The 227,580-nt window shown below is 75.4% G+C and carries 229 protein-coding genes, 5 tRNA genes, 2 pseudogenes and 1 riboswitch (2 of these 237 only partly in view); of the genes and pseudogenes, 173 read left to right on the top strand and 63 right to left on the bottom strand.

The genetic code is table 11. The annotated features are described in order from the left end of the window. A protein-coding gene (locus H7K62_RS02130; protein ID WP_186715863.1) for an Rv3654c family TadE-like protein crosses the window boundary here: on the top strand, positions 1–350 show its 3' portion. Its footprint begins 58 nt before the window's first position; only the last 350 of its 408 coding nucleotides appear in the window; the start codon falls outside the window, past its left edge; the stop codon is at positions 348–350. Between the two features lie 22 nt (positions 351–372). On the opposite strand, the gene H7K62_RS02125 is transcribed toward H7K62_RS02130, so the two are convergent. After that, positions 373–813 (bottom strand): hypothetical protein, encoded by a 441-nt coding sequence (locus H7K62_RS02125; RefSeq protein WP_186715861.1) that lies wholly within the window; start codon positions 811–813, stop codon positions 373–375. Positions 814–863: 50 nt separating this feature from the next. Next, complete coding sequence (locus H7K62_RS02120) at positions 864–3,425, bottom strand: DEAD/DEAH box helicase (protein WP_445499821.1); 2,562 nt, start codon at positions 3,423–3,425, stop codon at positions 864–866. Positions 3,426–3,496: 71 nt separating this feature from the next. On the opposite strand from H7K62_RS02120, the gene H7K62_RS02115 reads away from it, so the two are divergent. The 11 genes from H7K62_RS02115 (at position 3,497) to H7K62_RS02065 (ending at position 19,342) form a co-directional block, all read left to right on the top strand. Beyond that, positions 3,497–3,853: an STAS domain-containing protein gene (locus H7K62_RS02115; protein ID WP_186715857.1), complete on the top strand. Its 357-nt coding sequence runs from the start codon at positions 3,497–3,499 to the stop codon at positions 3,851–3,853. 29 nt (positions 3,854–3,882) lie between these two features. After that, entirely contained in the window at positions 3,883–4,341 is a 459-nt protein-coding gene (locus tag H7K62_RS02110; protein WP_222436892.1) for an ATP-binding protein, read from the top strand. Between the two features lie 126 nt (positions 4,342–4,467). Beyond that, the gene (locus H7K62_RS02105) at positions 4,468–7,017 is read left to right on the top strand and encodes a sodium-translocating pyrophosphatase (protein WP_186715856.1); all 2,550 of its coding nucleotides are present in this window, start codon (positions 4,468–4,470) and stop codon (positions 7,015–7,017) included. Between the two features lie 20 nt (positions 7,018–7,037). Next, complete coding sequence (locus H7K62_RS02100; RefSeq protein WP_255479449.1) at positions 7,038–8,627, top strand: DUF7059 domain-containing protein; 1,590 nt, start codon at positions 7,038–7,040, stop codon at positions 8,625–8,627. A 58-nt stretch (positions 8,628–8,685) separates the two neighbouring features. Further along, complete coding sequence (locus H7K62_RS23240; protein WP_186715855.1) at positions 8,686–9,690, top strand: phosphatase PAP2 family protein; 1,005 nt, start codon at positions 8,686–8,688, stop codon at positions 9,688–9,690. Between the two features lie 107 nt (positions 9,691–9,797). Beyond that, positions 9,798–12,665 carry a type I DNA topoisomerase gene (gene topA, locus H7K62_RS02090; RefSeq protein ID WP_370591565.1) on the top strand — a complete coding sequence of 956 codons (2,868 nt, stop codon included), beginning with the start codon at positions 9,798–9,800 and terminating at the stop codon, positions 12,663–12,665. Positions 12,666–12,794: 129 nt separating this feature from the next. Continuing rightward, positions 12,795–13,490 carry a sigma-70 family RNA polymerase sigma factor gene (locus H7K62_RS02085; RefSeq protein ID WP_222436891.1) on the top strand — a complete coding sequence of 232 codons (696 nt, stop codon included), beginning with the start codon at positions 12,795–12,797 and terminating at the stop codon, positions 13,488–13,490. Next, positions 13,487–14,296, top strand: a complete 810-nt coding sequence (locus H7K62_RS02080) for an anti-sigma factor (protein WP_186715854.1) — start codon at positions 13,487–13,489, stop codon at positions 14,294–14,296. Before H7K62_RS02085 ends, H7K62_RS02080 begins: the two co-directional genes overlap by 4 nt. 95 nt (positions 14,297–14,391) lie before the next feature. Beyond that, complete coding sequence (gene tmk / locus H7K62_RS02075) at positions 14,392–16,602, top strand: dTMP kinase (protein ID WP_370591564.1); 2,211 nt, start codon at positions 14,392–14,394, stop codon at positions 16,600–16,602. Continuing rightward, on the top strand, positions 16,599–17,744 hold the full coding sequence (locus H7K62_RS02070; protein ID WP_186715853.1) for a DNA polymerase III subunit delta': 1,146 nt from the start codon (positions 16,599–16,601) through the stop codon (positions 17,742–17,744). The genes tmk and H7K62_RS02070 overlap by 4 nt, the downstream gene beginning before the upstream one ends. Continuing rightward, complete coding sequence (locus H7K62_RS02065) at positions 17,741–19,342, top strand: alpha/beta hydrolase (protein WP_186715852.1); 1,602 nt, start codon at positions 17,741–17,743, stop codon at positions 19,340–19,342. Before H7K62_RS02070 ends, H7K62_RS02065 begins: the two co-directional genes overlap by 4 nt. Positions 19,343–19,348: 6 nt before the next feature. Here the strand turns inward: H7K62_RS02065 and H7K62_RS02060 are convergent, their stop codons facing one another. Next, on the bottom strand, positions 19,349–19,657 hold the full coding sequence (locus H7K62_RS02060; protein ID WP_186715850.1) for a hypothetical protein: 309 nt from the start codon (positions 19,655–19,657) through the stop codon (positions 19,349–19,351). A gap of 105 nt (positions 19,658–19,762) precedes the next feature. Between H7K62_RS02060 and H7K62_RS02055 the strand changes: the two genes are divergently transcribed. The 6 genes from H7K62_RS02055 to H7K62_RS02030 all read left to right on the top strand — a co-directional run bounded on the left by H7K62_RS02055 (position 19,763) and on the right by H7K62_RS02030 (position 25,385). Next, positions 19,763–19,838: transfer RNA gene (locus H7K62_RS02055), tRNA-Thr, on the top strand. A gap of 101 nt (positions 19,839–19,939) precedes the next feature. Further along, positions 19,940–20,632 (top strand): GntR family transcriptional regulator, encoded by a 693-nt coding sequence (locus H7K62_RS02050; protein ID WP_186715849.1) that lies wholly within the window; start codon positions 19,940–19,942, stop codon positions 20,630–20,632. 116 nt (positions 20,633–20,748) lie between these two features. Then, a complete protein-coding gene (locus H7K62_RS02045; protein WP_186715847.1) occupies positions 20,749–22,398 on the top strand; it encodes an NCS1 family nucleobase:cation symporter-1 in 1,650 nt (549 codons plus the stop codon). Next, positions 22,395–23,126, top strand: a complete 732-nt coding sequence (locus H7K62_RS02040) for an aspartate/glutamate racemase family protein (protein WP_186715846.1) — start codon at positions 22,395–22,397, stop codon at positions 23,124–23,126. The genes H7K62_RS02045 and H7K62_RS02040 overlap by 4 nt, the downstream gene beginning before the upstream one ends. 137 nt (positions 23,127–23,263) lie before the next feature. Continuing rightward, the gene (locus tag H7K62_RS02035; protein ID WP_186715845.1) at positions 23,264–24,634 is read left to right on the top strand and encodes a sensor histidine kinase; all 1,371 of its coding nucleotides are present in this window, start codon (positions 23,264–23,266) and stop codon (positions 24,632–24,634) included. A gap of 97 nt (positions 24,635–24,731) precedes the next feature. Next, a complete protein-coding gene (locus H7K62_RS02030) occupies positions 24,732–25,385 on the top strand; it encodes a response regulator (protein ID WP_186715844.1) in 654 nt (217 codons plus the stop codon). A 22-nt stretch (positions 25,386–25,407) separates the two neighbouring features. On the opposite strand, the gene H7K62_RS02025 is transcribed toward H7K62_RS02030, so the two are convergent. Next, positions 25,408–26,265 carry an SDR family oxidoreductase gene (locus H7K62_RS02025; RefSeq protein ID WP_186715843.1) on the bottom strand — a complete coding sequence of 286 codons (858 nt, stop codon included), beginning with the start codon at positions 26,263–26,265 and terminating at the stop codon, positions 25,408–25,410. Between the two features lie 96 nt (positions 26,266–26,361). Between H7K62_RS02025 and H7K62_RS02020 the strand changes: the two genes are divergently transcribed. Then, positions 26,362–26,811, top strand: a complete 450-nt coding sequence (locus H7K62_RS02020) for a winged helix-turn-helix transcriptional regulator (RefSeq protein ID WP_186715842.1) — start codon at positions 26,362–26,364, stop codon at positions 26,809–26,811. Further along, positions 26,808–27,470: a histidine phosphatase family protein gene (locus H7K62_RS02015; protein ID WP_186715841.1), complete on the top strand. Its 663-nt coding sequence runs from the start codon at positions 26,808–26,810 to the stop codon at positions 27,468–27,470. Before H7K62_RS02020 ends, H7K62_RS02015 begins: the two co-directional genes overlap by 4 nt. 12 nt (positions 27,471–27,482) lie before the next feature. On the opposite strand, the gene H7K62_RS02010 is transcribed toward H7K62_RS02015, so the two are convergent. Next, positions 27,483–28,439, bottom strand: a complete 957-nt coding sequence (locus H7K62_RS02010) for a siderophore-interacting protein (protein WP_186715840.1) — start codon at positions 28,437–28,439, stop codon at positions 27,483–27,485. Between the two features lie 76 nt (positions 28,440–28,515). Between H7K62_RS02010 and H7K62_RS02005 the strand changes: the two genes are divergently transcribed. Both H7K62_RS02005 and H7K62_RS23435 read left to right on the top strand, forming a co-directional pair. Further along, positions 28,516–28,992, top strand: coding sequence for a MarR family winged helix-turn-helix transcriptional regulator (locus H7K62_RS02005; protein ID WP_186715839.1), 477 nt, complete (start codon positions 28,516–28,518; stop codon positions 28,990–28,992). A gap of 121 nt (positions 28,993–29,113) precedes the next feature. Next, a complete protein-coding gene (locus tag H7K62_RS23435; RefSeq protein ID WP_186715838.1) occupies positions 29,114–30,514 on the top strand; it encodes a C40 family peptidase in 1,401 nt (466 codons plus the stop codon). Between the two features lie 135 nt (positions 30,515–30,649). Here the strand turns inward: H7K62_RS23435 and H7K62_RS01995 are convergent. Further along, positions 30,650–31,138 (bottom strand): annotated as a pseudogene (locus H7K62_RS01995) (inorganic diphosphatase); the annotation flags it as partial. A gap of 122 nt (positions 31,139–31,260) precedes the next feature. On the opposite strand from H7K62_RS01995, the gene dacB reads away from it, so the two are divergent. The 9 genes from dacB (at position 31,261) to H7K62_RS01950 (ending at position 40,997) form a co-directional block, all read left to right on the top strand. Then, positions 31,261–32,871 carry a D-alanyl-D-alanine carboxypeptidase/D-alanyl-D-alanine endopeptidase gene (dacB, locus tag H7K62_RS01990; RefSeq protein ID WP_222436890.1) on the top strand — a complete coding sequence of 537 codons (1,611 nt, stop codon included), beginning with the start codon at positions 31,261–31,263 and terminating at the stop codon, positions 32,869–32,871. A gap of 63 nt (positions 32,872–32,934) precedes the next feature. Further along, positions 32,935–34,035: a zinc-dependent metalloprotease gene (locus H7K62_RS01985; protein ID WP_186715836.1), complete on the top strand. Its 1,101-nt coding sequence runs from the start codon at positions 32,935–32,937 to the stop codon at positions 34,033–34,035. A gap of 32 nt (positions 34,036–34,067) precedes the next feature. Further along, entirely contained in the window at positions 34,068–35,093 is a 1,026-nt protein-coding gene (gene tilS / locus H7K62_RS01980) for a tRNA lysidine(34) synthetase TilS (RefSeq protein ID WP_186715835.1), read from the top strand. Beyond that, positions 35,093–35,647, top strand: coding sequence for a hypoxanthine phosphoribosyltransferase (hpt, locus tag H7K62_RS01975; protein ID WP_186715828.1), 555 nt, complete (start codon positions 35,093–35,095; stop codon positions 35,645–35,647). Before tilS ends, hpt begins: the two co-directional genes overlap by 1 nt. A 187-nt stretch (positions 35,648–35,834) precedes the next feature. Beyond that, positions 35,835–37,862 (top strand): ATP-dependent zinc metalloprotease FtsH, encoded by a 2,028-nt coding sequence (gene ftsH / locus H7K62_RS01970; protein ID WP_186715826.1) that lies wholly within the window; start codon positions 35,835–35,837, stop codon positions 37,860–37,862. A gap of 2 nt (positions 37,863–37,864) precedes the next feature. Continuing rightward, positions 37,865–38,494: a GTP cyclohydrolase I FolE gene (gene folE, locus H7K62_RS01965; protein WP_370591563.1), complete on the top strand. Its 630-nt coding sequence runs from the start codon at positions 37,865–37,867 to the stop codon at positions 38,492–38,494. A 66-nt stretch (positions 38,495–38,560) separates the two neighbouring features. Then, the gene (folP, locus tag H7K62_RS01960; RefSeq protein ID WP_222436889.1) at positions 38,561–39,415 is read left to right on the top strand and encodes a dihydropteroate synthase; all 855 of its coding nucleotides are present in this window, start codon (positions 38,561–38,563) and stop codon (positions 39,413–39,415) included. Further along, entirely contained in the window at positions 39,412–40,425 is a 1,014-nt protein-coding gene (gene folK, locus H7K62_RS01955; RefSeq protein ID WP_370591562.1) for a 2-amino-4-hydroxy-6-hydroxymethyldihydropteridine diphosphokinase, read from the top strand. Before folP ends, folK begins: the two co-directional genes overlap by 4 nt. Next, positions 40,422–40,997 (top strand): DUF3180 domain-containing protein, encoded by a 576-nt coding sequence (locus tag H7K62_RS01950; protein ID WP_186715824.1) that lies wholly within the window; start codon positions 40,422–40,424, stop codon positions 40,995–40,997. Before folK ends, H7K62_RS01950 begins: the two co-directional genes overlap by 4 nt. Here H7K62_RS01950 and H7K62_RS01945 read toward each other — a convergent pair. Then, the gene (locus H7K62_RS01945; protein WP_370591561.1) at positions 40,907–42,097 is read right to left on the bottom strand and encodes an ABC transporter ATP-binding protein; all 1,191 of its coding nucleotides are present in this window, start codon (positions 42,095–42,097) and stop codon (positions 40,907–40,909) included. The two genes, H7K62_RS01950 and H7K62_RS01945, sit on opposite strands and share 91 nt — an antisense overlap. On the opposite strand from H7K62_RS01945, the gene H7K62_RS01940 reads away from it, so the two are divergent. From H7K62_RS01940 to H7K62_RS01915, 6 genes are all read left to right on the top strand, one after another. After that, the gene (locus H7K62_RS01940; protein WP_222436887.1) at positions 42,071–42,775 is read left to right on the top strand and encodes an ABC transporter permease; all 705 of its coding nucleotides are present in this window, start codon (positions 42,071–42,073) and stop codon (positions 42,773–42,775) included. The genes H7K62_RS01945 and H7K62_RS01940 overlap by 27 nt on opposite strands. A 13-nt stretch (positions 42,776–42,788) precedes the next feature. After that, on the top strand, positions 42,789–43,529 hold the full coding sequence (locus H7K62_RS01935; RefSeq protein ID WP_186715822.1) for an ABC transporter permease: 741 nt from the start codon (positions 42,789–42,791) through the stop codon (positions 43,527–43,529). 186 nt (positions 43,530–43,715) lie between these two features. Next, positions 43,716–44,702 carry an ABC transporter substrate-binding protein gene (locus H7K62_RS01930; protein ID WP_186715820.1) on the top strand — a complete coding sequence of 329 codons (987 nt, stop codon included), beginning with the start codon at positions 43,716–43,718 and terminating at the stop codon, positions 44,700–44,702. A gap of 225 nt (positions 44,703–44,927) precedes the next feature. Then, positions 44,928–45,695: a hypothetical protein gene (locus H7K62_RS01925; protein WP_186715818.1), complete on the top strand. Its 768-nt coding sequence runs from the start codon at positions 44,928–44,930 to the stop codon at positions 45,693–45,695. A gap of 66 nt (positions 45,696–45,761) precedes the next feature. Further along, positions 45,762–46,247, top strand: coding sequence for a PH domain-containing protein (locus tag H7K62_RS01920; RefSeq protein ID WP_186715816.1), 486 nt, complete (start codon positions 45,762–45,764; stop codon positions 46,245–46,247). Next, positions 46,244–47,707, top strand: a complete 1,464-nt coding sequence (locus tag H7K62_RS01915) for a PH domain-containing protein (RefSeq protein ID WP_222436886.1) — start codon at positions 46,244–46,246, stop codon at positions 47,705–47,707. Before H7K62_RS01920 ends, H7K62_RS01915 begins: the two co-directional genes overlap by 4 nt. Positions 47,708–47,727: 20 nt before the next feature. On the opposite strand, the gene H7K62_RS01910 is transcribed toward H7K62_RS01915, so the two are convergent. After that, positions 47,728–48,471 (bottom strand): methyltransferase domain-containing protein, encoded by a 744-nt coding sequence (locus H7K62_RS01910; RefSeq protein ID WP_186715814.1) that lies wholly within the window; start codon positions 48,469–48,471, stop codon positions 47,728–47,730. Between the two features lie 181 nt (positions 48,472–48,652). Between H7K62_RS01910 and H7K62_RS01905 the strand changes: the two genes are divergently transcribed. Together H7K62_RS01905 and panC are read left to right on the top strand one after the other, a co-directional pair. Then, positions 48,653–49,495: a Rossmann-like and DUF2520 domain-containing protein gene (locus H7K62_RS01905; protein ID WP_370591593.1), complete on the top strand. Its 843-nt coding sequence runs from the start codon at positions 48,653–48,655 to the stop codon at positions 49,493–49,495. Continuing rightward, positions 49,492–50,445 carry a pantoate--beta-alanine ligase gene (gene panC / locus H7K62_RS01900; protein WP_186715812.1) on the top strand — a complete coding sequence of 318 codons (954 nt, stop codon included), beginning with the start codon at positions 49,492–49,494 and terminating at the stop codon, positions 50,443–50,445. Before H7K62_RS01905 ends, panC begins: the two co-directional genes overlap by 4 nt. On the opposite strand, the gene H7K62_RS01895 is transcribed toward panC, so the two are convergent. After that, a complete protein-coding gene (locus H7K62_RS01895; RefSeq protein ID WP_186715811.1) occupies positions 50,430–51,278 on the bottom strand; it encodes a class I SAM-dependent methyltransferase in 849 nt (282 codons plus the stop codon). The genes panC and H7K62_RS01895 overlap by 16 nt on opposite strands. Positions 51,279–51,439: 161 nt before the next feature. On the opposite strand from H7K62_RS01895, the gene lysS reads away from it, so the two are divergent. The 5 genes from lysS to H7K62_RS01870 all read left to right on the top strand — a co-directional run bounded on the left by lysS (position 51,440) and on the right by H7K62_RS01870 (position 56,924). Next, entirely contained in the window at positions 51,440–52,909 is a 1,470-nt protein-coding gene (gene lysS / locus H7K62_RS01890) for a lysine--tRNA ligase (RefSeq protein WP_222436987.1), read from the top strand. A 24-nt stretch (positions 52,910–52,933) separates the two neighbouring features. After that, the gene (locus tag H7K62_RS01885) at positions 52,934–53,143 is read left to right on the top strand and encodes a hypothetical protein (protein WP_186716515.1); all 210 of its coding nucleotides are present in this window, start codon (positions 52,934–52,936) and stop codon (positions 53,141–53,143) included. 1 nt (position 53,144) lies between these two features. After that, a complete protein-coding gene (locus H7K62_RS01880) occupies positions 53,145–53,489 on the top strand; it encodes a histone-like nucleoid-structuring protein Lsr2 (RefSeq protein WP_186715809.1) in 345 nt (114 codons plus the stop codon). A gap of 261 nt (positions 53,490–53,750) precedes the next feature. Next, the gene (locus tag H7K62_RS01875; RefSeq protein WP_186715808.1) at positions 53,751–56,282 is read left to right on the top strand and encodes an ATP-dependent Clp protease ATP-binding subunit; all 2,532 of its coding nucleotides are present in this window, start codon (positions 53,751–53,753) and stop codon (positions 56,280–56,282) included. 93 nt (positions 56,283–56,375) lie between these two features. Beyond that, complete coding sequence (locus H7K62_RS01870; RefSeq protein ID WP_370591560.1) at positions 56,376–56,924, top strand: amino-acid N-acetyltransferase; 549 nt, start codon at positions 56,376–56,378, stop codon at positions 56,922–56,924. A gap of 81 nt (positions 56,925–57,005) precedes the next feature. On the opposite strand, the gene H7K62_RS01865 is transcribed toward H7K62_RS01870, so the two are convergent. Next, a complete protein-coding gene (locus H7K62_RS01865) occupies positions 57,006–57,938 on the bottom strand; it encodes an A/G-specific adenine glycosylase (protein ID WP_186715807.1) in 933 nt (310 codons plus the stop codon). Between the two features lie 295 nt (positions 57,939–58,233). Between H7K62_RS01865 and chvE the strand changes: the two genes are divergently transcribed. The 3 genes from chvE to mmsB all read left to right on the top strand — a co-directional run bounded on the left by chvE (position 58,234) and on the right by mmsB (position 62,430). Then, entirely contained in the window at positions 58,234–59,385 is a 1,152-nt protein-coding gene (gene chvE / locus H7K62_RS01860; RefSeq protein WP_186715806.1) for a multiple monosaccharide ABC transporter substrate-binding protein, read from the top strand. Between the two features lie 187 nt (positions 59,386–59,572). After that, positions 59,573–61,207 carry a multiple monosaccharide ABC transporter ATP-binding protein gene (gene mmsA, locus H7K62_RS01855; protein WP_186716513.1) on the top strand — a complete coding sequence of 545 codons (1,635 nt, stop codon included), beginning with the start codon at positions 59,573–59,575 and terminating at the stop codon, positions 61,205–61,207. Further along, positions 61,204–62,430, top strand: coding sequence for a multiple monosaccharide ABC transporter permease (gene mmsB / locus H7K62_RS01850; protein ID WP_186715804.1), 1,227 nt, complete (start codon positions 61,204–61,206; stop codon positions 62,428–62,430). The genes mmsA and mmsB overlap by 4 nt, the downstream gene beginning before the upstream one ends. A 104-nt stretch (positions 62,431–62,534) precedes the next feature. On the opposite strand, the gene H7K62_RS01845 is transcribed toward mmsB, so the two are convergent. The 4 genes from H7K62_RS01845 to H7K62_RS21435 form a co-directional block, all read right to left on the bottom strand. Next, positions 62,535–64,343 (bottom strand): DUF7800 domain-containing protein, encoded by a 1,809-nt coding sequence (locus H7K62_RS01845; RefSeq protein ID WP_222436884.1) that lies wholly within the window; start codon positions 64,341–64,343, stop codon positions 62,535–62,537. A 38-nt stretch (positions 64,344–64,381) separates the two neighbouring features. Next, on the bottom strand, positions 64,382–65,482 hold the full coding sequence (gene disA / locus H7K62_RS01840; RefSeq protein ID WP_186715802.1) for a DNA integrity scanning diadenylate cyclase DisA: 1,101 nt from the start codon (positions 65,480–65,482) through the stop codon (positions 64,382–64,384). Positions 65,483–65,580: 98 nt separating this feature from the next. After that, positions 65,581–67,017, bottom strand: a complete 1,437-nt coding sequence (gene radA, locus H7K62_RS01835) for a DNA repair protein RadA (RefSeq protein ID WP_222436883.1) — start codon at positions 67,015–67,017, stop codon at positions 65,581–65,583. 122 nt (positions 67,018–67,139) lie between these two features. After that, a complete protein-coding gene (locus H7K62_RS21435) occupies positions 67,140–67,517 on the bottom strand; it encodes a hypothetical protein (protein ID WP_222436882.1) in 378 nt (125 codons plus the stop codon). Positions 67,518–67,633: 116 nt separating this feature from the next. On the opposite strand from H7K62_RS21435, the gene H7K62_RS01830 reads away from it, so the two are divergent. The 14 genes from H7K62_RS01830 to H7K62_RS01765 all read left to right on the top strand — a co-directional run bounded on the left by H7K62_RS01830 (position 67,634) and on the right by H7K62_RS01765 (position 81,321). Beyond that, positions 67,634–68,773, top strand: a complete 1,140-nt coding sequence (locus tag H7K62_RS01830; protein ID WP_222436881.1) for a LacI family DNA-binding transcriptional regulator — start codon at positions 67,634–67,636, stop codon at positions 68,771–68,773. A gap of 87 nt (positions 68,774–68,860) precedes the next feature. Then, entirely contained in the window at positions 68,861–69,544 is a 684-nt protein-coding gene (locus H7K62_RS01825) for an L-ribulose-5-phosphate 4-epimerase (protein ID WP_186715798.1), read from the top strand. 61 nt (positions 69,545–69,605) lie between these two features. Continuing rightward, the gene (gene araA, locus H7K62_RS01820) at positions 69,606–71,144 is read left to right on the top strand and encodes an L-arabinose isomerase (RefSeq protein ID WP_186715796.1); all 1,539 of its coding nucleotides are present in this window, start codon (positions 69,606–69,608) and stop codon (positions 71,142–71,144) included. A 152-nt stretch (positions 71,145–71,296) separates the two neighbouring features. Then, positions 71,297–72,088 (top strand): sugar phosphate isomerase/epimerase family protein, encoded by a 792-nt coding sequence (locus H7K62_RS01815; protein ID WP_370591559.1) that lies wholly within the window; start codon positions 71,297–71,299, stop codon positions 72,086–72,088. 75 nt (positions 72,089–72,163) lie between these two features. Further along, a complete protein-coding gene (locus H7K62_RS01810; protein WP_370591558.1) occupies positions 72,164–73,345 on the top strand; it encodes an acetoin utilization protein AcuC in 1,182 nt (393 codons plus the stop codon). Between the two features lie 255 nt (positions 73,346–73,600). Then, positions 73,601–73,807 carry a helix-turn-helix domain-containing protein gene (locus H7K62_RS01805; protein WP_139710215.1) on the top strand — a complete coding sequence of 69 codons (207 nt, stop codon included), beginning with the start codon at positions 73,601–73,603 and terminating at the stop codon, positions 73,805–73,807. A 104-nt stretch (positions 73,808–73,911) separates the two neighbouring features. Continuing rightward, positions 73,912–74,010 carry a 30S ribosomal protein bS22 gene (locus H7K62_RS01800; protein ID WP_003792170.1) on the top strand — a complete coding sequence of 33 codons (99 nt, stop codon included), beginning with the start codon at positions 73,912–73,914 and terminating at the stop codon, positions 74,008–74,010. Between the two features lie 133 nt (positions 74,011–74,143). Beyond that, the gene (locus tag H7K62_RS01795; protein ID WP_186715794.1) at positions 74,144–74,410 is read left to right on the top strand and encodes a glutaredoxin family protein; all 267 of its coding nucleotides are present in this window, start codon (positions 74,144–74,146) and stop codon (positions 74,408–74,410) included. 191 nt (positions 74,411–74,601) lie between these two features. Next, on the top strand, positions 74,602–75,348 hold the full coding sequence (locus H7K62_RS01790) for a redox-sensing transcriptional repressor Rex (RefSeq protein WP_370591557.1): 747 nt from the start codon (positions 74,602–74,604) through the stop codon (positions 75,346–75,348). Continuing rightward, entirely contained in the window at positions 75,345–76,826 is a 1,482-nt protein-coding gene (locus H7K62_RS01785) for a glutamyl-tRNA reductase (RefSeq protein WP_186715792.1), read from the top strand. Before H7K62_RS01790 ends, H7K62_RS01785 begins: the two co-directional genes overlap by 4 nt. Beyond that, positions 76,823–77,905: a hydroxymethylbilane synthase gene (gene hemC, locus H7K62_RS01780; protein ID WP_186715790.1), complete on the top strand. Its 1,083-nt coding sequence runs from the start codon at positions 76,823–76,825 to the stop codon at positions 77,903–77,905. The genes H7K62_RS01785 and hemC overlap by 4 nt, the downstream gene beginning before the upstream one ends. After that, complete coding sequence (locus tag H7K62_RS23430) at positions 77,902–79,698, top strand: bifunctional uroporphyrinogen-III C-methyltransferase/uroporphyrinogen-III synthase (RefSeq protein WP_186715788.1); 1,797 nt, start codon at positions 77,902–77,904, stop codon at positions 79,696–79,698. The genes hemC and H7K62_RS23430 overlap by 4 nt, the downstream gene beginning before the upstream one ends. A gap of 19 nt (positions 79,699–79,717) precedes the next feature. Then, the gene (hemB, locus tag H7K62_RS01770) at positions 79,718–80,698 is read left to right on the top strand and encodes a porphobilinogen synthase (protein WP_186715786.1); all 981 of its coding nucleotides are present in this window, start codon (positions 79,718–79,720) and stop codon (positions 80,696–80,698) included. A 149-nt stretch (positions 80,699–80,847) separates the two neighbouring features. Further along, positions 80,848–81,321 (top strand): Hsp20/alpha crystallin family protein, encoded by a 474-nt coding sequence (locus tag H7K62_RS01765; protein WP_186716507.1) that lies wholly within the window; start codon positions 80,848–80,850, stop codon positions 81,319–81,321. A gap of 32 nt (positions 81,322–81,353) precedes the next feature. On the opposite strand, the gene H7K62_RS23425 is transcribed toward H7K62_RS01765, so the two are convergent. Together H7K62_RS23425 and H7K62_RS01755 are read right to left on the bottom strand one after the other, a co-directional pair. Continuing rightward, positions 81,354–82,199, bottom strand: a complete 846-nt coding sequence (locus tag H7K62_RS23425) for a M15 family metallopeptidase (protein WP_186715783.1) — start codon at positions 82,197–82,199, stop codon at positions 81,354–81,356. A 115-nt stretch (positions 82,200–82,314) separates the two neighbouring features. After that, complete coding sequence (locus H7K62_RS01755; protein WP_222436880.1) at positions 82,315–83,016, bottom strand: TetR/AcrR family transcriptional regulator; 702 nt, start codon at positions 83,014–83,016, stop codon at positions 82,315–82,317. An 88-nt stretch (positions 83,017–83,104) separates the two neighbouring features. On the opposite strand from H7K62_RS01755, the gene H7K62_RS01750 reads away from it, so the two are divergent. Next, positions 83,105–83,602: a nitroreductase/quinone reductase family protein gene (locus tag H7K62_RS01750; protein WP_186715779.1), complete on the top strand. Its 498-nt coding sequence runs from the start codon at positions 83,105–83,107 to the stop codon at positions 83,600–83,602. A 105-nt stretch (positions 83,603–83,707) separates the two neighbouring features. Here the strand turns inward: H7K62_RS01750 and H7K62_RS01745 are convergent, their stop codons facing one another. After that, on the bottom strand, positions 83,708–84,259 hold the full coding sequence (locus H7K62_RS01745; protein WP_186715772.1) for a YceI family protein: 552 nt from the start codon (positions 84,257–84,259) through the stop codon (positions 83,708–83,710). Between the two features lie 126 nt (positions 84,260–84,385). Between H7K62_RS01745 and H7K62_RS01740 the strand changes: the two genes are divergently transcribed. Next, positions 84,386–84,862, top strand: coding sequence for a MarR family winged helix-turn-helix transcriptional regulator (locus H7K62_RS01740; RefSeq protein ID WP_186715770.1), 477 nt, complete (start codon positions 84,386–84,388; stop codon positions 84,860–84,862). Between the two features lie 67 nt (positions 84,863–84,929). Here H7K62_RS01740 and H7K62_RS01735 read toward each other — a convergent pair whose 3' ends face one another. Further along, the gene (locus H7K62_RS01735) at positions 84,930–86,066 is read right to left on the bottom strand and encodes a VIT1/CCC1 transporter family protein (RefSeq protein ID WP_186715768.1); all 1,137 of its coding nucleotides are present in this window, start codon (positions 86,064–86,066) and stop codon (positions 84,930–84,932) included. Between the two features lie 102 nt (positions 86,067–86,168). On the opposite strand from H7K62_RS01735, the gene hemL reads away from it, so the two are divergent. The 7 genes from hemL to ccsB all read left to right on the top strand — a co-directional run bounded on the left by hemL (position 86,169) and on the right by ccsB (position 93,515). Then, positions 86,169–87,548, top strand: coding sequence for a glutamate-1-semialdehyde 2,1-aminomutase (hemL, locus tag H7K62_RS01730; protein ID WP_186715767.1), 1,380 nt, complete (start codon positions 86,169–86,171; stop codon positions 87,546–87,548). A 177-nt stretch (positions 87,549–87,725) separates the two neighbouring features. Continuing rightward, positions 87,726–88,640 carry a transglutaminase domain-containing protein gene (locus H7K62_RS01725; RefSeq protein WP_186716505.1) on the top strand — a complete coding sequence of 305 codons (915 nt, stop codon included), beginning with the start codon at positions 87,726–87,728 and terminating at the stop codon, positions 88,638–88,640. Between the two features lie 119 nt (positions 88,641–88,759). Continuing rightward, entirely contained in the window at positions 88,760–89,407 is a 648-nt protein-coding gene (locus tag H7K62_RS01720; RefSeq protein WP_186715766.1) for a histidine phosphatase family protein, read from the top strand. Continuing rightward, on the top strand, positions 89,404–90,030 hold the full coding sequence (locus H7K62_RS01715) for a TlpA family protein disulfide reductase (protein WP_222436877.1): 627 nt from the start codon (positions 89,404–89,406) through the stop codon (positions 90,028–90,030). The genes H7K62_RS01720 and H7K62_RS01715 overlap by 4 nt, the downstream gene beginning before the upstream one ends. Further along, entirely contained in the window at positions 90,027–90,779 is a 753-nt protein-coding gene (locus tag H7K62_RS01710; RefSeq protein WP_186715765.1) for a cytochrome c biogenesis CcdA family protein, read from the top strand. The genes H7K62_RS01715 and H7K62_RS01710 overlap by 4 nt, the downstream gene beginning before the upstream one ends. Before the next feature lie 31 nt (positions 90,780–90,810). Continuing rightward, positions 90,811–92,496: a cytochrome c biogenesis protein ResB gene (gene resB / locus H7K62_RS01705; RefSeq protein WP_186715764.1), complete on the top strand. Its 1,686-nt coding sequence runs from the start codon at positions 90,811–90,813 to the stop codon at positions 92,494–92,496. Beyond that, entirely contained in the window at positions 92,493–93,515 is a 1,023-nt protein-coding gene (ccsB, locus tag H7K62_RS01700; protein ID WP_370591556.1) for a c-type cytochrome biogenesis protein CcsB, read from the top strand. Before resB ends, ccsB begins: the two co-directional genes overlap by 4 nt. A 90-nt stretch (positions 93,516–93,605) precedes the next feature. On the opposite strand, the gene H7K62_RS01695 is transcribed toward ccsB, so the two are convergent. Beyond that, positions 93,606–93,887 (bottom strand): PLD nuclease N-terminal domain-containing protein, encoded by a 282-nt coding sequence (locus H7K62_RS01695; RefSeq protein ID WP_186716499.1) that lies wholly within the window; start codon positions 93,885–93,887, stop codon positions 93,606–93,608. Between the two features lie 45 nt (positions 93,888–93,932). Between H7K62_RS01695 and H7K62_RS01690 the strand changes: the two genes are divergently transcribed. Beyond that, the gene (locus H7K62_RS01690) at positions 93,933–94,247 is read left to right on the top strand and encodes a DUF4229 domain-containing protein (RefSeq protein WP_222436875.1); all 315 of its coding nucleotides are present in this window, start codon (positions 93,933–93,935) and stop codon (positions 94,245–94,247) included. 9 nt (positions 94,248–94,256) lie between these two features. Here H7K62_RS01690 and H7K62_RS01685 read toward each other — a convergent pair whose 3' ends face one another. The 3 genes from H7K62_RS01685 to menE are packed head-to-tail and all read right to left on the bottom strand — an operon-like array spanning position 94,257 to position 97,217. After that, entirely contained in the window at positions 94,257–95,147 is an 891-nt protein-coding gene (locus tag H7K62_RS01685; protein WP_186715762.1) for a 1,4-dihydroxy-2-naphthoate polyprenyltransferase, read from the bottom strand. Positions 95,148–95,183: 36 nt separating this feature from the next. Then, positions 95,184–95,954 carry a class I SAM-dependent methyltransferase gene (locus H7K62_RS01680; protein WP_186715760.1) on the bottom strand — a complete coding sequence of 257 codons (771 nt, stop codon included), beginning with the start codon at positions 95,952–95,954 and terminating at the stop codon, positions 95,184–95,186. 30 nt (positions 95,955–95,984) lie between these two features. Then, positions 95,985–97,217 (bottom strand): o-succinylbenzoate--CoA ligase, encoded by a 1,233-nt coding sequence (gene menE, locus H7K62_RS01675; protein WP_222436874.1) that lies wholly within the window; start codon positions 97,215–97,217, stop codon positions 95,985–95,987. A 33-nt stretch (positions 97,218–97,250) separates the two neighbouring features. Here menE and H7K62_RS01670 point away from each other — a divergent pair, with 33 nt between their 5' ends. Further along, positions 97,251–98,228, top strand: a complete 978-nt coding sequence (locus H7K62_RS01670; protein ID WP_222436873.1) for an EamA family transporter — start codon at positions 97,251–97,253, stop codon at positions 98,226–98,228. Here the strand turns inward: H7K62_RS01670 and H7K62_RS01665 are convergent. Beyond that, entirely contained in the window at positions 98,193–99,161 is a 969-nt protein-coding gene (locus tag H7K62_RS01665; RefSeq protein WP_186715758.1) for an exopolyphosphatase, read from the bottom strand. The genes H7K62_RS01670 and H7K62_RS01665 overlap by 36 nt on opposite strands. Positions 99,162–99,342: 181 nt before the next feature. Here H7K62_RS01665 and H7K62_RS01660 point away from each other — a divergent pair, with 181 nt between their 5' ends. The 3 genes from H7K62_RS01660 to H7K62_RS23420 all read left to right on the top strand — a co-directional run bounded on the left by H7K62_RS01660 (position 99,343) and on the right by H7K62_RS23420 (position 102,791). Next, positions 99,343–99,861, top strand: coding sequence for a DnaJ family domain-containing protein (locus H7K62_RS01660; protein WP_186715756.1), 519 nt, complete (start codon positions 99,343–99,345; stop codon positions 99,859–99,861). A 37-nt stretch (positions 99,862–99,898) separates the two neighbouring features. Next, entirely contained in the window at positions 99,899–100,951 is a 1,053-nt protein-coding gene (locus tag H7K62_RS01655) for a LacI family DNA-binding transcriptional regulator (protein WP_186715754.1), read from the top strand. Between the two features lie 88 nt (positions 100,952–101,039). Next, positions 101,040–102,791: a glycoside hydrolase family 13 protein gene (locus H7K62_RS23420; protein WP_186715753.1), complete on the top strand. Its 1,752-nt coding sequence runs from the start codon at positions 101,040–101,042 to the stop codon at positions 102,789–102,791. A 138-nt stretch (positions 102,792–102,929) separates the two neighbouring features. On the opposite strand, the gene H7K62_RS01645 is transcribed toward H7K62_RS23420, so the two are convergent. After that, entirely contained in the window at positions 102,930–103,352 is a 423-nt protein-coding gene (locus tag H7K62_RS01645; RefSeq protein ID WP_186715752.1) for a VOC family protein, read from the bottom strand. 149 nt (positions 103,353–103,501) lie between these two features. On the opposite strand from H7K62_RS01645, the gene H7K62_RS01640 reads away from it, so the two are divergent. Genes H7K62_RS01640 through H7K62_RS01630 form a run of 3 tightly spaced genes read left to right on the top strand, consistent with a single transcriptional unit; the run spans position 103,502 to position 104,868 of the window. Beyond that, on the top strand, positions 103,502–104,416 hold the full coding sequence (locus tag H7K62_RS01640) for a class II glutamine amidotransferase (protein WP_186715751.1): 915 nt from the start codon (positions 103,502–103,504) through the stop codon (positions 104,414–104,416). Between the two features lie 3 nt (positions 104,417–104,419). Then, the gene (locus tag H7K62_RS01635; RefSeq protein ID WP_186715750.1) at positions 104,420–104,725 is read left to right on the top strand and encodes a hypothetical protein; all 306 of its coding nucleotides are present in this window, start codon (positions 104,420–104,422) and stop codon (positions 104,723–104,725) included. After that, entirely contained in the window at positions 104,722–104,868 is a 147-nt protein-coding gene (locus tag H7K62_RS01630) for a hypothetical protein (protein ID WP_186715749.1), read from the top strand. The genes H7K62_RS01635 and H7K62_RS01630 overlap by 4 nt, the downstream gene beginning before the upstream one ends. A gap of 77 nt (positions 104,869–104,945) precedes the next feature. Here the strand turns inward: H7K62_RS01630 and H7K62_RS01625 are convergent, their stop codons facing one another. Together H7K62_RS01625 and H7K62_RS01620 are read right to left on the bottom strand one after the other, a co-directional pair. Continuing rightward, positions 104,946–106,766 (bottom strand): MDR family MFS transporter, encoded by a 1,821-nt coding sequence (locus H7K62_RS01625; protein WP_186715748.1) that lies wholly within the window; start codon positions 106,764–106,766, stop codon positions 104,946–104,948. After that, positions 106,763–107,233, bottom strand: a complete 471-nt coding sequence (locus H7K62_RS01620) for a MarR family winged helix-turn-helix transcriptional regulator (RefSeq protein WP_186715746.1) — start codon at positions 107,231–107,233, stop codon at positions 106,763–106,765. Before H7K62_RS01620 ends, H7K62_RS01625 begins: the two co-directional genes overlap by 4 nt. 182 nt (positions 107,234–107,415) lie before the next feature. Here H7K62_RS01620 and H7K62_RS01615 point away from each other — a divergent pair, with 182 nt between their 5' ends. From H7K62_RS01615 to H7K62_RS01600, 4 genes are read left to right on the top strand one after another with little or no spacing between them, the layout of a single operon-like run. Then, on the top strand, positions 107,416–107,832 hold the full coding sequence (locus tag H7K62_RS01615) for a TOBE domain-containing protein (protein ID WP_186715744.1): 417 nt from the start codon (positions 107,416–107,418) through the stop codon (positions 107,830–107,832). Further along, on the top strand, positions 107,829–108,653 hold the full coding sequence (gene modA / locus H7K62_RS01610) for a molybdate ABC transporter substrate-binding protein (protein ID WP_370591555.1): 825 nt from the start codon (positions 107,829–107,831) through the stop codon (positions 108,651–108,653). Before H7K62_RS01615 ends, modA begins: the two co-directional genes overlap by 4 nt. A gap of 38 nt (positions 108,654–108,691) precedes the next feature. Beyond that, the gene (locus tag H7K62_RS01605) at positions 108,692–109,492 is read left to right on the top strand and encodes an ABC transporter permease (RefSeq protein ID WP_186716494.1); all 801 of its coding nucleotides are present in this window, start codon (positions 108,692–108,694) and stop codon (positions 109,490–109,492) included. Next, complete coding sequence (locus H7K62_RS01600; RefSeq protein WP_186715742.1) at positions 109,489–110,679, top strand: sulfate/molybdate ABC transporter ATP-binding protein; 1,191 nt, start codon at positions 109,489–109,491, stop codon at positions 110,677–110,679. The genes H7K62_RS01605 and H7K62_RS01600 overlap by 4 nt, the downstream gene beginning before the upstream one ends. Positions 110,680–110,691: 12 nt before the next feature. Here H7K62_RS01600 and H7K62_RS01595 read toward each other — a convergent pair whose 3' ends face one another. After that, positions 110,692–111,468, bottom strand: coding sequence for an NAD-dependent epimerase/dehydratase family protein (locus tag H7K62_RS01595; protein WP_186715732.1), 777 nt, complete (start codon positions 111,466–111,468; stop codon positions 110,692–110,694). A gap of 35 nt (positions 111,469–111,503) precedes the next feature. On the opposite strand from H7K62_RS01595, the gene H7K62_RS01590 reads away from it, so the two are divergent. Next, on the top strand, positions 111,504–112,826 hold the full coding sequence (locus tag H7K62_RS01590) for an MFS transporter (RefSeq protein ID WP_222436872.1): 1,323 nt from the start codon (positions 111,504–111,506) through the stop codon (positions 112,824–112,826). Between the two features lie 99 nt (positions 112,827–112,925). Here H7K62_RS01590 and trhA (H7K62_RS01585) read toward each other — a convergent pair whose 3' ends face one another. The 7 genes from trhA (H7K62_RS01585) to H7K62_RS01555 all read right to left on the bottom strand — a co-directional run bounded on the left by trhA (H7K62_RS01585) (position 112,926) and on the right by H7K62_RS01555 (position 117,663). Continuing rightward, positions 112,926–113,627, bottom strand: coding sequence for a PAQR family membrane homeostasis protein TrhA (gene trhA / locus H7K62_RS01585; protein ID WP_186715730.1), 702 nt, complete (start codon positions 113,625–113,627; stop codon positions 112,926–112,928). Between the two features lie 99 nt (positions 113,628–113,726). Then, the gene (trhA, locus tag H7K62_RS01580; RefSeq protein WP_186715721.1) at positions 113,727–114,464 is read right to left on the bottom strand and encodes a PAQR family membrane homeostasis protein TrhA; all 738 of its coding nucleotides are present in this window, start codon (positions 114,462–114,464) and stop codon (positions 113,727–113,729) included. Positions 114,465–114,549: 85 nt separating this feature from the next. Continuing rightward, complete coding sequence (locus H7K62_RS01575) at positions 114,550–115,608, bottom strand: acyl-CoA/acyl-ACP dehydrogenase (protein WP_186715718.1); 1,059 nt, start codon at positions 115,606–115,608, stop codon at positions 114,550–114,552. 21 nt (positions 115,609–115,629) lie between these two features. Then, on the bottom strand, positions 115,630–116,583 hold the full coding sequence (locus H7K62_RS01570; protein ID WP_186715717.1) for a 1,4-dihydroxy-2-naphthoyl-CoA synthase: 954 nt from the start codon (positions 116,581–116,583) through the stop codon (positions 115,630–115,632). A gap of 52 nt (positions 116,584–116,635) precedes the next feature. Further along, positions 116,636–117,022 (bottom strand): hypothetical protein, encoded by a 387-nt coding sequence (locus H7K62_RS01565; RefSeq protein ID WP_186715716.1) that lies wholly within the window; start codon positions 117,020–117,022, stop codon positions 116,636–116,638. A gap of 72 nt (positions 117,023–117,094) precedes the next feature. Next, positions 117,095–117,460 (bottom strand): type II toxin-antitoxin system death-on-curing family toxin, encoded by a 366-nt coding sequence (locus tag H7K62_RS01560; protein ID WP_370591554.1) that lies wholly within the window; start codon positions 117,458–117,460, stop codon positions 117,095–117,097. An 11-nt stretch (positions 117,461–117,471) separates the two neighbouring features. After that, complete coding sequence (locus tag H7K62_RS01555) at positions 117,472–117,663, bottom strand: DNA-binding protein (RefSeq protein WP_222436972.1); 192 nt, start codon at positions 117,661–117,663, stop codon at positions 117,472–117,474. A 75-nt stretch (positions 117,664–117,738) separates the two neighbouring features. On the opposite strand from H7K62_RS01555, the gene H7K62_RS01550 reads away from it, so the two are divergent. Beyond that, positions 117,739–118,125, top strand: coding sequence for a tautomerase family protein (locus tag H7K62_RS01550; RefSeq protein ID WP_186715710.1), 387 nt, complete (start codon positions 117,739–117,741; stop codon positions 118,123–118,125). 32 nt (positions 118,126–118,157) lie between these two features. On the opposite strand, the gene H7K62_RS01545 is transcribed toward H7K62_RS01550, so the two are convergent. Then, positions 118,158–119,264: an AbrB family transcriptional regulator gene (locus H7K62_RS01545; protein ID WP_370591553.1), complete on the bottom strand. Its 1,107-nt coding sequence runs from the start codon at positions 119,262–119,264 to the stop codon at positions 118,158–118,160. Positions 119,265–119,328: 64 nt separating this feature from the next. Between H7K62_RS01545 and H7K62_RS01540 the strand changes: the two genes are divergently transcribed. The 3 genes and pseudogenes from H7K62_RS01540 to H7K62_RS23415 all read left to right on the top strand — a co-directional run bounded on the left by H7K62_RS01540 (position 119,329) and on the right by H7K62_RS23415 (position 120,937). Beyond that, on the top strand, positions 119,329–120,198 hold the full coding sequence (locus H7K62_RS01540; protein WP_222436871.1) for an SDR family NAD(P)-dependent oxidoreductase: 870 nt from the start codon (positions 119,329–119,331) through the stop codon (positions 120,196–120,198). After that, positions 120,159–120,698: pseudogene (locus H7K62_RS01535) on the top strand (HAD family hydrolase); the annotation flags it as partial. The gene H7K62_RS01540 and the pseudogene H7K62_RS01535, both read left to right, overlap by 40 nt. Before the next feature lie 29 nt (positions 120,699–120,727). Further along, entirely contained in the window at positions 120,728–120,937 is a 210-nt protein-coding gene (locus tag H7K62_RS23415; protein ID WP_370591552.1) for an HAD hydrolase-like protein, read from the top strand. 7 nt (positions 120,938–120,944) lie between these two features. On the opposite strand, the gene H7K62_RS01530 is transcribed toward H7K62_RS23415, so the two are convergent. Next, complete coding sequence (locus H7K62_RS01530) at positions 120,945–121,718, bottom strand: DUF6518 family protein (protein ID WP_186715702.1); 774 nt, start codon at positions 121,716–121,718, stop codon at positions 120,945–120,947. Between the two features lie 100 nt (positions 121,719–121,818). Here H7K62_RS01530 and H7K62_RS01525 point away from each other — a divergent pair, with 100 nt between their 5' ends. Further along, a complete protein-coding gene (locus H7K62_RS01525; RefSeq protein ID WP_370591551.1) occupies positions 121,819–122,901 on the top strand; it encodes an o-succinylbenzoate synthase in 1,083 nt (360 codons plus the stop codon). Between the two features lie 173 nt (positions 122,902–123,074). After that, positions 123,075–124,895 (top strand): 2-succinyl-5-enolpyruvyl-6-hydroxy-3-cyclohexene-1-carboxylic-acid synthase, encoded by a 1,821-nt coding sequence (gene menD / locus H7K62_RS01520; RefSeq protein WP_222436870.1) that lies wholly within the window; start codon positions 123,075–123,077, stop codon positions 124,893–124,895. A 14-nt stretch (positions 124,896–124,909) separates the two neighbouring features. Here the strand turns inward: menD and H7K62_RS01515 are convergent, their stop codons facing one another. Beyond that, the gene (locus H7K62_RS01515) at positions 124,910–126,289 is read right to left on the bottom strand and encodes an isochorismate synthase (protein WP_186715700.1); all 1,380 of its coding nucleotides are present in this window, start codon (positions 126,287–126,289) and stop codon (positions 124,910–124,912) included. A gap of 58 nt (positions 126,290–126,347) precedes the next feature. Between H7K62_RS01515 and H7K62_RS01510 the strand changes: the two genes are divergently transcribed. Continuing rightward, complete coding sequence (locus H7K62_RS01510) at positions 126,348–127,544, top strand: NAD(P)/FAD-dependent oxidoreductase (protein WP_186715698.1); 1,197 nt, start codon at positions 126,348–126,350, stop codon at positions 127,542–127,544. A 16-nt stretch (positions 127,545–127,560) separates the two neighbouring features. Here H7K62_RS01510 and H7K62_RS01505 read toward each other — a convergent pair whose 3' ends face one another. After that, positions 127,561–128,877, bottom strand: a complete 1,317-nt coding sequence (locus H7K62_RS01505) for an aldehyde dehydrogenase family protein (protein WP_186715696.1) — start codon at positions 128,875–128,877, stop codon at positions 127,561–127,563. A 128-nt stretch (positions 128,878–129,005) separates the two neighbouring features. Here H7K62_RS01505 and H7K62_RS01500 point away from each other — a divergent pair, with 128 nt between their 5' ends. The 4 genes from H7K62_RS01500 (at position 129,006) to H7K62_RS01485 (ending at position 133,939) form a co-directional block, all read left to right on the top strand. Then, a complete protein-coding gene (locus tag H7K62_RS01500) occupies positions 129,006–129,698 on the top strand; it encodes a demethylmenaquinone methyltransferase (protein ID WP_186715694.1) in 693 nt (230 codons plus the stop codon). A 14-nt stretch (positions 129,699–129,712) separates the two neighbouring features. Next, on the top strand, positions 129,713–130,996 hold the full coding sequence (locus H7K62_RS01495) for a geranylgeranyl reductase family protein (protein ID WP_186716485.1): 1,284 nt from the start codon (positions 129,713–129,715) through the stop codon (positions 130,994–130,996). Between the two features lie 14 nt (positions 130,997–131,010). After that, positions 131,011–132,075 (top strand): polyprenyl synthetase family protein, encoded by a 1,065-nt coding sequence (locus tag H7K62_RS01490; RefSeq protein ID WP_370591550.1) that lies wholly within the window; start codon positions 131,011–131,013, stop codon positions 132,073–132,075. Positions 132,076–132,136: 61 nt separating this feature from the next. Then, entirely contained in the window at positions 132,137–133,939 is a 1,803-nt protein-coding gene (locus H7K62_RS01485; RefSeq protein WP_186715690.1) for an alpha-glucosidase, read from the top strand. A gap of 28 nt (positions 133,940–133,967) precedes the next feature. Here the strand turns inward: H7K62_RS01485 and H7K62_RS01480 are convergent, their stop codons facing one another. From H7K62_RS01480 to H7K62_RS01460, 5 genes are all read right to left on the bottom strand, one after another. Further along, positions 133,968–134,603, bottom strand: coding sequence for a copper resistance CopC family protein (locus H7K62_RS01480; protein ID WP_186715688.1), 636 nt, complete (start codon positions 134,601–134,603; stop codon positions 133,968–133,970). Positions 134,604–134,732: 129 nt separating this feature from the next. Then, entirely contained in the window at positions 134,733–136,793 is a 2,061-nt protein-coding gene (locus tag H7K62_RS01475) for a PhoX family protein (protein WP_186715686.1), read from the bottom strand. Positions 136,794–136,905: 112 nt separating this feature from the next. Beyond that, a complete protein-coding gene (gene rarD / locus H7K62_RS01470; protein WP_186715684.1) occupies positions 136,906–137,889 on the bottom strand; it encodes an EamA family transporter RarD in 984 nt (327 codons plus the stop codon). After that, positions 137,886–139,007, bottom strand: coding sequence for a 2-oxoacid:ferredoxin oxidoreductase subunit beta (locus H7K62_RS01465; RefSeq protein ID WP_186715682.1), 1,122 nt, complete (start codon positions 139,005–139,007; stop codon positions 137,886–137,888). Before H7K62_RS01465 ends, rarD begins: the two co-directional genes overlap by 4 nt. After that, on the bottom strand, positions 139,004–140,992 hold the full coding sequence (locus H7K62_RS01460) for a 2-oxoacid:acceptor oxidoreductase subunit alpha (protein WP_186715680.1): 1,989 nt from the start codon (positions 140,990–140,992) through the stop codon (positions 139,004–139,006). The genes H7K62_RS01465 and H7K62_RS01460 overlap by 4 nt, the downstream gene beginning before the upstream one ends. A 146-nt stretch (positions 140,993–141,138) precedes the next feature. Between H7K62_RS01460 and htpX the strand changes: the two genes are divergently transcribed. Next, on the top strand, positions 141,139–142,008 hold the full coding sequence (gene htpX / locus H7K62_RS01455; RefSeq protein ID WP_186715678.1) for a zinc metalloprotease HtpX: 870 nt from the start codon (positions 141,139–141,141) through the stop codon (positions 142,006–142,008). 29 nt (positions 142,009–142,037) lie between these two features. Here htpX and H7K62_RS01450 read toward each other — a convergent pair whose 3' ends face one another. Continuing rightward, positions 142,038–142,877, bottom strand: a complete 840-nt coding sequence (locus H7K62_RS01450) for an alpha/beta hydrolase family protein (RefSeq protein ID WP_186715676.1) — start codon at positions 142,875–142,877, stop codon at positions 142,038–142,040. A 31-nt stretch (positions 142,878–142,908) separates the two neighbouring features. Between H7K62_RS01450 and H7K62_RS01445 the strand changes: the two genes are divergently transcribed. Both H7K62_RS01445 and H7K62_RS01440 read left to right on the top strand, forming a co-directional pair. Further along, on the top strand, positions 142,909–143,913 hold the full coding sequence (locus tag H7K62_RS01445; RefSeq protein ID WP_186715674.1) for an ATP-binding cassette domain-containing protein: 1,005 nt from the start codon (positions 142,909–142,911) through the stop codon (positions 143,911–143,913). Beyond that, entirely contained in the window at positions 143,910–144,704 is a 795-nt protein-coding gene (locus H7K62_RS01440) for a hypothetical protein (RefSeq protein WP_186715667.1), read from the top strand. Before H7K62_RS01445 ends, H7K62_RS01440 begins: the two co-directional genes overlap by 4 nt. A 49-nt stretch (positions 144,705–144,753) precedes the next feature. On the opposite strand, the gene H7K62_RS01435 is transcribed toward H7K62_RS01440, so the two are convergent. Continuing rightward, entirely contained in the window at positions 144,754–145,248 is a 495-nt protein-coding gene (locus H7K62_RS01435) for a YajQ family cyclic di-GMP-binding protein (protein ID WP_186715665.1), read from the bottom strand. A 118-nt stretch (positions 145,249–145,366) separates the two neighbouring features. Here H7K62_RS01435 and H7K62_RS01430 point away from each other — a divergent pair. The 6 genes from H7K62_RS01430 to H7K62_RS01405 all read left to right on the top strand — a co-directional run bounded on the left by H7K62_RS01430 (position 145,367) and on the right by H7K62_RS01405 (position 146,920). Next, a tRNA-Tyr gene (locus H7K62_RS01430) sits at positions 145,367–145,448 on the top strand. Between the two features lie 59 nt (positions 145,449–145,507). Beyond that, positions 145,508–145,583, top strand: a tRNA-Thr gene (locus H7K62_RS01425). A 38-nt stretch (positions 145,584–145,621) separates the two neighbouring features. Next, positions 145,622–145,695, top strand: a tRNA-Met gene (locus H7K62_RS01420). A 129-nt stretch (positions 145,696–145,824) separates the two neighbouring features. Continuing rightward, a complete protein-coding gene (rpmG, locus tag H7K62_RS01415) occupies positions 145,825–145,995 on the top strand; it encodes a 50S ribosomal protein L33 (protein WP_109773109.1) in 171 nt (56 codons plus the stop codon). Positions 145,996–146,040: 45 nt separating this feature from the next. Beyond that, positions 146,041–146,484: an FAS1-like dehydratase domain-containing protein gene (locus H7K62_RS01410; protein ID WP_186715661.1), complete on the top strand. Its 444-nt coding sequence runs from the start codon at positions 146,041–146,043 to the stop codon at positions 146,482–146,484. Between the two features lie 7 nt (positions 146,485–146,491). Further along, the gene (locus tag H7K62_RS01405; RefSeq protein WP_186715659.1) at positions 146,492–146,920 is read left to right on the top strand and encodes a MaoC/PaaZ C-terminal domain-containing protein; all 429 of its coding nucleotides are present in this window, start codon (positions 146,492–146,494) and stop codon (positions 146,918–146,920) included. Between the two features lie 12 nt (positions 146,921–146,932). Here the strand turns inward: H7K62_RS01405 and H7K62_RS01400 are convergent, their stop codons facing one another. Next, positions 146,933–148,090 (bottom strand): LacI family DNA-binding transcriptional regulator, encoded by a 1,158-nt coding sequence (locus H7K62_RS01400; protein WP_186715657.1) that lies wholly within the window; start codon positions 148,088–148,090, stop codon positions 146,933–146,935. A gap of 77 nt (positions 148,091–148,167) precedes the next feature. On the opposite strand from H7K62_RS01400, the gene H7K62_RS01395 reads away from it, so the two are divergent. The 3 genes from H7K62_RS01395 to H7K62_RS01385 are packed head-to-tail and all read left to right on the top strand — an operon-like array spanning position 148,168 to position 151,850. Then, complete coding sequence (locus H7K62_RS01395; protein WP_222436868.1) at positions 148,168–149,505, top strand: MFS transporter; 1,338 nt, start codon at positions 148,168–148,170, stop codon at positions 149,503–149,505. A gap of 9 nt (positions 149,506–149,514) precedes the next feature. Beyond that, positions 149,515–150,594, top strand: a complete 1,080-nt coding sequence (locus tag H7K62_RS01390) for a UDP-N-acetylmuramate dehydrogenase (protein WP_186715655.1) — start codon at positions 149,515–149,517, stop codon at positions 150,592–150,594. Next, entirely contained in the window at positions 150,591–151,850 is a 1,260-nt protein-coding gene (locus H7K62_RS01385; protein WP_370591591.1) for an MFS transporter, read from the top strand. The genes H7K62_RS01390 and H7K62_RS01385 overlap by 4 nt, the downstream gene beginning before the upstream one ends. A 6-nt stretch (positions 151,851–151,856) precedes the next feature. On the opposite strand, the gene H7K62_RS01380 is transcribed toward H7K62_RS01385, so the two are convergent. After that, positions 151,857–153,101: a pyridoxal phosphate-dependent aminotransferase gene (locus H7K62_RS01380; RefSeq protein ID WP_186715653.1), complete on the bottom strand. Its 1,245-nt coding sequence runs from the start codon at positions 153,099–153,101 to the stop codon at positions 151,857–151,859. Between the two features lie 141 nt (positions 153,102–153,242). Between H7K62_RS01380 and H7K62_RS01375 the strand changes: the two genes are divergently transcribed. The 48 genes from H7K62_RS01375 to glmM all read left to right on the top strand — a co-directional run bounded on the left by H7K62_RS01375 (position 153,243) and on the right by glmM (position 191,108). After that, positions 153,243–153,315, top strand: a tRNA-Trp gene (locus H7K62_RS01375). Positions 153,316–153,409: 94 nt separating this feature from the next. Further along, positions 153,410–153,664 (top strand): preprotein translocase subunit SecE, encoded by a 255-nt coding sequence (gene secE / locus H7K62_RS01370; protein WP_186715651.1) that lies wholly within the window; start codon positions 153,410–153,412, stop codon positions 153,662–153,664. 64 nt (positions 153,665–153,728) lie between these two features. Then, a complete protein-coding gene (nusG, locus tag H7K62_RS01365) occupies positions 153,729–154,526 on the top strand; it encodes a transcription termination/antitermination protein NusG (protein ID WP_186715649.1) in 798 nt (265 codons plus the stop codon). A gap of 75 nt (positions 154,527–154,601) precedes the next feature. Then, a complete protein-coding gene (gene rplK / locus H7K62_RS01360; protein ID WP_186715647.1) occupies positions 154,602–155,033 on the top strand; it encodes a 50S ribosomal protein L11 in 432 nt (143 codons plus the stop codon). Between the two features lie 112 nt (positions 155,034–155,145). After that, a complete protein-coding gene (gene rplA, locus H7K62_RS01355; protein ID WP_186715645.1) occupies positions 155,146–155,868 on the top strand; it encodes a 50S ribosomal protein L1 in 723 nt (240 codons plus the stop codon). A 384-nt stretch (positions 155,869–156,252) separates the two neighbouring features. Then, the gene (gene rplJ, locus H7K62_RS01350) at positions 156,253–156,831 is read left to right on the top strand and encodes a 50S ribosomal protein L10 (RefSeq protein ID WP_186715643.1); all 579 of its coding nucleotides are present in this window, start codon (positions 156,253–156,255) and stop codon (positions 156,829–156,831) included. 89 nt (positions 156,832–156,920) lie between these two features. Then, positions 156,921–157,310 (top strand): 50S ribosomal protein L7/L12, encoded by a 390-nt coding sequence (gene rplL / locus H7K62_RS01345; protein WP_139710069.1) that lies wholly within the window; start codon positions 156,921–156,923, stop codon positions 157,308–157,310. Between the two features lie 453 nt (positions 157,311–157,763). Then, positions 157,764–161,246 carry a DNA-directed RNA polymerase subunit beta gene (gene rpoB, locus H7K62_RS01340; protein WP_186716481.1) on the top strand — a complete coding sequence of 1,161 codons (3,483 nt, stop codon included), beginning with the start codon at positions 157,764–157,766 and terminating at the stop codon, positions 161,244–161,246. Positions 161,247–161,371: 125 nt separating this feature from the next. Beyond that, entirely contained in the window at positions 161,372–165,253 is a 3,882-nt protein-coding gene (locus tag H7K62_RS01335; protein ID WP_186715642.1) for a DNA-directed RNA polymerase subunit beta', read from the top strand. A gap of 349 nt (positions 165,254–165,602) precedes the next feature. Next, positions 165,603–165,974 (top strand): 30S ribosomal protein S12, encoded by a 372-nt coding sequence (gene rpsL / locus H7K62_RS01330; protein WP_109773095.1) that lies wholly within the window; start codon positions 165,603–165,605, stop codon positions 165,972–165,974. Continuing rightward, positions 165,974–166,444 carry a 30S ribosomal protein S7 gene (gene rpsG / locus H7K62_RS01325; protein ID WP_109773094.1) on the top strand — a complete coding sequence of 157 codons (471 nt, stop codon included), beginning with the start codon at positions 165,974–165,976 and terminating at the stop codon, positions 166,442–166,444. The genes rpsL and rpsG overlap by 1 nt, the downstream gene beginning before the upstream one ends. Positions 166,445–166,532: 88 nt before the next feature. After that, complete coding sequence (fusA, locus tag H7K62_RS01320) at positions 166,533–168,635, top strand: elongation factor G (RefSeq protein ID WP_186715640.1); 2,103 nt, start codon at positions 166,533–166,535, stop codon at positions 168,633–168,635. Between the two features lie 65 nt (positions 168,636–168,700). Next, positions 168,701–169,894 carry an elongation factor Tu gene (gene tuf / locus H7K62_RS01315; RefSeq protein ID WP_186715638.1) on the top strand — a complete coding sequence of 398 codons (1,194 nt, stop codon included), beginning with the start codon at positions 168,701–168,703 and terminating at the stop codon, positions 169,892–169,894. 397 nt (positions 169,895–170,291) lie between these two features. Continuing rightward, positions 170,292–170,600 (top strand): 30S ribosomal protein S10, encoded by a 309-nt coding sequence (gene rpsJ / locus H7K62_RS01310; protein ID WP_109773091.1) that lies wholly within the window; start codon positions 170,292–170,294, stop codon positions 170,598–170,600. A 40-nt stretch (positions 170,601–170,640) separates the two neighbouring features. Continuing rightward, entirely contained in the window at positions 170,641–171,312 is a 672-nt protein-coding gene (gene rplC, locus H7K62_RS01305; RefSeq protein WP_186715636.1) for a 50S ribosomal protein L3, read from the top strand. A gap of 5 nt (positions 171,313–171,317) precedes the next feature. After that, on the top strand, positions 171,318–172,004 hold the full coding sequence (gene rplD, locus H7K62_RS01300) for a 50S ribosomal protein L4 (protein ID WP_186715634.1): 687 nt from the start codon (positions 171,318–171,320) through the stop codon (positions 172,002–172,004). A 32-nt stretch (positions 172,005–172,036) separates the two neighbouring features. Continuing rightward, positions 172,037–172,336 carry a 50S ribosomal protein L23 gene (gene rplW / locus H7K62_RS01295; protein WP_186716479.1) on the top strand — a complete coding sequence of 100 codons (300 nt, stop codon included), beginning with the start codon at positions 172,037–172,039 and terminating at the stop codon, positions 172,334–172,336. Between the two features lies 1 nt (position 172,337). Beyond that, positions 172,338–173,174: a 50S ribosomal protein L2 gene (gene rplB, locus H7K62_RS01290; protein WP_186715632.1), complete on the top strand. Its 837-nt coding sequence runs from the start codon at positions 172,338–172,340 to the stop codon at positions 173,172–173,174. Positions 173,175–173,189: 15 nt separating this feature from the next. Continuing rightward, positions 173,190–173,471, top strand: a complete 282-nt coding sequence (gene rpsS, locus H7K62_RS01285; protein WP_186715630.1) for a 30S ribosomal protein S19 — start codon at positions 173,190–173,192, stop codon at positions 173,469–173,471. A gap of 58 nt (positions 173,472–173,529) precedes the next feature. Then, positions 173,530–173,937, top strand: a complete 408-nt coding sequence (rplV, locus tag H7K62_RS01280) for a 50S ribosomal protein L22 (RefSeq protein ID WP_186715628.1) — start codon at positions 173,530–173,532, stop codon at positions 173,935–173,937. Continuing rightward, a complete protein-coding gene (gene rpsC / locus H7K62_RS01275) occupies positions 173,937–174,761 on the top strand; it encodes a 30S ribosomal protein S3 (RefSeq protein WP_186715626.1) in 825 nt (274 codons plus the stop codon). Before rplV ends, rpsC begins: the two co-directional genes overlap by 1 nt. Positions 174,762–174,764: 3 nt before the next feature. Further along, positions 174,765–175,184 (top strand): 50S ribosomal protein L16, encoded by a 420-nt coding sequence (gene rplP, locus H7K62_RS01270; RefSeq protein WP_186715624.1) that lies wholly within the window; start codon positions 174,765–174,767, stop codon positions 175,182–175,184. Continuing rightward, positions 175,184–175,417 (top strand): 50S ribosomal protein L29, encoded by a 234-nt coding sequence (gene rpmC, locus H7K62_RS01265; RefSeq protein WP_109773083.1) that lies wholly within the window; start codon positions 175,184–175,186, stop codon positions 175,415–175,417. The genes rplP and rpmC overlap by 1 nt, the downstream gene beginning before the upstream one ends. Continuing rightward, the gene (gene rpsQ / locus H7K62_RS01260; RefSeq protein WP_186715622.1) at positions 175,414–175,707 is read left to right on the top strand and encodes a 30S ribosomal protein S17; all 294 of its coding nucleotides are present in this window, start codon (positions 175,414–175,416) and stop codon (positions 175,705–175,707) included. The genes rpmC and rpsQ overlap by 4 nt, the downstream gene beginning before the upstream one ends. A 98-nt stretch (positions 175,708–175,805) precedes the next feature. Next, positions 175,806–176,174 (top strand): 50S ribosomal protein L14, encoded by a 369-nt coding sequence (gene rplN, locus H7K62_RS01255; protein WP_139710047.1) that lies wholly within the window; start codon positions 175,806–175,808, stop codon positions 176,172–176,174. 3 nt (positions 176,175–176,177) lie between these two features. Then, positions 176,178–176,546, top strand: coding sequence for a 50S ribosomal protein L24 (rplX, locus tag H7K62_RS01250; protein WP_139710045.1), 369 nt, complete (start codon positions 176,178–176,180; stop codon positions 176,544–176,546). Continuing rightward, positions 176,543–177,127 (top strand): 50S ribosomal protein L5, encoded by a 585-nt coding sequence (gene rplE / locus H7K62_RS01245; protein WP_186715614.1) that lies wholly within the window; start codon positions 176,543–176,545, stop codon positions 177,125–177,127. The genes rplX and rplE overlap by 4 nt, the downstream gene beginning before the upstream one ends. Positions 177,128–177,147: 20 nt before the next feature. Further along, a complete protein-coding gene (locus H7K62_RS01240; protein WP_109773078.1) occupies positions 177,148–177,333 on the top strand; it encodes a type Z 30S ribosomal protein S14 in 186 nt (61 codons plus the stop codon). Between the two features lie 97 nt (positions 177,334–177,430). Beyond that, on the top strand, positions 177,431–177,829 hold the full coding sequence (gene rpsH / locus H7K62_RS01235; protein WP_186715612.1) for a 30S ribosomal protein S8: 399 nt from the start codon (positions 177,431–177,433) through the stop codon (positions 177,827–177,829). A gap of 11 nt (positions 177,830–177,840) precedes the next feature. Next, positions 177,841–178,389, top strand: coding sequence for a 50S ribosomal protein L6 (rplF, locus tag H7K62_RS01230; protein WP_186715610.1), 549 nt, complete (start codon positions 177,841–177,843; stop codon positions 178,387–178,389). Between the two features lie 2 nt (positions 178,390–178,391). Further along, a complete protein-coding gene (rplR, locus tag H7K62_RS01225) occupies positions 178,392–178,787 on the top strand; it encodes a 50S ribosomal protein L18 (protein ID WP_186715608.1) in 396 nt (131 codons plus the stop codon). Positions 178,788–178,824: 37 nt separating this feature from the next. Next, complete coding sequence (gene rpsE / locus H7K62_RS01220) at positions 178,825–179,478, top strand: 30S ribosomal protein S5 (RefSeq protein ID WP_186715607.1); 654 nt, start codon at positions 178,825–178,827, stop codon at positions 179,476–179,478. Further along, positions 179,478–179,663 carry a 50S ribosomal protein L30 gene (gene rpmD / locus H7K62_RS01215; RefSeq protein ID WP_139710033.1) on the top strand — a complete coding sequence of 62 codons (186 nt, stop codon included), beginning with the start codon at positions 179,478–179,480 and terminating at the stop codon, positions 179,661–179,663. The genes rpsE and rpmD overlap by 1 nt, the downstream gene beginning before the upstream one ends. Then, positions 179,663–180,121, top strand: a complete 459-nt coding sequence (gene rplO, locus H7K62_RS01210; RefSeq protein WP_186715606.1) for a 50S ribosomal protein L15 — start codon at positions 179,663–179,665, stop codon at positions 180,119–180,121. The genes rpmD and rplO overlap by 1 nt, the downstream gene beginning before the upstream one ends. A gap of 365 nt (positions 180,122–180,486) precedes the next feature. After that, a complete protein-coding gene (gene secY, locus H7K62_RS01205; RefSeq protein WP_186715605.1) occupies positions 180,487–181,791 on the top strand; it encodes a preprotein translocase subunit SecY in 1,305 nt (434 codons plus the stop codon). A 68-nt stretch (positions 181,792–181,859) separates the two neighbouring features. Continuing rightward, positions 181,860–182,447: an adenylate kinase gene (locus H7K62_RS01200; RefSeq protein WP_370591590.1), complete on the top strand. Its 588-nt coding sequence runs from the start codon at positions 181,860–181,862 to the stop codon at positions 182,445–182,447. Positions 182,448–182,463: 16 nt separating this feature from the next. Continuing rightward, entirely contained in the window at positions 182,464–183,318 is an 855-nt protein-coding gene (gene map, locus H7K62_RS01195; RefSeq protein WP_186715599.1) for a type I methionyl aminopeptidase, read from the top strand. 191 nt (positions 183,319–183,509) lie between these two features. Next, positions 183,510–183,731, top strand: a complete 222-nt coding sequence (gene infA / locus H7K62_RS01190) for a translation initiation factor IF-1 (RefSeq protein ID WP_109773068.1) — start codon at positions 183,510–183,512, stop codon at positions 183,729–183,731. Between the two features lie 63 nt (positions 183,732–183,794). Continuing rightward, on the top strand, positions 183,795–183,908 hold the full coding sequence (rpmJ, locus tag H7K62_RS01185) for a 50S ribosomal protein L36 (protein ID WP_109773067.1): 114 nt from the start codon (positions 183,795–183,797) through the stop codon (positions 183,906–183,908). Between the two features lie 162 nt (positions 183,909–184,070). Continuing rightward, entirely contained in the window at positions 184,071–184,451 is a 381-nt protein-coding gene (gene rpsM, locus H7K62_RS01180) for a 30S ribosomal protein S13 (protein WP_109773066.1), read from the top strand. A gap of 113 nt (positions 184,452–184,564) precedes the next feature. After that, positions 184,565–184,978 carry a 30S ribosomal protein S11 gene (gene rpsK, locus H7K62_RS01175; protein WP_139710024.1) on the top strand — a complete coding sequence of 138 codons (414 nt, stop codon included), beginning with the start codon at positions 184,565–184,567 and terminating at the stop codon, positions 184,976–184,978. Between the two features lie 152 nt (positions 184,979–185,130). Next, positions 185,131–186,147: a DNA-directed RNA polymerase subunit alpha gene (locus H7K62_RS01170; RefSeq protein ID WP_186715597.1), complete on the top strand. Its 1,017-nt coding sequence runs from the start codon at positions 185,131–185,133 to the stop codon at positions 186,145–186,147. 121 nt (positions 186,148–186,268) lie between these two features. After that, a complete protein-coding gene (gene rplQ / locus H7K62_RS01165; RefSeq protein WP_186715596.1) occupies positions 186,269–186,865 on the top strand; it encodes a 50S ribosomal protein L17 in 597 nt (198 codons plus the stop codon). 123 nt (positions 186,866–186,988) lie between these two features. After that, entirely contained in the window at positions 186,989–187,933 is a 945-nt protein-coding gene (gene truA / locus H7K62_RS01160; protein ID WP_370591549.1) for a tRNA pseudouridine(38-40) synthase TruA, read from the top strand. A gap of 25 nt (positions 187,934–187,958) precedes the next feature. Continuing rightward, on the top strand, positions 187,959–188,477 hold the full coding sequence (locus H7K62_RS01155; protein ID WP_186715594.1) for a DUF5709 domain-containing protein: 519 nt from the start codon (positions 187,959–187,961) through the stop codon (positions 188,475–188,477). 260 nt (positions 188,478–188,737) lie between these two features. Beyond that, the gene (gene rplM / locus H7K62_RS01150) at positions 188,738–189,181 is read left to right on the top strand and encodes a 50S ribosomal protein L13 (RefSeq protein ID WP_109773062.1); all 444 of its coding nucleotides are present in this window, start codon (positions 188,738–188,740) and stop codon (positions 189,179–189,181) included. Positions 189,182–189,200: 19 nt separating this feature from the next. Continuing rightward, on the top strand, positions 189,201–189,707 hold the full coding sequence (rpsI, locus tag H7K62_RS01145) for a 30S ribosomal protein S9 (RefSeq protein ID WP_186715592.1): 507 nt from the start codon (positions 189,201–189,203) through the stop codon (positions 189,705–189,707). A gap of 54 nt (positions 189,708–189,761) precedes the next feature. Then, a complete protein-coding gene (glmM, locus tag H7K62_RS01140; protein ID WP_186715590.1) occupies positions 189,762–191,108 on the top strand; it encodes a phosphoglucosamine mutase in 1,347 nt (448 codons plus the stop codon). 14 nt (positions 191,109–191,122) lie between these two features. Here glmM and H7K62_RS01135 read toward each other — a convergent pair whose 3' ends face one another. The 3 genes from H7K62_RS01135 to coaA are packed head-to-tail and all read right to left on the bottom strand — an operon-like array spanning position 191,123 to position 193,024. Continuing rightward, the gene (locus tag H7K62_RS01135; RefSeq protein ID WP_186715588.1) at positions 191,123–191,569 is read right to left on the bottom strand and encodes a fluoride efflux transporter FluC; all 447 of its coding nucleotides are present in this window, start codon (positions 191,567–191,569) and stop codon (positions 191,123–191,125) included. Next, positions 191,566–192,048, bottom strand: a complete 483-nt coding sequence (locus H7K62_RS01130; protein ID WP_186715586.1) for a fluoride efflux transporter FluC — start codon at positions 192,046–192,048, stop codon at positions 191,566–191,568. The genes H7K62_RS01135 and H7K62_RS01130 overlap by 4 nt, the downstream gene beginning before the upstream one ends. Before the next feature lie 7 nt (positions 192,049–192,055). Further along, positions 192,056–193,024 (bottom strand): type I pantothenate kinase, encoded by a 969-nt coding sequence (gene coaA, locus H7K62_RS01125; protein ID WP_186716475.1) that lies wholly within the window; start codon positions 193,022–193,024, stop codon positions 192,056–192,058. An 82-nt stretch (positions 193,025–193,106) separates the two neighbouring features. Here coaA and glmS point away from each other — a divergent pair, with 82 nt between their 5' ends. From glmS to tsaE, 5 genes are read left to right on the top strand one after another with little or no spacing between them, the layout of a single operon-like run. Then, entirely contained in the window at positions 193,107–195,020 is a 1,914-nt protein-coding gene (gene glmS / locus H7K62_RS01120) for a glutamine--fructose-6-phosphate transaminase (isomerizing) (RefSeq protein ID WP_186715584.1), read from the top strand. Between the two features lie 30 nt (positions 195,021–195,050). After that, entirely contained in the window at positions 195,051–195,410 is a 360-nt protein-coding gene (locus H7K62_RS01115) for a holo-ACP synthase (RefSeq protein ID WP_186715577.1), read from the top strand. Continuing rightward, complete coding sequence (locus tag H7K62_RS01110; protein WP_186715575.1) at positions 195,407–196,975, top strand: bifunctional ADP-dependent NAD(P)H-hydrate dehydratase/NAD(P)H-hydrate epimerase; 1,569 nt, start codon at positions 195,407–195,409, stop codon at positions 196,973–196,975. Before H7K62_RS01115 ends, H7K62_RS01110 begins: the two co-directional genes overlap by 4 nt. 20 nt (positions 196,976–196,995) lie before the next feature. Further along, positions 196,996–198,240, top strand: coding sequence for an alanine racemase (gene alr, locus H7K62_RS01105; RefSeq protein ID WP_186716473.1), 1,245 nt, complete (start codon positions 196,996–196,998; stop codon positions 198,238–198,240). Positions 198,241–198,296: 56 nt separating this feature from the next. Then, the gene (tsaE, locus tag H7K62_RS01100; protein WP_186716461.1) at positions 198,297–198,734 is read left to right on the top strand and encodes a tRNA (adenosine(37)-N6)-threonylcarbamoyltransferase complex ATPase subunit type 1 TsaE; all 438 of its coding nucleotides are present in this window, start codon (positions 198,297–198,299) and stop codon (positions 198,732–198,734) included. Between the two features lie 103 nt (positions 198,735–198,837). On the opposite strand, the gene H7K62_RS01095 is transcribed toward tsaE, so the two are convergent. Then, the gene (locus H7K62_RS01095; protein WP_186715573.1) at positions 198,838–200,589 is read right to left on the bottom strand and encodes an MDR family MFS transporter; all 1,752 of its coding nucleotides are present in this window, start codon (positions 200,587–200,589) and stop codon (positions 198,838–198,840) included. Next, on the bottom strand, positions 200,589–201,071 hold the full coding sequence (locus tag H7K62_RS01090) for a MarR family winged helix-turn-helix transcriptional regulator (RefSeq protein ID WP_370591548.1): 483 nt from the start codon (positions 201,069–201,071) through the stop codon (positions 200,589–200,591). The genes H7K62_RS01095 and H7K62_RS01090 overlap by 1 nt, the downstream gene beginning before the upstream one ends. Positions 201,072–201,172: 101 nt before the next feature. On the opposite strand from H7K62_RS01090, the gene tsaB reads away from it, so the two are divergent. The 5 genes from tsaB (at position 201,173) to H7K62_RS01065 (ending at position 206,125) form a co-directional block, all read left to right on the top strand. Next, entirely contained in the window at positions 201,173–201,904 is a 732-nt protein-coding gene (gene tsaB / locus H7K62_RS01085; RefSeq protein ID WP_186715571.1) for a tRNA (adenosine(37)-N6)-threonylcarbamoyltransferase complex dimerization subunit type 1 TsaB, read from the top strand. Further along, the gene (gene rimI / locus H7K62_RS01080; RefSeq protein ID WP_186715569.1) at positions 201,901–202,428 is read left to right on the top strand and encodes a ribosomal protein S18-alanine N-acetyltransferase; all 528 of its coding nucleotides are present in this window, start codon (positions 201,901–201,903) and stop codon (positions 202,426–202,428) included. Before tsaB ends, rimI begins: the two co-directional genes overlap by 4 nt. Positions 202,429–202,437: 9 nt before the next feature. Next, entirely contained in the window at positions 202,438–203,535 is a 1,098-nt protein-coding gene (gene tsaD / locus H7K62_RS01075) for a tRNA (adenosine(37)-N6)-threonylcarbamoyltransferase complex transferase subunit TsaD (RefSeq protein ID WP_370591547.1), read from the top strand. A 19-nt stretch (positions 203,536–203,554) separates the two neighbouring features. Continuing rightward, complete coding sequence (locus tag H7K62_RS01070; RefSeq protein ID WP_186715567.1) at positions 203,555–204,622, top strand: lipoate--protein ligase family protein; 1,068 nt, start codon at positions 203,555–203,557, stop codon at positions 204,620–204,622. A 17-nt stretch (positions 204,623–204,639) separates the two neighbouring features. Further along, a riboswitch (SAM riboswitch) is annotated at positions 204,640–204,748 on the top strand. Between the two features lie 66 nt (positions 204,749–204,814). Further along, positions 204,815–206,125: an acyl-CoA dehydrogenase family protein gene (locus H7K62_RS01065; protein ID WP_186715565.1), complete on the top strand. Its 1,311-nt coding sequence runs from the start codon at positions 204,815–204,817 to the stop codon at positions 206,123–206,125. Positions 206,126–206,210: 85 nt separating this feature from the next. Here the strand turns inward: H7K62_RS01065 and H7K62_RS01060 are convergent, their stop codons facing one another. From H7K62_RS01060 to H7K62_RS01015, 10 genes are all read right to left on the bottom strand, one after another. Beyond that, on the bottom strand, positions 206,211–207,320 hold the full coding sequence (locus tag H7K62_RS01060) for a sodium:calcium antiporter (protein ID WP_222436863.1): 1,110 nt from the start codon (positions 207,318–207,320) through the stop codon (positions 206,211–206,213). Between the two features lie 273 nt (positions 207,321–207,593). After that, positions 207,594–207,806: a hypothetical protein gene (locus tag H7K62_RS01055; protein ID WP_186715563.1), complete on the bottom strand. Its 213-nt coding sequence runs from the start codon at positions 207,804–207,806 to the stop codon at positions 207,594–207,596. Between the two features lie 132 nt (positions 207,807–207,938). Continuing rightward, the gene (gene add, locus H7K62_RS01050) at positions 207,939–208,925 is read right to left on the bottom strand and encodes an adenosine deaminase (RefSeq protein WP_186715561.1); all 987 of its coding nucleotides are present in this window, start codon (positions 208,923–208,925) and stop codon (positions 207,939–207,941) included. Between the two features lie 38 nt (positions 208,926–208,963). After that, the gene (locus tag H7K62_RS01045; RefSeq protein WP_186715559.1) at positions 208,964–209,941 is read right to left on the bottom strand and encodes a nucleoside hydrolase; all 978 of its coding nucleotides are present in this window, start codon (positions 209,939–209,941) and stop codon (positions 208,964–208,966) included. A 30-nt stretch (positions 209,942–209,971) separates the two neighbouring features. Continuing rightward, positions 209,972–210,901 (bottom strand): ABC transporter permease, encoded by a 930-nt coding sequence (locus H7K62_RS23410; RefSeq protein WP_222436862.1) that lies wholly within the window; start codon positions 210,899–210,901, stop codon positions 209,972–209,974. Then, positions 210,898–211,731: an ABC transporter permease gene (locus tag H7K62_RS01035; protein WP_186715558.1), complete on the bottom strand. Its 834-nt coding sequence runs from the start codon at positions 211,729–211,731 to the stop codon at positions 210,898–210,900. The genes H7K62_RS23410 and H7K62_RS01035 overlap by 4 nt, the downstream gene beginning before the upstream one ends. After that, positions 211,731–212,576 carry an ABC transporter ATP-binding protein gene (locus H7K62_RS01030; RefSeq protein WP_186715557.1) on the bottom strand — a complete coding sequence of 282 codons (846 nt, stop codon included), beginning with the start codon at positions 212,574–212,576 and terminating at the stop codon, positions 211,731–211,733. Before H7K62_RS01030 ends, H7K62_RS01035 begins: the two co-directional genes overlap by 1 nt. Positions 212,577–212,591: 15 nt before the next feature. Further along, complete coding sequence (add, locus tag H7K62_RS01025; RefSeq protein WP_186715556.1) at positions 212,592–213,599, bottom strand: adenosine deaminase; 1,008 nt, start codon at positions 213,597–213,599, stop codon at positions 212,592–212,594. Between the two features lie 78 nt (positions 213,600–213,677). Next, positions 213,678–214,766, bottom strand: coding sequence for an ABC transporter substrate-binding protein (locus H7K62_RS01020; RefSeq protein ID WP_186716441.1), 1,089 nt, complete (start codon positions 214,764–214,766; stop codon positions 213,678–213,680). Between the two features lie 240 nt (positions 214,767–215,006). Beyond that, positions 215,007–216,311: a class I SAM-dependent methyltransferase gene (locus tag H7K62_RS01015; RefSeq protein ID WP_222436861.1), complete on the bottom strand. Its 1,305-nt coding sequence runs from the start codon at positions 216,309–216,311 to the stop codon at positions 215,007–215,009. A gap of 249 nt (positions 216,312–216,560) precedes the next feature. Between H7K62_RS01015 and H7K62_RS01010 the strand changes: the two genes are divergently transcribed. The 8 genes from H7K62_RS01010 to groL all read left to right on the top strand — a co-directional run bounded on the left by H7K62_RS01010 (position 216,561) and on the right by groL (position 225,898). Next, complete coding sequence (locus H7K62_RS01010; RefSeq protein WP_186715554.1) at positions 216,561–217,898, top strand: NtaA/DmoA family FMN-dependent monooxygenase; 1,338 nt, start codon at positions 216,561–216,563, stop codon at positions 217,896–217,898. Positions 217,899–217,946: 48 nt separating this feature from the next. After that, on the top strand, positions 217,947–218,447 hold the full coding sequence (locus tag H7K62_RS01005; RefSeq protein ID WP_186715551.1) for a thiamine pyrophosphate-binding protein: 501 nt from the start codon (positions 217,947–217,949) through the stop codon (positions 218,445–218,447). Then, entirely contained in the window at positions 218,444–219,124 is a 681-nt protein-coding gene (locus H7K62_RS01000; RefSeq protein WP_222436860.1) for a thiamine pyrophosphate-dependent enzyme, read from the top strand. The genes H7K62_RS01005 and H7K62_RS01000 overlap by 4 nt, the downstream gene beginning before the upstream one ends. Beyond that, positions 219,124–220,677, top strand: coding sequence for a GMC family oxidoreductase (locus tag H7K62_RS00995; RefSeq protein WP_186715549.1), 1,554 nt, complete (start codon positions 219,124–219,126; stop codon positions 220,675–220,677). Before H7K62_RS01000 ends, H7K62_RS00995 begins: the two co-directional genes overlap by 1 nt. Further along, complete coding sequence (locus H7K62_RS00990) at positions 220,674–222,056, top strand: amidohydrolase (RefSeq protein ID WP_186715547.1); 1,383 nt, start codon at positions 220,674–220,676, stop codon at positions 222,054–222,056. The genes H7K62_RS00995 and H7K62_RS00990 overlap by 4 nt, the downstream gene beginning before the upstream one ends. Then, complete coding sequence (locus H7K62_RS00985) at positions 222,053–223,642, top strand: aldehyde dehydrogenase family protein (protein WP_222436859.1); 1,590 nt, start codon at positions 222,053–222,055, stop codon at positions 223,640–223,642. Before H7K62_RS00990 ends, H7K62_RS00985 begins: the two co-directional genes overlap by 4 nt. A 190-nt stretch (positions 223,643–223,832) precedes the next feature. Next, entirely contained in the window at positions 223,833–224,126 is a 294-nt protein-coding gene (groES, locus tag H7K62_RS00980; RefSeq protein WP_139709973.1) for a co-chaperone GroES, read from the top strand. A 161-nt stretch (positions 224,127–224,287) separates the two neighbouring features. Further along, on the top strand, positions 224,288–225,898 hold the full coding sequence (gene groL / locus H7K62_RS00975) for a chaperonin GroEL (RefSeq protein WP_186715545.1): 1,611 nt from the start codon (positions 224,288–224,290) through the stop codon (positions 225,896–225,898). 297 nt (positions 225,899–226,195) lie between these two features. Here the strand turns inward: groL and H7K62_RS00970 are convergent, their stop codons facing one another. After that, positions 226,196–226,528: a WhiB family transcriptional regulator gene (locus H7K62_RS00970; protein WP_139714383.1), complete on the bottom strand. Its 333-nt coding sequence runs from the start codon at positions 226,526–226,528 to the stop codon at positions 226,196–226,198. A gap of 316 nt (positions 226,529–226,844) precedes the next feature. Between H7K62_RS00970 and H7K62_RS21430 the strand changes: the two genes are divergently transcribed. Beyond that, positions 226,845–227,580 carry the 5' portion of a MerR family transcriptional regulator gene (locus tag H7K62_RS21430; RefSeq protein ID WP_222436858.1) on the top strand. 308 nt of this gene lie beyond the right edge of the window, so 736 of the gene's 1,044 nt are visible here — the first part of the coding sequence; its start codon is at positions 226,845–226,847; its stop codon lies off the right edge, out of view.

Genomic DNA, 227,580 nt, shown 5'->3' with positions numbered 1-227,580 from the left:
GGTCGGTGCTCGTGGTGGCCGCGGTGGCGGCCGCGCTCCTGCTCGCCGCTGGAGCCGCGGTCGTCGGCCAGGTGGCCGTGGCGGCTGCGCGCGCCGCCTCCCTGGCCGACGCCGCTGCCCTGGCCGGCGCGGCCGCAGCCGCGCTGGGCGGCAGCGGGTGCGGCCGTGCGCAGGAGGTGGCCCGGGCGGGGGGCGGTGAGCTGGTGGCCTGCGGCGGGCCGGTCGTGGGGTCGGCCGGGGGGTCGGCCGGGGGCCTCGTCGTCGACGTGGTGGTGCAGGTGCGGCCGCCGGGGGTGGCGGGGGCGACGGGGCCCGTCACCGCGCGGGCCCGGGCCGGCTCCGCGCGGTGACGTGCGGGGCTGGCCCCCGGGATCAGCCCCGGGAGGAGCCGTCCAGGGAGCTGTGGCGCCCCTCGGCCGTCGCGCCGGCGCCGGGTGCGCCGGCGGTCCGCGAGGCGGGACCGGTGTCGGTGGCGGGCCTGGCCGGTGAGCCTGCCGCGGGGGCGGTGGCGCCCCTGGCGGGGCCGCCCACCGGGTCTGCGTGACGGGCGCGCTCGGCCTCCACGCGGCGCAGGCGCTTCAGCTCGCGACGGCGCTCCCAGTTCTTGCGGTTGCCGCGCAGGAGCATCACCAGCCCCAGCTGCGCCACCAGGAGGCAGACCGCGCCGAGGAGGAACACCCCCAGCGCGGTGAGGCTGACGGACGTGCTGATCTGCGACCACTCCAGCTGCACCGTGGGCGTGATGCCCGTGACCACCACGAACAGCACCACCAGGGCCACGGCGAGGAGCAGCAGCACGGCGAGGACGATCACGAGGGCCCCCTGCTGACGGTCGGCGACGCCCGCCGACGAGTGGTCGGACGCTAGACCCGCTGGGCCCCTCCGGCGCGCCGGAGCAGCGCGTCCGGAGCAGCGCCCGGCGCGTCGCGCAGGTCCACCTCCCGGGAGACCCCCTCGGCGTCCGTCGCGCCGGCGCCCGCGGCACCGCCGTCGCCGTCGTCGACGTCAGCGGAGGCCAGCACCAGCCGCAGCATCCGCAGCGCCCCCGCCTTGTCGAGCGGGGAGTTGCCGTTGCCGCACTTGGGCGACTGCACGCACGAGGGGCAGCCCGCCGGGCACTCGCACTCCGCGACGAGGTCGGCGGTGGCGCGCAGCCAGGTCGCCGCGGCCGCGAAGCCGCGCTCGGCGAACCCGGCCCCGCCGGCGGCGGCGTCGTGCACCACCACCGTGGGCAGCCCCGTGTCGGGGTGCAGGGCGGTGGAGACGCCGCCCACGTCCCACCTGTCGCACGTGGCCACCAGAGGCAGCAGCCCGATCGCGGCGTGCTCGGCGGCGTGCGCCGCGCCCGGCAGGTCCGCGGCGTCCACACCGGCCTCCTCGAGCAGCTCGGCGGGCACCGTCCACCACACGGCGGCGGTCCGCAGGGTCCGCGACGGCAGGTCCAGCGGCTCCTCGCCCAGCACCTCGCCGGTCGTCGCCCGGCGCCTCAGGTACGAGGTCACCTGCGTGGTGACCTCGACGGCGCCGGTGCACACCGCCACCGGGCCCCAGGTGCGGCGCCGGTCCTCGGACAGGATCCGCACGTCGGTGGTGGTCCGCGCCGAGGTGGTGTGCTCGACGTCCTCGCGGCGCACCAGCGCCACGGACCCCTCCTCGTCCAGCGCCTCCACCACGTGCGTCTCGCCCTGGTGCACGTACACGGCGCCGGGGTGGGCGGCGTGGTGCGCCGAGCCCGCGTCCACGCTGCCCAGCACCCGCCCCGTGGCCGCCTCCACCAGCCGCACCGGCTCGCCCCCGGTGCCGCGCAGGTCCGCCAGGTCCGTGGCGCGCTCGCGGCGGGTCCAGAACCAGCCCCCGGGCCGGCGCCGCAGCAGGCCCCCCGCCACGAGGTGGCGCAGCACCGGCTCCGCGGACGGTCCGAACAGGGGCAGGTCCTCGGGCGTCAGCGGCCGCTCTGCGGCGGCCGCGCACAGGTGCGGCCCCAGCACGTACGGGTTGCCCGGGTCGAGCACGGTGCTCTCCACTGGCGCCCCCAGCACCACCTCGGGGTGGTGCACCACGTACGTGTCCAGCGGGTCGTCCTCGGCCACCAGCACCGCGAGGGCGTCCTGGCCGCTGCGGCCGGCCCGACCGGCGCGCTGCCACAGCGCCGAGCGGGTGCCCGGCCACCCGGCCACCACCACGGCGTCCAGGCCCGAGACGTCCACCCCCAGCTCCAGGGCGCTGGTCGAGGCCACGCCCAGCAGGTCACCGGACCGCAGCCGCCGCTCCAGCTCGCGCCGCTCCTCCGGCAGGAAGCCCGACCGGTAGGCGGCCACGCGGTCCGGGAGGGACGGGTCCACCTCGGCCAGCCCCCGGCGGGCGGCGGACGCCACGGCCTCGGCGCTGCGCCGGGACCTCACGAAGGCCACCGTGCGCACGCCGCCCGCCACGAGGTCCGTCAGCAGGTCGGCCGTCTCGGACGCCGCCGAGCGCCGGGTGGGCGCACCGTTCTCCCCGGTCCCGGGCAGCAGCGGCGGCTCCCACATCCAGAACCGGGTCGCTCCGCGGCGGGCGGTGTCCTCGGTGACGGCCACCACCTCCTCCACGGGCACGCCCACCAGGCGCGACGCGGTGAGCGCCGGGGAGGCCGCCGTCGCCGAGGCGAGCACGAAGACGGGGTCGGCCCCGGCAGCCCGGGCCAGCCGCCGCAGCCGCCGCAGCACGTCGGCGACGTGGGAGCCGAAGAGCCCCCGGTAGTGGTGGCACTCGTCCACCACCACCACCCGCAGCGCCCGCAGGAAGCGGTGCCAGCGGGCGTGCCCCGGCAGCAGGGAGCGGTGGAGCATGTCCGGGTTGGTCAGCACGTGGTTGGCGTGGTCGCGCACCCACCGGCGCTCCTCCGGCGGCACGTCGCCGTCGTAGGTGGCGGCGCGCACCCCCGGCACGGCCAGCGAGCGGACCACCTGCAGCTGGTCCGCGGCGAGCGCCTTGGTGGGCGACAGGTACAGGGACGTCGCGCCGCGGCCGCCCGGCTCCGCCGCGCCCTCGGCCACGGCGGTCAGCGCCGGCAGCAGGTACGCCAGCGACTTGCCCGACGCCGTGCCGGTGGAGACCACCACGTGCCGGCCGGCGCGGGCGGCCTCCGCCGCCAGCACCTGGTGCTGCCACAGCGCCCCCACCCCGGAGCGCTCGAGGGAGGCGCGCAGCTCCGGGTGCACCCACCCCGGCCAGGGGGCCGTGGTCCCGGCGCGCGCCGGGACCACGTGCTCGTGCAGCACGCGCTCGCGGCGCCCGGGACCGCGCAGCAGGTGCTCCGCGGCGGGCGCCCCAGCGGCTCCGGAGCCGCGGTCCGCCCCCTCCTGCACCCCTCGATGGTCGCACCGGCGCGCGCTGGTCGGGGAACCGCGCGTGGCCGACCCGGGGGGTGGGTGGTTGACTGCCACCCGAGCCTGATCGATGACCGCGACCCGGCCAGTGACCGGCGAGCGACCAGCACCGACCCCGAGGAGCCACCGTGGACCTGTCCGTGACCAGCCGCGAGCAGGGCGGCCGGACCGTCGTCGAGGTCGGCGGCGAGATCGACGTCTACACCGCCCCCGTGCTGCGCGAGCGCCTGAACGACCTCGTCGGGGAGGGGCGCCACCACCTCGTGGTGGACATGGAGAAGGTCGACTTCCTCGACTCCACCGGCCTCGGCGTCCTGGTGGGCGGCCTCAAGCGGGTCCGCTCGCACGACGGGTCGCTGCACCTGGTGTGCACCCAGGAGAAGATCCTCAAGGTCTTCCGCATCACGGGGCTGACCAAGGTCTTCCCGATCCACTCCAGCGTGGACGACGCCGTCGCGGCCTCCAGCGGAGACGCCGCCTCCTGAGGCGGCGGGCGACCAGCACCGGCGGCCCCGTGGCCGTGACCGCACCGGCGGACGGCCCCAGCAGCGCTCCCGCGCCGCTGGGGCCGGTCGTGCTGCGCTTCTCCTCCCTGCCCGAGCACGTCCGCATCGCGCGCCTGGTGACCACGTCCCTGGCGCGCCGCGCCGGACTGGCCGGGGGCGACGTCGAGGGCGTCCGGCTCGCGGTGGGGGAGGCCTGCGGCAGGGCGGTCCAGCGCAGCGAGTCCGCGGGCACCGCGGAGCTCGTGGAGGTCACCGCCACCTCCCGCGGCGGGGTGCTCGTGGTGGAGGTCGTCGACCACGCCGGGGACGACGGGGTGGAGACCGAGGAGGTGGCCATGCTGCTCATGGAGGGCCTGGCCGACGAGGTGTCCGTGACCGCGGGCCCCGGTGGGCCCGGCGGCACCACCCGGCTCACCTGGCGCGCCGCGCCGAGCCGCCCGACGACGGCGGCGGGCGCCCCGTCCTGACGCGGCGCGGCCCCGCCGCGCCGGAGCGCGCCCGCGCGTCTGTAGTCTCGCGACGACCTGTTCCACCCCCCGTCGGGTGCCGCGAGGCCGCCTGGGGGGTTCGCCCAGCCTCGTCGAGGAGGACGGATGCTCGGGCTGACGAGCTCTGCCGTGCTGACCGGGGTGCAGACCGCGGCTGGTGCGTCCACGACTGCCAGCACGGCCGTGACCGGCCGAGACCAGACCATCGTCGTCGCCATCGCGGTCATCGCCGCGCTCGGCCTGGTGATGGCGTTCGTGTTCCGCCGGCAGGTGCTCGCCGCCGGTGAGGGCACCGAGCGGATGCAGGAGATCGCCGCCGGCGTGCAGGAGGGCGCGAGCGCCTACCTGCGCCGCCAGCTGCGCACGCTCGCGATCTTCGCGCTGCCCGTGATCGCCCTGCTGTTCGTGCTCCCCGGAGACACCGAGGTACGCGTGGGGCGCGCCGTCCTGTTCGTCGTCGGTGCGGTCTTCTCGGCGGCCATCGGCTACCTGGGCATGTCCCTGGCCGTCCGCGCCAACGTGCGCGTCGCAGCCGCGGCGCGCACCCCCGAGGGGCGCGCCGAGGGCTTTCGCCTGGCCATCCGCACCGGGGGCACCGTCGGCATGGCCACGGTGGGCCTCGGCCTGCTGGGCGCCTCGCTGGTGGTGCTCTTCTTCAAGGACCAGGCCCCGACCATGCTCGAGGGCTTCGGCTTCGGGGCGGCCCTGGTGGCCATGTTCATGCGCGTGGGCGGCGGCATCTTCACGAAGGCCGCCGACGTCGGCGCCGACCTCGTGGGCAAGGTCGAGCAGGGCATCCCCGAGGACGACCCCCGCAACGCCGCCACCATCGCCGACAACGTGGGCGACAACGTGGGCGACTGCGCCGGCATGGCCGCTGACCTCTTCGAGTCCTACGCCGTCACGCTGGTGGCCGCGCTCATCCTGGGCCGCGCCGCCTTCGGGGACGCCGGCCTGGTGTTCCCGCTGCTCGTCCCCGCGGTGGGGGCCGTCACCGCGGTGCTGGGCATCCTGCTCATCCGCACCCGCGGGTCCGAGAGCGGCCTGGGCGCCATCCAGCGCGGCTTCTACCTCTCGGCCGTGGTCTCGGCGGTCGGCAGCACGGCCGTCGCCTTCGCCTACCTCCCGGCGAGCTTCGCCGACCTCCCGGGCCTCGCCCAGGCCGGCGCCAGCACCACCGACCCCCGGTTCCTGGCCTCGGCCGCGGTGATCGTGGGGATCCTGCTCGCGGTGGTCATCCTGTGGATCACGGGGTACTACACGGGCACCGAGGCGAAGCCGACGCAGGGCGTGGCCCGCACCTCCCTGACCGGGCCGGCCACCGTGGTGCTGTCCGGCATCGGCCTGGGCCTGACCTCGGCGGTCTACACCACCCTGATCATCGGCGGCGCCGTGCTGCTGTGCTTCCTGCTGGCGGCAGGCAGCACCACCCTCGCGCTGTTCCTCGTGGCGCTGGCCGGCACCGGCCTGCTCACCACCGTGGGCGTCATCGTGGCGATGGACACCTTCGGCCCGGTCAGCGACAACGCCCAGGGCATCGCGGAGATGTCCGGTGACGTCGACGAGGCCGGGGCGCGCACCCTCACCGACCTCGACGCGGTGGGCAACACCACCAAGGCCATCACCAAGGGCATCGCCATCGCCACGGCGGTGCTGGCGGCCACGGCGCTGTTCGGGTCGCTCACCGCGACCTTCCAGACGGCGCTGTTCTCGGCGGTCCAGGGCCTCACCCAGGACCCGTCCCCGTACGTCATCCAGTCACTCGGGCTCGTGGTGACCGCCGGCGGCGCCGCGCTCGGCATCGGCCAGGTGACCATCCCCAGCGTGCTCGTGGGCCTGCTGGCCGGCGCCGCCGTCGTCTTCCTCTTCTCGGGCCTGGCGATCGACGCCGTGACCCGCGCCGCCGGCGCGATCGTCTTCGAGGTGCGCCGCCAGTTCCGGGAGAAGCCCGGGATCATGGACGGCACCGAGAAGCCCGAGTACGGCCGCGTGGTGGACATCTGCACCCGCGACTCCCTGCGCGAGCTGGCCACCCCCGGCCTCCTGGCGGTGCTGGCGCCCGTGGTGGTCGGCTTCGGCCTGGGCATCGCGTCGCTGGCCGGCTTCCTCGCCGGCGCCATCGGCACCGGGTGCCTCATGGCGGTGTTCCTGGCCAACTCCGGCGGCGCGTGGGACAACGCCAAGAAGCTCGTCGAGGACGGCCGCTACGGCGGCAAGGGCTCCGAGGCCCACGCCGCCACCGTCATCGGCGACACCGTGGGAGACCCCTTCAAGGACACCGCCGGCCCGGCCATCAACCCGCTGCTCAAGGTCATGAACCTCGTGGCGATCCTCATCGTGCCGGCCGTGGTCAGCCTCACCGTCGGGCAGAGCGCCAGCACCCCGCTCCGCCTGGGCATCGCCGCCGTGGCGCTGCTCGTGCTCGTCGTCGCGGTCTACCTCTCGGCCCGGCGCACCAGCGCCCTCGACGCCGACGAGGACGACGACGACCTCGACGACGACCTCGACGACGACGGCGACGGGTCCGCCGCGGACGGCCCGCGCGCCGACGACGCCCACGACCTCGACGACGCAGACGCCGTCGACGAGGGCGCGCGCACCGGTGACCGCCCGGGGGGCGCCGAGCGCGAGCCGGCGGCCGAGCCCACCCGCTGACGTACCGTCGGGGCGTGCCGCTGACCACCCAGCCAGCCCAGCCCGCCGCGCCCGCGCACGCCCGGCCGCCGCTGCCCCCTCGCGCCGAGGGGGCAGCGGCGGCCGCGCTGCGCTCGGACCTGGAGCGCTCCGGCTGGACGGTGGAGGGCGTCGAGCGCCTGCTGGGCCCGGTGGCCGACGCCGCGCTGCGCCGCGACTCCCTCGTGCCGGCCTCCCGGGCCGCCGGCGCCGCGGGCGACGGCGACCCGGTGGGCGTGCTCACGCGGCTGTTCCTCCTGGCCCAGCCGGTGCCCCGCGGCGCCCTCGACGCCGCCCTGCCCCGCACCGGCTCGGACGGCGCGGTGGCGCACGGGCTCGTCGAGGCGGCCGGCGCCGCCCCCGACGACGCCGTGCGGGCCCTGGTGGACCTGCGCCCGCACGCCGCCGTGGACGCCCTCGGCGAGGTGGCGTGGTGGGTGGCCTCCGACCTGGGCGAGCACGCCCTGGGCCCCGGCCGGCCGCTGCCGCCGGAGCACGTGCTGGGCATCGGGGGAGCGTCCGCGTCCCTGGCGCGCCTCGCGGTGCGGACCCCGGTCGGCCGCGTGCTCGACGTGGGGACCGGCAGCGGGGTGCAGGCGCTGCACGCCTCCCGTCACGCCGGCTCCGTCACCGCCACGGACACCTCCGCCCGCGCCCTGGGCTTCGCGGCCTTCAACGCCGCCCTCGCGGGCGTCGATCTGGACCTGCGCCGCGGCAGCCTCCTGGAGCCCGTGGCGGGAGAGCGCTTCGACCAGGTGGTCTCCAACCCGCCGTTCGTGGTCACCCCGCGCGCCGCGGGAGTGCCCGGCTGGGAGTACCGCGACGGCGGCCTGGTCGGTGACGAGGTGGTCCGCCGGCTCGTCACCGGCCTCGGCGGCGCGCTCGCCCCCGGTGGCAGCGCGCAGCTGCTCGGCAACTGGGAGCACCGCACCGGCGAGGGCTGGCGGGACCGCGTACAGGGCTGGCTGGACGAGTCCGGCCTGGACGGCTGGGTGGTGCAGCGGGAGGTCATGGACCCGGCGCACTACGCCGAGACCTGGATCCGCGACGGCGGCCAGCGGCCCGGTCCGGAGGCCGACGCGCTCCTGGAGGCCTGGCTGGACGACTTCGCCGCCCGCGGCGTGGAGGCCATCGGCCTGGGCTTCGTCGTCCTGCACGCACCGCCCGCCGGCGCGGCGGGCCGACCCCGGTGGTCCCGCGTGGAGGAGGTCACCGCGCCCCTGGAGCGCCCGCTCGGCGAGCACGTCGCCGCGGTGCTCGCCGCCCGGGAGCGCCTGGCCGCCACCGACGACGACGGGCTGCTGGCGGCGCGCCTGCGGGTGGCCGACGACGTGACCGAGGAGCGGCACGCCCGTCCCGGCGAGGGCGGGCCCCGCGCGGTGCTCCTGCGGGCCGGGGGCGGGCTCGGGCGCACGGCCTCCGTCGGCACCGCGCTCGCGGGCCTGGTGGGCGCGTGCGACGGCGAGCTGGAGGTCGGGCAGGTCGTCCAGGCCCTCGCGGTGCTGCTCGAGGTGGACGCCGCCGCCCTGCGCGCCGAGCTGCTGCCCCAGGTGCGCGGCCTGCTCGAGGACGGGCTGCTGGAGTGGACGTGAGGCCGTGAGCGCCGCTGGCGGAGGAGCCCGGGGGGCCCGCTCCGCACCCTCCGGGGCCGTGGTCCGCAGCCGCCCGCTGGTGGTCCTCGGCGTGCTCCTCGCCGCGGCGTCCGCGGTGGGCGTGTGGGCGCTGCACCGCGCCTTCGTGCTCACCGTCCACGGCCAGGCCGTCGACGAGGCGGCCCTGGTGGGGGCACGCACCCGCCTGTGGCGGCTGGAGGGCGGCGCCAACGCCGTGCTCGACAGCGTCTCCGCGGTGGCGGTGCTCGCCGCGCTGGGGGTGGTCGCCGTGGTGGCGCTGGCCCAGCGCCGCGTGCGCCTGGCGCTGGCCGCGGTGGTGCTGGTCGGCGGTGCGCTGGCCACCACGCAGGTGGCCAAGCACCTGCTGCTGCACCGGCCCGACCTCGACGTGACCTACGCCCTCGACAACTCCCTGCCCAGCGGCCACACGACCTTCGCGGGCGCCGTCTCCGCCGCCGCGCTGCTGGTGGCCCCCGTCCGCCTGCGCCCGCTGGTGGCGGTGCTGGGCGCGGCGTACACCTCGGCCATCGGGGTGGGGACGCTGGCCGCGGGCTGGCACCGCCCCAGCGACGCCGTGGCCGCGATGCTCGTGGTGGTGGCCTGGGGGGCCCTGCTGACACCGCTCGCGGGGGGCCGGCCGACCGCCGGGACCGGCGCCGGCGGCCGCGCCGGCGCCGTCGTCGTCCTCCTGGTGGGCGCGGTGGTGGGACTGGGTGCCGCGGCGGCGGCGCTGGCCGCCACCTGGAGCTCGGTGCCGCCCGCGCCGAGGGGCCGCACGGCCCAGCTGGTGGCCGGTGCGGGCGGGGCGCTCGGCGTCGGAGGTGCGGCGTGCGCCGCGGTGCTGGTGCTCCTCCTGCTCCAGCGCGCTGCCGACCGCGCTGCCGACCGCGCTGCCGACCGGGCTGCCGGCCATGGCGCCGGACGGGTGGCCGCGTCGGGCGGTGGGGGGACCGGTGCGCCGCGCGCCGGGGGCGGTGCCGGCGCAGCGGGAGGTACGGTGACCGCGCCGCAGCCGACGGCGAGGCCCGGGTCCCCCGGCTGAGCCGCCGCGCGGGACGCCCCCGGAGGGCGCACCGCTGACGGCCCGACCGCTCAGACACGCACCCGCTGGCCCGCGCCAGCCCGACCGCCAGGAAGGCAGGCCCGTCCGTGGCCCGAAGCTCCACCTCCGCAGCGCCCGTGCGCCGGCTCGTCATCGTCGAGTCGCCCGCCAAGGCGCGCACCATCGCCGGCTACCTCGGCGACGGGTACGAGGTCGAGGCCAGCGTCGGCCACATCCGCGACCTGCCGCAGCCCTCCGAGCTGCCCGCGGAGATGAAGAAGGGGCCGTTCGGCAAGTTCGCCGTGGACGTGGAGAACGGCTTCGAGCCGTACTACGTGGTCGACGCGGACAAGAAGAAGAAGGTCACCGAGCTCAAGCGGGCCCTCAAGGAGGCCGACGAGCTCTACCTCGCCACCGACGAGGACCGCGAGGGCGAGGCCATCGCGTGGCACCTGCTGCAGACCCTGCAGCCCACCGTGCCGGTCAAGCGGATGGTCTTCCACGAGATCACCCGGGAGGCCATCCAGCGGGCGCTGGAGGCCACGCGCGACATCGACGCGCACATGGTCGACGCGCAGGAGACCCGCCGCATCCTCGACCGGCTGTACGGCTACGAGGTCTCCCCGGTGCTGTGGCGCAAGGTCCGCGCCGGCCTGTCCGCGGGCCGCGTGCAGTCCGTGGCCACCCGCATGGTGGTCGAGCGGGAGCGCGAGCGGATGGCGTTCCGCTCGGCGTCGTACTGGGACGTCCAGGCCGACACCAGTCCCGCTGGTGCTGCTGGCGCCCAGCGCTTCACCACCCGCCTCGTGGGCGTCGACGGCGCCCGCGTGGCCACCGGCCGGGACTTCGCCGACACCGGGCAGCTCACCGAGCGAGCCGCTGCCCTCGGCGCCGGGCTGGTGCGCCTGGACGAGGCCGCCGCCACCGCCGTCGCGCACGGCCTGCGGGCTGCCGGGTCGGCGGGCCTGGCCGTCACCTCGGTGGAGACCAAGCCCTACTCCCGCAAGCCCGCGGCGCCGTTCACCACCTCCACCCTGCAGCAGGAGGCCAGCCGCAAGCTCGGCTCCTCGGCCCGCCAGACGATGCGCACCGCCCAGTCGCTGTACGAGAACGGCTGGATCACGTACATGCGCACCGACTCGGTGTCGCTGTCGCAGCAGGCGGTCAGCGCCGCCCGCTCGCAGGCCGCCGAGCTCTACGGCGCCGAGTACGTGCCGTCGTCGCCGCGCACGTACGCCTCCAAGGCCAAGAACGCCCAGGAGGCCCACGAGGCCATCCGCCCCTCCGGTGACGTGTTCCGCACGCCGGCGCAGGTGGCCGGGCAGCTGCGCGGGGAGGAGTTCCGCCTCTACGAGATGATCTGGCAGCGCACGGTCGCCAGCCAGATGGCCGACGCCCGGGGCTCCACCGCCACGGTGCGGCTCGGCGGCGCCGTCGACGTCGCCCCGCCGGTCGAGGCGCCCTCCGGGTCCACCACCGGCACCCTGCGGCCCGGCTCCCACGAGGTGGAGCTGTCCGCCTCCGGCACCGTCATCACCTTCCGCGGCTTCCTGGCCGCCTACGAGGAGGGGCGCGACGAGGAGCGGCACGGCTCGGGCGACTCCGAGCGCCGGCTGCCGCAGCTGGAGGAGGGCCAGCGCGTGGACGTGCTGGCCGCCTCCGCGGACGGCCACGAGACCTCCCCGCCGCCGCGCTACACCGAGGCGAGCCTGGTCAAGGCGCTGGAGGAGCGCGGCATCGGCCGTCCCTCGACCTACGCGGCCACCATCGCCACCATCTCCGACCGCGGGTACGTGTGGCGCCGCGGCACCGCCCTGGTGCCCAGCTGGCTGGCGTTCGCCGTGGTCCGGCTGCTCGAGGAGCACTTCGACCACCTCGTCGACTACGACTTCACCGCCGAGATGGAGGACGACCTCGACCGGATCGCCTCCGGCTCGGAGGACCGCCGCGCCTGGCTGAGCCGCTTCTACTTCGGCGCCGAGGGCGGCGCTGACGGCGGCGCCGGTGCGGTCTCCGCGGGCTCCGGGGGCGGGGCGCCCTCACCCGCCGGTCGCACGGGCCTCAAGCCCCTCGTGGAGCACCTCGGCGACATCGACGCCCGCGGCGTGAACTCCCTCGACGTCGGTGAGGGCATCACGCTGCGCGTCGGTCGCTACGGCCCCTACCTGGAGATCCCGCCCGCCGAGGGCTCGCCCGAGGGGACCGAGCCGCAGCGCGCGTCGGTCCCGGACGACCTCGCCCCCGACGAGCTCACGCCGGCCAAGGCCCGCGAGCTCCTGGAGACCGCCGGCGACGGCGAGCGCGAGCTCGGCACCGACCCGGCCACCGGCCGCGCGGTGGTGGCGCGGGCCGGCCGGTTCGGCCCCTACGTCACCGAGGTGCTCGAGGACGGCGCCCCCAAGAGCGCCAAGCCCCGCACCGCGTCGCTGTTCAAGAGCATGCAGCTGCAGACCGTCGGGCTCGATGAGGCCCTGCGGCTGCTGTCGCTGCCGCGCCTGGTGGGCACCGACCCCGCCACGGGCGAGGAGATCACCGCGCAGAACGGCCGCTACGGGCCCTACCTGAAGAAGGGCACCGACTCCCGGTCGCTCAGCAGCGAGGACCAGCTCTTCGACGTGACGCTGGAGCAGGCGCTGGCCCTGTACGCCGAGCCCAAGCGGGGTCGCGGTGGCCGCGCCGCCACGGCGCCGCTGCGCGAGCTGGGCGCGGACCCCGCCAGCGGCGCGCCGGTGGTGGTCAAGGAGGGCCGCTTCGGTCCGTACGTCACCGACGGCACCACCAACGCCACGCTGCGCACCGCCGACACCGTGGAGGCGATCACCCTCGAGCGGGCCGCTGAGCTGCTCGCCGAGAAGCGGGCCAAGGGACCGGCCAAGGGCGCCAAGGGCAGCAAGGGCGGCGGCGGGGCCAAGGGCGGTGCCGCCCGCGGCGGTGCCCGCGCCAGCTCGTCGCGCTCCGCGGCGAGCAAGCGCTGACCCCCGCGCCCGCGAGGTCGCGGACGTGACCCCCGCAGCGCGACGCGCGCTCGGTGAGCACCACCCGTTCGGCCCCCATCCGAGGGGCTCGCAGCACCGAACTGCTGCCAGGAGCACGGAGGAGGACCCGTGAGCCAGGAAGGGGGGGCAGGTGTCGAGCCTGGCGCAGGACGCGGCGGCGACGCCCTGGCGGCGGCGATGGCCCGCGTGGCCGGAGGCGACCGCGACGCGTTCGCCGAGGTCTACGAGGCGCTGGCGCCCAAGGTGCTCGGCGTGACCCGGGCCGTGCTGCGCAACCCCTCCCTGGCGGAGGAGGTGGCGCAGGAGGTCATGGTCGAGCTGTGGCGCCAGGCCGCCCGCTTCGACCCCGCCGCGGGGTCGGCGGGCGCGTGGGCGGCCACCATCGCCCACCGCCGCGCCGTCGACAGGGTGCGCTCCGTGCGCTCCCGCGAGGACCGCGAGGACCGCGTGGCCGCCGGGGAGAACCGCACCGCCTACGACGAGGTGTCCGAGCAGGTGCTGCAGCGCGAGGACGAGACCCGCGTGCGCGCTGCGCTCGCCGGGCTCACCGAGCTGCAGCGCGAGGCCGTGGTGCAGGCGTACTGGGGCGGGCGGACGTCCACCGAGATCTCCCAGCGCCTGGGCGTTCCCGTGCCCACCGTGAAGACCCGCCTGCGCGACGGGCTGGCGAGGCTGCGCACCGAGATGGCCCGCCAGGAGACCGACCCCGGTGGCGGTGTCGGTGGTGGCGGTGGTGGCGGCGGTGCAGCGGCGCGCGCTGCGGCCGGCGCCTCGGAGGCAGCGGTGAGGAGGACGACGACGTGAACGAGCACGACCTCACCGCCGCCTACGCCGTGGACGCCCTCACCGCCGACGAGGCGCGCCGGGCCGAGGAGCACCTCGCCGGGTGCGCGGCCTGCCGGGCCGAGCTCGCCGAGCTGCGCGAGGTGCTGTCCGACCTGACCGCGCCCGTGGAGCCGTCCGCTGCCCTGCGCGACCGCGTGCTGGCGGCGGTCGCCGACGTCGAGCAGCTCCCACCCGCCGCGCCCGCCGCGCCCGCCCGTCCGACCTCTGACCCTGCGCCGCTCGCGCCCGTCGCACCGACCGCGGGGGGTGACGAGCTGGCGCTGCGACGCGCCCGGCGCCGTCCCCGGACCGGTCGCTGGGCGCCCGCGGTCGCCGCCGCGGCCGCCGCGGTCCTCGTGGCCGCCGCGGCCGTCGGCGGCGTGACGGCCCTGCGCTGGCGCGCCGACGCCGAGAGCGCCCAGCGCACGGCGTACGCCGTGGCGCAGATCGCCGCCGCCCCGGACGCCGTGACCGTGGCGGCCCAGGACGGCGGTGACGGTTGGGGGGCCACCCGCGTGGTCGCGTCCGCCTCCCTCGGCGAGGCCGTCCTCGTGCCCACGGGCGTCGGGCAGGCCCCCTCCGGGCGCACCTGGCAGCTGTGGTGGGTCACCGGTCAGCAGGCGCCGCGCTCGGCGGGGCTGCTGCCCGGCGGCGGGGCGGGCTCGCCGGAGGTGCTGCACGGCGCCGCGGACGGTGCCACCGCCGTCGCGGTGACGCTGGAGCCCGCCGGTGGCAGCAGCGCGCCGACCAGCACCCCCGTGGCCGTCTACCCCCTCGCCGCCTGAGCCCCCTCGGGGGCGGTCCGCGCGGGTCCTGCCGGGTCTCGCACGGCTGCGCGGACGAGGGGCCCGCGGTCAGGGGGCGCGGTTACATTGACCCGGTGACGAGCGCTGCGGTGCCGGGCGGCACCGCCGCGGCGGACGGGACGCCCCCGGAGGACCACGGCGTCCGCGCGGTGCTGCGCATCCGGTCGTTCCGGCAGCTGTGGTGGTGCCTGGGCCTGTCGAGCCTGGGGGACTGGCTGGGGCTGCTGGCCACGACCGCCCTCGCCGTGGGCCTGTCGGCCGGCGCGAGCGACCCCTACGCCGCCGCCAACCTGGCCGTGGCCGGCGTCCTCGTGCTGCGCCTGGCCCCGGCCGTGCTCTTCGGGCCGCTGGCCGGCGTCGTGGCCGACCGGTGGGACCGCAAGACCACCATGGTCGTCGGCGACGTCCTCCGCGGGCTGCTGTTCGCGAGCATCCCCCTGGTCGGCACGCTGTGGTGGCTGCTGGTCGCGACCGTGCTCATCGAGGTGGTGGGGCTCTTCTGGACCCCCGCCAAGGACGCGACGGTCCCCAACATCGTGCCGCGGGAGTCCCTCGAGGCCGCCAACCAGCTGACGCTGGCGGTCACGTACGGCACCGCCCCGGTGGCGGCCCTCCTCTTCAGCGGGCTGGCCCTGTTCAACCCCGTGCTGCCGGCGGCCCTCGACGGGGTGTCGGTCTCGCTCTACCTCAACGCGGCCAGCTACCTCGTCGCCGCCCTCGTGGTGGCGCGGCTGGCGCTGCCCCCGCGGCGCACCGGCCAGGACGGCGCCGCCCCCGCGGCGGAGGGCGTCGGGCGCAGCATCGTCGAGGGCTGGCGCTACGTCTGGTCGACGCCGCTGGTGCGCGGCCTGGTGGTCGGCATGCTGGGGGCGTTCGCGGCGGGCGGCTTCGTCATCGGCGTGGCCCGCACGTTCGTGGCCGACCTCGGTGCGGGGGACCCCGGCTACGGGGTGCTCTTCGCCGCCGTCTTCACCGGTCTGGCGCTGGGCATGTGGAGCGGCCCGCGGGTGCTGGCGGCGCTGCCGCGGTGGCGGCTCTTCGCCCTCAGCCTCGTCGCCGCCGGGGTGGCGCTCTTCCCGCTGGCGCTCGTGCCGAACATCGTCATCGTCGCGGCGCTCTCGGTGGCGGTCGGCGCGTGCGGCGGCATCGCCTGGGTCACCGGCTACACGCTGCTGGGCCTGGAGGTGGCCGACGAGGTGCGCGGGCGCACCTTCGCGTTCGTGCAGTCCTCGGCGCGCATCGTGCTCGTGGGCGTCCTGGCGCTCGCCCCCGCGCTGGCCGCCGTCTTCGGCACCCACCGCCTCCAGTTCACCCGCACGGCAGGGCTGACGTACAACGGCGCGGCGCTCACGCTGCTCGTGGCGGCCGTGCTGGCCACGGGCATCGGGCTGGCGGCCTACCGCACCCTCGACGACGGCCACGCCGGTCCGCTCCGCGAGGACCTCGTCCGCGCCTGGCGGCTGCGCTCCACCGCCAGGCCGGAGAGGCGGCGGCGCGGTCCCGGCTTCTTCATCTCCCTGGAGGGCGGGGACGGGTCCGGCAAGAGCACCCAGGCCCGGCTGCTGGCCGCCTGGCTGCGCGAGCGCGGGCACGAGGTGGTGCTCACCCACGAGCCCGGGGCCACCGAGCTGGGCCTCGGCATCCGCCAGCTGCTGCTCCACGGGGGCCACGTCTCGCCCCGGGCCGAGGCGCTGCTCTACGCCGCGGACCGCGCCCACCACGTGGCCGAGGTGGTCCGGCCAGCCCTCGCCCGTGGCGCCGTGGTGGTCACCGACCGCTACCTCGACTCCTCCATCGCCTACCAGGGGGCCGGGCGGGCGCTGGAGGGCGACGAGGTCGCCTCCCTGTCGCTGTGGGGCACCGAGGACCTCCTGCCGGACGCCACCGTCCTGCTCGACCTCGCCCCCGCGGCGGCGCGAGCCCGCCTCGGCGAGCAGCTGGACCGGCTGGAGCGGGAGCCGGAGGGCTTCCACGCCGCCGTGCGCGAGCGGTTCCGCCAGCTGGCGCGCCGCAACCGCGCCCGCTTCGTGGTCGTCGACGCCGACCAGACCGCCGACGCGGTGGCCGCGCGCGTGCGCGAGCGCCTCGAGCCGCTGCTCCCGCCCCCGCCCCACCTCGACCGGCGCGCCCGGCCGCAGACCGCGCCCACCGAGACCCCCAGCACCCGCGGGGCGGGGTCCGCGTCGGCGCAGACCTCCCCGGCCGCGGCGCCCGCTCCCGCACCGCCGGCCGCGGTCGCGACGGCCGAGCCCGACCCCGACGACGCCTGGGACGCCGGCCGGTGAGCGTCTGGGAGGACGTGGCGGGCCAGCCCGACGTGGTCGCGCAGCTGCGCGGGGCCGTCACCGCGCCGTCGGCCATGACGCACGCGTGGCTGTTCACGGGGCCGCCCGGCTCGGGCCGGTCCACCGCCGCGCGGGCCTTCGCGGCGGCGCTGCAGTGCGAGCGCGAGGCGCTCGGCGAGCGCGGGTGCGGCACCTGCCACGCCTGCCGCACCGTGCTGGCCGGCACCCACGCCGACGTGCAGGTGGTGGCCACCGAGAAGCTCAGCATCGGCGTCGACGACGTGCGGGCCCTGGTGCAGCGCGCCGCCCGCGCGCCCTCGGCCGGGCGCTGGAGGGTGGTGCTCGTGGAGGACGCCGACAGGTTCACCGAGCACAGCGCCAACACCCTGCTCAAGTCGATCGAGGAGCCGCCGCCGCGCACCGTGTGGCTCCTGTGCGCCCCCAGCCCCGAGGACATGGTGACCACCATCCAGTCGCGCTGCCGCCCGGTGCGGCTGCGCGTGCCCTCCCCGGACGACGTCGCCGCGCTGCTGGTGCGGCGCGACGGGATCGACCCGACGATGGCGGCCTACGCCGCGCGTGCGGCGCAGAGCCACGTGGGGCTGGCCCGCCGCCTGGCGCGCGACGAGGGGGCCAGGCTGCGCCGCCGCCAGGTGCTGCAGCTGGCGTTCGAGGTGACGGGCGTGGGGGAGGCCGTGGTGCGGGCAGGGGAGCTGGTGGACGTCGCCTCGGAGGAGGCCGCCGCGGCCACCGCGGAGCGCGACGCGGCGGAGCGCGCCGAGCTGCTGCGGGCGCTGGGGGCCGAGGCCGCCGGGTCGCTGCCGCCGGCGCTGCGCTCCCAGGTCAAGTCCCTCGAGGACGACCAGAAGAAGCGGGCCACCCGCGCCCGCCGCGACGTGCTCGACCGGGCGCTGGTCGACCTCGCGTCCCTGTACCGCGACGTGCTCGTGGTGCAGCTGGGCGCCGGCGTGGACCTCGTCAACGCCGAGCTCTCGCGCGAGGTGGGCGCCCTGGCCCGCCGCGGCACGCCCGAGCAGACCCTGGCCCGGCTCGACGCCGTCTCCACGGCGCGGCGGCGCATCGCCGCGAGCGTCAGCCCGCTCCTCGCCGTCGAGGCCATGGCCCTCGCCCTCCGCCCGTGAGCGACGCGCTTCCCCGTCGTCGTCGCCCGCTGGGCCTCGGTGCCGCACCGACCGGCCTCGTCGCGGTGCCGGCCGTCGTCCTCGCGCTGGTGCTCGGAGCGTGCAGCGGGCCCCCGGCACCGTCCGGCGGCTCCCCCACGACCCTGCCGCCGACCTCCTCGGCCACCGCGGTGCCGGGGGAGCAGGCCACGGATCCCGCGTACGCCCGCTACTACCAGCAGCGCCCCACCTGGACCGACTGCGGCGGGGGGCTGCAGTGCACCACCGTGCAGGTGCCGGTCGACTGGTCCCAGCCGGACCGGGACCAGCTGGCGCTGGCGCTGGCGCGCCACCCGGCCACCGACCCCGGCGAGAAGACCGGTTCGCTGCTGGTCAACCCGGGCGGGCCGGGGGCCTCCGGGGTCGCCTGGCTGCGCGGCGGGGTGCAGGCCGTGGTCAGCGACGCCGTCGAGGAGCACTACGACGTCGTCGCGTTCGACCCGCGCGGCACGGGCTCCTCCGAGCCCGTCCAGTGCCTGTCCGACGCCGACTTCGACGCCTACCGCTCCGACCCCGCCGACCCGACCACGCAGGCTGGCCTGGCCGAGCAGACCCGCGAGGCCCAGTCGTTCGCGCAGGGCTGCCAGGTGGACGCCGGCCTGCTGCTCGGCCACCTCGGCACGGTCGACGCCGTGCGCGACCTGGACGTGCTGCGCGCCGCGGTCGGGGCGGACCGCCTCGACTACCTCGGCAAGAGCTACGGCACGCTGCTCGGGGCCGAGTACGCCGGGCGCTTCCCGCAGCGCGTCGGGCGGGTGGTGCTCGACGGCGCGCTCGACCCGTCCTCCAGCGCCAGCGACGTCGACCTCGTGCAGGCCGAGGGGCTGGAGCAGTCGCTGCGGGCGTACGCCCAGGCCTGCCCGCAGCGCTCCGGGTGCTCGCTGGGGGACACCGCGGACGCCGTCGTCCAGCAGGTCCGGGACGTGCTGGACCGGGCCCGGCAGCGGCCCCTGGGCACGTCGGACCCGAACCGCCCGCTGACGGCTCCGCTGGCCTTCCAGGGGATCATCGCCACGCTGTACGACTCGGGCACCTGGCCCCTGCTCGACAGCGCGGTCACCCAGGCCCGCGCCGGCGACGGCTCCCGCCTGCTGCAGCTGGCCGACGCGTACGCCGGCCGGCAGCCCGACGGCACCTACAGCTCCAACATCCTCCAGGCGTTCACCGCGATCAGCTGCCTGGACCGCCCCGTCGACGCCAGCCCACAGGCCATGGCGGCGGAGGCGTCCCAGCTCGAGCAGCGGTCGCCCACGTTCGGCCGCTCGCTCAGCTACGGCGCCGTGCAGTGCGGGGTGTGGCCGGTCCCGCCGACGCGCACCCCCGGGCCGGTGACGGCGGCCGGTGCACCGCCGGTGCTCGTGGTCGGCACCACCGACGACCCCGCCACGCCGTACGTGTGGGCGCAGTCGCTGGCCGCGCAGCTGTCGTCGGGGCGCCTCCTGACCTGGAGGGGCGAGGGACACACCGCCTACCGGCGGGGCTCGGCGTGCGTCGACGGCGCCGTCGACGGCTACCTGCTCAGCGGGGTGCTGCCGGGCAAGGACGCCACCTGCAGCTGAGCCGCCTCAGGGACGGGTGACCTCCAGCGCCCGCAGCCGGATGCGGTCCTGGATGCTCAGGGTGGACTCGTCCGCGCCGGCCAGGGCCAGCGCCGGGCCGGAGGCCGCGTCGACCAGGGCGTCCTGCGGGCGGGCCGACCGCGGACCGCGCTCGACCGCGGAGAGGTCGACCACCGTGCTGCGGGCGCGCCGGGCGTCGAGGTCCACCACTGTGGCGGCCGGCGGGGGCAGCACCACGGCCAGGCCCGCGGAGCGCGGACCGGTGGGTGCGCCGCCGCGCAGCCGGGTGGCGGAGGGGGTGGTCTCGTCGTGCATGCCTGGTCTACGGCGCGCCGGGGCACGGGCTTGAGCGGTCCGGCGTGTCCGGGCTGGCGCGCCGGGTATGGTGGGGGCCGTCGCGCGGCGCTCGCCGCTGTGCGCGCCGCCTTAGCTCAGTCGGCAGAGCGATTCACTCGTAATGAATAGGTCGAGAGTTCGATTCTCTCAGGCGGCTCCACCAGCTCTCCCCGGTCCTTCCCGGCCGGCACCGGCCCGCACCGGCCGGCGGATCGGCTCCGCAGTCCCCCGTGCCGGCCGCGGGGGACCTAGCCTGCGCCGGTGCGGCACCCCTCGCCCCTCGTCGCACGCCTGCGCGCGCCGGCCGGCGACCACCCCGCTCGCGGCGTGCTCGCCGAGCTGCGCCGCGCGGTGCTGTCCGGGGACGCGCCACCGGGCTGCGCGATCCCGCTGCGCGAGGTGGCGGAGGCCTTCGGCGTCAGCCCCATCCCGGTGCGCGAGGCGCTGCAGGTGCTCGTGGGGGAGGGGCTCGTCGTCCACCGCGCCCACGCCGGGTACGCGGTCGCCCGCCTGTCCGGAGGGGAGCTGGCCGAGCTGTACGTGGTGCGCGGGGCGCTCGAGGAGGCGGCGCTGCGCGCTGCGGCCCCCCGGGCCGGTGACGACGACGTCGAGGCGGCCCGTCAGGCCCTCGCCGCGCTGCGCGAGTGCCTCTCCGCCGGGGACCTGCGCAGCTACCACGAGCGCAGCCGCGCGTTCCACGTGGCGCTGATGGCGCCAGCCGCCATGCCGAGGCTGCTGGGCATGGTGGAGCAGGCGTGGAACCTCACCGAGGCGGTGCAGCCCATGCGCTGGTCCACGTGGGAGTCGCGCGAGCGGTTGCACGCCGAGCACGCGCTGATGCTCGAGGCGTTCGCGCGGCGCGACCCCGACGCGCTCGTGGCGGTGGCGCGGGAGCACCAGCACCGCCTCGAGGAGGTCGTGGCCGACGTCCCCCTCGGCGACGTCCCCGGCTGACGGCCCCGCTCGTCGCGGGGAGGGGGCCCGGAGATATACGACGAGGGCAACTCCACGGCAACACGGGCTTCCTAGCGTCCTCGCAGAGCAGCAGCACCCGCCCCGAGGAGGACCCCGTGCCCGAGACCACCACGCGCCGTTCCGGCGCCAGCAGCTCACCGCCGTCCGCCGGTGTCGTCGTCGACGGTCCCACCGCCCCGGCGCCCGTCGCGGCGCACGGCGCCGCCGGGGACGCGCTCATCAAGCCCGGTTACGACCCGCGCCTGACCAACGCCGACCTCGCCCCGCTGCGCGAGCAGAAGTGGGGCTCGTACAACCTCTTCGCGTTCTGGATGTCCGACGTGCACAGCGTCGGCGGGTACGTCACCGCGGGGAGCCTGTTCGCCCTGGGCCTGGCCAGCTGGCAGGTGTTCGTCGCGCTCATCGCCGGCATCACCATCGTCTACTTCCTGTGCAACCTCGTGGCCAAGCCGAGCCAGGTGACGGGCGTGCCCTACGCCGTCGTCAACCGCGCGGTGTTCGGCGTCAAGGGCGCCAACCTCCCCGCGATCATCCGCGGCGCCATCGCCGTGGCCTGGTACGGCATCCAGACCTACCTCGCCTCGGCGGCGCTCGACGTCGTCCTCATCCGGCTGTGGCCGGGACTGGCGCCCTACGCCGACGCCTCGCAGCACGGCTTCCTCGGGCTGAGCGTGCTCGGCTACGCCACCTACGCCTTCCTGTGGGCGGTGCAGGCGGCGGTGTTCTGGCGCGGCATGGAGTCGATCCGCAGGTTCATCGACTTCTGCGGACCGGCGGTCTACGTCGTGATGTTCGTCCTGTGCGGGTACCTGCTGGTCAAGGCCGACTTCAACGTCTCGCTCACCCTGTCGGAGAAGGCGCTGACGCCGCTGCAGCAGCTCGGCACGATGCTGTCGGCCACCGCGCTCGTGGTCGCCTACTTCTCCGGCCCGATGCTCAACTTCGGCGACTTCTCCCGCTACGCCCGCAGCTTCAGCGCCGTGAAGAAGGGCAACTTCCTCGGGCTGCCGGTGAACTTCGTCCTGTTCTCGCTGCTGACGGTGCTCACCGCCGCGGCGACGCTGCCGGTCTACGGCCGCCTCATCACCGACCCTGTCGAGACCGTGGCGCAGATCGACTCCACCTTCGCCGTGGTGCTCGGGGCGGTCACGTTCACCACCGCCACCATCGGCATCAACATCGTCGCCAACTTCATCGCACCGGCCTTCGACTTCTCCAACGTCAACCCGCAGAAGATCTCCTGGCGCGCCGGCGGCATGATCGCCGCGGTCGGGTCCGTGGTCCTCACGCCGTGGAACTGGTACGCCAACGACACCGCCATCCACTACACGCTCGGCATCCTCGGCGCGCTCATCGGCCCGCTGTTCGGGGTGCTCATCGCCGACTACTTCCTCGTGCGCAAGCAGCGCATCGCCGTCGACGCCATGTACTCCATGGACGAGCGCGGCGGGTACTGGTACCGCAAGGGCTACAACCCCGACGCCCTGGTGGCCACCTGCGTCGCCGGCGGCGTGGCCATCGCCTCGGTGCTGCTGCCCCGCCTGCTGGGCGAGGCGCTGTGGATCAGCGACTGGGCGTGGTTCGTCGGCTGCGGCCTCGGCCTGGTGGTCTACCGCGCGCTCGCGCTGCGCCCCGGGTCACCGACCCTGGCCGCCATCGCGGTCGCCGAGACCGAGCCCGGCATGACCGACGGCACCACCCACGACGACCGCGCCACGGCGCCCGCGGTGGTCGACGTCCGGTGATCATCGACGTCGTCAACCCCAACACCACGGGGTCCATGACGGCGCTCGTCGCGGAAGGTGCCCGGGCCGCAGCAGGCCCGGGCACCACCGTGCGCGCCGTCACCTCCCGCTCCGGCCCGGCGAGCATCGAGAGCCACTACGACGAGGCGCTCGCCGTGCCCGGCCTGCTCGAGGCGGTGCTCGAGGGCAGCGCCACCGGGGCCGACGCGCACGTCGTCGCCTGCTTCGGAGACCCCGGCCTGGACGCCTGCCGCGAGGTGGCCCGCGGCCCGGTGGTCGGCGTCGCCGAGGCCGCCATGCACGCCGCGGTGCTCGTGGGCCGATCCTTCAGCGTGGTGACCACGCTGGGCCGGACCACCGCCCGGGCCCGCGAGCTGGCCGTCCGCTACGGCTTCGGCGAGCACTGCGCGGGGGTGCACGCCTGCGAGATCCCGGTGCTCGAGCTCGAGACCGACCCGCTGGCCCGGGCCACCACCGCCGCCGCCTGCGCGAAGGCCCTCGACGACGACGGCAGCGACGTGCTCGTGCTCGGCTGCGCCGGCATGACCGACCTCGCGGCGTCCCTGGCGGCCGAGCTGGGCGTGCCCGTGGTCGACGGCGTCGCCGCGGCGGTCGGCCTGGCCCAGGGGCTGGTGCTCGCGGGCCTGTCCACGAGCCGGCGCGGGGAGTACGCGCGGCCGCCGGCCAAGGCGTACGCCGGGGACCTGCAGCGGTTCGCCCTGCGCTGACGGGTGCGCCGGCAGGGCCCTGGGGCGGCGCACCGCCAGGGGGGCTGACCGGGTGCTGCGGGGTGGGGCCACCCCCACCCCGCAGACACCGGGCCGCACCATGGTCGGCGATGCGCTGTCCGACCAGGCTCTTCCCCATGACGAACACCACCACGGCGCCGCGGGCGGCGACGGCTCCCGCCGCCCCGCCCGCCGCGTCCCGCCCCGCCTCGTCCGTGGTCCTCGGGTGGCTGCGCCGGAGCCCCGGAGACCTCCTCTACCTGCTCACCGGCATGCCCGTCGCGCTCGTCTCGACGGTGGTGCTGTGGTCGCTGGCCAGCCTCGTGACCAGCCTGGCGAGCAGCGTGGTGCTGGTCCCCCTGGCACTCGTGGCGCTGCTCGCCCTGCTGGCGTGCGCTCGCGGCTTCGCGCACGTCGAGAGGTTCCGGCTGGCGTGGACGGGGGAGCGGATCCCCGCCCCCGCACGGGCCGGCTCGCCGCTGACCCCGCCCGCCCCCACCCGCACCGGACCCTGGTGGCGCTGGTGGGACTGGCTGCGCGACGGCCAGCTCTGGCTCGACCTGCTCCACGGCTCCATCGCCATCGCCCTGGCCACCGTCACCTGGTCCATCACCGTCGCGTGGCTGGCCACGGGCCTGGCGGGCGTCAGCTGGTGGGCCTGGGGCGACCGCGCCCAGGCCGCGGCGGCTCCGGGCACCGTCTCGGTCGCCGGGATCGACTCCCTGCCCGTGGTCTGGCAGGTGCTCGTCGGCGCCGCCCTGCTGGTGACGCTCGTGCCGGTGGCCCGCGGCCTGGCCTTCGCCCACGCGGCCTTCGCCCGCGGCACGATCGGCAACTCCTCGGTGCGGGCCCTGGCCCAGCGCGTCGAGGTGCTGACCGCCAGCCGCGCCGCCGCCTCCGACGCGGAGGCCGCCGCCCTGCGCTCCCTGGAGCGCGACCTGCACGACGGTCCCCAGCAGCGCCTGGTGCGCCTGGAGATGGACCTCGCCGCCACCCAGCGCCGCCTGGCCGCCGGTGACGCCGAGGCCGCCGCGACCGCGCTCGGACAGGCCCGCCTGCAGGCCCAGGAGGCCCTGGCCGAGCTGCGGGCCCTCTCCCGCGGCATCGCCCCGCCGGTGCTGGCCGACCGCGGCCTCGTGGCCGCCGTCGAGTCGCTCGCCGCGCGCAGCGCCGTCCCCACCACGGTGCGGGCCGCGGCACTGGGGCCGGTGCCCAGCGGGGTGGAGCGCGCCGCCTACTTCGTGGTGGCCGAGGCGCTGACCAACGCCGCCAAGCACAGCGGCGCCCGCGCCGCCGTGGTCGACCTGGCCGTCAGCGCTGCGCCGGAGGGGCGCTGGCTGGTGGTGCGGGTGGAGGACGACGGCGTCGGTGGCGCGGACCCGGCCAGCGCCGCCGGGACCGGGCTGCGCGGCCTGGCGGCCCGTGCGCAGGCGGTCGACGGCGCGCTGACCGTGGCGAGCCCCGCCGGCGGCCCGACCGTGGTGGAGGCCCGCCTCCCGCTCCCCTGACCCCACCACCCGTGATCATGGGCGTTGTGCGCAGCTGAGTGTGCACAACGCCCATGATCACGCAGGGGTGTCCGGGGGGTCTGGGAGCATCGGCGGCGTGAGGGTGGTCGTCGCGGAGGACTCGGTGCTGCTGCGCGAGGGGCTCGTGCGGTTGCTCGCCGAGGCGGGGCACGAGGTGGTCGCCGCCGTCGGTGACGCGCCGTCGCTGCTGGACGCCGTCGCCCAGCACGGACCCGACGTCGCCGTCGTCGACGTGAGGATGCCGCCCGGCCACACCGACGACGGTCTGCGCGCCGCCGTCGAGGCCCGGCGGCGCCACCCGGGCCTGGCGGTGGTGGTGCTCTCGCAGTACGTGGAGGCCTCCTACGCCGCCGACCTCCTCGGCGACGGGCGCGGGGGTGTGGCCTACCTCCTCAAGGACCGCGTGGCCGACCTCGACGCCCTGACCGGTGCGCTCGACGCCGTCGCCGCAGGTGGGACCGCCCTCGACCCAGAAGTGGTGGCGCAGCTGCTGACGCGGCGGCGCACCGGCGACCCCCTGGCCTCGCTCACCCCGCGCGAGCGGGAGGTGCTGGCGCTGGTGGCCGAGGGGCGCTCCAACGCCGCCATCCGCGACGCCCTCGTGGTGTCCGAGGGGGCGGTGGAGAAGCACGTGGCGAGCATCTTCGCCAAGCTCGGGCTCCCGCCCTCGACCGCCGACCACCGCCGGGTGCTGGCCGCCGTGACCTACCTGCGGGCCACGGGCGCCTGACACCCGGCGCGGTCAGGCGCGGTCAGGCGCGGGCGGCGCGCAGGGCGTCGTCCAGCGAGGTGGCCGGGCGGCCCAGCAGCTCCTCGAGGTCGGCGGTGCCGACCTCGAGCGCACCGCCGGCGGTGGCGACGTCGACGGCCACGAGGAAGCCGGCCGTCCCCTCGTCCAGGCCCGCCGCGCGCAGGCCGGTCGCCAGCTCCTCGGGGGAGACCTCGCGGTGCGCCACCTCCCGGCCCAGGGCGCGCGAGAACGCGGCGGCCAGCTCGTCCATGGTGAAGGACGGCCCACCGAGCTCGACGGTGCGCCCGGCGGTGCGCTCGTCCAGCAGGGCCGACACCGCTGCGGCGGCGAGGTCGGCGCGGGTGGCGGGGCTAACCGCCGCGCCGCGGGTGGCGCTGCTGATCGAGCCCGTGGCCTCGGCCTGGCCCAGCAGGCCGAGGTAGTTCTCGGTGTACCAGCCGTTGCGCAGCAGCGTCGTCGGGATCCCCGAGGCCGCGAGCAGGCGCTCGGTGGCCACGTGCTCGGGGGCCACCGGCAGGTCGGTGGTGTCGGCGCGCAGCACGGAGGTGTAGGCGATCCGGCCCACGCCGGCCGCTCTCGCGGCCTCGACGACGGCGCCGTGCTGGCGCTCGCGCTGCCCGACGGCGCTGCCGGAGACGAAGAGCAGCGCGTCGACGCCCGCCAGGGCCGGGGCGAGGGTCTCGGGCCGGTCGTAGTCGAAGGGGCGGACCACCACGCCGCGGCTCGCGAGGTCGGCGGCCTTCGCCGTGTCGCGGACCAGGGCGACGACGTCGGTGGGGGCGGTGCCGCGGCGCAGCAGCTCCTCCACGGCGTGGCGTCCGAACGGACCGGTGGCTCCGGTGACGGCGTAGGTGGGCACAGCGTCCTCCTGGGTGGGGCGGATCAGTACGCACCCATCATGCAGCACTAACCAGCAGTAAGTGCAAGCGAACCGACCGCGCGGTACGCTCGGGCGGTGGACGGAACCCCCCAGGGTGGCGAGCAGGACGACGACCAGGCCCTCGACCAGGCCCTCGTCGTCGACGTCTTCGCCCGGGCCTGCCCCTCGCGGTCGCTCCTGGCGGACGTCACGGGCCGGTGGGGCACCCTGGCCGTGCTCGCCCTGGACGAGGGCACCGCGCGCTTCGGGGCGCTGCGCCGCCGCGTGGACGGCGTCAGCGAGAAGATGCTGGCGCAGACCCTGCAGGCCCTCGAGCGCGACGGCCTGGTGGTGCGCGAGGTGGTCACCAGCATCCCGCCGCACGTGGAGTACACGTTGACGCCGTTGGGTCGGCGGGTCGCGGAGCGGCTCCGAGCGCTCGTGGAGGTCCTGGAGGACGCCGTTCCCGAGGTGCTGGCCGCCCGGGCGGACCACGAGGGCCGGGTGCGCGCCGCCGCGGGGGACCGTGGGAGGGTCGGCGCGTGAGGCTGATCCTCGTCCGCCACGGGCAGACGCCGTCCAACCTGGTCCACAAGCTCGACACCAAGACGCCCGGGCCCGGGCTGACGCCGCTGGGCGAGGAGCAGGCCCGCGCCCTGGTCGACACCCTGCGCCCCGAGCGCGTCGACGCCCTGTGGGCCTCCAGCGCCGCCCGCGCCCAGCTCACCGCGACGCCGCTGGCCCACGACCGCGGGCTGGCCGTGCAGGTCCACGACGGACTGCGCGAGCTGGATGCCGGTGACCTGGAGGGGCGCACCGACGAGCCCTCGGTGCGCGAGTACCTGCGCGTGGCCTTCGCGTGGGCCGACGGCGACCCCGGCGCCCACGTGCCCGGCGGACCCACCGGCCACGAGGTGCTGGCGCGCCTGGACGCCGGGATCGGTGCGGCGGCCGCGTCCGTGGCCCCCGACGGCGCCGCCGTGGTGGTCAGCCACGGCGGGGCGATCCGGGCGTGGGTGGCCGCCCGCGCCGGTGTGGGGGCTGCCTTCGCCGCGTCCAACCCGCTCCTCAACACCGGGGTCGTGGTGGTCGAGGGCGGCCCGCAGCAGGGCTGGCGGACCACCAGCTACGCCGGGCAGCCGTTCGGGACGCCTGGCGCGCCGCTGGAGGAGTCCGGCCCCGCGGCCGAGCCCGTCATGTGGTGAGCGTCGAGCGGCTCAGGCCGCCTCGGTGCGCCCCGCCCGCCAGTAGCCCATGGCGGCCAGCGAGGCCTTCGGCAGGCCAGCGGCCCTGACCAGCCGCCGCACGTCGCGCACCACCCCGGCCTCGCCGGCCACCCACGCGTACAGGTCGCCGCTGCTCACCGCCTCGGGCACGTCCCACAGCAGGTCGAGGTCGGCGTCGTCCTCGTGCGCCTCGCCCGGGGCCGGCGCGAGCTCCCGCTGGCCAGCGAGCAGCGAGGCCACCGCCTCCACGAGCAGGGAGCCGTGGGGCGCGTCGCCGTGCGGGCCGAGCCGTGGCAGCCAGCGCACCTGGGCGCCGCCGGAGGCGACGGGCTGCAGGGCGTCCTCGGGGCAGGGCACCTCCAGCAGCGCGACGGTGCGGTGCGCCGCCTCGGGCTCCAGCGCCTCCAGCACCGCGCAGGCGGCGGGCACCGCGGTCTCGTCGCCCACGAGCAGCAGGCGACCGCCGGGTGGAGGCGCCCACTCGCGGCCCCACGCGCGCCCCTGACCGGGTCGGTCGGGGCCGACCACCACGAGCCGGTCGCCGACGCGCGCGGTGGCCGCCCAGCGCGACGCCGGACCGCTGCAGCCCGGCCCGGCCAGGGGGCTCGTGACCGCTGCGCCCGTCCCGTGGAGCACGAAGTCGACGTCGACCTCCCCGCGCGAGGGGCGCGCGGCGCGCACCGTGTAGGTGCGCAGCAGCGGACGCGACGCCTCCGGCGCCTGGAGCCACCGCGGGTACCAGTCCTCGCCCCAGCCGCTGCACGTCGTCACCAGCTGCGCGGCGGACGTGCCGGGGGCCGGCAGCACGACCTTGATGCGCTGGTCGGCCCCCGACGCTCCGAAGCCCACGAGGTCGTCCCCGCTGAAGGTGATGCGCACGAAGCTCGGGCACAGCCGCCGCACGCGGCTGACCTCCACCGCGAAGGTCCGGTAGGCGGGGACGTCCATGAAGGCAAGGCTAACCTCGCCACCCGGGTGAGGGCCAGGCCCTGGCGGACCGGAGCGGTCCTGAGATGATCGGGGCATGGTGAGCCCTGGAGCTGCTGAGCGCCTCGAGCGTGAGCTCGCCGTGCTGCTGCGCCGAGCCCGCGGGATCTCGGGCCAGCTGGCGCGCGACCTCCACCCCGAGCTGGAGCCCGGCGCGTACGGCCTGCTGCTGCGCGTGCTGACCACGGACGGCGCCCGCGCCACCGACCTGGCCAGCTACCTGGGCATCGGCAAGCCCACCGTCTCGCGGCAGCTGGCCACGCTCGAGCGGCTGGGCCTCATCGAGCGCTCCCGCGACACCGAGGACGCCCGCGCCCAGGTGGTGACCCTCACCGCGTCGGGTCGCGAGCAGGTGGGGCGGGTGCAGGCGCTGCGCCGGGCCCACTTCCTCGAGCGGCTCTCCTCCTGGAGCGACGACGACGTCCAGCTGCTCGCGGACCTGCTCGGTCGCTTCAACGACCTCCCGGCACCCGCCGGCGCCGAGGAGACCCCCGAGGACGCTCCCGGCCGCTGACGCCCACCCGCCCACCCCCGGCCGCCCCGAGCGCCTGGGCGGGACCTGAGCAGCTCCTGCGACCGGGCTGAGCCCGCGCGTCACGGCTCAAGACGACCCCTCGCGGCGCCGATGCTCCAGCGTGCACGGAAGCAGCCCTGACCACCCGCGCCCGTCCCGCGAGGACCTCCGCAGCGGTGGTGGGGGGAGTCCCCGGCGCCGCACGCGGGCCGCCCGCGCGGCTGGCGCCCTGCTGGTCGTGGGCCTGGCCCTGGGCCTGCAGCCCGCCGGGGCCACCGCTCCCGCGTCCGCCGCGCCCCGCACCCCCAGCCAGGCCGAGGTGGACGCGGCACGGGCCGCGGTCGGGAGCACCGCGAGCCAGGTCGCCCAGGTGCAGGCCCAGCTCGACGCCGCGCAGGCCGCCCTGAGCACCGCTCAGGTGCAGGCCGCGGTGGCCGCGGAGGCGTACGACGCCGCCGAGGCGGAGCTGGCCACCCGCACCACCGCCGCCCAGAGCGCCGCGGCCGCGGCGTCCGACGCCCAGCAGCGCGCCGACCAGGCCCGCGCCGCGGTCGGTCGCCTGGCCGCCGGCAGCTACCGCAGCGGTGGCGGCCTGGACCGCGTCTCGGCCTTCATGTCCGCTGACGGGCCGCAGGACCTGCTCGACAGGGCGGCCCTGCTCGACACCGTGTCCCAGAGCGCCGACCACGCCTACGAGCAGCTCCGCGCCGCCGAGTCGGTCTCCGCGCTGCTCCAGCAGCAGTCGGCTCAGGCCCTGGCCCAGCAGCAGCAGGCCGCCGCCGCGGCCTCCACCGCGCGCGACGCGGCGAGCGCCATGGCCGACGCCGCCACCGCCGCGGTCGCCACCACCCAGCAGCAGAGCGCCCAGCTGGTGGCCCAGCTCGCCCAGCTGCAGGGCATCAGCACCGCCCTGGCCGCGCAGCGCCAGGCCGGCCTCGCCGCGCAGGCGGCCGCCGCGGCCGACGCCGCCGCCCGCAACGACCGCTCGCGCCGGCAGGCGGCCGCGGGCACCGGAGGCTCGTCGTCGTCCGGCTCCTCGAGCAGCGGCTCGGCCGGGTCCTCGTCCGGCAGCGGCTCGTCCGGCTCCTCGGGCTCCTCGGGCTCCTCCGGCGGCGGACCCGGCCCGGTGCCGTCCGGCAGCTCCACGGCCAGCTCCTCGCAGGCGGCCGCCGCGCTCGCCTGGTCGCGCACCCAGCTCGGCGACCCCTACCAGTGGGGAGGCACCGGCCCCGACAGCTGGGACTGCTCGGGCCTGACCCAGGCGGCCTACCGCGCCGCGGGGGTGTCGCTGCCGCGCACCGCCGCCCAGCAGTACGTCGCCGTGCGCAAGGTCTCCTACGACGACATGCGACCGGGCGACCTGATCTTCTACGGCACCGACCCGGACGACCCCTCCACCGTCTACCACGTGGCGATCTACGCCGGCGGCGGGCAGATGGTGGAGGCGCCCCGCACCGGCCTCGACGTGCGGGTCACCGGCACGCGCTACGCGGGCTCGATGACCTGGGCCGGGAGGGTCTGACCCCCAGCGCCGCCACGGGCGCCGGGGGTCGGCCGGCCGCCGGCCTCAGCCCTGCTGCGGCGCGTCCGCGGCCGGGCCGTGCCCGACCTGCGAGCGGACGTCGGGGCGCTGCCCGGCGTCCGAGCCCGACGTGATGTGGCCGCCGTGGTCGGCCAGGCGCTGCACGGAGGCGTCGATCTCGGCCTCCGCCTCGGCCCGGCCCACCCAGTGCGCGCCCTCCACGGACTTGCCGGGCTCGAGGTCCTTGTAGGTCTCGAAGAAGTGCTGGATCTCCAGGCGGTGGAACTCGCCGATGTCCTGGAGGTCCTTGAGGTGGTCCATGCGCGGGTCCCCGGCGGGGATGCACATGACCTTGTCGTCACCCCCGGCCTCGTCGCGCATGTGGAACATGCCGATGGCGCGGCACCGGACCACGCAGCCGGGGAACGTCGGCTCCTCCAGCAGCACGAGCGCGTCCAGCGGGTCGCCGTCCTCCCCGAGCGTGCCCTCGATGAAGCCGTAGTCGGCCGGGTAGCGCGTGGCCGTGAAGAGCATCCGGTCGAGCTTGATGCGGCCCGTCGTGTGGTCGACCTCGTACTTGTTCCGCGACCCGCGCGGGATCTCGATCGTGACGTCGAACTCCACGGCGACCTCCAGGTCTGTCCTTCGCCTCCCGGACACGGCGTGCGCCGCGTGCGGAACGGCCGCTCCACGCGGCCCTCTGGGCCGTAGTGTCCCGCACGGAGCAGGAGCGAGACGAGGAGCCCGTGGCAGGTCCACCCGAGCGCACGCCCCCGGTGGCGGTCCAGGACGCCGACGACGCGCCCCGGCCCGCCCCGGACGACCCCGCTGTGGGCCCCGAGGCGCCCATCGCGCCGGAGCCGAGGGAGCCAGCGGCCGAGGCGCCGTCCCCCGCCACCGGGTCGCCGGCCGAGGAGCCGGCGCGTCCCCCGGGCCGCCGGCGCGGCCTGCGCACCGCCGCTGTCGCCGCCGTCACGGCCGCCCTGCTCGGCGGCTACGCGGTGGCCGACGCGGCGGGCGCGGCCCCGGGGGTGCTGACGCTCGCACCCGCGCCGGTGGTGCCGGCCCCGCCGGTGCCGCCGGCGGCGGCCGCGCGCCCCCCGGCCCCGGTGGCGCTGGCCCCGCTCGACCCGTCCGCGCCGGCGCCCGACCCGGCGGCCCTGTCCGCGGCCCTGGGCCCGCTCCTGGCCGCGCCCGCCCTGCGCGGCAGCGCCACGGCCAGCGTCGTCGACGCGGCCACGGGACGGGTGCTGCTCGACTCCGGCGCCGACCGGCCGCAGGTCCCCGCGTCGGTGGCCAAGCTGCTCACCGCCACGGCCGCGCTGCACGTCCTGGGCCCCGACGCGACGCTGGCCACGCGCGTCGTCGCCGGCGCCGCCCCGGGCCAGGTGGTGCTCGTCGGGGGCGGTGACCAGCTGCTGACCGCCGGCCGCGGGGACCCCGGCGCCACCGTGGGCCGCGCGGGGCTGGCGGACCTCGCCGACGCGGTGGCCGCCTCCCTGCGAGCCCGCGGCTCGACCAGCGCCAGCGTGGTCCTGGACGACTCGCTGACCGGCGGCTCGCCCCAGCTGGACGCGAGCTGGGGCAGCGGCGACGTCGCCGCCGGGTACGTCGCTCCGCTGACGTCGGTGGCCCTGGACGCGGGCCGCGCCACCCCCGCCAACTACGCCCCCCGCTCGCTGGACCCCGCGATGGACGTCGCGCGGACCTTCGCCGGGCTGCTGGCCCAGCGGGGCGTGCGCGCGGACCCCGCCGCCGTGGTCCGGGGCGGCCCGGCGCCCGCCGGCAGCGCCGTGCTGGGAGAGGTCAGGTCGGCGCCGCTGGTCGACGTCGTGGCGGACGCGCTCGCCCAGAGCGACAACACCGTCGCGGAGTCGCTGGCCCGGCTGGTGGGGGCCGCGACCGGGCGGCCGCCCGGCTTCGCCGCCTCGGCGCAGGCGGTGCTGGAGCAGGCCCGCGCCGCGGGCGTCGACACCACCGGTGCGGTGCTCGTGGACGGCAGCGGCCTCGGCGCCGGGTCCCGGGTCCCCGCCGCCGCGTTCACCTCCGTGCTCGTCGAGGCGGTGCGACGGCCCGAGCTCGCCCCGCTGCTGGAGGCCATGCCCGTGGGCGGCCTGAGCGGCACGCTGGCCGAGCGCTTCGCCGACCCGGGCTCCGCGCCTGCGGCCGGGGTGGTGCGGGCCAAGACGGGCTCGCTCACCGGGGTGAGCAGCCTCGTCGGCACGGTGGTGGACGCCGACGGGCGCCAGCTGGCCTTCGCGGTCCTCGCCGACGGCACCGGTCCCACCACCCCGGCGCGGCAGGCGCTGGACGCCGTGGCGGCCGCCCTCACGGGCTGCGGGTGCCGCGCCGGGTGAGGGACCGGGCGGGGAAGCGCGTGCGGACCGGCCGGTCGGCGGCCGAGCGCCTACGGTGAGGGGGTGGCGGCCCCGGACCAGCACGACGACCGCCACGACGACAGGCTCGTCGACTGGGACCTCGCCGGGCGGACCGCCACCCGGCTCGTGCGCCCGGGGCCGCTGGTCAGCCCCGCGGAGGCGCGGCGCGTGGTGGACGTGGTCCGCGAGGCCGCCGCGCAGAGCCCGCCGCACGTCGCCCGCGTCAGCCAGCTGATCGTCCCGGCAGGCCCGCCCGCTCGCGTGGTGGAGCGCGGGGCCTGGGCCCGCGCCAACGTGGCCTCCTTCGCCAGCCTGCTCTCGCCGGTGGTGGACGAGGCCCTCGACGAGCGCCGCGCCCGCGCGTCCCGCGGGTCGCTGCGCGGGCTCGGCGTCGCCCGCCGCGTCACGGGGGTGCAGCTCGGGTCGCTGCTGGCGCTGCTCAGCTCCCGCGTGCTGGGGCAGTACGACGCCCTCGGGGAGGGGCCCGGGACCGGGGACCTGCTCGTCGTCGCTCCCAACGTGCTGGCGGTGCAGCGGGAGCTCGGCCTGGACCTGCACGACTTCGCGCGGTGGGTGTGCCTGCACGAGGAGACCCACCGGGTGCAGTTCGCGGCCGCGCCCTGGCTCGCGGACCACCTGCGCGAGCGCGCCCGCGCCCTCTCGGGCGACGTGCTGCGGGGACCGGGCGGCGGGGCCGACCGGGTGGCCGGCGCCCTGCGGGGCCTGCGGGGCGCGCTGGACGGCGCCCGCGGCTCCGGGCTCGGCCTGCTCGACCTGGCCACCACCGCCGAGCAGCGCCGCTCCCTGGCCGAGGTCACCGCCGTGATGGCCCTCCTGGAGGGCCACGCCGACGTGGTCATGGACGACGTCGGCCCGGCCGTCGTGCCCACCGTGGCCACCATCCGCCGGCGCTTCAGCGCCCGGCGCGGGTCGAGCCGCGGCCTGCTCGACGCCGTCCTGCGGCACGGGCTCGGCCTGGAGGCCAAGCTGCGGCAGTACGCCGACGGCGCCCGCTTCGTGCGGGGCGTGGTGGGCGAGGTCGGCACCGGTGGCTTCAACGCCGTCTGGAGCTCCCCGGCGGCGCTGCCGCGCCCCGAGGAGGTGGCCGACCCGGCCGCCTGGGTCCGCCGCGTCCACGGCTGACGCCCCGTGATGACTGCCGGCTGGGCGGCGGCGTGACGGGACCGGACCCGGCGGTCGCCGCGGTGCGGTCCGCCGTCCGCTCGGCCTGCGCCGACGTGCCCGCCGGGGCCCTGGTGCTGGTGGCGTGCAGCGGCGGCGCCGACTCCCTGGCCCTGGCCGCGGCGGCCGGCTGGCTGGCCGCGCCCGGTGGGAGGGGGCGCGCGCCCTGGCGGGCGGGGGCGGTGGTGGTCGACCACGGCCTCCAGACGGGGTCGGCGCAGGTGGCCGCCGCGGCGGGAGCCGCCTGCACCTCGCTCGGCCTCGACCCCGTCGTCGTCGTCGCGGTGGACGCGGCGGGGGGTCGCGGGGGGCCGGAGGCCGCTGCCCGCGACGCCCGCCTGGCCGCCCTCGACGAGGCCGCCGGCAGCCTCGGCGCCGCGGCCGTGCTCCTGGGCCACACCCTGGACGACCAGGCCGAGCAGGTGCTCCTGGGCCTGGCGCGCGGCTCCGGGGCGCGGTCGCTGGCGGGCATGCCCGCGCGGCGCGGAGCGCTGCGCCGCCCCCTGCTCGGCCTGCCGAGGACGACGACGAGGGCGGCCTGCGCGGCGCTGGGCCTGCGGCCCTGGGAGGACCCCACCAACGCCGACCCGGCGTTCACCCGCTCCCGGGTGCGCTCGCGGGTGCTCCCGGCGCTCGAGGCGGAGCTGGGGCCCGGCGTCGCCGGGGCCCTGGCGCGCACCGCCGACCAGCTGCGGGAGGACGCCGAGGTGCTGGAGGAGCTGGCCGCGCGGCTGCTGGACCGCTCCCAGCCGGCTGGTGGCGCGACCGGTGACGGGCTGGACGCGGCCGTCCTCGCCGCGGCGCCCGCGGCGCTGCGGCGCCGGGCCCTGCGCGCGGCCGCGGTGGACGCCGGCGCCCCGGCGGGGGAGCTGACCCGCGAGCACGTGCTGGCCCTGGACGCGCTCGTGGTCGCCTGGCGCGGCCAGGGGCCCGTCCCGCTGCCCGGGCGCGTGGGGGCGCAGCGCACCTGTGGCAGGCTGCGCTTCGCCCCGGCCCCACCCCCACCAGGAGGACACTGATGGACGCCCAGGACATGGGCCGCGACCTCGCGGACGTCCTCATCAGCGAGGAGGAGATCCGCGCGCGCCTGGGCGAGATCGCCGCACAGGTCGACGCCGACTACGCCGGGCGGGACCTCCTGCTCGTCGGCGTGCTCAAGGGCGCCGTCATGGTCATGGCCGACTTCGCCCGGGCCCTGCACGGCCCGGCGGAGATGGACTGGATGGCCGTCTCGAGCTACGGCTCGGGCACCAAGTCCTCCGGCGTGGTGCGGATCCTCAAGGACCTCGACCGCGACGTCCTCGGCCGCGACGTCCTCATCGTCGAGGACATCATCGACTCGGGCCTGACCCTGTCGTGGCTGGTGGCGAACCTGCGCTCGCGCGGCGCGGCCTCGGTGGAGGTCATGGCGCTGCTGCGCAAGCCGGACGCGGCGAAGGTCACCGTCGACGTCAAGTACGTCGGCTTCGACATCCCCAACGCCTTCGTCGTCGGCTACGGCCTCGACTTCGCCGAGCGCTACCGCAACCTGCGCGTGGTCGGCACCCTCGCGGAGCACGTCTACAGCTCCTGACCCCCCGACCGGGCGCCCGCGACCGGCGGGGCGTCCGCTGAGGGCGAACGGGTGGAACAGCCGGGGCCCCCTCGTCCGTTGGGCTGGTGGGACCGGGCGCACCGCGCCGGCGCCCGGGTGCCGCCGGTGTACGGTCGGGCGCCGACCAGCCAGAGGAGAGAGGACGGGCCACGGCCCTCATCCACGCATGAACGCCAGGCGCTTCTTCCGCGGACCGACGGTCTGGATCGTCGGGGCCCTGCTGCTCCTCGTCCTCGCCAGCCAGCTCTTCACGGGCAACCGGACGGCCACCATCGACACCCAGGTGGGCCTGCAGCAGCTGGCCTCCGGGAACGTCTCTCAGGCCAAGGTCGTCGACGGCGACCAGCGCGTGCAGCTGACGCTGAAGCAGCCGCTGGACGGGAACACGGACGTCCAGTTCGACTATGTCAGCGCCCGCGCCAGCGAGGTCGCCACGGCGGTCGCGAACGACGCCCCGAAGTGGACCGACGAGGTGCCGAAGGGCTCCGTGCTCGGCTCGATCCTCATCACCGTCCTGCCGATCCTGCTCTTCCTGGTGCTGTTCTGGTTCCTCTTCGCCAACATGCAGGGCGGCGGCAGCCGCGTCATGCAGTTCGGCAAGTCGCGCGCCAAGCTCGTCTCCAAGGAGGCCCCCAAGGTCACCTTCGCCGACGTCGCGGGCGCCGAGGAGGCCGTCGAGGAGCTGCACGAGATCAAGGAGTTCCTCGCCGAGCCGGCCAAGTTCCAGGCCGTCGGCGCCAAGATCCCCAAGGGCGTGCTGCTGTACGGCCAGCCCGGCACCGGCAAGACCCTGCTGGCCCGCGCCGTCGCGGGTGAGGCGGGCGTGCCGTTCTACTCGATCTCCGGCTCCGACTTCGTGGAGATGTTCGTGGGCGTCGGCGCGAGCCGCGTCCGGGACCTGTTCGAGCAGGCCAAGAACAACGCTCCCGCGATCATCTTCGTGGACGAGATCGACGCCGTCGGCCGCCACCGCGGTGCCGGCATGGGCGGCGGGCACGACGAGCGCGAGCAGACGCTGAACCAGCTCCTCGTGGAGATGGACGGGTTCGACGTCAAGACCAACGTCATCCTCATCGCGGCCACCAACCGGCCCGACATCCTCGACCCGGCCCTGCTGCGCCCGGGCCGCTTCGACCGCCAGATCGCCGTCGAGGCGCCGGACATGAACGGCCGCCACCAGATCCTCCAGGTGCATGCCAAGGGCAAGCCCGTCGCGCCCGACGTCGACCTGCTCGCCGTGGCCCGCCGCACCCCCGGCTTCTCCGGCGCGGACCTCGCCAACGTGCTCAACGAGGCGGCGCTGCTCACGGCGCGCACCAACGGCACCGTCATCGGGGACCGCGAGCTCGACGAGGCGATCGACAGGGTCATCGCCGGCCCGCAGAAGCGGACCCGGCTGATGAACGAGAAGGAGAAGAAGATCACCGCGTACCACGAGGGCGGACACGCCCTGGTGGCGGCGGCGCTGCGGCACACCGACCCGGTGACCAAGGTGACGATCCTCCCGCGCGGCCGCGCGCTCGGCTACACGATGGTGCTCCCGGTGGACGACAAGTACTCCACCACCCGCAACGAGATCCTCGACCAGCTGGCGTACGCCCTGGGCGGGCGCGTCGCGGAGGAGCTGGTCTTCCACGACCCGACCACCGGCGCCAGCAACGACATCGAGAAGGCCACCGACATGGCCCGCAAGATGGTCACGCAGTACGGCATGAGCGAGCGCGTGGGCGCCATCAAGCTGGGCAGCGGCAGCGGCGAGGTCTTCATGGGTCGCGACATGGGCCACGAGCGCGACTACTCCGAGGGCGTCGCCGCCGTCGTCGACGAGGAGGTCCGCCGCCTCATCGAGAACGCGCACGACGAGGCCTGGGAGATCCTCATGGAGCACCGCCAGGTGCTCGACACCCTCGTGGTGCGCCTGCTCGAGGAGGAGACCCTCAACCGCGAGCAGCTCGCCGAGGTCTTCGCGCCCGTGCAGAAGCGCCCGCTGCGGCCGGTGTGGCTCTCCAGCGAGCGCCGGCACGTCGACCAGCGCCCGCCGGTGATGTCCCCCAAGGAGGTCGCCGCGTCGCAGAACGGGTACGCGCACCCGATGGCCCCCCAGGACGAGGCCGCCGCGGCCGGCGAGGACCACCTCGCCGGTGGCGTCCGCGGGCCCGAGGGCTTCCGCACCGACCCCGGCCCCCAGGCCTGACCGTGGCGGCGCCCGCACCCGGCGCCGCCGCGGGGCCCGCCGGCACCGGCGCGGCGGCGCCTGTCGGCCCGGTCGACCTCGACCGGGCCCGCGCCGCCGTCCGGGAGCTGCTGCTGGCCATCGGCGAGGACCCCGACCGCGAGGGGCTGCGGTCCACGCCGGACCGGGTGGCCCGCGCCTGCACGGAGCTGTTCGCCGGTCTGCGGCAGGACCCTGCCGAGGTGCTGGCGACCTCCTTCGACATCGGCCACGACGAGATCGTGGCCGTCCGGGACATCCCCGTCTCCTCGGTGTGCGAGCACCACCTGCTGCCCTTCACCGGGGTCGCGCACGTGGCGTACGTGCCCAGCGCCGACGGGCGCATCACGGGGCTGTCCAAGCTGGCCCGCCTCGTGGACCTCTACGCCCGCCGGCCGCAGGTGCAGGAGCGCCTCACCACGCAGGTGGCCGACGCGCTGGTCGAGCACCTGCACGCGCGCGGGGTCCTCGTCGTGGTGGACTGCGAGCACCTGTGCATGAGCGTGCGGGGCGTGCGGACCCCCGGGGCCCGCACCACCACGTCGGCGGTGCGCGGCGGCATGCGCGACGCCGCCACCCGTGCCGAGGCGCTGAGCCTGGTGCTCGGCCGCTGAGTCGCTGGGACGGGAGCTGACGATCCGGTGGAGCTGGTGAGCGCGCCCGGGGCTGGACCCCGGGCGGTGCGCAGGACCCTGGTCTGGGGCGTGGTGAACACCACCCCGGACTCCTTCAGCGACGGCGGGCTGCACCTGGCGGCCCCCGCCGCCGTCGAGCACGGCCTGGCGCTGGTGGCCCAGGGCGCCGACGTCGTCGACGTCGGCGGCGAGTCGACCCGGCCGGGGGCCACCAGGCCCAGCGAGGCGGAGGAGCTGGCCCGGGTGCTGCCCGTGGTGAGCGCCCTGGCCGACCGGGGCGTGGTGGTCAGCGTGGACACCATGCGCGCCGGCGTGGCGGCTGCCGCGCTGGCGGCCGGCGCCAGCATCGTCAACGACGTCTCGGGCGGGCTCGCCGACCCCGCGATGGCCGACCTGGTGGCCTCCTCGGGCGCCACCTGCGTGCTGGGCCACTGGCGCGGCCACTCCGACACCATGAACGACCTCGCCGTCTACGACGACGTCGTGGCCGAGGTCCGCGCCGAGCTGGGCGCCCGCCTGGCGGCCTTCGAGGCGGCGGGCGCCCGGCCCGGCCAGCTGGTGGCCGACCCCGGGCTGGGCTTCGCCAAGCGCGCCGAGCACGACTGGGCGCTGCTGGCGGCCCTGCCGGAGCTGGTGGGCGCCTGGGGCCGGGTGCTCGTGGGCGCCTCGCGCAAGCGCTTCCTGGGGACGCTGCTCGCCGACGGCGCCAGCTCTGACGGCACCGCCGGCACTGCTGGCGCTCCGGTCGTCCCCCGGCCCCCGGACCAGCGCGACGACGCGACCGCGGCCGTCTCGGCGCTGGCCGCAGCGGCCGGCGCGTGGGGCGTCCGCGTGCACGCGGTGAGGCCCAGCGCCGACGCCGTGCGCGTGGCGGCCCGCTGGGCGGAGGCCGCGGCGTGAGCGGGCTGCTCACCGCGGAGCTGCACGGGGACGTCGTCTCCCTGCGCGGCCTGCGCGCGCGGGGCCGCCACGGCGTCCTGGACGCCGAGCGCCAGCTGGGGCAGGTCTTCACCGCGGACGTCGACCTCCAGGTCGACACGCGGACCGCCGCCGTCACCGACGAGCTGTCCGACGCCGTCGACTACTCCGTGGTCGCCGCCGACGTCGTGGCCGTGCTGGCCGGGGAGCCGGTGCAGCTGGTCGAGGTGCTCGCCGGCCGGGTGGCGAGCGCCTGCCTGGCGCACGCGGGGGTCCGCGCCGTCGCCGTGGCCGTCCACAAGCCGCAGGCGCCGGTCCAGGTGCCCTTCGACGACGTCGTCATCACCGTGGTCCGCCGCCGGGGCGACCTGCTCGACGCCGTCCCCGCACGACCGTACGACGCCGTCGTGGCCCTGGGCGCCAACCTCGGCGACCGCCGGGCGGCGCTGGCCACCGCCGTCAGGGACCTGGCCGCGACGAGCGGCCTGGAGGTGGTGGGCGCGTCCGGGGTGGTGGAGACGGCCGCGGTCGGGCTGCCGGGGGCCGCGCCCCAGCCGGACTACCTCAACGCCGTCGTCCGCCTGCGCTGCGCGCTCTCGCCGCGGGCGCTGCTCGCCGCGTGCCGCGCCGTGGAGTCCGCCCACGGGCGCGACGCGGCCGTGCGCGCCAGCGAGGTGCGGTGGGGCGCGCGCACCCTCGACGTGGACGTCATCGCCTGCGGCGCCCTCGTGGCCGCGGACGGCGCCCACGCCGACGGCAGGCCCGCGCTGGAGGTGCCGCACCCCCGCGCCCGCGTCCGCGCGTTCGTGCTGGTGCCGTGGGCGCGGCTGGCCCCGGACGACCTGCTGCCCGGAGCCGGTCGCGTGGCCGACGTGCTGGCCGACCTCGCCGCCTCGGACCCCGCGGCCGTCGCGGACGTGCGCAGCAGGCCCGACGTCGTGCTGGCCGGTGCGGACGGGACGACCGGCCCCGCGGCGGGAGGCGGCGCGTGAGCCCCCTGCGCACCCGGGTCCTGCTGGCCGTGGCGCTGGTCGCCGGGGTGCTGACGTGGGTGGCGCTCGACGTCGTCGACGGCACCGGTGCCGCGGTGCCCATGCCGTGGACGGTCCCGGTGCTGCTCGTGGTCCTGGCGGTGGCCGTGCTGTCGGTCGGCAGGCCGGTGCGGCGCTGGAACCAGGGCCACCGCGACCGCCCGCTCGACGCGCTGCGGGCCGCGCGCACCGTGGTGGTGGCCCAGGCCGCGGGCGTCACGGGCGCCGCGCTGGCCGGCGCCTACGGCGGGTTCGTGGCCCTCCTGCTGCCGATGCTCGGCATCGAGGTCCGGCGGGACCGGATGCTCCTCGCGCTGGCGGCCATGGCGGCGTCGCTGCTGCTGCTCGTCTCGGGCGTCGTGGTGGAGCGGTGGTGCCGCCTGCCCCCCGACGACGACGCCGACGGGCGCGCCGGCCGTCCGCAGGGTCGTCGCAGCGGCGGTCAGACCGGGACGTCGTCGCGCGAGCCCGGCGAGGGCGAGGTGCGGCGCAGCGCCGAGTACACCCCGTCGGGCGTGAGCACCCCGACGTAGCGGTCGCCGTCGAGCACGGGCAGCCACCCCGCGTCGTGCTGGACGATCTCCGCCAGGCCCTTGCGCAGCGAGTCACCCACGCTGATCGTCTCGTCGAAGCGGCGCGCCACCTGGCTGACGGTCGTGCCCGGGGCGTCCTGGGCCAGGTGCCGCAGCGACACCCACCCGCGCAGCGCCCCGGACCGGTCCAGCACCACGGCGTAGGGCTCGGCGGCGCCGTCGATGGCGGCGCGTGCGGTGGCGAGGTCGTCGTCGACGAGCACGGTGGCGGGGTGGGCCAGGTCCTGCGCCTCCACCGGGGTCACGGCGAGGCGGCGCAGCCCGCGGTCGGAGCCGGCGAAGTCGGCCACGAACTCGTTGGCCGGCGCTCCGAGCACCGTGGCCGGGTCGGCGAACTGCTCGAGCCTGCCGCCCTGGGAGAACACCGCGATCCGGTCCGCGAGGCGCACGGCCTCGTCGATGTCGTGGGTGACGATGAGCACGGTCTTGTGGAGCTCGGCCTGGATGCGGCGGAACTCGCCCTGCAGGCGGTCGCGGGCGATGGGGTCGACGGCGCCGAACGGCTCGTCCATGAGCAGCACCGGCGGGTCCGCCGCCAGGCCCCGGGCCACCCCGATGCGCTGCTGCTGCCCGCCGGACAGCTCGTGGGGGTACCTGCGGGCGTACTGCGAGGCCGGCAGGCCCACCAGCTCGAGCATCTCCTCCACGCGGGCGCTCGTCCGGCGCCTGTCCCAGCCGAGCAGCTGGGGCACCGTGGCGACGTTGTCCGCCACCGTGAGGTGGGGGAACAGCCCGACCCGCTGGATGACGTAGCCGATCTCGCGGCGCAGCTTCACCGGGTCCGCGCGGGTGACGTCGCGGCCGCCGATCTCGATGCGACCCGCTGTCGGCTCGATGAGCCGGTTGACCATGCGCAGGGTGGTGGACTTGCCGCAGCCGCTGGGGCCCACGAGGGCGACCATCTCGCCGGCCTCGACGGCCAGGTCGAGGTGGGCCACGGCCAGCGTCCCGTCCGGGTAGCGCTTCTCGACGCCGTCGAGCCGGATGGTGCTGCCGGGGGTAGCGTCCCCGCCGTGTCCCTGATCGCGGGTGGTGTCCACAGCGCGACCCTCTCCGAGAACTGCCTGGTCCGCAACGACTGGGTCTGTCCGCTGTACGTGCAGACCCGTTCGGACCTGCTGCTGCAGGCCCTCGGCCAGCACCTGTACCTCGTGCTGGTCTCCCTCGCGGTGGGCGCGGTCCTGGCGGTGCCGCTGGCGGTGCTCGCGCACCGGGTCAAGCGGGCCCGCGGGCTGACGCTGGGCGTGACCACCGTGATCTACACGATCCCGTCGCTGGCGCTGTTCATCCTCCTGCTGCCGATGACGGGGCTGACGTCCACCACCGTGGTCATCGCGCTGGCGCTGTACTCGCTGACGATCCTCGTGCGCAACATCCTCGTGGGGCTCGACGGCGTGGACCCGGAGGTCCGTGACGCCGCCGCCGGCATGGGCCTGTCGTCCTGGCGGACCCTGTGGCGCGTGGAGGCGCCGCTGGCGCTGCCCTCGGCCATGGCCGGGCTGCGGGTGGCGGCGGTGTCCACGGTGGCGCTGGCCACCGTCGGGGCGATCATCGGCCAGGGCGGCCTCGGCAACCTCATCACCACCGGCTACTCCTCCAACTTCAACGCCCAGGTCCTCACCGCCTCGCTGCTCTGCGTGGTCATGGCGGTGGTCTTCGACCTGCTGCTCCTGGGCGCCCAGCGGCTGGCCACGCCGTGGCGCCGGGGCCGGGCGTGAGGGGGGAGCGCTGATGGACTGGCTCACCGGCATCCCGGCCTGGTTCGCGGACCCCGCCAACTGGCGCGGCGAGGCGGGCGTCCCGACCCTCTTCCTGCAGCACCTGGGCTACTCCGCCGCCTCCCTGGGCCTGGCGTGCCTGGTCGCGCTCCCCGTCGGCGTCTGGCTCGGGCACACCGGCCGCGGTGGGGTGCTGGCGCAGCAGGTGGGCAACGCCGGGCGCGCCGTCCCCGTGCTCGCGCTGCTCGGCATTCTCCTGCTGGTGCCCGGGTTCGGCCGCACGTGGTGGACGCTCATCCTCTGCTTCACGCTCTTCGCCGTCCCGCCCGTGCTCACCAACGCCTACACGGGGATGCGCGAGGTGGACCGCGGCGCTGTCGACGCCGCCACCGGCATGGGCATGTCCGACGGCGAGGTGCTGCGGCGCGTGGAGCTGCCGCTGGCCACCCCCCTGATCATGAACGGGGTGCGGCAGGCCGCCGTGCAGGTGGTGGCCACCACCTCGATCGCGGCGATCTTCGCCTTCGGCGGGCTCGGCCGGATCATCACCCGCGCCACCGGCAGCGCGGGCATCGACCTCTCGGCGGCGCTGGCCGGGACCCTGCTCATCGCCGCGTTCGCACTGGCCGTGGAGTACGGGCTGGCGTGGGTCGGTCGCCGGGCCGATCCCGTGGCGCGCGCTCGCAGGGCGTCGCGGCGCAGGTCCGGACGGGTGGACGACCCGCCGGCGGTGGGAGCCGTTACGACATCGTGACCGCTCCTCGGAGCGCGCTGGGCGCTCTCATGGGGTTGCATGCCGAACAGCACGTGCACGCATCACTGCACGGGCCGCGGTGGCCGGGCCGGCCGCGGTGCTCGCGCGCCGCGCCGGTCGAGATGACGGCTCCCGCCCGACACGCGCGGCCCTGACCGGGCCGCGGGACACAGAAGGCGGTCCGTCGTGACCTCGTTCCGCAGGCGCACCCGCGCATCCCTCCTCATCGCCGGCGTCGCCGGCGCCGTGCTGGCGCTCAGCTCCTGCGCGGCCGACAGCGTCCAGTCCGGCGGTGCCGCCTCGAGCACCGGTGCGTCCTCGTCCGGGGGCGGTTCCACCCAGACGATCGTGGTGGGCGGCCCCGACTTCACCGAGGCCGCGATCATGGAGCAGCTGTACGCCCAGGTCCTCCAGGGCGCCGGCTACCAGACGAGCGTCGTCACGGCCAGCAACCGCGAGGTCTACTTCGGCCAGCTCGCCTCCGGCGAGATCGACGTCGTCCCCGAGTACGCCGCCACGCTCGCCGAGTACCTCAACCAGCAGAAGAACGGCAAGGGCGCCAGCCCCATCGCCACCAACGACGCCACCGCCACCGTCAGCGCCGCCCAGCCGCTGGCGCAGGAGAAGGGCGTCACCCTGCTCGACCCGGCCCAGGCGGCGGACCAGAACGCCTTCGCCGTGACGCAGAAGTACGCCTCCGAGAACAACCTCAAGACCCTGTCCGACCTCGGGGCCAAGGGGCAGGCGGTGACCCTGGCGGCCACCGAGGAGTGCCCGCAGCGCCCGTTCTGCCAGCCCGGGCTGGAGAGCACCTACGGCATCAAGGTGGGCAACCTGCTGCCGCTCGGCTTCGACACCCCCGCGGTCAAGCAGTCGGTGCAGAAGGGCGAGAGCCAGCTCGGCCTGGTCGCCACCACGGACGGGACGCTGGACCAGTTCGGCCTCGTCGTGCTCGAGGACGACAAGAAGCTCCAGCTGGCCGACAACCTCGTGCCGGCCGTCTCCAAGGACGTCGCGGGCGACGCGAAGCTGACGGAGGCGCTGAACAAGCTGGCGTCGGTGCTGACCACCGCCGACCTGAAGACGCTCAACGGCCAGGTGGACGGCGAGCGCCAGCTCCCCGAGGCCGTCGCCAAGGCGTACCTGCAGGACAAGGGCCTCATCAAGGGCTGACCGCCCCGCTCGGCCGCTGCTCGACCAGCGCAGGGCGCCCCGTGCCGGTCCTCCTGGCACAGGGGCGCCCCGTGCTGTTCGGGGGAGTGCTGCGGCCGGACCAGCGGTGGCCGGAGGACCAGGGCGACGACGCGCCCGACCGCGTGGCAGATGTGACTTGAGTGAATTCAGTGACGTGTGGCGTGTCGTGAGTCTTGCGAGGCGGGCGAGGCCTATGTTTCACACATGGCCTCCACCGCCCGCCACCGCGCCTCCACCTCGCCCCTGACCTGGGCCGCGCGCAGCCTCATCACCGCCACCACGGTCCCCGTGGGCGCTCTCGCCGGCTGCGTCGTCGCCGCCGTCGCCGCCACCGCCCAGAACCCCGGCCTGGGGGTGGCGGGCCTCGCCGCCGCCGGCGTGCCGCTGACGCTGTCGGGCCTGCGCGCCCGCCACCGCGCCCGCCGCGGCCAGGTCCGCGGCCGCCACGCCGCCGGCCTCGAGCAGGTCTGGCCCCTCGCCGAGGAGCGGGCCCAGCACGCCGACGTGCTGTCCCCGGTCCGCCTCGACCCGGCTGTCGACGCCGAGGCGCCCTCCCCGGCCGCGTTCCGCGCGCTCGAGCTGGTCCCCGTCGCCCCTGCCGCCGTCGAGGTCCTCGCCGCCGGCGCGGACGAGGCGGTCGACGTCGTCGAGGTGGTCCGCGCCGCGGAGCGCGAGGAGGCCACCGTGCTCCAGCTCCCGATGATCATCCCGTCCCAGCGCCTGGAGCCCGCTCTCGAGCGCGACGCCGCCGCCGCGACCGCGGACGCGGCCGGCGCCGAGGAGACCGCCTGCGCCGAGGTCGTCGTCCACGTGGCGGCCGCCACGGGTGAGGTCGCCGTGCACGTCGGTCCGCCGGCCTCGCTCGTCGCCCCCGAGCAGCGCGCCCTGGAGATCGCCCAGCTGAAGCGCCTGTGGGCCGTGGGCACCGGTCCCGACACGGGCTCCCTGCGCACAGCGGCCCCCGCGGCCTGACCCGTTCGCCGGTCGCGAGCGGGTCCCCCCTGGCGCCCGCGGACCGGGCAGGGGGACGCTGAGGGCGTGAGCACCCCGTTCGACCTGCCCGGCGTGGAGTGGACCCCGGTGTCCGACCGGCTGGTCCTCGGACGGCGCCTGGTGGCCTCGGCGGGGGTCGCGCTCGGGCTGGCCCTGGTCGTGGCGGGCGCGGTGCTGCTGTGGTCGCCCTGGTGGCTGGCGGCCGCGGCGGTGCTGCTGGCGCTGGAGGGCTGGCAGTGGTGGCTCGCCGGCCGCCAGGTCCGGGCCATCGGGTACGCCGAGCGCGAGGAGGACCTGCTCGTGCGCCGCGGCATCCTGTTCCGCTCGCTGGCCGTGGTGCCCTACGGGCGGATGCAGTACGTGGACGTCTCCGCCGGCCCGCTCGAGCGGTGGCTGGGCATCGCCACCGTGCAGCTGCACACGGCCTCGGCCAGCAGCGACGCGACCATCCCCGGACTGCGCCCGGAGGAGGCCGCACGGCTGCGCGACCGGCTGTCGCGCCGCGGCGAGGCCCGGCTGGCCGGGCTGTGAGCGCGGGTCCCCCGGTGCCGCAGGGCGACCCGGGCGCCGTCCCGCAGGGGGCGACGCCCGTCGCGCCGGCGCCCGCTGCCGGCGCGCCCCGGTGGGAGCGGCTGCACCCGGTGACCCCGGTCCTGCGCAGCTGGCGCGTGCTCGTGCTGCTGCTGTTCCTCTACGCGCAGGAGCGCGGCCGCAGCGCGGTGGACGGCCGGGGACTGCCCGGGCACGTGGAGCTCCTCATCGCGCTGGCGGCCCTGGTGGGGTGCGTCGTGGTGGCGGTGGCCGCGTCGGCGCTGGCCTGGCGCGCCACGCGGTTCACGGTGGACGACGAGGCGGTCCGCCTGCACAGCGGGGTCATCGGGAAGCGGCAGCGGGTGGCGCGCCTGGACCGGCTGCAGGCGGTGGACGTGGTGCAGCCGCTGGTGGCGCGGCTGCTCGGGTTCGCCGAGCTGCGGGTGGAGGTGGCCGGCGGCGCCGGGTCGCAGGTGCGGCTCGCGTACCTGCGGGAGGCGGACGCGCAGCGCCTGCGCAACCTGCTGCTGGCGCGCTCGGCGGGGCTGGCCTTCGAGGGCGAGGCCGCCCCGGAGGCGCCCGAGCAGCAGCTGGTGGAGGTGCCGTTCGGGAGGGTCGCGGCGTCCGTCGCGCTGTCCGGCGCGGCGGTGGCCCTCGTCGTCGTCCTCGTGGGCCTGGTGGTGGCGGCGGTGACCACGGGGGAGGCCGGCCTCCTCCTGGCCGCCCCCGCGCCCCTGCTCGGCCTGGCCGGCAGCGTCTGGACCGCGCTGTCCAAGAGCGCCAACTGGCGCATCGCCACCTCCCCGGACGGGCTGCGCCTGCGGTCCGGCCTGCTGGAGAGCCGCACGCAGACCGTCCCGCCGGGCCGCGTCCAGGCCGTGCGGCTGACCCAGCCGCTGCTGTGGCGCCCTCTTGGGTGGTGGCGGGTGCAGGTCAACGTGGCCGGGTTCGCGGGGGAGGGGCAGGAGAGCCAGGCGGCCAGCACCCTGCTGCCCGTGGCCACGGCCGGGGAGGCGGCCACCGTGCTGGCGCTCGCGATGCCCGCCCTCCACGACGACCTCGGCGCCGGGGGGCTCGGCCGCGGGATGCGCGGCACCTCGCCCGACGGCGGCTGGCTCGTGGCGCCGCGCGCGGCGCGCTGGGTGGACCCGGTGTCCTGGCGGCGCCGCGGAGCCCTGGTCACCGAGCACGCCCTGCTGCTGCGCCGCGGACGGCTGCGCCGCGAGCTCGACGTGGTGCCGCACGAGCGGACGCAGTCGCTGGCCGTGGAGCAGGGGCCGCTGCAGCGCCGGCTCGGCCTCGCCACGCTCGCGCTGCACTCCACGCCCGGGCCGGTGAGGCCGCGGGCCGAGCACCTGTCGGCCGCGCAGGCGCTGGCCCTGCTCGACGAGCAGGCCGGTCGCGCGCGCACGGCGCGCGCCGCCGCGGGCCCGGAGCGGTGGATGGAGCGCGCCGGCTGACCCGCCGCCGTCGGGGCCGCTCAGTCCCGGCGGAGCACCACGGCGACGTCGGTCACCGTGAAGAGGAACTGGCCCGCCGCGGCGAGCGCGCGCAGCTCCTCCATCCACCCGGACGCGCGGGCGGCGAGCACCGGGTCGTCCTGGGAGGCTGCCAGCACGCCGGTGGCGACCTTCCAGGCCAGGGAGCCGTCGTCGAAGCGGCGGTGCGGGTCCGCCCACGACGTCGCCGTCTCCACGCTCCAGCCGGCCCCCCGCCGCGCGGCGCTCGCGGCGAGCGCCAGCAGCTTGCGGCCCATGAACCCGTCGGAGCGCCCGGGGCCCGGGGCGGCCGCGGTGAACCTGTCCACCAGGGTCCGGGTCAGCTGGTCGTCGGTGCTGGTGAACAGCGCGGTGTCCCAGTCGGAGTGGGCCAGCACGCACAGGCCGCCGGGACGCAGCACGCGGTGCACCTCCGCGAGGTGGGCCACGGGGTCGCCGAGGTGCTCAGCGGTGTTGAGGGACACCACGCGGTCCAGCTCGCCGTCGCGCCACGGCAGCGGGGAGTCGAGGTCGGTGATGCGGCTGCGCACCCGGGCGTCGGCCAGCAGGTCGTCGTCGAGGGCGGAGACGTGGTCGAGCGCGTGCACCAGCCGCGGGGGGTGCGCCCCGGGCGGCGGGTCGAGCAGCGCTCTCACCGTGCGCCCGCTGCCGCAGCCGACGTCGGCCACCACGAGCCCCTCGGCGTCCAGGCGCGCCAGCTCCGCCACGCGCTCGTGCCGTCCCACGCGGCGACCCTAGCCGCCGGCCGCAGCCCGGACGGGCGCAGGCGACCACGTGCCGCGCCGCCGCCGCACGTAGGCTCCCCGGGTGCTGGAGGACGACGACGCAGGTCGCCCCGCCCGGCGACGGCCCGCCCCCGGGCGCCTGGGCGTCGGCGTGGTGGGCGCCGGGCGGGTGGGTGCGGTCATGGGCGCCGCGCTGCGCGCCGCCGGCCACGCGGTGGTCGGGGCGTCGGCGGTCTCGGAGGCCAGCCTCGAGCGGGTCGCCACCCTGCTCCCCGGGGTGCCCGTGCTGGAGGTCCCGGAGGTGGTGGAGCGGGCCGAGCTGGTGCTGCTCGCCGTCCCCGACGACGTCCTCGCCGACCTGGTCGCCGGCCTGGCGGCCACCGGCAGCTGGCAGCCGGGCCAGCTGGTGGTCCACACCAGCGGCCGCCACGGCACCGCGGTGCTCGAGCCCGCACGGGCGGCCGGCGCGATCCCCCTGGCCCTGCACCCGGCCATGACCTTCACCGGGACGAGCCTGGACCTGGTCCGCCTCACCGACGCCGTGGTCGGGGTGACGGCCCCGGCGCCCGTCCTGCCCGTGGCGCAGGCGCTGGTGGTCGAGGTGGGCGCCGAGCCGGTGGTGGTCGAAGAGGCCGACCGCGCGCTCTACCACGCCGCCCTCTCGCACGGCAGCAACCACCTGGTGACCCTCGTGGCGCAGGCCGCGGAGGTGCTGCGCGCCGCGGGGCTGGAGCGCACCGACCGCGTGCTCGGACCGCTGCTGCACGCCGCCCTCGACGGCGCCCTGCGCAGCGGTGACGACGCGCTGACGGGTCCCGTGGCGCGGGGGGACGCCGGCACGCTGGCGGCGCACCGCGCCGTCCTGGGCCGTGCGGCCGCCGAGGGCCTCGTGGGTCCCGACGTCCCCGCCGTCCACCTGGCCCTGGCGCGCGCCACCGCCGCACGCGCCCGGGCGGACGGGCGGCTGACCGGCCTGCCCGCCGCCGACGTCGACAGCGCCCTGCAGAGCGGAGACGCCCCGTGACCACCACCCCCGCCCCCGGGGGCAGCGCCCCGGCGCCGCGCCCGTCCGTCCCGCTGCTCGTGCGCACGCGCGCCGAGCTGTCGCAGGCGCGCGCCGCCCTGAGCGGGCGCGTCGCCGTCGTCATGACGATGGGGGCGCTGCACGCCGGGCACGCCTCCCTGGTGGCGGCGGCCCGCGAGCGCGCCGACGCCGTGGTCGTGACGATCTTCCTCAACCCGCTGCAGTTCGAGGCCGGCGCCGACCTGGCCCGCTACCCGCGCACGCTCGACGCGGACCTCGCGCTGCTCGGCGGGGTGGGCGCCGACGTCGTGTTCGCGCCGTCCCCGGACGTGGTCTACCCCGACGGCGACCCCGCCGTCCGGGTGTCCTCGGGCCGCCTCGGCGGCGTGCTCGAGGGGGCGTCGCGCCCGGGCCACTTCGACGGCGTGCTCACGGTGGTCGCCAAGCTGATGCACCTCGTGCGCCCCGACGTCGCCCTGTTCGGGCAGAAGGACGCCCAGCAGCTGCTGCTGGTGCGGCGCATGGTGCGTGACCTCGACCTCGCGGTGGAGGTGGTGGCCGTGCCGACCGTCCGCGACGACGACGGCCTGGCGCTGTCCAGCCGCAACGCGCACCTGTCACCGCTGGACCGGGAGGTCGCCCTGGTCCTGTCGCGGGCCCTGCGGGCCGGGGAGGCGGCGGCGCCGGAGGGCGCCAGCGCCGTGCGCCGCGCCGCCCGCGACGTGCTGGTGGGCGAGCCGCTGGCGCGGGTCGACTACCTGGCCCTGGTGGACCCGGACACCCTCGACGACGTCCCGGAGCACTTCCGCGGGCCGGCGCTGCTGGCGGTGGCCGCCAAGGTCGGGCCCACGCGGCTGATCGACAACCTGCCCCTGGTGGTGGGCAGGTGGTCGGCGCCGCCCGCCGACCGCACCTCCGCGCGGCCGGCGGCGGCTCAGGGCAGCCGGTAGCGGAAGCAGCGGCACACCTGCGGCAGCAGCACCGACCCGTCGGGCCCGGCCGCGGCGTCCGCGAGCTCCCGCACGCGCCGCAGCAGGTCCTCCCGGTCCTGGCTCAGAGCCAGCCCGGAGTAGGTGGAGGCCATGGCGACCACGTCGTCCACGGAGGCGAGGCGCTGCGCCGCCGGGAACGACGCCCGCTCCCGCACGGCACCGCGCAGCGGCACCCGGGGCCACCAGCCCTCGTCGGCGAGGTCGCGCGCGTGGGCGCCGGCCGACACCTCGTCAGCGCCGGTGGTCCCGCCGAGCCGCTCCCCGGCGAACAGCGCCTCCAGCTCGGCGGCCCACCCGACCTCCGCGTCGCGCACCACCCAGGCCAGGCCCAGCACCCCGCCGGGGCGCAGCACCCGCGCCACCTCGGCCGCGGCGGCCGCGGGGCGCAGCCAGTGCCAGGCCTGCCCCACCACGACGGCGTCCACGGAGGCGTCCGGCAGGGGCACGTGCTCGGCGGTGCCCGCCACCGCCCTCACCTGCGCGCGGGGGGAGTCCGACAGCCACTGCCGCAGCACGGCGAGCATGCCGTCGCTGGGGTCCACGGACACCACCCGGTGCCCGAGACGGGCCAGCGCCCGGGTCACCTTGCCGGTGCCGGCGGCGAGGTCGAGCACGTCCAGGGGCCCGGCCGGCGAGCCCGTCAGCCAGGCGACGGCCTCGTCGGGGTGGTCCGGGCGCAGCCGGTCGTACCGCTCCGCGTCCACGAGGGTGCCGAAGGACGTGCGCCTCGCCTCGTCGTCGGCCTGGGGCGCGTCACCGGACGGGGGCGCGACGTCGGGGTGGTCAGCCACCACCCGATCCCAGCACGCCCAGGCCCGCAGCGGGAGCCCCGGGCCGGTCCCCCGGGGTCCGGATACCCTCGGGGACCGTGCCCGAGGTCCCACCCGCCCCCGCCCCCAGCGCCGCCGACGGCGCCCCCGCCGAGGCGGAGGCTGACCTCGCGGCGGAGCAGCTGCCCGAGCAGCTGCGCGTGCGCCGGGAGAAGCGGCAGCGGCTCCTGGACGCCGGTGTGGAGCCCTACCCGGTCTCCGTGCCGCGCACCGCGTCGCTGGCGCAGGTCCGCGCGGCGCACGCCGGGCTGGCCGACGGGGAGGAGACCGACGTCGTCGTCTCCGTGGCGGGGCGGGTCGTGTTCCAGCGCGGCACCGGCAAGCTGGCCTTCGCCACCCTCCAGGACGGCGACGGCACGCGCCTGCAGGTGATGCTCAGCCTCGCCGAGGTCGGCGCCGACGCGCTCGCGGCGTGGAAGTCCGACGTCGACCTGGGCGACGTCGTCTCCGCCACCGGGCGCGTGGTGCAGTCCAAGCGCGGCGAGCTGAGCGTCATGGCCACCTCCTGGGCGATGGCCACCAAGGCCCTGCGTCCGCTGCCGGTGCTCCACAAGGAGACCAGCGAGGAGGTCCGGGTGCGCCAGCGCTACGTCGACCTCATCGTCCGCCCCGAGGCGCGGGCGGTGGTCCGCACGCGCGCCGCCGTCGTCCGCTCGCTGCGCTCGACGTTCGACGGCTTGGGCTACCTCGAGCTCGAGACCCCCATGCTGCAGACGCTGCACGGCGGCGCTGCCGCGCGGCCGTTCGTCACGCACTCCAACGCCTTCGACATCGAGCTGTACCTGCGCATCGCCCCGGAGCTGTTCCTCAAGCGCGCCGTGGTGGGCGGTCTGGACCGCGCCTTCGAGATCAACCGCAACTTCCGCAACGAGGGCGCAGACTCCTCGCACTCCCCGGAGTTCGCGATGCTGGAGTTCTACGAGGCCTACGCCGACTACGACCTCATGGCCGAGCGCACCCGCGAGCTCGTCCAGACCGCGGCGCGCGACGCCCTCGGCTCGACCACGGTCCTCCTGGCCGACGGCACCGAGTACGAGCTCGGCGGCACCTGGGCGCAGCTGTCGATGTACCCCTCCCTGTCCGAGGCCCTGGGCGAGGCGATCACCCCCGGGACGCCGCGCTCGGTGCTGGTGGAGCGCGCCGAGCGCCTCGGCGTGGGCGTGGCGCCCACCGCCTCCGCGGGCAAGCTCGTCGAGGAGCTGTGGGAGCACCTCGTGGGCGACCACCTGGTCGCGCCCACCTTCGTGCGCGACTTCCCCCTGGAGACCTCCCCCCTCACCAAGTCGCACCGCTCGGTGCCCGGCGTGGTGGAGAAGTGGGACCTCTACGTGCGTGGCTTCGAGCTGGCCACCGGCTACTCCGAGCTCAACGACCCGGTGGTCCAGCGCGAGCGCCTGGAGGAGCAGGCCCGCCTCGGCGCCGCCGGGGACGACGAGGCGATGCCCGTCGACGAGGACTTCCTGCGCGCCATGGAGGTGGGCATGCCCCCCGCGGGCGGCGTCGGCATGGGCATCGACAGGCTGCTCATGGCGCTCACGGGTCTCGGCATCCGCGAGACCATCCTGTTCCCGCTGGTCAAGCCGGAGGCCTGACCAGCGGGTACCGTTCCTCCCGTGATGGCCGCGATCGCCGCGCTGACGCCCCCCGTCGGGGTGGCCCTGCTCTTCTGGTTCGTCATGCGCGCCGTGCTGCGGGCCGACCGCAGCGAGCGCGAGGCCATGGCGGCCCTGGACCGGGCCGACGCGCAGCGCGAGGCGGAGCAGCGGGCCGCGCGCGAGCGGGCGTCGTCGTCCTCCGCTCCCGCGGCACCGGGCGAGGTGCGCTGAGGTGGCGCAGACGCTGCAGGTGGTGCTCGTCGACGACCTCGACGGCGGTCCGGCGGACCAGACCGTCACCTTCTCCCTCGACGGGACCGACTACGAGATCGACCTGTCGGCCGAGAACGCCGCGCGCCTGCGCGACGACCTCGCGGTCTGGGTGGGGCACGCCCGGAGGACGACGACGGTCCGCCGCGCCCGCTCCGGTGCGGCCCCGGGCGCCGGTGCCGCCGCGGACGGCGTCGACGTCGCCGCCGTACGGGCGTGGGCGCGCGAGAACGGCCACACGGTGAACGAGCGGGGCCGGGTCCCGGCCGCCGTGGTCGAGGCCTACCGGGCGGCCACCGGCGCCTGAGGCCCTGTCGGCGCAGCGTCCGCCACCAGCGAACAGGCGGTGCGCCCCGGAGCGGAACACCCCCCTGACCTGGGAGCGTTGCTCCCTGTGACGGGAGGCCGACCCGGCCCTCCCCACCCGGGGCGATCACGGGACGGGCGCGAGCCCGCACCGGTGTCGCACCCCGGGGATAGCATCGTCAGGGTCAGTGAGGTCGTCCGGCCCACCGGTGGCAGCCGGTGAGCGGGGTTCCGCACCGCCCACGCTCGCGAGGAGCGCACCATGTTCGAGAGGTTCACCGACCGCGCCCGCCGCGTCGTCGTCCTGGCTCAGGAAGAGGCCAGGATGCTCAACCACAACTACATCGGCACCGAGCACATCCTGCTCGGGCTGATCCACGAGGGTGAGGGCGTCGCCGCCAAGGCGATGGAGTCCCTCGGCATCTCGCTCGACTCCGTGCGCGAGCAGGTGCAGGAGATCATCGGCCAGGGCCAGCAGGCGCCGTCGGGCCACATCCCCTTCACCCCGCGCGCCAAGAAGGTGCTCGAGCTGTCCCTGCGCGAGGCGCTGCAGCTCGGCCACAACTACATCGGCACCGAGCACATCCTGCTCGGCCTCATCCGCGAGGGCGAGGGCGTCGCCGCCCAGGTGCTCGTCAAGCTGGGCGCCGACCTCAACCGCGTCCGCCAGCAGGTGCTGCAGCTGCTGAGCGGCTACCAGGGCAAGGAGCCCGCCACCGCCGGCGGCCCCCAGGAGGGCACCCCGTCGGGCTCCCTCGTGCTCGACCAGTTCGGCCGCAACCTCACCCAGGCCGCCCGCGAGGGCAAGCTCGACCCGGTGATCGGTCGCGGCAAGGAGGTGGAGCGCGTCATGCAGGTGCTCTCCCGCCGCACCAAGAACAACCCCGTCCTCATCGGTGAGCCCGGCGTCGGCAAGACCGCCGTCGTCGAGGGCCTGGCGCAGTCCGTGGTCCGCGGCGAGGTGCCCGAGACGCTGAAGGACAAGCAGCTCTACACCCTCGACCTCGGCGCGCTGGTGGCCGGCAGCCGCTACCGCGGTGACTTCGAGGAGCGCCTCAAGAAGGTGCTCAAGGAGATCCGCACCCGCGGCGACATCATCCTGTTCATCGACGAGATCCACACCCTCGTCGGGGCGGGCGCCGCCGAGGGCGCGATCGACGCCGCGAGCATCCTCAAGCCGATGCTCGCCCGCGGTGAGCTGCAGACCATCGGTGCCACCACGCTCGACGAGTACCGCAAGCACATCGAGAAGGACCCGGCGCTCGAGCGCCGCTTCCAGCCGATCCTCGTGGCCGAGCCGAACCTGGCCCACGCCATCGAGATCCTCAAGGGCCTGCGCGACCGCTACGAGGCGCACCACCGCGTCTCCATCACCGACGGCGCCCTCGTGGCCGCCGCCACCCTGGCCGACCGGTACGTCAACGACCGGTACCTGCCGGACAAGGCGATCGACCTCATCGACGAGGCGGGCGCGCGACTGCGCATCCGCCGCATGACGGCTCCGCCGGACCTGCGCGAGTTCGACGAGAAGATCGCCGAGGTGCGGCGCGAGAAGGAGAGCGCGATCGACGCGCAGGACTTCGAGAAGGCCGCCTCCCTGCGCGACTCCGAGAAGAAGCTGCTGGCGGCCAAGGCCGAGCGCGAGAAGCAGTGGAAGGCCGGCGACATGGACGTGGTCGCCGAGGTCGACGAGGAGCTGATCGCGGAGGTCCTCGCCACGGCCACCGGCATCCCGCTGGTGCGCCTGACCGAGGAGGAGTCCAGCCGCCTGCTGAACATGGAGGCCGAGCTCCACAAGCGGGTCATCGGCCAGAACGACGCCATCAAGGCGCTGTCGCAGGCCATCCGGCGCACCCGCGCCGGCCTCAAGGACCCCAAGCGCCCCGGCGGCTCGTTCATCTTCGCCGGCCCCACCGGTGTCGGGAAGACCGAGCTGGCCAAGGCCCTGGCGGAGTTCCTCTTCGGCGAGGAGGACGCGCTCATCCAGCTGGACATGAGCGAGTTCTCCGAGAAGCACACCGTGTCGCGGCTGTTCGGCTCGCCCCCCGGCTACGTCGGGTACGAGGAGGGCGGCCAGCTCACGGAGAAGGTGCGGCGGCGCCCGTTCTCGGTGGTCCTGTTCGACGAGGTGGAGAAGGCCCACGCCGACATCTTCAACTCGCTGCTGCAGATCCTCGAGGACGGCCGGCTCACCGACTCCCAGGGTCGCACGGTCGACTTCAAGAACACCGTGATCATCATGACGACCAACCTGGGCACCCGGGACATCGCCAAGGGCCTGCAGATGGGCTTCCAGGCCGGTGGTGACCTGAGCACCTCGTACGACCGCATGAAGATCAAGGTCAACGAGGAGCTCAAGACCCACTTCCGGCCGGAGTTCCTCAACCGCGTCGACGACGTGGTGGTCTTCCCGCAGCTCACGCAGGACGAGATCATCCAGATCGTCGACCTGATGATCGCCAAGGTCGACCAGCGCATGAAGGACCGCGACATGGGCCTGGAGCTGACCCAGCCCGCCAAGGACCTGCTGGCCACCCGCGGCTACGACCCCGTGCTCGGTGCGCGCCCGCTGCGCCGCACCATCCAGCGCGAGATCGAGGACGCGCTGAGCGAGAAGATCCTCTACGGCGAGCTGACGGCCGGCGAGATCGTGCTGGTGGACGTCGAGGGGGAGGGCGCCGCGGCGCGCTTCACCTTCACGGGCACGCGCAAGTCGCCCATCCCCGAGGTGGCGGCCGTCGGCGCGAGCTCGGCGCCGGTGGACGGCCCCGCTCCGGCGGAGGACGCGTCCTGACGCCAGGCACCGCGTGACGAGGAGCCCCCGACCCCCCCACGGGTCGGGGGCTCCTCGCGTCGCCGCCGCAGGTGCATCGGGCACGATGGGGTGGTGCCCGCTCCTCCCACCGGCGTCGACGCTCCCGCCGGCGCGGTGCCGTCGCGCGTGCTCGTCCGCAGGGCCCGCGCGAGCGACGTCCGCGCCGTCCGCGCCCTCACCGAGCCGCTGGCCGAGCGCGGCGTGCTCGTGGCCAAGCACGCCGTCGCCAGCTACGAGTCGGTCCCCGAGACGCGGGTGGCCGAGATCGACGGCGCGGTGGTCGGCTGCGGCGCCCTCCACGTCATGTGGGAGGACCTCGCCGAGGTGCGCACCCTGGCGGTGGCGTCCTCCGCGCGGGGGCTGGGCGTGGGCTCGGCCATCGTCGAGGCGCTCCTGGCCGACGCCCGCGAGAGCGGCGTATCCCGCGTCTTCTGCCTGACCTTCGAGGTGCCGTTCTTCGCGCGCCTCGGCTTCGAGGTCATCGAGGGCACACCGGTGGCGCCCGAGGTCTACGCCGAGCTGCTGCGCTCCCACGACGACGGCGTGGCGGAGTTCCTCGACCTGGCCCGCGTGAAGCCGAACACGCTCGGCAACACCCGCATGCTGCTCCACCTCCGCTGACGCTCAGCGTCGTCGTCTGCGTCCCCGTCTGCGTCCCCGTCCCCGCGCTCGCCGCGGAGGCCGCGCGGGGGAGGGCGGGCGTCACAGCGGCAGCGACCAGCCGCCACCGGAGGGCACCACGAGGCCGTCGGCCACCAGGGACGCCAGGCAGCGCTCGCGCTGGCCGTCGTCGTCCCAGGCGGCCCGCAGCGCCGCGTCGTCCAGGGGCCCCGGGGCCTCCCGCAGCAGGGCCATCAGGCGCCCGCGCACCTGGCGGTCCGTGCCGTGCCAGGCCTGTCCGCGCCGCGCGGGGCCGTCGTCCGGCGGTGCACCCGCTCGCTGCCAGGCGCAGAGGTCCGCCACGGGGCAGGCCCCGCACCGGGGGGCCCGCGCCGTGCACACCAGGGCCCCCAGCTCCATGACGGCCACGGACCAGCGCGCCGGCAGCCGCGGGTCACCGGGGGGCGCCTGGGGCAGCACGGAGGCCGCCAGGGCCGTCTCGGCGGCGGTGAGGGCCGGTGCCGGCTCGGCCCGTCCCTGCACCGCGCGCGCCAGCACCCGCCGCACGTTCGTGTCCACCACGGCCACGCGCTGCCCGAAGGCGAACGCTCCCACCGCCGCGGCGGTGTACGCGCCGACCCCGGGCAGCGCCCGCAGCTCCGCCTGGTCCGAGGGCACCCTCCCGCCGTGCCGCTCGACGACGGCGACGGCCGCGGCGTGCAGCCGCAGGGCTCGGCGGGGGTAGCCCAGGCGCCCCCAGGCCCGCACCGCCTCGCCGGGGCCGTCCGCGGCCAGCGCCGCGGGGGAGGGCCACCGCTCGAGCCAGGCGCGCCACGCCGGCTCCACGCGGGCGACGGGCGTCTGCTGCAGCATCACCTCGCTGACCAGCACGGGCCAGGCGATCTCGTCCGGCGGGCCGGGGTGGCGCCAGGGCAGGTCGCGGGCGTGCGCGGCGTACCACCGCAGGACCGCGGACACCAGCTCGGAGGTGTCCTCGCCACCGGGGGAGGCGGGTGCGCTGGGCGGTGGGGGCACGCCCCATGTTCTCCCGGAGACGGAGCGGTGGGGCGGGGCCCCCGACGCCGCGAGCCCCGTCGAGTCGCCCGCGACGGGTGTGACCGGATCGTGACCACCCGAGAGGCCCTGTGCCCTTGACCGCCCCGGGCTGAGAGCGTTCACAATCGACCCCGCGCAGAAGACGCAGGCACGGTGCAGCACAGTCGCCCGCCTGCTGGCTCACAGCGCTCACCGCGTCCCCCGGGGGCGCGGTGCGAAGGCCACGTCCGGGCGCTGGAGCACGGGTGGGCCTCGAACGACAGAGAGGTACCGCGTGAACAAGCGTTTCGCACTCGTGGCCGTCGGAGCAGCACTCGCCCTCGGCCTGTCGGCCTGCGGTGGCGGCGGAGCCGGCTCCCCCGCTGCCGGCGCCTCGAGCGGCGCCAGCTCCGCCGCCCCCGCGGACGTCACCGTGGGTGTCGCGATGCCCACCCAGACCTCGCAGCGCTGGATCGACGACGGCAACAACGTCAAGGCCGGCCTGGAGAAGCTCGGCTACAAGGTCGACCTGCAGTACGCCAACGACGACATCCCCACGCAGGCGTCGCAGATCACGTCCTTCATCAACAACGGGGACAAGGTCCTCATCATCGCGTCCATCGACGGCACCGCGCTGAGCAGCCAGCTCGCCGACGCCGCCGCGGCCGGCATCAAGGTCATCTCCTACGACCGCCTGATCCGCAACAGCCCGAACGTCGACTTCTACGTGTCGTTCGACAACTACAAGGTCGGCGTCCAGCAGGGCACCTCGCTGCTGACCGGCCTGGGCATCCTCAACGCCGACGGCTCGAAGAACGCCGCCGCCACCGGCCCGTTCAACGTCGAGCTGTTCGCCGGCTCGCTGGACGACAACAACGCGACGTTCTTCTACAACGGCGCGATGGACACCCTGAAGCCGTACATCGACAGCGGTGTCATCAAGATCCCGTCGGGCCAGACCAAGATCGAGCAGATCGCCACGCAGCAGTGGAAGACCGACGTGGCGCAGAAGCGCATGGACACCCTGCTGACCTCGTCTGACGCGAACGTCACGCTGAACGGCGTGCTCTCGCCCGCCGACATCGTCAGCCGCGGCATCATCACGTCGCTGGCCAACGCTGGCTACGGCCAGGGGAGCAAGAAGTTCCCGATCGTCACCGGCCAGGACGCCGACATCGACAACGTCAAGCTCATCAACGACGGTCAGCAGTACTCGACCATCTTCAAGGACACCCGCAAGCTGGCCGACGAGGCCATCAAGGTCACGGGTGACTACCTGTCCGGCAAGGAGCCGGAGGCGAACAACACCAAGGACTACAACAACGGCACCAAGGTCGTGCCGTCGTACCTCCTCGAGTCCACGGTCGTGACGAAGGACAACATCAAGTCCGTCCTCGTCGACTCCGGCTACTACACGCAGGCGCAGGTCGACAAGGGCCAGAAGTAACACCTCCCCCTCACTGCCGGCCGTCGCGCGCCCCCGTCACGGGGGCGCGGGGCGGCCGGCAGTGGCGAGGTCGGCCCATGCGCACAGCAGGCACCACGACAACCAGGCGGGCGGCACAGTGACAGCGACCGACAGCACTCCCTCGGGCAGCGGACACCCGCTGGGCGCGACGGACGACATCCTGGAGATGCGCTCCATCACCAAGACGTTCCCCGGCGTCAAGGCCCTCTCCGACGTGACGCTCACGGTCCGTCGCGGTGAGGTCCACGCCATCTGCGGCGAGAACGGCGCCGGCAAGTCGACCCTCATGAAGGTCCTCTCGGGCGTCTACCCGCACGGCACCTACGACGGCGAGATCGTCTTCGAGGGCCAGGTGGCGCGCTTCAGCGGCATCAACGAGTCCGAGCACGCGGGCATCGTGATCATCCACCAGGAGCTCGCCCTGGTGCCCTACCTGTCCATCGCGGAGAACATCTTCCTGGGCAACGAGATCAAGGGCCGCGGCGGTCTCATCGACTGGAACCGCGCGAACGGCGAGGCCGGCAAGCTGCTGCGCCGCGTGGGGCTCAAGGAGAACCCCACCACGCCCGTGGGCCAGCTGGGCGTGGGCAAGCAGCAGCTCGTCGAGATCGCCAAGGCGCTCACCAAGGACGTCAAGCTGCTCATCCTCGACGAGCCGACGGCCGCCCTCAACGACAACGACTCCGAGCACCTGCTCGGCCTCCTGCGCCAGCTGCAGGCCGAGGGCATCACCTGCATCATCATCAGCCACAAGCTCAACGAGATCATCTCGATCGCCCAGTCGACGACGATCATCCGCGACGGCCGGACGATCGAGACCCTGGACATCGCCGCCGGCGAGGTGACCCAGGAGCGGATCATCCGCGGCATGGTCGGCCGCGACCTGGAGAGCCGCTTCCCCGAGCGCGAGAGCCACCCCGGTGAGGAGGTGCTGCGCGTGGAGGACTGGACGGTCGGCCACGCCACCCAGGACCGCCTCGTGGTGGAGGGCGCCAACCTCTCCGTGCGCGCCGGCGAGGTCATCGGCATCGCCGGCCTCATGGGCGCGGGGCGCACCGAGCTGGCCATGAGCATCTTCGGGCGCTCCTACGGCCGCTTCCTCGGCGGCCGGCTCTACAAGCGGGGCCAGCAGATCCAGGCCCGCAACGTCCGCGAGGCCATCAAGCACGGCATCGCCTACGCCACCGAGGACCGCAAGAAGTACGGCCTCAACCTCATCGACGACATCAAGCGCAACGTCTCCGCGGCGGCCCTCGAGAAGCTGTCCGGCGCCGGGGGCCTGGTGAACGCCAACGAGGAGATCGCCGTCGCCGAGCGCTCGCGCAAGGACATGAACATCAAGGCGCCGACCGTGATGTCCGTGACCGGCAAGCTCTCCGGCGGCAACCAGCAGAAGGTCGTCCTCTCGAAGTGGATCTTCGCCGACCCGGACGTGCTGATCCTCGACGAGCCGACCCGCGGCATCGACGTGGGCGCCAAGTACGAGATCTACGTGATCATCAACAAGCTGGTCGCAGCGGGCAAGGCGGTCATCGTCATCTCCTCGGAGCTGCCGGAGCTGCTGGGCATCTGCGACCGCATCTACACGCTGTCGCAGGGCCGGATCACCGGTGACGTCCCGATCGCCGACGCCAGCCAGGAGCGCCTCATGGAGCTCATGACCCTCGAGCGCGTCGGGGCCCGCTCCGGCGGCGCCACGGCGGGCACCTCCGCGGAGGTGCCGTCCGTCGCCGGCGCCCCGCAGCAGTCCGAGCAGTCGCGCTCGCCCATCTCCAGCCAGAACCCCGAGGACCTCGCATGAGCACGCAGACCACCGCGCCGGCCGCCCCGAGCGCGCCCCAGCCGAAGACCGGGAGCGCCAACCCGCTGGTGGCGCTCACGGCCAACCTGCGCCAGAGCGGCATCTACATCGCGTTCGTGCTGGTGGTGGCCCTGTTCGCCGTCCTCACCGACGGCCAGAGCCTGGCAGCCCGCAACGTCTCCACCATCGTCACGCAGTACGCCTACGTGCTGATCCTCGCGATCGGCATGCTCATCGTCATCGTCGCCGGCCACATCGACCTGTCGGTGGGCTCCGTGCTGGCGGTGGTCGGTGCGGTGGCCGCCCGCCTGGCGATCACCCAGGGCCAGCCGTGGTGGGTCGCGGCGCTCGCCGCGGTCGCCGTCGGCATCGTCATCGGTGCCTGGCAGGGCTTCTGGGTGGCCTACGTGGGCGTCCCGGCCTTCATCGTGACGCTGGCGGGCATGCTGCTGTTCCGCGGCCTGGACTACCTGGTCCTGGAGAACATCTCCCTGTCCGGGTTCCCGTCGGCCTACTCGCAGATCGCCACCGGCTACCTCAACAACCTCATGGGCGGTTACGGGTACGACGCGTTCACCGTCCTCATCGGCGTGCTGGCCGTGGTCGGCTTCGTCGTGCAGCAGCTGCGCACCCGCCGCGCCCGCGTGAAGTACCAGCAGGTCGTCGAGGCGCTGCCGGTGCTCCTGCTCAAGATCGTGGTCGTCGGCGCGGTCGTCATGTGGTTCGCGTGGCAGCTCGCCACCGCCCGCGGCCTGCCCATCGTGCTGATCCTGCTGGCCGTGCTGGTCCTGGCCTACGCCGTCATCACCAAGTCGACGGTCTTCGGCCGGCAGGTCTACGCCATCGGCGGCAACCTGTCCGCGGCGCTGCTCTCCGGCGTGAACGTCCGGAAGGTCAACTTCTGGATCTTCGTGAACATGGGCTTCCTCGCCGGTGTCGCGGGCGTCATCTTCTCCTCGTACACCAACGGCGCCCAGCCGGCCGCCGGCACCGGCGCCGAGCTCGACGCCATCGCCGCGGCCTTCATCGGCGGCGCGGCGGTCACCGGAGGTGTCGGCACCATCGTCGGCGCCATGGTCGGTGGCCTCCTGGTGGCCGTCATCAACAACGGCATGATCATCCTCGGCCTGGGCCAGCAGTGGCAGTTCATCATCCGCGGCATGGTGCTGCTGCTGGCCGTCGCGTTCGACGTCTACAACAAGCGGCGCTCCGGCACCCGCTGACGCGTCGCGCGACCGCGCTGGCGCCGCCAGCAGGACGACGACGAAGGGCCCCGGCACCAGCCGGGGCCCTTCGTCGTCGTCCTGCTCCTGATGCTCCGTCGGTCTCAGACGAGGGTGCGGTGGAGCGTGCGGCGCAGCCACCGCCCGGACCGGTCCACCCGCACGTGGTCGACCTCGAGCCGCGCGCTGCGGCCGTCCAGCACCACCGTCATGACCCCGTTGTCGAACCACGGCCCCTCCTCCACCTCCCACGTGGCCGGGGGCCGCTCCACACGGGCGACGCGCGCCAGCAGCGCGGCGAGCGCGCGCACGGGAGCCTGGCCCGCCAGGCGGTTGGCCACCCGCAGCGCGGGCTTGAGGGGGTTGCGGAACGGGGACATCACCAGCTGGTGGACGGCCGTCGGGCTCCCGACCACCCCGTCCAGCTGCGCGCGGGCCGTGTAGCTGCAGTGCACGTCACCGGACAGCAGCAGCACCGTGGCGGGCGGGCGCGGGCCGCCCGCCACGCGCGCCAGCAGCCGCAGGAGATCGTGCAGGGAGCTGCCGAACGCCGGCCAGTGCTCCAGGTCCACCGCCTGCCGCAGGGCCTCACCGGGCCGCTGCAGCCAGCGGCCCCACCGCCCGGCCACGAGGGCCTCGTTCCAGGCCTCGACGTCGGAGAACGCCGGCACCATGAGCGCCGGCAGCGTGCTCGCCAGCAGCAGGTGGTCGACGGGGGCGCCGGGCTGCGCCTGCCGCTGGACCCACTCCCACTCGGCGTCGTCGAGGATCGCGCGGTCGCCGGGGTCGAGCCGGCGCGAGCAGCGGCAGTCCACGGCCACGAGGCGCACCCCGCCGTGCGCGTCGCTGCCGTCCGCCGAGGTGCGGCCGAAGTCGCGCACGTAGCTCCAGCGCGCCGTGTCCGGGTCGGAGTCGGCGCGCTCGGCGTAGTCGTCCAGGAGGGTGCTGCGCGCGTCGTCGTCGTCAGCGGCGGTGATGGCCGCGAGCAGCTCCTCGCGGTCCAGCTCGGCGGGACTGAGGTTGCCCAGGTGCTGGTAGACCCAGTAGCTGCCCAGAGCCCCCCGCACCCGGTCGTCGAACCAGGGCTGCCGGCGCACCTCCTCGCGCCACGCCTGGGAGGTGTTCCAGTCGTCGCGCAGGTCGTGGTCGTCCAGGAGCATGCACGTGGGCACCGTGGACAGCAGCCAGCGCACCGGCGCGACGCTCCAGCTCTCGGTGTACAGCCACGTGTACTCCTCGAAGGTGCAGATCTCCTCCGCCACCTCCTCCTGCCCGGCGACGTCCGGGTCGCGCCGCGCCTGCCGCAGCCGCTCGCGGATCGGCGCCGACGGCTCGTCGGCGTAGAGCTGGTCGCCCAGCATGAGCAGCACGTCGGGCCGCTCCAGCGCCGGGCCCTGCGCCGGGGGGAACGCCATGCGGTGCGCCAGCTCCACGAGGGCGTCGGGCCCCACGGCGGCCACCCCCGCGGCGTCGAGCGGCTCCGAGCGCCGGCACGAGCCGAAGGCCAGGCGCAGCTTCCCGTCGGCGTGCGCCGTGCGGACGGTGCTCGGCGGGAAGGCCGCCAGCTCCGAGTCCGGGCTGGCCGGCGGCCAGACCCGTCGCGAGGCGGGCGGGTGGGCCGCGTCCGGCCCCGCGGGCTCGGCGAGGTGGACGCGGTAGGGCAGCTCGGAGGCCTCCGGGAGGCCCCGCACCACGAGGATCGCGTAGTGGTGGCCGTGGACGCCCCAGGTGCTGCCCGAGGCGGTCACCGGGGCGTCCAGCACCCCGCCCCCCACCTCCACGCACACGGTGCAGGGGCCGCTGGTCTCGAACCAGAGGGTGGCGCTCGTTGCGTCGACGTGGCGCAGCATCGGCCCGAGCACGAGCTCGGGGACGCCCTCGAGGACGCCGCCAGCAGGACCGTCAGCAGTCACGCCCCGATCATCTCCCGCCGAGGCCGGGAGCACCCGCTCTAGACGTAGCGCTCGAGGATGCTCGACTCGGCCAGGCGCGACAGGCCCTCCCGCACCGCGCGGGCCCGGTGCTCACCGACCCCGCCGACGCCCATGAGGTCGTCCGTGCTGGCGGCCAGCAGCTTCTGCAGGCCGTCGTAGTGCGTGACGAGCCTCTCGACGACGACGGCGGGCAGCCGCGGCACCTTCGACAGCAGCCGGTAGCCGCGCGGGGAGGCGGGCGAGTCGAGGGTGTCGCCGTCGCCGAGGAGCCCCAGCACGCGCGAGAGCGCCTCGAGGTCCACCAGGCGCGAGTCGGTCAGGGCCGAGAGGTCCTCCAGGACGCCCTGCACGGAGCGGCCGGTGCGGACGGCGGTCTCGCTGCCGGCCGGTCCGGTGAGGTAGTCCCGCACCACCAGCTCGCGGTCCCCGCCGATGCCGCTGACCAGCTCGTCGAGCTGCAGCGACAGCAGGCGGCCGTCAGCGCCGAGCTCGACCACGTAGCCGGAGATCTCCGCGGAGATCCGCCGGACCATCTCCAGGCGCTGCAGCACGCTGGCGACGTCGCGCAGCGTGACGAGGTCCTCGATCTCCAGGGCCGACAGCGTGCCGGTCACCTCGTCGAGGCGGGAGCGGTAGCGCTCCAGCGTGGCCAGTGCCTGGTTGGCGCGCGCCAGGATCGAGTCCGACCCCTCCACCACGTGCCGGCGCGAGCCCACGTAGAGCGCCACGATGTTCATGGAGGCGCTCACGGAGACCACGGGCAGACCCGTCTGCTTGGCGGTCCGCTCGGCGGTGCGGTGGCGGGTGCCGGACTCGCTGGTCTCGATGGACGGGTCGGGCACCAGCTGCACCGCCGCGCGCACGATGCGGGTCACCGCGCGGTCGCAGACGATGGCTCCGTCCATCTTCGCCAGCTCGCGCAGGCGGGTGGCGGAGAAGTCGACGTCGAGGTTGAAGCCACCCGTGCACAGCTGCTCGACGGTCGCGTCGTGGCCGAGGACCACGAGCGCGCCGGTCCGCCCGCGCAGGATGCGCTCCAGGCCGTCCCGCAGGGCCGTGCCCGGGGCGACGACGGCCAGCGTGGCCCGCAGGAGGGCTTCCTCCTCGCGCTCGTCCACGCGGGGAGTCTAGGGGGAGGCCCGCCCGGGGGCCGTCCGGTGGCCCGGTCGCGGTCGGTCGCGACCCGGTCGAGCGCCCGCGGCCGGGGGCGGTCCGGTCAGGACCGCGCCCCGTCGGGCAGCACGGCAGCGACGGCCTCGCCGAGCGAGCCCACCACCTCCAGGCGGGCGGCGCGGCGGGTCCGCTCGTCCACCAGCTCCACGGCGCCCGGGGGCACCAGCAGGCGGGTGTGGCCCAGCCGCACCGCCTCCGCGGCCCGCGCCTGCAGCATCGGCACGGCGCGCACGTCCCCGGACAGCGCCACCTCGCCCAGGGCGGCGACGTCGGCCGGCAGGGCCCGGTCCCGCGCGGCCGAGGCGATGGCCAGGCACACGGCGAGGTCGGCGCCGGGGTCGGACAGCCGCATGCCGCCCGCGGAGGAGACGTAGAGCTCCTTGGCGTGCACCGCCACCTTCGCGTGCCGCTCGGTGACGGCGGTGAGCATCGCCGTGCGCGCGCTGTCGAGCCCGGAGACGGCGCGCCGGGGCACCGGCGCCTGCGTGGGGGCGACCAGCGCCTGCACCTCGGCCAGCAGCGCCCGGCGCCCCTCCACCGTGATGGTCGTGCAGGTCCCCGGGACGGGGGCGTCACGGGTGCCGCGGAACAGCGCGCTGGGGTCGGGGACCTCGCGCAGGCCGGTGTCGGTCTGCTCGAAGCAGGCCACCTCGTCCGCGGGCCCGTAGCGGTTCTTCACGGCGCGCAGCAGGCGCAGCGCCGTGTGGCGGTCTCCCTCGAGCGTGAGGGTCGTGTCGACGAGGTGCTCGAGCGACCGGGGGCCGGCCACCGTCGTCTCCTTGGTGACCTGGCCGACCAGGCAGACCGGCAGCCCCCGCTCCTTGGCCAGGCGGGTCAGGGCCCCCGCCACCGCCATGACCTGCGACACGCCGCCGGGACGCCCCTCCACCTCCGAGGAGGAGACGGTCTGCACCGAGTCCACCACGAGCAGGGCGAGCCGCTCGGAGGAGGCGCTGAGCTGCTCGACGTGGCCGAGCACCGCACCCAGGTCGGTGTCGTCCGCGAGGAGCAGCTGCTCGGAGCGGGCGCCCGTGCGCCGGGCGCGCACCGCGATCTGCTCCACCGACTCCTCCGCGGACACGTAGAGCACCACCGCGCCCGGACCGGCGGCCGCGGCCACCGCGTCGGCCACCGCGAGGAGCAGCGTGCTCTTGCCGGCGCCCGGTTCACCGGCGAGCAGCAGCACCTGGCCGGGCACGAGGCCCCCGCCGACCACGCGGTCGACCTCGGCGAGCCCGGTGGGCAGGCGCTGCAGCCGCCCGGTGGCCACCACCTCGCTGGCGCGGCGCGCGGCGCGCGCGGGGGCCGCGGGCGCGGGAGCCCCCGCCCCGCGCGGTGCGCTGGCGAGCAGGGGCGCCGCCTCGGTCAAGGACCCCCACGCCTGGCACTGGCCGCAGCGCCCCACCCAGCGCGGTGTGGTCCAGCCGCACTCCGCGCAGCGGTGCTCGGCGCGGGGGGCTCGGGTGGTGCGGGTGCTCACCCGGGTGACGCTAGGTGCTGGCTCCGACACCCGGCGCAGCACGACGACGCCGGCCCCCAGCGAGCGGGAGGCCGGCGGTCGTGCGGAGGTCGTGCGGTCCCCGGCGAGGGGCAGGAGGCGGGTCAGTAGGCGTTCGGGTAGGCGGACGCGAAGCCGTGCATGGCCAGCAGGACCACCGCGCCCACGAAGCCCGCGGTGGTCGGGGCGATCGCCAGGATCAGCATCGCGATCTCCTTGGTGCGGGCGTAGAGGAAGCCCGAGGCGATGGCCATGACCAGCAGGCCCGCCACGGAGATCCCGAACGCCTGCCACGCCTGGTCCAGCGTGGTGCCGTTGAGGTCGCTGGGCGGTGCGATGCCCGCCGGGACGACGGTCGCCAGGACGGTGCCGCCGAGGAACAGCAGGAAGAGGGCCACGGAGGCCGGGGAGAAGATGGGCTTGCGGATGGTGCCGCGGCCCGGGGGGCCGGGGCGGTGGGTCTCGGCGTGCGTGCTGCTCATGGGCGTCACTGTGCTCTGCGCCGCTGCTGCGCGCCAGCCCCCACGCCCTACCATCGCTCCTCCCCGGACCGGCGCCGCCCGGCAGCGGCGCCGGAGCGGGTCCGGAGGAGGTGTCGGTGCCTGTCGACGCGGCGGGCGGTGGGCCCGCGCAGGGACGCGCCCCCGTCATGGCGGACGTGGCGGCGCGGGCGGGCGTGTCCCTGCAGACCGTGTCGCGGGTGGTCAACGACCACCGCAGCGTCCGCCCCGAGACCCGGCGCCGGGTCGAGCAGGCCATCTCCGAGCTCGGCTACCGCGTCAACACCGCGGCGCGCGCCCTCGTGACGCGCTCGACCCGCACCATCGGCCTGGTCAGCGCGAGCTCCGCCGAGTACGGGCCCACCAGCGCGCTGCTCGGCGTGGAGCAGGCGGCCCGCTCGGAGGGCTACGCCACCTCGGTGGTGCTGCTCCCCGAGGTCGGGCCGCGCGAGGTGCGCGAGGCGGTCGACCACCTGCGCGACCTCGGCGTGGACGGGTTGGTGGTCATCGCCCCGGACGACGCGGCCGTGGCGGCCGTGGACGCCCTGGACCCCGCCGTGCCGGTGGTGACGCTGGAGGCGCCGCTGGGCGGGACCGCGGACGCCGGCGGCCACCTCGGCCTCCCCTCCGCCAGCGTCGACCAGGGGGAGGGCGCGCGGCGGGCGGTCCGCCACCTCCTGGAGCTCGGTCACACGACGGTCCACCACGTCAGCGGCCCCCGGGACTGGCTCGAGGCGCGGGCGCGGGAGGCCGGCTGGCGCGCGGAGCTGCTGGCCGCCGGCGCGCCGGTGCCCGAGGTGGTGCCGGGGGACTGGGCCGCGGCGGCCGGCCACCGGGCGGCGGGCCCGCTGCTGGAGCACGGCGCCACCGCGGTGCTGGCCGGCAACGACCAGGTGGCCATCGGGCTGCTGGGGGCGCTGTGGCAGCGCGGTCTGCGCGTGCCCGACGACGTCAGCGTCGTCGGCTTCGACGACGTCCCGGAGGCGGCCTACCTCGTCCCCCCGCTCACCACCGTGCGGCAGGACTTCGACGCCCTCGGCCGGCGCTGCCTCGAGGTCCTCCTCGCGCGCCTGCGCGGCGAGCCGGCCCAGGTCCGCCGGGTGGTGCCCGAGCTGGTGGTCCGCGCCAGCACCGGGCCGCCGCCCCGGGCCGCGGGTGCGCCGCGCCCCGGGGGAGTCCCCGGCGGTGTCCGGCCAGGACCCCCCGGACGGCCCCTGGACGAGCGCGCCGGAGGTTGACCCGCCACCGTGTGAGCGCTCACAATCCAGGTGGCCGCCGGTGCTCGCACCGGGCCTGAGCACGCCCGACGAGGAGCCCCCGCACGCATGAGCACCCCCACCGCCCGCACCGAGCGCGGCACCCACCGCCGCCTGCGCGAGGAGGTGGCCGCGCTGCACGGCCACCTGGTCCGCTACCAGCTGGTCACGTGGACCGCCGGCAACATCTCGGCGCGCGTCCCCGGCGAGGACCTCTTCGTCATCAAGGCCTCCGGCGTCGACTACGAGTCCCTCGACTGGCGCGGCGTCGTCGTGTGCGACCTCGACGGGAACCTCGTCGACGGCGAGCACTCGCCCAGCTCCGACACCGCGGCCCACGCCCACGTCTACCGCTCCCGCCCCGACGTCGGCGGCCAGGTGCACACGCACAGCCCCTACGCCACCGCCTGGGCGGCCCGGGGCGAGCCCATCCCCTGCGTGCTCACGGCGATGGCCGACGAGTTCGGCGGGCCCATCCCGGTCGGGCCGTTCGCGATCATCGGTGACGACTCCATCGGCCGCGGCGTGGTCGCCACGCTGGAGGGCTCGCGCAGCACCGCGGTCCTCATGCAGAACCACGGCGTCTTCACCGTCGGGGAGGACGCTCGCGCCGCGGTGAAGACGGCGGTCATGACCGAGGACGTCGCCCGCACCGTCCACCTCGCGCGCCAGCACGGCGAGCCGCTGCCGATCCCGCAGGACGCGGTCGACCGCCTCTACAACCGCTACCAGAACGTCTACGGCCAGCGCTGACCGCACCGACGCGGCCCCACCACCCAGAGCGCCACCACCACGAGAGGCAGCACACCACCCCATGAGCTCCGCAGCGCCGACGTCACCCCTGCTCGACCCGTTCTCCACCCGCGAGGTCTGGTTCCTCACGGGCAGCCAGGACCTGTACGGCGAGGAGACCCTCGCCCAGGTGGCCGAGCAGAGCCGGCGGGTCGCGGACCTGCTCGACGGCGCGGGCGCCGTCCCGGTCCGCGTCGTCTGGAAGCCGGTCGTCAAGAGCTCGGACGCCATCCGCCGCGTCATGCTCGAGGCCAGCGCCGACGACTCCGTGGCCGGCGTCATCACCTGGATGCACACCTTCAGCCCGGCCCGGATGTGGATCGCCGGCCTGTCCGTGCTGTCCAAGCCGCTGCTGCACCTGCACACCCAGGCCGACCCGGCGCTGCCGTGGGCGACCATCGACATGGACTTCATGAACCTCAACCAGGCCGCCCACGGCGACCGCGAGTTCGGGTACGTCCTGTCGCGCCTGCGCTCGTCGCGCACCACGGTGGCCGGCTACGCCGGTGACGCCGGTGTGCAGCAGCGGGTGGGGGAGTGGGCCCGCGCCGCCGTGGCCGCCTCCGTGGCCCGGTCGCTGAAGCTGGTGCGCTTCGGCGACACCATGCGCAACGTCGCCGTGACCGAGGGCGACAAGGTCGAGGCCCAGATCCGCTGGGGCGTCGACGTCGAGGCGCTGGGCGTCAACGCCCTCGCCGACGTCGTCCTGCAGGTCTCCGACGCCGAGGCCGACGCCGTGGTCGCCGAGTACGCCGACCGCTACGAGGTCGCCCCCGAGCTGCTGCCCGGCGCCGAGCGCGCCGAGTCGCTGCACTACGGCGCCAAGATCGAGGTGGCGCTGCGCCGGGTGCTCGAGGCCAACGGCGCTGAGGCGTTCACCACCAACTTCGAGGACCTCGGCTCCCTGCGCCAGCTGCCGGGCCTCGCCGTGCAGCGCCTCCTGGGCGACGGCTACGGCTTCGCCGGCGAGGGCGACTGGAAGACCGCCGCGCTCACGCGCGTGCTCAAGGCGGCCGGCGCCGGCCTGCCCGGCGGCACCGCCTTCATGGAGGACTACACCTACGACCTGGTCCCGGGCCAGCCCCAGCGGATCCTCGGCGCCCACATGCTCGAGGTCTGCCCGACCATCACCACCGCCACGCCGCGCATCGAGGTGCACCCGCTCGGCATCGGCGACCGCGAGGACCCGGTCCGCATGGTGCACACCGCCGACCCGGGTGACGCCGTCGTCGTCGGCTGGTGCGACCTCGGCGAGCGCTTCCGCCTGGTGGCCAACGAGGTGCGCGTGGTGACCCCGCCGCAGGACCTGCCGAACCTCCCCGTGGCCCGCGCCGTCTGGGAGCCCCTGCCCGACTGGCGCACCTCCACCGAGTGCTGGCTGGAGGCGGGCGGGCCCCACCACACGGTGATGTCGACGCAGTTCGGTCTCGAGGTCCTCGAGGACCTGGCCGACGTCGTCGGCACCGAGCTGGCGGTCATCGGCCGCGGGACGACGACGCGCTCCTTCAAGCGCGAGCTGCGCTGGGAGAGCGCCTACCGCGTCCTCCAGCGCGGCGTCTGACCGCAGGCTCGAGCCCACCCGCACGCGCAGCGCGCCGTCCCCACCCGCCGACCCGGGCGGGGGCGGCGCGGCTGTGCGCCCGGGGGCCGCGACCGCGGAGGGCGGACCTCCTCCGCCGGGTGGCCTGACAGCTGCGCCCGTAGGGTGATCCGGTGGCTGTCGCGGTGACCCTGTCGACGGCGTCGGTGTACCCCCAGGGGGTCGCCGACGCGTTCGAGATGGCGGCGCGCGTCGGCTACGACGGCGTCGAGGTGATGGTCTGGACCGACCCGGTGAGCCAGGACGAGGACGCCATCGCCGAGCTGTCCGACCACTTCGGCGTGCCGGTCACCTCCGTCCACGCCCCCACGCTGCTGCTCACGCAGCGGGTCTGGGGCAAGGAGCCGTGGCCGAAGGTCGAGCGGGCGGCGCGGATGGCCAAGCGGCTGGGGGCGCGCACCGTGGTGGTGCACCCGCCGTTCCGGTGGCAGAAGGACTACGCCACCGGCTTCGAGGCCGGGGTGCGGCGCATCGCGCAGGCCGAGGGCGTCACGCTCGCCGTGGAGAACATGTACCCGTGGCGCGCCGGCGGGCGGGAGTTCGCGGCCTACCTGCCCGGGTGGGACCCCTGCGAGCTCGACTACGACGCCCTGCTGCTGGACGTCTCCCACGCCGCCACGTCGGGCCTCAGCTGCCTGGAGCTGGCCCAGCGCATGGGGGACCGCCTGGTGCACCTGCACCTGACCGACGGCAACGGCTCCCCCAAGGACGAGCACCTGCTGCCCGGCCAGGGGTCCCAGCCGGTGGCGGAGCTGCTCGCCCACCTGGCCGCGGAGGACTGGCAGGGCGACGCCTGCGTCGAGGTGACCACCCGTCGCAGCCGCGGCCCGGACGAGCGCCGGGCGGCGCTGGCCGGAGCGCTCGCGTTCGCCCGCCAGCACCTCCAGGCACCTCCCGCCGGCTGACCCCCTCGGCCGGTCGGCGCGCGCCGTCCCGCGGGCGGGGCGGAGCCGGACCGCGGGTGCCGCTAGCGTGCAGGAGTGGCGGATCGCACGCTGGTGGTCTGGGACGACGCCCTCGCGGCGCACGACTTCGGCCCCGGCCACCCCATGGCGCCGCTGCGCCTGCAGCTGACCGCGCGCCTGGCGCGCGAGCTGGGCCTGCTCTCGGCGCCCGGGGTGAGCGTCATCGGCGCGCGCGTCCCGTCCGACGAGCTGCTGACCACCGTGCACGACCCCCGCTACGTGGCGGCCGTCCGGCGCGTCTCCGCCGACCCCCGGCTGGTGGACCTGGCCCACGGGCTCGGCACGGACGACGACCCCGTCTTCGCCGGCATGCACGAGACGTCCGCGCGGGTGGTGGCGGCGACCACGGACTGCGCCGACGCCGTCTGGTCCGGTGAGGCCGAGCACGCGGTGAACGTCAGCGGCGGCATGCACCACGCCATGCCCGACCGCGCCAGCGGCTTCTGCATCTACAACGACGTCGCCGTGGGCATCAACCGCCTGCTCGAGCGCGGGGCCCGCCGCGTGGCCTACGTGGACCTGGACGTGCACCACGGCGACGGCGTCGAGGCGGCCTTCTGGGACGACCCGCGGGTCATGACGCTGTCGCTGCACGAGTCGGGCCGCACCCTCTTCCCCGGCACCGGCTGGCCCGAGGAGACGGGCGGGCCGGGGGCGGAGGGCAGCGCCGTCAACGTCGCCCTCCCCGCCGGCACCTCCGACGCGGGGTGGCTGCGGGCCCTGCACGCGGTGGTGCACCCGCTGGTGCGGGCGTTCCGGCCCGAGGTGCTCGTGACCCAGCACGGAGCCGATGCGCACGCGCAGGACCCGCTGGCCAACCTGGCGGTCAGCGTGGACGCCCAGCGGGCCGCGGCGCGGTCGCTGCACGACCTCGCCCACGAGGTCTGCGGCGGTCGGTGGGTGGCCACGGGTGGCGGCGGCTACGACGTGGTCGACGTGGTCCCGCGGGTGTGGTCGCACCTGCTCGGGATCGCCGCGCACGCGCCCGTGCCGCCGTCCACCCCGGTGCCGACGGGGTGGCGGGAGTTCGTGACGGCGCAGGGCTGGGACGCCCCCGAGGCCATGACCGACGGCGCGCAGGCCTGGTTCTCGCCGTGGGAGGCCGGGGCGGACCCCTCCGACGCGCTCGACAGGGCGGTGCTCGCCACGCGTCGTGCCGTCTTCCCCAACCACGGCCTCGACCCCTGGTTCGACTGACCCGACCGGCCGCTGCGGCGCGTCGCGGCGGGACGCGCCGCTGACCGCTGACCTGCGCCGGCGAACACCCGCGGGGTCCCCGCCCGCGGAGCACGATGGCCGGGCAGGCGTCTGCCCGCGCGCGCCGGGGCGCCCACCAGGGTGTCTCACACGCTTGTAACTTCCGCAACGACTTCCCCAGAAGTCACACGTGCCACTACTGTGAGTGCTCAGAGGCCCCTGGAGCTCAGGGTCCAGGGACGACCGGGAGGAACCATGGCGATGGACCGCGACTTCAGCGGTGTGCGCTTCCTCACCGTGGCCGAGGTCGCCACGATGATGCGCGTGTCGAAGATGACGGTGTACCGCCTGGTGCACTCCGGTGAGATGCCCGCCGTGCGCGTGGGCCGCTCCTTCCGGGTGCCGGAGACGGCCGTCGACCAGTACCTGGCGCACTCCTTCGTGGAGACCGAGGCGATGTGACCTCGCCCTGAGCGTTCCGGGTGCCCTGGGGGCAGTCGGTACGCTGGGGCGCAGGAGCATCCGCCGGCAGCGCTCGTCGCTGCCCCGAACGATCTGAGGCACCGATGGGCTCGGTCATCAAGAAGCGCCGCAAGCGCATGGCCAAGAAGAAGCACCGCAAGCTGCTGCGCAAGACGCGCCACCAGCGCCGCAACAAGAAGTAGGCGCACCTGCTGCAGACCCGCACCGCCCCGCGCGGTGCGGGTCTCGTGCGTCCCGGGGGTCGCTGCGGGCGCCCGCAGGGCCGGCCGGAGGTGGCCGGCACGGGCCGCGGAGGCCGCCGGTAGCCTCGCCGACGTGGACGAGGGGCGCACCGAGCGCGAGGTCGAGCGCGTGGTGCTGTACGGCCGGCGCGGGTGCCACCTGTGCGACGTCGCCCGCGAGCAGGTCGCGCGGGCCTGTGCCGCGGCGGGCGCGACGTGGCGCGAGGTCGACGTCGACGCCGACCCCGAGCTCGTCGCCCGCTACAGCGACCTCGTGCCCGTCGTCACGGTGGACGGGCGCCACCACGCGCACTGGCGGGTCAGCGAGGAGGACCTGGTGGCCGCCCTGGCGGCCCGCTGAAGGACCGGTGGCCGGGCCCCGGGGCCCGCTCGCCCGCCCGCGCTGTGCCGACGGCGCGCGCGGACTTTGTTCTGCCCTTCACAAGTGCCTAGTCTGGACTGCCCGCGCCACCCGCGCCGGGCGCGGACGGACCTGTGGCCCGAGGGGTCCGGCGTCCGCCAGCTGACCGCCAGCAGGAGCCCTGCCCCACCGTGACAGACCCGCACGCCACCCCGCCGCTGCGCGCCCCGCGCGACGGCGCCAGGGGCGTCCCCGACGCCACCGTGGCCCGGCTCCCGGTGTACCTGCGCGTCCTGACCGGGCTCGGCGAGCGCGGCGTGGCCACGGTCTCCAGCGAGGAGCTGGCGCTCGCGGCGGGCGTCGGGTCGGCCACCCTGCGCAAGGACCTGTCCCACCTCGGCAGCTACGGGGTGCGGGGCGTGGGGTACGAGGTCGCGCGCCTGGTCCAGCACGTCGGACGCTGCCTGGGCCTGGCCGAGGAGTGGCGGGTCGTCATCGTGGGGATCGGCAGCCTCGGCCGGGCGCTGGCCAACTACAGCGGCTTCGCGCCGCTCGGGACCCGCGTGGTGGCGCTCGTGGACAGCGACCCCGCCGTGGTCGGTGAGCGCGTGGCGGGGCTGGAGGTCCTGCCGTCGTCGAGCACCGCGCGGGTGGTGGGGGAGCTGGGCGTGCGGATCGCCGTCCTCGCCGTCCCCGCCGGTGCCGCGCAGGCCGCGTGCGACGCCGTGGTCGCCGCGGGCATCACCAGCGTCCTCTCCTTCGCCCCCGTCGAGCTGCAGGTGCCCGCGGGCGTGGAGCTGCGCAGCGTGGACCTGTCCACCGAGCTCGGCATCCTCGCGTTCCGCGAGCGCCGCCGCGCCGCCACCGCCGGCGAGCTGCCGGGCGAGCTGGCCGGGTCCGCTCCGCGCACCGGGTCGAGCGCGGGGGGCGCCCGGTGAGCCTGCTCTTCGTGGGGATGTCGCACCGCACCGCCCCGATCGCCCTGCTGGAGCGCGCCGCGCTCGACGCCGACGCGGCCCGCGACCTGGCCCGCGACCTGTGCGGCGGCGCCGTGCAGGAGGCCGCGGTGCTGGCCACCTGCAACCGCGTCGAGGTGTACGCGGTGGTGCCCGCCTTCCACCTCGGCGTCCAGGACCTGTCCGCCGCGCTCGCGCAGCGGGCCGGGGTCCCCCTGGGCGACCTGTCCGAGTCGCTGCTGTTCGCCTACGGCGAGCGGGCGGTGGAGCACCTGTTCTCCGTCTCCGCCGGTCTGGACTCCATGGCGCTGGGCGAGTCCCAGGTGCTGGGCCAGGTGCGCGCGTCGCTGCGCCGCGGCCAGGAGGACGGCACCGTCGGGCGGGTGCTCGACCAGCTGGTGCAGCGGGCCCTGCGCGTGGGCAAGCGCGTGCACAGCGAGACCGGGCTGGACCGCGCCGGCCGGTCCCTCGTGGAGGCCGCCCTGGAGGGCGCCGACGCGGTGGTCGGCCCGCTGGCGAGCGCGCGGGCGCTCGTGGTGGGCGCCGGCTCCATGAGCGCTCTGGCCGCCACCACCCTCCAGCGCCTCGGCGTCGGCTCGATCGCGGTGGCCAACCGCACCGCCGCGCGCGCCGAGCGCCTGGCCGCTGCCGTGGGCGGCACCTGGCTGCCCCTGGACGACCCCGCGGCCCTGCGCGCCGCCCTTGCCGAGGCCGACGTGGTGGTGTCCTGCACCGGCGCCGTCGGCACCGTGCTGGACGCCGCTGACGTGGCGGCGGCGCGCGAGCAGCGGCGCCGCGGCGCCGACGGCTCGGTCGCGCAGCAGCTGGTGGTGGACCTGGCCCTGCCGCACGACGTCGACCCGGCCGCGGGTGAGCTGCCCGGGGTCGAGCTGGTGGGGCTGGACGCCCTGCGCCAGCGGCTCGCGACCCCCGACGACGACGAGGCGCTCGCCGGCGTCGCGGGCAGCGTGAGGTCCGCGCGCGCCGTCGTCGCCGAGGAGGTGGCCGGCTACCTCGCCGAGCAGCGCGCCGCCGCGGTGGCGCCCACGGTGGCCGCGCTGCGCTCGCTCGCTCGCGACGTGGTCGAGGCCGAGGTGTCCCGGCTGCGGGGGCGCCTGGGCGCCGACGCGGACCCGCGCGTGGTGGCCGAGGCCGAGCTGGCCGTCCACCGCGTCACCGAGAAGCTGCTCCACACCCCCACCGTCCGGGTGAAGGCGCTCGCCGCCGACGGCGCTGACGGTGCCGGCTACGCCGCGGTGCTGCGCGAGCTGTTCGACCTCGACGGTCCCGCCGGCGGCCCCGCGGGCCTGGGTGGCCTGGGTGCCGGTCCCGTCGCCCCGACGGTGTCCACCCCCGGCGCGTCCACCGGCGGCGGGAGCGTCGCCGAGGTGCTGCGCGCCGTCTCCGCACCGGTCGGTGGCCCGGTCCCCGCGCGCGCACCCGAGGAGGGCGCGGCGTGAGCGGGAGCCCCGCGGCCGTCGAGCCCGCGCTGCGCCTGGGGACGCGTCGCAGCGCTCTGGCGCGCACCCAGTCCGAGCACGTCGCGCAGGCGCTGCGCGAGCGCACCGGCCGGGCGGTGGAGCTGGTCGAGGTGACCACCGAGGGCGACGTCTCCCGCGCTCCTCTGTCGAGCCTGGGCGGGACCGGGGTCTTCGCCACCGCCCTGCGCGAGGCGCTGCTGGCCGGCCGCGTGGACCTGGCGGTGCACTCCCTCAAGGACCTGCCGACCGCACCCGCCGCGGGCCTGGTGGTGGCCGCCGTGCCGCCCCGCGAGGACCCCCGGGACGTGCTGGTCGCGTCCGCGGGCCGCCGCCTGGCGGACCTGCCCGCGGGTGCCCGCGTGGGCACCGGGTCGCCCCGCCGCGCCGCCCAGCTGCGCGCCCTGCGCCCGGACCTGGCCGTGGTGGACGTCCGGGGCAACGTGGACACCCGGCTGCGCATGGTCTCCGAGGGCCACCTCGACGCGGTGGTCCTCGCGCGCGCCGGCCTCCTGCGGCTCGGCCGCGCCGGTGAGGCCACCGAGGTGCTCGGCACGGACCAGCTGCTGCCCGCTCCCGGCCAGGGGGCCCTGGCCGTGGAGTGCCGCGCCGACGACGACGGCGTCCGCGACGCCTGCGCGCTCCTCGACGACCCCGCCAGCCGCGCCGCCACCACCGCCGAGCGGGCCCTGCTCGCCGCTCTGGAGGCCGGCTGCGCCGCACCCGTCGGCGCGCTGGCCCTCCTCGACGACGACGGCGGGCTGCGGCTCACCGGCCTGGTGGCCGCGCTGGACGGCTCCGCCGCCGCCGTCCGCTCGGGCTCCGGCCCGCTCGACGAGGCCGCCGCCACCGGACGCCGGGTGGCCGCCGACCTGCTCGCCTCCGGGTCACCGGCGCTCGCGCCCCTGGCCCCCGCGCAGACCGCTCAGGCAGCCCGCCTGACGACACCTCCCGACCCCGCCCGCCCCGAGACCCCGCGCACCAGCAGCGCAGCACCGCAGCCAGCCTCGAACACTCACGACGCGGCGGCCCACGAGCCGCCGGAGAGGGTGCACCCGTGACCCCGCCCACCTCCGCCCCGACGCTCACCGACGCCGCACCGCAGGCAGCGTCCGACGCCGGCGCCACCACCGCCTCCAGCTCCCCCGCGGGTGCTGCCGGCGGCACCAGCCAGACCCGCACCACGACCAGCAGCTCCGCGGGCGCCGGGGCCACCAGCGCCTCCGTCGCGGCGCCGGTGCCCGCCGTCGCCTTCGTCGGCGCCGGTCCCGGTGATCCCGGCCTCCTCACCCTGCGCGCGGCGGAGCTCCTCGCGGCCGCCGACGTCGTCGTCGTCGACCGCGGCGCTGACGCCGAGACCACCGGCGCCCCCGAGGGCGCCGCGCTGGCCGCGGTGCACCGCCACTGCGCCGACGGCGTGCAGGTGCTGGAGACGGCCGCGCCGGAGGGCGGGGCACCCCTGACGGGGGCCGCTCGCGCCAAGCTCTCCCTGGCCGCGGCCCGCTCGGGGCGCGCCGTGGTGCGGCTCTTCGGCGGGGACGCCGCCAGCGCCCCGCAGCTGGCCGACGAGCTCGCCGCCGTCCGTCGCGCCGGCGTGGCCGTCGAGGTGGTGCCCGGGGTGTCCGTGGCCACCGCGGTGCCCCTGTACGCGGGCATCGCCACGGCCACCTCGCGCGCCAGCGACGTGCACGTGCTCGACGCCGCCCTGGGTGAGGCGGCGGTCGACGCCGTCAGCGGGGTGCCCGGCACCGTGGTCGTCACCGGTTCCGCCGACGACGTCGTGGGTGCCGCCAAGGCGCTGCTGGCCTCCGGCAGGAGCGGCTCCGCGGAGGTCGTCGTGACCTCCGGCGGCACCACCACCCACCAGCGGTCGGTCTCGGCCACGCTGTCCACGCTGCCGGACGTGCTGGCCTCGGAGGGCGAGCACCTGCCGGAGCCGCTCGTGGCGGTGCTGGGCCCGGGTGTGGCCAAGCGCGACAAGCTGGCGTGGTTCGAGTCGCGCCCGCTGTTCGGGTGGCGGGTGCTGGTCCCGCGCACGCAGGCGCAGTCGTCGTCCACGGTGGAGCGCCTGGCCGCCGTCGGCGCCGTCAGCGAGGTCGTGCCGACCATCGCCGTGGAGCCGCCGCGCAGTCCGCACCAGATGGAGAAGGCCGTGCGCGGCCTGGTGACCGGCCGCTACGAGTGGGTGGGCTTCACCTCCGTCAACGCGGTCCGCGCCGTCAAGGACAAGTTCGCCGAGTACGGCCTGGACGCCCGCGCGTTCTCCGGCCTCAAGGTCGCGGCTGTCGGCGGCACCACCGCCGCCGAGCTGCGCGCCTGGGGCATCGAGCCCGACCTCGTGCCCGAGGGCGAGCAGTCCGCGGCGGGCCTGCTGGCCGAGTGGCCTCCGTACGACGAGGTGCTGGACCCCATCGACAGGGTCTTCCTGCCTCGCGCCGACATCGCCACCGACACCCTCGTGGAGGGCCTGCAGCAGATCGGCTGGCAGGTCGACGACGTGACCGCCTACCGCACGGTCCGGGCGGCCCCGCCGCCGGCGCCGGTGCGCGACGCCATCAAGACCGGTGCCTTCGACGCGGTCGTCTTCACGTCCTCCTCCACGGTGCGCAACCTCGTCGGCATCGCCGGCAAGCCGCACCCGAGCACGGTGGTGGCCTGCATCGGACCGGCCACCTGCGCGACGGCCACGGAGCTGGGCCTGCGCGTGGACGTCCAGGCCGAGCACGCCAGCACGGCCTCGCTGGTCGACGCCCTCGCCGCCTACGGTGCGCAGCTGCGCGCCCAGGCCGAGGAGGCCGGCGAGCCCGTCCTGCGCCCGAGCGAGCGCCGCGCCGGCGCCCGCCGCCGCCGCTAGGCCTCGGAGGAGAGCCACCGTGCCGTTCCCCGCTGAGCGACCGCGGCGCCTGCGCGCCACCCCGGCGCTGCGGTCGCTCAGCGCCCAGGAGCACCTGGCGCCGCAGCGCCTCGTGCTGCCCGTGTTCGTCAAGGAGGGCCTGCGCGAGCCCTCGCCGATGCAGTCCATGCCCGGCGTGGTCCAGCACACGATGACCTCGGTGGTGGACGCGGCCCAGGAGGCCGTGGCCGCCGGTGTCGGCGGGATCATGGTCTTCGGGGTCCCCGCCGTGCGCGACGCGCGCGGCTCGGGCGCCGACGACCCCGAGGGCGTCCTCAACACCGCCCTGCGGGTGCTCGACGAGGCCGTCGGCTCGGACTGCGTGGTCATGGCCGACCTGTGCCTGGACGAGTTCACCGACCACGGCCACTGCGGCGTCCTCGACGAGGCGGGCCGGGTCGACAACGACGCGACGCTGGAGCGCTACGCCGCCATGGCGCTGGCGCAGGCCGAGGCGGGCGCCTCGCTGCTCGGCCTGTCCGGGATGATGGACGGCCAGACCGGGGTGGTGCGCTCCGCGCTGGACGCCGTCGGTCGCTCCGACGTCGTCCTCCTGGCCTACGCCGCCAAGTACGCGTCGGCGTTCTACGGACCCTTCCGCGAGGCCGTCGAGTCGACCCTCCAGGGGGACCGGCGGGCGTACCAGATGGACCCGGGCAACCGCCGCGAGGCGCTGCGCGAGGTGCGCCTCGACGTCGCGGAAGGCGCGGACGTGGTCATGGTGAAGCCCGCGCTGCCCTACCTCGACGTGCTCAGCGACGTGGCCGCCGCCGTCGACGTGCCGGTCTGGGCCTACCAGGTCTCGGGGGAGTACGCGATGGTCGAGGCCGCCGCGGCCGCGGGGATGATCGACAGGCAGCGCGCCATCCTCGAGTCGCTCGTGTCGGTGCAGCGCGCCGGTGCGACGGCGACGCTGACGTACTGGGCCACCGAGGTGGCCGACCTGCTCCGCAGGGGCTGACGAGAGTTGAGCGCGACGGGCTCAGACCTGGTTTGAGCCGGCCGTCCGCCGGGTATCCCGACGGTGGCACCGCAGGGGTGCCCGCGGACGGCAGGAGCGGTCCGCGTCATCTGATCTCGTGATCCGGTGAGGAGGATCCCGTGACCGTCATGCAGTTCGACCCCTTCGGAGACCCCTTCCGCCAGCTCGACCGCATGGCCCAGCAGCTGGTCAGCGGTGCGCGCACCCCGATGCGGATGCCCATGGACGTCTGGAAGGACGACGCCGGCTACCACGTCGAGCTGGACCTGCCCGGTGTCGACCCCTCGAGCGTCGACGTGACCACCGAGCGCAACGTCATCACCGTCCGCGCCGACCGCGCCACGCGGGCGGCCGGTTCGCGCGAGGTGCTCATCGCTGAGCGCCCCCACGGCTCGTTCGTGAGGCAGCTGCAGATCGGTGACGGTCTGGACGCGGCCGGCGTCAGTGCCGACTACCGGGACGGGGTGCTGCACCTGCTGGTCCCCGTCGCGCCCTCCGCGCAGCCCCGCCGGGTGGAGGTCTCCCGCGACTCGCACCCGGACCACCGCGAGGTGGTGGGGAGCGCCAGCGCCGAGCGCGACGCCGTCGGACCGGCGGCGTGACCCGCTGACGGTGCCCGGCCCCGGCTGCGCCGTCAGGCGTAGTCGGGGCCGCCGCTCGTCCCGAAGAACTGCTCCAGCGTGGGAGCGCCGGCGGCCACCATGGCGGCGACCAGCTCGACGCCCACCCAGCGGAAGTGCCACGGCTCGGCGTTGTACCCCGTGACCGCCTGGTCGGCCTCGGTGTAGCGCAGCAGCCACCCGTGGGATCCGGCGTGCTCGGCCAGCCACAGGCCCTCGTCGGTCTGGGCGAACCGCGGGCTGAGGGTGGCCCGGCCGTCGGCGGAGGAGAAGTCGACGGCGAGCCCCGTCTGGTGCTCGCTGTGGCCGGCCCTCGCGCTGTACCTGTCAGCCCCCGCCTGCCCGTTGCGGGCCACGGAGCGGCGGTGCACCTGCTGCTGGTAGGAGTAGGTCCGGAACCCGCTGACCAGCGTGAGCGCCACGCCGTCGTCCCGGCTGCGGGCCAGCAGGGCCTCGAGGTCCGGAGCCGCCTGGGCGGCGACCCTCTCGCCCGCCACCGCGACGAGCTTCGGCGGCTCGTAGTCCAGCGGGTCGATCGGGTGCCGCTTGTTCACCACCACCCACGGGCTCGACGCCTCGGTGGTCGAGTGGGCCGTCCTGTCGAAGGCGGCGGTGGTCTCGACCTCGGCGACAGAGGGGGGCGCGCTCGACGGCGACGGGGACGGCGCCGCCGGGCTGGCAGGAGCCGAGGGCACCTGGGCCGCCGCCAGCGCCTCCGAGGGCAGAGCCGTGGGGGCGGTGCCCGTGCTCCACCGCCCGGTGAGCCCCGAGGACGCGGCCGCTGCTCCCACCACCCACGCCGCGCCGGCCACGAGGGCGCCTCGGCGCGTGACGGGGGAGGGGGCGCGGTGCCGGCTCACGGTCGGACCACCTCCGGGGCGTGCTGGTAGCCCACCCCGTGCCGGGGCGGCCCGCCCGAGGGTAGGCGAGGTGGCGCCGCGACGCGCCGGTGCTGCGCGGGCTGCGGCGCGGCGCTCACAGCCCGAGCTCGTCGGCGAGGGTCTCGACGGAGTGCTCGAAGAAGGCGCCGGCGGGGTCGAACGTGCCGGCGAGCTGCCCGAACAGCTCGCTGCTCACCAGGCCGAGCAGCGCCGTCCAGGCCCGGGCGCCGGCGACCACCACCTCCGGTGAGGCGTGCGCGGCCGGACCGCCGGCGGCGGCGGCGCGCACGCGACCGGCCTGCTGCTCGAGCTCGGGGCCGAGCGGGCGGGTGCGCACCGCGGGCGGGCCGGCGGGGGCGGCCTCGGCCAGCACGGCGAGGAGCGCCAGGGGGGTGCGCGACCCCGCGGCGGTGGTCCGCTCGTCGCCGCGGTACCCCGGCACCGGCGAGCCGTGCACGAGGGCGAACTCGTGGGGGTGCTCCACCGCCCACCTCCGCAGCGCCGAGCAGCCCGCGGTGAAGCGCTGACGTGCCGACGCGCCGGGCGCGGGGGAGGTCGCCGCCTCCACGGCCGCCCCGCAGCTGTCGTACGCCTCGACGATGAGCGCGGTGAGGAGGTCGTCCCGGGTGGCGACGTAGCGGTAGACGGCCGACGACGCCATGCCGAGCTCGCGGGCGACGGCGCGCAGGGACAGCGCTGCGGCGCCGGACCCGGCCAGCTGTCGGCGCGCCGTGCTGAGGATCTCGGCCGTCAGCTCCCGCCGGGCTCGCTCGCGGGCGGTGAGGGTGGCGGGCACGGTCCCCTTCCTACCACGAGCGCGAGCGATGCTCCGAAGAGAGAGCGGTGCTCTTGACCCGGTGGTGACGGCGGGGCATGCTCCTGCCATGACGAGAAGAGCAGTGCTCTCGGATGCGAATGGTGCTCACGGTCCGGCCGGTGCGCGCTACCTGGCGCCCGGGTGGTTCACGGCCCGGGTGTTCAACCCCGCGGTGGCCCGCCTCACGCGCTGGGGGCTGCCGCTGGCGGGGTCGCGAGAGCTGGCGGTGCGCGGGCGCAGCACGGGCGAGTGGCGCACCACGCCCGTGAACCCCCTCGTGGTGGGCGGCGTGCGCTACCTCGTGGCGCCTCGTGGTCACACGCAGTGGGTCCGGAACCTGCGCGTGGCCGGCGCGGGGGAGCTGCGCCTCGGCCGCCGCGCCGAGGCCTTCACGGCCGTGGAGCTGGCGGACGCCGAGAAGCTGCCGGTCCTGCGCGAGTACCTGCGCCGCTGGGCGTGGGAGGTGGGGGCCTTCTTCGACGGCGTCGGGGCCGGTGCCACCGACGAGGAGCTGCTGGCCGCTGCGCCGAAGCACCCCGTCTTCCGGCTGGAGCCGCTCCGCTGACGTCGTCGTCGACGTCGCCCCCTCGCGTCTGGGCACCTGTCGCGGGCGGCGCGCAGAAGACCCCCGCCGACCGAGGCCGTGCGGGGGTCTTCTGCGCGGGGGGTGTCAGGCCTGCTTGATGGCCGAGACGTCCAGCGTGATCTTGATCTTCTCGCTCACCAGCACGCCGCCGGTCTCCAGGGCGGCGTTCCAGGACAGGCCGAAGTCCTTGCGGTTGATCTCGGCCTCGGCGGAGAAGCCGGCGCGGGAGTTGCCGAACGGGTCGGTGGCGACGCCCTCGGCGGTCACCTCGAGCTGCACGGGCTGGGTGACGCCGTGCAGGGTCAGCTCGCCGTCCACGACGTAGCCGTCACCGGAGGCCCGCACCGAGGTGGAGCGGTAGGTCATGGTGGGGAACTGCTCGACGTCGAAGAAGTCGGCGCTCTTGAGGTGGCCGTCGCGGTCCGCGGAGCGGGTGTCGACGCTGGCGACCTGGATGGTGGCCTCGACGGAGGTCAGCGAGGCGTCCTCGTCGACGACGACGGTGCCGGCGACGTCGGAGAAGCGCCCGCGCACCTTGGTCACCATCGCGTGGCGGGCGGTGAAGCCGACCTCGGTGTGCGACGGGTCGACGGTGTAGGTGCCTGCGACGAGACCGGCGGGCAGGGTGGTGGCCATGGAGTCCTCCGTGGTGGTCGGTGTGCGGATCGGGTGGCGCGGGAGTGCGCTGCACCACCACTGTGACGCATAATGGTTAAACATTCAACAGTGTTCCCACCGCGTCCCACCCCGGAGGTGGCTCTCATGAACGACACCGGTCCGGACACCGGTCAGACGCGGTGGCTCGACGCCCAGGAGCAGCGCACCTGGCGGACCTACCTCGAAGCGACCCAGCTGCTCCAGCGCCGCCTCGGGCAGGAGCTGGACGAGTCCGGGCACGACCTGTCCATCGCCGACTACGAGCTGCTCGTGAGGCTCTCGGAGTCCCCCGACCGCTCGCTGCGCATGTCCGACCTGGCCGAGCACCTCGTCCACTCCCGCAGCCGCCTCACCCACGCCATCACCCGGCTGGAGCAGCGGGGGCTCGTGGAGCGGCGCGCCTGCCCCGAGGACCGCCGGGGTGTGCTGGCGGTGATGACCCCCGCGGGGTTCGCGGCCCTCGAGGCGGCCGCGCCGCTGCACGTCACCGGTGTGCGCGAGCACCTCTTCGACCAGCTCTCCGGCTCGGACGTCGAGGCGCTGGGCCGCATCTGCGCGCAGATCGCCGAGCACCTGCGCTGACAGCGCGGGCCCCTGCCGGACCCCTGCCCGCACCCGGCCGGTGGTGCGGGTGGTGCGGGCGGTGGCCTCAGCCGACCGTCGTGCCGAACAGCAGGCCCAGCACGTAGGTGACCGCCGCGGCGCCCAGGCCGATGCAGAGCTGGCGCAGTCCGCGGGGCAGCAGCGGGCCGCCGCTGAGCACGCCCACCACGGCGCCGGTCGACAGCAGCGCCAGCGAGACCAGCACCAGCGCGGTGACGAGGGCGGCCCACTCCTGCAGGCCCAGCAGGAACGGCAGCACCGGGACCAGGGCGCCGCTGGCGAAGAACACGAACGAGGAGCCGGCGGCGGCCCAGGCGCTGCCGACCACGTCGTCCCCGTCCTCCTCCTGCGGCACCCCGAGGCCCGTCGAGGGTGAGAGCGGACGGGCGCCAGCGCTCCGCCCGGGGGCGCCCTGCAGGGCGGCCAGCTGCTCGGCGGCGTGCCGCTCGGCGTCGGCCTCGGCCATGCCCCGTGCCCGGTACACCAGCGCGAGCTCGTTGGCGTCGACGTCGAGCGCGCCCACCACCTGCTCCGAGTGCGGCGCGGGGGCGGAGGCCGCGATGAGCTCTCGCTGCGACCGGACCGACACGTACTCGCCGGCCGCCATCGACAGCGCACCCGCCAGCAGCCCGGAGATGCCCGTCAGCAGGATCGCGGCGGCGCTCGTGCCGGCACCGGCCACGCCCAGCACCAGGGCGAGGTTGGAGACCAGCCCGTCGTTGGCGCCGAACACCGCCGCCCGGAAGGTGCCCGACACCCGGGCCCGCCCGCGGGCCGCCAGGCCGCGCACCACCTCCCCGTGCACCTGCTCGTCAGCGGCCATCGCCGCGGTGGCGTGGGGCTCGCGGCCGTAGGAGGACCGGCCCTCCGCCTGCTGCGCCAGCGCCAGCACGAACACCGAGCCGAACCGCTGGGCGAGCAGGGCCAGCAGACGCAGGCCCGTGCCGGGACGGCCGGGCCGCGCCGGCGCGCCCGTGCGCTCCTCGATGAGCTCCGCCCAGTGCGCGGCGTGGCGGCCCTCCGCCTCGGCGAGCGCGAGGAGCACCTCGCGGTCCTCGCCGCCTCGCCGCTCGGCCAGCCGGCGGTACACGGTGGCCTCGTACTGCTCGTCGGCCAGGTGGCGCCGCCACCGCCTCACGTCGCGCGACGATGTCTGGTCCAGGGCGCCGGGCACGGCGACCATGATGGCCGCGCGCGCCCCGCACCGCGCGGACGGCGCGCGCCGTCGGTCACACCCGCACCGGGCCCGCTCGTCGCGGCCGCCGCCCGCGGGGAGGATGGCCCCGTGACCTCGACCAGCTCCACCGGCAGCCCCACGCCGACCACTCCGGCCCCCGCCTCCCAGGCCCTCTTCGAGCGCGCCAGCGCCGTGCTGCCCGGCGGGGTCAACTCGCCGGTGCGCGCCTTCCGCGCGGTGGGCGGCACCCCGCGCTTCACGGCGTCGGCGCAGGGCCCGTGGCTCACCGACGCCGACGGCGTGCGCCGGGTGGACCTCATCGGCTCGTGGGGCCCGATGATCCTGGGCCACGGCCACCCCGCGGTGCGCGAGGCCGTGGTGGCCGCCGCGGAGAAGGGCTTCAGCTTCGGCACGCCCAGCGAGGGCGAGGTGCTGCTCGCCGAGGAGCTCGTCTCCCGCGTGGAGCCGCTGGAGCAGGTGCGCCTGGTCAGCTCCGGCACCGAGGCCACGATGAGCGCCATCCGGCTGGCCCGCGGCTTCACCGGCCGGCCCGTGGTGGTGAAGTTCGCCGGCTGCTACCACGGCCACGTCGACGCGCTGCTCGCCTCGGCCGGCTCCGGCCTGGCCACCTTCGCCCTGCCCGACACCCCCGGCGTCACGCCGGAGAGCGCCGCCGAGACGCTCGTCCTGCCCTTCAACGACGTCCCCGCGCTGGAGCAGGCGTTCGCCGCTCACGGGGACCGCATCGCCTGCGTCATCACCGAGGCCGCCGCGGGGAACATGGGCGTGGTGCCGCCCGCCCCGGGGTGGACCGCCGCGCTGCTGCGCGAGACCCGCCGCGCCGGTGCGCTGCTCATCAGCGACGAGGTCATGACGGGCTTCCGCCTCTCGCGCTCCGGCTGGTTCGGGCTCGAGGGGCGCCAGGGGGTCGACCTCGGCGACGGGGCGGGGGAGCAGGCGCTCGCCCCGGACCTGTTCACCTTCGGCAAGGTCATGGGGGGCGGCTTCCCGGTGGCCGCCTTCGGGGGCCGTGCCGACGTCATGGGCCACCTCGCACCCGCCGGCCCCGTCTACCAGGCGGGCACCCTCTCGGGGAACCCCGTCGCCTCCGCGGCGGGCCTCGCCACGCTGCAGCACTGCACGCCCGAGGTCTACGCCCGCGTGGACGCCGTGGCCGCGACCCTGCGGGACGCCGCCTCGGCGGCCCTCGCCGCCGAGGGCGTCCCGCACACCCTGGGCGTGGCCGGGAGCATGTTCAGCGTCTTCTTCACCGACGTCCCGGTGGTCGACTACGACACCGCGCGGACCCAGGACACCGCCGCCTTCGCCGCGTTCTTCCACGCCATGCTCGACGCCGGGGTGCACCTGCCGCCGTCCTGCTACGAGTCGTGGTTCGTCTCCGCCTCCCACGACGACGACGCGGTCGGTGTCGTCCTCGACGCGCTCCCGGGGGCCGCCCGGGCCGCGGCGGCGACCCAGCGCCGGTAGGCGGGAGCCGTCCGGGTGGGCCCCGGCTCACCCGGACGGCTCAAGGAACGGGCCCGGTGCGCCGATCACCACGCCAGCGCCACACAGGCGCAACACCGTGGAAACGCGAGACGTGCAGGATCCGTTCATGACGGCGACCGTCGTGGTGCGCGGCCCTGCTGAAGGGGTCCTCCTGTGATGCTCGACGCGCTGTCCGCCCCGCTGCTCACCGCGCAGACGGCAGAGCTCGACGCCGCCTCCCGCGTCACGTACCGCCTGGAGCAGACCTTCCGGTACACCTACGACGCGCCCGTGACGGACCTGCGCCAGCGCCTCGTGGTGCTGCCGCCGGCCGTCCACGGCGACGTGCACCGCCGCCTGGCCTCGCTGACTGTCACCGGCCTGGAGGACGGCGCTGCCCGCCGCGCCGACCGCCGCGACGCCTTCGGCAACACGGTGACCCGCGTCCGCGCCGACCGCGTGGCCGACCACGTCGAGTTCCGCCTCGCCGCGGTCCTGGAGCGGGTGGTCCCCGACGCCCCGCACGAGGCGCACGCGACGGTCCCGCGGACCGCCCTGCGCGACCCGCGCCTGCTCGCTACCACGGCCCTGACCGCACCGGACGCCGCGATCGTCGAGCTGGCCGAGTCGCTGCGCCGCCCCGAGAACCCCCTCGAGACCGCCGAGCGCGTCTGCTCCGCCGTGCACGCGAGGTTCCGCTACGAGTTCGGCACGACGACGACGCGCACCACGGCCGCGCAGGCCCTCGCCGGAGGCGTCGGCGTCTGCCAGGACTACGCCCACGTCATGATCGCCGTGATGCGCCACCTGGGGATCCCCACCCGCTACGTCTCGGGGCACCTCATCGGGCAGGGCGGCACCCACGCCTGGGTCGATGTCGTCGTCCCCGGCCTGGTCGAGGGGCGCCCGGGTGCGGTGGCCGTGGCCTTCGACCCCTGCAACGACAAGCGCGCCGGCGCCGGGCACCTCACCGTGGCCGTCGGCCGCGACTACGCCGACGTGGCGCCGACCTCGGGCAGCTACAGCGGGGAGGGCGTCCGCGGCGCCCTGGCGTCCACGCGCGACCTCGGCGTCGTCAGCATCCAGCCCTGACCTCCAGCCCTGACCTCCAGCTCTCGCGGTCCGGCCCCGGGGACCCGCCGGTGTGACGTCGCGCGCAGGCCGGCGGCGCGCGGCCCCGGGCACCCAGGTGCGGGTGGGATGCTTCTCGCATGGCCCTGACCGCCGTCCACCTGCTGCGCCACGGGGAGGTCCACAACCCCGAGCGCGTGCTCTACGGCCGGCTCCCGGGCTACCGCCTCTCCGAGCGGGGCCGGGCCATGGCCGCACTCGTGGCGAAGACCCTCGCCGACGAGCGCGCCGACGTGGTGGAGGTCGTCGCCTCCCCGCTGCAGCGCGCCCAGGAGACCGCCGCGCCGATCGGCGAGGCCTTCGGCCTGGCCGTCGGCACCGACGAGCGGCTCATCGAGGCCGCCAACCACTTCGAGGGCCTCACCTTCGGCGTCGGTCCGGGCTCCCTGGCCCGGCCCCGCCACTGGTGGGCGCTCCGCAACCCGCTGCGCCCCTCCTGGGGCGAGCCGTACGCCGAGCAGGCCGAGCGCGTCCTCGCGGTGGCCCGCGAGGCCGCCGCGCGCAACGCCGGCCACGAGACCGTCCTGGTCGCCCACCAGCTGCCCATCTACTCCGCCCGCCGCCGCGCCGAGGGCCGGCGCCTCTGGCACGACCCCCGCAGCCGCGAGTGCACCCTCGCCAGCCTCACCACCCTGCGCTTCGACGGCACGGCCCTCGTGGGGGTGGACTACCGCGAGCCCGCCGCCTCGCTGCTGCCCGGCGCCGTCGACACGGCGGGTGCCGCGTGACCACGATCTCGCGACGCGCCCTGCTGACCGGGGTGCTGGCCGCGCCGGCCGCCGCCGCGCTCGCGGCCTGCGGCGGGCTCGGCCAGACCGCCGGCGACACCGGCAACCAGCAGGGCTACGTCTCCGGGGACGGCACCCGGAAGATCCTCGCCGTCGCCGACCGCGGTCAGCCGGTGGTCCTGTCCGGGAAGACCGCCGACGGGTCGACCGTCGACGTCGCCGCCTGGCGCGGGTCCGTGGTGGTCGTCAACGTCTGGTACGCCGCCTGCGCCCCCTGCCGCGCCGAGGCCCCGCACCTCGCAGCGATCGCCTCGGACTCGCCCGACGTGCGCTTCCTGGGTATCAACACCGAGGACGACGCAGCGGTGGTGCAGACCTTCGAGAAGAAGTTCGGCATCCCGTACCCGAGCATCCTCGACGCCGGCTCCGGCGAGGGCCTGCTGGCCCTGCGCGGACGGATCCCCCCGCAGGCCGTGCCCTCCACCATCGTCCTCGACGCCGAAGGGCGCCCCGCGGCGTCCGTGATCGGCAAGGTCGAGGAGGACGTGCTGCGCGGCATGATCGACGACGTCCGCAGCGGTCGAGCTGACGCCGGTGACACCCGCGCGAGCGCTGGCGCATGAGCACCGCCCAGCTCTTCCAGAGCCTGGCGGGCAGCGGCCCCCTGGTCGTGGCGGCTCTGGTCGCCGCGGCGGCTGGACTGGTCAGCTTCGCGTCCCCCTGCGTGCTGCCGCTGGTGCCCGGCTACCTGGGCTACGTCACCGGCCTGACCGGCGTGGACCTCGAGCGGCAGCGCCGCGGACGGCTGCTGCTGGGGTCGGTGCTCTTCGTGCTCGGCTTCACGGTGGTCTTCGTGCTCGCCGGGGCGGCCTTCGGCGCCCTGGGCGCCTTCCTCGTCGGGCACCGCGCCGAGCTCACGCGGTGGATGGGGGTCGTGGTCCTCGTCATGGGTCTGGCCTTCCTCGGCCTCGTGCCCGGCCTGCGCGGGGAGGCCAAGGTGCGCTGGCGCCCCGCGGCCGGGCTGGTGGGGGCGCCGCTGCTCGGGGCGACCTTCGGCCTGGGGTGGACCCCGTGCCTGGGCCCGACGCTCGCCGTGGTCCTCGCACTCGCCACCGACGCTGGCACCGCCTCGCGCGGAGTGCTGCTGACCCTGGCCTACTGCCTCGGGCTCGGCCTGCCGTTCGTGCTGGTGGCGCTCGGCCTGGGCCGCTCCGCCCGGGCCCTGGACTGGTTGCGGCACCGCAGGCTCGCCATCGCCCGCACCGGCGGCGTGGCGCTCGTGGTGGTCGGCGTGCTGCTGGTCAGCGGGCTGTGGGGCCAGTGGCTCGGCCAGCTGCAGGGCAGCATCGCCGGCTGGGAGACCCCGGTCTGATGCGCGACGACGAGAGGGAGGCGCAGGGCTCGTGACGACCGTCGAGGAGCGGCGCACCTCCGCCGAGCCGCCGTCGGACCCGAAGCCCGTCGGGCTCGGGCTGGTCGGCTGGCTGCGCTGGACGTGGCGGCAGCTGACGAGCATGCGCACGGCGCTGCTGCTGCTCATGCTGCTGGCCGTGCTGGCGGTTCCCGGGTCGCTGTTCCCCCAGCGCAACATCGACCAGGTCAAGGTGGCCCAGTACTTCCAGGCCCACCCCGACCTGGCGCCCTGGCTCGACCGGGTGAGCCTCTTCGACGTCTACTCCTCGCCGTGGTTCTCCGCGGTCTACCTGCTGCTGTTCATCAGCCTGGTCGGCTGCGTGCTCCCGCGCACCAGGGTCCACCTGGCGAACCTGCGCCAGGCGCCCCCGCGCACGCCCGCCCGGCTGTCGCGCCTGCCCGAGCACCGGTCCGTCCCGGTGGACGCGGCCCCCGCTGACGTCCTCAGCGCCGCGCAGGACGTGCTGCGCTCGCGCCGGTACCGCACCGCCGGCTTCACCGACGACCGCCGCGGCCCGTCGCTGGCCGGCCAGCGCGGGGAGCTGCGCGAGACCGGGAACCTGCTCTTCCACCTCGCCCTGGTGGGGGTGCTCATCGCCATCGCCGTCGGCGGCCTGTGGGGCTACCGCGCCCAGGTGATCGTGGTCCAGGGCGACGCGTACGTGAACAACGTGACGCGGTACGACAGCTGGGACCCGGGGGCGCTCGTCGACCCCGATGACCTGCCGCCCTTCGCCTTCACCCTCGACGCGCTGCACGTGGCCTTCGACGACAGCTCCACCGGCAACCAGTTCGGCGCCCCGCGCAGCTTCTCCGCTGACGTGACGGTGAAGGACTCCCCCGACGCCGCGCCGCGCTCAGGGCAGATCAGGGTCAACGAGCCGCTGCGCGCCGGTGGTGCCTCGGTCTACCTCGCGGGCAACGGCTACGCACCGGTGATCACCGTGCGGGACGCGAAGGGCGACGTCCTCTTCTCCCAGGCGACGCCCTTCCTCGTGCAGGACGCCACCTACACCTCCACCGGCGTCGTCAAGGTGCCCGGCCTCGACGGGGACATCGGCCTGCAGGGGCTGTTCCTGCCCACCGCCTCGCCCAGCGCCTCGGGCGTGCCGGTCTCCACGTTCCCTGACCTGAGGAACCCCGAGCTGCTCCTGTTCGCCTACACCGGGGACCTCGGCCTCGACGACGGCGTCCCGCAGAACGTCTACGAGCTGGACACGTCCAGGATGCAGCGGGTCACCAGCCCCGACGGGCAGCCGCTGCGCTTCGCCATGAAGCCGGGGGAGACCTACCAGCTCCCGAACGGTCTCGGGTCGGTGACCTTCGACCGCGTCGACCGGTACGCCGGCTTCACCGTCCGGCACGACCCGGCCCGCGCCGCCGCCCTCGTGTTCTCCCTGCTGGCCATCGCCGGGCTCACCGCGTCGCTGTTCGTGCCGCGCCGCCGCCTGTGGGTGCGCGCCGTGCCCGCCGCCGGTGGCGCGGACGGCCGCACGCTCCTCGAGGTCGGCGCGCTCGCCCGCAGCGAGGACCACGGCCTGGCCGCCGAGGCCGACGCGGTCCTGGCGGCCGTGCTCGCGCGGCTCCCAGCCGCTGCCCCGGCCGGCACGACCAGCGACACTGGCCCGACAGACAGCCCACCGTCCCACCAGCCCCCTCGACAGGAGGAGCCGTGAGCGTCGACGAGTCGCTGGCCTCGGCCAGCAACGCCCTCGTCTACTCGGCCATGGCCGTGTACACCCTGGCCCTCGGCGCCAGCGCCATGGACCTCGCCGCCCTCGGCGAGCGCGCCACCGCGCGGATGCGCAAGAAGCAGCAGGGCAAGGGCCAGCAGCTGAGCGCCACAGGTGCCGGCGGTGCGGGGGGGACGACGACCTTGGTCCGCACGTCGGCCTCGGAGGAGCCGGTCTCGCTCGCCGAGGACGGCACCCGCCGCAAGGCGGCCGGCATCGCCACCTCGCTCACGGTGCTCGCGCTGCTCCTGCACGTCGGCGGCGTGGTCACCCGCGGCCTCTCGGCGCACCGGGCGCCCTGGGGGAACATGTACGAGTTCTCGGTGACGGGCACCTCCGTCGTCGTCCTCGTCTACCTGCTCGTGCTCACCCGGCGCGACGTGCGCTGGCTGTCCACCTTCGTCCTGGCGCCCGTGCTGCTGAGCCTGGGACTGGCCGTCGCCGTCCTCTACACCGCCTCGGCCCCCCTGGTGCCCGCGCTGCAGAGCTACTGGCTGATCATCCACGTGTCGGTGGCGTTCGTGAGCTCGGCGCTGTTCGTGCTGGCCTTCTCCACCACGGTGCTCCAGCTGGTGCAGGAGCGCCGCGAGGCGCAGCGCGCCGCAGGCGCCACGCTCGGCGCCGGCCGCTTCATGGAGGCGCTGCCCAGCGCGGCGGACCTGGAGAAGCTGTCCTACCGGCTCATCGCCATCTCGTTCCCCCTGTGGGCCTTCACGCTGGTCGCCGGGGCGATCTGGGCCGAGGTCGCCTGGGGCCGGTACTGGAACTGGGACCCCAAGGAGGTGTGGACCTTCATCATCTGGGTGGTCTACGCCGCCTACCTGCACGCACGGGCCACCGGCGGCTGGAACGGACGCCGCGCCGCCTACCTCTCGATGGCCGGCTTCGCCTGCCTGATGATCAACTACGGTGTCGTCAACGTCCTCTTCCCGGGCAACCACTCCTACGCCGGGATCGGCTGACCCCCTCGCCGGGTGCGCGAGAGCCCCGGGACCCTGCAGGGTCCCGGGGCTCTCGCGCGTCCCGGGGAGGAGCCGCTCGCGCAGGCGGGGTCAGACGTCGCCGCGGTGCTTGCGGTCGAGGGAGCGCAGGAAGTCCTCGTCGTCGTCGGGGCCCTTCGGGGCGCCGCCCCGGGAGGTGCTCACCGGCGGCGCGGGACGCGACCCGTGGGTGCGCCCGGCCAGCAGCCAGGCCAGCGGCCCCACGACGGGCAGCAGGACGATGACCGCCACCCACACCGCCACGGGCAGGCCCCGGGCCTGCGTCCCCGTGGTGCGCAGGCAGTCGACCAGCGCGTAGATCCCCAGCACGAGAGCCACGAGGGCGACCAGCATCGGCACGGGACGATGGTAAGCACGTCGTCCACCTACGCTCCTGCTGTGTCTCCCTTCTTCCGCTACGGGCTCCTGAGGATCCTGCTGTTCTTCCTCGTGGCCCTCCTCGGGTACGCCGTGGGCATGCGCGCGCTGCTCCTCGTGGTCTTCGCGCTGGTGGTCTCGGCCCTGCTCTCCTACCTCCTGCTGGGCGGTCCCCGCCGCGCCCTCGTGGAGCGGCTGGAGCAGCGCACGGCCGCGCGGCACCAGAAGGCCGCCGCGAAGGAGGCCGAGCGGCAGCGCTCGGGGCGGATGTCCGCTGCTGAGCGCGACGCCGCGGCCGAGGACGCCGACGACGACGCCCAGCGCCGTCCCCGCTGACCCGCCGCGTCAGAGCAGCGGTGCGAGCGCCAGGCCCAGACCCAGCAGCAGCGCGTAGACCAGCTCCAGGCGTCCGGTGGCCCCCAGGACCGGCACGAGGTCCCTCCCGGCGGCGCCGCGCAGCACGGTCCGGGCCGCCCCGACGGCCAGCGGCACTGTGACGAGCGCCACCAGCGCGAGAGGGGCCCGCGGGGCGGCGAGCGCCGGCACCGCCAGCAGCGCGTAGGGCACCACGAGCAGGGCGGCGTACAGGGTGCGCGTGCGCGGCTCGCCCAGGCGCACCGCGAGGGTGCGCTTGCCGGCCACCGCGTCGGTGGGCACGTCGCGCAGGTTGTTGGCCACGAGGATCGCGCACGCCAGCGAGCCCACCGCCACGGCACCGGCCCAGCTGGCGGCGTTCAGCGACCCCGTCTGCGTGTACGTGGTGCCGAGCGTGGCGACCAGCCCGAAGAACAGGAAGACGAACACCTCGCCCAGGCCCGCGTAGCCGTACGGCCGCGGCCCGCCGGTGTAGGTCCACGCGGCGACCACCGCGAGCGCGCCCACCACCAGCAGCCACCACGCGCCCGACAGGGCCACGAGCACCACGCCGGCCGCTGCGGCCACGCCGAAGGAGACGAGCGCCGCGCGCAGCACCCGCCCGGGCCTGGCGACGCCGGAGGCCGTCAGGCGCAGCGGCCCCACGCGGTCCGCGTCGGTGCCCCGCACGCCGTCGGAGTAGTCGTTGGAGTAGTTGACGCCCACCTGCAGCGCCAGGGCGACCAGGGCGGCCAGCAGGGCGCGGCCCGCGTGGGCGGACTGCGCCAGCGCGGCCGCGCCGGTGCCCACGAGCACGGGCGCCAGGGCCGCGGGGAGGGTCCTCGGACGCGCACCGGCCACCCACTGACCCGCGCTCGCCACCCGAGGACTGTAGGTGGCCGGGGCCGCGCGCCGGCGTCAGGGGCGGCGGGCGCGCCAGCAGGTGGTCGTGTACGGGACCGGGATGCTGTCGCGTCCCGCGGTGTCGGGGTGGGTGGCCAGCAGCTCGCGGACGGCGTCCAGCACCCGCCGCTGCTCCTGCGGCGCCGCGGTGAGGACGGCGCTGCGGCTCGCGGCCAGCCCCACCACCTCCTCCGGAGACAGGTCGTGCGTCCAGCGGGAGGTGGTGCGCCGCTCGGCGCCCACCAGCGGCGCACCGATCCGCGGGTCCTCCACGCGCGCCGCCATGTGCGGGGCCGAGTCGAGCATGCCGCCCAGGGCGGCCACCCACGGCTCCTGGGTGTCGCGCTGGTTCCACAGCAGCCCGAGGCGGCCTCCCGGTGCGAGCACCCGTCCGACCTCGGCGCTGCCCCGCACCGGGTCCACCCAGTGCCAGGCCTGCCCGAGCACCAGCAGGTCCACCGAGGCGTCGGGCAGGGGCAGCTGCTCGGCGCTGCCCACGAAGGTCGGCACGCCGGGGACGTCGACGTGCAGCTGCGCGAGCATCTTCGGGTCGAGGTCCACGGCCACCACCTCCAGGCCGCGCTCCACCAGGCGAGCGGTCAGCGCCCCGGCGCCCGCGCCGACGTCGGCGGCTCGCAGCCGGCGCTCTCCGAAGCCGCCGGTGAGGCCCTCCAGGACCCAGTCGAGGGCCTCGGCGGGGTAGGTGGGGCGCACGGCCGCGTAGCCGGCGGCAGCGGCTCCGAACGACAGCGCGTGGTTCCGGTCGGTCGGGTCGGTGGGGGCCACACCCCCACCCTGCCCCGTCCGGCGTGCGGATCAGGAGGGCGGGGCGAGGAGGTGGGCGGCCAGGGCCGCCGCGGCCCGGCGGTCGGGCTTGCCGATGCCCCGCACCGGGACCGCCTCCACCACCAGCACGTCCCGCGGCGCCGAGGGGGCACCCAGGCGCTCGCGCACGGCGGCGCGCACCACCTCCAGGGGCGGCGCCGCGCCGCCCGCGGCGGGCACCACGAGCGCCACCACGCGCTGCCCCCACTCGGGGTCGGGCACTCCCACCACGAGCGCGTCCGCCACTCCGGGCAGGTCGGCGAGCACCCGCTCGACCGCCAGCGGAGCGACCTTGCGCCCGCCGGTCACGACGACGTCGTCCAGCCGCCCCAGCACCGACAGCCGGCCCTGCGCGTCGGTGCGCCCGAGGTCGCTGGTGGCGTACCAGCGCCGTCCTGCGCGCTGCACGAACGCCTCGGCGGTGAGGTCCGGCCGGCCGCGGTACCCGGTGGCGAGCACCGGACCGCTCAGCAGGACCCGACCCGCGTCGTCGTCGTCCGGACCACCGCCCACGGGCTCCAGGGCCACCTCGACGCCGTCCAGGGCCCACCCGTCGTAGACGCAGCCGCCGGAGGTCTCCGTGGAGCCGTACGTGCGCACCACGCGCACCCCGGCCGCCGCGGCCCGCTCGAGCAGCGGCAGCGGCGCAGCGGCACCGCCGAGCAGCACCGCGTCGAGCAGGGCGAGCGCCCGCGCCGCCTCCCGGTGCTCCAGGGCGCGCGCCAGCTGGGTCGGCACCAGGGAGGCGTACCGCGCGCCGCCCCCGCCCGCGCCCCCACTCAGCGCGGCGACGGCCGCCGGCAGCGCCGCCGGGTCACCGGCGGGGGCCACCACGGGCTCGGTGCCCGCCACGGCGCTGCGGACCAGGACCTGCCAGGCGGCCACGTGCTCCAGCGGCAGGGCCAGCAGCCAGCGGCCGTGCCCGCCCAGCCGCGCTGCCGTGGCGCCCGCCGAGGCGGTCAGGGCCGCACCGCCCAGCTCCACGGCCTTCGCCTCACCGGTGGACCCCGAGGTCGCCAGCACCAGCGCGGTGCCCGTGCCCACCGGCAGGCCGGGGTGGGCGGCGCCGCGCAGGCGCTCCGCCGCGGCGGAGTCGGCGGGCAGCGGCAGCAGCGCCGGTCCCGACCCGTCGAGCGCCCCGCGCAGCTGGGCCAGCAGCTGGGGCACGTGGCGGTCCTGGTCCGCCCCCGGGACGACCACCTCGCGCAGCTCCCGTCCCTCCACGCGGCCACCGTAGGCGCCCGTCAGGATGGAGGCGTGGCCGCCGCACCCGTCGACGACGCGGCCACCCGCGGCGAGCGTGCCGGGACCGCGCACCCCAGCGACCGCCGCGACCGCCGCACCACGGGCACCGCCCTGGCCCTCGGCGCCAGCGCCTCCGGCCAGACCGGCGCGGCGGTGGGGGCGCTGGCCTTCACCGACCTCGGTGTGCCCGGTGTCGTGGCCGTCCGGCAGGTGGTGGCGGCGGTCGCGCTGAACGCCGTGGTGCGCTGGTCGCCGCAGTCCCTCGACCGCCGCTCGTGGCTGCTCGTCGTGGCGCTCGCCGCGGTCATGGGCCTCATGAACCTGACCGTCTACGAGGCCGTGAGCAGGACCGGCCTCGGGCTGGCGGTCACCGTGGAGTTCCTGGGCCCGCTGGCCGTGGCCGTGGGCACCTCCCGGCGCGCGCTCGACGCGATCGCTGCGGTCGTGGCCGCCGTCGGCGTGCTGGTGCTCGTCGCGCCCGGCCCGACCAGCGACGTCGCCGGCATCGCGCTGGCGCTCGCGGCCGCTGCCGCCTGGGCGTCCTACATCCTGCTCAGCCGCGCCCTCGGGGCCCGGCTGCCGGGCCTGCGGGGTGCCGCCGCCGCCGCGACGGTGCTGGCGGTCGCGTGGGCGCTGCCCGTGCTGCTGGTGGTGCTGCTCGCCCGGCCGCCGTGGCAGGCCGTCGCGCTCGCCGCCGTCTGCGGGGTGCTGTCGTCAGCGCTGCCCTACCCGGCCGACATGGCGGCGCTGCGGCGCCTGCCCGCCTCGACGTACTCCACCCTGCTCAGCGCCAACCCGGTGTGGGCCTTCCTCGCCGGGGTGGTGCTGCTGGGGGAGCGCGTGGCCGTGCACGAGCTGGTCGGCGGCGCGCTCGTCGTCGTCGCGAACGCCGCGGTCGCCGCGCTGCCGGCGCACCGGCGGGGCGCGGGCCCCACCGGTGCGGACCCGGCCGCCTCAGGCGGGGACGACGACGGCGGCGCGCGAGCCTGACAGCGAGGCCACCACCTCGGCGAGCACCCGCTCGGAGTCGGCGTGGGGCACCTGGCAGGTGCCGGCGGCCTCGTGGCCGCCGCCGCCGTGGCGCAGCGCCACGGCGCCGATGTCGGCGGTGGAGGTCCGGTCCAGGATCGAGCGGCCCATCGCGAGCACGGTGTTCTGCTTCCCCCGGCCCCAGAGGACGTGCACCGAGACCCGCGCCTGCGGGAAGAGGGCGTACACGAGGAAGCGGTTGCCCGCGTGGATGACGCCCTCCTCGCGCAGGTCCACCACCACGACGTCGTCGTGGACGGTGCTCACCCGCAGCAGCTGCGCCGCGAACTGCTCGGCCTGCGCCCGGTACAGCGCCACCCGCTCGGCGACGTCGGGCAGGGCGAGGATCTCCTCGGCGTCGGCGTGCTGGATGCAGTGGTCGATCATCTGCATCATGAGGTCGTAGTTGGAGATCCGGAACTCCCGGAAGCGGCCCAGGCCGGTGCGGGAGTCCATGAGGAAGTTCAGCAGCGCCCAGCCGGTGGGTCGCAGCACCTCCTCCAGGGAGTACTGGGCAGAGTCGGCCTGGTCCACGGCCGCCATGAGCGAGGCCGGCACCAGCGGGAACGCCGCGGCGCCCCCGAAGTGGTCGTAGACCACGCGGGCGGCCGACGGCGCGTGCTCGACGATGACGTGCGCCGCCGTGCCGGGCGCCGGGGCGGCGTTGCGCAGCGCCTCGCTGTGGTGGTGGTCGAAGACCGTGTGCGCCCGCGGGTCGTACGGGAGGTTGGTCAGCAGGTCCCGGCCGGTGATCTCCACAGCGCCGTCCTGCACGTCCTTGGGGTGCACGAACGTGATCTCGTCGATGAGGTCGAGGTGCTTCAGCAGGACGGCGCAGACGAGGCCGTCGAAGTCGGAGCGGGTGACGAGGCGGTGGCGGGCGGTCGGAGCCATGTCCTCTGGGTCGGCAGGACGGCTCCCCTCCTGGAGACCTCCGACGGGGAGACGCCCGTACGGGCCGCAGCCGTCTGGGGCGGTGCCCGTCCGGGGGGTCCGTCCGAGGTTCCGTGCGGGTGCCCGTCCGGGGTGCAGCCGGCCCGTCGCGGCGGGCCGGCTGCGGGGAGACCATGGGACGGTGAGCCAGCGCAAGCCACCCGGTGTCAGCCGGGAGACCTGGGTGGACCGGCAGGTCCGCGAGGCCGTCGAGCGCGGGGCGTTCGACGGCCTGTCGGCCTCCGGCAAGCCCCTCGACGAGGCCGTGCTCGGCCAGAGCGCGGGGGAGTGGGCCGTGGAGTGGGCCCGTCGCGAGGGAGCGGACATGACCGCCGCCCTGCCACCGGCGCTGGCCCTGCGCCGCGAGCGCGAGGAGCTGGTCGAGTCCGTGCCCGGCAGGCCCACCGAGGAGGCCGTGCGCGCGGCCGTGGAGCTGTTCAACGAGCGCCTCGACGCCGCCTACCGCCGTCCGCAGGAGGTGCCGCCGGTGGCGCTGCCGTTCGTGGACCTGGACCGGCAGCTCGCGCGCTGGCGGGAGGCCCACCCGCTGGGCGTCGAGGAGCCGGCGGCCCCCGCTGCCGAGGACGCGGGACGTCGGGTGGCGGAGCGGCCCTGGTGGGCGCGCGCACGGCCGCGCCGTCGTCGTCGCGAGGCTCGCTGACCAGTCCCTCGGGGTCGCGCAGGGCATCATCGGGCGGGTGAGCGCCCGGGTGACCCTCAGCGACGTCGCCGCGCGCGCCGGCGTCTCGCGGGCCACCGCGTCCCTGGTGCTGCGGGGGGAGGGACGCGTCTCCGCCGCCACGCGCGAGCGCGTGAGCGCAGCCATGGCCGAGCTGGGCTACGTCTACGACCGCGTGGCCGCCGCCATGCGCTCCGAGCACGCCCCCGTGGTCGGGGTGCTGGTCAGCGACATCACCAACCCGTTCTTCGCGCAGGCCCTGGTGGGGGTGCAGGCCGCGCTGCGCGACGAGGGGTACCTGCCGCTGCTCGCCAACGCCGCGCACGACCTGGCGCAGCAGTCCGAGCTGCTGGGCCTGCTGCGCGAGCACCGGGTGGCGGGCCTGGTGCTGGCGCCGGTGGCGGGCACCCCGGCGGCGCTGGTGGACGAGCTGCGCGCCTGGGGGCTCGAGCACGTGCTGCTCACCCAGCCCGTCGACGGCGCCACCACCTGGACCGTGGCCCCTGACGACCGGCTCGGTGGCCGCCTGGCCGCTGAGCACCTGCTCGACGTCCACGGCTGCCGGCGCCTGCTGCTGGTGGGGACCTCGCGCGACGTCGCGAGCGCCCGCCTGCGCGAGGCCGGCGTGCGCGACGCGGTCGCCGCCGTGCCCGGCGCCCAGGTGGCCGGGGCGCTGGGCTGGCTGCCGGAGGACCCGACGGGCCTCCTGCTCGGCAGGCGCGCGGTGGCCGGCGCCCTGGTGGGCCCGCCGCCCGGGACCCCGTCCGGTGGCGCGGGCGCCGCACCGGACGGGGCCGTCTGCTTCAGCGACGTGCACGCCACGGGCCTGCTGCGGGCGCTGCGCGAGGCGGGGCGCACCGGTGCGCTGCCCGTCACCGGTTACGACGACATCCCCGCCGCCGCCCTCTACGAGCCCCCGCTGACCACCGTGTCCACTCATGGGGAGCAGCTGGGCCGGACGGCGGCGCAGGGGCTCGTGCGCCGGCTGCGGGAGCCGGGGGAGCCGGGTGGTCCGGTGGAGCTCGAGGTGGCGCCGCAGCTCGTCGTCCGCCAGTCGTGCGGATGCGCGTGACACGCGGTGCTGGATCGATCTAGCATCGTCCTCGCACCACCGGTCGCACCCCAGGTCCCGCACACCCACGTCACCCCGGAGCACACCCGTGACCCTCACGGCCACCGCCACCGGCGCGCAGCGCGCCGCCTCCCGCCTCGTCACGCCCTGGTGGCGCGAGGCCGTCGTCTACCAGGTCTACATCCGCTCCTTCGCCGATGGCGACGGTGACGGCACGGGCGACGTCGCCGGCCTGCGCGCGCGCCTGCCGCACCTGGCCTCCCTCGGCGTGGACGCGATCTGGATCAACCCCTGGTACCCCTCGCCGATGGCCGACTCCGGCTACGACGTGGCGGACTACCGCGCCGTCGAGCCGCTCTTCGGAGACCTCGAGCAGGCCTCGGCGATGATCGCCGAGGCGCACGGCCTCGGGCTGCGCGTCATCCTCGACGTCGTCCCCAACCACCTCTCCGACGAGCACGCGTGGTTCCAGGCGGCGCTCGCCAGCGCCCCCGGCTCCCCGGAGCGGGCGCGCTTCATCTTCCGCGACGGCCGCGGCGAGACCGGCGAGCTGCCTCCCAACGACTGGACCAGCCACTTCGGCGGCCCGGCCTGGACCCGCGTGGTCGAGGCCGTCGGTGACGACGCCCACCCGGCGGGGCGGCCCGGCCAGTGGTACCTGCACCTGTTCAACACCAAGCAGCCCGACGTCGACTGGACCAGCGAGGACGTCCGCGACGAGTACGACGACGTCCTGCGGTTCTGGTTCGACCGCGGTGTCGACGGGTTCCGCATCGACGTGGCCCACGGCCTCACCAAGCACGCCGACCTGCCCGACACCGGCGCGCTGGACCACCCCCACCGCCCCTTCGGCGCCGGGGACCACCCCTTCCTCGACCGCGACGACGTGCACGAGGTGTACCGCCGCTGGCGCGCGATCGCCGACTCCTACGAGGACCCGAAGGTCTTCGTGGCGGAGGCGTGGACCGGTGACCCCGTGCGCCTGGGGATGTACCTGCGCCCCGACGAGCTGCACACCGCGTTCAACTTCGACTTCCTCGTCTCGGCGTGGCGCGAGCCCGAGCTGCGCGCCGTCATCGACGGCACGCTCGCCGCGCACGACGCCGTCGGCGCCCCGCCCACCTGGGTGCTGAGCAACCACGACGTCTACCGCGAGGTGTCCCGCTACGCCCGGGAGCAGGACCGCCCGGAGCTCGGCGGTGAGGAGGACTTCGCCGGCCGCCCCGCCGACCTCGAGGTGGGCCTGCGCCGCGCCCGGGCCGCCGCGCTGCTCATGCTCGCGCTGCCCGGTGGCGCGTACGTCTACCAGGGCGCCGAGCTCGGCCTGCCCGAGGTGGAGGACCTGCCCGAGGAGTCCCTTCAGGACCCGGTGTGGTTCCAGAGCGGCGGGAAGCACCGCGGGCGTGACGGCTGCCGCGTGCCGCTGCCCTGGTCGGGCTCGCAGGCGCCGTTCGGGTTCAGCGACCGCGCCGACGGCGCTGCGCCGACGGGGCAGCCGTGGCTGCCTCAGCCTGCGTCCTTCGCGGGGCTGACCGTCGCCGACCAGGACGGCGACCCCACGTCCACGCTCGAGCTCTACCGGTCGGCGCTGTCGCTGCGCCGCTCCCTGGAGGCCCTGGGTGACGGCTCCCTGGACTGGGTGCAGGCCGCGGACGGCTCCCTCGACGGCGTCATCGCGTTCACCCGCGAGCCCGGGTTCGCCTGCTGGGTGAACCTGTCCGAGCGCCCGGTGGCGCTCCCGGCCGGCGTGGAGGTGCTGCTGGCCAGCGCGGACCTGGAGGACACCGCCGACGGCGGGCTGCTGCTGCCGGTCGACACCGCCGTCTGGCTGCGCCGCTGACCCACCGCCCCTCCCGCGGCCGCTCCCCTGGCCGTGATCATGGACTTCCCGAGCGCCTTCCCGCTGTGATCATGGGCCTCCGGAGCGGTGCCCGAGGCACTGCTCCGGAAGCCCATGATCACGGTCGGGGAGCAGAGGTCAGACGGGGTCGGTGACGCCGTCGGCGTTGACCATCCACGGGGTGCCCCAGCGGTCCTTGCACTGCCCGAACCAGGAGCCCCACGGTGCCTTCGCCAGCGGCACGTCCTCGTGGCCCGTGGCGGCCAGCGCCCGGTACCAGCCCAGGAGCGTGTCGCCCTCGTCCCCGGTGAGGGCCACCGCGAAGCCCTTGACCTCCTCGAACGGCATCGAGGTGGGGGTGTCGGACCCCATGAGCACCATGCCGTTGGGCAGGTCCAGCTGGCCGTGCATGACCCAGCCGTCCTCCTCGCCGCCCATCGGCATGCCGCCCTCGGTGAACGTCATCAGCGACAGCTCCCCGCCGAGCACGGACCTGTAGAACTCCATCGCCTCCCGGGCGGTGCCGCGGAAGTTGAGGTACGGGTTCAGCGTGTAGGACACGACGGCCTCCTGTGCACTCCTCGTGGGCGGCGGGCGCCGCCGGACGCACCCCAGACCGGGGGCCGCGCCGGAACTCATCGCCAGCACCCGGCACCCGGCCCCGTGTCGCTGCCACCAGGGTGTCACCGCCGCTGTCTACCCTGGTGGGGGTGTGCAGGCTCCTCGGTTTCGCCGCTCCCTCCCCGCGCTCCCTGCTGGAGGCGCTCGGCAGCGCGCAGGTCGCGGCCTTCCGGGCGATGGCCCGCCTCCACGACGACGGCTGGGGGGCGGCCTGGCTCGACGGCGCCGTCGGGGGCCCGCTGCGCGCTGAGCGGAGCGCCCGCAGCGGCTACCGCGACCCGGCCCTGGAGGAGCTCACCGAGTGCCTGCAGGCGCGTGCGGGCCTCCTGCACCTGCGCCTGGCCAGCTCGGGGATGCCCGTGCAGCCGGAGAACACCCACCCCTTCACCGGCCGCGTGACGGGGCTGGGTGAGGTCGCCCTGGCCCACAACGGCGCCGTCAAGCCGGCCGTCCGCCTGGAGGAGCTGCTCGCGCCGGCCTCACGCGCAGCGCTGGTCGGCACCACGGACAGCGAGCGCTACGCGGCGCTCGTGCGCGAGCGGGCCGCGGCGGCGGGGGACCTCGCCCAGGGCGCCGCCGACGCGGCCGCCCAGCTGGTGCCGCTGTTCCCCGCCGCCAGCCTCAACGCCGTCCTCCTCTCCCCCCGTGAGCTGGTGGTGGTGCACGTCAGCGCCGGCGCCCGCATCCCCCACGAGGACTTCGACGCCAGCGGCCTCGCCGAGGAGGAGCTGCCCATCGGCCACCGCACCGGCTACTACCAGCTGTGGCGGCGCCGCGCGGACGACGGTGCCGTGGTGGTCTCCTCCTCCGGGCTGCGGGTGGACGGGTGGGAGCCGCTGCCCGCCGACGTCGTCCTCCGGGTGGACCTGCGGACCCTGGAGGAGCGGGTGATCCCGGTGCCGGTGACCCGGGCGGCGGTCGCCTCCGCCGCGGTGCCGGGGGGCCGCGTGCTGCCCGGGGCCCGCCACGAGTCGCAGGGAGCCGCTGACCGCGCCATGGTCTGAGGCGTGAGCACGCACGACGACGACGAGGGCGGCACCCGCACGGTGCAGCCCGCGGACAACCCCGAGACCCAGTCGGCCATTGCCGACCGCAGCAACGGCACGGCGCGCGCCACCGGCGCGTCGGTGCCGCCTCCGGTGATGGACCAGCGCGGCGAGGGCAGCGCCGAGGGCACCGCCGCCGGTGACCCGCTGGCCGGCGTCACCATCAGCGAGGAGGACGCCGAGCAGGCGGTGCCCGGCGACACCGGCCCCGAGAACCCCGGCGCCCGTCCCCACTCGTCCTACGACACGCCCGGAGGTCCCCGGTGAGCGAGCCCGCGAGCGACCTGCCCGGAGCGCCCGACCACGAGCTCGAGGTGCTCGAGGACGACGAGACCGTGCCGCCCCGCCCTGAGGAGGACGTCGCCGACGCGCTCCGCGCCGAGCCGTCGGACCCGCTCGACCCGCGCTGACCGCCCCGGAGCGCGCAGGACGACAGCAGGAGGCCCGCACCCCTCGGGGGTGCGGGCCTCTCGCTGTCGTGGGGTCCTCAGCGCTGGGCGTCCAGCGGCACCCGGCGGTCCGTGTGCCTGCCGAGGTGGTCGGCGTCACCGGTGGCGGGCTCGACGGGCGCGGCGTGCTTGCCGCGGTGCGCCGCGTCGGCGTCGGCGGGGGCCCGACGAGCGTCGTCGTCCTGAGTCGGCCGATCGCTGCCAGCGCTGCCCAGGGGGGCGGTGCCGAGCTGGGCCGTCGCCGCCTCACCCTGCGCGGGCGCCGCGGAGGCAGCGGCCGGGCCGTTGGCGGTGCGCAGCGCGGTCTCCTTGAAGAAGACCACGAAGAGCAGCGCCAGCAGGGCGAACGGGGCCGCCACCAGGAAGATGTCGGCGATGCCGTCACCGAAGGCGGTCTGCACCACGGTGCGCACCGGCTGCGGGATCTCCGCGAGCACCGGCACGCCGCCGCTGCCGGCCACCGACCCCGCCGCCGCCGGGTCCACGCCGGCGGCCTGCAGGTCGGAGACGAGGTAGCCGGAGACGCGGTGGCTGAGGAAGGCGCCCATGGCCGAGACGCCGATGGCGCCGCCCAGGGACCGGGTGAAGGCCACGAACGAGCTCGCGGTGCCCATGTCCTTGGGCTCGGTGACGTTCTGCACGGCCAGGACGAGGTTCTGCATCATCATGCCGACGCCCGCTCCGACCAGGGCCATGGGGACGGCCACCAGCCAGTAGTCGGTGTTCCAGGAGACGAAGCCCATGAGGGTCAGCCCTGCGGTGAGCAGCACACCGCCGGTGACGATCCAGCGCTTCCAGTGGCCGGTGCGGGTGACCAGCTGGCCGACCACCGTCGAGGACAGGAACAGGCCGAGGATCATCGGCATGGTGCTCAGGCCGGCCTGGGTGGGGGAGTCGCCGCGGGCCAGCTGGAAGTACTGCGACAGGAAGATCGTCGCGCCGAACATCGCGACGCCCACGAAGAGGCTGGCGGCCGAGGCGAGCACCGTGGTGGGGGAGCGGAACAGGTGCAGCGGGATGATCGGCTCCCGCGAGCGCCGCTCGACGAGGACGGTCGCGACCAGCAGCAGGACACCGCCGCCGACGAGCGCCGCGGTCTGCCACGACGCCCAGTCAAAGTTCTTCCCGGCCAGGGACACCCAGATGAGCAGCGCGGAGACGCCGGCGGCCAGGAGCGTGGCGCCCCAGTAGTCGATGTGCACCTTCCGCTGGGCGACGGCGGGCAGGTCGAGCGTCTTCTGGATGACGAAGAAGGCGATGACGGCGAAGGGCACGCCCACGTAGAAGGTGTAGTGCCACGACAGGTGCTGGGTGAGCACGCCGCCTATGAGCGGGCCACCGACGGTGGCCAGGGCGAAGGTGGCGCCGAGGTAGCCGGAGTACCGGCCGCGCTCGCGCGGCGAGATGATCGTGGCCAGCACGATCTGCGCCAGGGCGGTGAGGCCACCGGCACCCAGGCCCTGGCCCACGCGGCAGGCGATGAGCATGGGCACGTTGACCGACAGGCCGGCGATGACCGAGGAGAGCGCGAAGATCACCAGGGCGCTCTGGACCAGGACCTTCTTGGAGAAGATGTCGGCCAGCTTGCCCCAGATGGGCGTGGAGATGGTGGTGGCCAGCAGGGAGGCCGTGACCACCCAGGTGTAGCCCGACTCGCCGCCGCCGAGCGCGGGCAGGATCACCGGCAGGGCGTTGGAGACGACGGTCGAGCTGAGGATCGCCACGAACATGCCCAGCAGCAGCCCCGAGAGCGCCTCGAGGATCTGCCGGTGGGTCATGTGGACCTGGCCGTCCACGCCAGCCGGTGGCGTCGGCGGGGCGGCTGCTGCGGTGGTGGGGCGTGCTGCGGTGGTGGTCATGCGGTCCTCGCGGTGGTGGCGGTGGGGCGTGCGGTCTGGAGGTCGGCCTGCGGGGGAGTCGTGAGGTCCACGGTGAGCCGGTCGAGCAGGACGATGAGCTGGTCGAGCTCGGCGTCGTCCCAGTCGGTGAGCCGCTCGTTGAGCCGGTCGACCATCCGGTGCCGCTCGGCGCGCAGCACGTCCAGCCCCGCCTCGGTGGCGGTGAGGCGCTGGGAGCGGCCGTCGGCGGCGTCGGGTGCGGACTCGACGAGGCCCTGCTGGCGCAGGTGACCGACCTGCCGGCTCACGGTGGACAGGTCGAGACCGAGCGCCTCGGCGACCTCGGAGACCCGCACGGGGCCCAGGGTGGCGACGGCGCCGAGCGCGGACACCGGCGCGATGCGCATGTGCCCGAGCAGCGAGCGCTTCGAGCGGGCCAGGCGCGGGAAGGTGTCGAGCAGCTCGGAGCAGGCGTGGGGACTGGCCACGAGACCTCCTCAAGAAGTTTGCTGAAGCAACTGTATGTGTAGTGCTTGCAGCAGGCAACTTCATTCCCGCTGTCGGCAGATCCATGCACCGTTCGCCGGGATTCGTGGGAGCCCGTCGCCTGCAGCCGCACGTGCGGCTCACAGATGCGTCGGCGATCCGCACCTGCGGATAGGATCACCAGGTGAGCCCCACGCCTTCGTACTCCGTCCGCGAGGCCGCCGAGCTGCTCGGCGTCAGCGACGACACCGTCCGCCGCTGGACCGACTCCGGCGCGCTCACCGCGCACCGCGGCGCCTCGGGCCGCACCACCGTCGACGGGGCGGAGCTGGCCGCCTTCGCCCGCGACCACGCCGCGCGCACCCCGGCCGACCCCTCGGGGGTCGCGAGGTCCGCGCGCAACCGGTTCGTCGGCCTGGTCACCGCCGTCGTCGCCGACGGCGTCATGGCCCAGGTGGAGCTGCAGTGCGGCCCGCACCGCGTGGTCTCCCTCATGAGCGCCGAGGCTGCGCGCGAGCTCGAGCTGGCGCCGGGGCGCACCGCCGTCGCCGTGGTCAAGGCGACCACCGTCATCGTCGAGACCCCCGGCGGCTCCTCGTGAGGCACCCCCTGGAAAGTGCGGCCGCGCTGCTGGGCGGAGCCGCCCTCCTGCTCACCGGCTGCGCCTCCCCCGCCCCCACGAGCGCCCCGACGACCTCGACGACCTCGACGACCACGGCGACAGGCGGCTCGTCGTCGTCCGCGCCCACGGGGACGCTCACCGTGTTCGCCGCGGCGTCGCTCAAGACCACCTTCACCCAGATCGGGAAGCAGTTCGAGCAGGCCCACCCCGGCGTCACCGTGACCTTCAGCTTCGCCGGGTCGTCCGACCTCGTCACGCAGATCACGAACGGCGCCCCGGCCGACGTCCTCGCCTCCGCCGACCAGGCGACCATGACCACGGTGGTCGACGCGGGGCTCGCGGCGCAGCCGCCGGTGGCCTTCGCCACCAACGTGCTCACCATCGTGACGCCGCCGGGCAACCCGAAGGGCGTCGCCTCCTTCGCGGACCTCGCGAGGAGCGGCACCGCCGTCGTCGTCTGCGCCCCGCAGGTCCCGTGCGGCGCGGCCACCGAGCGGGTCGAGGAGGCTGCCGGGGTGACCCTCGCGCCCGTGAGCGAGGAGGGGTCGGTGACGGACGTCCTCACCAAGGTCGAGTCCGGTGAGGCCGACGCCGGGCTCGTGTACACCACCGACGCCCGCGGCGCGGCGGGGAAGGTCGCCGACGTGCCCTTCCCCGAGAGCAGCGGCGCGGTCAACACCTACCCGGTGGCCCCGCTGACGGGCGCCGCGCAGCCGGAGCTGGCCCGGGAGTTCGCCGCGTACGTGGCCGGGTCCCCGGGGCAGGCCGTGCTGCGGGCAGCAGGGTTCGGGGCCCCCTGAGCCGGCCGCAGCCCGTGGTCCGGCTCGTGGTCCGGCTCGTGGTCCGGCCCGTGCGGCGGTCCCGGGCGGGGCTGCCGGGGTGGGCCTTCGCGCCGGCAGCGCTCGGGGCGGTCTTCGTGGTGCTGCCGCTGGTCGCCGTCGTCGCCGAGGTCGACTGGGCGGCGTTCCCGTCGCTGGTGACCTCCGAGGCGTCGCTCGCTGCCCTGCGGCTGTCGCTGGTGACCGCGGCCTGCAGCACCGCCGTGTGCCTGCTGCTCGGGGTGCCGCTGGCCCTGGTGCTGGCGCGCTGCTCCTTCCCGGGCCTGCGCGTGCTGCGGTCGCTCGTGCTGGTGCCCCTCGTGCTGCCCCCCGTGGTCGGAGGCATCGCGCTGCTGTACACCTTCGGGCGGCAGGGGCTGCTCGGCTCCTCCCTGGAGGTCCTCGGGCTGCGCGTCGCCTTCTCCACCGCGGCCGTCGTGATCGCCCAGTCGTTCGTGGCCATGCCGTTCCTCGTCCTGTCGCTCGAGGGAGCGCTGCGGGGTGGCGGCACCCGGTACGAGCGGGTCGCGGCCACGCTCGGGGCCTCGCCCACCGCGGTCCTGGGCCGGGTCACGCTGCCGCTGGTGATGCCGGGCCTGGTGTCGGGCGCGGTGCTCTCGTTCGCGCGCTCGCTGGGGGAGTTCGGCGCCACGCTCACCTTCGCGGGCAGCCTGCAGGGGGTCACCCGCACGCTGCCGCTGGAGGTCTACCTGCAGCGCGAGACCGACGCCCGCGCCGCCGTCGCGCTCTCCCTGGTGCTCGTGGTGGTGGCCGTCGTCGTCATCGTGGTGGCGCGAGGCCGCAGGACGGAGGGGCTGTGAGCGGGCTGGCCGTCGCCGCGGAGCTGGCGGACCGCGGCCTGAGCGCGGCCGTGCACGTGGCCCCCGGCGAGGTGGTCGCCCTCCTGGGCGCCAACGGCGCGGGCAAGTCCACGCTGCTCTCCGTCGCCGCGGGCCTGCTGCGACCCGACCGGGGCCGCGTCGAGCTGGACGGCGAGGTCCTGCTCTCCACCGGCGGTCCAGGCGGTCCAGGCGGTCCAGGCGGTCCAGGCGGCCCGGGTGGATCCGGCGGCTCTGGACCGGGCCTTGCTGGAGCCCGAGCCCGCGCGGTGGACGTGCCACCCCACCGGCGCGGGGTCGCGCTGCTCGCCCAGGAGCCGCTGCTCTTCCCCCACCTGTCTGTCCTGGACAACGTCGCCTTCGGGCCGCGGGCCGCCGGAGCGGGCCGGCGCGCCTCCCGGCGGGCCGCGGCGCGCTGGCTCGAGAGCGTCGACGTCGCCCACCTCGCCGACCGGCGCCCCGCGCAGCTCAGCGGCGGGCAGGCCCAGCGGGTGGCGGTGGCCCGGGCCCTCGCCGCGCGGCCGCGTGCGCTGCTGCTCGACGAGCCGATGGCGGCCCTCGACGTCACCGCGGCGCCGGAGGTGCGCCAGCTGCTGCGCCGCGTGCTGTCGGCCCCGCCGGCGGGGACCGACGGAGCACCACCACCGGTGCTCCTGGTCACCCACGACCCGCTCGACGCGCTCGCGCTGGCCGACCGCGCCGTGGTGCTCGACGCCGGCCGCGTGGTCGAGGAGGGACCGGTCCGCGAGGTGCTCGCCCAGCCGCGCAGCGCCTTCGCCGCCCGGCTGGCGGGCCTGGACCTCCTCGCGGGCGCGGCCGCGCCCGGCGGCCTGCTCACCGCGGGCGGTGCGTCGGTCGCGGGAGTGCTCGACCCCGGGTGCCGCCCCGGCGAGCCCGCGGTGGCCGTGTTCTCGCCCGCCGCCGTGGCCGTGCACCGGGACCACCCCGCGCCCGGGGCGTCGAGCCCCCGCAACGCGCTGGCCGGCACGGTGACGGCCGTGGAGCCCCGCGGCGCGCTGGTGCGGGTGCGCGCCCGGCTGGAGGCGGGCCCTGTCCTCGCCGCCGACGTCACCGCCGCGTCCGCGGCCGACCTCGACCTCGTGCCCGGCGCCCGGGTGTGGTTCGCGGTGAAGGCCGCCGAGGTGGCCGTGCACGCGGCCCGTCGCTGACCCCCTGACCGGTCAGGGGAGCGGCTCGTCGGCCCAGGCGTCGTCGAGGGGCCGGTAGCCGAGGACCCGCTGCGTGGTGGACACGTCGGCCTTGCGGTAGCGCCCCGCCGACGTGCCGTTGACCACCGCGAAGCCCGCCCCGTGTCCCACGGGCCCACCGTCGACCTCGCGCAGGTCCGCCTCCACCGAGGCGCGCAGCAGCTCGGCGGCGTCGCGCACCGACAGCCACGCCGCCAGCTCGCGCGGGGTGGTCCCCGGCCACGGCGGGCGCAGCTCGTTGAAGTACCCGATCCGCAGCGCCACCACCGAGGTGCTGCTCGTGGCCGCCACCCACGAGCCCACCAGCTCGGCCCACCCCTTGGTGGCGCCGTAGAGGTTCGCCGGTCGCGGCGGGTCCTCGCTGCGCACCTGGTGCTCCGCGGGCGGCGCCGAGACCGCCTGCAGGCTGCTGCACACCACGAGCCGCCGCACCCCGGCTGCCACGGCCGCAGCGGCGACGGCGTGCGTCCCGACGACGTTGGCGGGCAGCAGCTGCTCCCACGTCGCTGCGGGGTCGGGCACGCCGGCCAGGTGGATGACGGCGTCAGCGCCCTCGAAGGCCGCGGCGCACGCGGCCTCGTCGGTGACGTCCAGCGCCTCCACGGCCAGCCCGCTGCCGGGCAGCTGGCCGGCGCGCAGGTCCGTCAGCCGCAGCCGCCAGCCGGCGGGCAGCAGGGGAGCCGTCGATCTCCCGATGCGACCGGCGGCACCGGTGACGACGACGAGGGGAGCACCGCTGGCGGAAGGCACGTGCCGACGCTACCGACGGCCGCACACTGGGCGGCGTGGTGAGCACCTCCGCCCAGAGCCGCCAGCCCGGCGCGCGCCGGAGGCGCAGCGGGCGCGTCCACCCCGCGTGGGGCGTGGCTGCCGTCGCCTTCGTGGCGCTGGTCGGGGCCGCGGGCTTCCGCGCCGCACCCGGCGTGCTCATGGTCCCGCTGCACGACGAGCTGGGCTGGTCCACCTCGCTGATGTCGCTGGCCGTCAGCGTCAACCTCGTGCTCTTCGGGCTCACCGCGCCCTTCGCGGCGGCGCTCATGGAGCGCTTCGGCATGCGCCGGGTCGTCGCGTGCGCGCTGCTGCTCATCGCCGCCGGCGCCGCCCTGTCCTCGCGAGCGCAGGCCGCCTGGCAGCTGCTGCCCACGTGGGGCCTGCTCATCGGGCTGGGCACCGGGTCGATGGCGCTGGTGTTCGCCGCCACCGTGGCCGACCGGTGGTTCGTGCGACGCCGGGGGCTGGTCATCGGCGTGCTCACCGCCGGCAGCGCCACCGGCCAGCTCTCCCTGCTGCCCGTCGTCGCCGTGACCTCCGACGCGCTGGGCTGGCGCACCGCCCTGCTCGTGGTGGCAGGCGCTGCGCTCGCCGTCGTCCCCCTGGTCCTGGCGCTCCTGCGCGACAGGCCGCTGGACCTCGGTGTGCTGCCCTACGGCGCCGAGCCGACCGTCGCGCAGGTGGCCCAGGCGCCCGCGGCCCGGGGAGGGGCGGCCGGACGCGCTCTCGCGGCCCTGCGCACGGCGAGCCGGCGCCCGGCCTTCTGGGGCCTGGCGGGGGCCTTCGCCATCTGCGGCGCCACCACCAACGGGCTGGTGGGCGTGCACTTCGTGCCGTCAGCGCACGACCACGGCATGGCGACCACCACCGCCGCCGGGCTCCTCGCCGTCGTCGGGATCTTCGACATCGCCGGGACCATCGCGTCGGGCTACCTCACCGACCGGGTGGACCCGCGGCTGCTCCTGCTCGCCTACTACGCCTTCCGCGGCATGGGGCTGCTCGTGCTGCCGTCCCTGCTCGGGCCGTCGGTGCACCCCAGCATGCTGCTGTTCGTCGTGGTGTACGGGCTCGACTGGGTGGCCACCGTGCCGCCGACGGCCGTCCTGTGCCGGGAGCTGTTCGGCTCCGCCGGCACGGTGGTCTTCGGGTGGGTGTTCGCGTCCCACCAGCTGGGTGCTGCCGTCGCCGCGGGCGCGGCAGGGGTGCTGCGCGAGCAGACCGGCACCTACACCGCGGCGTGGCTGGGCGGCGCGGCCCTGTGCGCGGTCGCCGCCGTCCTGTCCGTGTCCCTGCGGCGCGTCCCGCGCCAGGAGGTGCCGCCTCCGGCGTCGCCGTGACCCGGGCCTCAGCAGCAGCGGGCGCCGGGGCTCGCCGCCTTCGCGTCGGTGCGCGCCCGTTCGAACTTGCGGCGGGTCGAGAGGTCGGGCGAGGACGCGTCAGCGGTAGGCCAGCAGGCTGATGGCCACGTAGTGCGCTGGCCAGGCCAGCAGCGTCAGGGCGTGGAAGACCTCGTGGAAGCCGAAGGTCCGCGGCCACGGGTTCGGGCGCTTGAGCCCGTACACCACCCCGCCGACGGTGTAGAGGGCGCCGCCCACCAGGACCAGCGTGAACACCGCCACCCCGCCGTGGGAGAGCAGCACCGGCAGCGCGGGCAGCAGCGCCCAGCCCAGCACCAGGGAGATGCTCGTGTGCAGCGCTCGCGGGCACCTCGGCCACAGCCACCGGAACGCCACCGCCAGCAGCGCCGCGGTCCACACCGTGGCCAGCACCCCGACGCGCCAGCCGCCGGTGAGGCCCAGCAGCGCCACCGGCGTCATGGACCCGGCGATGACCAGCGGGATGTTGCCGTGGTCGGCGCGCATCAGCCACAGCCGCGCCCGGTCCGACCACCGGAAGCGGTGGTAGACGGCGCTGGTGGCGAACAGCAGGGTGCTGGCTCCCGCGTAGACGGCCACGGCGGTGGTGGTGGCCGCGCCGCTGCGCTGGGCTGCCACGCACACCAGCACGATGCCGGCGGCGAGCACCAGGGGCGCCGCGCCGGCGTGGAGCCAGCCCCGCAGGAGCGGCTTGAGCACCGGGGCGATCGCGGCGGGGGAAGGGGCGGAGACCCGCGAGGGCACCGGCTGGGACGCGCTCATGCGGGGCACCTCCGGGGTGTCGGGGGTCGGGACGCCGTCATCCCGGTCCGGTCTACCACGTCCACCTGGCAGCGGACAGGGCTCCAGCGCCGCCGGAGGTCAACCGCACAGCAGCCAGACCGCTGCGGCGTGCACCGGCCACGCCACCACCGTGAGGGCGTGGAAGACCTCGTGGTGGCCGAACCACCGCGGCGACGGCTCCGGCCACCGCGTCGCGTACACGGCGCCACCTGCCGTGAACAGCACCCCGCCGACGACGACGAGCGCGGCCGCGCCCGGCTGCCCGTGGGCCACCACCGCCGGCAGCGAGGGCACCACCGCCCACCCGAGGGCCACCGTGCCCGCCGTGTGCAGCGAGCGCGGGCAGCTCGGCCAGAGCCAGCGGGCGGCTGCCGCCAGCACCGCGGCCGTCCACAGCGCGATCAGCAGCGGGGCGCCCTCGCGCCCGGGCAGCCCCACCACGAGCAGCGGGGTGGCGCAGGCGGCCACCGCGAGCGGGATGTTGCCGTGGTCGAGGCGCTGCACGCGCAGCAGCGCCCGGGGCGACCAGCGGAGGCGGTGGTACAGCGCGCTCGTGGCGAACAGCACCGCGCTGACGGTGAGGTAGACCAGCACCGCTCCGGTCTGCGCGGGGGTCCCGGCTCGCGGGAGGAGCACCACCGCGGCAGCCAGCACCACCGGCACGAACCCGGCGTGCAGCCACCCGCGCAGGAGGGGCTTGACCGGGCGGAGGGTCGCGGCGCCCCCCGCGCAGGCCCCTCCGCCGTGCCGCAGGCGCTGGCTCGGCAGCCCCGCGAGCGAGTCGGGGACCGGGAGGGCGGAGGTGGTCGCGCTCACAGACCGCCTGTGTAACGGCCCCGGAGCGCCCGGCGGCGTCGTCCGGGTGGACGGCCGGTGACGGGCGCGCGAGAGGTCGGTGCGCTCAGCCCGGGCGACCGCCCAGCGCAACGGGCGGCGAGCCGGGCAGCAGCCCGTCCAGCAGCGCCTCCCGGATCGCGGGGCGCGAGCCGAAGACCAGCAGGAACAGCGCCTCGCGCACCGTCCGCTCGGCCAGCGAGGGGGCGATGACCGCGCTGCTGCCGGTCACCAGCGCCAGCGCTGCCGCAGCCCGCCACGCCAGGTCGACGGCGGCTGCCCGCGCGGCCGGCAGGTCCTCGGGCCCGGCGGCGTCCAGCCGCGCCCGCACGGCCTCCACCTCCTCCGCGAGCGCTGCGCCCCGCTCGGCGTGGCGCTCGTCGGCGGCCATCGCCCGCACGCAGCGCTGCACGAGTCCCAGGGCGAGGGAGCCGTTGGGCCGCAGCCCGGCGGCGTCGCCGGCGAGGAGGGCGGCGTGCTGACCGCGCGCCACCAGCCGGTCCGCGCCCACGCGGAAGCCGTCGAGGTGCAGCTCCACGGTGCGGCTGGCCCGCACGGCGGCCAGCGGGAGCAGCTCGCCCCGCAGCCCCGGCACCTCGCCGCCACGGCGCACCTCGCCCAGGTCCAGCAGCAGGAAGAGCACCTCCTCCCCGTCCCGCGCGGTGAGGAGCACCGCGTCGAGCAGGCCCCAGCCGGTCACCCAGGGCACCGCGCCGTCCAGCACCCAGCCGTCGCCGCGCTCGTCGTCGTCGCCGACCGGGCGGGCCACCACGGCCGCCGGGCCCGGGCGGAGCGCGGCCTGCAGGGCGATGCCCGCGTGCGCCCGTCCGGCGCGCAGGTCCGCCAGCTGCGCCGCCCACCGCTCGTCCTGAGCGCTTGCAGCACCCAGCCAGCGCGCCACGCCCACCTGCTGGATCCAGACGAACGCCGTGGCCAGGTCTCCGGCGGCCAGCTCCTCGACCACGGCGAGCGCGTCCTCGCCCTCGGCCGCGCGCAGGCCCGCCGCGGCGAGCGCGTCGAGGTGGGAGCGCGGCACCGCGCCGGCGGCCTCGACGGCGCCCGCCCTGGGGGCCAGCAGCTCCGCGGCGAGGACGCGCGCCTGCTCCCGGGGTGTCAGGTCAGCCACGGCCGTGCTCCTCAGCAGGGGTCAGAAGTAGTAGGGGAACGGGGACCAGTCGGGCTCGCGGCGCTGCAAGAACGAGTCCCGCCCCTCCACGGCCTCGTCGGTCATGTACGCCAGCCGCGTCGCCTCCCCGGCGAACACCTGCTGGCCCATGAGCCCGTCGTCCACGAGGTTGAACGCGAACTTCAGCATCCGCTGCGCCGTGGGGCTCTTGCCGCACACCTCGGCGGCCACGCGCAGCGCCTCGCGCTCGAGGTCGGCGTGGTCGGCCACGACGTTCACCGCACCCATCTCGGCCATGTCCTGCGCCGAGTACTCCCGGCCCAGGAAGAAGATCTCCCGCGCCCGCTTCTGACCGACCATGCGCGCCAGGTAGGCGGAGCCGTACCCGGCGTCGAAGCTGCCGACGTCGGCGTCGGTCTGCTTGAACCGGGCGTGCTCGCGGCTGGCGACGGTGAGGTCGCACACCACGTGCAGGCTGTGCCCCCCGCCGGCGGCCCATCCCGGCACGACGGCGACGACGACCTTCGGCATCGTCCGGATGAGGCGCTGCACCTCGAGGACGTGCAGCCGCCCGCCCTCGGCCGCGGTGCGGCGGGCGTCGACGCCCGCCGAGGTCTCGTCGGGCGCGTCGCCGGCCGCGTACTGGTAGCCGGAGCGGCCGCGGATGCGCTGGTCGCCGCCGGAGCAGAAGGAGTGCCCGCCGTCCTTGGGGGACGGTCCGTTGCCGGTGAGCAGCACGCAGCCGACGTCGGGGGAGCGGCGGGCGTGGTCGAGGGCGCGGTACAGCTCGTCGACCGTGTGCGGGCGGAACGCGTTGCGGACGTGGGGCCTGTCGAAGGCGATCCGCACCGTGCCGCCGGCGGCGCCCGGCAGCACGCACCGGTGGTAGGTGGTGTCCGTCAGCCCCTCGAAGCCGGGCACGACCGCCCAGGCCTCGGCGTCGAAGGTGTCCGAGACCTCGGGCAGCGCGCTCACCAGGTCACCCTAGGCAGCCTCGCCCGCCGGGGGTCCCCGCCCGCGGCGGCCGTCACCGGCCGCCGCCGACGCTCAGCCACACGAGCCCCGCTCCCGCGAACCACAGCGCGGGCACGGCGAGCAGGGCCGCCAGCGCGGTCCACCAGGCGAGGCGCCGGCGCACCACCCGCACCACCGCCCAGACCCCGAAGCCGAGCACCCCGACCCAGGGACCGAGGGCGGAGACCCCCACTCCGGCGGTGAGCCCGAGCGTGGAGCACTCGGCCTGGATGCCGCAGCTGTCGCTGGCCATGACGAGGAAGAGGCCGGCGAACGTCCCCGCGGCGGCGGCCGCCACCGCGAGGACGAGCAGCGCGGTGGTGACGACGAGGTCGAGGGTCGAGCGGGGGCGTCGCGCCGCGGGGGCGGTCGCGTCCGGGGGGGCCGCGCTGCTGCTCATGGCCGGTGAGCGTAGGGCGCGGGCCGCCGCTGGCCAGGGTCCCGCGCCGGCCCGCGGAGAAGGGGCGAGCCCTCAGCGCAGGTGGCGTCGCACGATCTCGCTCAGCGCAGCGGCGTCCAGCTCGCCGGCGGCTGCCGCGAGGACCACCCGCTCGGCGTCATCGACCGGCATCACGAGGTCCGCGTCGTTCAGCAGGCACAGGACGCGTGCCGCCGACCACGCGAGCCTCGTGTTGCCGTCGACGAGCGGGTGGTTGCGCGCTAGCGAGTGCAGGAGAGCGGCGGCCTTGTCGGCGAGGTCGGGGTAGGCGTCCCGCCCGAACACCGTCGTCTGGGGCCGCGCGGCGGCCGATGCCAGCAGGCCGAGATCGCGGACCTGCACGCCCTCGACGACGCCGGCGGCGATCTCGAGGAGGTCCTCTGTGGTGAGGGGCTCCACGGATCGCCCCCTCACCTGGCCAGGCGCGCGAGGAGCTCCGCGTCCTCCGAGCGCACCTTCTCGATGGCAGCGCGCAGCCGCGCAGGGCGGTCGGACACGTAGGCGTTGATGGCCGCCCGAGCCACCTCCTGCATGGAGCGTCCTTCCTGTTCGGCTCGAGCGCGCAGCGCGTCGGACTCGGCCTCGGTCAGGCGGAGGTTCATGGCCACCACGCCATGGTACCGATGTGGTACCACTCTCGCACGTCCACCGCTCGCGCGGTGTGGCAGCGTCTGCCCATGGCGCAGTTCAAGGTCTACGGCCGCGACACCTTCCTGCCCGCCGTGCGGCAGGCCCTGTCCGACGTGATCCACGCCGCCGCCGTCGACGTCCTCCAGCTGCCGCCCACCAAGCGCTTCCACCGGTTCTTCCCCCTGACCGCGGAGGACTTCCCCACCCCCGAGGGCCGCACCGAGCGCTACGTCGTCATCGAGGTGCTCATGTTCGAAGGGCGGGCGGTGGAGACCAAGAAGGCCTTCTACGCCCGCCTCTACCGCGACGTCGCCGCCCTCGGCGTCGAGCCCGCGGACCTCGAGGTCACCGTCATCGAGACCCCCCGCCACGACTGGGCCATCCGCGGCCTGCCCGGCGACGAGCTGGCGCTGCCCTACCGCGTCGACGTCTGAGCCTCCTCTCCGACGACGACGACGGGCGCGGCTCACCGTCGCGCGTGCGACCGCCGTCGTCGTCCTCCTCGGCCCAGGGCGGCACCGATGAGCGGCGCCAGCAGCAGCATCACGAGCAGCCGCAGCACCTGGACCGCCAGCACCAGCGTGGTGTCGCCGCCGCTGTCCGCCGAGGTCGCCACCACCGCGTAGAGACCACCGGGAGTGGTGGCGAGGTAGGCGTCCAGCGTGGACGCCCCGGCCAGGTGCAGCAGGGGGACACCGACCGCAGCCGTCGCGGCGATGACGCCGACGGTGAGCAGCAGCGCCGTCGGGAGCACCCTCCCCACGGTCCGCAGGTTCGAGCGCGTGAACGACAGGCCCACCTGCAGCCCGATGAGCGCGAACGCCACCTGCAGCACCGGCCCGGGCACCGTCGCGCCCTGCGCCAGGCCGGTCGCCGAGACCGCGGCGGCCAGCACCATGGGCCCGAGCAGCGGACCGGCCGGCAGCTTCGCCAGGCGCGCCAGCCAGGTCCCCGCCACCGCGACGACCGCCGTGAACAGCAGGTCCAGCCACCACGGCGCCGCGCTCGCCGTGAGCCCCCCGCTCGAGCCGCCGCCCGAGGCCGCCGGCGCCGCCGCGCCGGAGCCGCCGCCCAGCAGCACCGCCACCACCGGCATCGCCAGCAGGATGAGGAGCACCCGCAGGTACTGCACCACGGCCACCACGCGCTGGTCAGCGCCCAGCTCACCGGCGATGGCGGTCAGCCCGGACGCGCCGCCGGCGACCATGGCGAAGGAGCCGGTGGCGGCGTCGACGTCGCGCCGCAGCCCCAGCAGCAGTCCAGCCAGCACGCTCACCAGCAGCGTCGCGAGGACCGCGGCCAGGACCGGGGCCCACGAGGCGCCCAGCTGCGCCAGGGTGTCGGGCTGCAGCAGCGCCCCCGACAGCACGCCCAGCACCGCCTGCGCGCCCTGGGCGACGCGCGGCGGCAGCTCCAGCCGCTCCCCGCGCCGCCACCGGGTGCGCGGCCACCCGGACAGCGCCACCCCCAGGCCCGCGAGGAGAGCGGCGAAGAGCGTCGCGGAGGGGACGCCGAGGCGCGCCATCCCCGCCGCGAGCGCGGCGGTCGCCGCCGCGACCACCAGCCACGCCACGGAGCCAGGCTAGGCGGGCGGGTGCCGGATGGCCGACCGCACGGCCAGCGCCGATCCTGTGGGGGTGTCCAGCGCTCCCAGCACCACCCCCGGCGGGGCCCTGCCCCGCCTCGAGGGCCGCACCGTCGTCGTCTCCGGCGCCAGCTCCGGCATCGGCGCGGCCGCCGCCCGCAGGTTCGCCGCCGCCGGCGCCACCGTCGTGCCGCTGGGCCGCGACCCGCAGCGCACCCGTGCGCTGGCCGCCGAGCTGGGCGTGGACCCGGTCCTGGCCGACTTCACCCGCCTCGACGACGTGCGCCGCGCCGCCGCCGAGGTGCTCGAGCGCTGCGAGCGCATCGACGTCCTCGCCAACAACGCCGGCGGCACCTTCCCCCAGCGCGTGACCACGGTGGACGGCCACGAGAAGACCTTCCAGGTCAACCACCTGGCCACGTTCCTGCTCACCGCGCTGCTGCGCGAGCGCGTCGAGGCGACGCCGGGGGCGCGGGTCATCACCACGTCCAGCCGCGCCAACAGCTTCGGGCGGGTCGACCTCGACGACCTCGACAGCACTGCCGGCCGCTACCGCAGCTTCAAGGTCTACGGCACCACCAAGCTGGAGAACGTCCTCTTCACGCGCGAGCTGTCGCGGCGCCTGGGCGGCACCGCGACCGCCTCGTGCTTCCACCCCGGCGTGGTCGGCACCGCCTTCGGAGCGGACACCCCCGTGGTGCGGGTGCTCTACAGCCCCCCGCTGAGCCGCGTCTTCACCATCACCTCCGAGGAGGGGGCGGCGCCGCTGCTCGCCCTGGCCACCCGGCCCGACCCCGAGACCGTCGACGGCGCCTACCTCGACCGGTTCGCCCCCGGCCGACCGAACCGCCAGGCCGACGACGTGGCGCTGGCCCGCGGGCTGTGGGAGCGCTCCGCGGCCATGGTCGGCGTGCCCGCCTGACGGTGACCACCGATCGGGCCGTGCGTGCGGTGGTGTTCGACCTGGACGCCACCCTCGTCGACCACGTCGGCGCAGCCACCGCCGCCCTGCGCTCCTGGCTGGGTGCGCGCGGGGTGGGGTCGAGCACCGAGCTCGAGTCCCGCTGGTTCGCCCTCGAGGAGGAGCACTTCACCCGCTGGCGCGACGGCGAGATCAGCCACGACGAGCAGCGCCGCGAGCGCCTGCGGGCGTTCCTGCCGCTGGTCGGTGCTCGCGCGGGCACCCCCGCGGGCACCCCCGCGGAGCTGGACGCCGTCTTCGCCGGCTTCCTCGCGGAGCACCGCCGCCACTGGCGCGCCTTCGACGACGCGGCGGAGGTGCTGGCCGCGCTGCACGCGTGCGGCCTGCTCACCGCGGTCCTCACCAACGGCGTCGAGGAGCTGCAGCGGGAGAAGCTGGTGAGCGTCGGTCTCGTCGAGGCCGCGGGGCCGCTGTTCGCCGCGGACGCGCTCGGCGTGGCCAAGCCCCGCCCCGGGGCCTTCACCGCGGTGTGCGAGCACCTGGGCAGGTGCCGCAGCAGGTGCTCTACGTCGGGGACGACCACGCGGTGGACGTGCTCGGTGCCCGCGCGGCGGGGCTGCAGGCCGTGCTGGTCGACAGGGTGGGGTCGGCGCCGCCGGGCGAGCGCAGCGCGGTGGCCTCGCTCACCCAGGTGCTGGACCTGCCCGCGGTGCGGTCAGCGCTGACCGGCCGGCGCTGAGCGGCGGTCAGGCGCTGGCGATCCGCACGGCCGCGTCGAGCAGCGCGAACCCGGCGGCCCCGGCCGCGACCGCCGCGGCCGCCGTCAACCACCCCGCCGCCCGCTCACCGCGGCGCAGCCCGACCAGCAGGACGACGACGGCGACGGCGGCGAACGCCCACCCCGCGCTGGCCTGCCACGGGAAGAGCACGACCGTCCGGCCGCCGTCGGCCAGGGGGACCGCGGCCAGCAGACCGGTGGCCGCGCCGCGCAGGGCCCCGGTCTCCGAGGCGCGGACCAGCGCCACCACCCCCACCAGCGTCCCGCTGACCAGGCCCGCCGCCGACCACAGCACCACCGACGACCACGCGTGGGGCGTGCCGCTGACCAGCGCCGCCCACCCGTAGTAGCCGGCCACGAGGCCCTGCGTGGTCACCAGCCCGGTAACGAGCGCGGTCACCGGCGGCGGGGCCGGCGACCGCCGCCCCGCGCCGCCCCGGGGCGGCAGCGCGGCGAGCACCGCGGTGGTCAGGGCAGCCGGCAGCAGCACCCAGGCCGTCACCGAGTTGGCCAGCGGGCCCCACGCCGTCGGCAGCGCTCCCTGGGCGGCCTCGGTGGCCGCCCCCAGCATCACCGCCGCCGCGGTGGCGGCCGTCACCGCGGCCAGGCCCGCCGCGCCGCCGGCAGCACCGGAGGCGCCGTGGGGGCGCTGGGGGCGCTGGTGGCCGGGCCGGTCCGGGGACGGGGGACGTCCGGCTCGTGACGGGCGCCGGAACGGGGCGGCGGGGACTGCGGCGCTCATGCGCCGAGCCTCGCGCCGGCCGCCGGTCGCCGTCGTCAGCCCCGAGCAGCGGCGACGGGGCCCGGTGTCAGCCCGCGGGATGATCTGAGAGCGTGGCGAGGTGGCCCACCAGACCGCTGAGGAGACCGTTGCGGCCGCGGCGGTGCCGCCGCTGGAGGAGCTGCTGGCGGGCGCGGCGGTGGTGGCGCTGCCGCTGCGGGTGCGGTTCCGCGGCATCGAGGTGCGCGAGGCCCTCCTGCTGCGCGGTCCCGCGGGGTGGGGGGAGTTCGCGCCCTTCACCGAGTACGACGACGCCACCTCCGCGGCCTGGCTGGCCGCCGGTGTCGAGGCTGCCTGGACCGGCTGGCCCGCGCCCCTGAGGCAGCGGGTGGCCGTCAACGCCACCGTCCCCGCCGTCCCCGCCGAGCGGGTGCGGCAGGTGCTGGACCGCTTCCCCGGGTGCACCACGGCCAAGGTGAAGGTCGCCGAGCGCGGGCAGCGCCTCGACGACGACATCGCGCGCGTCGCGGCCGTGCGCGAGGTGCTCGCCGAGCGGGCCCCGGACGGCGGCAGGGTGAGGGTCGACGCGAACGGCGGGTGGTCGCCCGCGCAGGCCGCGCAGGCGCTGGCGGCGCTCACCGCCGGACCCGGGCAGGGGCCGCTGGAGTACGCCGAGCAGCCGTGCGCCACCGTCGCCGAGCTGGTGCTGCTGCGCGAGCAGCTGGCGCGCGGCGGTGTGGACGTGCGGATCGCCGCGGACGAGAGCATCCGCCGGGCCAGCGACCCCCTCGCCGTCGTGCGCGCCGGAGCTGCCGACGTCGCGGTCCTCAAGGTCCCGCCGATGGGCGGCGTGCGCGCCGTGCTGCGGCTCGCCGAGCAGCTCCGCGCCGAGGGCGTGCAGCGCAGCGGGCGGGCGGTGCCGGTGGTGCTGTCGAGCGCCCTCGACACCGCCGTCGGGCTCGCCGCCGGGCTCGCCGCGGCGGGTGCGCTCCCGCTCGCGGCCGGGGAGGAGCAGCTGGCCAGCGGGCTGGGCACGGGGGCCCTGTTCGCCGCCGACGTCGCCGAGCCGCGGCAGCCGGTCGGTGGGGCGCTGCCCGTCGGCCCGGTCCAGCCCGACCCCGAGCTGCTGCTGCGGCACGCCGCGCCGCCGGACCGGCGCGCGTGGTGGCTCGACCGCCTGCGCCGCTGCCACGCCCTCCTGTGAGACCCGCTCTCTGAGCGGGCGGATCTCCTTCCCCCTCCGGCACGATCATGCGCGTCCGCGTCACCTCCCCCGCACCATCGAGCAGGCGAGCAGGCGAGCAGGCGAGCAGGCCAGCAGGCGAGCAGGCGGTGCCACGCGCTGCTGCGGGACCCGCCCCTGGCGATGATGGGCGGGTGCAGACCTCTGTGCAGACCTCCGTGCAGACCTCCGTGCAGCCGTCGACGCTGCTGGCGCGCGTCGTCGTCGTCGCCCTGGCGCAGGCGGGGGTGCGTGAGGTGGTGCTGTGCCCCGGGTCGCGCTCGGCGCCGCTGGCCTACGCCCTCCACGACGCCGACGCCGCCGGGCTGCTGAGGCTCCACGTCCGGCACGACGAGCGCGTCGCCGCGTTCACCGCGCTCGGGATGGGCCGCGCCACCGGTGTGCCCGCCGCGGTGGTGACCACGTCGGGCACGGCCGTCGCCAACCTCCACCCCGCCGTGCTGGAGGCCGCTGAGTCCGGGGTGCCGCTGGTGGTGCTCTCCGCCGACCGCCCGCACGCCGTGCGCGGCACGTGGGCCAACCAGACCACGGCGCTGCAGGCCGGGATCTTCGGCGCCGCCGTCCGGCACGCGCTGGACCTCCCGGTGCCCGGCCCCCAGGAGCCGCTGGCCAGGGCTCGCGCCACGTGGGCCGCGGGCGTCGCCGACCTCGTCGCGGTGGCCCTCGGGCGGCGCGGCCGGCGACCCGGGCCGGTCCACGGCGACCTCGCCTTCGCCGACCCCCTCGTGCCCGACGTCCCCTGGACCCCGCCCTCCCCTGCCGCACCCGCCGCGGACGGTGCGGACGCTGCGGACGCTGCGGGAGGGGCCCCCTCCGGTCCCGCACCCGTCGCGGAGAGTGCGGGAAGGGGGCTCGCGGCGGGGCCCGAGCGCACGGTGGTCGTGGCGGGGGACGGGCCGCCGGCCCTGGGCGCGCTGGCGCGCAGGACCGCCGAGCGCCACGGCTGGCCGTTGCTGGCCGAGCCCAGCTCCGGCGCCCGCAGCGGCCCCCACGCCGTCGCTGCCTACCGGCTCCTGCTCGACCAGCCCGCCCTCGGCGGGGCCGTGGAGCGCGTCGTGGCGCTCGGCAGGCCGACCCTCAGCCGCCCGGTCAGCGCCCTGCTGGCCCGTCCCGACGTCGAGCTGGTCCACCTGGTCACCCACGCGGACGACCCCGGCCCCGGGGCGGCCCGCCCGCACCACCGCCTGCTGACCGACCCGGCTCAGGACGACGACGGCGCCACCGCCCGCGACGGCGGGGACTGGCTGCGCCGCTGGCAGCGCGCGGGCGCCGCGGCCCAGGCCGTCACCGACGCCGTCCTCGACGACGAGGTCCGTGCCGGCCACCTCACCGGACCCCTGCTGGCGCGGGAGGTCGCCGCGGCCGTCCGTCCCGGCGAGCTGCTGGTGGCGGCGGCGTCCAACGCCGTCCGCGACCTGGACCTGGCCGGTCTCCCGTGGGCCGACCCGGACGCGGCGCCCCTGGTGCTCGCCGGGCGCGGGCTGTCCGGCATCGACGGCACCCTCTCCGCCGCCACCGGCGCCGCCCTCGCCGCCGGGGCGCCCACCACAGCGCTCGTCGGGGACCTGGCGGCCCTCCACGACGCGGGCGGTCTCCTGCTGCCGCCCGGCGAGCCCGAGCCGGACCTGCGCGTCGTCGTCCTCGACGACGACGGCGGCGGCATCTTCACGGGCCTCGAGCACGGGGACCCCTTCGAGCCCGACCGGGTCCGCGTCTTCGAGCGCCTCTTCGGCACGCCCCACGGACGCGACCTCGTCGCCGTGTCGGCCGCGCTGGGCGTCCCCGCGCGCCACATCGGCGACCCCGGCGATCTCACGGCCCTGCGCAGCGCTCTGTCCGCACCCGTGCGCGGCCGCGAGGTGCTGGTGGTCCGCGCGGACCGGAGCCGCCTGCGCGCGCTGCACGCCAGGGTCCGCGGACGCGTCCGCGGCGCCGTCAGCGGGCTGACCGGCTGACGGCCGGGGACCGGTCAGGCGCCGCCGAGCGCGTCGCGCACGGGCACGAGCTTGGCGTCGGACTCCGCCAGCTCGGCCATCGGGTCCGACCCCGCCACCACGCCGCAGCCCGCGAAGAGCCTCACGCGGCGCGGGTCAGCGCCGTCGATGCGGGCGCAGCGCAGCGCCAGCCCGATCTCGCCGTCACCGCTGCCGTCCACCCAGCCGACCGGCCCGGCGTACCGGTCCCGGTCCATGCCCTCCAGCTCGGTGATGAGCGCGGCTGCGGCCGCCGTGGGGGTGCCGCAGACGGCGGCGGTGGGGTGCAGGGCCGCTGCCAGCTCCAGCACGCCCGGGGCGCCACCGGGCCGCGCGTCGTCCAGGACGCCGGTGACGTCGGAGGCCAGGTGCATGACGTTGGGCAGGTGCAGCACGAAGGGCGCGTCGGGCGCGGTGGTCGTGCGGCAGTGCGGCGCCAGCGCCGAGACCACGGAGCGCACCGCGTACTCGTGCTCCTCCAGGTCCTTGCCGGAGCGGGCCAGCGACCCGGCGAGCGCGGCGTCGCGCTCCTCGTCCCCGGTGCGCCGGATGGTGCCCGCCAGCACGCGGGAGTGCACGAGGCCCCGCTCGCGGCGGACCAGCAGCTCGGGGGTGGCGCCCACCAGGCCGTCCACGGAGAAGGACCAGCACGAGGGGTACGCGTCGGCCAGCCGGGCGAGCAGCCAGCGCGCGTCCACCGCGTGCTCCGCCTCGGCGACCAGGTCGCGGGCCAGCACCACCTTCTCCAGCTCACCGGCCTGGATCCGCGCCACGGCGCGGGCGACCGCGGTGGCCCAGCGCGGACCGCACAGGGCGCCGTCGGCGTAGCGGACGGCGCCGGGACCGCGGACCGGCTCGACGGGGTCACCGGAGGCCACCGCCGCGGCCGCGGCCGCGCCCGACGCGGCGACGGGGGAGTCGACCGGCTCGGCCGTGGTCACCCACACCACGTCGCCGCGACGGCCCACCAGGACCTCGGGCACCACGAGGACGCCCGCGGCAGCGGAGGCCGCGTCGAAGGAGAGCGAGGTGAAGGCCACCGGGCCCGTTCCGGGCAGCCGCACGTCGTCGACCACCGGGGCGCCCAGGACCAGGTCGCGCCAGGCCGCGGCGGCGGTGGCGAAGCGGTGCTCGCCGCCGGACTGCACCCGCGCCGCCTCGCCCCAGCCGACGAGGCCCTCCCCGCGCCGCACCCACGCCAGCGGGCTGGCCGCGGTCGCGCGGCGGGCCAGGAGGTCGAGCAGCGGGCCCGGGTCGGCGACCCTCGTGGTGCGCCAGCGGAGCCCGCCGCCGGAGGACGACGCGACGTCCGCGCCGCCCGGCTCGAGGGCGCGGGGGCGGGGCGGACGGCCGGGGCGGCCGACGGTGGTGGTCATCACCGACAAGGCTAGGCGCCTCCCGCGAGTGCGCAGCCCGCACTAGCCTCCGCTGGCGATGACGTCCACCACACCAGCCCAGCCCAGCGGGCCCACCGCCGCGGCCCCCGCGGCGCTGCGGGCCGACGTCCTCGTGGTCGGGGGCGGCATCGCCGGCGCCTCGCTGGCCGCCGAGCTCGCCGAGCTGTCGGAGGGCTCCGCATCGGTGGTGCTCGTGGAGGCGGAGGGGGCGCTCGCCACCCACACCACCGCCCGCTCGGCGCGCCAGATGCAGCCCAGCTACGGCCCGCCGCCGGTGCAGGCGCTGACCGCGGCGAGCCTGGACCTGGTGGCCCGGGCGGAGGAGGCCGCGGGCCGGCGGGTCCTGCGGCCGCGGCCGCTGCTGTGGGTCGACGCCGTGGGCGGTCCTGCCGGCGCCGCGGCCCTCGCGGCCCTCCTGGAGGAGGTGCCCTCCCTGCGCGCCACCAGCGCGGACGAGGCGCTCGAGCGCTTCCCCCTGCTGCGCCCGGAGGCCGTCCACGCGGTCGCCGTCGACGACGACGCGCGCGAGGTCGCGGTTCCCGCGCTCGTGGAGCACCACGTCGAGCGCGCCCGCCGCGGCGGGGTGACCGTGCTGGTGGGCGCCCGGGTGACGTCGGCGGTGCGCCGCGCCGGCGGGTGGGACGTCACCGCCGGCGCAGGCCGCATCAGCGCCGGGACCCTCGTGGACGCCGCGGGCCCGTGGGCCGACGGCGTCGCGCACCTGGCGGGCGCGCGCCGGCGCGGGCTGGTGCCCCGGCGGCGGACGGTGGTGGTGGCCGACGCGGCGCACCGGGTCGGTGAGGACTGGCCGATGGTGGGCGACGTCGCCGAGACGTTCTACGCGCGGCCCGGGCGGGACGTCGCCGGCGACCTGCTCGCCTCTCCCGCGGAGGCCGTGCCGAGCGAGCCGTGCGACGCCCAGCCCCGTCCGGCGGACGTCGCGGGCCTGCTCGCCGCCCTGGACGCGGTGCTCGACCTCGGCGGGGTGCGGGTGCGGCGCTCGTGGACGGGTCTGCGGACGGGACCGGCGGACGGCCTGCCCGTGGTGGGGTGGGACGACGTGCAGCAGGGCTTCTTCTGGCTGGCCGGCCAGGGCGGGTACGGGATCCAGACGTCCTCGGCGTTGGGGCGCGCCGCGGCGGCCGCCGTGCTGGGACTGCCGCACGGGCTCGGGGCAGCCGTCGACGGCGCCGTGGCGGCCCTGTCCCCGTCGCGGCCCTCCCTGCGCGGCTGAGCGGCCCGCCGGGGCGTCAGCCCCGCAGGTCCTCCTGCACGGCGCCGGCGCCGCTGGTCCCGGCGGGCAGCACGACGAACTGCCGCAGCACCAGGTCACCACCGGTCACCGGGCCGCGCGGGCCGGGCACCGAGTCCACGCTGATGCCGGTCTCGGGCACGCCCAGCAGCTTGTAACCGTCGAGCAGGCGCGTGGTGGTGTTCCAGAAGCCGCCCGTGCCGCCCCAGGCGCCGAGGAACTCCGCCGCGGCCCCGGCGTCCTCGGTGACCACGGTGGCGGCGATCCCGCTGGTCTCGGCGGCCGCGAGCGCCGTCGCCTCGACGGGCCCGGCCACGGGAGCGACCGTCACCCGGGCCTCGTTGCCGGAGTCGAGGGCCCACTCGTGCCCCAGCTCGTGCGCGTGCGGCGGCAGCAGGGCCTGCACACCGGCCTCGCCCAGCACCTCGACGGCCACCTGGCTGAGCTCCTCCCACCGCGCGCTGTGCACGAGCAGCAGGTTGAGGCGGTTGCACACCCCGAGCCGGTCGACCCCGGCGCGCAGCAGGGAGCGGAACCTGTCGAGGTCCGCGGCGACGTCGGCGTACATGACCCCGCCGCCGTCGGCGTGGGCGAGCACCCGCGTGCCCGCCGCGGCGCCGAGCCGCGACAGGTGCCGGGTGGTCTCGCCCGACCCGCGGACGATGACGAGCGGCACGAGGTCGGGCTGGGCCACGAGCGCCTCCGCGGCGTCGTGCCCGGGCTGGCGGACCAGCTCGACGCCCCCGTCCGGCAGGCCCGCCTCGGCCAGCGCCGGGACGAGCACCTCGTCGACGAGCACCGCGGAGGTGCGCAGGGCCGCGGACCCGGTGCGCAGCACCGCGGCGCTGCGGGCCCGCAGCACCTGGCCGGCCACGTCGAGGGTGACCGCGGGCCGCGCCTCGTAGGTCGCGCCGATGACGCCCACCGGCACGCGCCGCTCCCAGACCTGCCCGCCGTGCACCCCGTCGCCGGGGAGGTCGCGGACGAACACCAGCCGCGGCTGGGCGGGCAGCGCCGCGATCTCGCGCAGCTGCTGAGCCGCGGACTCCAGGCGGGCCGGGTCCAGGCGGAGCCTGTCGAGCAGGCCCTCGCTCGTGCCGGCCGCCCGCGCGGCGGCGACGTCGTCGGCGTTGGCGGACAGCACCACCTGGGCGGCGCCCGCCACGCGCTCGGCGGCCGCGGACAGGGCCTCGCTGACCTGCGCGTCGGGTGCGGTCCGCAGGGCGGCGGCCGCGGCGGCCGCGCGCTCGGCGGCCTCCCGGACCGCCGCGGTGGCGCTGGTGCGGGTGCTGGTGTCGCCGGACGCGCTGCTCACGGCCGCAGATCCTACGGGGGCGACCGCCCGCGACCGCTGTCCGTGATCATGGGCGGGGTGGCGGGGGTCACGCGGCGGTCGGGGGATCACGGCGAGAGCTCCGCGCGCAGGTGGGGGAGCATGGGGTCGTGACCCGCGCCGACCTCGCCAAGGCCCCCCACGAGGTGGCCGCCATGTTCGACGGCGTGGCCAGCCGCTACGACCTCACCAACACCGTGCTGAGCCTGCGGCAGGACCGGTCCTGGCGGCGCGCCGTGGTGAAGGCCCTCGACCTGCGCCCCGGCGAGCGGGTCCTCGACCTCGCCGCCGGCACCGGCACCTCCACCGAGCCGTTCGCCGCGCTCGGCGCGCGGCCGGTGGCCTGCGACTTCTCCCGCGGCATGCTCGCCGTCGGCGCCCGCCGCCGCCCCGACCTGTCGTTCGTGGCCGGTGACGCCACCCGGCTGCCCTTCGCCGACGCCTCCTTCGACGCGGTGACCATCAGCTTCGGGCTGCGCAACGTCGTGGAGCCGCAGGCGGCGCTCGCGGAGATGCTGCGGGTCACCCGCCCGGGCGGTCGCCTCGTGGTCTGCGAGTTCTCCCACCCCACGTGGGCGCCGTTCCGCACGGTCTACACCGAGTACCTCATGCGCGCGCTGCCCTCGATCGCGCGCCGGACGGCCAGCAACCCCGAGGCGTACGTCTACCTGGCCGAGTCGATCCGCGCCTGGCCCGACCAGGCCGGCCTGTCCCGCTGGGTGCAGGACGCCGGCTGGACCGGTGTGGCGTGGAAGGACCTCACCGGCGGGATCGTCGCGCTGCACCGCGCCACCCGCCCGTGACCACCACCGCGGAGATGACGACGGCGGACGTCGTCGTCGTCGGCGCCGGGCCGGCGGGCGCGTCCGCGGCGGCCCACCTGGCCGGCGCGGGCCTGGACGTCGTCGTCCTGGAGAAGGCCGCGTTCCCGCGCGACAAGGTCTGCGGCGACGGTCTCACCCCGCGCGCCGTGCGCGAGCTGGCGCACCTCGGCATCGGCGACGACGAGCAGGGCGGCTGGGCGCGCACCCGCGGCCTGCGGCTCGTCGGCGGCGGCCGCAGCTACGACATCCCCTGGCCGGACCTGGCCTCCTTCCCCGACCACGGCCTCGTGCGCACCCGCGGTGACTTCGACGAGGTGCTGGCCCGCCACGCGCAGCGCCGCGGCGCGCGGCTGCTGGAGCGGACCGCCGCGACCGCCCCCGTGCTCGACGAGCGCACCGGCCTGGTCACCGGGGTCCGCGCGAAGCCGGTCGACGAGCGCGGCCGCGCCGCCGGCCCCGAGGTGCTGCACCGGGCCAGGGTGGTGCTCGCCGCGGACGGGGTCTCCAGCCGCACCGCGGTGGCCCTCGGCCTGGAGCGGCGCCCCGACAGGCCCCTGGGCGTCGCGGCCCGCGCCTACTACCGCACCCCGCGCAGCCACGAGCCGTGGATGGAGAGCTGGCTGGAGCTGTGGTCCGGTGAGCCGCGCCGCTCCCCGCTGCTGCCCGGCTACGGCTGGATCTTCGGCCTCGGCGACGGGCGCGCCAACGTGGGCCTGGGCGTCATCGACGCCTCGCAGCCGGTCGACCTCAAGGCCGTGCTGAAGCAGTGGCTGGCCACCACCCCGGCGGAGTGGACCCTCGACGAGGACCACCTCGAAGGCCCCGTGCGCAGCGCGGCGCTGCCCATGGGGTTCAACCGCACGCCCCACGCGAAGGACGGCGTGCTGCTCCTGGGGGACGCGGGAGGCATGGTCAACCCCTTCAACGGCGAGGGCATCGAGTACGCCCTGCACTCGGGGCGGCTGGCTGCCGAGGTGGTCGCGGACGCCCTCGACGCCGAGCGCGTCCTCGGCGCGCGGGGCAGGGACCGCGCTCTGCAGGCCTACCCCGCCGCGCTGCGGGAGGAGCTGGGCGGCTACTTCGCCCTCGGCAGGGCGTTCGCGAAGCTCATCGCCCACCCGCCGGTGCTGTCGGCCGCCGTCCGGCTGGGCCTGCCGCGCCGTGCGGTCATGCACCTCGTGGTCAAGCTGCTCGCCAACCTGGCCGAGCCGACGGGCGGTGATGCGGCCGACCGCGTGGTGACCGCGCTGTCGCGCCTGGCCCCCGCGGGGAGGTGACCTAGGCTGTGACCGTGGTCAGGGGAGCGGTCTTTCCTGCGCCCCCGGAGCCTCCGCTCGCCCGGGCGCGCGGCGCTGCCGCCGTCCCCGACGTCGACGAGGCGCTCACCGCGCACGTCCTCGCCGGCCTGGACGTGGTGGAGGGCCGCCTGCGCGACGCCGTCCGCCACACCGACCGCCTGGCCGACGCGACCTCCCGCCACCTCGTCGAGGCCGGCGGCAAGCGGGTCCGGCCGATGCTCACGCTGCTCGCCTCCCACCTGGGAGACCCCGACGCCCCCGGCGTCGTGCCGGCCGCCGTCGTCGTCGAGCTGGTGCACCTCGCGAGCCTCTACCACGACGACGTCATGGACGACGCCCCGCTGCGCCGCGGCGCGCCCGCCGCGCAGGCCAAGTGGGGCAACGACGTCGCCATCCTCACCGGGGACCTGCTCTTCGCCCGCGCCTCCCGGCTCGTCGCCGACCTCGGCCCGGACGCCGTGCGCCAGCAGGCGGAGACCTTCGAGCGGCTCTGCCTGGGGCAGATGCACGAGACGGTGGGCCCGCGCCCCGACGAGGACCCGGTGGCCCACCACCTGCAGGTCCTGTCGGACAAGACCGGCTCGCTCATCGCGCTCGCGGGCCGCTTCGGCGCGCAGCTGTCCGGCGCCGGGCCCGAGGTGGTCGAGGTGATGCGCCTGTACGGCGAGCGCGTGGGCGTGGCCTTCCAGCTCGCTGACGACGTGCTCGACCTGTCGCGGTCCCTGGAGGACGCGGTCGCCGCCACCGGCAAGGCCGCGGGCACGGACCTGCGCGAGGGCGTCCCCACGCTGCCGGTGCTGCTGGCCCGCCGGGCCTCGGCCGCGGGCAGCGACGAGGCCGCCGCCCTGGTGGAGCTGCTCGACGCCGACCTGTCCAGCGACGAGGCGCTCGCGCGCGCTGTGGACGCCCTGGCGGCGTCCCCGTACGCCGCCGCCGCGCAGGAGACCGCACGAGACTGGTCGGCCTCGGCGGTCGAGGCCCTCGAGGTGCTCCCGGAGGGACCGGTGCGCGAGGCGCTCGAGTCCTTCGCGCGCAGCACCACCGAGCGCGACCGCTGACCCGGTAGGACGGGGCCGGGCGGGCTGGTCCCCCGTCCCGGCTGCCTGACAGGGTGGAGGCGTGAGCACGCCCACGTCCACGCCGCCGTCGGACCAGGCGCCCTGGTTCGCCTCGACCGTCGTCTACCAGGTCTACCCGCGCAGCTTCGCCGACTCGGACGGCGACGGCACGGGCGACCTGCCGGGCATCACGTCCAAGCTCGACCACCTCGCCGACCTCGGCGTCGGCGTCGTCTGGCTGAGCCCGGTGTACGCGTCCCCGCAGGACGACAACGGCTACGACATCAGCGACTACCAGGCCGTCGACCCCTCCTTCGGCACCCTCGCCGACATGGACGCGCTCATCGCCGCCGCGCACGAGCGCGGCATCAAGGTGGTCATGGACCTCGTGGTCAACCACACCAGCGACGAGCACGCCTGGTTCACCGAGAGCCGCTCCTCGACGGACTCCCCGAAGCGGGACTGGTACGTCTGGCGCCCGCCGCGCGAGGGGTTCGCCGCGGGTGACCCCGGCGCGGAGCCCACCAACTGGCGCTCGGCGTTCTCCGGGTCCACCTGGGAGCTCGACGAGACCACCGGCGAGTACTACCTGCACCTGTTCAGCCGCAAGCAGCCCGACCTCAACTGGGAGAACCCCGAGGTGCGCGCCGCGGTCGCCGAGATGATGCGCTGGTGGCTGGACCGCGGGGTCGACGGCTTCCGCATGGACGTCATCAACTTCATCTCCAAGCGGTACGCCGCCGACGGGTCGCTGCCCGACGGCCCGGCCTGGCCCGACGGCGGGCTGTGGGGTGACGGCGGCCCGTTCTTCATGACCGGTCCGCGCCTGCACGAGTTCCTCGCCGAGCTGCGCCGCGAGGTGTTCGGGGGCCGCGAGGGCGACTTCCTCACGGTGGGGGAGATGCCGGGCATCACCGTCGAGGACGCCGTCGAGCTCACGGACGGCGCGTCCCGCGGGGGCACCGGCGTGGTCGACATGGTCTTCCAGTTCGAGCACGTCAACCTCGACCACGGCACCGGCGGCAAGTGGGACCCGCAGCCGTTCTCCCTGCTCGACCTCAAGGCGAGCTTCGGCCGCTGGCAGGCCGGCATGGCCGAGCGCGGCTGGAACAGCCTCTACTGGGACAACCACGACCAGCCCCGCATCGTCTCGCGCTGGGGCGACGACGGCCGCTGGTGGCGCGAGAGCGCCACCGCCCTGGGCACCCTGCTGCACCTCCACCGCGGGACGCCGTACGTCTACCAGGGCGAGGAGATCGGCATGACCAACCTGCCGTTCACCTCCCCGGAGGACTACTCCGACATCGAGGCCGTCAACCACCTGCGCGAGGCCGTCGAGGGCGGCGCCGACCAGGCCGAGGTCTCACGGCTGGTGACGTCGATGGCGAGGCTCACCCGCGACAACGCGCGCTCGGGCATGCAGTGGGACGGCTCACCGCACGGCGGCTTCACCACCGGCACGCCCTGGTACCGGGTGCACGAGAACGCCTCCTGGCTGAACGTCGAGGCGCAGCGGGACGACCCCACCTCGGTGCTGTCGCACTACCGCGCGCTCATCGCGCTGCGCGCGGCCGAGCCCTGCGTCGGCTCGGGGGACTTCACGATGCTCGCCGCGACCCACCCGCACGTGTACGCCTTCACGCGCGCCACGCCGTCCACCGAGCTGCTCGTGGTGGTGGCGGTCAGCGGGCAGGAGCAGCCGCTCGACGCCGTGGCCGCCGACCTGGGCGAGGACGTCGCCGCGTGGGACGCCGCTGAGCTGGTGCTCGGCAACTGGCACGACGACGAGGGCGGTGCCCGGGCCGGCCTGGCCCCGCTGCGCCCCTGGGAGGCGCGCGTCCTGCGCCGCCGCCTCACCCCCTGACCACCCCGCCCCCCCGTGGGGGGGTGGGTCAGGAGCGGCCGGCGCGGCCGCGGGCGCGCACCAGCAGCAGGCCCAGCAGCCCACCCGCGGCACCAGCGGCGATGGTCCAGGCCCACGTGGCCCCGGACACGCCCGACCCGGCGCCGCCCTGCGCCGAGGCCGGTGCGGTGCTGGGGCTGGCCGACGCCGTGCCGGCGGGGGAGTCGGCGGCCGAGGAGGAGGTCGAGGAGGACGACGCTGAGGGCGCGCCCGAGCTGGCGGACGCGCTCGCCCCGACCCCGCCCTCGGCGACGAACACCACCCGACCCTGGATGGGGTGGCCGTCGCTGGACGTCACGCGCCAGTCCACCGTGTAGCTGCCGGCGGGCCGGTCGGGGGCGAGGCCCTGCACCACGTCGTTCCCCACCACGGTGGGCGAGCCCTGGGTGACCACGCGGCCGTCGGGAGCCGTGACCACCACCTGGGCGCCCAGCTGGAGCGGCGCCTCGCTGAAGCCGAGGGACACGGCCTCGGGGGCGTTCGTCACGGTGGTGCCGTCTCCGGGCGTGCTGCTGGTGAGGGAGTCGTGCGCCCAGGCGGCCGGGGCGCCCACGAGGGCTGAGCAGCACAGCGCCGCACCGGCGCCGAGCACGGCGAGGCCCCGGGCGGGGGAGGGGAAGGACACGGGTGCTCCAGACGGTGCGGCGGGTGTCGTCCCCCAGGCTAAGCGGCCGCCGACCGCTCCCCGTGCGTGATCACGGGCAGCCGGCCACCGGGGTGGCCGACCGCCCATGATCACGGACCGGAGGGCGGGCTACTTCCCGGTGCGGCGCACCTGCACGGTGCTCGGGCGCGGCGTGCGCTTCGAAGCGGCCGTGTACGGGAACGCCGACGCGGGCGCGTCCACCCGCGCGGTGTCGGTCTCGCCGGGGTGCTGCACGTTGACGAACACCGACCCGTCCGCGGCGTCGATCCACGGACCGCACGTCTCCGCGCCCGTGGGCACCGCGAGGAACTGCGAGACGCGTCCGCGGTCAGCGCCGGTCAGCGGCACGAAGTGCAGCGCGTCGTTGAGCTTCAGCGTGCTCGGCGCGCCGTCCGTGGAGATCCACAGTCCGGGCTGGTCCTTGTCGAACGCCACGTTGTCCGGGCACGAGATCGGCGACACCTTGTCGGCGGGGAAGCCCGAGAAGAACGTCGAGGGGTCCGCCGGGTCGCCGCAGACCAGCAGCAGCGACCAGTCGAAGCGCGTGCCCGTCGCGTCGTCGCCGGCCTCCCGCAGCTCGATGACGTGCCCGTCCTTGTTCTTCGCGCGCGGGTTGGCCGGCGCCGGGGCCGTGCGGTCGGTGTTGTTGGTGCACGCGACGTAGACGTACCCGGTGCGGGGGTCCGGCTCGACGTCCTCGGGGCGGTCCATCGGCGTGGCCCCGACCTTCGCGGCGGCGTCGCGGGTGAACACGAGCACCTCCTCGTGGCTCATCCCCGGGACGGCGGACCTCCCGTCCTTCGTCAGCGGGATCCACGTGCCGGTGCCGTCGCGGTCGGTCGCGGGGTCGCCGTCGGCCTCGAACTTCGCCACGTAGAGGTCCCCGGCGTCGAGCAGCTCGCTGCGGCCGCCCTTGCCGCCCCGGCCGACGCGCTCGCGGCTGACGAACTTGTACAGGTGCTGGCCGCGGCTGTCGTCGCCCATGTACGCGACGACGTTGCCCTTCCTCGACACGAGCGTCGTGGCGCCCTCGTGCTTGAAGCGGCCCAGGGCGGTGTGCTTGACGGGGGTGGAGCGGGGGTCGTGCGGGTCCACCTCGACGATCCAGCCGAACCTGTTGACCTCGTTCGGCTCGCGCGCGGTGTCGAAGCGGGCGTCAGCCCTGTGCCAGTAGCGGCCCTCGCTGGGCTTGCCGTCCTTGACCAGCGAGTACGTCTTCTGGTTGCGCGGGTCGCCCTGCGGGTCCCCGCGGAAGTACTGGTCGAAGTTCTCCTCGCCGGACAGCACCGTCCCCCACGGCGTCGTGCCGCCGGAGCAGTTGTTGAGCGTGCCGATGACCGCGCGGCCACCCGGGTCCGCCGCGGTCTTCACGAGGTCGGTGCCGGCGACGGGGCCGCGCAGCTCGAAGCGGGTGGACAGGCCGGTGAAGCGGCGGCCGTACCTCGAGGGCTCCACCTCCCAGAAGCCGTCCTTGCCGCGCCGCAGCTGCACCACGGACAGGCCGTGGGCGGCGATGGAGGTGCGCAGCTGCTCCGGCGTCAGGGCGGCCTCGGTGGTGAACCCCGGGACCATGAGGTTCTCGTTGGTGTACTCGTGGTTGGCCACGAGCAGGGCCTTGCCGGCGCCTCGCGGGAGGATCGCCAGGTAGTCGCAGTTGTAGCCGAACTGCTGCTCCTGGGCCTGCGCGCTCTGGCGGTCCAGGTCGAAGGCGGGGGCGCCCTGCACCACCGGGTCGCCCCAGCTGATGAGCGGCTTCCAGGCGTACCCGGCGGGCACGGTGAGCTGGTCGGTGGTGCTGGGGACGGGCGCGATGGGCGCGAACGCGAGCCCCTTCGGGCCGACCGTCGCCGCCCCCTGGCCCGGCGCTGCGGGCTTCCCCGGCGCTCCCGGCTTCCCCGGCTCACCTGCTGCGCCGGGCGCCGCCTGGGCGGGCTGCGCCGTCAGGGCACCGGTGCCCGCGGCGGCAGCCGCGACGCCGAGACCGAGCAGGAGGGCGCGCCGCGACAGCGACGCCTCCACCACGGAGGCGAACGAGGGGGACGCCGACGCGCTGCGCTCGTCCGTGAGGCAGGCGTCACCGCACTTGAAGTGGCACGTGGCGGCGGAGCGGGTGCCCCGCGTGTGGCCGGTCATCGGCAGCGGCCGCCGGTGCGACGGGGTCAGGGTCATGTCGGGCTCTCCTCGTCCAGGGGTGCTGGCTGCAGGAGACGCTCGACGCACCGACCGGACCCCCGGTGGCTCACGGGTGGCCCGGAGGTGAACGACCGACGGCCATCGGTTTTTACCCGCTCTTGACCTTCCTTGACCTCTGCGCCACCCGGGGCCGGCCCGCGCCCAGCAGGTCGGCGGTGAGGAGCACCAGCGCCACCCAGACCAGGGCGAACCCGGCCCACCGGGACGCGGGCATCGCCTCGTGGAACACCGCCACCCCGAGCACCAGCTGCATGACCGGGGTGACGTACTGCAGCAGCCCCGTGGTGGTCAGCGGCACGCGCGCGGCGCCGGCCGCGAAGAGTAGCAGCGGCACGGCCGTCACGACCCCCGTCGAGGCGAGCAGCAGCGCGTGCCACGGGGCGTCCGCGGTGAACGTCCCGGTGCCGCGCGCCTCGAGGACGACGAGCGCCACGAGGGCGACCGGCGCGAGGAGCAGGGTCTCCGCGGACAGGCTGGTGAGCGCGGACAGCCCGCGCCCGCCCGGGCCGGAGCTGCCGACCTGCTTCTTGACCAGCCCGTAGGTGCCGAAGCTCAGCGCCAGGACCAGCGAGATCCACGGCGGGCGCCCGTAGTCGACGGTGATGACGACCACGGCCAGCACGCCCACGCCGATCGCCGCCCACTGCAGCGGCCGCAGCCGCTCCCGCAGCACGAGCACCGCCAGCGCGACGGTGATGATCGGGTTGATGAAGTAGCCCAGCGACGCCTCGACCACGTGCGCGGTCTGCGTCGCGTAGATGTAGACGCCCCAGTTGACGGCGATGACGACCGCGGCGACGGCCAGCAGCGCCACCGTTCGGCCCGACCGGGCCAGCGCCAGCAGCGGCCGCCAGCGCCGCAGCGCGGTGAGCAGCAGCACGCACAGCACCGCCGTCCACAGCACCCGGTGGACCAGCACCTCCACCGAGCCGGCCGGTGCCAGCAGCGGGAAGTACAGCGGGAACAGGCCCCACAGGAGGTAGGCGGACAGCCCGAGCAGGGTGCCGCGCCCCTGGGAGGGAGCGGCACCCCGCGGTGCCTCCTGCTGCGCGGGCGGAGCCTCGCGGCTCACTCCACCGACCAGGTGTCGCTGCCGCGCAGCAGCGCTTCCAGGTCCGCGTCGCTCGCGCGCCACTGCGGCGAGCCGCCGCTGGCCTCACGGGCGGCGTCGAGCTGGGCGCGCACCTCGTCGTCGTAGGTGGGCCGGTGGTGGGCGCGGAACACGCCCACCGGCACGTGGGCCATGGTCGGCTCGTCGAGGCGGGACAGCGCGAACGCCAGGGACGGGTCCGCGGTCTCGGCGTCGTGGACGACCACCTCGCGCCCGCTCGCGCGGGCCTCGTCCAGCCCCACCACCTCCACCCCGAAGCCCGACGCCGACCGGACGACCGCCTTCTGCGCACCCTCGGCGCCGAAGACGACCTCCTGGCCGTGCTCCAGCCGCACCAGCCGGGCGACCGACTCGTCGCGGTCCTTGAGGACGTCGAAGGCGCCGTCGTTGAAGATCGGGCAGTTCTGGTAGATCTCCACCAGCGACGTGCCCCGGTGCTCGGCGGCCGCGCGCAGCACCTGCGTGAGGTGCTTGCGGTCGGAGTCGAGGGTGCGCGCCACGAAGCTCGCCTCGGCGCCGAGCGCCAGCGACACCGGGTTGAACGGCGCGTCCAGCGAGCCCGACGGGGTCGACTTGGTGACCTTCCCGACCTCGGAGGTGGGGGAGTACTGCCCCTTGGTGAGGCCGTAGATGCGGTTGTTGAACAGCAGGATCGTCATGTTGACGTTGCGCCGCATCGCGTGGATGAGGTGGTTGCCGCCGATGCTCAGCGCGTCGCCGTCGCCGGTGATGACGAACACCGACAGGTCGGGCCGGGTGGCCACCAGCCCGGTGGCGATGGCCGGGGCGCGCCCGTGGATGGAGTGCATCCCGTAGGTGTCGAGGTAGTACGGGAACCGGGAGGAGCACCCGATGCCCGAGACGAAGACGACGTTCTCCTTGCGCAGCCCCAGCTCCGGCAGGAAGCCCTGGACGGCGGCCAGCACGGCGTAGTCGCCGCAGCCGGGGCACCAGCGCACCTCGGAGCTGGAGGTGAAGTCCTTCTTGCCCAGCCGGACGCCCTCGGGGAGGGCGGGCACGCCCTCCGTCCCCGACCGCACGGAGGGCAGGCCCAGGGGGATGGACAGGGGGGTGGTCATCGGGCGTCCCTCCGGGGGGTCTCGCGCACGCGGCCGGCCACGACGTCCTCGATGGCCTCGACGATCTCGGTGGACGTGAACGGCAGTCCGCGCACCTGGTTGCAGCTGATGACGTCGACGAGGTAGCGGCCGCGCAGCAGCAGCGCCAGCTGCCCGAGGTTCATCTCGGGCACCAGCACGTGCTCGTGGGCCAGGAGCACCTCGCCGAGGTTGGCGGGCAGGGGGTTGAGGTGGCGCAGGTGCGCCTGGGCCACGCGCAGCCCGCGGCGGCGGGCCTCGCGGACGGCGGCGGTGATGGGACCCCGGGTGGAGCCCCAGCCGAGCACCAGCAGGTCGGCGTCCTCGTGGCCGTCGCCGCCAGGTCCCCCGTGGTCCACGACGACGTCGGGCACGTCGATGCCCTTCACCTTCGCCCGCCGCAGCCTGACCATCCGGTCGTGGTTGGCGGGGTCGTAGGAGATCTCACCCGTGACGTCGGCCTTCTCCAGGCCGCCGACGCGGTGCTCGAGCCCGGCGGTGCCGGGCACGGCCCACGGCCGGGCGAGCGTGTCCGGGTCGCGCAGGAACGGCCGGAACTGCGGCGTCACGCCGTCGGCGGCGGTGGAGTTGGGGTCGGTGGAGAAGTCCGGGTCCACCGCGTGCACGTCGTGCGCCGTGGGGATCTTCCACGGCTCGGAGCCGTTCGCGAGGTAGCCGTCGGACAGCAGCAGCACCGGGGTGCGGTAGCGCACGGCGATCCGCACCGCGTCCACGGCCGCGTCGAAGCAGTCCGCGGGGGTGGACGGCGCCACGACGGGCACCGGCGACTCGCCGTTGCGCCCGTACATCGCCTGCAGCAGGTCGGACTGCTCGGTCTTGGTGGGCAGGCCCGTGGAGGGCCCGCCGCGCTGGACGTCGACGATGACGAGCGGCAGCTCGAGGGCCACCGCCAGGCCGATCGTCTCGCTCTTGAGCGCCAGTCCCGGCCCGCTCGTCGTCGTCACCCCGAGCGAGCCGCCGAAGGAGGCGCCGAGCGCCATCCCCACCGCGGCGATCTCGTCCTCGGCCTGCAGCGTGGTGACGCCCAGCCGCTTGAGGCCGGACAGCACGTGGAGGATGTCGGAGGCCGGGGTGATCGGGTAGGAGCCCAGCGCCAGCGGCAGCCCGGCGCGGTGCGCCGCGGCCACGAGGCCGTACGCGAGCGCGGTGTTGCCGGTGATGTTGCGGTAGGTGCCCTTCTCGGCCGGCGCCGGCGGCACGGTGAACCGCACCGGGAACGCCTCGGTGGTCTCCCCGTACGCCCAGCCGGCGCGGAAGGCCCGCAGGTTCGCCTCGAGCACCGCGGCCCGCTTGGCGAACTTGCTGGTGAGGAACCTCTCGGTCTGCTCCGTCGGCCGCTCGTAGAGCCAGCTCAGCAGGCCGAGGGCGAACATGTTCTTGCTGCGCTCGGCGTCCTTGCGGCTCAGGCCGAGGTCCTTGAGGGCCTCCACGGTCATGGACTGCATGGGCAGCGCGTGCACGCGGTAGCCCTCGAGGCTGCCGTCCTCCAGCGGTGACGTCCCGTACCCGACCTTGGCCAGGTTGCGGGCGGTGAAGTCGTCGGTGTCGATGATGAGCGTGCCGCCGGCCCGGACGTCGTGGACGTTGGCGCGCAGGGCCGCCGGGTTCATCGCCACCAGCACGTCCGGGGCGTCTCCGGGGGTGGTGACGTCGTGGTCGGCGAAGTGCAGCTGGAAGCTCGAGACGCCCGGCAGGGTGCCGGCGGGAGCCCGGATCTCGGCGGGGAAGTTGGGCAGCGTGGCCAGGTCGTTCCCCAGGGAGGCGGTCTCCGCCGTGAACCGGTCCCCGGTGAGCTGCATGCCGTCGCCGGAGTCCCCGGCGAAGCGGATGACCACCCGGTCGAGCACCTCCACCCGCTTGCCCTGGCGCTCACCCGGCGCGGGCGTGGGAGGAGTCGACGGGGAGGGCGTCTCCCCTGCGGTGTCGGATCCGGTGCTCACGTGCATCGATGCTACGGCTGCCCGCCGCGCGCGCCCTGTGCTGGGAAGGTCCTGTGAGGCGTCGCACGGGTGGCGGTGCGCGGGAACGCGGTGGCAGCACCGGGCGTTGCAGGTAAAGAACGAGTCAAGGACGAGGTGCGAGAGAGGACCCCATGCCCCACGGGCACTTCAACGGCGTCAAGACGGCGGTGCTGTTCGGCCTGCTCGGCGGCGTCGTCCTGCTGGCCAGCTGGCTGCTGTTCGGCCAGAGCACCGGAGCGCTGACCGTCGGCCTGCTCATCGCGCTGGTCGTCAACGGCATCGCCTACTGGACCTCCGGCTCCGTGGCCGTGCGCGCCATGCGCGCGCGCCCGGTCACCGAGGCGGAGCAGCCGGCCATGCACCGGATCGTCCGCGAGCTCTCCGCCCGCGCCGGCCAGCCCATGCCGCAGCTGTACGTCTCCCCGACGTCCGCCCCCAACGCGTTCGCCACCGGCCGCAACCCCAAGAACGCCAAGGTGTGCGCCACGCAGGGCATCCTCGACATCCTCGACGAGCGCGAGCTGCGCGGCGTGCTCGGCCACGAGCTCATGCACGTCTACAACCGCGACATCCTCACCAGCTCCATCGCCGCCGCCATGGCCTCGGTCATCACCTACCTGGCCTACGCCGCGATGTTCTTCGGCGGCAGCCGCGACGAGCGCTCCAACCCGGTGGCCGGGATGCTCATCCTCTTCCTCGGCCCGCTCGCGGCCGGCGTGGTGCAGATGGCCATCAGCCGCACCCGCGAGTACGACGCCGACGAGGACGGCGCCCAGCTCACGGGCGACCCGCTCGCGCTGGCCTCGGCGCTGCGCAAGCTGGAGCAGGGCACGCAGGTCCGGCCCCTGGCCCCCGAGCGCCAGGTGCAGAACAGCGCCCACCTGTTCATCGCCAACCCGTTCCGCGCGCAGGACGTCTCCAAGCTGTTCAGCACCCACCCCCCGATGGCCGAGCGCATCGCCCGCCTCGAGGAGATGGCCTACGGCTACCGGGCCCGCTGACCCCGGCTCGGCCCCCGGCTGACCGCGCGTCAGGCCGGCAGCACGCGCTCGAGGAAGGCCAGCGCCCGCCCCCACACGGCGCTCGCGGGGTCGAGGTGCTCGCCGTGGCCCTCCCCGGGCACGACGACGAGCTCGGCGTCCTCGTCCCCGCTGCCGCGGGCCGCCTCGACCAGCGACGCCGACAGCGACGGCGGGACGACGTCGTCGGCGTCCCCGACCACCGCGAGCAGCGGCACCCCCAGCGGCACGCGGCGGACCGGGTCCGCGTCGGCCCAGAGGGCGGGGAGCTCCGCCGAGGAGCCGCCCAGGAGGGCCGCCGCGGCGCCGCCACCCAGGTGCAGGTGCTCGGCCAGCTGGAGGTCCACCACGCCCGCCTGCGCCACCACCGCCGCCGGCCGCAGCGGCGCGGGCCCGGAGCCGGCGCGGCGGGTCGCGGCCCAGGTGACCAGGTGGCCGCCGGCGGAGTGGCCGACCAGCGCCACCGGGGCACCGGCGAGGCCGTGGCGCGCCAGCGCAGCGGGCAGCGCGTCGAGCGCCTCGCCCACGTCGTCGGCCGTGCGCGGCCAGCCGCCGCCGTCGCCCACCGCGCGGTAGTCGACGTTCCACACCGCCCAGCCGCGCGCGAGGAGGTCGGCGGCCACGGCCCTCTCCAGCGACCGGTCGTAGCCGGCCTTCCAGAAGCCGCCGTGCACGAGCGCGGCGACCCGGCTCGCCGGGGGGCCCGGGGGCAGGTGCAGGTCGCAGACCTGGGCGGGGTGGGTGCCGTAGCGGACCACCTCGACCGGCGGCGGGAGCGCCTCGCCGGGTGAGCCTCCCGCCCCCTGCGACGGCGACGCGCCGGAGCGCTGCTGTGCTGGTGAATCGGCCACGTGGGACCCCCTCCTGTGCGACTCTCGAGCGGTGATCGAGGCCCTCGCGCTGAGCAAGCGCCACGGCAGCCGCCTCGCCGTCGACGACCTGTCCTTCACCGTGCCCGACGGAGCCGTCACCGGCCTCCTGGGACCCGCCGGGGCGGGCAAGACGACGGTCCTGCGGCTCGCCGTCGGGCTGGACCGCGGCAGCGGCCTCGTCCTCTTCGACGGCGTCCCGTTCGCGGCGCTGCCCCGCCCGGCGCACGCCGTCGGGGTGGCGCTGGACGCGCGCGCCGTGCACCCCGGCCGCACCGCCGGCGGCCACCTGAGGGCGCTGGCCGCCGGGGCCGGCGTGCCCCGCCGCCGCGTCGGCGAGGTCCTCGAGCGCGTGGGCCTCGTGGGGGCGCAGGGGCTGCGCCCCGCGGCCTTCCGCCGCGGCGCCGCGCAGCGCCTGGCCGTGGCGGGCGCCCTCCTGGGGCGCCCTCGTGCGCTCCTCCTGGACGACCCCTTCGCCGGGCTCGACGACGACGACCGCGGGTGGCTGCAGCAGCTGGTCCGGCGCCACGCCGAGGCCGGCGGCAGCGTGCTGCTCGCCGCGACGCGCGCCGCTGACGTCCTCGGCTGCGCGGACGCGCTCGTGGTGCTGCGCCGCGGCCGCCTCGCCGCCCGCGGACCGGCCGCCGAGCTGCTGGCCGGTGCCGGTAGCTCCGTCCTCGTGCGGGCCAGCGACCCCGGGCTGCTCGCGGCCGCCGTGCTGCGCTGGGGCGGCTCGGTCGACCCGCTGCCCGACGGCGCCCTGGTGGTCAGCGGGCTGGACATGGCGGCCGTCGGCGAGGTGGCGCGCGCGGAGGGGGTGGCGCTCCACGAGCTCTCCCTGCGCGGAGCCGACCTCGACGCCGCCCTGCAGTCCCTCGAGCTGCCCGAGACCGCGCTGGTCGGCACCCGGCGCGGTCCCGGCAGGACCGCTCAGCCCTCCCAGCCCGCGCTCGACGCGCAGCCCGTCCCCGACGCCGCGCCGCCCGCAGCCCCCGGGGCACCGGCGGTGACCGCATGAGCCCGTTCGCCGCCCTCGCGGCCGCCCTGCGGCTCGAGGCGGTGCGCCTGCGCACCGTCCGCTCCACCGCCGTCCTGCTCGTCGCCGCCGTGGCGGCGGGCGCCGCGGGCGCCGCCGCGCTCTGCGCGCTCGACCAGCGCACCGACCTCGGGCGCGGGGGACTGCTGGACGCCCTCACCGGGGGGAGCGCCTCGGGGCTGTCGGTCGTGGGGGCCCTCGCCGCCCTCGCCGGCGCCCTCGTGGTGGCCGCAGACGCGCGTCACGGCGCCGAGAGGTCCGCGCTGGTGGTCGTGCCGCGTCGCGGCGCGCTCCTGGCGGCCCGGGTGCTGGTGGTGACGGCCTGGTCCGCCGTCCTCGCCGTCACCGCGCTCGTGGCGGCAGCGGTCCTGGTGCTCCTCTGGCCGGGTCAGGAGCTGGTGGCGCAGGCGCCGCGACCTGTCGTCCTGGCCCTCCCGCTGCTCGGCTACGCCGCGGTCGTGGTGCTGCAGGGACTGGCCGGCATGGCGCTGGCGTCGCTGCTGCGCAGCGCGGTCGTCGCGGTGGCCGCCGTGGTGGCCTGGCCGCTCGTGGCCGAGCCGGTCCTCGGCCTGGTGGTGCCGCGGTCGGGCTGGGGCGCGGTCGTGGACCAGCTCCTCCCCGCCGCGGCGGCCTCCCGACTGGTGGCCGTCCCCCCGGTGGCGGCTGGTCCCGCCTGGGCCGTCGGCACCGTGGTGGCCGGCGCGGCGCTCGCCGCCGCCGTCGGTGCGCTCGTGCTGGCGGTCGCCGCGCGCGGGGCGCGCGGCGACGCCTGAGCCGCACCGGCAGCGGGCCGGGTCGTCAGCCGGGCCGCCAGCCGGGTCGTCAGCGGTAGTTGACGAACTGCAGGGCGACGTCGAGGTCGGCGCCCTTGAGGAGTGCGATGACCGCCTGGAGGTCGTCACGGCTCTTCGCCGAGACGCGCAGCTCGTCCCCGGTCACCTGCGTCTTGACGCCCTTGGGGCCCTCGTCCCGGACGATCTTGCCGATCTTCTTGGCGTCCTCCTGGCTCAGCCCCTCCTTGAGGGTGGCGTCGAGCCGGTACTCCTTGCCGGAGACGCGGGGCTCTCCGGCGTCGAGCGCCTTGAGGGACACGCCGCGCTTGATGAGCTTGGTCTGCAGCACGTCCAGGACGGCCTTGACGCGCTCCTCGCTGTTGGCGCTCATGGCGATCACCTCGGTGCCGCTCCAGTCCACCGAGGCGCCGGTGCCCTTGAAGTCGTAGCGCTGGGCGATCTCCTTGGCCGCCTGGTTCAGCGCGTTGTCGACCTCCTGGCGGTCGATCTTGCTGACGACGTCGAACGACGACTCGCTGGCCACGGGGGTGCCTCCTGCGGGCTTGCTCGTGCTGGTCGGTGGGGTCCACGCGCGCGGGGGCGCGCCCCGCGGAGGGGACTGCACCGCACCCGGCGGAGGGCTTGCTATCGTAGGCAGCCGCGGCAGGTTGCCCGAGCGGCCAATGGGAGCTGACTGTAAATCAGCCGGCAATGCCTTCGCAGGTTCGAATCCTGCACCTGCCACGCGAGTCCGCGGGTCTGCGCGGTCCTCCCCCGGAGGCCGTGTAGGCTCGCGGTCGCCGGCCCCGATAGCTCAGTCGGCAGAGCGTCTCCATGGTAAGGAGAAGGTCTAGGGTTCGATTCCCTATCGGGGCTCCACGGCTGGTCAGCGGCGAGAGCAGCGGGCCAGCCCCCCTGGCGGGGTAGCTCAGTCGGCGAGAGCGCACGACTCATAATCGTGAGGTCGAGGGTTCGAGTCCCTCTCCCGCTACGCGCAGCACGTCGCCCCCGGGGGCCGACTGGTCCAGACCAGTCCTGGCGCCGCGTAGACTGCTGCGCCGAACCCGTGCCGCCGCACCCGATGCGGACGGCTGTCGAAGATGTGAGAGGACGGCCTGCCGTGGCCAGCAAGTCGACCGACGTCCGGCCGAAGATCACGCTCGCGTGCACCGAGTGCAAGGAGCGGAACTACATCACCAAGAAGAACCGGCGCAACGACCCGGACCGCCTGGAGATGAAGAAGTTCTGCCCGCGCGACGGCCGCCACACCACCCACCGCGAGACCCGCTGACGCTGACCGGCCGCACCCCGGTGCTGCCCGGCTGACGCGATCGCCGTGCCGAACCCCGCCGACCAGGTCGGCCGCACGTGGCCGCCCGGAGACACCTACGAGGTGACCCGGGCGGCCATCGCTGCGTTCGCCGAGGCCACGGGGGCCACGCACCCCGCCCACGTCGACGTCGACGCCGCCAGGGCCCTCGGCCACGCGGACGTGGTCGCCCCGCCGACCTTCCTGGTCGGCCTCGCCCAGTCCAGCGACGCCCGCTTCGTGGAGGACCCGGCCTCCGGCGTCGACTTCTCCCGCGTCGTGCACGGCGAGCAGCGGTTCACGCACCACCGCCCGGCCGTCGCCGGAGACCGCCTGGTGGCGGCGCTGACCGTGGAGTCCGTCCGCCGCATGGCCGGCAACGACCTGGTGACCACGCGCAACGAGATCACCACCGTCGACGGAGAGCCGGTCTGCACGTCCACGTCCATGCTCGTCGTGCGGGGGGAGTGAGGGGCCGGTGAGCGCACCGAAGCTCTCCGAGGTGTCCGTGGGGGACGTCGTCGGCTCCACGACCGTCCACCTGACGCGCGCGGACCTGCTCCGCTACGCGGACGCCAGCGGCGACCACAACCCCATCCACGCCTCCGACGAGGTGGCGCGCTCCGTGGGCCTGCCGGGCGTGATCGCCCACGGGATGCTGACCATGGGTGCCGCCGTCCGCGTCGTCGTCGACTGGGCGGGAGACCCGGGGGCCGTCGTCGACTACGGCACGCGCTTCACCGGGCAGGTCCCCGTGGACGCCGAGGCCGGAGCCGACCTCGAGGTGACCGCGTCGGTGGGCGCCGTGGACGCCGAGGCCGGCACCGCCAGGGTCGACATCGCCGCGACCTGCGGCGGTACCCGCGTGCTCGGTCGCGCCCGCGCCGTGGTCCGCCTGCCCGCCTGAGCGCGGACGAGGTCAGCGCGGGGCGGGGCCCGTCGTCGTCCCCACCACCAGCTCCACCGGCAGCTGCACCGGGTCCGGCGTGCCGCCGGACAGGAGATCGGCCACCATCTGCCCGGCCCGCCGGCCCCGCTCCGCCGCGGGCTGCCTGACGGTGGTCAGCCGGTCCTCGCCCAGCCACGGCGTCTCCACGCCGTCGTACCCCGTCACGGACAGGTCCCCCGGGACCCCCAGGCCCAGGGCCCGAGCGGCCTGGACCACGCCGACGGCCAGCAGGTCCGACTGCGCGACGACGGCGGTCGGGCGGCGGTGGGCCGGCAGCAGCGCGCCGCCGTCGTCGCAGAGGAGGGCCCGCGCCGCGGCCTCACCCTCCTCCCGGGAGTTCGTGGCCGCCTCCCAGGCGGGCAGCGCGGGTGCGCCGGCGCCGCGCAGGACGTCCTCGGTGCCCGCCAGGCGCTCCCAGGCGTCGTTGTAGCCGCGCGAGCCCCGGCGGGAGCCCTCCAGCCAGCCCCGCCGGCGGTGGGGGCCCCACGGCAGCGCCACCACGGCCGCAGCCGCGTGCCCGAGGCCGTCCAGGTGCTGCGCCACCTGCCGGGCCGCTCCGCGGTTGTCGAGGTCGACCAGGTGCACGCCGTCCCGGTAGGGGCCCTCGACGCCCACCACCGGCACCCGCCGGCGCAGCAGGAGGTCCAGCGCGGGGTCGTCGTCGCCGCCGCAGGTCGCGAAGACGACGGCGTCCAGCGGGGTCTGCTCGACCACGGCGAGGCGCGCCGGGTCGTCCTCGACGCCGCCGATGAGCAGCAGGCCCGCGCCGAGGGCCCCGACCTCGTCGGCCAGGGCGTCCAGCTGCACGACGGCCAGCGGGTCGGCGAAGGCGTAGCCCAGGCGGTCTCCCACGACGACGCCGACCACGCGCGAGCGCCCGCGCCTCAGCGAGCGCGCCAGCGGGTCCGGCCCGGCGTAGCCGAGCTCGGTGGCGGCGGCGGCCACGCGCTGGCGCGTCGCGGGCGCCACACGGGCGTCTCCTGAGAAGGCCAGCGACGCCGTCGAGGTGGACACGCCGGCGCGCGCCGCCACCTGCTTGAGGGTGGGGCGCGCCCGGCGACCGCTGGTGCGGTCCGCCGCGACCGCCTCGTCGGGCGCGCCCGCGCCGCCTTGACCTGCCTCCCGCACGGTGCGAGCCTAGTCATCGAATCGATTCGATCCTGGGCGGGACGCGACGTCGCCGGCCCCCTGCGCTGGAGCCCCCCGTGTCCACCACCCCCTCGGCCGCCGGCGTCGGCGCCGGGCCCACCCGCCGCGGCGCGCCGCCCGCTCCCGTCCGTGCCGCGCGCACCGCCGTCTTCGTCGTCTTCGCCCTCAACGGCATCGCCTTCGCCACCTGGGCCTCCCGGCTGCCGACCACCCGTGACGACCTCGGGCTGTCCCAGGCCCAGCTCGGCCTGCTCCTGCTCTGCATCGCCGTCGGCTCGGTCACCGCGCTGCCCACCGCGGGACCCCTGGCCGCCCGCATCGGCACCACGCGCCTGGTGCGGCTCGCCACGGTCCTCGGGCTGGGCGGGCTGGCGTGGGCCTCGTTCGCCGCGTCCGCCCTGCACTCGGTGCCGCTCACGGTGGTGGGCATGGTCTTCATGGGCGTCGGGATCGGCGCCTGGGACGTGGGCATGAACCTCGAGGGCGCCCTGGTCGAGCAGCACCTCGGGCGCGCGATCATGCCGGCCTTCCACGCCGGCTTCAGCGGGGGCACGGTGCTGTCGGCGGGGGTCGGCGCGCTCATGGCCTGGGGCGGCGTGCCGGTCTGGGTGCACGCGGCAGGCGTCGTCGTGGTCTCGCTGGCCCTCCTGTGGTGGTCCAGCGGCCGGTTCCTGCCCGAGGACGGGCCGGCTCCGGGAGCCGCCGGAGCGGAGCACGCCGCCTCCGCGGCCCAGGGCACCACCGCCGATCCCGCGGTGACCGCCGGCGAGCCGGGGCGGCTGAGCGCGCTGGGCGCCTGGCGCGAGCCGCGCACGCTGCTCATCGGCGTCCTCGTGCTCTCCGCCGCCTTCACCGAGGGCACCGCCAACGACTGGATGGCCATCGCCCTCGTCGACGGCTACGGCGCGTCCGCCGCCGTCGGCGCCGTCGGCTTCGCGGTCTTCCTCGCCGCCATGACCGCGGCCCGCCTGGCCGGCCAGTGGGCCCTGGACCGCTGGGGCCGTGTGCCCGTCCTGCGCGCGACCACCGGCCTCGGAGCCACCGGGGCGCTGCTGGTGGTGTTCGGCGAGTGGCTGCCGCTCGCCCTGGTCGGCGCGGTCCTGTGGGGCGCCGGGGCCGCGCTCGGGTTCCCGGTAGGCATCAGCGCCGCCGCTGACGACCCGCGCAGCGCCGCCGTCCGGGTCAGCGTGGTCACCACCATCGGCTACACCGCCTTCCTGGCGGGCCCGCCCCTGCTCGGGTTCCTCGGCCAGCACGTGGGCGTCCTCGACGCGCTGCTCGTCGTGGCCCTCGTGGCGGTGCCCTCGCTCCTGGTCAGCCGCGTGGCGCGCCCGGCGGCCGGCCCCCAGCCCGCCGGGCACGAGCGCCGCGACGCCGCAGCGGGCACCGCCTAGCCTGCTGCGGTGACCTCCACCGCCGGGGAGCAGGGCTCCGCGCCCGGTCCCGTCCGCCTCGCCGACCTCACCACCCTGCGCGTCGGGGGGCCGGCGGCCCGCACGGTCGTCGCGACCACCCGCCGGCAGGTCGTGGACGCCGTCAGCGCCGCCGACGCCGCGGGGGAGCCCGTGCTCGTCGTCGGGGGCGGCTCCAACCTCGTCGTCGGGGACGACGGCTTCGACGGCACCGTCGTCGTCGTCCGCACCACGGGCGTGGAGCTCGAGTCGGGGGACTGGTGCGGGGGGGCCTTCCTCCACGTCGACGCCGGGGAGGACTGGGACGCCCTCGTGGCCCGCGCCGTGGCCAGCGGCTGGTCCGGCGTGGAGTGCCTGTCCGGCATCCCCGGCACTGTCGGCGCGACTCCGGTGCAGAACGTCGGGGCCTACGGCCAGCAGCTGTCGGACGTGCTCGCCAGCGTGCAGACGTGGGACCGCAAGGACGGACGGCTGCGCACCATCCCCGCCTCGAACTGCCGCCTGCGCTACCGCGACTCGCTCTTCAAGGACGAGCCCGGTCGGTACGTCATCCTCGACGTCGTCCTGCAGCTGCCCGTCAACGACCTCGCCGCCCCGGTGCGGTACGCCGAGCTCGCCGAGCGGCTGGGGACCGGCCCGGGGGAGCGGCGTCCGCTCGCCGAGGTCCGGGAGGCGGTGCTCGCGCTGCGGCGGCGCAAGGGCATGGTGCTCGACGAGGCCGACCACGACACCTGGTCCACGGGCTCCTTCTTCACCAACCCGCTGCTCTCCGCCGAGCGGGCGGACGCCCTCCCGCCGGACGCACCGCGCCACCCCGACCCGGCCAGCGGCCTGGTGAAGACCTCGGCCGCCTGGCTCGTGGAGCGGGCGGGCTTCGGGCGCGGGTACGGGCTGGACCCGGTCGCTCCCCGGGCCTCGCTGTCCACCAAGCACACCCTGGCGGTCACCAACCGCGGGGGCGCCAGCGCCGCGGACGTGCTCGCGGTGGCGCGCGCCGTCCGCGACGGCGTCCGGGAGCGCTTCGGCGTGGAGCTCGCGCCGGAGCCCGAGCTCGTCGGCTGCTCCCTCTGAGCTCCCAGGGGCCCCGGACCGGGGCGGACGGCGTCGCGGCGGCTTCCGGGGGGCGTCCCTGGCGACTCGTCGCGCCCGCGCTGCTGGCGTGCGCCTGGGGCGGCAACCACTTCACGCCGCTGCTGCTGCTCTACCGACAGGTGGAGGGCTACTCCGCCGTGGTGGTGGACCTGTTCTTCGGCTTCTACGTGGTGGGGCTCGTTCCCGGCTTCCTCCTGGCCGGGCCGCTGTCGGACCTCGTCGGGCGCAAGCGGCCCACGGTGGTGGCGGTGGTGCTCGGCATGGCTGCCAGCGCGGTGCTGGCCGTGGGCTCCGGCGGGGTGGTCCTCATGTGCGCCGGGCGGTTCCTGGCCGGCCTGAGCGTGGCGGCGGCCATGGTGGTGGGCACGTCGTGGGTCAAGGAGCTGTCGGCCGAGCCCTTCGAGGACGGCGCGGACCCCGCCCGCCGGGCCCGGCGGGCGGCACTGGTGCTCACCGCGGGCTTCGGGCTCGGCGCCGGGGTCTCCGGGGCGCTCGCGCAGTGGGGGCCCGTCCCGACCGTGCTCCCCTACGCGGTGCAGTCGACGCTGGCGCTGCTGTCCCTGGTGCCCCTCCTGCGGGCGCCGGAGACGCGTCCGGCACGCGCGCGCGCGGCGGGGGGCCGCCCGTCGCCGTCCGGGCTGCTGGCGGACCTGCGCGTGCCCCCGCGGGCCCGGGCCCGCTTCCTGGGGGTGGTCCTGCCGGCGGCCCCCTGGGTGTTCGGCGCGGCCGCCCTCGCCTACGCCGTGACGCCGGCGCTCGTCGCCGGACGGACGGGTGGGCTGGCCATCGCGACCGCGGCGCTGCTGTGCGTGGTGGGCCTGGCGCTCGGCGCGCTCGTGCAGCCCTGGGTGCCGCGGCTCGGCACCCTCACCGGCGGCAGGCAGCTGCTCGTGGGGCTCGCGGCCGCGCTGGTCGGCGCGCTGCTGACCGCCCTCGTCGCTGCGTCGCCGTCGGTGCCGCTCGCGCTGCTGGCCGCGGCGGTGCTGGGCCTCGCGTACGGCGTGGTGCTGGTGGCCGGGCTCGTGGAGGTGCAGGCGATGGCGACCTCCCGCGACCTCGGCGCCCTCACCGGCTGGTACTACAGCGCCACCTACCTGGGGTTCCTGCTGCCCGAGGCGCTCTCGCTGGCGGCGGGAGCGGCGCCCGCCGCGGTGCTCCTGCTCGGCGTCGCGGGTCTGGTGGTCCTCAGCGCGGTGGCGGTGGCGGCGGGCCTGCGCAGGCCCGCCGCCGGGTGAGCGCGGTCAGCGGGCCTCGCCCAGCACCCTCTGGATGCGGCTGACGCCCTCCACCAGGTCCTCGTCGCCGAGCGCGTACGACAGCCGCAGGTACCCGCTCGGGCCGAAGGCCTCGCCCGGGACGACCGCCACCTCGGCCTCCTCCAGCAGCAGGGTGGCCAGCTCGGCGCTGGTGGTGGGCACGCGACCGCGGATGGAGCGCCCGAGCAGGCCCTTCACCGACGGGTAGGCGTAGAAGGCCCCGCGCGGGGTGGGGCAGTCGACGCCGTCGATCGCCGACAGCATCTCCACCATCGTGCGGCGCCGCCGGTCGAAGGCCTCGCGCATCGTCGCGACGGCGTCCAGGGACCCCGTCAGCGCCGCGACCGCCGCGCGCTGGGACACGTCGGCGACGTTGCTGGTCAGGTGGCTCTGCAGGTTGGTCCCGGCCTTCACCACGTCGCGCGGGCCGATGAGCCACCCCACGCGCCAGCCGGTCATGGCGTAGGTCTTGGCCACGCCGTTGAGGACCAGCGTGGTGTCGGCGAGCTCGGGGACCACGACGGGCAGCGACGGCGCCGTGGCGCCGTCGTAGAGGAGGTGCTCGTAGATCTCGTCGGTGACCACCCACACGCCGTGCTCCAGCGCCCACTCGCCGATGGCGCGGACCTGCGCCTCGTCGTAGACCGCGCCGGTCGGGTTGGACGGCGAGCAGAACAGCAGGACCTTGGTGCGGGGCGTGCGCGCGGCCTCGAGCTGCTCCACGGTGACGAGGTAGCCCTGGTCCTCCCCGGCGAAGACCTCCACCGGCACCCCGCCCGCCAGGCGGACGGCCTCGGGGTAGGTGGTCCAGTAGGGCGCCGGGAGGATCACCTCGTCGCCGGGGTCGCACAGCGCGGCGAACGCGGTGTACACGGCCTGCTTGCCGCCGTTCGTCACGAGCACCTGCTCCGGGGCCACCTCGTAGCCGGAGTCGCGCCGGGTCTTCGCGACCACGGCGGCCTTCATCTCCGGCAGGCCGCCGGCCGGCGTGTAGCGGTGGTTCCGCGGGTCGCGGCACGCCGCGGCGGCCACCTCGACGACGTCGGCCGGGGTGGGGAAGTCGGGCTCACCCGCGCCGAAGCCGATGACGGGTCGCCCCTGCGCCTTGAGCGCCTTGGCCTTGGCGTCCACGGCGAGCGTGGCCGACTCCGCGATGGCGGAGAGGCGGGCGGAGACGCGGCGCTGCGGGCCGGTCGGCTGGGCTGGCTGGGTGGCGGAGGCGGCGCTCACAGCAGCGATCCTCTCGCAGGAGTCCGTGCTCGGTCACACCCACCCTTGACGAAAGGTATGCTTGCGGGCCGGTGGTCGTGTGCTGCCCGCGTCCGGACGCTCCGACAGGTCCGGGTCCAGCGCGGCGGAGCGGGCCACCGAAGGGTAGTGGCGCAATTGGTAGCGCACCGGTCTCCAAAACCGGCGGTTGCGGGTTCGAGTCCCGCCTGCCCTGCGACGAGGGACGACCTGGTGGGCACCGGCTCGACCAGCAGCATCACGACCACAGCGGAGCGCCGGCGCACGCCGGCCGAGGAGGTGCGACCGACGTGACGGACACCCAGCCGGGCAGCGCCTCGGGTGCTGCCGCGGCGACCCGTCGCCGCGGGGGCCCCCTCGCCCGCCTGCTCGTGTTCCTGCGCGAGGTGGTCGGCGAGCTCAAGAAGGTGGTCTACCCCACCCGCGACGAGCTCGTGACCTACACCTCCGTCGTGCTGGTGTTCGTCGCGGTCGTCATGACGTACGTGTCCCTGCTGGACCTCGGCTTCGGGCGCCTCGTGCTCTGGGTGCTCGGCGGCAGCTGAGCCGCCCACCACACCGCGTCCCGGCACCAGCAGCACCCGCAGACAGGAAGCAGGCCCCCCCATCGTGTCCCAGCAGTCCTACGACTCCACCGAGACCTTCGACGCCGACGCCGACGAGGCCCTCGAGGTGGACGGCGCGGCAGCCGCCGAGCAGGAGCAGGACGCCGTCGAGGAGCCCTCGTCCGAGTCCGCCGACGACGCCGCCGCGGAGGCCGGTGCGGAGGCCGGTGCCGCAGCGCAGGAGCAGGGCGAGGACGACGAGGACGAGGTCGACCCCGTCGAGGAGTTCAAGACGCAGCTGCGCCGCGCTCCCGGCGACTGGTTCGTGATCCACTCCTACGCGGGCTACGAGAACCGCGTGAAGAGCAACCTCGAGAACCGCATCGGCAGCCTCAACATGGAGGACTACATCTTCCAGGTCGAGGTCCCGATGGAGGAGGTCCGGGAGATCAAGAACGGGCAGCCGAAGCTCGTGCGCCGCGTGCGCATCCCGGGCTACGTGCTGGTCCGGATGGACCTCACCAACGAGTCCTGGGGCGCGGTCCGCCACACCCCGGGCGTCACCGGCTTCGTCGGCAACACCCACCAGCCGGTGCCGCTGAGCACCGACGAGGTGTTCTCGATGCTCGCCCCGGCGCTGCAGCCGAAGGAGGGCGCCAAGTCCTCGGCCAAGGCGGCTCCCGCCACCGAGGTCGACTTCGAGGTGGGCGAGTCGGTCACCGTCATGGAGGGCCCCTTCGAGACGATGCCCGCCACGATCTCCGAGATCAACACCGATCGGCGCACGCTGCAGGTGCTGGTCTCCATCTTCGGCCGGGAGACGCCGGTCGAGCTGTCCTTCGGCCAGGTCGCCAAGATCTGACCGGCCGCCACCAGGCCTGCCCGGCCTGAGGCGACCAGCCACCACGACGCCATGACCACGAGGTAGAGAAGAGCCATGCCCCCCAAGAAGCGGGTCTCCGGACTCATCAAGCTCCAGATCAACGCCGGCGCCGCCACCCCGGCCCCGCCGATCGGCCCCGCGCTGGGCCAGCACGGCGTGAACATCATGGAGTTCTGCAAGGCGTACAACGCCGCGACCGAGTCGCAGCGCGGCAACGTCGTGCCGGTCGAGATCACCGTGTACGAGGACCGCTCGTTCACGTTCATCCTCAAGACCCCGCCGGCTGCCGAGCTCATCAAGAAGGCCGCCGGTGTGGCCAAGGGCTCCCCGACGCCGCACACCACCAAGGTCGCCTCCCTGACCGAGGCCCAGGTGCGCGCCATCGCCGAGCAGAAGATGCAGGACCTCAACGCCAACGACGTCGAGGCCGCCTCGAAGATCATCGCCGGCACCGCCCGGTCCATGGGCATCACCGTCCAGGGCTGAGCAGCCCCCAGCACCACCGCCGCGCACCCCGTGAGGGCGTCCGCGCGGCGCACCGCAGTCGTGGGAGGGCCGGGATCGCCCCGGTCCGCCTGACCACAGAGGAGAGAGCACCGTGAAGCACAGCAAGGCCTACCGCGCCGCCGCCGAGAAGATCGACCGCGACGTCCTCCACAGCCCCCTCGAGGCCGTGAAGCTGGCCAAGGAGACCTCGGTCACCAAGTACGACGCGACCGTCGAGGTGGCGTTCCGCCTGGGCGTGGACCCGCGCAAGGCCGACCAGATGGTCCGCGGCACCGTCAACCTGCCGCACGGCACCGGCAAGACCGCCCGCGTGCTGGTCTTCGCCGTGGGCCCGCGCGCTGCGGCCGCCGAGGCGGCCGGCGCCGACATCGTCGGCGGTGACGAGCTCATCGAGCGAGTGGCCGGGGGCTTCCTCGACTTCGACGCCGCCGTGGCGACGCCGGACCTCATGGGCAAGGTCGGTCGCCTGGGCCGCGTGCTCGGTCCGCGCGGCCTCATGCCCAACCCGAAGACCGGCACGGTGACGATGGACGTCGCCAAGGCCGTGACGGACATCAAGGGCGGCAAGATCGAGTTCCGCGTCGACAAGCACTCCAACCTCCACTTCATCATCGGCAAGGCCTCCTTCCCCGAGGCCTCGCTCGTGGAGAACTACGCGGCTGCCCTCGACGAGGTCCTGCGCCTCAAGCCCGCCGCCTCGAAGGGCCGCTACATCTCCAAGGCGACCATCGCGACGACGATGGGCCCCGGCATCCCCGTGGACCCGGCGCGCACCCGCAACCTCCTCGAGGACGCCGCTGCCGCCACGGCCTGACGCACCGCAGGTCGAAGGCCCCCGTCCCGGCGCTGCCGGGGCGGGGGCCTTCGCCGTCGCCGGGGTCGTCGTCAGGCGCAGCGCTGGTCAGGGCCGCGCCTCGGGTCGTGTAGACTGGAGCCACCGAAGACCGCCGGTCGCTGCGCCCTGTTGACCAGGAGCAGCCGAAGGTCCCGCAGAGCGGGAGTCCAGCGCAGGTGAGCGAGAACCGAGGACAGTCCGTCCGTGCGCGAGCACGGTGCGAGGGTCCTGCGAGCCCCGTGCGCCTGGCGCCGGGGCTCTCGTCGTCTGCGGGCCGGGACCAGCCGGCGGCCGGGTCGGACCTCCGGGACACCGGGGGAGCGGCCCGCCGCACCACTGACACGCACCCCCGGAAGGAGGATCGTGCCCACCGCTGAGAAGGAAGCAGCCGTCGCCGAGCTCACCGAGCTCTTCCGCGAGGCCAACGCCGGCGTGCTCACCGAGTACCGCGGCCTGACCGTCGCGCAGCTCAAGGAGCTGCGCCGCGCGATCGGCGACCACGGCAGCTACAACGTGGTCAAGAACACCCTGACCGCGATCGCCGCCAAGAACGCCGGCGTCGACGCGTTCGAGGGCCAGCTGGCCGGACCGACGGCCATCGCGTTCATCACCGGTGACCCGGTGGAGGCCGCCAAGGGCCTGCGCGCGTTCGCCAAGGGCAACCCGCAGCTGGTCATCAAGTCCGGCTTCCTCGAGGGCAAGCCGCTGACCGCGGCCGAGGTCACGGCGCTGGCCGACCTCGAGCCCCGCGAGGTCCTGCTGGCCAAGATGGCCGGCGCGCTCAAGGGCTCCCTCAACCGCGCCGCGTACGTCTTCAACGCGCCGCTGTCGAAGGCCGCCCGCACCGTCGACGCCCTGCGCGCCAAGGTCGAGGCCGGCTCCCCGGCCGAGGCCGCTGCGCCGGCCGCCGACGAGGCCGCTCCTGCGGCCGACGAGGCCTGAGGGCACCGCCCCTCGCCCCTGCACCACCCCGGCTGCGCGACCGCGCGCCGCTGCTGACACCGATCTGCTGATGGAAGAGGAGAGCCACCATGGCCAAGCTTTCTGCTGACGAGCTGCTCGACGCCTTCAAGGAGATGACCCTCATCGAGCTCTCGGACTTCGTGAAGAAGTTCGAGGAGGTCTTCGAGGTCACCGCCGCCGCCCCCGTCGCCGTCGCCGCCGCTGGTGGCGCCGCTGGTGGCGCGGCCGCCGAGGAGGTCGAGGAGCAGTCCGAGTTCGACGTCATCCTCGAGGCTGCCGGCGACAAGAAGATCCAGGTCATCAAGGAGGTGCGCGCCCTCACGAGCCTCGGCCTGAAGGAGGCCAAGGACCTCGTGGACGGCGCCCCCAAGCCCGTCCTGGAGAAGGTCGCCAAGGACGCCGCCGAGAAGGCCAAGGCCCAGCTCGAGGGCGCTGGCGCCACCGTCTCCGTCAAGTGAGACCGGTCCGGGCGCCCCAGCGGTGACCCGGGCCCCAGCACCACCCGCGCAGCGGCGCCGGCCCCGAGGGGCCGGCGCCGCTGCCGCGTCCTGGCGGGTGCCCGACGGCTCAGCGCCGGGAGTCCAGCGGGGTGCGCCGGCGGTCGCGGGGGGTGCGGCCCTCGGTCCCGCCGCCTCGCCGTGGGCGAGCCTGCTTGACGCGCGGCATGAGCGGGGGCACCATCGTCGTCGCCGGGGTCGGTGCGCAGCGCCTGCCGCGAGGAGACCGACGACGGAGTCGGGTCGGGGCTGGAGCGCCCTGGGAGCACTGGTGACGGCGGCTGGACTTGTGCGGGGTGGAAGAGTACGCTAGCCCCTTGCGCACACTCCTGCATGCCCTGACGCCGGTCACCACCGGATAGGGGTTCGCTGGCATGCGCCCGCACCGTCCGCAGGCCCGTGGAAGGACTCCTCTTGGTCGCCTCGCGCACCTCGCTCCGCCCCAGCTCCAACGGTTCCACCTCGACAGCCCGCCGTGTGTCGTTCGCGAAGATCCGCGAGCCGCTCGACGTCCCCGACCTCCTGGCCCTGCAGACCGAGAGCTTCGACTGGCTCCTCGGCAACGAGCGCTGGCGCGAGCGCGTCGCCGCCGCCTCCAAGGAGGGCGAGGTGCCCAGCACCTCCGGCCTTGAGGACATCTTCGAGGAGATCTCCCCGATCGAGGACTTCTCGGGGTCCATGTCGCTGAGCTTCCGCGACCACCGCTTCGAGCCGCCCAAGTACTCCCTGGAGGAGTGCAAGGAGCGGGACATGACCTACGCCGCGCCGCTGTTCGTGACGGCCGAGTTCATGAACGCCACCACCGGTGAGATCAAGAGCCAGACGGTCTTCATGGGTGACTTCCCGCTCATGACCCCCCGCGGCACCTTCGTCATCAACGGCACCGAGCGCGTCGTCGTGTCGCAGCTCGTGCGCTCCCCGGGCGTCTACTTCGAGCACACCATCGACAAGACCTCCGACAAGGACGTCTACTCGGCGAAGGTCATCCCCAGCCGCGGCGCGTGGCTCGAGTTCGAGGTCGACAAGCGCGACATGGTCGGCGTCCGCGTCGACCGCAAGCGCAAGCAGTCCGTCACCGTCCTCCTCAAGGCCCTCGGCTGGACCGACGCGCAGATCCTCGAGGAGTTCGGCCAGTTCGAGTCCATGCGGGCGACGCTCGAGAAGGACTCCACCACCGGCCAGGACGACGCGCTGCTCGACATCTACCGCAAGCTGCGCCCGGGCGAGCCGCCGACGAAGGAGGCCGCCCAGACCCTCCTGGACAACCTCTACTTCAACCCGAAGCGCTACGACCTGGCCAAGGTCGGTCGCTACAAGCTGAACCGCAAGCTCGGGCTCGAGGAGCCCCTGACCGCGGGGACGCTGCGCGTCGAGGACGTCGTCGCCACCATCCGCTTCCTGGTCACGCTGCACGCCGGCCAGAGCACGATGAAGGGCACCCGTGCGGGGGCCGAGGCCGACATCCGCGTCGAGGTCGACGACATCGACCACTTCGGCAACCGCCGCCTGCGCGCCGTCGGCGAGCTCATCCAGAACCAGGTCCGCACGGGCCTGAGCCGGATGGAGCGCGTCGTGCGCGAGCGCATGACCACCCAGGACGTCGAGGCGATCACGCCCCAGACGCTCATCAACATCCGTCCCGTCGTGGCCTCCATCAAGGAGTTCTTCGGGACGAGCCAGCTGAGCCAGTTCATGGACCAGACCAACCCGCTGGCGGGTCTGACGCACAAGCGCCGCCTGAGCGCCCTGGGCCCGGGTGGTCTGAGCCGCGACCGCGCCGGCATGGACGTCCGCGACGTCCACCCGTCGCACTACGGCCGCATGTGCCCGATCGAGACCCCCGAGGGCCCGAACATCGGCCTGATCGGGTCGCTGTCGAGCTACGGGCGCATCAACCCGTTCGGCTTCGTCGAGACGCCCTACCGGCGCGTCGTCGACGGCGTGGTCAGCGACGAGGTGCACTACCTCACCGCTGACGAGGAGGACGAGCACGTCATCGCCCAGGCGAACGCCCCGCTGGGGGAGCGCCAGGAGTTCACCGAGGCCCGCGTCCTGGTGCGCGCCAAGGGCGGCGAGGCCGAGTTCGTGCCGGCCGCCGAGGTCGACTACATGGACGTCTCGCCGCGCCAGATGGTGTCCGTCGCCACCGCGATGATCCCGTTCCTCGAGCACGACGACGCCAACCGCGCGCTCATGGGCTCGAACATGCAGCGCCAGGCCGTGCCGCTGGTCCGCGCCGAGGCGCCGCTGGTGGGCACCGGCATGGAGCTGCACGCGGCGGTGGACGCCGGTGACGTGATCGTCGCCGAGAAGCCCGGCGCCGTGACCTCCGTGAGCGCCGACCTGGTCACCGTCGCCAACGACGACGGCACCACGTCGACCTACCGGCTCGCGAAGTTCCGCCGCTCGAACCAGGGCACCTCCTACAACCAGCGCGTGCTGGCCGTCGAGGGCACCCACGTCGAGGCCGGCACCGTGCTGGCGGACGGTCCCTCGACGGACCAGGGCGAGCTGGCCCTGGGCCGCAACCTCCTCGTGGCGTTCATGCCGTGGGAGGGCCACAACTACGAGGACGCGATCATCCTCTCCCAGCGGATCGTCCAGGACGACGTCCTGAGCTCGATCCACATCGAGGAGCACGAGGTCGACGCCCGCGACACCAAGCTGGGCCCGGAGGAGATCACCCGGGACATCCCGAACGTCGCGGAGGACGTCCTCGCCGACCTGGACGAGCGCGGCATCATCCGCATCGGCGCCGAGGTCGTCCCGGGCGACATCCTCGTCGGCAAGGTCACGCCCAAGGGCGAGACCGAGCTCACCCCCGAGGAGCGCCTGCTGCGCGCCATCTTCGGCGAGAAGGCCCGCGAGGTCCGCGACACCTCCCTCAAGGTGCCCCACGGCGAGTCCGGCACGGTCATCGGCGTCAAGGTCTTCGACCGGGAGGACGGCGACGAGCTGCCCCCGGGCGTGAACCAGCTGGTGCGCGTGTACGTGGCGCAGAAGCGCAAGATCACCGACGGTGACAAGCTCGCGGGCCGTCACGGCAACAAGGGCGTCATCTCGAAGATCCTCCCCGTCGAGGACATGCCGTTCCTCGAGGACGGCACCCCCGTCGACATCGTGCTGAACCCGCTGGGCGTGCCCGGCCGCATGAACGTCGGCCAGGTCCTCGAGCTGCACCTCGGCTGGATCGCGAAGCAGGGCTGGAAGATCGAGGGCGACCCCGAGTGGGCCGCTCGCATCCCGGAGGTGGCCCGCGAGGTCGCCCCGAACACGCCGGTGGCCTCCCCGGTCTTCGACGGCGTCTCGGAGAACGAGATCACCGGGCTGCTCGGCTGCACGACGCTCACCCGCGACGGTGAGCGGCTGGTGGACGAGTCGGGCAAGGCGCGGATGTTCGACGGGCGCTCCGGCGAGCCGTTCCCGTACCCGGTCTCGGTCGGCTACATGTACATCCTCAAGCTCCACCACCTGGTCGACGACAAGATCCACGCCCGCTCGACCGGCCCCTACTCCATGATCACGCAGCAGCCCCTGGGTGGTAAGGCCCAGTTCGGCGGCCAGCGGTTCGGCGAGATGGAGGTGTGGGCGCTCGAGGCGTACGGCGCGGCCTACGCGCTGCAGGAGCTGCTCACCATCAAGTCCGACGACGTGCTGGGGCGCGTGAAGGTCTACGAGGCCGTCGTCAAGGGCGAGAACATCCCCGAGCCGGGCATCCCCGAGTCCTTCAAGGTGCTCATCAAGGAGATGCAGTCGCTCTGCCTGAACGTGGAGATCCTCTCCAGCGACGGCACGAGCATCGAGATGCGGGAGACCGACGACGACGTCTTCCGCGCCGCGGAGGAGCTCGGCATCGACCTGAGCCGCCGCGAGCCGTCGAGCGTGGAAGAGGTCTGACGACCTCCTCCGCCTTCGACCCGGCGCGGCCCCCGCTGGGGGGCCGCGCCGGCGCCTCCCTCTCCCAGCACCCCAGCTCTGCTCCCCCCGAGGGAGCACCCCTGAGCACCACCGAGAGGACATCCGTGCTCGACGTCAACTTCTTCGACGAGATCCGCATCGGCCTGGCCACCGCCGACTCGATCCGCACCTGGAGCCACGGCGAGGTCAAGAAGCCAGAGACCATCAACTACCGCACGCTCAAGCCGGAGAAGGACGGGCTCTTCTGCGAGAAGATCTTCGGTCCCACCCGGGACTGGGAGTGCTACTGCGGCAAGTACAAGCGCGTCCGCTTCAAGGGCATCATCTGCGAGCGCTGCGGCGTCGAGGTGACCCGCGCCAAGGTCCGCCGTGAGCGGATGGGCCACATCGAGCTGGCCGCGCCCGTGACGCACATCTGGTACTTCAAGGGCGTCCCGAGCCGCCTCGGGTACCTCCTCGACCTGGCGCCGAAGGACCTCGAGAAGGTCATCTACTTCGCCGCCTACATGATCACCTGGGTCGACACCGAGTCGCGCTCGCGCGACCTGCCGTCGCTGCAGGCGCAGATGGAGGTCGAGAAGAAGCAGGTCGCCGACCGTCGCGACAGCGACGTGGAGGCCCGCGCGCAGAAGCTCGAGGCCGACCTGGCCGAGCTCGAGGCCGAGGGCGCCAAGGGCGACGTGCGCCGTCGCCTGCGCGAGTCCGCCGAGCGCGAGATGAACGCCATCCGCCGCCGCGCGGACGCCGAGGTCGAGCGCCTCACGCAGGTCTGGGACCGCTTCGCCAAGCTCAAGGTCGCCGACCTCGAGGGCGACGAGGTGCTCTACCGCGAGCTGCGCGACCGGTACGGCCTGTACTTCGAGGGCGGCATGGGCGCTGCGGCGATCCAGAAGCGCCTGGCCTCCTTCGACCTCCAGGCCGAGGCCGAGTCGCTGCGCGAGACCATCGCCACGGGCAAGGGGCAGCGCAAGACGCGCGCGCTCAAGCGCCTCAAGGTCGTCTCGGCCTTCCTCACCACCACCAACTCGCCGCTCGGCATGGTGCTGGACGCGGTCCCGGTCATCCCGCCGGACCTGCGCCCCATGGTCCAGCTCGACGGTGGCCGCTTCGCCACCTCCGACCTGAACGACCTGTACCGCCGCGTCATCAACCGCAACAACCGCCTCAAGCGGCTGCTCGACCTCGGCGCTCCCGAGATCATCGTGAACAACGAGAAGCGGATGCTGCAGGAAGCCGTCGACGCGCTGTTCGACAACGGCCGTCGCGGACGCCCGGTCACCGGCCCGGGCAACCGCCCGCTGAAGTCGCTGTCCGACATGCTCAAGGGCAAGCAGGGCCGGTTCCGCCAGAACCTGCTCGGCAAGCGCGTCGACTACTCGGGCCGTTCGGTCATCGTGGTCGGGCCGCAGCTCAAGCTGCACCAGTGCGGCCTGCCGAAGCCCATGGCGCTGGAGCTGTTCAAGCCCTTCGTCATGAAGCGGCTGGTCGACCTCAACCACGCGCAGAACATCAAGTCGGCCAAGCGCATGGTCGAGCGCGCCCGCCCGGTGGTGTGGGACGTGCTCGAGGAGGTCATCACCGAGCACCCGGTGCTGCTGAACCGCGCGCCCACGCTGCACCGCCTCGGCATCCAGGCCTTCGAGCCCCAGCTGGTCGAGGGCAAGGCCATCCACCTGCACCCGCTCGTCTGCGGCGCCTTCAACGCCGACTTCGACGGTGACCAGATGGCGGTCCACCTGCCGCTGAGCGCGGAGGCGCAGGCCGAGGCCCGCGTGCTCATGCTCTCCAGCAACAACATCCTCAAGCCGGCGGACGGTCGCCCGGTGACGATGCCCACGCAGGACATGGTCATCGGCCTGTTCCACCTCACCTCCGTGGTCGAGGGCGGGGCCGGCGAGGGTCGCACGTTCGGGTCGGTCGCCGAGGCGATCATGGCGTTCGACGCGAAGGCGCTGGACCTGGGCGCCCGCGTCCGGATCCGCCTGGAGGGCGTCGTGCCGCCGGCCGGTGCCGCCGTCCCCGAGGGGTGGGCGCAGGGCGAGCCGCTGGTCCTGGAGACCACGCTCGGGCGCACGCTCTTCAACGAGGCGCTGCCGACGGACTACCGGTTCGTGGACGCGGTCGTGGACAAGAAGCAGCTCTCGGCGATCGTCAACGACCTCGCTGAGCGGTACCCGAAGGTGCAGGTGGCGGCGACGCTCGACGCGCTCAAGGCGGCCGGCTTCCACTGGGCGACCCGCTCGGGCACGACCATCGCCATCTCCGACCTGGTCTCGCCGGACAACAAGCAGGCGATCCTGGAGGAGCACGAGGCCCGGGCCGAGAAGGTCCAGCAGCAGTACGAGGCCGGCCTCATCACCAACGACGAGCGCCGCCAGGAGCTCATCGAGATCTGGACCGTCGGCACCAACCGCGTCGCGGAGGACCTGGAGTCCTCGATCGACCCGAAGAACACCATCTTCCGGATGGTCACTTCGGGTGCGCGAGGCAACTGGATGCAGATGCGCCAGATCGGCGGCATGAAGGGCCTCGTGGCGAACCCCCGCGGCGAGATCATCCCCCGCCCGGTGAAGTCCTCCTTCCGCGAGGGCCTGTCGGTGCTGGAGTTCTTCATCTCCACGCACGGCGCCCGCAAGGGCCTGGCGGACACCGCGCTGCGCACCGCCGACTCGGGGTACCTGACCCGTCGTCTGGTGGACGTGTCCCAGGACGTCATCGTCCGCGAGGACGACTGCGGGACCTCTCGCGGCCTGACGCTGCCGATCGGCACCCGCGGGCAGGACGGCCAGCTGCGCCTGCTCGACACGGTGGAGACCAGCGTCTACGCCCGGACCCTCGCCGCCGCCGTCACGGTGGACGGCGAGGTGCTCGCCGACGCGGGCGCTGACGTCGGCGACGTGCTCATCGACGCCCTGGTCGCCCGCGGGGTCGAGGAGGTGAAGATCCGCTCGGTCCTCACCTGCGAGTCCAAGGTCGGCACCTGCGCGCTCTGCTACGGCCGCTCGCTCGCCACCGGCAAGCTCGTGGACATCGGCGAGGCCGTCGGCATCATCGCCGCGCAGTCCATCGGCGAGCCCGGTACCCAGCTGACGATGCGCACCTTCCACGTCGGTGGTGTCGCGTCCGAGGGCGGCGACATCACGCACGGCCTCCCGCGCGTGCAGGAGCTGTTCGAGGCGCGCACCCCGAAGGGGCAGGCGCCGATCGTCGAGGCCGTCGGCCGCGTGTCCATCGAGGACGCCGACCGCACCCGCCGCATCACGGTGACCCCCGACGACGGCTCGGAGGAGGTCTCCCACCTGGTCAGCAAGCGCGCGCGCCTGCTGGTCGCCGACGGCCAGCGCGTCGAGGTCGGGCAGCAGCTCGTGCAGGGGTCGGTCGACCCGAAGCAGGTGCTGCGCATCCTCGGTCCCCGCGCGGTGCAGAAGCACCTGGTGGACGAGGTGCAGTCGGTCTACCGCAGCCAGGGCGTGGGCATCCACGACAAGCACATCGAGGTCATCGTGCGGCAGATGCTGCGCCGCGTGACGATCATCGACTCCGGCGACGCCGAGCTGCTGCCCGGTGAGCTGGCCGAGCGCGGTCGCTTCGAGTCGGAGAACCGCCGCGTCGTGGCCGAGGGCGGCACCCCCGCCGCTGGTCGTCCCGAGCTGATGGGCATCACCAAGGCCTCCCTGGCGACGGAGTCGTGGCTGTCCGCGGCGTCGTTCCAGGAGACCACCCGCGTGCTCACCGAGGCCGCCCTCAACGGGCGCAGCGACCCGCTGCTGGGCCTCAAGGAGAACGTCATCCTGGGCAAGCTCATCCCGGCGGGCACCGGCCTGGCGCGCTACCGCGACGTCAAGGTGGAGCCGACGGAGGAGGCGAAGGCCGCGATGTACGCGATCCCGAGCTACGACGACACGGACTACGAGGGCTACTTCGGCGCCGGCTCCGGCCAGGCCGTCCCGCTCGAGGAGTACGACATCGGCGGCTACGGCCGCTGACGCACCGTCCGGTGCCCCCCGACCCCGCTGGGCCGGGGGGGCTGCCGGGCAGCGACGCCGAGACGCCCTCGGCGGCGGGGAACACCCCCGTCGCCGGGGGCGTTTTGACTGGTGTAGCGAGCACCGCGTACCCTCGACAGAAGCCCGGGTGCGCCCGGGCCTCCGTGCGCCAGGACCGTCCCGCTCTCGCGAGGGGACCGCCGTCCGGGCAGGGTCCTGTGGGGAAGCCCGCTGGGCAGTCGGACGTGCCCGACCACGGGGGCCAGGCAGTACGAGCGGTGGTGGGAGTCAGATCCAGCCGCCGGCAGCCCGACACCGACAGACGCACGTCACGACCCACGGAGACTCAGTGCCCACCATCCAGCAGTTGGTCCGCAAGGGCCGCCAGGACAAGGCGACGAAGACCAAGACGCCGGCCCTCAAGGGGAGCCCGCAGCGACGCGGCGTGTGCACCCGCGTGTACACCACCACCCCCAAGAAGCCGAACTCGGCGCTGCGCAAGGTCGCCCGCGTGCGCCTGTCCAGCCAGGTCGAGGTCACCGCCTACATCCCGGGCGAGGGTCACAACCTCCAGGAGCACTCGATCGTGCTCGTCCGCGGCGGGCGCGTGAAGGACCTCCCGGGCGTGCGCTACAAGATCGTGCGCGGCGCGCTCGACACCCAGGCGGTCAAGAACCGCAAGCAGGCCCGCAGCCGCTACGGCGCGAAGAAGGGGAACTGATGCCTCGCAAGGGACCGGCCCCGAAGCGGCCGCTCGTCGTCGACCCGGTCTACGGGTCCCCGCTGGTCACCCAGCTCGTCAACAAGATCCTCGTGGACGGCAAGAAGTCCGTCGCCGAGCGCATCGTCTACGGGGCCCTGGAGGGCACCCGTGAGAAGACCGGCCAGGACCCGGTGGTCGCGCTGAAGAAGGCCATGGACAACGTCCGCCCGGCCCTCGAGGTGAAGTCCCGCCGCGTCGGCGGCGCCACCTACCAGGTGCCGATCGAGGTCCGCGCGGGCCGCTCCACCACGCTCGCGCTGCGCTGGCTGACCAGCTACGCCCGCTCGCGTCGTGAGAAGACGATGACCGAGCGCCTCATGAACGAGATCATCGACGCCAGCAACGGCCTGGGTGCAGCGGTCAAGCGCCGCGAGGACACCCACAAGATGGCCGAGTCGAACAAGGCGTTCGCGCACTACCGCTGGTGATCTTCCGTCCGCGCCGCCCACCGGGCGGCGCGGACGCACCCCACCGCTCCCTAGGGCCCCTCGAGGGCCGGACAGGCAGGACCACAGCGTGGCACTCGACGTGCTGATGGACCTCAACAAGGTCCGCAACTTCGGCATCATGGCGCACATCGACGCCGGCAAGACCACGACGACCGAGCGGATCCTCTTCTACACGGGGATCAACTACAAGATCGGCGAGGTCCACGACGGCGCCGCCACCATGGACTGGATGGAGCAGGAGCAGGAGCGGGGGATCACCATCACCTCCGCTGCCACCACCTGCTTCTGGGAGGGCACCCAGCTCAACATCATCGACACCCCGGGCCACGTCGACTTCACGGTCGAGGTGGAGCGCAACCTCCGCGTCCTCGACGGCGCTGTCGCCGTCTTCGACGGCAAGGAGGGTGTCGAGCCCCAGTCCGAGACGGTGTGGCGGCAGGCGGACAAGTACGACGTCCCCCGCATCTGCTTCGTCAACAAGATGGACAAGCTGGGCGCCGACTTCTACTTCACCGTCCAGACCATCAAGGACCGCCTCGGGGCGACGCCGCTGGTCATCCAGCTGCCGATCGGCTCCGAGAGCAGCTTCATCGGTTGCGTCGACCTCGTCTACAACCGCGCCCTGGTGTGGCGCGGCGAGACCGGCAAGGGCGAGGCCTACGACATCGAGGAGATCCCGGCCGACCTCGTGGAGAAGGCGGCGGAGTACCGCCACCAGCTCATCGAGACGGTCGCGGAGTCCGACGAGGCCCTCCTGGAGAAGTACCTCGGTGGCGAGGAGCTGACCCCCGAGGAGATCAAGGGCGCGATCCGCAAGCTCACCATCTCCTCCACGCTCTACCCGGTGCTGTGCGGCTCGGCGTTCAAGAACAAGGGCGTCCAGCCCATGCTCGACGCCGTGGTCGACTACCTGCCGACGCCGCTGGACGTCCCCAGCGTCGAGGGGCACAAGCCGAACGACGAGGAGACCGTGCTCACCCGCGCGGCGAAGTACGAGGAGCCGTTCTCGGCCCTCGCCTTCAAGATCTCCTCGCACCCGTTCTTCGGCAAGCTCACCTACATCCGCGTCTACTCGGGCCGGATCTCCTCGGGCGCCCAGGTCGTGAACTCGACCAAGGGCAAGAAGGAGCGCATCGGGAAGATCTTCCAGATGCACTCCAACAAGGAGAACCCCGTCGACGAGGCGGCTGCTGGCCACATCTACGCGGTCATCGGCCTCAAGGACACGACCACCGGCGAGACGCTGTGCGACCCGTCGGCGCCGATCGTCCTCGAGTCGATGACCTTCCCGGAGCCGGTCATCTCCGTGGCCATCGAGCCCAAGACGAAGGCCGACCAGGAGAAGCTGGGCACCGCGATCCAGAAGCTCGCCGAGGAGGACCCGACCTTCCAGGTCCAGCTCGACGAGGAGACCGGTCAGACCATCATCAAGGGGATGGGCGAGCTCCACCTCGACATCCTGGTCGACCGGATGCGTCGCGAGTTCAAGGTCGAGGCGAGCGTCGGCAAGCCCCAGGTGGCGTACCGCGAGACCATCCGCCGCACGGTGGAGAAGATCGACTACGTCCACAAGAAGCAGACCGGCGGCTCCGGCCAGTACGCGAAGGTCCAGCTCAAGTTCGAGCCGCTGGACACCTCCGACGGCCAGATGTACGAGTTCAAGAACGCCGTGACCGGTGGTCGGGTGCCGCGCGAGTACATCCCCAGCGTCGACGCCGGCATCCAGGACGCGATGCAGCTCGGCGTGGTGGCCGGCTACCCGCTCGTGGGCATCAAGGCCACCCTGCTCGACGGCGCTTACCACGAGGTCGACTCCTCGGAGATGGCGTTCAAGGTCGCCGGCTCGATGGTCCTCAAGGAGGGCGTCAAGAAGGCCGACCCGGTGCTCCTGGAGCCTGTGATGGCCGTCGAGGTGCGCACGCCCGAGGACTACATGGGCGACGTCATCGGCGACCTGAACTCCCGCCGTGGCCAGATCCAGGCCATGGAGGACATCAGCGGCGCCAAGATCGTGCGTGCGCAGGTCCCGCTGTCGGAGATGTTCGGCTACGTCGGCGACCTGCGGTCGAAGACCCAGGGCCGGGCCGTGTACACCATGACGTTCGACAGCTACGCCGAGGTCCCGCGCAACGTGGCCGAGGAGATCATCAAGAAGGCCCGCGGCGAGTGACCTGCCGCTAGCGGCAGGCCGTTCGTTAGCATCATCGACAGACAGATCTCGAGGAGGAACACCCAGTGGCCAAGGCCAAGTTCGAGCGGACCAAGCCCCACGTCAACATCGGGACGATCGGGCACATCGACCACGGCAAGACGACGCTCACCGCGGCGATCTCCAAGGTCCTGCACGACAAGTACCCGGACCTGAACCCCTTCACGCCTTTCGACCAGATCGACAAGGCGCCTGAGGAGAAGCAGCGCGGCATCACCATCTCGATCGCGCACGTCGAGTACCAGACCGAGCAGCGCCACTACGCGCACGTCGACTGCCCCGGGCACGCCGACTACATCAAGAACATGATCACCGGTGCGGCCCAGATGGACGGCGCGATCCTCGTGGTCGCCGCCACCGACGGCCCGATGCCGCAGACCAAGGAGCACGTGCTCCTGGCCCGCCAGGTCGGCGTCCCCTACATCGTGGTGGCGCTGAACAAGGCCGACATGGTCGACGACGAGGAGATCCTCGAGCTCGTCGAGATGGAGGTCCGCGAGCTGCTGTCCTCCTACGAGTTCCCGGGTGACGACCTGCCCGTCGTCCGCGTCTCGGCGCTGAAGGCGCTCGAGGGCGACGCCGAGTGGGGCGCCAAGCTCCTCGAGCTCATGGACGCGGTGGACGCCTCCATCCCGCAGCCGGAGCGCGAGGTCGACAAGCCGTTCCTCATGCCGATCGAGGACGTCTTCACCATCACCGGCCGCGGCACCGTGGTCACCGGCCGCATCGAGCGCGGCATCCTCAAGGTCAACGAGACCGTCGAGATCGTCGGCATCAAGACCGCGTCGCAGTCCACGACCGTGACCGGCATCGAGATGTTCCGCAAGCTCCTCGACGAGGGCCAGGCCGGCGAGAACGTCGGTCTGCTCCTCCGCGGCCTCAAGCGCGAGGACGTCGAGCGCGGCCAGGTCGTCTGCAAGCCCAAGTCGATCACGCCCCACACCGACTTCGAGGCTCGCGTCTACATCCTGTCCAAGGACGAGGGCGGGCGTCACAACCCGTTCTACTCGAACTACCGTCCGCAGTTCTACTTCCGCACCACGGACGTCACCGGCGTCATCACGCTGCCCGAGGGCACCGAGATGGTCATGCCGGGTGACAACACCGAGATGACGGTCGCGCTCATCCAGCCGATCGCCATGGAGGAGGGCCTGCGCTTCGCCATCCGCGAGGGCGGCCGCACCGTGGGCGCCGGCCAGGTCGTCAAGATCATCAAGTGACCTGAGCCCCTCCGGGGGCGAAGGGTGACACGCGTCGGGCCCGGGAGCGCTGCTCCCGGGCCCTTCGCGTGCCACAGGACGCCTGCGGCGGTGCGCGGCGCTGCCTCGTGAGCGGGGCAGCGCCCCGAGCCTCCTCGACCGGATTGGACCGGAGCGGGGGGCATCTGGCAAGATGGGATGGTCGTTCGGCGTGCGCGCCCCTCGCTCTCGGCGAGGGGCGCCCCGCTGCGGGCCCCCACGGGTCCGCGTCACGGATCGCCGGCGCCCGGTCCACCGGGCACAGACAGCAGACCTCCACAGGTGGCAGCGCGCCAGTGCGCTCGAGGATGGGCGACACGCCCGACCTCGGGGGCCGGTGGCCGCCCCGTGGCACAGCGGGACGAGAGAGGGACGGGCCATGGCGGGACAGAAGATCCGCATCCGGCTGAAGTCGTACGACCACGAGGTCATCGACAGCTCCGCGCGCAAGATCGTCGACACGGTCAGCAACGCCGGTGCGACGGTGGTGGGCCCGGTGCCGCTGCCGACCGAGAAGAACGTGTACGTCGTCATCCGCTCGCCGCACAAGTACAAGGACAGCCGCGAGCAGTTCGAGATGCGGACGCACAAGCGCCTGATCGACATCATCGACCCGACGCCGAAGGCGGTCGACTCGCTGATGCGCCTCGACCTCCCCGCGGACGTCAACATCGAGATCAAGCTCTGAGCCTGGTCACGGAACAGACAGAGCTGCGAGGAGAACGACGATGAGCACGACCACCGACGCGCCGCGCCGCGTCGCGGGCCTGCTGGGCACCAAGCTCGGGATGACCCAGGTCTGGGACGAGGCGGGACGCCTCGTCCCGGTGACCGTCATCCAGGCCGGCCCGTGCGTGGTGACGCAGGTGCGCACCCCCGAGACCGACGGCTACGACGCGGTCCAGATCGCCTTCGGCGCGATCGACCCGCGCAAGGTCAACAAGCCGCTGTCCGGCCACTTCGAGAAGGCGGGCACCACGCCCCGCCGTCACGTCGCCGAGCTGCGCACCCCCGACGCGGGTGACTACTCGGCCGGCCAGGAGCTGACCGCCGAGCTGTTCAGCGCCGGCCAGCGCATCGACGTGGGCGGCACGACCCGCGGCAAGGGCTTCGCCGGTGTCATGAAGCGCCACGGCTTCGCCGGTGTCTCGGCCAGCCACGGTGCCCACCGCAACCACCGCAAGCCGGGCTCGATCGGCGGCTGCGCCACCCCCGGCCGCGTCTTCAAGGGTCTGCGCATGGCCGGCCGTATGGGCGGCGAGCGCCAGACCACGCAGAACCTGCTCGTCCACGCCGTCGACGCCGAGCGCGGCTACGTGCTCGTCAAGGGTGCCGTCCCCGGTCCCCGCGGCGCCGTCGTCGTCCTCAAGACCGCGGCCAAGGCCGCTCAGGAGGGCTGAGTCCCATGACCACCAGCACCGAGACCCTGGACGCGGCCCCCGCCGACCGCACGGTCGACGTCATCGGCCCCGACGGCTCCGCCGCCGGCTCCGCGACGCTGCCGGGTGACGTCTTCGACGTCCAGACCAACGTCCCGCTGATCCACCAGGTCGTCGTCGCGCAGCTCGCCGCCGCGCGCCAGGGCACCCACGCCACCAAGACCCGCGGCGACGTCCGCGGCGGTGGCAAGAAGCCCTACAAGCAGAAGGGCACCGGCCGCGCCCGCCAGGGCTCGACCCGCGCCCCGCAGTTCGCCGGCGGTGGCACCGTCCACGGGCCGCAGCCGCGCGACTACAGCCAGCGGACGCCCAAGAAGATGAAGGCCGCCGCCCTGCGCGGAGCCCTCTCGGACCGGGCCCGCCACGAGCGCGTGCACGTCCTCTCCGCCGTCGTGGCGGGCGAGGCGCCCAGCACCAAGGGCGCCGTGAGCCTGCTCGCGGGGCTGTCCGAGCGCAAGCAGCGCCTCGTGGTGCTGCAGCGCGGCGACGAGCTGAGCTGGAAGAGCCTGCAGAACGCTGCCGGCGTCCACCTGCTGTTCGCCGACCAGCTCAACACCTACGACGTCCTCTGCTCCGACGACGTCGTGTTCACCTCCGGCGCGCTGGAGGCCTTCCTGGCCGGCGCCACCCGCAGCGAGGAGGCCGCTCGATGAGCGAGACGTCCAGCACGACGAGCACCACCAGCGTGTTCGCCGTCGGCAAGGACCCGCGCGACGTGCTCGTCGCCCCGGTCGTGTCCGAGAAGAGCTACGCGCTCCTCGACCAGGGGAAGTACACCTTCCTGGTCGACCCGCGCGCGAACAAGACCGAGATCAAGGTCGCCGTGGAGAAGGTCTTCGGCGTCAAGGTCGCCTCGGTCAACACCCTCAACCGCGAGGGCAAGAAGCGCCGCACGCGCACCGGGACCGGCAAGCGCAAGGACACCAAGCGCGCTGTCGTCACCCTGCGCGAGGGCACCATCGACATCTTCGGGGGAGGGGCCTGACATGGGCATCCGCCAGTACAAGCCCACCACGCCGGGCCGTCGTGGCTCCTCGGTCGCCGACTTCGTCGAGGTGACCCGCAGCGAGCCCGAGAAGTCCCTCGTGCGCCCGCTGCCCAAGAAGGGCGGCCGCAACAACAACGGCCGCATCACCACCCGCCACCAGGGTGGCGGCCACAAGCGCGCCTACCGCGTGATCGACTTCCGTCGCCACGACAAGGACGGCGTGCCGGCCACGGTCGCTCACATCGAGTACGACCCCAACCGCACCGCTCGCCTGGCGCTGCTGCACTACGTCGACGGGACCAAGCGCTACATCCTCGCGCCGACCCGCCTGAAGCAGGGCGACCGCATCGAGAACGGCCCCGAGGCCGACATCAAGCCCGGCAACAACCTGCCGCTGCGCAACATCCCCGTCGGCACCGTGGTGCACGCGGTGGAGCTGCGTCCCGGCGGCGGCGCCAAGATGGCCCGCTCCGCTGGCGCGTCCATCCGCCTGGTGGCCCGCGAGAGCGGCGTGGCGCAGCTGCGCATGCCCTCCGGCGAGGTCCGGACGGTCTCGGCCGAGTGCCGCGCCACCGTCGGCGAGGTCGGCAACGCCGAGCAGTCGAACATCAACTGGGGCAAGGCCGGCCGCATGCGCTGGAAGGGCAAGCGCCCGACCGTCCGCGGTGTGGCCATGAACCCGATCGACCACCCGCACGGTGGTGGTGAGGGCAAGACCTCCGGTGGTCGCCACCCGGTCAGCCCCTGGGGCCAGGCCGAGGGCCGCACCCGCCGTCCCGGCAAGGCCAGCGACCGCCAGATCGTCCGTCGCCGCACTGCCGGCAAGAAGCGCTGAGGGAGTAGCTGAGCCATGCCGCGCAGCCTGAAGAAGGGTCCCTTCGTCGACGACCACCTCACCAAGAAGGTGGACGCCCAGAACGAGAAGGGCACGAAGAACGTCATCCGCACGTGGTCGCGCCGCTCGATGATCGTCCCGGACATGCTCGGGCACACGATCGCCGTGCACGACGGCCGCAAGCACGTGCCGGTGTTCGTCACCGAGGCGATGGTCGGGCACAAGCTCGGCGAGTTCGCCCCCACCCGCACCTTCCGCGGGCACGAGAAGGACGACCGCCGGGGCCGTCGCCGCTGACCCGGGTCAGCAGGTGACGAACTCCCCGACACAGCCGAGACACGAGGCAGGACGAGACATGGAAGCCAAGGCGCAGGCGCGGTACGTCCGCGTGACGCCGCAGAAGGCGCGGCGCGTCGTGGACCTGATCCGCGGACGCCGTGCGAGCGAGGCGGTGGCGGTGCTGAGCTTCGCCCCCCAGTCGGCGAGCGAGCCGGTGCTCAAGGTCGTGCAGAGCGCGATCGCGAACGCCCGCGTCAAGGCCGACCGCGCCAGCGAGGCCTTCGACGAGCGCAGCCTGGTCATCAGCGCTGCGTACGTCGACGAGGGCGTCTCGCTGAAGCGCTTCCGCCCGCGGGCCCAGGGCCGCGCCGGACGGATCATCAAGCGCACGAGCCACATCACCGTCGTGGTCGCCCCCGAGGCCGAGAAGGCCGCCACGGGTGCCCGCGGTGAGCAGCAGACGCAGACGAGGAGGGCCCGCTGATGGGGCAGAAGGTCAACCCGAACGGGTTCCGCCTCGGCATCACCACCGACCACCGGTCGCGGTGGTTCGCCGACAGCACGCGTCCGGGGCAGCGCTACCGCGACTACGTGAAGGAGGACGTGGAGATCCGCCGGCTCATGTCGAAGGGCATGGACCGGGCCGGCATCGCCCGCGTCGAGATCGAGCGCACCCGTGACCGCGTGCGCGTCGACATCCACACCGCGCGCCCCGGCATCGTCATCGGCCGCCGCGGCGCCGAGGCGGACCGCCTGCGCGGTGAGCTGGAGAAGCTCACGGGCAAGCAGGTGCAGCTGAACATCCTCGAGGTGAAGAACCCCGAGGCCGAGGCCCAGCTGGTGGCGCAGGGCATCGCGGAGCAGCTCGCCAGCCGCGTGTCCTTCCGCCGCGCCATGCGCAAGGGCATGCAGTCCGCCCAGCGCGCCGGCGCCCGCGGCATCCGCGTGCAGTGCTCGGGCCGCCTCGGTGGCGCCGAGATGAGCCGCTCGGAGTTCTACCGCGAGGGTCGCGTGCCGCTGCACACCCTGCGCGCGTACATCGACTACGGCTTCTACGAGGCCAAGACGACCTTCGGCCGCATCGGCGTGAAGGTCTGGATCTACAAGGGCGACCACACCCAGCGCGAGCTCGCCGCGCAGGCCGCCACCGCTCCCCGCGGTGCGCGTCCCCCGCGCGGTGACCGCCCGCAGCGCGGTGACCGCCCCCAGCGCGGGGGCAACCCGCACCGCGGCGAGGGCCAGGCCCCCGCCGCCGCCACCACCGCTCCGGCCGAGGCCGGGGCGTCCGCACCCGGATCGGAGGGCTGACCCGTGCTGATCCCTCGGCGCCTCGCGCACCGCAAGCAGCACCACCCCACCCGCCGTGGCCAGGCCACCGGCGGCACCGCGGTCACCTTCGGTGACTTCGGCATCCAGGCGCTCGAGCACGGCTACGTGACCAACCGCCAGATCGAGTCCGCTCGTATCGCCATGACCCGCCACATCAAGCGTGGCGGCAAGGTCTGGATCAACATCTACCCGGACCGCCCGCTGACCAAGAAGCCCGCAGAGACCCGCATGGGCTCCGGCAAGGGCTCGCCCGAGTGGTGGATCAGCAACGTCAAGCCCGGACGCGTGATGTTCGAGCTGTCCGGCGTGCCGGAGGAGATCGCCCGCGAGGCGATGCGGCGCGCGATCCACAAGCTGCCGATGAAGTGCCGCTTCGTCACCCGTGAGGGAGGGCTGTCCTGATGGCCGTCGGGTCCAAGGGCCTGGAGCCCACCGCGCTGCGCGGTTTCGAGGACGAGCGCCTCGTCGAGGAGCTGCGGAAGGCCAAGGAGGAGCTCTTCAACCTCCGCTTCCAGTCGGCCACCGGGCAGCTCGAGAACCACGGTCGGCTGCGCGCCGTCCGCCGGGACATCGCCCGGATCTACACGACGATGCGCGAGCGCGAGCTCGGCATCGGGGAGGTCGACGCCCAGTGAGCGAGAACAGCACCAGCACCGAGGCTGCCGAGACGCCGGCGCGCGGCTACCGCAAGACCCGCCGCGGCTACGTGGTCAGCGACAAGATGACCAAGACCGTGGTCGTCGCCGTCGAGGACCGCGTGAAGCACCCCCTCTACGCGAAGGTCATCCGCCGCACCGTCAAGGTGAAGGCGCACGACGAGAACGAGACCGCCGGCATCGGCGACCTCGTCAGCATCGCCGAGACCCGTCCGCTGTCGGCCACCAAGCGGTGGCGCGTGGTCGAGGTCCTCGAGCGGGCCAAGTAAGCCCAGCCCACGGTCCCATCTAGTTCCGCGAGGCTCGACCCCCGCCGGCCGGCTGGCCGGCGGCGGGCGAGGACCGGCGTGACGACAGGAGAGAAGCAGTGATCCAGCAGGAGTCGCGGCTGCGCGTCGCCGACAACACGGGTGCCAAGGAGATCCTCTGCATCCGCGTGCTCGGCGGCAGCGGACGCCGCTACGCCGGCATCGGCGACGTCATCGTCGCCACCGTCAAGGACGCCATCCCCGGGGGTGCCGTCAAGAAGGGCGACGTCGTCAAGGCGGTCGTCGTCCGCACCACCAAGGAGAACCGTCGCCCGGACGGCTCCTACATCCGCTTCGACGAGAACGCCGCGGTGATCCTGCGCAACGACGGCGACCCGCGCGGCACCCGCATCTTCGGCCCCGTCGGCCGCGAGCTGCGTGACAAGAAGTTCATGCGGATCATCTCGCTCGCCCCGGAGGTGCTCTGACCCATGGCCAAGACCCGCATCAAGAAGGGTGACCTGGTCCAGGTCATCACCGGCAAGAAGCAGGCCCGTGGCGGCGACCGCGGCAAGACCGGTCGCGTCCTCGAGGTCTACCCCGACCGCGGCCGCGTGCTGGTCGAGGGCATCAACCGCGTCACGAAGCACGTGAAGGCCGGCCAGACCGCCCGCGGCTCCCGCACCGGTGGCATCGAGACGCACGAGGCGCCGCTGCACATCAGCAACGTCGCGCTCGTGGACCCCAAGACCAAGAAGCCCACCCGCGTGGGCATCCGCACCGAGACCGTCGAGCGCGACGGCGTGCAGCGCACCGTGCGCGTGCGCGTCGCCCGCCGCTCGGGCGAGGACATCGCATGAGCACCGACACCACCTCGACGGCGTCCGGCACCAAGGTGCCGCCGCGCCTGAAGACCCGCTACGCCGAGGAGATCGCCCCGGCGCTGCGCGAGCAGTTCAAGCACGACAACGTGATGCAGGTCCCGCGCCTGGTCAAGGTCGTCGTGAACATGGGTGTCGGCGAGGCAGCTCGCGACTCCAAGCTCATCGACGGCGCCGTGCGCGACCTGACGCTCATCACGGGCCAGCGCCCGGCGGTGACCAAGGCGCGCAAGTCGATCGCGCAGTTCAAGCTGCGCGAGGGCATGCCCATCGGCACGCACGCCACGCTGCGCGGCGACCGCATGTGGGAGTTCCTGGACCGCCTGGTCAGCCTGGCGCTGCCCCGGATCAGGGACTTCCGCGGCCTCTCGCCCAAGCAGTTCGACGGTCGGGGCAACTACACCTTCGGCCTCGACGAGCAGTCGATGTTCCACGAGATCGACCAGGACAAGATCGACCGCGTCCGCGGCATGGACATCACGGTCGTCACCACCGCGACGAGCGACGACGAGGGCCGGGCGCTGCTGCGCCTGCTCGGCTTCCCGTTCCGCGAGAACTGACCGAGGACTGAGGCAGACACATGGCCAAGACCGCTCTGATCGTCAAGGCGTCGCGCAAGCCGAAGTTCGCGGTGCGCGCCTACACCCGCTGCCAGAAGTGCGGTCGCCCGCACTCGGTGTACCGCAAGTTCGGCCTGTGCCGCGTGTGCCTGCGCGACATGGCGCACCGCGGCGAGCTGCCGGGCATCACCAAGAGCTCCTGGTAAGCAGCACGCTCCTCACACTCCTGTTGAACCACTGCGCCGCAGGCCCCGCACGGACGTCCGTCCGGGGGACCACGGCGAGGAAGGGCGGACGAGCCCGATGACCATGACCGACCCGATCGCGGACATGCTGACGCGCCTGCGGAACGCCAACTCGGCGTACCACGACGACGTCGCCATGCCCTACAGCAAGCTGAAGTCCCGCGTCGCGGAGATCCTCAAGAGCGAGGGTTACATCGCCGCGTGGCACGTCGAGGACGCCGAGGTGGGCAAGCGCCTCGTGCTGGACCTCAAGTACGGCCCCAACCGGGAGCGCTCCATCGCCGGCCTGCGCCGCGTGAGCAAGCCCGGTCTGCGCGTGTACGCCAAGTCGACCAACCTGCCGCGCGTGCTGGGTGGCCTGGGGGTGGCGATCCTTTCGACCTCCTCCGGTCTGCTCACGGACCGCCAGGCGAGCAAGCAGGGCGTGGGTGGGGAAGTCCTCGCCTACGTCTGGTGAGGGGGTAGAGCATGTCGCGCATCGGAAGGCTCCCCGTGGCCGTGCCGGCCGGGGTGGACATCACCATCGACGGCGCCGAGGGCCGCACCGTCACCGTCAAGGGCCCCAAGGGGACCCTCACGCACACCGTGCCGGCACCGCTGTCCGTCGACCGCGGTGAGGACGGCGTGCTCGCCGTCACGCGGCCGAACGACGAGCGGCTCTCGAAGTCGCTGCACGGCCTCACCCGCACGCTGCTGGCCAACATGGTCACCGGCGTGACGCAGGGCTTCGAGAAGCAGATGGAGATCGTGGGCACCGGCTACCGCGTGCAGGCACGCGGTTCCGACCTCGAGTTCGCCCTCGGCTTCAGCCACCCCGTGCTGGTCAAGGCGCCGGAGGGCATCACCCTCACGGTGTCCGCCCCGAACCGCTTCGCGGTCGCGGGCATCGACAAGCAGCGCGTCGGTGAGGTCGCTGCGAACATCCGCAAGCTGCGCAAGCCCGACCCCTACAAGGGCAAGGGCGTGCGCTACGCCGGCGAGGTCGTCCGGCGCAAGGTCGGGAAGGCTGGTAAGTAGTCATGGCTCTCGCCAGTAGGACGAAGCTCCTCCGCAAGGGCGCTGCCAAGACCGGCGCTGCCGCCCGCTCCCGCCGCCACCTGCGCGTGCGCAAGAAGGTCACCGGCACCGCGGTCCGCCCGCGCCTGGTGGTCACGCGCTCGGCGCGCCACATCGCCGTCCAGGTCGTGGACGACACCGTCGGCCGCACCCTGGCGTCGGCCTCCACCATGGAGGCGGACCTGCGCGGGCACGACGGCGACAAGACGGCCAAGGCCCGTCGCGTCGGCGAGCTCGTCGCCGAGCGCGCCAAGGCCGCGGGCGTGGAGGCCGTGGTCTTCGACCGCGGCGGCAACCGCTACCACGGCCGTGTGGCCGCGGTCGCGGACGGCGCCCGCGAGGGGGGGCTCTCCCTGTGAGCACCCGTACGAACCTGAGCAACGGAAGGAACGCCTGATGCCCGGACCACAGCGCAGGGGCGCCGGCGGCCCCCCCAGCGGGACCGGCGGCCCGGGGAACGACCGCGGCCAGCGCGGCGGCAACGACCGGGGCGGGCGCGGCGGCAACGACCGCGGCGGCCGCGGCGGTGACGCTGAGCGCAGCCAGTTCCTGGAGCGCGTCGTGACCATCAACCGCGTCGCCAAGGTCGTCAAGGGCGGCCGCCGCTTCAGCTTCACCGCGCTCGTCGTGGTGGGTGACGGCGACGGCACCCTCGGCGTCGGCTACGGGAAGGCCAAGGAGGTGCCCGCGGCGATCGCCAAGGGCGTGGAGGAGGCGAAGAAGAACTTCTTCCGCGTCCCCCGCATCCAGGGCACCATCCCCCACCCCGTCCAGGGCGAGGAGGCGGCGGGCGTCGTCCTGCTCCGCCCGGCGAGCCCCGGTACCGGCGTCATCGCCGGTGGCCCGGTGCGCGCCGTCCTCGAGTGCGCCGGCATCCACGACGTGCTGAGCAAGTCCCTGGGCTCCTCCAACGCGATCAACATCGTGCACGCCACGGTGGCCGCGCTGAAGGGCCTCGAGCAGCCCGAGTCCGTGGCCGCGCGCCGCGGCCTGTCGGTCGAGGAGGTCGCTCCGGCGGCCCTCCTGCGCGCCAGGGCGGCGGCCGTCTGATGGCGCAGCTCAAGGTGACCCAGGTCAAGTCGGAGATCGGTGGCAAGCAGAACCACCGCGACACGCTGCGCACCCTCGGGCTCAAGCGGATCGGCCAGTCGGTCGTCCGTGAGGACCGCCCCGAGGTGCTGGGCATGCTGCGCGCGGTGCGCCACCTCGTGACCGTGGAGGAGGTCAGCAGCTGATGAGCGAGACCACTGAGCACACGCTGAAGGTCCACCACCTGCGGCCCGCCCCCGGGGCGAAGACCGCGAAGACCCGCGTGGGTCGTGGTGAGGCCAGCAAGGGCAAGACCGCCGGCCGCGGCACCAAGGGCACCAAGGCCCGCTACCAGGTGTCCGCGCGCTTCGAGGGCGGGCAGATGCCGCTGCACATGCGGCTGCCCAAGCTGCGCGGCTTCACCAACCCGGCCAAGGTCGTGTCGCAGGTCGTCAACCTCGACCGCATCTCCGACCTGTTCCCGCAGGGCGGGGAGATCGGTGTCGACGAGCTCGTGGCCGTCGGCGCCGTGCGCGCCGGCCAGCGGGTCAAGGTGCTCGGCACCGGCGAGATCAGCGTCCCGGTCCAGGTGACCGCGCACGCGTTCTCGGCGTCGGCCGAGGCGAAGATCGCCGCCGCCGGCGGCACCACCACCCGGCTCTGACCGGGCGGTAGCGCTGGGCGCCCTCGAGGCGCCCGGCCGACGCCAGAGGGCCCGGACCGCGCGAGCAGCGCGGGCCGGGCCCTCTGGCGCGCCACCCGGAGGCGGGCGGGGGAGCCGCTCCCCGGTGGGCCCGCGCGCGGCCAGGGGGTCCGGACGTCGGCGAGCGGCCACGGCCACCCACGGCGCCGGGTAACCTCGCCGGGTCGGCACCCGGCCGCTCGGGCGACCTCGAGCGGAGCGCCGGCACCGCGGAGCGCGTCGTGACAGACCCGCACCGCCGTCTCGGCCCCCTCGGGCCGCGGCAGGTGCCGCGCTCGCAGCCGAGCCTCGGACGAGGCGCCGGCGGAGACTGACCAGGAGGACACGTGCTAGGTGCGTTCGTGCGGGCGTTCAGGACGCCCGACCTGCGACGCAAGATCGTCTTCACGCTGGCGATCATGGCGGTGTTCCGCCTCGGGTCCTTCGTGCCGGCGCCGGGCGTCAGCTACAAGAACGTGCAGCAGTGCCTGGCGGGGCTGAACACCCAGAGCGACCTGCTGGGGCTCGTGAACCTCTTCAGCGGCGGCGCGCTGCTGCAGCTGAGCGTCTTCGCGCTCGGGATCATGCCGTACATCACCGCCAGCATCATCATCCAGCTGCTGCGCGTGGTGATCCCCCGCTTCGAGGAGCTGCACAAGGAGGGGCAGTCCGGCACCGCGAAGCTCACGCAGTACACGCGGTACCTGACCATCGCCCTCGCCGTGCTGCAGTCGACCACCTACGTGGCCGTGGCCCGCTCCGGGAACCTCTTCGGCTCGAGCTCGGGCGCCTGCGCCGACGTCATCCCTGACGACTCCATCCCGGTCCTGCTGCTCATGGTGCTCACCATGACCGCGGGCACCGGGCTCGTCATGTGGATGGGCGAGATGGTGACCGAGCGCGGTGTCGGCAACGGCATGTCGCTGCTGATCTTCACCTCGGTGGCCGCCCAGTTCCCGACCTCCGTCGCCGCCATCGGTCGCGAGCGCGGCTGGGGCACCACGGCCGTCGTCATCGTCGTCGGCCTGCTCATCGTGGCGGCCGTGGTCTTCGTCGAGCAGTCGCAGCGACGCATCCCGGTGCAGTACGCCAAGCGCATGGTCGGACGCCGCATGTACGGGGGGACCAGCACCTACATCCCCATGAAGGTCAACATGGCGGGGGTCATCCCGGTCATCTTCGCGTCGTCGCTGCTCTACCTGCCGGGGCTCGCGGCCCAGTTCGGCGACCCGACCGCTGGCTGGGTGACCTTCATCCGGAACACCTTCACGCGCGGCGACCACCCCGCTTACATCGTCGCGTACTTCCTGCTCATCGTGTTCTTCACGTACTTCTACGTGGCCATCACGTTCAACCCGGACGAGGTGGCGGACAACATCAAGAGGGTCGGCGGCTTCATCCCCGGCGTCCGCGCCGGTCGACCCACGGCCGAGTACCTCGACCACGTCCTGACGCGCATCACCCTGCCGGGCGCCCTGTACCTGGGGCTCGTGGCGCTGGTCCCGCTGGTCGCCCTCGTGGCGGTCGGTGCGAACCAGAACTTCCCCTTCGGTGGTACGTCCATCCTCATCGTCGTCGGCGTCGGCCTGGAGACGGTGAAGCAGATCGAGTCCCAGCTCCAGCAGCGCCACTACGAGGGGTTCCTCCGTTGACCAACAGCCCTGACACCCGCACCGCCGTCGACGCCGGCCCCGCGCCCACGCCCTCGCGCGTCGTCCTCCTGGGGCCGCCCGGCGCCGGCAAGGGCACCCAGGCCGCCCTGCTGGCCCAGCGCCTGGGGGTGCCCGCCATCTCCACCGGCGACATCTTCCGCGCCAACAAGGCGGCCGGGACCGACCTGGGCCGCGAGGCGCAGCGCTACATGGACGCCGGCGAGTACGTCCCCGACGACGTCACCAACCGGATGGTGGCCGACCGCCTGTCGCAGGACGACGCCTCCGGCGGCTTCCTGCTCGACGGCTACCCCCGGACGACCGCGCAGGTGCGCACCCTCGACGAGGTGCTGGCCGCCCGGTCGACCGGCCTCGACGCGGTGCTCGAGATCACGGCCGACGTCGACGTCGTCGTCGAGCGGCTGCTGAAGCGGGCCAGCGAGCAGGGGCGCAGCGACGACACCGAGGACGTGGTGCGCCGGCGCCTCGAGGTCTACGCCGAGCAGACGGCCCCGCTCGCGGCCGCCTACGCCGCGCGGGGCCTGCTGGTCACCGTGGACGGCGTGGGGCCGGTCGAGGAGGTGGCCCAGCGCGTGGCCGCGGCCCTGCGCGCAGCCGGCGGCGACGCCGGCAGCGCCGCCGCCGCCGGCGCCTGAGGGCGGGTCCTCGGCGGTGCTGGGGCGCGAGCGGATCGAGTACAAGACGCCGGAGCAGGTGCTCCTCATGCGCCGGGCGGGCCTGGTGGTGGCGGACGCGCTGGAGGCGGTGCGCCGGGCCGTCCGCCCGGGCGTGACGACCGCCGCCCTGGACGAGGTGGCGGCCGAGGTGATCCGCTCGGCGGGAGCCGTGCCGTCGTTCCTCGGCTACCACGGGTACCCGAAGACGCTGTGCACCTCCGTCGGGGCGGAGGTGGTCCACGGCATCCCGGGCGACCGCGTGCTGGTGGCCGGTGACGTGCTCAGCGTGGACTGCGGCGCCGTCGTCGAGGGCTGGCACGGCGACGCCGCCTTCTCGGTGCTGGTGGGCGACCCCGAGCACCACGACCCGGCCGACACCGCTCTGGTCGAGACCACCCGCCGGGCGATGTGGGCGGGGGTGGCCGCGCTCGCGCGCGGCCTGTCGCAGGGGCAGCGCCTCGGAGTGGTCGGCGACGCGGTGGAGGGCCTCGTCGAGGACGCCGCCGCGGCGGGCGGTGCACCGCTGGCGGTGGTGGACGGCTACGTCGGTCACGGGATCGGCACGGCGATGCACCAGGCGCCGGAGGTCCTCAACCACCGCAGCCGGTCCCGCGGCCCCAAGCTCCGGCCGGGGCTGTGCGTGGCGGTGGAGCCGATGCTCGCGCGGGGGACCGCGGACACGGACGTGCTGGAGGACGGCTGGACGGTGGTGACCACGGACGGCGGCCGCGCCGCGCACTGGGAGCACACCATCGCCCTGGGGGAGCGCGGGGCCTGGGTGCTGACCGCCGAGGACGGCGGTGCGGCGGAGCTGGGTGCCCTCGGCGTGCAGGTGGCGCCCCTCGCCTGAGCGGGCGGGACCGCTCGGGGGGTGCGATTTCACCGAGCCGGTCGCTGTGGCTTAGCATGGAGGGTCGCTCCCGTGCGTCCGCCCCCTCGTGGTCGGTCACCTGCGGAGCCCGACCGGCCCCCAACGGCCGGTCGACGACCAGTTGCAAGGGCCGGGGGCGCGAGCGCGCCGCCGGTCGGTGAGCGGAGGACATGCCCAAGAAGGACGGCGTCATCGAGATCGAGGGCGCGGTGGTCGAGGCCCTGCCGAACGCCATGTTCCGCGTAGAGCTCTCGAACGGCCACAAGGTGCTCGCGCACATCTCGGGGAAGATGCGGCAGCACTACATCCGGATCCTCCCCGAGGACCGGGTGGTCGTGGAGCTCAGCCCCTACGACCTCTCCCGCGGTCGCATCGTCTACCGCTACAAGTGAGCCGCTGACAGCAGCGGTCCGCAGCCCCACCCCGCAGCCGCCACCCCGCACGACAGGACGATCATGAAGGTCAAGCCGAGCGTCAAGCAGATCTGCGACAAGTGCAAGGTGATCCGCCGGCACGGTCGCGTGATGGTCATCTGCGAGAACCTGCGCCACAAGCAGCGCCAGGGCTGAGCAGAGCACCACCGCACGACGCACCACCCAGCTCCACCAGAACCACCAGCACGCAGAGCAGCCCACGGCCCCCAGGGCCGACACCCCCGGCCCGGAGGCCGGGGACCCGCCGTCCGGCGGGGACGGGTTGCCGCAGACCTCCGGATGACGGACAGGACAGCAGTGGCACGCATCGTCGGCGTCGACCTCCCCCGCGAGAAGCGGCTCGAGGTGGCGCTCACCTACATCTTCGGCATCGGCCGGACCCGCGCGCACGAGGTGCTCGCAGCGACCGGCATCAGCGGTGACGTCCGCGTGCGCGACCTCGGGGAGCCCGAGCAGGTCGCGCTGCGCGAGTACATCGAGGCGAACTTCCGGGTCGAGGGCGACCTCCGCCGCGAGGTGGCCGCCGACATCCGCCGCAAGGTGGAGATCGGCACTTACGAGGGCCTGCGGCACCGCCGCGGTCTGCCCGTGCGCGGCCAGCGCACCAAGACCAACGCGCGCACCCGCAAGGGCCCGAAGCGCACGGTCGCCGGCAAGAAGAAGGCCGGGCGCAAGTGACGCGCGGCTGAGCACCGCTGCTGCCGCGACCTCGTCACGGCGCAGCGACCGCCCAGCCGCCCCACGGCCCCACGGCCAGCCGCACACGAGACCTCGGACCCAGGAGAACAGCCATGCCCCCCACGACCCGTCGCGCCGCAGCCGGCGCCGCCCGCCGCCCGCGCCGCAAGGAGCGGAAGAACGTCGCCGTCGGCCAGGCGCACATCAAGAGCACCTTCAACAACACCATCGTGTCGATCACCGACCCCTCGGGCGCCGTGATCTCCTGGGCCTCCGCGGGCCAGGTCGGCTTCAAGGGCTCGCGCAAGTCCACGCCGTTCGCCGCGCAGATGGCCGCTGAGGCGGCCGCCCGCCGCGCCCAGGAGCACGGCATGCGCAAGGTCGACGTCTTCGTCAAGGGCCCCGGCTCCGGCCGCGAGACCGCGATCCGCTCGCTGCAGGCCACCGGCCTGGAGGTCGGGCAGATCTCCGACGTGACGCCCGTCCCGCACAACGGCACGCGCCCCCCGAAGCGCCGCCGCGTCTGACGCGCCCACCGGGGCGCGGGCCTGCTGGTCCGCGCCCCGGTGAGCTCTTCCCGCTCCACCAGCCCCACCCCCGGACGGCAGACCGACGCCGACCGGGGCGCACGCACGCCGCTCGGGTCATATGGCGGACCCGCGGCAGGAAGGCAGCACCCGTGCTCATCGCACAGCGCCCCACGCTCCTCGAGGAGCCGATCGGCGAGCACCGCTCGCGCTTCGTCATCGAGCCCCTCGAGCCCGGCTTCGGCTACACCCTCGGCAACTCCCTGCGCCGCACGCTCCTGTCGTCCATCCCGGGCGCGGCCGTGACGAGCATCCGCATCGACGGCGTGCTCCACGAGTTCAGCACGGTGCCCGGGGTCAAGGAGGACGTGACCGAGCTCATCCTGGGCATCAAGGGCCTCGTCGTCTCCAGCGAGCACGACGAGCCCGTGGTGATGTACCTGCGCAAGCAGGGCCCCGGGGTGGTGACCGCCGCCGACATCGCGCCTCCGGCCGGCGTCGAGGTGCACAACCCCGAGCTGGAGCTGGCCACCCTCGACGAGACCGCCCGCCTCGAGGTGGAGCTGACCGTCGAGCGCGGTCGCGGCTACGTGTCGGCCGCCCAGAACAAGGACGCGGACGCGGAGATCGGCCGGATCCCGGTCGACTCCATCTACTCTCCGGTCCTCAAGGTGACCTACAAGGTCGAGGCGACCCGCGTCGAGCAGCGCACCGACTTCGACCGCCTCGTCGTGGACGTCGAGACCAAGCCGTCGACGCGTCCCCGCGACGCGATGGCGAGCGCGGGCAAGACGCTCATGGAGCTGTTCGGGCTCGCCCGCGAGCTCAACGTCGAGGCCGAGGGCATCGACATCGGCCCCTCGCCGTCGGACGCCGCGCTGGCGGCCGACCTGGCCCTGCCGATCGAGGAGCTCGAGCTCACGGTCCGCTCCTACAACTGCCTCAAGCGCGAGGGCATCCACACCGTGGGTGAGCTCACCGCGCGCAGCGAGGCCGACCTGATGGACATCCGCAACTTCGGCGCGAAGTCCATCGACGAGGTCAAGGTCAAGCTGCAGGGCATGGGCCTGCAGCTCAAGGACAGCCCGCCCGGGTTCGACCCCGGCCTGGCGGTCGACAGCTACGGCGCGGACGACGACTCCGCGTTCGCCGAGACCGAGCAGTACTGAGCCACACCCCCGCGGTGCTGGTCATCCCTGACCAGCGCTGAGCGCCTCCGGGCGCCGGGCCACGCGGCCCGGTGCCCGGAGCGGCAGCACCGACGCACGACTGACGATCACTGGAGACGAGATGCCCACCCCCACCAAGGGTCCGCGGCTCGGCAGCGGCCCGGCGCACGAGCGCCTGCTGCTCGCCGGCCTGGCCACCCAGCTGTTCGAGCACCGCAGCATCACGACCACGGAGGCCAAGGCCAAGCGCCTGCGCCCCCTGGCCGAGCGCCTCGTGACGTTCGCGAAGCGCGGTGACCTCGCGGCCCGCCGCCGCGTCCTGTCGACCGTGAAGGACAAGGGCGTCGTGCACGCCCTCTTCACCGAGATCGGCCCCGCCATGGCGGAGCGCCCGGGTGGCTACACCCGGATCACGAAGATCGGCCCCCGCAAGGGCGACATGGCCCCCATGGCCGTCATCGAGCTGGTCATGGAGCCCCTCACGGCCCGCGCCGCCACCGTGCGCGAGGCCGAGGCCGCCACCGCCCGCTCGGCCCGCGGCAACCAGCCCGCCGCGCCCGCCGAGGAGGCGCCCGCCGCCGAGCAGGCGCCGCAGGAGCAGGCCGAGGCGACGACCCAGGCGGCCCCGGCCGCCGAGGCCGGCGAGACCACGGCGGTCACCCCCGCCGAGGCCCAGGTCGACGACGCCGCCGGCTCCGCCGAGGCGCCCAAGGCCTGACGTCCACGACGTCCTCGAGGACCCCCGCACCGACCGGTGCGGGGGTCCTCGTCGTCCGGGGCGGTCCCCTCGGGGCCGCGGCGGTGGTCCTGGCAGTCGTGGCGGTCGTGGCAGGGTCCTCGGGTGACCGACGCGGGAGGACAGGAGGCGGGCGCCGTGAGGGTGCGCCTGGACCTCGGCTACGACGGCACGGCCTTCGCCGGGTGGGCCCGGCAGCCGGGCCTGCGGACGGTGCAGGGGGAGCTGGAGACCGGGCTCGCCCGCGTCCTGAGGCTGCCCGAGGCCCCCACCACGGTCGTGGCGGGCCGCACCGACGCGGGGGTGCACGCGCGAGGCCAGGTGGTGCACGTCGACCTGCCCCGGGCGGCGTGGGGCCAGCTGCCCGGGAGGTCCGCCAGGACCCCGGGGGAGTCCCTCGTGACGCGCCTGGCGGGCGTCCTGCCGCCCGACGTCGTCGTCGTGTCGGCGAGCCCGGCGCCGGACGGCTTCGACGCCCGGTTCGCCGCCCTGCGCCGCCACTACGCCTACCGGCTCTCCGACCGGCCGGGGGGAGGGGATCCGCTGCGCCGCCACGACGTGGTGGACGCCCGCCGCGCCGGCAGCGCCCGCGGGCGGCTGGACGTGGCGGCCATGGACGCGGCGTCCGCCGCTCTGGAGGGCCTGCACGACTTCGCCGCGTTCTGCCGGCCGCGCGAGGGCGCGACCACCACGCGCACCCTGCTGCGGTACCGGTGGAGCCGCACCCCCGACAGCGCCCCGGCGGGGGAGGCTGGTCTGGTGGTGGCGGAGGTGGTCGCCGACGCCTTCTGCCACTCCATGGTGCGCGCGCTGGTGGGGGCCGCCGTCGCGGTCGGCTCGGGGCGGCGGCCGGTGGAGTGGCCCGCGCAGGTCCTGGCCTCCGCCCGGCGCGACCCCGGCGTCACCGTGGCCCCCGCCCACGGCCTCGTCCTCGAGCGGGTCGACTACCCCGAGGACTCCCGCCTCGCGCTCCGGGTCCTGCAGGCCCGTGCGCGACGCGACGACGAGGCGGTGCCGCACCCGGTGGGGCGCGCTCAGCAGGACGTCTGAGGCGCCCCGTGGCAGCCTCGTGACCATGAGCACCCCCGGGGCCCAGCCCGACCAGGACCCGATCACCTCGCTGGCCGACACCGAGGACGACGCCTACGCCAGCGAGCTCCTCGACGAGGGGCACTCGCCGCGCGAGCGCGAGGCCCGCGTCGGCAGGTTCGGCATGACCGCCGACGAGGAGCTCGCGGGAGAGAGCCTCGACGAGCGCCTCGCGGAGGAGGAGCCCGACCCGTCGACCTCCGTCGTCCTCGACGGCAGCGACGAGGAGGGCCAGGCCCGGGGCAGCGGCGACCCCGACGCCTCGGCCGGTCTCGCCGACGACAGCGACCTCCCCGCGGACCAGCCCGCCTCGGGCGACCTCGAGGGGGAGCTGCTGGACGACGAGGTCGGCGACCAGCGCGCCGGCCGCCTCGTGGAGCCCGACCAGGGCGCCGGTGAGGACCGCGAGAAGAGCGCCGTGGCGAGCGACGCCGGGATCGACGGCGGAGCCGCCTCCGCGGAGGAGGCCGCCGTGCACGTGGTCCCGGACCCCGAGGACGCCTGAGAGGACGCGCAAGAGGACGCCCGAGAGGACGCCTGAGGGACCCGCAGCGCGGGTCGCGTCGTCACGGCCCCGGCCCGGCTCGTCCGGGCCGGGGCCGCGTTTTGACCCGGCGGGACGACGCCGAGTAGTCTGCTGGCCGTCGTGCGTTCGACGTCGCCGTGAACGGTGGGCACACCTCCGGCGCACCCGGTCGAGACGCACTCCCAGCAGTACCAGATCCACCCCTCACGAACCACTGTCCACAGAGCGAAGGTCCGAGCGTGCGCACGTACACCCCCAAGCCCGGCGAGGTCGACCGCGCCTGGCACGTCATCGACGCCTCGGACGTCGTCCTGGGCCGTCTGGCCAGCCAGACCGCGCGTCTGCTGCGCGGCAAGCACAAGCCCGTGTTCGCCCCGCACGTCGACACCGGTGACTTCGTCATCATCATCAACGCCGACAAGGTGGTCCTCACGGGCAGCAAGTCGGAGCAGAAGCGGGTCTACCGCCACTCGGGCTACCCGGGCGGCCTGAAGTCGGAGCGCTACACCGACCTCCTCGCCCGCGACCCCGAGCGCGCCATCGAGCGCGCTGTGCGCGGCATGATCCCCAAGAACTCCCTGGGCCGCGAGGTCCTCGGCAAGCTCAAGGTCTACGCGGGCCCCGAGCACCCCCACGCCGCCCAGAAGCCCACGCCGTACACCCTGACCCAGGTCGCGCAGTGAGCGCGCAGGAGGACCTCCGTTGAGCACCGACACCGCTCCCGTCGACGCCCCCCTCGAGGACGGCACCTACGACGAGGACGAGCTGAGCAGCTACTCGACCACCACCCCCGGCATCGCCGGCGGCGGGTCGAGCATCACCGCTCCGGGCGCGGCCACCGGCCGTCGCAAGGAGGCCGTGGCGCGGGTGCGCATCGTCCCCGGCACCGGCCAGTGGTCCATCAACGGGCGCGACCTCGAGTCGTACTTCCCGAACAAGGTCCACCAGCAGATGGTGAACGAGCCCTTCCGCGTCACCGAGGTCGAGGGCCGTTTCGACGTCATCGCCCGCATCGACGGCGGCGGCGTCTCCGGGCAGGCCGGTGCGCTGCGCCTGGGCATCGCCCGCTCCCTCAACGGCATCGACGTCGAGGCGAACCGCCCCTCGCTGAAGAAGGCCGGCTTCCTCAGCCGCGACGCGCGGATCAAGGAGCGCAAGAAGGCCGGCCTCAAGAAGGCCCGCAAGGCTCCCCAGTACAGCAAGCGCTGATCCGGCTCGTCCGGCTGCAGCTTCCCCGCAGCACGAGCAGGACCAGAGGCTGACATGGGTCGCTACTTCGGCACCGACGGCGTTCGCGGTCTCGCGAACGTCGACGTCACCGCGGAGCTCGCCCTCGACCTGTCGGTGGCCGCGGCGCACGTGCTCGGAGACGCAGGAGCGTTCTCCGGGCACCGCCCGCGCGCCGTGGTCGGGCGTGACCCCCGCGCGTCGGGAGAGTTCCTCTCGGCCGCGGTGGTCGCGGGTCTGGCGAGCGCTGGGGTCGACGTCTCGGACGTCGGGGTGCTGCCGACCCCGGGCATCGCCCAGGTCGTCGCCGCCACCGGTGCGGACCTCGGCGTGGTGCTGTCCGCTTCCCACAACCCGGTGCCGGACAACGGCATCAAGTTCTTCGCCCGGGGCGGCCACAAGCTGCCCGACGAGGTGGAGGACGCCATCGAGGGGCGCCTGCGCGAGCCGTGGGCGCGCCCCACGGGCGCCGGCGTCGGGCGGGTCACCGCCGACGCCGGTGCCGGGGCGCGGTACGTGGACCACCTGCTGGCCACGCTGCCGCACCGGCTGGACGGGCTGCGCGTCGTCGTCGACTGCGCCCACGGCGCCGCCTGGAGCGTCGGGCCGGAGGCGCTGCGCCGCGCTGGCGCTGACGTCGTCGTCATCGGCGCCGAGCCGGATGGTCTCAACACCAACGACGGTGTGGGGTCGACGCACCTCGGGCCCCTGCAGCGCGCGGTCCGCGAGCACGGTGCCGATGCCGGCATCGCCTTCGACGGGGACGCCGACCGCTGCCTGGCCGTGGACGCGTCCGGGGCCGTCGTCGACGGTGACCAGATCATGGGCGTCCTGGCGCTGGCGCTGGCGGAGCGCGGACAGCTGCCCGGGAAGGTGCTCGTCGCCACCGTCATGAGCAACCTCGGGCTGCTGCTCGCCATGCGCGCCGCCGGTGTCGAGGTGCTGCAGACCGCCGTCGGGGACCGGTACGTGCTCGAGGCGATGCGCGAGGGCGGCTACGCCCTGGGCGGTGAGCAGTCCGGGCACGTGGTCATGCTCGAGCACCAGACCACGGGTGACGGTGTGCTGACGGCCCTGCACCTGCTCGCCCGGGTCGCGGAGGTGGGCCTGCCCCTGGCGGAGGTCGCCGGTGCGGTGCAGCGCCTGCCGCAGGTGCTGCTCAACGTCCCCGGGGTCGACAAGTCCCGGGCCAGCACCGACGAGCACGTGGCGGCTGCTGTGGCCGCCGCGTCGGCCGAGCTGGGCGACAGCGGCCGGGTGCTGCTGCGTCCCTCGGGCACGGAGCCGCTGGTCCGCGTCATGGTGGAGGCCGGCGACCAGTCGCAGGCCCGCGCCGTGGCCGATCGCCTGGCCGCGGTCGTCGGGGAGCGCCTGGCGCTCTGAGCGCCCGGGCGCCCTCAGCCCACCGCGGTCCGTCCCGCCAGGCCGACGGCCAGCCCCACCGCCAGCGCCAGCAGGCTGCCGAGCAGGTGCACCGCCGTCGAGAGCGCCGCGGCGCCCCAGCGCCCGGTCTGCGCCAGCCGCACCACCTCGACCACGGCGCTGCTGAAGGTGGTGAAGGCGCCGCAGAACCCGGTGGCTCCCGCCACGAGCCACAGCGGCCCGCGCGACGTGGAGGCGCCGGGTGGTGCCAGGCCCACCAGCACGCCCAGCACGAAGGCGCCCACGAGGTTGACGGCCAGCGTCCCGGGGGCGACCGCCGCCGGCCGCTGCGCCACCGCCTGCTCGCCGCGCCCCTCGAGCCGCCGCTGGCGGCCCGCGGTGACGGCGGTGTCGACGGCGTAGCGCGCCGGAGCGCCGACCACGCCGCCGAGCACCACGAGCAGGAGGGCAGCGGCGCTCACCGCGCTCCTCCACGGTCCCGCTGACCGTCCCGCCGACGGTCCAGCCGGCCGTCCAGCCGGCTGCCGACCAGGACGCCCAGCGCGGCGCAGAGCAGCCCGCCGACGACGGTGGCGAGCGCGTACCCCGCGCCGAGGGCCACCTGCCCGGACCTGAGGTACGCGTCGACCTCGAGGGCGAACGAGCTGTACGTGGTGAAGGTGCCCAGCAGCCCCGTGCCCAGGGCCAGCCGGACGGCCCGGCGCCCGCCGCGGTCCGGACCCCGCCGCGCCAGGGCCTCCAGCAGCACCCCCAGCAGGAACGCGCCGGCGAGGTTGGTGGTGAAGGTCGCCGTCGGCCAGCCGGAGGCGGGCCCCGGCAGCCACAGCGCCAGGGCCCACCGCGCGGGGGCTCCCACGGCCCCACCCAGGGCCACCAGCCCCACCAGCGGCCAGGGCGGCAGCACCCGCGGGCGCGGCGCCGGTGCGGGAGGGGGGCTCACCAGCGGCTCACAGCTTGCGCAGGCGCACCCGGGTCACCGAGTGGTCGGCGGCCTTGCGCAGCACGATGGTGGCCCGCCCGCGGGTGGTGAGCACGTTCTCCACGAGGTTGGGCTCGTTGATGCTCGACCAGATCTCCCGGGCGCGGGCGCGCGCCTGCTCGTCGGACAGGTCGGCGTAGCGGCGGAAGTACGACTCCGAGCGCGAGAACGCCGTCTGCCGCAGCCGCAGGAAGCGCTCCTCGTACCAGGTGGCCACGTCCTCGGTGCGCGCGTCCACGTAGAGCGAGACGTCGAAGAAGTCGCTCACCGCCAGTCCGGTGCGGCCGTCGCTGCGGGGGCGGGCGGGCTGCAGCACGTTGAGGCCCTCGACGATGAGGACGTCGGGGGAGCGGACGACCACCTCGGCGCCGGGCACGATGTCGTACACGAGGTGGGAGTACAGCGGCGCCCGCACCTCAGGGGCGCCGGACTTCACCGCCGTGACGAAGCGCAGCAGGGCGCGCCGGTCGTAGGACTCCGGGAAGCCCTTGCGGCCGAGCAGCCCCCGCCGCTCGAGCTCGGCGTTCGGCAGCAGGAAGCCGTCGGTGGTGACGAGCTCCACGCGCGGCGTCTCCGGCCAGTGCGAGAGCAGCTCGCGCAGGAGGCGGGCCACCGTGGACTTGCCCACCGCCACCGACCCTGCGACGCCGATGACGAACGGCGTGCGCGGGCCGGGGGCGACCCCCGACCCCTCGCCGAGGAACGTGGAGGTGACGGCGTGCATGCGCTGGACCCCGGAGGCGTAGAGGTTCAGCAGCCGCGACAGCGGCAGGTAGACCTCCTCGACCTCCCGCAGGTCGATGCGCTCCCCGAGGCCGCGCACGCGCTCCAGGTCCGCGGCGGTGAGGTTCATGGGCGTGGACGCCCGCAGGCGGCTCCACGCGGCCCTGTCGAGGTCGACGAAGGGTGAGGCGCCGGGCCGCGCCGCAGCCGGCACGGCCGTCTGCGGGCCGGTGCGCGGCGGGGCTGGTTCCACGGGGCGCCATCATGCCTGGCGCGCGGGCCGTAGCCTTCCCGCCATGTGCGGCATCGTGGGCTACGCAGGTCCCCGTCCCACCGTCCGGCCCAGCGGACCCACCGGTGGTGAGGCCCTCGCGGTGGTCCTGGAGGGTCTGCGGCGGCTGGAGTACCGGGGCTACGACAGCGCCGGCGTGGCCGTCGTCACCGAGGTGGAGGGCGCCGCGACCGGCGGCGGGGACCAGCACGAGCTGCGCGTCACCAAGCGCGCGGGCCGGCTGGCGCGGCTCGTGGAGGCCCTCGAGGCCGAGCCCCTCCCCGACGCCGCGGCCGCCATCGGCCACACCCGCTGGGCCACCCACGGCGGGCCCACCGACGCCAACGCCCACCCGCACACCAGCGCCGACGGCCGCCTCGCCGTGATCCACAACGGGATCATCGAGAACTACGCGGTCCTCAAGGCCGAGCTCGTCGAACAGGGCGTGCCGTTCACCTCGCAGACCGACACCGAGGTGGTCGCCCACCTGCTCGGCCGGGCCGTGGCCGCCGGTGCCGACCTGACCACGGCGATGCGCCAGGTGTGCGCCGACCTGGAGGGCGCGTTCACCCTCCTCGCGGTGCACGTCGACGCCCCCGGCACCGTCGTGGGCGCCCGCCGCAACTCCCCCCTCGTGGTCGGCCTGGGGGAGGGCGCCAACTACCTCGGGTCCGACGTCGCCGCGTTCATCGGCCGGACCCGCAGCGCGCTGGAGCTGGGCCAGGACCAGGTGGCGACCATCACCGCCACCAGCGTGGAGGTCACCGGGTTCGACGGCGCTCCGGTGACCCCGCGCGCGTTCACCGTCGACTGGGACGCCGCGGCCGCCGAGAAGGGCGGCTACCAGTGGTACATGGACAAGGAGATCCACGAGCAGCCGAAGGCCGTGGCCGACACGCTGCTCGGCCGCACCGACGCCAGCGGGGCGCTCGTGCTCGACGAGCTCCGCATGGACACCGCCGTCCTGCGCCGCACGGACAAGATCATCGTCATCGCGTGCGGCACCGCCGCCTACGCGGGCCACGTGGCCAAGTACGCGGTCGAGCACTGGTGCCGGATCCCGGTGGAGGTGGAGCTCGCCCACGAGTTCCGCTACCGGGACCCGGTGCTCACCGAGCGGACCCTCGTCGTCGCCATCTCCCAGTCGGGGGAGACGATGGACGTGGTCATGGCGATCCGCCACGCCCGCGAGCAGGGCGCCAAGGTGCTCGCCATCTGCAACACCCAGGGCGCCACCATCCCCCGGGAGTCCGACGCCGCGCTCTACACGCACGCCGGTCCCGAGGTGGCGGTGGCCTCCACGAAGGCCTTCCTCGCGCAGATCACGGCGTGCTACCTGCTGGGCCTGTACCTGGCGCAGCTGCGCGGCAACATGTTCGCCGACGAGGTGCGCACGGTGCTGGGCCAGCTGCACGCCATGCCCGACGCCGTGCAGACCGTGCTGGACCGGTCCGACCAGGTCCGCGAGCTGGCCCGCGAGCTGGCGGACTCGAAGTCGGTGCTCTTCCTGGGCCGGCACGTCGGGTACCCGGTGGCGCTGGAGGGCGCGCTGAAGCTCAAGGAGCTGGCGTACCTGCACGCCGAGGGCTTCGCCGCCGGCGAGCTCAAGCACGGCCCCATCGCGCTGGTGGAGGAGGGGCAGCCGGTGTTCGTCATCGTGCCCTCGCCCGACAGCCGCGACTCCCTGCACGCCAAGGTCGTCTCCAACGCGCAGGAGGTCCGCGCCCGCGGCGCCCGCACCATCGTCATCGCCGAGGACGGCGACGACGCGGTGCTCGGCTCGGCGGACCTCGTGGTGCGCGTGCCCCGGGTCCCCACGCTCATGGCGCCGCTGGTGACGGTGGTCCCGCTGCAGGTGTTCGCGATGGAGGTGGCCAGCGCCAAGGGCCTGGACGTCGACCAGCCGCGCAACCTCGCCAAGTCCGTCACCGTCGAGTGAGGGTCCAGGAGGTCCGGCGGTGACAGCTCCGTGATCGTCGGCGTGGGCATCGACGTCGTGGGCGTGGAGAGGTTCGGGCGCACCCTGTCCCGCACGCCCGCGCTGCGGGACAGGCTCTTCACCCCCGCCGAGCGCGACCTGCCGCTGGAGTCCCTGGCGGCGCGGTTCGCCGCCAAGGAGGCCGTGGCCAAGGCCCTCGGCGCGCCCGGCGGCCTGGCCTGGCACGACGCCGAGGTCGAGCGCACCGCGTCGGGGCGTCCCGCGCTGCGGGTGCGCGGGAGCGTGGCGGCCGCGGCCGCCGCGCTCGGCGTCACCTCCTGGCACGTCTCCCTCACCCACGACGCCGGGGTCGCGTCCGCCGTCGTGGTGGCCGAGGGTGGGACCCCGTGACCGCCGCCCACACCGTCGAGGCCGTCCGGCGCGCCGAGCAGGCCGCCGACCCCGGCCTGGCCGGTCGCCCGGCCGGGCACGACGGCCCGCTCATGCTCCGCGCGGCCGCTGGGCTCGCCGCCGTGGTGGCCGGTGAGGTCCGCCGCCGGCGCGGCCGCCTCTACGGGGCGCGCGCGGTGCTCCTCGTCGGGCCCGGCAGCAACGGCGGGGACGCCCTGCACGCGGGGGCCCGCCTCGCGGCCGGCGGGGTGCACGTGGTGGCCCTGCAGTCCGGCGCCCGCGCGCACGCCGGCGGTCTGGCGGCCCTGCGGGCGGCCGGCGGCAGGGTGTTGCCCCCCGCCGCGGACGGCGTCGCGGCCCGCTCCGCGCTCGCGGCCGCTGACGTGGTGCTGGACGGGCTGCTCGGCACCGGTGGCCGTCCCGGGCTGGACGCCTCCGCCTCCGCCCTGGTGGAGGCGGTGCCCGCGCGGGCGCTCGTCGTGGCCGTGGACGTGCCCAGCGGGGTCGCCGCCGGCAGCGGCGAGCTCCCGCGACACGCGGACGGGCGACCGGCCTGCGTCCACGCCGACGTGACGGTGACCTTCGGCACCGCGAAGCCCGCACTGCTGCTGCCGCCCGCGTCCCGGGCGGCGGGGCGCGTCGTCGTCGTCGACATCGGCCTCGACCCCGCCGTGCTGGGACCGGCCGCGGTGGAGGAGTTCGACCCCGAGCAGGCGGCGCTGCTGTGGCCCGTGCCGGGTCCCGACGACGACAAGTACTCCCGCGGCGTGCTCGGCGTGGTGGCCGGCGGTGACACGTACACCGGCGCCGCGCTGCTGTGCACCACCGCGGCGGTGCTGGCCGGGGCCGGGATGGTCCGCTACGTCGGCCCGCCCCGCGCCAGCGACCTCGTGCGCCAGCGGCTGCCCGAGGTGGTCCCGGGGCCCGGCCGGGTGCAGGCGTGGGCCGTCGGCTCCGGCGTCGACCCCGACGACGACGCCCAGGCCGGTCCCGTGGCGCACGCCCTGGCCGCCGCCACCCCCGACGACGGCACGGACGGCGTGCCGTGCCTGCTGGACGCCGGCGCGCTGCCCGCCCTGGCACGGCGCGTGCGCGAGCGCGGACCGCTCGACCCCGCGCGCACGTCAGTGCTGCTCACCCCGCACGCCGGGGAGCTCGCCCGGCTGCTGACCGACCTCGGGGACGGGGACGGGCAGGTCGAGCGCGCCGCCGTCGAGGACCGCCCGCTTGAGCACGCGCAGCGCGCGGCGCGCAGGACCGGCGCCGTCGTCCTGCTCAAGGGGTCCACGACGCTGGTGGTCACCCCCGGCGGGTGGGTGCGCTCGCAGACCGACGGGCCGGGCTGGCTCGGCACCGCGGGCGCCGGTGACGTGCTCGCGGGCGTGGCCGGGACGCTCCTGGCGGCGGGGCTGGACCCCTTCGACGCCGGGGCCCTGGCCACGGCCGTGCACGGCCGCGCCGCGGTGGTGGCCAGCGGGGGTGGCCCCCTGCACGCCGAGGCGGTGGCGCGGGCGGTTCCCGGCGTGGTCGCCCACCTCCTGACCCGGCGGGAGTGGCCCTCGTGAGCAGCGACCTGAGCGACGGCCTGAGCGGCGGCCGCTGGCACGAGCACTGGACGGGCCAGGTGGTGGTGGACCTGGACGCCATCGCCGCCAACGCCGCCCTGCTCGTCGAGCGGGCCGCTCCCGCAGCGGTCATGGCGGTGGTCAAGGCCGACGCGTACGGCCACGGGCTCGTTCCCGTCGCGCGGGCCGCCCTCGCCGGCGGAGCCACCTGGCTGGGCGTGGCGCAGCTGGCGGAGGCGCTGGCCCTGCGCGCGGGCGGGGTCGACGCCCCGGTGCTGTGCTGGCTGTGGGCACCCGGGCAGGACGTGGCGGCCGCGGTGGCCGCCGGGGTGGACCTCTCGGCGTCCTCCGCCGACGCCGTGGAGGTCCTCGCGGACGCCGCACGCGCCGCGGGCCGGCCCGTGCGGCTGCACCTGGAGGCCGAGACCGGGATGGGGCGCGGCGGCGCGACCGCCGCGGGCTGGCCGGACGCGGTGCGGGCCGCCCTGCGCGCCCGGGCTGACGGGACCGCCGAGCTGGTGGGCGCGTGGTCGCACCTGGCCCGCGCCGACGAGCCGGGGCATCCCAGCCTGGCGCGGCAGCGCGAGGCGTTCGAGCGCGCGCTGGAGGTCGCGGAGGACCTCGGCGCCACCTTCGCGGTGCGGCACCTGGCCAACTCCGCCGCCGTCCTCACCGACCCCGGTCTCCGGTACGACCTCGTGCGACCGGGCATCGCCCTCTACGGGCTGTCGCCGGGCGACGGCGTGGGCAGCTCCGAGCAGCTGGGGCTGCGACCCGCGATGTCCGTGCGGACGCGCCTGGCGCTGGTCAAGGACGTGGAGGCGGGGCAGGGCGTCTCGTACGGGCACACCTACACCACCGACCGTCCGACGCGGCTGGCCCTGGTGCCCCTGGGGTACGCCGACGGCGTGCCCCGCGCGGCCAGCGGCGTGGGCCCGGTGGTGGTGGCGGGGGGCCGCACCACCGTGGCCGGCCGGGTCTGCATGGACCAGTTCGTGGTGGACCTGTCAGGCCTTCCGGGGGCGGAGCGGGCCGCCGCGGGTGACCTCGTGGAGCTGTTCGGCGACGGCGCGCTCGGCGCCCCCACCGCTGACGACTGGGCCCGGGCGTGCGGCACCATCGGCTACGAGGTGGTGGCGCGGGTCTCCGCGCGGCTGCCCCGCCGGTACACCGGCTCCGCCGGGGCACCGGCGACCGATGACGACCAGGACACCGGCCAGACCACCGGCCACGAGACCAGCGAGCAGGGAGGGCCAGGGCTGTGACCGCGCGCTCGACGCAGGAGCAGGAGCAGGTGCTGGCGGTGCCGACCGCCGAGGACATGCACGAGCTGGGCCGTGCGCTCGCACGGCTCCTGCGCCCCGGGGACCTCGTCGTCCTCACCGGTGACCTGGGCGCGGGCAAGACCACGCTGGCCCAGGGCCTCGGGGACGGTCTCGGGGTCCGCGGTCCGGTGACCTCGCCGACGTTCGTCATCTCCCGGGTGCACCCCTCCCTCGTCGGCGGGCCGGCCCTCGTGCACGTGGACGCCTACCGGCTCGGCTCGGCCGGCGAGGTGGACGACCTCGACCTGGACGCCTCCCTGGAGGAGGCGGTCACCGTGGTCGAGTGGGGCGCGGGACTGGTGGAGCAGCTGGCGTCCGACCGCCTGGAGGTGCAGCTGGAGCGTCCCTCCACCGAGGCCGACGGCGAGGTGCGGCGGGTGGTCCTGCGCGGGGTCGGGGTCCGCTGGCAGGGCGTGGAGCTGCCCGCTCCCTGAGCGCCGGCGCGCGCCGGTCGCTGCTCACGCAGGAGACCCGCACCCCGGGCGCCGGGGTGCGGGTCTCCTGCGTGGTCACCGGGAGGGCCCGGTGGTCGTGGCGTCAGCGGGAGGCGCCGACCCTGCGGTCGTCGTCGTCCTCCTCCACCACGGGGGTGGTGGAGGTCGGCGCCGCGGCGGCGACCGCGGCGGCGGCACCGTCGGCCGCCTGCTGGGCCGCCGCGTCCTCGGCCTGGGCCTGGACGCCGGCCGTGGCGCGCAGCGGCTTCTCCGGCAGGAACAGGGTGACGAGGAAGCCGACCACCATGACGCCCGCCGCGATGAGGAAGATCGTGTCCATCGCGGAGGAGAAGCCGACCCGGAACGGGTGGGCGATGACGTCGTCGAGGCTGTTGAGGAACGACGTGTCGTTGAGCGAGCCGCCCCCGGAGGTGGCGCTGGCCAGCGTCCGGGCCTGGGCGGGGTCGGCGGCCAGGGCCTGCTGGAAGGCGGCCGTGCCCCGGGCCTCGGTGAACGCGGTCGCGATGCGGCCCACCACGAGGCTGAACAGCAGCGACAGGAACACCGCGGCGCCGAGCGTGCCGCCCATCTGGCGGAAGAAGGTCACCGAGGAGGTGGCCACGCCCATGTCGCGGGGGTTGACGGCGTTCTGGACGGCGAGGATCACCGACTGCATGTTCAGGCCGAGGCCCATGCCGAACAGCAGCATGATCGCCATGGTGGTGACCAGCGGCGTGTCCGCGCCGACGAAGGAGAACAGGACCAGGGCGACGGCGAGGACGGCCGTGCCGACCACCGGGAAGACCTTGTAGCGCCCGGTCTTGCTGGTGATGCGGCCGGAGACCGCGGCGGCGCTCATGATGCCGAGCATCAGCGGCAGGGTCTGCAGGCCGGCCACGGTGGGCGAGGAGCCCTTGACCACCTGCAGGTACTGCGGCAGCAGCAGCATCCCGCCGAACATGCCCATGCCCACGATGAAGCTGCTGACGATGCCGATGGAGAAGGTGCGCTCGCCGAACATGCGCGGCGGCAGCAGCGCCTCGTCACCCATGACGCGCTCGGCGACGACGAACGCCGCGATGCCGACGACGGCCAGGACGTAGCAGACGACCGAGCTCGTGGAGCCCCAGCCCCACTCGCGGCCCTGCTCGGCCACGATGAGCATCGGCACCAGGGCGAGGACGAGGGAGGCGGCGCCCCACCAGTCGATGCGGTGGTCGCGGCGGACGTGGGGGATGCGCAGCACCCGGCCCACGACGAGGAAGGCGACGACGCCGAGCGGCACGTTGACGAAGAAGATCCAGCGCCACCCGGTGAGGCCGAGCAGCGAGCTCTGGCCGGCGAGGACACCGCCGATGACCGGGCCCAGCACGGAGGAGGAGCCGAAGACGGCCATGAAGAACGCCTGGTACCGGGAGCGCTCGCGCGGCGGCACGATGTCGCCGAGGATCGCGAAGGCCAGGCTCATGAGGCCGCCGGCGCCGACGCCCTGCACCGCACGGAAGGCGGCGAGGGAGTACATCGACCACGAGAAGGCGCAGAGCACCGAGCCGACGACGAAGACGGCGATGGCGAACAGGTAGAACGGCTTGCGGCCGTAGATGTCGGAGAGCTTGCCGTACAGCGGCGTGGAGATCGTCGAGGTGATGAGGAACGCCGTCGTGGCCCACGCCTGCAGGGAGTAGCCCTGCAGGTCGTCCGCGATGGTGCGGATGGCGGTGGAGACGACCGTCTGGTCGAGCGCGGCGAGGAACATGCCCAGCAGCAGGCCGGACAGGATGGTCATGATCTGGCGGTGCGTGAACGCCCCGGTGGGGGCGGGGGCGGCGGGGTGCGCCGCTGCGGTGGAGGACATCACGACTCCTGGGGGGAGGTGGTGGAGGGGGAGAGCGCGGAGGCGGCGAGCGCCTCCCGGAAGCGGCGCAGGTCAGCGGTGAACGAGGTGATCTCCTCGGGGGCCCAGTCGGACAGGGCCTCGGCGAAGACGCGGGCGCGCTGGGCGCGCAGCGCGGAGACCGCGGCGCGACCCGCGGCGGTGGTGGCGATGAGGCAGGCGCGGCGGTCGGCCGGGTCGTCCTGGCGCTCGACCAGGCCCTCGGCGACCAGCTCGGCGACCTGGCGGCTGGTGGTGGACGGGTCCGCGTGGACCAGCTCGGCCAGGGCGGTGGTGCGCAGCGGCCCGTGGTGGGTCACCGGGAAGAGCAGGGAGTGCGCCGAGCGCGTCGCCGACTGGGCCTTGTAGAGGTGGACGACGCGCATGAGCGAGCCGAACTCCTCCACCAGGTCCTCGGCGGCCGGCGTGCGCGCCGGTGCGCTCGACGTGTCGATGGATGTCACAAGCAATGACTCTAGGACTGTTGTGTGCAGCGTGCAAGCAACTTCTCCGGCGCGTCGGGTGGCGGGTGGCCGCGCCACCCGGGCGGCCTACGCTGCTGGCCGTGCTGCTGCTCGCCCTCGACACCTCCTCCGCCGTCGGCGTCGCCCTCCTGGAGGGCGAGCGGGTCCTCGCCCACGAGCAGCACCTCGACGCGCGCCGTCACGGCGAGCTGCTCGCGCCGGCCGTCCGGTCCGTCCTGGCGAGCGCCGGTGCGGACCGCCGCGACCTGCGGGCGGTGGCCGTGGGCGTCGGGCCCGCGCCGTTCACCGGCCTGCGCGTCGGCGTGGTGACCGCCCTCGCGCTCGGCGAGGCGCTCGGCCTGCCGGTGCACGGGGTCAGCAGCCTGGACGCCCTGGCCGCCACCGCGCTCGCGGCCGGACCGGTCGGCAGCCGAGGACCGCTGGCCGGCGGGTTCGTCGTCGCCGCGGACGCCCGCCGGCGCGAGGTCCACTGGGCCCGGGTGGCGGTGGACGACCCCGCGGACGCCCTCTCGGGCTGGCGCCGCACCGCGGGCCCCGACGTCAGCGCCGCCGCCGACGTCGTCACCGAGGGGTTGCCGGCCGTGGGGCGCGGTGCCGCGCTGTACCGCGACGCGCTCCCGGGCCCCGACGTCCTGGCGGGCGCCCCGGGCGACGGCCAGGACCCCGTGGCGCTCCCGCTCGACCCCGACCCGGGCGTGCTCGGCGCCCTCGTGGCCCGGCGGCTGGTCGCAGGGGGGGAGCTGCTGCCCGCGCAGCCGCTGTACCTGCGCCGCCCCGACGCCCAGGTCCCCGCGGCGCTCGCCGGCCGATGACCCCGGCTGTCCCGGCCGCCCCGGGGGGCCCCCTCGCCCGCGTGCTGCTGCGCCGCCTGCGCTGGTGGGACGTCGAGCGGCTGCTCCCCGTCGAGGCGGAGCTGTTCGGCGCCGGCGCCTGGAGCGCGGAGCTGTTCTGGTCGGAGCTGGCTGCCCCCGGCCGCACCTACCTGGCCGCCGAGGACCGGGACGGCGCCCTGCTCGGATACGGCGGCCTGGCGCTCGCCGGGCCCGACGCCGACGTGCAGACCCTCGCCGTGGCGCCGGGGGCGCAGCGGCGCGGTGTCGGCGGGCTCCTGCTCGACGCCCTGGTCGCCGCGGCGCGCGAGGGCGGCGCCAGCGCGGTGCTGCTGGAGGTCCGCGCCGACAACGCGCCGGCCGCGGCGCTGTACGCGGCCCGCGGGTTCGAGCGGATCGGGGTGCGCCGGCGCTACTACCAGCCCGAGGACGTCGACGCGCACGTGCTGCGCCTGCGCCTGGGGGGTTCCGGAGCCCGTTCCGGCGCCGAGACCCACCGCTCGTAGGGTGGGGCGGTGACCCTGGCCGCCGGTACCGCCGACCCTGCCGCGCCGCTCGTGCTGGGCATCGAGAGCTCCTGCGACGAGACCGGCGTCGCTCTCGTTCGCGGTGCGCAGCTGCTCGGGCACGCCGTGGCCAGCAGCGTGGACGAGCACGTGAGGTTCGGGGGCGTCGTCCCGGAGATCGCCAGCCGCGCGCACCTCGAGGCGCTGCTGCCGACGATGCGCCGCGCGTGCGAGGAGGCGGGTGCGACCCTCGCCGACGTCGACGCGGTGGCCGTCACGGCCGGGCCCGGCCTCGCCGGCGCCCTCCTGGTCGGCGTGGCCGCGGCCAAGGCCCTCGCGCTGGCGCTCGACGTGCCGCTGCTCGGCGTCAACCACCTCGTCGCGCACGTGGCTGTGGACGTGCTGGTCTCGGGTGCCCTGCCCGAGCGCAGCGTCGCGCTGCTGGTCTCCGGCGGGCACACCGAGCTGCTCGACGTCCGCAGCCCCGCCGGGACCGGGGTGGGGGCGCTGCGCGTGGAGCTGCTCGGCCAGACCCTCGACGACGCCGCCGGGGAGGCCTTCGACAAGGTCGCCCGCCTCCTGGGCCTGCCCTACCCCGGCGGTCCGCACGTGCAGCGCGCCGCCGAGTCCGGCGACCCGGCGGCCTTCGCCTTCCCCCGCGGGCTGACGGCCGCGCACGACCTGCGCCGCCACCCCTACGACTTCTCCTTCTCCGGCCTCAAGACCGCCGTGGCGCGCCAGGTGGACGCGCACCGCCGCGCCGGTGGCGAGGTGGACGGGCCCTTCGTCGCGGACGTCGCCGCCTCCTTCTCGGAGGCCGTGGCCGACGTGCTGGCCCGCAAGACCGTGAGCGCAGCCCAGGACCGCGGCGTGCAGACCGTGCTGCTCGGCGGAGGCGTGGCCGCCAACGCGCGGGTGCGCGGTCTGCTCGCCGAGCGGTGCGAGGCGGCGGGCCTGGCGCTGCGCGTGCCGCCGCTGCGGCTGTGCACCGACAACGGCGCGATGGTCGCCGCGCTCGGCGCGCTGGCGCTCGCCGACGGGCTCGGCCCCTCCCCGCTCGACCTGGCGACCGACCCCGGTCTGCCGGTCTCCACCATCGTCGTCTGACCAGGGAGCAGGTGCCGCGGTGCACGGCGAGTACAAGGTCCCCGGCGGCAAGCTGGTGGTGGTCGACCTCGAGGTCACCGGCCCGCACGAGCTGAGCGCCGGGGGAGTGCTGCGCGACGTCCGCATCTCGGGCGACTTCTTCCTGGAGCCGGACGACGCCCTCGAGGCGATCGACGCCGCGCTCGAGGGGCTGCCCGCCGACACCGAGGCCGCCGACCTGGCCGCTCGGGTCCGCTCCGCGCTGCCGGCCGGTGCCGTGCTCGTCGGGGTGACGCCGGAAGCGGTCGCCGTCGTCGTGCGGCGGGCCCTGGCGCGGGCGACGGGCTTCGCCGACCACGCGTGGTCGCTCGTGCACCGCGGGCCGGAGAGCCCCGAGCTGCTCATGGCCCTCGACGAGGTGCTCCTGGAGGAGGTGGCCCAGGGGCGGCGCGGGCCGACGCTGCGGGTGTGGGAGTGGGACCGCCCGACGGTGATCATCGGCAGCTTCCAGTCGCTGCGCAACGAGGTCGACGCGGAGGCGGCCGGCGAGCTCGGCGTGGACGTGGTGCGGCGGATCAGCGGCGGCGGGGCCATGTTCGCCGAGCCCGGCAACACCATCACGTGGTCGCTGACCGTGCCGTCGTCCCTGGTGGCGGGGATGGGCTTCGTCGAGTCCTACGCCTTCCTCGACGCCTGGGTGCTGGAGGCGCTCGCGGACCTGGGGGTCCGGGCCGAGTACCGCCCCATCAACGACATCGTCTCCGCCGCGGGGAAGATCGCGGGCGCCGCCCAGAAGCGCAGGCCCGGCGCGGTGCTGCACCACGTGACGATGTCGTACGACATCGACGCCACCAAGATGCTGCGGGTGCTGCGCATCGGCCGCGAGAAGCTCTCCGACAAGGGGACCACCAGCGCTGCCAAGCGCGTGGACCCGCTGCGCTCCCAGACCGGCATGGCCCGCGAGGACGTCATCAGCGCCATGGCCGCCTCGTTCCGCTCGCGGTACGGCCTCGTGGACGGGGACGTCACCGAGGCGGAGCTGGCGGCGGCGCGCGACCTGGCGCAGCGCAAGTACCTCGACCCTGCCTGGACCGCCCGGGTGCCCTGACGCTACGGTGCCGCCCAGGTCATGAGCGCCAGCGCCAAGCCCCGGCTCGCTGGCCGGCAACCCCCGCGTCGTGGGGTGCCCCGGGTGATGACCGGACCAGGCGTCCGCGCCCGGTAACGACGCGCTCCTCCTCGTCGGTCCCGGGCAGCGGCGCCCGGTGACGACCACCGATCGCCGAGGAGAGCGCTGTCGATGAGCACCACCACCCAGCCCACCGCCCAGCCCACCGCCCAGCCCACCACGCAGGCCGAGCGGCTCGCCGCGGCCCGCGCCCGCCTGCAGCCGGTCTTCGACGCCGTCGTCCGCGACGTGGTGCAGCGCGAGGTCGACCACCAGCTGCCGCGCGAGCAGGTGGAAGCCCTGGTGGCGGCGGGCTTCACGCGCCTGCGCGTGCCCGTCGAGCACGGTGGTGACGGCCTCGACCTGGTCTCCTTCACCGAGCTGATGATCGACCTGGCCGCAGTCGACTCCAACCTCCCGCAGATCTTCCGCGGGCAGGTCGCGTGGGTGGAGCACCTGCTCTCCCTGCCCGAGGGGCCCTACCGCGACGCGTGGTTCGCGCGCGTCGCCGCGGGGGAGTGGACCGGCAACGCGTGGAGCGAGACGGGCGGCACCACCCTGGGCGGCCAGTCGACCAAGGTGCGCCGCGACGCCGACGGCCGCTGGCGCGTCAGCGGCCGCAAGTACTACACGACCGGCACGATCTACGCCGGGTGGACCGACGTGGTCGCCCAGCTCACCGACGAGGCGACCGTGGCCGCGCAGGAGGCCGGGGACGCCGCCGCGGGGACGGTCACGGCGCTCGTGCGGCTGGACCAGCCCGGCGTGACCGTCAGCGACGACTGGGACGGCTTCGGCCAGCAGCTCACGGGCACCGGCACGCTGGTGCTCGAGGACGCGGTGGTCGCGGAGGACGACCTGGCGCCGTTCGACGACAGGTTCCGCTACCAGACGGCGCTCTACCAGCTGGTGCTGCTGGCGGTGCACGCCGGCATCGCCGCCGCGGTGGAGCGCGACACCGCCCACGAGGTGCGCTCGCGCACCCGCTCCTACAGCCACGGGCTGGCACCGGTGGTCCGCGAGGACCCGCAGGTGCTCGCGGTGGCCGGGGAGATCTCCTCGGTCGCGTTCGCCGCCCGCGCGATCGCGCTGGCCGCCGCGTCCGCCGTCCAGGGGGCGGCGGACACCGCGCACGACCGCGACAGCGAGGCCGACCTCGCCGCCAACGTCCGCGCGGAGATCGCCACCGCGCAGGCCCAGGTGGTGCTCTCGGAGAGCGTCCCGCGCGCCGCGACGCTCCTGTTCAACACCCTCGGCGCCTCGGGCACGTCGCGCGCGAAGGACCTCGACCGGCACTGGCGCAACGCCCGCACGGTCGCCTCGCACAACCCGGTGATCTACAAGACGCGCATCGTGGGTGACTGGTCCGTCAACGGCACCACGCCGCCGTTCGTCTGGGCCATCGGCACGCACACCCAGGCCACTGCCGCGCCCCAGCGCTGACCCCCTCGTCGCACTTTCCGCGGCACGTGCGCCCAGCGCGCCGCGAGAGCCGCACGTGCCGCGGAAGGTGCGCCCAGGCGCGGGGTCAGGTGGTGAGGGCCAGGCCGACGGCGAAGGCGCCGTAGGCCGAGGCCGCCGCCGCGAGGCGCACCGCGCTGACCCGCCGGGTGGTGAACAGCACCAGCAGGTAGCCGACGCAGGCGAGCGTGGCGACCGCGGCCAGCAGCAGCGGGCCCTGCACGTGCCAGCTGGTGAAGGCCAGGCCCAGGCCGGTGGGGATGGTCGCCTGGATGACCATGGAGCCCGCCAGGTTGCCCAGCGCGAGGGAGACCTTGCCCTTGCGGACCCAGATCAGCGCGTTGAGCATCTCCGGCAGCTCCGTGGCGATCGGTGCCAGGAGCAGCGCCACGAGGGACGCCGACAGCCCCAGCTGGGGGGCGAGCGACTCCAGCTGCCCGACGAAGACCTGCGACGCCGCGAAGATGACGGCCAGCGAGACGACCACCTGGACGACGACGGCTGTGGTGCTCGGCCGCTCGCGCTTCGGCTGGGCCTTCAGCGGCTCGAGGTCCTCCGCGCTGTGGGTCTCGCCGCCGGCGCGCACCTGGCGCCAGCAGTAGACGGCGTAGACGCCGAAGAACACCCAGCCGAGCCACGGCTTCACCGCGAACGCCACCAGGCCGAGGCCCGCGGCCACCGCGAAGCTCACGAGGAACCAGGCCTGGTCGCGCGCCAGGGAGCGCGTGTCGAGCTCGGCCAGCTGGGCGGTCTCGGCGGCGGTCGGTCCGCCGGCGGCCACCGCGAGCCCGCCCCGGGAGGAGCCCGTGGCCGCTCCTGCGGCTCCGACCCGCTCCGCGGCCACCACACGGCTGCCGGCGCTGCGGCGGACCGCGCGGCGGTTGGCCAGCAGCACCACGCCGACCACGGCGTAGGCCAGGCTGCCGACGACGAGCGGACCGCCCAGCGCCGCGCCGACCCCGACGTCAGCGCCGGTCTCCTCGGAGCCGAACAGCACCGCGACGAGCGTGACGACGCTCTCGGGCAGGGCGGTGCCAGCGGCGGCCAGCACGGTCCCCACGGCGGCCGACCCGACGGCCATGCGCACGCCGAGCCACTCGACGGCGTTGACGAACCACTCGCACGCCAGGTAGATCAGGACGGCGCAGCCGAGCAGCAGGACGAGGGTGAGCAGCACGCGGTGCCTCCGCAGCAGGTCGCCGCCCCCGTGCGGGCGCGGCGAGGAGGCGGCGAGCCGGGGACCCGAGGGGCCCGCGACCAGCTCACCGCCATCGGTCAGGACGAGTCGTGGTGGCCCGCGCGGCGGGCCGATGACGACGCTAGCGGGTCCTGCGGCGGGGGCCAAGCAGTTCGGTCGCCCGAAAAGAAGGCCACTGACCTGGGCGAACGCCCGCGGGGACTTCGGCCGGCCGAAACCGCGGACGCGACCGGCGGGCGCGTCCGGGAAGGTTCAGGAGCGCAGGGCCGCGGCCCACTCCGGGGCCTGGCGCTCCACGTCCGCGTGAGCTCCGGCGAGGTCGACCGGCTCGCGCAGCACCCGCGGCGCGCGGGCGCGCAGCCGGGGGCGCAGGGCCGGCAGGGCGGCCGCGACGGCGAGGGCCAGGGTGAGCAGCAGCACCGGGGCGGCGAGCGCGACGGCGAGCACGACGACAGCGGTGGACACCGGGAGCCCTCCTCGACGACGGCTCGGGCGGCGGTGGTGCCGCCCGGGTTTCGGTGGACCGAAACTACCACCCGGGACGCTCGTCCGCAGGGGGCTGGCCGGTGTCCACCGACCAGCCCCCTGCGGACCCGCTCAGCCGGCCAGCCACGCCTCCACGCGCTCCAGCGCCCCGCTGACCAGGGTCGCGGGGGCGTGCGCGGCGGCCTCGATGCCGCTGCGCGCCACGGCGGCGAGCTGCGCGTCGTCGAGGCCCAGCACCGTGCGGGCCGTCTCGTACTCCTCCAGCAGGCCGGGACCGAAGAGCAGGGAGTCGTCGGTGTTGACCGAGCAGGGCACTCCGGCGTCCAGGAGCCGGCGCAGGGGGTGCTCGGCGAGGGAGGGGACCACCCCGAGCAGGACGTTGGAGGTGGGGCAGACGTCCAGGCACACGCGCTCGGCCGCCAGGCGCTCGACGAGCGCCGGGTCCTCCACGGCGCGCACGCCGTGCGCGATCCGGCCGGCCCCGAGGTCGTCCAGGGCGGAGCGGACGCTGTCAGGCCCGAGCAGCTCCCCGGCGTGCGGAGCCGCGACCAGACCCCCGGCGCGCGCCACCGCGAAGGCGCGGGCGAAGGGCGCCGGCGGGCCGAGCACCTCGTCGTGGGCCAGGCCGAACGAGACCACGCCGTGGTCGACCCGGGTCACGGCCAGCTCCGCGAGCTCCTCCGCGTCCTCGGGCGGCAGCACCCGGATGGCCGTCACCATCAGCCCGAAGCCCACGCCCAGGCGCGCCGCCGTCGAGCGGCCCTCGTCGAGGGCGACGTCGAGGATCTGACCGGCGTCGGCCAGCTGCGGGCTCTCGTAGTGCGGCCACAGCTGCGGCTCCACCCACACCGCACCGTCGGCGGCGGCGTCCTCGACCACCTCGCGCACCACGCGGCGCAGGTCGTCCTCGGTCTTGATGCACTGCGCCGCGGCGTCGTACAGGCCGGCGAAGGCGCCGAAGTTCCCGTAGCCGCGGGTCTCCGGCACGGGGATGCCGTACCCGGCCGCCAGCTCCGCCAGCGTCGAAGGGCGCATGCAGCCCTCCAGGTGGGTGTGCAGGGAGGCCTTGGGGAGCAGGCGGAGGTCTCGCGCGGTCATGCGCGCAGGCTAGGTGGCGGTCGCCAGCCGTGGGGGGCTCAGGCCCGCTCCCGGCCGCCGGCGCGGTGGCAGCCGGCCAGCACGCGCCGGACGACCGCTGCCGCCGCCCGCTCCGCGTCCACGCCGAGCGCGACCCGCACGGTGCCCGCCGGGTCGGGGTGGTGCACCACCGCGCCGCGGTCGTGGACCTCGACGCGACCCGGCGGGCCGAGCTCGAGCAGCTCCGGCTGCACGAGCAGCAGCGCGGTCACCGGGTCGTGCGGGACTCCCCACGGCTCGTCCCAGAACTCCCACCACTGGCGCACCTGGGCCGCCAGGGCGGCGCCCAGCGGCCCGGCCGCGGCGATGCGCTCGACGTCGCCCGGCTCCAGCCGCACCTGCTGGGTGACCTCCAGGCCGACGACGAGCGTGGTGGCGCCGCTGGTCAGGACCTCAGCGGCCGCGACCGCGTCGCTGCGGAGGTTGTGCTCGTCCTCCAGGAGCCCCTCGGGGGTGAGCGCCCCGTCCCAGCGGCCACCCATGACCACGAGCGAGCGCAGGTGGGACGCCAGCTCCGGGTGGTGGCGCAGGGCCGTCGCCACCTGCGTCAGCGGGCCGATGGCGAGCAGGTCCACCCCGCCCGGTGCCGAGGCGGCCGTGGCGGCGAGCCAGTCGGCGGCGTCCTCGGCGGCGGAGCGGCCGGGCGCCGGCGGGGTCGTCGTCGCCGTCGTGAGGTCCCCCAGGAGGGTGCCCTCGTGGCCGGCCCACCACACCGGCGTCCCGGACAGCGGCGCGGCCGCACCCGCGCGCACGGGCAGGCCCCCGGGTGCCGCCGGGCCCGGCACCCCGGCCAGCTCGAGCAGCCGGGAGGTGGCGCGCGCGCGCAGGCCGGTGTCGCCGTAGACGGTGGTGACCCCGAGCAGCTCCACCTCGGGGGAGCCGAGCAGCAGGGCGAGAGCGAGGGCGTCGTCGACGTCGGTGCCCAGGTCGGTGTCGAGGACGACGCGCCGTCGCGCGCCGCGGGCGGATGCGGTCACGCCGCCCACCCTGTCAGGACGCGCCGCCGCTCACGTCGCGAGGCGGTGCGGGGCGTACCGCGCCAGCACCAGCCCCTCCAGCAGGCCGACCAGCGTGTAGAGCACCACGGAGGCGGCCGTGACGGCCACGATGAGCGCCCACACCTCGTCGTAGCGGAAGCCGCCGATGGCCTTGAGGATCTGCGAGCCGATCCCGTTGCCGGTGGCCAGCCACTCCACCACCAGCGCGCCGGTGAGCGCGCCGGGCACGGAGATGCGGGCGGCGGCGAAGATCGCCGGCATCGCGGTGGGGATGCCGACCCGCCGCATCACCGCGAGGTCGGAGCCGCCGTAGGCGTGCACGAGGTCGCGCGAGGTCGGCGGCACCGACCGCAGGCCCTGGACGACGTTCACCAGGGCGGGGAAGAAGACGACGATGCCGCCCATCACCGCGATGGACCCGAGCCCGCGTCCGGCGACGAGCACGATGATCGGGGTCATCGCGACCAGCGGCACCGAGCGCAGCAGCATGGCGATGGGCATGAGCGACTGCTCGAGCGAGCGCGCGACGACGAACGCGGCGCCCACCACCAGCGCCGCCGCCATGCCGGCGACGAACCCGACGAGGGCGTGCTGCAGGGTGACGCCCAGCGGCCCTGCGATGGTCGCGCGGTTGGTCGCGGCGTCGGGGTCGGTGAGGAGGTAGGCCCACACGTCCTGCGGAGTCTTGCCGATGAAGGGGCTGATGTCGAAGGCGGCGAGGGCCCCCCACCACACCACCAGGGCGACGACGGCGGACACGAGCAGCGGCCTGAACGCGCGCCAGAGCGCCGTCCCGACGACGTGGCCGGCGGGGCGCACGGACTCGCCCGCGGAGCTGGTGGACGGCGTCGGCACGGGACTGCCTGCGGGTGGTGGGGTGGTGAGGTCGGCGGCGTCGCGCGCGTCGGTGGGGTCCGAGGTGCCGGTGGGTGCGCTCACGAGGTGCCCTCCTGTCCGGCCGACCACGGCGTGACGACCCGCGAGACGAGGCTGAAGACGAGGTAGCCGGCGCCGGCGATGGCGCCGGTGGCGATGGCGAGCCCCCAGGTGCGGGGCACGTCGAACTGCTGCTGGGCGTTGGTGAGGGCCACGCCGAGGCCGCTGTCGACCCCTCCGAGGTACTCGCCGATGATCGCGCCGAGCATGGCGGCGGGAGCCGCGATCATCAGCGCGGCGAGCAGGCTCGGCAGCGCCGAGATGAGGCGCACCTTCAGCAGCAGCTGCAGCCGGCTGCCGCCGTACGCGGCCACGAGGTCGATGCTCGTGCGGTCCGCGGCGCGCAGGCCCAGCAGCGAGCCGATGAGCGTGGTGAAGAAGACGGCCACCGCGGCCAGGAAGATCGAGGTGGACCTGCCCCCGAAGACGATCTGGATGATCGGGCCGATGGCGGTCAGCGGGATGCAGTAGCTGATGACGCCCAGCTGCGTGACCAGGCCGTCGAGCTGGGGGACCACGAGGACGGCGCCCGCGAGGAGCAGCGCTAGGGCGTTGCCCCACAGGAAGCCCTGCGCGGCGCTGCTCACCGTGACGAGGGAGTTGGGGCCGTACAGGGCCCAGCCGTCCGCGCCCATCGTCGCGACGACGGCCCACGGGGTGGGCACGCCGCCGCCGCCTGCGAAGACCGTGACGGCGAGCAGGGACCACAGCGCGAGGATGCCGACGACGCCGAGGACGCCGGCCAGCCAGCGGGGGCGCTCGACGGAGCGCGTGGCGCGCGCCTCGAGCTCCTGCTCGGTGGGGGGAGCAGCGCCTTCGAGCCCGGCGGCCATCAGTGGCCGCCCATCGCCGCGCCGCCGCGGCCGAACAGCAGCCCCGACAGGTGGTCGTGCAGGGCGTGGAACTCCGGCGTCCTCATCATCTCGGGCGTGCGCGGGCGGGGCAGGTCGATCGGGACCACCTCGAGCACGCGTCCCGGGCGCGGGCTCATGACGGCGACGACGTCGGAGAGGAACACCGCCTCGGCGATGCCGTGGGTGACCATGAGCGTGGTGGCGGGCTTCTCGGTCCAGATGCGCAGCAGCTCGAGGTTGAGGCGCTGGCGGGTCATGTCGTCCAGCGCGCCGAAGGGCTCGTCGAGCAGCAGCACCTCGGGGCGCACCACGAGGGCGCGGGCGATGGAGACCCGCTGGCGCATGCCGCCGGACAGCTGCCCGGGCTTGGCCTTCTCGAAGCCCTTGAGGCCGACCAGCTCGACCAGCTCGTCGACGTAGGAGGTGTGGTCGGCGGCCGGCTTCACACCCGCCACCTCCAGCGGCAGCTTGATGTTGGAGACCACGCTGCGCCAGGGCAGGAGCGCGGAGTCCTGGAAGGCGATCCCGAGCTTGTGCTGGCGGCGCACCTCCAGCGGCGTGAGGCCGTTGACCAGCGCCTGCCCGGACGTCGCCTCCTCCAACCCGGCGAGGATGCGCAGCACCGTCGACTTGCCGCACCCCGACGGGCCCAGCAGCGACAGGAACGACCCCTGGGGGGTGGTCAGGTCCGCGTCGTCCAGCGCGGTGACGGTGCGCCGGCCCGAGGTGAAGGTCTTGGTGAGGCCCCTGATGTCGAGGCCGGTGCTCCCGGGGGTGCGGGCGGGGCCCTGCGCCGGGGCGGTCTGGGTGGACTGCGTGCTCACGGTGCTCCTCAGCTGTCAGCTGGCGGTGGGGGAGGCCAGCGGCGCGGACGCGGCAGCGCGCACCTCGGCGCGCCAGGCGTCCTTGGCGGCGGGCTCGGCGAAGCTGGCGTCGAAGGAGGCCAGCGCCAGGGCGGTGAGCTGGTCGTCGGTGAGGCCGACGACGTCGCGCAGGGCCCGGTAGTTGTCGTCGACGTACCCGCCGAAGTAGGCGGGGTCGTCGCTGTTGACGCTCACCTGCAGGCCCGCCGCCAGCATCGCCGGGAGCGGGTGGTCCTCCAGCGCGTTGACCACCCGCAGCGCCACGTTGCTCAGCGGGCACACCGTCAGCGGTGTGCCGGTGTCGCGCAGCCGGGCGACCACCTCGCCGTCGTCGAGGCAGTGGTTGCCGTGGTCGAGCCGCTCGATGCCGAGGGTGTCGAGGGCCTCGGCGACGTCGGCGGCGGTGCCCTCCTCGCCGACGTGCGCCGTGCGGTGCAGCCCCTCGGCGGCGGCCACGGCGTACGCGGGGGCGTAGGCGGCCGGCGGGTTGCCGACCTCGGTGGAGTCCAGGCCCACGCCGACGAAGTGCTCGCGGTGGGGCAGCCACGTGCGCAGCGCCTCGAGGGCGGCGTCGGGCCCGAGGTGGCGCAGGAAGCAGGGGACGAGGTCGACCGACACGGGGCTCGCGGCCGCCGCGGCGCTGAGCCCGTCGAAGACGGCCTCCAGCGGCACGCCGCGCTCGGTGTGGTGCTGGGGGTCGAGGAACACCTCGGCGCGGCGGACCCCGGCCCGCTCGGCGCGGGCGAGGTAGGCGGCCATGAGGTCGTGGAAGTCCTGCTCGGTGCGCAGCAGCTCCGCCGCCTCGTAGTACTGGTCGAGGAAGGACTGCAGGTCGGTGAAGCGCCGGGCCGCCCGCAGCGCCGCGGGGTCGGTGGTGGGCAGCGCCACGCCGTGGCGCTGGGCCAGCTCGACGACGAGCTCCGGCTCGAGCGTGCCCTCGACGTGCACGTGGAGCTCGGCCTTGGGCAGCAGGGCTGCGTCCATGCGGGTCCCTCCGGGGACGGGCCCCCTCCGCGGTGGCCGGCGCGCGGACGCGCCGGCCACCGCGAGCGGGGCTGGCTGTCAGGCGGGAGCGGCCGAGGCGGCGGCCTCGGGCGTCAGGGTGGGTCCGGTGACCAGCGACGGGTCCTCGGAGTAGACCTCCTCCAAGAGCGAGAGGTCGAACAGCTTCTCGGCCGTGATCGTGGTGCCGGCCGTGGCGAGCGACTCGATGTTGGTGGCGATGAGCTCGTCGGTCATGGTGAACAGGCCGTTCTTCACGGTGTCGTCCGTGACGATGAGGGTGGCCTGCGCGTTGATCTCCTTGAGCTGCTCCTCGAGGTTGAGCTTGAGCTCCTTGCCGTACTGGTCCACCGCGAGCTTGGCGCCCTCGTCGGGGTTGTTCAGCGCGTCCGTCCACCCGAGGACCTCCGCCTTGAGGAAGGCCTTGAGCTTGTCGCGGTCCTCCTCGATGGTCTGCTGCGCCACGGTGAAGGTCTCCGTGACCAGCGGCAGGCCGTGGTCGGCGAAGGCGAACTGCACGGTCTTGAAGCGCTTGCCCTGCAGGAGGATCGGCTCGTTGGTGAGGTAGGCCATGAAGCCGTCGACCTCGCCGGTGGTCACCACGGTCGGGTCGTACTGCACGGGGACGATGGTCAGCGAGCTCGGGTCGATGCCGTTGGCCTTGAGCAGACCGGAGAAGATCTGCTCGTTGCCGCCGGACTGCACGCCGATCTTCTTGCCCTTCATCGCCGCCGGGTCGGGGATGGGGTTGGAGTCGAGCGAGACGATGCAGAACGCGTTCTTCTGGAACGTCGTCCCGATGATCTTCAGAGGTGCGCCCTCGTTGATGGCCGGGGCGGTGAGCGTGGGGGAGGACAGGCCCACGAGCGCCTTGCCGGAGGTGACAGCTGCCTCCGCGCTGGTGCCGGCGGAACCGCCCGCGATGAGGTTGACGCTCGAGAACCCGGCGTCCTTGTAGTAGCCCTTGGAGTCGGCGAAGAACTCACCGGCGAACTCGATGTTCTTGATCCAGGAGAGCTGGATCGCCAGGTCGCCGTGGTCGGCGGAGCCGCCGCTGCTCGACCCGCCGCCGGAGGCCCCGGTGGAGGAGCCGCCGCAGGCGGCCAGGGTGCTGGCGCCGGCCACGCCCAGCCCTGCGAGCCCCGCCATCCGCAGGAAGGAGCGTCGCCCCAGGGCGCTGCGGACGAGCTGCTGGTGGTGGCGGTCGATCGACGGCACGGGGCCTCCCGGGGTCGTGGCGCTCGCGGAACCTCCGCGGGGCGTGAGGGACCGCGCGCTGCCAGCTCCTGCCAGCTCGCGGTCGACGAGCGGGGACGCTAGGAGCGCTGTGCGTCGCTAGGAGGACGGCTGCGTTACGGGGCTGTTTCCAGGTCCCGGCGCCGGTCGCCATCAGGAGGAGGGCGGTCCCGCCGTCGTCACGGACGTCGCCACCGGGCGGCACAGCAGCACGTGCTGGCGCCCCGCCACCCTGGTCAGCACGAGGGTCGCCTGGCGCGCCCCCTCCAGGCGCAGGGAGCGGCGCAGCTGCTCGACGTCGACCGCGCTGCCCCGCTTGAGCACCTCCACGGCGCCGACGCCGCGCATCCGCAGGCGGGTGCGCAGCGCCTTCAGCCCGAACGGCCAGACCTCCTCCACCGCGAAGGCGCGGGCCAGCGGGGTCGCCACGAGCCGGTCGGAGGTCACGTAGGCGATGCTCGGGTCCAGCAGCGACCCTCCCACCAGCGCCGCCACCTGCCCGACGAGCCCGGAGCGCACGACGGCGCCGTCCGGGTCGTACAGGTAGGTGCCGACACCCTCCGGCGAGGCCACCGCGGGCGGGACGGGCAGGTCGTCGTCGTCGACGAGGGTCGCGGTGCCGCCGCGCTCGGCGGAGCGCAGCACCAGCGCGCTCGCCGCCCGGCCCGGTCGCGCGAGCGGCCCGAACCAGCACGCCGCCTCGACCACGTCGCCGTCGACGGAGACCCACTGCACCTCAGCGGGCAGCCCGGAGCCAGCGGCGATGTCGCGCGGGACGCCGGGGGCGAGCTTGACGCCCGTGGCGGGCACGCGCCGGGCGACGTCGAGCACGGCGCTCCACGGCGGCGATGCGCGGTGGGGGTCGAGGACGCGCCGTCCCGCGGCGGTGCGCCGGGCCGGGTCGAGCCAGGCGCCGTCCACCGAGCCGTCCCGCCCCAGCTCGGTGATGACGTCGAGGACGTCGGCGCGGTGGACCTGCGCCTCGGGCCAGTGCCTGAGGTTCACGGTGGCGACGGCGGCGGTGGCCTCGTCCCTGTCGACGGCGAGCACGCCCAGGCCGAGGGAGGCCAGGGCCATGGCGTCACCGCCGACGCCGCAGCCGAGGTCGGCCACCCGGGTGCACCCGGCGTCGCGGAAGCGCTGCGCGTGGTGGGCGGCCACCTGCAGCCGCGTCGCCTGCTCCAGGCCCTCAGCGGTGAAGAGCATGCCGTCGGCGAAGGGCCCGAACTTGGCCTCGCCCTTCGCCCGCAGCCGCGACTGCGTCATCGCGGCGGCCACCAGCTGCGGCTCGGCGCCCTCGGCGCGCAGCCGCTCGCCCAGGGCCATCGCCGCGTCAGGGCCGGCGTAGGGCGGCAGCGCCTCCAGCAGCGCCCACCCCTCGGGCCGCAGGAGCGGGGCCACGCTCGCCGCCGCGGGGGAGTCGGACGACGACGACGCGTCAGCGGGTCCCTGCGGCACGCCCCGATCCTCGCAGCCGCGGTGGCGGCGGGCCGCCAGCGGTCCGGGTGCGCTCCGCGCCGTCCGTAACACGCCCGCAACCCACGGCCGCCCCGCTGCGGGCACCATCGGCGGCGCGCAGCTCCCCTGCGCCGCCCCGGCCGCACCCGCGGCCGACGGGCGCTGTTCCGCCACCGGGTGCGAGGGCCGGTGGTCGGACGACGTGCAGCCCCCGACCGGGGCGTGCTGCGTGGACGGGAGCGAGCAGCGGTGGCACGGCCCTTCCACCTCGGGTGGTTCACGCACTTCGGCCCCGACGAGTGGGACGCCCCCTTCGCGTCCGCCGGTGGGACCCCGTGGGACGGCGCCTTCCACACCGACCTGGCCCGGGCGCTGGAGCGGGCCTGCTTCGACCTGGTGCTGCTGGAGGACTCCCTCGCCGTCTCCGCGGAGGCCGGCGGCACCCGAGAGCTGCTGCTGCGCACCGGTGTGCGGGCCCCGCGGCACGACCCCGCCCCGCTGTCGGCCCTCATGGCCGCCGCGACGCAGCACCTGGGCGTGGTCACGACCCTGTCGACGCTGCTCTACCCGCCGTTCCTGCTGGCGCGGCTGGTCTCCACGCTCGACTCCCTCTCCGGCGGGCGCACCGGGTGGAACATCGTCACGAGCACCGACGACGCCGAGGCCCGCAACGCCGGCCTGGCCGCCCTGCCGGACCGCGACGAGCGGTACGCCGCGGCACAGGAGCACGTGGACGTGGTCACGGCGCTCCTGGACAGCTGGGACGAGGGCGCCGTCGTCATGGACCGCGCCAGCCACACCTACGCCGACCACACCCGCGTGCACGCCGTCGACGCGCCCGGCCCGCGCTACCCGGTGGCGGGTCCGCTCACCACGGTCAGGTCCCCGCAGGGGCGACCCGTCTACTGCCAGGCCGGCGGGTCGCCCACCGGGCGGGCCTTCGCCGCGCGCAACGCCGACCTCGTGCTCGCGGTGGCCAGCGGGCCGGTGGCCATGAAGGCCGCCCGTGACGACGTGCGTCGCCTCGCCGCCGAGGCCGGGCGCGACCCCGACGAGCTGAGGGTGCTCTTCCTCGTGGCCCCGGTGCTCGGCGAGACCGAGGAGGAGGCCCGGGCGGCCCTGGCGCGCTCGGCGGCGCACCCGACCGCGCTCGCGACGACGCTGGCGAAGTTCAGTGCCTACACCGGCGTCGACCTCACCGCGCTCGACCTCGACGCGCCCCTGCCTCCTCCCGAGCAGCTGCTGGCGGGCTCGGCTCGCGGCTCGCTCGGCACGCTGGCCAAGTTCGCCCAGCTCGACGGTGAGGGCCGGCCCAGCGCCAAGCCGCTGCGCGAGCTCGCTGCCGACGCGAGCACCAACTCCTCCCTCGACCTCGTGGGCACCCCCGAGCACGTGGCCGACCAGCTGGAGGCCGCGGCCGAGGAGGTCGGCGGGGACGGCTTCCTCGTCACCACGCCGTTCCACCGGCTCTCGCGCCACTACGTCGTCCAGGTCACCGAGGGCCTGGTGCCGGTGCTGCAGCGGCGCGGGCTGGTGCGCAGCCGCTACACCGCCGCCACCCTGCGCGGCCACCTCACCGAGTTCTGAACCGACCAGCACCCCGACCAGCACCCCGACCAGCACCCGAGGAGACCGATGACCCCGACCGCCGTCCAAGCGGTGATCGCCGGGCTGGAGCGCGCCGGCGTCACCATCGCCAGCTACCTGCCCGACTCGCTGCTCAAGCCTCTGTACCCGGCGCTGGACGCCCACCCGGGCATCCGCACCATCCCCTGCACCAACGAGGGCGAGGGCGCCGCCGTGTGCGGCGGGGTGTTCCTCTCGGGGAAGCGCGCCGTGCTGTGCATGGAGAACTCCGGGCTGCGCGCGGCCGCCGAGCCGCTGGCCCGGATGGGCCTGGGCTCCGGCATCCCCGTGGTCATGGTCATGAGCTACCGCGGGGAGCTGGGCGAGAACAACTGGTGGGCGGTTCCCCACGGGATCACGATGGAGCCGATGCTCGCGGCGCTGCGCATCCCCTACCGCGTGGTGCGTGAGGAGGCCGGCATCGAGCAGGCCGTGGTGGACGCCTACGAGTGGTCGTACTCGGCCTACCAGCACTCGGCGGTCGTGCTCGGCGGGGGCACGGTCCGATGACCAGCCCGGTGAGCGGCCCGGTGGTGCGGGAGCCGGCGTCGGCGATGACGCGCTTCTCCGCCATGGAGGCGCTCGCGGCACTGCTGTCCGACGAGCTGGTGGTGCTCTCCCTCGGCGGCGCCGTCGACGAGTGGTACACCGCGGCCCCGCACCTGCGCGAGGCCAGCCTGTTCCAGCAGCAGCTCGGCTGCGTGACGCCGCAGGCGCTCGGCCTGGCGGCAGGTCTGCCGCACCGGCGGGTGGTCTCCCTCGACACCGACGGCGGCCTGCTGTTCAACCTCGGCGTGCTGGCCACCCTGGGCAACGAGCAGCCGGGCAACCTGCTGGTGGTCGTGTGGGACAACGAGCGGTACCAGTCCATCGGCGGACCGCGCACGCACACCTCCTCCGGGACCGTCGACCTCGCGGCCATCGCCCGGGGCGCGGGCGTGGTGCGCGCGAGCACGGTCCGCGACGTCGAGGCGTTCGCCGCGGCGTGCGCGGCGGGCCTCGCCGACACCGCCGCCCCGCACGTGGTCGTCGCCAAGGTCGACACGTCCCCGGAGGGCCACGCGGCAGCGGGGCACCCCGTGGTGCGCCGCAAGCACAGCGACGGCCGGGAGGACACCTACCGGTTCGTGCGGCACGTCGAGGCGACCGAGGGCGTGACGATCATGGGCCCGAGCGAGCACAACTGATGCCAGGCCCCGGGTACGACCACGTGGTGGTCGGCGGTGGGGGAGCGGGCTGCGTGGTGGCCCGCCGCCTGGCCGAGCGCGGCGCGGCGGTCCTGCTCCTCGAGGCGGGCCCCGACGACACCGGCCGCGAGGACGTCGCCGACGCCGGCGCGTGGCCGGCGATGCTCGGGGGTGAGCTCGACTGGGGACTCGCCTACGCGCCGTCGCCGCAGGTGGCGGGGCGGCGGATCCCGCTGCCGCGCGGGCGCGTGCTCGGCGGGTCGAGCAGCACCAACGCGATGCTCTGGTACCGCGGCCACCCGAGCGACTACGACGGCTGGGGCGTTCCGGGATGGGCCTGGGCCGACCTCGCGCCGTGCCTGGCGCGCGCCGAGGGCGTGCTGCGCGTGGAGCGCCCGCGCGACCCGCACCCCGTGGCCACCGCACTGGTGGACGCCGTGGAGGCGGCCGGCAGGCAGGGGGTGGGCGGGCTCGCCGAGCTCGCCGAGCTCACCGCCACCTCGGAGGACGACGGCGCTGGCGGGCGGGCCTCGCGGCGGTGGAGCACCTCACGCGCCTACCTGCGCGAGCTGCCGCCGCTCGCGCAGGTGCCGGGCAGCGGGTCGCTCACGGTCCTCACGGGAAGCCCGGTGCTGCGCGTCGAGGTGCGGCGCGGCCGGGCCGTCGCCGTCGTCCACCTCGTCGGCGGGCGGGCGGTGCGGACGGCGGTGGCCGGGGACGGTGAGGTGGTGCTGTGCGGCGGAGCCGTCGAGACCCCGCGCCTGCTCCTGGCCTCCGGGGTCGGCGACCCCGCGGACCTCGCGCGGCTCGGCGTGCCCGTGGTCAGCGCCGTCCCCGGCGTCGGGCGGGAGCTGCAGGACCACCCGCTGCTGGAGGGCGTGACGCTGCGGCTGCGCGGACCCCGGGGGCCCGTGCGCGACAACGGCGGCGGCGCGGTGTGGAACTGGCGCAGCGGCTCCCCGCGCAGCGACGCGCCCGACCTGCACTGCTTCGTCACGCAGGCGGCGTGCGCCACCCCCGCGGTGGCCGCAGCCCACCAGCTCGACAGGGCCGACCCGCACCTGGTGGGGCTGGGCGTCGGGCTGATGGGGTCCCGCAGCCGCGGGCACCTGGTGGTCCGCGACCTGGCGCCCGGCGGGGCCGTGGACCTGCACCCGGGTCTCCTCGCCGACCCGGCGGACCGCGCGGCCCTGCGGCAGGGCCTGCGCGACGTGCTGGAGCTGGCCGACGGCCCGGTCTTCGCGGCCCTGGGCGCGCAGCGCCTGGCGCCGCTGCCGTCCGCCGGCCCCACCACGAGCGACACCGACCTGGAGGAGTTCATGAGCCTGGCCTGCACCACCTTCTTCCACGCCTGCGGCACCGCGGCGATGGGGCGCGAGGACGACGAGCGCGCCGTGCTCGACCCCGAGCTCCGCGTCCGCGGTGTGGACGGCCTGCGGGTGGCCGACGCGTCGGCGTTCCCCACCGTGCCGACGTGCAACACCCTCGCGCCCGTCGTCGCGCTGGCCGAGCGCCTGGCCGACCTGCTCGCACCCTGGGCGGTGCGACCGTGAGCGCGCAGGTGCGCGTGCTGGCCGCGGGCGTCGTCGTCGTGGGGGACGCCGCGCACACCGTGCTCGCCGACGGCGCCGTGGCGCTGGTCGGAGACCGCATCACCGCTGTCGGCCCGCGCGAGGAGGTGCTGGCCGCCGTCCTCGCGGAGCACCCCGGCGCCGCCGTGGAGGACCTGCCCGACCACGTGCTCCTGCCCGGTCTCATCAACGCCCACCACCACTCGGGCCTGCTGCGCGGCACCGCCGAGGAGCTGCCCGTGTGGGAGTGGCTGAGGGTCCACATCGACCCCATGCACCGGGTGCTCACCGCCCGCGAGGCCGAGGTGGCCGCCCGCCTCTGCTACGCCGAGGGCCTGCTGGCGGGCACCACCACCGTCGTCGACATGTGGCGGTTCCTGCACGGCGGCGCGCGGGCCGCGGAGCTGCTCGGCAACCGGCTGGTGGCGGTCCCGTACGCCGCGGAGCACCCGCGGCACGACTTCTTCGACACCCTCGACGACGTCGAGCGGCTCGCCGCCGACCACCACGGCGGCGCCGCCGGGCGGATCGAGGTCTGGGTGGGGCTGGAGCACCCCTTCTACGCCGTGGAGGCCGCGCAGCGCCGAGCTGTCGCGATGGCGCACGACCTCGGCACCGGCCTCTACACGCACTGCAGCGAGTCGCGCGACGAGGTCGCCGAGTTCGAGCGGCGCTACGGCGCACGCCCGGTGCGCGCCCTGGAGCGCCTCGGGATGCTCGACGCCCCGCGCACCGTGCTGGCCCACGCGGTCTGGCTCGACGACGACGAGATCTCCCTGCTGGCCGACCGCGGCGTCGGCGTGGTGCACAACCCGGTCAGCAACATGAAGCTCGCCAGCGGCACAGCCCGCGTGCGCGAGCTGCTGGCCGCGGGCGTCGCCGTCGGCCTGGGGACCGACGGGGAGAAGGAGAACAACAACCTCGACGTGTTCGAGGAGCTCAAGGCCGCCTCGCTGCTGGCCAAGCTGCGCGACCTCGACGCCGCGGCCCTGCCCAGCTGGGACGCCTTCGCCCTCGGCACCACCGGCGGCGCGCGGGCCCTGGGGCGCGAGGCCGACCTGGGCTCCCTGGAGGTCGGCAAGAAGGCCGACGTCGTGGCCGTGCGCTCCCGCACCCCGCGCATGACCCCGCTGGTCACCTCGGGGCCGCTGCTCAACGTCCACCACAACCTCGTGCACGCCGTGCGCGGGTCCGACGTCGACCACGTCTGGGTGGACGGCGCCCCGGTCGTCCGCGACGGGGCGCTCGTGCACGCCGACCTCGGCGAGCTCGTCGACGACGCCCGAGCCGCCGCGCCCGGCCTCTTCGAGCGCCGCGCCGCGTGGGTGGCCGAGCACGGTCTCCCGGAGGTGGCCTGGTGAGCGCTGCGCCCGCGGCCCTGGTCGACGGTGGCCGCGCGCCGGCGGAGGCCGTCTCCACCCCCGTGCGGGCCCTGCTCGACGCGTGGTGCTCCGAGCCGGCGGGGCTGTTCACCGCGGGGCAGTGGCACCCCGCCGCGACCGGGGAGCGCCGGACCACTCGCGACCCGGCCACCAGGGCGGTGCTCGCCGAGGTGGCCGAGGCCTGCGCCGAGGACGTGGGACCCGCCGTCGAGGCGGCCCGGGCCGTCCTCGACGACCGGGGCAGCACCTCCTGGTGGGCGGCGACGCCCTCGGCGCGCGGCCGCCTGCTGTGGCGGGTGGCGGACCTGCTGGCCGAGCACGCCGAGGAGCTCGCACAGCTGGAGGTGCTCGACCAGGGCAAGACCCTCGCCACGGCCCGCGGGGAGGTGGCCGGCGCCGCCGAGCAGTTCCGCTACTTCGCGGGAGCCGCCACCAAGGTCACCGGCACGACGTTCCGTCCCTCGGCGCCGCTGCCCCCGTACGCGGCGCCGGGGACGCGCCTCGTCGCGAGCACCGTGCTGGAGCCCGTGGGCGTGGTCGCCGCGATCACGCCGTGGAACTCGCCCCTGCTCATGGCCGCCATGAAGGTGGCGCCAGCGCTGGCGGCCGGGTGCGTCGTCGTCCTCAAGCCCGCTGAGGACACCCCGCTGACGTCCGTGCGGCTGGTCCAGCTCGTGGTCCGCGCCCTGGGGGAGGCGGGCCTGCCCCGCGGGGTCGTGTCGCTGCTGACCGGCGGCGGCGCGGTCGGGGCGGCGCTCGCGGAGCACGCGGGCGTCGACAAGGTGGCCTTCACCGGTTCCACCGCCACCGGGCGCGCTCTCGTGAGGTCCGCCGGGCGTCCCGGCGGCCACCTGCCCCGGCTCACCCTGGAGCTGGGCGGCAAGTCGCCGGCCGTCGTCATGGCCGACGCCGACATGGCCTCCGCGGTGCCTGGCGTGGCGCGCGGCGTCTTCGCCAACTCCGGCCAGGTGTGCGTGGCCGGGTCGCGCGTCTACGTGCAGCGCGCCGCGCACGACGCCTTCGTCGAGGCGCTCGCCGCGCAGGCCGCGGCGCAGGCGCTCGGGCACGGGCTGCACCCCTCCTCCCAGCTCGGGCCGCTCGCGAGCCCCGCGCACGCGGAGCGGGTGGCCCAGCGCCTGGCCGACGGCGTCGCTGCCGGGGCGCAGGTCGTGGGCGGCGGTGGTCCGGTGGAGGACGCCTCCGGCGGCGGCTGCTTCTTCGCGCCCGCCGTCGTCGTCGGGGCCGACCCCTCCTCGCCGCTGGTGCGCGAGGAGGTCTTCGGCCCCGTGGTGGTCGTGGCGCCGTTCGACGACCTCGAGGAGGTGGTCGCCGCGGCCGACGACACCGACTACGGCCTGGCCGCCAGCGTGTGGACGCGCGACCTGCGCACCGCGCAGCGGGTGGTCGACGGCGTGCGCGCGGGGACGGTGTGGGTGAACTGCCACGCGGTGTTCTCCCCGGAGCTCGTCAAGGGCGGCCGGCGGACGTCCGGGTGGGGCGTGGAGAACGGGATGGAGGGGCTGGCGGGCTACCTCGAGGGCAAGACCGTCTGCTCGCTGGTCTGAGCGGGCGTCCTCGGCGGGGCGGGCTGGCACTCGGGTTGACCGAGTGCTGACGGCCTCACTACTGTCCTTCTTGGCACTCTCCCTGTGAGAGTGCCAGCGCCCGAGGTCGGAGCGGCACCCGCGACGACGCACCGGCCCCCGGCGCGCGCATCCGTCCGTTCCGCACCACCAGCGAAGGGGAGGTCCGCCCGTGTCGGTCTCCATCAAGCCGCTCGAGGACCGCATCGTCGTCAAGCCCCTCGACGCCGAGCAGACCACCGCATCCGGCCTCGTCATCCCGGACACCGCCAAGGAGAAGCCCCAGGAGGGCGAGGTCCTGAGCGTGGGCCCGGGCCGCATCGACGACAACGGCAACCGCGTGCCGCTCGACGTCAAGGTCGGCGACAAGGTCATCTACTCCAAGTACGGCGGCACCGAGGTGAAGTACGGCGGCCAGGAGCTGCTCGTGCTCTCGGCGCGCGACGTGCTCGCCGTCGTCGCCTGAGCGACACCGCAGATCTGATCGACCTCTGATCACGGCTCGCCCCGGCGGCCCCACCGCCGTCCGGCGGGGGCCCCGGGGCGTTCGCCGTCCCGCACCCCGCTGACGCGCCGCCGGCCGGTCAGCGAGCCGTCAGCCACCAGCACGCCATCAGGAAGAAGGACATGGCCAAGCAGCTGCAGTTCGACGAGAACGCCCGCCGCGCCCTCGAGCGCGGGGTCGACGCCCTCGCGAACGCCGTGAAGGTGACCCTCGGCCCGAAGGGCCGCAACGTGGTCATCGACAAGAAGTGGGGCGCTCCCACCATCACCAACGACGGCGTCACCATCGCCCGCGAGGTGGAGCTGGACGACCCGTACGAGAACCTCGGCGCCCAGCTCGCCAAGGAGGTCGCCACCAAGACCAACGACGTCGCGGGTGACGGCACCACCACCGCGACCGTCCTGGCGCAGGCCATGGTCAAGGAGGGCCTGCGCAACGTCGCCGCCGGCGCCAGCCCCGCCGGGCTCAAGCGCGGCATCGACAAGGCCGTCGACGCGGTCTCCGAGAAGCTGCTCGCCACCGCGCGCGACATCGACGACAAGGGCGAGATCGCCCAGGTCGCCACCATCTCCGCGCAGGACTCCTCCGTCGGCGACCTGCTCGCCGAGGCCTTCGACAAGGTCGGCAAGGACGGCGTCATCACCGTCGAGGAGTCGTCCTCGATGAACCTCGAGCTCGACTTCACCGAGGGCATGCAGTTCGACAAGGGCTACATCTCGCCCTACTTCGTCACCGACTCCGAGCGCATGGAGGCCGTCCTCGAGGACGCGCACGTGCTGCTCTCGCAGGGCAAGATCAGCTCCGTCCAGGAGCTGCTGCCGCTGCTGGAGAAGGTCCTGCAGACCTCCAAGCCGCTGTTCATCATCGCCGAGGACGTCGACGGCGAGGCCCTGTCGACGCTCGTCGTCAACAAGATCCGCGGCACCTTCACCGCCGCCGCCGTCAAGGCCCCGGCCTTCGGTGACCGCCGCAAGGCGATCCTCCAGGACATCGCCATCCTCACCGGCGCCCAGGTGGTCAGCCCCGAGGTCGGCCTCAAGCTGGACCAGGTGGGCCTGGAGGTCCTCGGGTCCGCGCGCCGCGTGGTCATCACCAAGGACGACACCACGATCATCGACGGCGGCGGCGACGCCGACGCCGTGTCCGACCGCGTGCGCCAGGTCAAGGCCGAGATCGAGAACACCGACTCCGACTGGGACCGCGAGAAGCTGCAGGAGCGCCTGGCCAAGCTGGCCGGCGGCGTCTGCGTCATCAAGGTCGGCGCGGCCACCGAGGTCGAGCTCAAGGAGAAGAAGCACCGCATCGAGGACGCCGTCTCGGCGACCCGCGCGGCCATCGAGGAGGGCATCGTCGCCGGCGGCGGCTCGGCCCTCATCCAGGCCGTCTCCGCCATCGACGCCCTGGAGCTCACCGGCGACGAGGCCACCGGCGCGCAGATCGTCCGCCGCTCGGCCGCCGAGCCGCTGCGCTGGATCGCCGAGAACGCGGGCCTCGAGGGCTACGTGGCCGTCGAGAAGGTGCGCGGCCTGGAGGCCGGTCACGGCCTCAACGCCGCCACCGGCGAGTACGTCGACCTCGTGGCCGCGGGCGTCATCGACCCGGTCAAGGTCACGCGCTCCGCGCTGCGCAACGCCGCCTCGATCGCGTCGATGGTGCTCACCACCGACACTCTCGTGGTGGACAAGCCCGAGGAGGAGGCCCCCGCGGCCGCCGGCCACGGGCACAGCCACTGAGCTGACGCTCCGCCCGGGTGACCGGGCGCACGTCGGAGCCCCCCGGACCGCTGGTCCGGGGGGCTCTGCCGCGTCCGGGACCGCTCCGCGGTGACCAGCGAGGTGGCCAGCGAGGTGGCCAGCGAGGTGGCCTGCTGCCCACGGGGTGGGCTCGTGCCCGGGTGCGGTGCCTGCGCCCGGCAGCCAGGCCACCCAGCGGGCACCGTGCACCCCCCTTGCCCGGCCCTGACGACGCGGGCGGGCGACGACGAGGGCCCCGGACCAGCAGGTCCGGGGCCCTCGTCGTGAGCTCTGCGGTCAGCCGACCTCGGCGATGCGCGTCTCGGCGACCACGGTGTTCGGGGTGCGGCGGGAGCGCTGGGCCGCGTAGATGCGCTCGCGGTCGTCCTCGGTGAGGCCGCCCCAGACGCCGTAGGGCTCGCGCACGGTGAGGGCGTGCTGGCGGCAGTCCTCGACGACCGGGCAGGCGGAGCAGATGGCCACGGCGGCGGCGTCGCGGTTGCGGCGGGCCGGGCCGCGCTCGCCCTCGGGGTGGAAGAACAGGTTGGTGTCGTGCTCGCGGCACGAGCCCTGCAGCTGCCACTCCCAGATGTCGGCGACGGGGCCGGGGAGGCGCGAGATCTCAGCCATGGGTTCCTCCGGAAGGCGTGGTGGTGCGTGGTGTTCTGGGGAGCCGGTGCAGCGTGCGGGTGCACCCCCTCCGGTGCGGGTGTGGATCCGCGCCGGGTGGGGTACTCCGTGCTCAGAGCCACCTCGCGGTGGCCCGGGCTCGTTGAAGACGACACTACAACCGCGTCAGAGGTTGTTCAAGGACCTGGCACTGGGCCGTTCGTGTGATGTGGCGCAGGGCGCCACCGCGCGGGGCGCGACGGTCGGTCGGCGTCCTCCCGGGTGCTGCGCGGGGGGCGCGGTGGCGACGTCATGACCACCCGACCACACTGGCGGGGTGCCCACCCCCAACGCCGCCCCCTCGGGCGTGTCGCTGGGCGTCGCGGCCGCCGCGCGGCGCCTCGGCGTCGCCCCCGCGACCCTGCGGACGTGGGCCCGCCGCTACGGCCTGGGCCCCAGCGAGCACGAGACCGGCTCGCACCGCCGCTACACCCCCGAGGACCTCGCCCGACTGGTGGTCATGCGCCGGCTGACGCTGGAGGGCGTGCCGCCCGTCACGGCGGCTGCCACCGCACTGGCCACCGATCCGACCGACGCTGCGATGGCGCTGGCGTCAGCGGCCGGTGAGGGCTCTGACCTCCACGACGCCGAGGACCACGACGAGGCCCCGACCACGGGGGACGTGCCGGCGCTGGTGGCCCTGACCGCCGACCTCGGCGTCTGGAGCGCCGTGCTCCCCGCTGACCGCACCCCGCTGACGCGGCGCCCCTCGCCCGCGGGGCAGGGAGCCCTGCAGCGCGCGGTGCTGGCGGGTGACGCTCCCGGCGCCGCGGCGGCCGTGCTGGCCGCCTGCTCCTCCAAGGGCCCCCTGCGGGCGTGGGAGGAGGTCGTGCAGCCGGCCAGGGTCGCCCTGGCGCGCCGCTGGGAGGCGACCGGGCCGGGCGTCGACTCCGAGGTGCTGCTCACCGCCGCGACCCTGGAGGCGCTGCGGGCGCTGCGGCGCCCCCCGGAGCGCACCACCGCCGTCGTGCTCCTCGCCGCCGCCGAGGGCGAGACGGACTCCCTGCCCCTGC

It is taken from the genome of Quadrisphaera sp. RL12-1S (assembly GCF_014270065.1).
GTDB lineage: Bacteria > Actinomycetota > Actinomycetes > Actinomycetales > Quadrisphaeraceae > Quadrisphaera.
Note: the sequence above shows the minus strand (reverse complement) of the source record. Positions and strands in the feature narration are given on the sequence as shown.

Bases quoted from the DNA above. Each gene is read 5' to 3' on its own strand.
- H7K62_RS02105 (WP_186715856.1), top strand. From the start codon at position 4,468: ATGCTCGGGCTGACGAGCTCTGCCGTGCTGACCGGGGTGCAGACCGCG.
- H7K62_RS02060 (WP_186715850.1), bottom strand. From the start codon at position 19,657: ATGCACGACGAGACCACCCCCTCCGCCACCCGGCTGCGCGGCGGCGCA.
- H7K62_RS02035 (WP_186715845.1), top strand. From the start codon at position 23,264: ATGACGAACACCACCACGGCGCCGCGGGCGGCGACGGCTCCCGCCGCC.
- H7K62_RS02010 (WP_186715840.1), bottom strand. From the start codon at position 28,439: ATGGACGTCCCCGCCTACCGGACCTTCGCGGTGGAGGTCAGCCGCGTG.
- H7K62_RS02005 (WP_186715839.1), top strand. From the start codon at position 28,516: ATGGTGAGCCCTGGAGCTGCTGAGCGCCTCGAGCGTGAGCTCGCCGTG.
- hpt (WP_186715828.1), top strand. From the start codon at position 35,093: ATGGACGCCCAGGACATGGGCCGCGACCTCGCGGACGTCCTCATCAGC.
- ftsH (WP_186715826.1), top strand. From the start codon at position 35,835: ATGAACGCCAGGCGCTTCTTCCGCGGACCGACGGTCTGGATCGTCGGG.
- H7K62_RS01935 (WP_186715822.1), top strand. From the start codon at position 42,789: ATGGACTGGCTCACCGGCATCCCGGCCTGGTTCGCGGACCCCGCCAAC.
- H7K62_RS01925 (WP_186715818.1), top strand. From the start codon at position 44,928: ATGGCCTCCACCGCCCGCCACCGCGCCTCCACCTCGCCCCTGACCTGG.
- H7K62_RS01905 (WP_370591593.1), top strand. From the start codon at position 48,653: ATGGGCGCCGCGCTGCGCGCCGCCGGCCACGCGGTGGTCGGGGCGTCG.
- H7K62_RS01885 (WP_186716515.1), top strand. From the start codon at position 52,934: ATGGCCGCGATCGCCGCGCTGACGCCCCCCGTCGGGGTGGCCCTGCTC.
- H7K62_RS01875 (WP_186715808.1), top strand. From the start codon at position 53,751: ATGTTCGAGAGGTTCACCGACCGCGCCCGCCGCGTCGTCGTCCTGGCT.
- mmsA (WP_186716513.1), top strand. From the start codon at position 59,573: ATGCGCTCCATCACCAAGACGTTCCCCGGCGTCAAGGCCCTCTCCGAC.
- mmsB (WP_186715804.1), top strand. From the start codon at position 61,204: ATGAGCACGCAGACCACCGCGCCGGCCGCCCCGAGCGCGCCCCAGCCG.
- H7K62_RS21435 (WP_222436882.1), bottom strand. From the start codon at position 67,517: ATGAGCAGCACGCACGCCGAGACCCACCGCCCCGGCCCCCCGGGCCGC.
- H7K62_RS01825 (WP_186715798.1), top strand. From the start codon at position 68,861: ATGAGCACCCCCACCGCCCGCACCGAGCGCGGCACCCACCGCCGCCTG.
- araA (WP_186715796.1), top strand. From the start codon at position 69,606: ATGAGCTCCGCAGCGCCGACGTCACCCCTGCTCGACCCGTTCTCCACC.
- H7K62_RS01805 (WP_139710215.1), top strand. From the start codon at position 73,601: ATGGCGATGGACCGCGACTTCAGCGGTGTGCGCTTCCTCACCGTGGCC.
- H7K62_RS01800 (WP_003792170.1), top strand. From the start codon at position 73,912: ATGGGCTCGGTCATCAAGAAGCGCCGCAAGCGCATGGCCAAGAAGAAG.
- H7K62_RS01765 (WP_186716507.1), top strand. From the start codon at position 80,848: ATGCAGTTCGACCCCTTCGGAGACCCCTTCCGCCAGCTCGACCGCATG.
- H7K62_RS01750 (WP_186715779.1), top strand. From the start codon at position 83,105: ATGACGAGAAGAGCAGTGCTCTCGGATGCGAATGGTGCTCACGGTCCG.
- H7K62_RS01745 (WP_186715772.1), bottom strand. From the start codon at position 84,259: ATGGCCACCACCCTGCCCGCCGGTCTCGTCGCAGGCACCTACACCGTC.
- H7K62_RS01740 (WP_186715770.1), top strand. From the start codon at position 84,386: ATGAACGACACCGGTCCGGACACCGGTCAGACGCGGTGGCTCGACGCC.
- H7K62_RS01735 (WP_186715768.1), bottom strand. From the start codon at position 86,066: ATGGTCGCCGTGCCCGGCGCCCTGGACCAGACATCGTCGCGCGACGTG.
- H7K62_RS01725 (WP_186716505.1), top strand. From the start codon at position 87,726: ATGCTCGACGCGCTGTCCGCCCCGCTGCTCACCGCGCAGACGGCAGAG.
- H7K62_RS01720 (WP_186715766.1), top strand. From the start codon at position 88,760: ATGGCCCTGACCGCCGTCCACCTGCTGCGCCACGGGGAGGTCCACAAC.
- H7K62_RS01710 (WP_186715765.1), top strand. From the start codon at position 90,027: ATGAGCACCGCCCAGCTCTTCCAGAGCCTGGCGGGCAGCGGCCCCCTG.
- H7K62_RS01695 (WP_186716499.1), bottom strand. From the start codon at position 93,887: ATGCTGGTCGCCCTCGTGGCTCTCGTGCTGGGGATCTACGCGCTGGTC.
- H7K62_RS01665 (WP_186715758.1), bottom strand. From the start codon at position 99,161: ATGGCTCCGACCGCCCGCCACCGCCTCGTCACCCGCTCCGACTTCGAC.
- H7K62_RS01625 (WP_186715748.1), bottom strand. From the start codon at position 106,766: ATGACCACCACCGCAGCACGCCCCACCACCGCAGCAGCCGCCCCGCCG.
- trhA (WP_186715730.1), bottom strand. From the start codon at position 113,627: ATGAGCGCGTCCCAGCCGGTGCCCTCGCGGGTCTCCGCCCCTTCCCCC.
- H7K62_RS01565 (WP_186715716.1), bottom strand. From the start codon at position 117,022: ATGAGCAGCAGCGCGGCCCCCCCGGACGCGACCGCCCCCGCGGCGCGA.
- H7K62_RS01555 (WP_222436972.1), bottom strand. From the start codon at position 117,663: ATGAACCTCCGCCTGACCGAGGCCGAGTCCGACGCGCTGCGCGCTCGA.
- H7K62_RS01550 (WP_186715710.1), top strand. From the start codon at position 117,739: ATGGCGCAGTTCAAGGTCTACGGCCGCGACACCTTCCTGCCCGCCGTG.
- H7K62_RS01530 (WP_186715702.1), bottom strand. From the start codon at position 121,718: ATGAGCGCCGCAGTCCCCGCCGCCCCGTTCCGGCGCCCGTCACGAGCC.
- H7K62_RS01515 (WP_186715700.1), bottom strand. From the start codon at position 126,289: ATGACCACCACCGTCGGCCGCCCCGGCCGTCCGCCCCGCCCCCGCGCC.
- H7K62_RS01510 (WP_186715698.1), top strand. From the start codon at position 126,348: ATGACGTCCACCACACCAGCCCAGCCCAGCGGGCCCACCGCCGCGGCC.
- H7K62_RS01495 (WP_186716485.1), top strand. From the start codon at position 129,713: ATGACGACGGCGGACGTCGTCGTCGTCGGCGCCGGGCCGGCGGGCGCG.
- H7K62_RS01475 (WP_186715686.1), bottom strand. From the start codon at position 136,793: ATGACCCTGACCCCGTCGCACCGGCGGCCGCTGCCGATGACCGGCCAC.
- H7K62_RS01465 (WP_186715682.1), bottom strand. From the start codon at position 139,007: ATGACCACCCCCCTGTCCATCCCCCTGGGCCTGCCCTCCGTGCGGTCG.
- H7K62_RS01460 (WP_186715680.1), bottom strand. From the start codon at position 140,992: ATGCACGTGAGCACCGGATCCGACACCGCAGGGGAGACGCCCTCCCCG.
- htpX (WP_186715678.1), top strand. From the start codon at position 141,139: ATGCCCCACGGGCACTTCAACGGCGTCAAGACGGCGGTGCTGTTCGGC.
- H7K62_RS01440 (WP_186715667.1), top strand. From the start codon at position 143,910: ATGAGCCCGTTCGCCGCCCTCGCGGCCGCCCTGCGGCTCGAGGCGGTG.
- rplK (WP_186715647.1), top strand. From the start codon at position 154,602: ATGCCCCCCAAGAAGCGGGTCTCCGGACTCATCAAGCTCCAGATCAAC.
- rplL (WP_139710069.1), top strand. From the start codon at position 156,921: ATGGCCAAGCTTTCTGCTGACGAGCTGCTCGACGCCTTCAAGGAGATG.
- rpsG (WP_109773094.1), top strand. From the start codon at position 165,974: ATGCCTCGCAAGGGACCGGCCCCGAAGCGGCCGCTCGTCGTCGACCCG.
- rpsJ (WP_109773091.1), top strand. From the start codon at position 170,292: ATGGCGGGACAGAAGATCCGCATCCGGCTGAAGTCGTACGACCACGAG.
- rplC (WP_186715636.1), top strand. From the start codon at position 170,641: ATGAGCACGACCACCGACGCGCCGCGCCGCGTCGCGGGCCTGCTGGGC.
- rplD (WP_186715634.1), top strand. From the start codon at position 171,318: ATGACCACCAGCACCGAGACCCTGGACGCGGCCCCCGCCGACCGCACG.
- rplB (WP_186715632.1), top strand. From the start codon at position 172,338: ATGGGCATCCGCCAGTACAAGCCCACCACGCCGGGCCGTCGTGGCTCC.
- rpsS (WP_186715630.1), top strand. From the start codon at position 173,190: ATGCCGCGCAGCCTGAAGAAGGGTCCCTTCGTCGACGACCACCTCACC.
- rplV (WP_186715628.1), top strand. From the start codon at position 173,530: ATGGAAGCCAAGGCGCAGGCGCGGTACGTCCGCGTGACGCCGCAGAAG.
- rpsC (WP_186715626.1), top strand. From the start codon at position 173,937: ATGGGGCAGAAGGTCAACCCGAACGGGTTCCGCCTCGGCATCACCACC.
- rpmC (WP_109773083.1), top strand. From the start codon at position 175,184: ATGGCCGTCGGGTCCAAGGGCCTGGAGCCCACCGCGCTGCGCGGTTTC.
- rplX (WP_139710045.1), top strand. From the start codon at position 176,178: ATGGCCAAGACCCGCATCAAGAAGGGTGACCTGGTCCAGGTCATCACC.
- rplE (WP_186715614.1), top strand. From the start codon at position 176,543: ATGAGCACCGACACCACCTCGACGGCGTCCGGCACCAAGGTGCCGCCG.
- H7K62_RS01240 (WP_109773078.1), top strand. From the start codon at position 177,148: ATGGCCAAGACCGCTCTGATCGTCAAGGCGTCGCGCAAGCCGAAGTTC.
- rpsH (WP_186715612.1), top strand. From the start codon at position 177,431: ATGACCATGACCGACCCGATCGCGGACATGCTGACGCGCCTGCGGAAC.
- rplF (WP_186715610.1), top strand. From the start codon at position 177,841: ATGTCGCGCATCGGAAGGCTCCCCGTGGCCGTGCCGGCCGGGGTGGAC.
- rplR (WP_186715608.1), top strand. From the start codon at position 178,392: ATGGCTCTCGCCAGTAGGACGAAGCTCCTCCGCAAGGGCGCTGCCAAG.
- rpsE (WP_186715607.1), top strand. From the start codon at position 178,825: ATGCCCGGACCACAGCGCAGGGGCGCCGGCGGCCCCCCCAGCGGGACC.
- rpmD (WP_139710033.1), top strand. From the start codon at position 179,478: ATGGCGCAGCTCAAGGTGACCCAGGTCAAGTCGGAGATCGGTGGCAAG.
- rplO (WP_186715606.1), top strand. From the start codon at position 179,663: ATGAGCGAGACCACTGAGCACACGCTGAAGGTCCACCACCTGCGGCCC.
- infA (WP_109773068.1), top strand. From the start codon at position 183,510: ATGCCCAAGAAGGACGGCGTCATCGAGATCGAGGGCGCGGTGGTCGAG.
- rpmJ (WP_109773067.1), top strand. From the start codon at position 183,795: ATGAAGGTCAAGCCGAGCGTCAAGCAGATCTGCGACAAGTGCAAGGTG.
- rpsK (WP_139710024.1), top strand. From the start codon at position 184,565: ATGCCCCCCACGACCCGTCGCGCCGCAGCCGGCGCCGCCCGCCGCCCG.
- rplQ (WP_186715596.1), top strand. From the start codon at position 186,269: ATGCCCACCCCCACCAAGGGTCCGCGGCTCGGCAGCGGCCCGGCGCAC.
- H7K62_RS01155 (WP_186715594.1), top strand. From the start codon at position 187,959: ATGAGCACCCCCGGGGCCCAGCCCGACCAGGACCCGATCACCTCGCTG.
- glmM (WP_186715590.1), top strand. From the start codon at position 189,762: ATGGGTCGCTACTTCGGCACCGACGGCGTTCGCGGTCTCGCGAACGTC.
- glmS (WP_186715584.1), top strand. From the start codon at position 193,107: ATGTGCGGCATCGTGGGCTACGCAGGTCCCCGTCCCACCGTCCGGCCC.
- tsaE (WP_186716461.1), top strand. From the start codon at position 198,297: ATGCACGAGCTGGGCCGTGCGCTCGCACGGCTCCTGCGCCCCGGGGAC.
- H7K62_RS01095 (WP_186715573.1), bottom strand. From the start codon at position 200,589: ATGTCCTCCACCGCAGCGGCGCACCCCGCCGCCCCCGCCCCCACCGGG.
- rimI (WP_186715569.1), top strand. From the start codon at position 201,901: ATGACCCCGGCTGTCCCGGCCGCCCCGGGGGGCCCCCTCGCCCGCGTG.
- H7K62_RS01065 (WP_186715565.1), top strand. From the start codon at position 204,815: ATGAGCACCACCACCCAGCCCACCGCCCAGCCCACCGCCCAGCCCACC.
- add (WP_186715561.1), bottom strand. From the start codon at position 208,925: ATGACCGCGCGAGACCTCCGCCTGCTCCCCAAGGCCTCCCTGCACACC.
- H7K62_RS01035 (WP_186715558.1), bottom strand. From the start codon at position 211,731: ATGGCCGCCGGGCTCGAAGGCGCTGCTCCCCCCACCGAGCAGGAGCTC.
- add (WP_186715556.1), bottom strand. From the start codon at position 213,599: ATGGACGCAGCCCTGCTGCCCAAGGCCGAGCTCCACGTGCACGTCGAG.
- H7K62_RS01020 (WP_186716441.1), bottom strand. From the start codon at position 214,766: ATGGCGGGGCTCGCAGGGCTGGGCGTGGCCGGCGCCAGCACCCTGGCC.
- H7K62_RS01005 (WP_186715551.1), top strand. From the start codon at position 217,947: ATGACCCCGACCGCCGTCCAAGCGGTGATCGCCGGGCTGGAGCGCGCC.
- H7K62_RS01000 (WP_222436860.1), top strand. From the start codon at position 218,444: ATGACCAGCCCGGTGAGCGGCCCGGTGGTGCGGGAGCCGGCGTCGGCG.
- H7K62_RS00995 (WP_186715549.1), top strand. From the start codon at position 219,124: ATGCCAGGCCCCGGGTACGACCACGTGGTGGTCGGCGGTGGGGGAGCG.
- groL (WP_186715545.1), top strand. From the start codon at position 224,288: ATGGCCAAGCAGCTGCAGTTCGACGAGAACGCCCGCCGCGCCCTCGAG.
- H7K62_RS00970 (WP_139714383.1), bottom strand. From the start codon at position 226,528: ATGGCTGAGATCTCGCGCCTCCCCGGCCCCGTCGCCGACATCTGGGAG.